A 230,686-nucleotide genomic window follows, 5' to 3' on the forward strand; every position below is an offset into this window, starting at 1 on the left:
CGATGGTCTGTACCCAGGGTTTGGCCAATTTTGCATGCTGCATTAGATCAATCCCGCTCATTGCACCCATCTGAATATCAGTAACGAGCAGGTCTATTTCCTCCATCCGAATGCAGTCCAGCGCTTCAAAACCACTGTTTGCTGTATAAATATGGTCTATGTTTAACCCCGAAGAAGCTAATAAATTGCTCAGCCCTTTACAAATCAAGGGTTCGTCATCCACAACTAATATATTGAACATATCTGTATGCTCCCCTTCCTTAGTCCTGATTCTCTGATTTCGGAAGCTTAACCGTCACCAATGTACCGCCCTCTTTACGAGGGGTATAGCTGATGCCATAATCAGAGCCGAAGTGTAAATGAATACGCTGGTTAATGTTGCGAATCCCGTAACCGCTGGCCGGATTTGGACTGTCGTCATTCAGCACAGCTTCGATGGCCTGATAATCAACAGTCTTATAGCCATTATCTTCAATCGAGATCTCGACGGTATCGTCCACACAAACTGCGCTAATGATGATTTCCCCATCCTCGCCCATATTTTTGACACCATGAATAATAGCATTCTCAATTAACGGCTGCAGGGTAATTTTAGGAATTAGATTTCTTTTCGTATCTGGATGAATCTCCATTACTACACGAAATATATAATCATACCGGTGCTGCTGCAGCTTGATGTAGGCCGTTGCATGCTCCAGCTCTTCTTCAAGGCTAATCAGTTCCCTTCCCCGACTGAGGCTAATCTTCATAAGCTTGGATAATTCCTTGATCATCTCGGCGGATTCAACGTTACCTTCCAGCGAGCTTTTCCAGTAAATACTCTCCAAAGTGTTGTAGAGCAAATGCGGATTGATCTGCTGATAGAGCAGTTGAAGCTGTGATTCCTTCTGTTTTAGCTCCATCTGGTATTTATAAGTAATTAGTCCATTTAGCCTGCGGGCCATGTCATAGGTAGATCCAATCAGCACACTGACCTCATCGTTACTCCCTCTTTTTGGTGTCTCAGGGACACGATTGCCTGGCTCAAACTTCCGGACGAAAAAAGCTAACTTTTGCAAAGGCGTCATTAATGAACGCCAGAAATAAGTAATCATGATTAATCCAAAAACAGCATAGGCCACAGTTATGTATTGAATCACACTTTTCATTTCGTTTTGTTGCTGCAGCAGCGCTTTTACGGCGATTTTGTAGACTAGCTTCTGTCCTAAGGCATGGTTATTATTGACCACATAAATAAAATCCGAGGTAATAACATCCACGGTTCCCTCCAAATCCTCAGCAACGACCGTCTCCGGCAGCGTAATGATCTCACCAGTATTATTCGTAGTAGAAGCGAGTACACGATTATCCAGATCTGTTAAGTAAATATCACCATCAGGCAACGATATGGATTTAAGGGATTCTCCGATTTTTGCGTCCATTTTGGTAATGACTAAAACCCCAATGGTCTCAGCTTTTCTGGAGATGTTATTGACAGCTCTCATATAGGTAAGAGTCTTCAAGTTTTCCGCTTGTGCACTTAGCTTCCCTGTAAATTTTAGAGATCCACGGCCCTTTTTCTGGACAACCTCCTCGAACCAATAGGGCTCTTCCGCTTTAGAAAAGAAATATACCCCCGCCTTCTTAACCTGTGGGAAATTGGGTGCAAAAAAATAATAATCCTCGGGATCGTATATATAAAGGGAATAATAGATGCCGTCCCCACGCTCCGCTCCCTGCGAGTAACTGACCAACAGCTTCTCTATCGTCTCATAACGTTTAACCCGCTCCAGAATGGTATCCGAACCCGTCATATTAATCTGTTGAATCAGAGGATTTTGAATTACAGTGGTAGTAATTTTATTTACGGTATCGATATCTCGGTTAATGATGGTGAAGTTTTGCTTGTTCAGCTCTACATAAGCATTCGTCACATGGCGCTTCAGAATTTGCTCAGCCTTCATATTCCCGTAAATGTTCAAAAACAGAATCGGCGAGATCATAATCAGAAACAGCAGGATAAGCTGTTGTTTGACGTTTAGCTTCAAAATCGGCCTAATCAGCCTAGACAACATCGAGATACACCTCCGGGTTCAATAACTATATCAAAGTGATAAACGCTTACATATGTTTATTTTAAAGTTTTTTATGTTCATTTGTATGTAGTTTTTTATGTTGGGCGGATAAAAAGAGCATGATGATATGTTCGCCACTACGTAGAGCGTTTGGGCTTACGATCGCTGTTATCCTCAGATTTCCTGATTTTATACCGCTGAGTGGTAGAAATCCGAGGATAAAGGCGACCACTGGCGTTTCTCCAGCTCCAAACCTCCACTTCGCAACTCCATCAACGGAACTCTAAAAACCGCAAACAGAAAAAGTGGGAGGCGACGTAAAGGACACTGCGTGGGGCTAGGAGGAATGAACTCTAAATGGAAGAAGTGCGATGTATGTTCTTGAACACTTGAATACTCAAGTACTTCAATACATGAATGTGCTTTGTTGTTGGGCGTCTGGATTACTTGATGTGCGATGGTGGTGCTTATTGTGCGTTGGATTGCTTGATGTGCGACTTACTACTTATTCGGCGTTTTACATTCCCACACACCCTCTTCACGATGAGTTATCGGACTCAGATGCAGCTATTGGGCTGATTTTTGGCTTTTACGGGGAGGTTCGGACTCCAGAGGCGTTATTCGTTCCAAACATGCGCGATACGCGGGCTTTTCGAGCCATTAGCGACTATGGAGTCCGATATCTTCTCAAATGAGCCGAATTATTACTTATAAAGACTATGAGGTCCGATACACTGTCCGAACTTTTGACTAACGTTCTGAATTACTTAATATGCAGCTAATAGCGACTATGGGATCCGATCACCGTCTGAGCTTAAGACTAACTATCTGAATTACTTAATGTGCAGCTCAGCTACTTATTCAGCGTTTACATTCCCACACACCCTCTTCACGTTGAGCGATCGGACTTAGATGCAGCTATTTGAACAAATTCCTGCTTTTACGGGGAGGTTCGGACTCCAGAGACGTTATTCGTTCCAAACATGCGCGATACGAGGGCTTTTCGAGCCAATAGCGGCTATGGAGTCCGATATCTTCTCAAATGAGCGTAATTTTGGCTAATAGCGACTATGAGGTCCGATACACTGTCCGAGCTTTTGACTAACTTTCTGAATTACTTAATGTACGGCTAATAGCGACTATGGGGTCCGATCACCGTCTGAGCTTAAGACTAACCTTCTGAATTACTTAATGTGCAGCTCAGCTACTTATTCGGCGTTTTGCATTCCCACACACACTCTTTTCACGATGAGCGATCGGACTCAGATGCAGCTATTTGAACAAATTCCTGCTTTTACGGGGAGGTTCGGACTCCAGAGGCGTTATTCGTTCCAAACATGCGCGATACGAGGGCTTTTCGAGCCAATAGCGGCTATGGAGTCCGATATCTTCTCAAATGAGCGTAATTTTGGCTAATAGCGACTATGAGGTCCGATACACTGTCCGAGCTTTTGACTAACGTTCTCAATTACTTAATATGCAGCTAATAGCATCTATGGGATCCGATCACCGCCTGAGCTTAAGACTAACTATCTGAATTACTTAATGTGCAGCTCAGCTACTTATTCGGCGTTTTACATTCCCTCACACACTCTTTTCACGATGTGCGATCGGACTCAGATGCAGCTATTGGGCTGATTTTTGGCTTTTACGGGGAGGTTCGGACTCCAGAGGCGTTATTCGTTCCAAACATGCGCGATACGCGGGCTTTTCGAGTCAATAGCGGCTATGGAGTCCGATAGGTTCTCAAATGAGCCGGATTATTACTTAAAGAGACTATGAGGTCCGATACACTGTCCGAGCTTTTGACTAACGTTCTCAATTACTTAATATGCAGCTAATAGCATCTATGGGATCCGATCTCCGTCTGAGCTTTAGACTAACTATCTGAATTACTTAATGTGCAGCTCAGCTACTTATTCGACGTTTTGCATTCCAACACACACTATTTTCATGATAAGCTATCGGACTCAGATGCAGCTATTTGAACAAATTCCTGCTTTTACGGGGAGGTTCGGACTCCAGAGGCGTTATTCGTTCCAAACATGCGCGATACGAGGGCTTTTCGAGCCAATAGCGACTATGGGGTCCGATAGGTTCGCAAATGAGCCGGATTATGGCTAATAGCGACTATGAGGTCCGATAGACAGTCTGAGCCAGCTAAATACAGAGACTTTGCACAAAAAAAGACCGCCCCCAAAGTCATCCGCTACTTTGGAGTCGGTCCCATGTTCATTTAGAGCTTTAGTCTGTCAGCAGCTCATACAACCCTTTAACGACCAGATCAGCTTCCTTCAGCACCTCAGGTTTGCCGATACCTACAACCTTCATCCCAGCAGCTTTACCTGCTTGAACGCCTGCCTCAGCATCTTCAAACACAACACATTCATCCGGCTGCAAGCCTATCTCCTGAGCCGCGATCAGGAACACCTCTGGGTCCGGTTTGGCTAGTGACACTTTGTTGCCGTCAACAACTGCATCAAATAAGTCTGTAATGTTCAGCTTATTCAAAATAAACTCAGCGTTCTTACTGGCTGATCCTAATGCAATCCCAATCCCACGTGATCTCAATCCTGTCAGGTATTCTTTCACTCCAGGCAGCAGCTCCGATTCCTCGAGTCGAGAAATGTATTCTACGTACAGGCGGTTTTTCTTTTCCGCCATTGCCTGCTTCTCTGCTTCCTCAAATTCCAGGCCACCCACTTCCAGCAGGATATCAAGTGATCTCATCCGGCTCACACCTTTAAGCCGTTCGTTATCCTCCTCCGTGAATTTAAAGCCAAGCTCATCTGCAAGACTCGCCCACGCCAAATAATGATATTTGGCTGTATCTACGATCACGCCATCCAGATCAAAGATGGCGCCTTTCATATTTTCCAACATTGATTTGCTTCCTCTCCGTTGTGTATTAATATTTATAATCCCGTTTCGTCAAAGGCCAGTCGAAGGATCTCACCTGCAGAGCAGGACTTGCCTTCTCCGCCTTGCACCGAGAATACCAAGTCTCCACTGTAATCAGCAGCTGTGATCACAGTGACTTCATCCTTACTAATCCGCAGTTGGATGGTATCGCCGCGCAGGGTAACCGGAAGCTGAACGGACTGCCAATGTTTCGGCAGAGATGGATTGATGTGCACAACCCCTCCATCGTAGTCCAACCCAGCGAAGCCAAGAACCGCAGCCATCCAAGCACCACCATTCGCAGCCGGATGAGTCCCTCCGATGTAGAGATCCCCTACATATTGCTTAGATTCGCCGGTGAGATCGACGGTAGCCGTACGCATAAAATACGGATAGCCCCAATCCGGTGAACCAATATCAGCAGCTACCAAAGCGTAGATACAAGGGCTTAAGCTTGATCCGTGTTCCGTACGCGGTTCGTAAAATTCCCAGTTCGCTTGTTTCACTTCCTTGCTAAAGGAGTGCTTGAACAAATTCAGCAACAACACAACGTCTGCTTGTTTAAGTATGGTTGTGGTGGTAGCTAAGCCATTGCCGCCGCCAAAATACTCATTTTTATTAAGTACACGTGATTTCAGTTCTGTTAGTTCTACATCCTCCAAGGTGAGGTACCGGTCGAATTGTTCAATAACAAGACTGGCAGGATCAGGCTGTGGAACATAAAAGCTATCCAGCATCGTTTTGAACTCCTCTAGGAATGGCCCTGAGCTAAACTGAGCGGACAATTGACTGTAATCCTCAGGATACTTCTCTTGCAGCAAAGCTGCCGTACGCAAGGCAATCTCAAGCGTCTCTTTAACCAGTGCATTCGTAAAAGCATTATTGTTCACACGCTCATGATATTCATCCGGACCTGTAACATCCAGAATCTCAAACCGCTGTTTAACCGAATTATAGTAAGCGTAAGAGTAGAAAAAGCGAGCGCATTCCCAGATCACCTCTGCTCCTCCACTAGTAAGCAGACTTTCATCGCCTGTGAATTGAACATATTTCCAGATCCCATGCACAACGTCACCACTGATATGAACCTGCTTATCGCGGAAATAGGTGCGCATCGGCCGGCCTGTAAATACATCATTCACATTAAACAAAGTACAGGCATCGTCTCCCGTATCCTGACTTTCCCAAGCATAAAATGCGCCCAAAAATCCATATTCCGCTGCCTTACGGCGAGCACCATCCAATGTATGAATCCGGTACATCATCAAGTTCCGCGCTACCTTAGGATCACTGTGCAGGAAAAACGGCAACATAAACATTTCCGTATCCCAAAATACAGCTCCCTTATATACCTGACCCGATAATCCCCGGGCTGGAATAGACACCTTCTCCGAAACTGTAGGCGCAATGATTAACAGCTGATAGATACTATATCTCAAGGCAAATTGGGCAGCTTCATCACCTTCGATGATTACATCACTGTGTGACCATCTCTCATCCCATATCAGACGGTGAGCCTTAAATAACGCCTCATAACCCAGCACCTCAGCAGCATGGACAGATTTAACAGCTTCCGTCTCCGGCTGATCCGCATCAAGTCCAGTATAGACTGCTACATACTTAAACCATTCATACGTCTCACCCGCACGGGCATCAAAAGAAATCCGGCGAACAGCAGCCCCATCTTTCAGTAGCTCCTCACCAAAACTGAATACCGCCCTCTCCGCCACAACCACCGGAATCTTCAATTCTCCGCTAACCGATGAAGAGATCAGCACCTCGTCCTTCAATTGCACCGTTTGTCCGTAGAGATGAGGTCCATTGATATCCCACACATCTACGTCAATTCCCGTCTCAATGGCTACTCGACAGTCTTGTGTGCTGCGAATAGAGTATTTACTAACGAGCAAGTGAAGATTATCCTGGCTTACGAAACGATCTGCGGTAAACGTCAACGTCCCTCCGTCAGATACAGCAAATTCAGTGCTCCGATGATGAATGGCATTTCGGATATTTAGCTCCTGAGTATGAGCGACCGGTTCACGGTCAAGCACACTTAAGAGCTGATCATTACAGAAAATTTTGGTCAACAATCCATTAGGGGCATTAACGGGTTCTCTCCATTTGACTCCTGCTCTGTCATATAGACCTGCGAGGGTGACAGCTGCTAGCTCGGTTTTACTGGATTCCTCCAGTGTGCCGCGATATCCCATGTAGCCGTTGCCTAACATATATTTGTTACCGTTCGTCGTCACAAGCTGTTTATCAAAACAACTATCCTTTACGATCCAGTTCATCCTGCCAGCATCCCTTCACCTAGTGGAAGCGTCTTTCCGGAAGCATCCACTGTAATCGACTGTCCGTACACTATAATTTCGGTACTTCCACCATTAACCGCAGTGATTGTTACTGAATTTTTGTCGACCACAATTCTCAGAAGCACTCCTTCATACAACACTTGGAAGCTATATTCATCCCAGCGTTCTGGCAGGGTTGGCTGAAAGGACAGACGCGCTCCATCCGATCGCATTCCGCCAAAGCCGTAAACAATATTCATCCAAGCAGCAGCAATTGAGGTAGTATGCAACCCTTCACGGGTATTGCGGTTATAGTTGTCTAAATCCAGTCGAGTAGCGAATTCAAAAAACGAATATGCTTCCTCGGGTTTGCCAATTTCACTTGCCAAAATGGAGTGGATCGAAGGTGACAGCGAAGACTCATGAATACATCTAGGCTCGTAGTATTCGTAGTTCGCCAGCTTCGCTTCTTTAGAGAATTGTCCGCTGTACAAGAACATAAACATAAGTACATCCGGCTGCTTAATCATGTCATAGCGATACAAACGATCATATGACCAGTTCGAATATAATGGGAATTCTGTTACCGGAATCGAATGAATATCAATATGTGGCATATCGAAGAACCCATCATGCTCTTCATAAACTCCTGTCACTTCGTCAACCGGAATCCGCATATGCTGCGCCTTATTTTCCCAATCGGTGAGTTCCTCGTCATGGAGTCCAGTTTTTTCTACCACAGCTGCAAAAGCAGCAGGAACCTGTTCTTTCATCTCCCGAAGAGTCTCTAAGGTGTATTCAAAAGATTGTTGAGCCATCAGATTAATGTAACAGTTGTTATTGACCATCAATTGGAACTCATCAGGGCCCATTACGCCAAAATAACCATATTCCCCGCTGCGTTGCCCCCATTGACCACGTGTAGCATAGAATCTGCTGATCTGAATCAGCATCTCAGCCCCTTTACTATGCAGGAAGCTTTTATCACCGGTATTTTTGACATAATGCCAAATGCCATAAGAAACAGCAGTCCCTACATGAAGCTGAAGATTAGAGTGCTGCCAGAGATCACAGCTTTCTGTTCCATCTATAGTAGCAATAGGATAGCAAGCTCCCTCACAATCCACCTCTTTAGCGCGCTGCATAGCCTGTGGCAATGTTTTATATCTGAATTCCAATAAGCTCCGGGCAGCCTTTGGATTATTGAACATATAGAACGGTAAGCAATAGGATTCTGTATCCCAAAAAGCCAACCCACGATATACTTCCCCCGTCAGCCCTTTGGCACCAATATTAAAACCGGGATGATCGCCATGATAGGTCTGATAAAGCTGGAAGATACAGAAACGAATACCCTGTTGATTCTCAGGATCGCCCTCAATTCGGATATCACTTGTCTCCCAGATGCCCTTCCAATAAGCTGTCTGATCAGCGATTATTTGAGTATCCGTCAATTGGCTTGCGGTTTCAGCAAGAGACAGACCTTTGCTCCACAGCTCTTCAGCTGTATGGGCAGAATCACTATCCGAATAGTTCATAACCAGTTTGGTAAAATAGGAGACTTCTCCTTTCGTAAGGTCCAGGGTGAAATTTTGACCAACAAACTTATCACTCTCGACAGCAGTAAGCTGCAACGGCTGCGAGGATTGTAAGGTAAAGCTTGAGAACAGCTTGTTCCCAGTATTCACGGTACTCGCCATAATAGCAGAGGACGCTCCACTTACTCCGCTGCGGAGACTGTTCCACATACATTCGCCGCGTTCTTCATGAATAATGTCGAAATCAAGACCTGCACAAATGTCCACGCTCCCCGAGAAATTAAGGGGTTCAAATTCCACCCGCTGCAACCCCAAATGAGACATAGTCATGCTGACCAGACGTGTAAAGACTACTTTTAGCGACTTGCCATCGTTTAGATGCCAGACTAGCTCTCTCCGATACGTACCCTTACGAAGATCCAACCTACGCACATAATCCGTTACGTTACTTTTTGCTAAATCAAGCTGTTCACCATCTACAGATAGACGTGTATACAGCCAGTCCACCGCATTCACCATATATCTCAGCGAGCGAATAATCCCTTTGTAGTGATTGCCAATATCCAATTGTTCATTTAATCCATTAAAATAACTTCCTTGCAGGGTGTCACCTGAATACCCTTCCTCTGCATATCCCCGTACACCCATATATTCATTACCCAATGAAAAAATAGATTCCGAAGTCCGGTTTCGCTCTGGATCAAAGCCCTCTTCAATAATTGCCCACGGATCAACCTTAAGATATTTGTCTGCTACTTTTGCCATATATGATTTCTCCTTCTCCTGATTTTTGCTCCAATTTCAGGATATCGCTGCATAGCAGTAGAGCCAATGTCCGACCGTAATGAAGATGTGTGCATTTATACGGAGTTGAGATAAAACTAATTTCTTGAACATGAATTTCAACTGTGTTATATGTTACAATCTAACGGGGACGCAAAAAAACAGCGATTAACCCAGTATTTGAGAATAATGGATAGCCGCTGTTCATATATCATAAACGTGAGATCACTTACTCTTTTTTAGTTAAAAAGAATATTACATCGAACACTTTAGAAGTGAAATTTATCACAATGTTGAAAATTCGACACTTTTAAACGATTTTTTATAACCAATTCGAGGGATTTTCAAGGTATAATTAATTTAAAATTTACTGAAAAACTGAGGGAATAAAGGGGATGTCGATTATGCTAAAAGAACATTACAATGTTATCGAAGCCCACGGAAATACAAACTGTTTCTCCGAACAGAATTTCAACAGACTTCTAGTTACAATGAAAGAGCGCATAGTTCCAGAGGGTTCACATCTATTCTGGGAAGGCGACTACTCGGATAAATTGTTTTATATCAAACGTGGACGTGTGAAACTAACTAAATCTACTGATGAAGGTAAAGAACTCATTCTTTATATGTATCAAGCTGGTGATATGGTAGGTCAAGCAGATCCTTTCTTCAGCACTAAGCATAGCTTTACAGCCGAAGTGATTGAAGAAAGTGAAGTTGGCGTCATCGAACAAAAGGATCTAGAAATTCTCATCTGCCAACATTGTGACTTTGCTATCGACTTTATGAAATGGATGGGTATTCATCACCGTCTCACCCAAACTAAATTCCGTGATCTAATGATGTACGGCAAACCAGGTGCACTCTGCTCCACGCTCATTCGTCTTGGCAACACCTACGGTGAGAAGAGCAGCGATGGTGAGAATATCCTTATCAACAAAAAAATTACGCATACAGATTTGTCCAACATGATCGGTGCCACTCGTGAAAGTGTTAACCGGATGCTGAGCGACCTGCGTAAAAAAGATGCTGTTGAGTATGAGAACGGTATGATTGTCATCAAGGACCTTGGCATGCTGCAAGAAATTTGCCACTGCGAATTGTGTCCGAACGAAATCTGCCGGATCTAATTCCGTTATAATATACCCTCTATTCACCTCAATGAAACATACATGACCCAATTATTCTGCATAATATAAAATAGAGTGGTCCAAGGCGCCTAATGCAGGTGTCTTTTTTTTATATTCAAAAAAAAAAGAGCTAAACCCAAGATCGGTTCAGCTCTAATATAGTTAATTAAAAATGGATCTTAACGGTTGTTGCGAGCACCACGCACTGGTGAGATCACCCAATAGGCCATACCGACGAATACGCCTCCACCAATGATATTCCCCAAAGTTACAGGGATCATATTATGCAGCCATCCAGCTATCGTAATGGTTTCCGGATGATTTGGAAGCAACACAGCAACACTAAGCAGAGTCATATTAGCCACACTATGCTCATATCCGCTTGCGATAAAGGCAAACAGACACCACCAGATTAAGATTAGCTTAGCAGATTCACTTTTAGCGCGTGAGGACATCCATAGCGCTAAACAGACCAGCCAGTTACATAGGATCCCACGAAAAAACAGCTCAGAGAACGGGAGACTCATTTTTTTAGCAGCGGCTGTAAAAATCAAATGCTCCGGCGGCGCAGCACTGAACAACCCAGTCCCACGAATTAAAAGTGCTAAAATCACTGCACCTACCACATTCCCGATGAATACAAGAATCCAGTTCTTAACGGTATCCCAGATACTGGTTCTGCCTGCCAGTGTACTTACAGTAAAAAACATATTATTCCCGGTAAACAGCTCTGAGCCTGCAAATACTACAAGCGTCAGGGCGATGCCGAAGGATGTGCCCATAATAAGCGGTTGGAAAGGAGATTTGGCAGCCGCTAGCGGTGCTCCTAGGGAGAAAATAAGGATAATCCCAATGCCTACATAAGCACCTGCCAATAGGGCTGCTAGAAAATATCTTGGCATGCTTTCATTCATTTTGTCCCGCTTACTGACTGCCGTCTCTACGATGCTCTCCACACTTTGCGTAAACATAATACTCCACCCCACCGTTTTCTATTAAATCTATTACTACACTCTTCGGTGTCTACACGCTCACTGTAACTTTCTCTCCGTCCAGTGTGACTGGATAAGTCACCACACTACCTTGGTCTGGTGCCTGCACCTCACCCGTGCGCAGATCGATTTTCCAATCGTACAGTGGATCGTACAGATAGTGACCTGACACGATCCCTTCAGCAAGCGGTCCCCCCTTAGGATGAGGACTGCGATTCTCTACTGCATAGATGGCTCCGTCAGAGGCACGGAACACAGCCAGTTCAATATTTCCAGCAATCACTACGCGGCCAATTTGCAGCAGGAAATCCTGTACTGATCCTATTGCATACGTTTGTGTGGTCTTATTCATTGGTCTCTCCCCTTCTGTGTGTGTTATATCCGCTAGACTCTTGTTTCTTCAAAAAGCGCAGTACGAGTGCTGCTGTCATTGAGCATTTTTTTCCAAGGATCCGTAACCTGAGTCAGAGCAAAGTCAATCCGTGCGGCCAGCTCTTTGCGGTTATCTTCATTATTCAAAATGACCATTTGAATCTGCTCAAGTCCCATACGCTCAACCCACTCGGAGGTTCTCTCCAAATAATTGCCGGTCTCACGGTAATATTGCATCACAGCGGAGCACACTTCGATCAACTCTTCATCGGTCTTTATTTTGCAGAAGGAGTCAGCGATCCGTGGCTTGATCCCACCGTTTCCGCCGATAAACACTTCCCAACCGCCATCATTACCGACGATGCCAATATCCTTCGTACAGGATTCCGCACAGTTACGCGGGCAGCCGTTGACAGCTATTTTAAACTTGGCAGGAAAATCAAGACGTTCATACTTACGTTCTATGAGCGCGCCCATTCCCAGCGAATCCTGTGTGCCGAAACGGCAGAACTGTGAACCCACACAAGTCTTAACGGTACGTAGCGACTTGGCATAACCATAACCTGATGGCATATCGAGCTCTTCCCATACTTTCGGCAGATCCTCTTTTTTCACCCCGATTAGATCCAGGCGTTGCCCACCCGTCACCTTCACAACTTTTACATCATATTTAAGGGAGACATCGGCGATTTTCTTCAAATCCTCCGGTGTCGTTACCCCGCCGTACATGCGTGGAATAACGGTATAGGTTCCGTCTTTCTGAATATTGGCTCCCATACGTTCATTAACAAAGCGTGATTCCTTCTCGTCTTGATGTGTATCCGGATTTATCATCCCCAGATAATAGTTAATCGCCGGACGGCATTTAGAGCAGCCTTCCTCTTGTTTCCAACCCAGTACATGCATAACCTCTTTAGTAGTACTAAGACCTTTAGCTGTAATCTCAGCAACAATCTCATCCCGGCTAAGCGTTGTGCAGCTACAAATTCCTTGCTTGGCAGACTGCTCAAAACTATCACCCAGGACAAATTGTAAAATTTGTTCTACAACCGGTTTACAACCTCCGCAAGAGCGCGTCGCTCCTGTACATGCTTTTATTTCGTCCACAGTAGTAAAACCATTTTCTATGACCGCATCCACAATCGCTTTTTTCGTAACCCCGTTACAGCCACAAACGATTTCTTCGTCCGCCATCGCTTCTACGGATGTGCTCTTTTTGGCTCCATTTCCGCAGCAGCCCGTACCCATAACCTCTGTATAAATTTCATCGGTCATTACAGCGCCTTGTTTTACTAACTTTTGCAGGTTAGCCGACTCTGTCACATCCCCGAACAGGACTGCACCAACAATGACATTGTCTTTGAGCAGAATTTTCTTATAGGTTCGCTTCCATTCATCTTTGCTTGAGATTACAGCATGTTCAGGAGAATCCATAAACTCACCTGCAGAAAATACATCCACTCCGGAAATTTTTAATTTGGTGGAGACAACAGAACCTTCATATGGGTTTGTATCGCTTCCGCAGAGATGTTTAGCTAGAACCATCCCCTGCTCGAATAGCGGAGCTACTAATCCGTAACAAACTCCGCGATGTTCGGCACATTCGCCAATGGAATATACATTTTGCATAGAGGTCTGCAGATAATCGTCCACTACAATCCCACGATTAACAGCAATTCCGCTTTCTTTTGCCACAGTTATATTCGGTTTGATGCCTACAGCCATAACTACAAAATCAGCCGCAAGTGAAGTGCCATCACTAAATTGTAATCCACTTACTCTCTGTTCCCCGGTCAATTCTACTGTTTGTTTGCCCATGGCAAATTTCACGCCTTGACGCTCTAGCTCAGCTTGCAACATAGAGGAGGCATTACGATCCAGCTGGCGCTCCATTAGATCTTCCATCAGATGCACTACAGTAACGTCCATGCCAAGGTTCACAAGACCCTTTGCCGCTTCCAAACCAAGTAAGCCCCCGCCGATTACCGCCGCTTTGTTGTATTGTTTAGCCGCAGCCAGCATCGCATCACAATCTGCAATATCCCGGAAACCCACTACGCCTTCCTTATCACAACCAGGTACAGGTAAAATAAATGAATTCGAACCCGTTGCAATAATCACTTTATCGTAAGAAACAGCCATACCGTTATCCGCAATTACTTGCTTAGAATGCTCGTCAATTCGTGTAACTGTTGTTGCTGTATGCAAGGTAATGTTGTTATCTTCATACCAATTCCAGTCGTTTAGGATGATATCATTGATGGTTTTGCTGCCTTCGAGAACATAAGACAACATGATCCGATTATAATTGGGATGAGGTTCGCTTCCAAAGACCGTAATGTCATAAGCTCCACCTAGCTTCAATATCTGCTCTAGCGTACCTATGCCTGCCATACCGTTGCCTATTAATACTAATTTTTCTCTCTTCGCTGCCATGGTTAGGTGCCTCCTCATTCTTATCCGTTCTTGTTGAACTTTGCTTCAACTTCTCTTCTACATAATGGAATTATACATTTCAAAATTTAAGAGAGATTGTGATTACAGTCACATTAAATGTGAATGTTTTCACATAAAAGTAAGGCAACTTTATTAGGTTATAACTTCCAATAAAAAAAGCCAGATCACGGGTTCTGAGCAACCGTTGATCTGGCATTTATGTACTTTTTTTTAACGTATAGCCAATAAAATCTCCAATTCATCCTGCACTCTAAGCTTCATGTCCATTCCATTCTCAAGCAGCTGCTTCCCATTCACCTTCATCTTCCAAACTTCATTGCTAAGAGGAGTATAATCACCAATGGATAACACCTTTTTGTTGTCTTCGGTCAACTGCACCACACTGCTGTTCTTCAACAAACCTCTCACTGTTAAATCTTCAGTAAATCCCATAACATATGAATGATTCAAATTCACTTGCTCACTTCCACCATTCACGGTCAACAACACAATTTGAAGGGGTTCCTCTTGTTCCTTAGACATCGCCGTAATTACTAATTTTGATTCATGCCCGACTGTTCGACCCCAATCCTCAGGTCCAATGGTCTCCCCATCCATTTGCAGCTCCCAATTCATTCCTGGACCGAGTGAAATATTATTTACCGTTAGAATGCTTGTGTTATCCTCAGAAAAGGTGGCCCTCCCACTACCTTTCAGTAGGTCAAAGATCGTTATCCCTTTTCTGTAGCTCTCGCTAAGCTGCTTGTCCAAAGGGTTGGTAAGCAAGTCATTTCCCGCAACGATAAGCGAAAGCGTAGGCCCGTCTGATCCTGCTAAGCCATTATTCCCTTCATTATTAATGTCAGCAAGAGTGGAACACCCACCTATTATGAATACGATGACTAATCCTAGTAACAACCTCCACATATATTTCGTGGGCATAGTGACACCGCCTTGTCCCGCCTAATGACCACACAGCGTCTCAGGCTTGTAGTAAGTTATGCATACTGTCTATTTAAGAATAACGTAAATAAGCTTTGTTCTCAAATATAAAAAAAGTCCCCTAAGGGACTCTTTGAAAACTCATTTTTTTTACTGGAATCTAGGGAACAATATATTATTCTCCAGATGAACATGTTCGAAAGTCATGCTCTCCAGCTCCTCTAGCCGGGCATAAGTCAAACGATAGGTTGTACATGCATGAGCCGGTGGGGTGAAATCATCTGTTATTTTGCGTATTTGTCTCAATAGTTCTCCTGCTGTGTCATGTTCACTCTCAAGGTCAACTAATGCCTCACGAAGTGTGGTCAGCCCTTCTTCACTTGGATTGGCATCATACGCTAATAATTTTGGAAACTCGTCTTCCTCTTCTTTAGCTGTATGCTGAAGCAGATCTTCCTTAAGTGTATTAAACAAGCTATATAACTCTTCTAAATGAGGTGAATCTCCGCCATGAACCCGGTATACCTTAGTTACATTTTGGCCAATCAGGGGCAGCTCTTCCCGCAGGTAATGGTGATGTTTACTCACGATATGCTCGATTAACTCTGCAGAAGGTGCTGTGTTCCATGCGAGTTCTTCTTGAGGTACCGGATATTCCTCGAACAGCTTGTTGAGATCACTAATGATCATCTCTTGATCTAGTCCACGCTCTACAGCTGCTTCAGCAAGAGGTTTGGCGCCTCCACAGCAGAAATCAATCCGTTTGGACTTAAAATAATCCGCAGCTTTTGGGAATTGCAGCACAATATCTTTTACCAGGGCATCTGGAGTAAATCCAGGTTGCACCGATTGCTTATGCTGTAAATCCGAAATTCTATCATTAGGTTGTTTAGTTTCCATAATAGTTCCTCCTCGGGATATGTGATCAGGTTCTGAAAAAATCTTTTCTACCTGTTCACCTTAACCCTGAAAGGAGTTTTGACTTGTGATTGTACTCACGAAAATTGTATCTCTTTGTTGAACGAAAAAGGTCAATTATGGTGATCTCTGACCACAATCAACCTGTTTACATAACGCTTTAGCGTACTTTAGGTTAAAATTACCAAGCATTATTGTATGTACAAACGAAATGACGAAATTTTATACAGGTATTATATGTGTTATTGGCTGAATAATAGATTACTTAGGCACTCGGTAGCCCCACCAAAAGAAGAAGCTTGAGCAATACTTAAAAAGTTTCTTCTGTTACAGCCTTAAAAGGAGCGTGTCCAGTTTCTGCATTTCTTAATAAAGTCGGCTTTCTAAACCTTAAACTGCACCGCAACTTATAAATAGCCGTGTCTTCATTCATTTCAATGAAGATTACATCTATCCATATTGGTACTAATGGTTCTAGTCCACAAAGTATATTTATAGTTTTATCCAGCGTTAATTGCTTATTCCCAATGTTTTCTTCACTTAAAATGTTTAGCCTCATCATATCATCTGCACCGTTTAGCGGCTTGTCTTTTTCTTTCACAGGCTCTATAACAAATTTACAATCGGTAAAAATCAATCCTTTCCTTCTTGATATTTCCTCAATAGTTTTTAATAAATTCCCTTTAAAAATATCTTTATTCATCTGTTTTATCTCTTCCACGTTCATCACCTACTTTATCTGAATACTAGAAATCTTAACAAGTTCATTTGTATTAACGTAACCTGAAGGAGTTGTTTCTATGGTGTATATTTCAAGCCATGCATTTTTAGTTTTCACCCCTATTTGCTCAAGAACTTGTGAGAATAATTTTGCTTGCTCAATTGAAGGAGTATAGTGACCGGATAAGTTAGATATGCTTCGAACCTGTCCCTGATTATTAAGTTTTAGCTTTCCTGCCGCTTGAACAGACTCCCCATTTGCCAAAAAGGAATGCCCTCTCCCAATATGAAGTTTGCCATTCATGTCTACAACAAAATCAACCTCGGAAAGACCACTGTTATTTTTCAAGTATCCATTTTCGATATTGAAAGAAAACTCTTTTCCAGTTTGAATATCATTTGGAAACCTATTATTGATTTGTTGAACAGGTTTAACATTTCCAGTCCCCTCAACCGCCTTCACGTGTATGTCACTTGGTTGAACCTTAACTTCCGGTAGTTCTATCACGGGTGTTTTAACAGTTTGCTTAGGAATTTTCACCGAACCTTTAGGCAGCTTTAAGTTCTTATTCAGCCCCCCACGGCTAACGCTAATTCCTTGGAAATTATAGAGTATATTACTAATAATAATGGAATACGCCTGTAATTTCGATATCTTTTCTCCTGTGAAATAATTATAACCTTCTGTTGCCGCTATCGTCTGTTCCAGTATGATATCCACACCTGGTTCTTCTCGCTCTAGCTGGATATCTCCATTTCTAATAGCTTCCTGATAGGCGATGCTCGCTTGGGCTGCTTTTTGATCTGTCACACCGTTTTTACTGAGGACCCACGTATTCCCCATTAACTTTTTATCATATTCACTAAAATCAAAGGCTGATTTGCCCTTTAGTTGATTCTCTGCTTGTTCGATTTCCAGCCGCTTCCCTGCCAATTGACTCTTGGCCTGCTCCCCAACACCTTCCTTTTGCATCGCCATTCGCAGTAGTAAGAGGTATTCTTCATTTTGGAGTAGGGGCACATTAGACGTCGTGATCGATGGATCATAATCACACGCCTGTACCGCTGGCCTCTTAAAATTAGCGCTTAAATTCTTACCCAACTGGTACTGGACTTCGCCTATACCCAAGGATTCCAGCTTCTTACGTGCGTCATCCGCCAGCTTATGCATTGCATCCATTTGCGTCCGATTTCCAAACGCCTGATATACCTCATAGGCGGTCTGTGCCTTTGCGATTTGATTCCGTGCCTGGTAGATATCCTTCAGCTTGCTTTGTGCGGCAATGGAATCAATCGTTCCCAGTCCCGAATTCTTAACAGTTGTTTGAAGCTTCTTCACCATAGGATCGCTATCCAGCTCATCCTTTCCCATTAGAGCAGCAATCGAGGTGATCAGATTCGTGACCGCCTTCTGAGCTGCTGGTGGGATCGAAAACTGCCCAATTGCGCTGTCTCCTCCTAGCCTTCCGAACATACTTCCTAAAGCGCCAAACTGCTGAAAGAGTTGATTCATCTGGCGTTTATTCTGATCCTGAACACCTTGAACACCCTTTACAGCTGAACGAATAATATCTTCAAGCTTCTCAGCCTCTACCGTCAATTCGTTGATAAGCACTTGGGCTTTTATCTGGTTTGATCCCAGCGGGATACCATCCCAATTATTTATTTGACCTTTCAGTTGCAAGTACAACCGATTGGTGTCCTGGCTAACCTGTCTAATTTTTGTCTGCAGTCGTTCAACTTCGTCTTCTTTGAATACCATTTTGTTAGATGCCATTCATGACCTCCAGTTCTTACACTTAGACCATCCAATGTGCTACACTCTTCGACTCATCATTCCAGATCTTTATGTACTATTTTATCTTTAAATACTTAAGTAAAAGGAGCGCATATCTAACCTATATATCGGCTTAACTTCCCATTATTTTACTTTAAATCCTTTCTTTTAATTTTTTAATTCTAATTACTGCCCTGAAAATAGCAGATAACAAAAACAGGTCAATCATGGAGATAAATCTCCACAATCGACCTGACACTAAAATCTGTATCTTCTATTGAACATAAGCCTGCATATACGTTCGCTTACCCTTTGCGTCCTTCAAATAAGGTCCTAAGCCAGCAAAGCGGGAGTGATCCATATAAACACCAGTCATCCATCTGCCTTCTGTTAGGCCTCCGTTCCATTTGAGGACAAGGTCAGGGGCGGATATCCATTCCTGATATATCTTTATATTCTGATCTTTGTACTCTTTACAAGGCTTAGACTGCTCCAAAAGACGTAGATCATTAAGGTAAGTTGGCACGAAATAAGAGGATATCGTATGCAAATCATCTTCATCAAAAAAGGGCTCATCCCCTAAAAAGGGTTTGAATAATACGGTATTCTCGTACATGGACCAAATTAGGGCTTGTAGCACCATGCTTTGGCGAATGCCATTATGGAACTTATATTGTCGTTGATTACTCGCCACATTCACTTCTTGAAGAGGTTCCGTCGACTCCAGGCAATGCCGTTCACAGCCGATACATTTCCAGCCAGAAGGACTTTGAATCCATTTTTGAAAAATAGTCCCGCTATCATTGTTGCCTTTGTAGAGTGAAGAGATAATACTGTAAGGCACGCCAATCCACGCATCCCATAAGGAATCTGGAAGATGGCTATGCAGCATGAACAACGTCTTGTCATAGATGAGCTGTACTTTGATCGAAGCGTTCTCCAGCTCAGCAACATCCTTTTTTCCATACGTTATTTCCCGGGAAAACAGGGTGGTCTTCATCTCCCTCGCCTCCTAATAGTTTTGCTATGCCTGTACTCCAGCTGAGTAGATTTGAGCAAAAACCAATATTGCAAGCGTTTCCACGCAAGGAACATACAACGTTTTTTCTATTATATTACAGATTTTTTCGATCTGTGCAAGGTTTTTATTTAAAAATTGAAAAGCCCTCCTCCGTTCTTCAGGAAAAAGGGCCACAACACGACTTTGATTTCTACTCTACCCAGCTCTCAGCCCAAGACTGAATCTGCTGCATAACAGGCTCCAGCGCACGGCCTTTGTCTGTTAGTTCATATTCAATACGCACAGGTGTTTCCGGGTATACATGTCTAACCAGAATACCCTCACCTTCCAAATCCTTCATCCGCTCGGACAGCATCTTATCGCTCATTGAAGGAATGAGGCCGGAAATATCTTTAAACCGCTTCGGTCCACTCATCAATGTCTGAATAATAAGTCCATTCCAACGTTTGCCTAAGAAAGAGAAGGCTGTCTCAAATCTGGGACACATCGAAATTTGATGTTCTTCCATTGTTCTCACCTCTCACTAGCGAAACTTACTATTAGTTAGTATATATAATATTAACACATTTCATCCCTGATGAACATCGTTTACTAAAAAAAGTTCATCTGACATTATCATTATATCCTCGTTGTCAATCCCCTGTATGTGCTTTAGATTCCCTTTTAGCGATCGCTTCTGTCACGATTTGCGCCAAGTCATCATTTCCGAATAAGGAGAGTACGCCCAGAACTGTGTCATCAGAAATATCCCCTGCTTCCTCCGCAGAAACCGTTAGGGCAAGCGCTTTTCGCAAGGCTTCATTCCCTTCTTGCTGTGGATAAGCCTGTAAATATAAACTGTGCGGGTCGAGTCCTTGATTCACGCACCACTGGGCGAATACAAGGATCATCATCTCTTCCTCACGCTTATAGCTTTCGATGATTTGTTCCTCCACTAATTTACGGTTGTCTTCCATATTTTACTCCTTTCTTAGAGACCTCATTCAGCAAGCTGAGCTGCCAATCTATGACTAGGCAGAACTGCTGAAGCAGCAATACTGCATAACTCTGGTGTATTTATATTGTTCAGGAAATGATCTACCACTCCACCAAAACCTCTTCTATCCAGCACCGTATCCCAGCTTCCAAAGCTCTGGGTCCGTGGCAAAGCATTTTTTTCATATAGGATGGCTTGGTCCAGATCTGCCACTTCCACCGAACGTCCATTACCGTGCAGCTCCAGCTTCTCCAAATCAACACCCGCCTCACGAACCATACTATACATCCCCACTGAGCCTTGCTCCCAACCCAGCATTCCAGATGCCTGCACAAGTCGCCCCTCTCCATTGGATTGAAGATTACTGCGAAGCAGCTCATACTGATCTCCACATAACCATAACAGCAGATCAAGCATATGAATCAAGTCGTCATGCACAGTCTCACGGCTGCTGCCTAACTGCAGCTTCGTGCGATGTTTAATCGCGTGGCAATGGCTAATGCCTCCGGCTTCCTCGAGCCAACTCTTGGCAGTGACATACATTGGGGCAAAACGCCGATTAAAGCCCACGCCTAGCAGCAGCCCTTTATTTTCTGCCAGCTCTGCCATCCTTCTGGATTCTTCCAGATCATAGGACAGCGGCTTATCTACATACACCGAAATCCCATGTTCGAGACATTTTGTTACTATATCATAATGGGTCGTCGTTGGGCTATGCACAAATACTGCATCCAGATCCCAAGACAACAGCTCGTCCAAATTTGTCGTACCTTTAGGAAAACGGTAGGCTTTAACAGCTTGCTCTACTGTTGTGGATGAGTGACTGAGAACCCCCACTACCTCAACTTGTCCATGCTGAGAGAGCAGTGGCAAATATACTTTGCGGGCGATATTGCCAATCCCGATGATGGCGACTCTTTTGCGTGCAGAAACGATCACTGATCTAACTCCCCTCTTTATAATTCAAGAATTTATCTCTCTCTTTGTTCTCTATAAATGCTATTATACCTGCTTGGCGTTCGCCGACAATGATCTTCACTTCAATATTTACTTTTTATCCCGTATGATGAGATGAATGAGTGGAAGAAAGGGTATATTAGCTATGAGAAAATGGTTCTCGATTATTCTTTATGTTTCGGGCACAATCCTTGCGTTTATCTACAGATATGACATCCTTAGCTGGATGAAAGAGGATCATAATCTTTTCAGCTCTATAGGGATCGCAACTTTACTGGCTCTCTTTCCAGTTGTACCGTACAAAGCGGTCATCGGATTTTTTGGTTATGCATACGGAAGTTTGGCAGGTGCTTTAATTTGCTGGGTAGCTACAACCCTTGCTGCCGCATTCCTTTTCGGCGTAGTGAAGTTCTTATTTCAAGATCAAGCGAGAGCTTATCTGACTTCTATTCCCCTACTCGAAAAATTCACAAAAGGCATAGAACGGCGGCCCTTTGCTTCTATTGTCTTAGCACGTCTCTTGCCGATTATCCCGCAGACAGCAGTTAACATCTATGCCGGAGCAGCCGGACTGCCCTTCTGGAGTTATCTTGCTGCCTCAGCTATTGGAAAAATCCCAGGCATCGCCTTGTATGCCTTCCTTGGGGATCAACTATTCCAGAACCCTGGAAATGCGATTATAGCCATCATTGTTTATGCCATTGTGCTTATTATAGCCGGACTAAGCTTTCGTTACAGTTCACAGGAAGTAAAAAAATACTAGGTAACAGAGAGCTTATTTGGCGTAAGCTGGCAGGCTGTGGTTATTTGCTTTATAATTAGATTGTGATCTATTTAATTGCATTACATGAATGGAGGGATATTAATGAGTGAACATCAGACTAACCATATAAATTCCAAGGCGGAAAAAGCAACCTTTGCAGGTGGATGCTTCTGGTGCATGGTCTCGCCGTTCGAGGAATTGCCAGGCATTATTAGTGTCGTCTCCGGCTATACTGGCGGGCATACAGTGAATCCTACCTATGAAGAGGTATGCTCCGAAACTACAGGACATGTTGAAGCCGTACAAATTACGTTCAATCCAGAAATTTTCCCTTATAGCAAGCTGCTTGAGTTATTCTGGCAGCAAATTGACCCAACCGATGCGGGTGGACAATTCCATGATCGCGGCACCTCTTACGGAACGGCTATCTTCACCCATTCTGAAGAACAGAAGCAACAAGCAGAGGCTTCCAAGGCAGCTTTGCAAGAAAGCGGCCGATTCGCTAGCCCGATTGTTACCCCGATCCTCCCGGCAGCAACCTTCTATCCTGCCGAAGAATATCATCAGGGCTACCATCGTAAGAACCCGGGTCACTACAAACGTTACCGTAAGGGTTCCGGCCGAGAGGATTTTATCGAAACCCACTGGACACATAAAGAAGACAAACTAAGCTTAAAAGAACGTCTGACGCCACTTCAATATGAAGTCACTCAGAATAGCGCTACAGAGTCACCTTTCCGAAATGATTTTTGGGATCACCACGGAGAAGGCATTTATGTAGATATCGTATCTGGTGAAGCATTATTCAGTTCGCAGGATAAATACGATTCCGGTTGTGGCTGGCCCAGCTTTACACGTCCGATTCGCGATTACGCCGTGAAGGAAAAGACGGACCTCAGCCATTTGATGGTTCGCACAGAAGTGCGCAGCAAAGTAGCAGATTCCCATCTAGGTCATGTCTTCGACGATGGTCCAGGGGAAAACGGCCTGCGCTACTGCATTAATTCAGCGGCACTGCGCTTTATACCAAAAGAGGATCTGGAGAAAGAGGGCTATGGCGAGTATCGTGTACTCTTCCAGCCTGCCTAATCTTCGATAAAAGCGAATACTGTACTGTCTTACAGAAAAGAAAAGCCTCCAATTCACGGTATACCATGAATTGGAGGCTTTTTAATTCATAGAAGCTTATTCTTTATTCTCGTCCTCGTTAGCTTTCTTATCCTTTATTGAGGTTGTCACCTTTGGCTCTGCTGGTCCAGGGAGTACCGCCTTTTTCAGTTCCCGATTTTCCTGCCGTATCCGCTGGGTCTGCTGCTCCCGTCGTGCACGGATATTTTTGCGGGCAAACCAAACGATGACTAAAATAATGCCCGCACCGATTAGAATCGGCAATGCACCTGCAAGAATTACAAAAATCCACTGAAACATAACAGATAGTGCGTTCAGGCTTCCTTTTAAAGCATCCGATGCCCGTTCTAGCAATGGACCTTGCTCTGCCTTTTCCTTCACGGCTAAGCTCTCATCCGTCTGGTACACTCTAAGCTCTACCGTTGAAAAGGATACGTTCTGATCTATATATCGCATTCTGCCTTTGATCTGCTCAATCGTTTCTTGAATCGAACCAAGCTCGTTTGCAAAGGCGACCAGATCACTTGATTTCGTTGCTTTTTTCATAAACTCTGTGTATTGAGCTTCCATTAACTGCTTTGCCTTTAGACGCGACTCCAGATCAACATACTCCTCCGAGACATCCTGACCTTGAATACTGCGCTGTAGCGATTCGTGTTTTACTTTTTCCAAATTATTCAGAAAAGGAGAGAACCCGGAGGCAGGCACCTTAAGGATAAACGTCCCTCCTTGCTCATATTGCGACATGTTTTCGTTAAACTCTATAATATATCCTTTAGCCATCGTTACCATGTTGCGGATTTCAGTCTGAGCTTTACCGTAATCTTCTACTTCCATAGTCAGATTGGCATGATAGATTAGCTTCTTGTTCAATCCTTCCACGACATCACTGCCCGTGAATCCCGCGTTCCCTTGATCCGTGTTCTCTGATGTCAAACCTTTTTCAACTGGGGCTTCGTTGCCTCCCGCTGCTGTCTCAGCTTCTGCTGAGGTGCTCTTATCCGCTAATGTAGCTTTCGAAGATTGCTCAGTGGTTGCTGCAGCAGAATTACTCGTATTTCCGCCGTCACCAGCTAATTTGTCTGCCGCCGAATTGTTATCACCCGAGCCACAACCTGCCAATACCACCGCAAGAATTAATAAACATAAGTAATGCAGACCCCATTTGCGCATTCTCATTCCTCCAAAAGTGTAGTGGTTATCCCTAGCATTGTAACGTTACGGAATGTCATGTTCTGTACAGATCTCTTCCGTCTCTCATTTCTATAACGCCCCAAAACTTGGAAGGTTGCACTGGAATATGGAATTCCGGTAAATTTCTTTTGGTTTTTCATGTTGAATACACAAAAAGCCGCATTTCTGCGGCTCTTATTGGACATATTTTTGATGTGGGAAGGTGACCCGAAAGTTAAAGAACTCATTTGCTTACAAACTCATTATTTGGTACAATTACCACGTCTAACCTAGTAAAAAAAGCCAAATACCCTCTATTCATAATGAATGAGGGCGTGACACGGCTTTGTTGAGACAAGCTCCACCTTGCTAAACAGAGCCGTTCATTGAATGATACTATCAATTACTATAAGGGGAGGTGAACCCTCATGGCAAAAGACGTAGTTTGTGAAGTTAACTCCTGCACCCACTGGGCAGAAGAGAACAAATGCAGCGCTGAATCGATCTTCGTAGCTTTCCACAGCTCCCAAGAACCAAAACGCGCAGAAGAAACAGATTGCAAAACTTTCGAAAGTAAATAAGTAAATGCCTGAAGGGACCCTCCACGGTTCCTTCTTTTTCTTTTTCATTCTAACAAGATTGAGAATTATTATCAAGTAGCTGATTATAAAAAAATAAGTGAACTAAAAAGCCAGGGTAAATTACCCTGGCTCTAATTTATTTATGTCTATTTTGATGCAATAACCCCTGACTTTTCCCTCGCAATAGCAGCAGCGCTTACCATGTTACGTAGTGCATCCTCTGTCTCCTGCCAGCCACGTGTTTTCAGACCGCAATCCGGATTAATCCAGAACTGTTCAGGGTCCAGCACCCGCAGCGCACGATCGATATTCGCCGTCATTTCTTCTACAGCCGGAACCCGCGGGCTATGGATGTCATACACTCCAAGACCGATTCCTTTATCATAGGCCTGCTCCTCAAAGCTGATAATCAGCTCCCCATGGCTACGTGAAGTCTCAATGGAGATTACATCAGCATCCATAGCCGATATGGAATCGATCATGTCATTGAATTCGCTATAGCACATATGCGTATGAATTTGTGTCGTAGCCTTCACATGGTTCGTAGCAACGCGGAACGACTTCACTGCCCAGTTCAGGTAATGCTCACGGTCTTCTGCCTTAAGCGGAAGTCCTTCACGTATAGCCGGCTCATCCACTTGAATCATTTCGATGCCTGCATCTTCCAACGCTTTTACTTCATGGCGAAGGGCAAGAGCAATTTGATTGGCTACCTCTTCCCGGCTGAGATCATCACGTACAAATGACCAATTGAGGATAGTTACAGGACCCGTCAACATTCCTTTAACCGGAAGCTTCGTCAACGATTGTGCATAGACACTTTCTTTAACAGTCATAGGCTGTATAAATGCAACATCCGCGTAGATCACCGGTGGCTTAACGCAACGGGAACCGTAGGATTGAACCCAGCCATTACTAGTAAACAAGTATCCGTCCAGCTTTTCTCCGAAAAACTCCACCATATCTGTACGCTCGAACTCACCGTGGACCAGAACATCCAGACCTAGCTTTTCTTGGAAGGTAATTGCATCCGCGATCTGCTCACGAACAAATCCATCATAACGCTCCTGATTCCAGACCCCTTTACGCCATTTCAATCTCGCCTGACGCACTTCTACTGTCTGCGGGAAGCTACCAATTGTAGTGGTTGGCAGAAGTGGAAGCTGCCATTTCTCTTGCTGCACCTTTAAGCGTTCAGCAAAAGGCAAACTGCGTTGGTCCGGCAAAGCTGCAAGTGCAAGCACTTGCTCCGCCACATCCTTACGACCACGCTCAGGTAGTGCGCGGAATGCTGCAATAGCTTCACGACTAGCGGCCAGCGCTGCTTTAGCAGCTTCTCCTTTATCTGCGAGGGCTGCTCCGAGCAAACTAAGCTCTGCAAGCTTCTCATCGGCAAAAGCTAACGCATTCTTAACTGTCGCCTTCAGCTTCAACTCACCTTGAACGGTGACTGGGACATGCAGCAGACTGCAAGAAGGCTGAAGAATAAGACGATCAAGCGGCACATGAACGCTGAGCTTTTCTACCAGTTGCAGCTTAGCGTCTAAATCGGAACGCCAGATGTTCCGTCCATCAATAATTCCGGCACCCAGCCATTTGTCCTTCGGCCAGCCAAGACGTTCGATAGAAGCCAGATTCGCTCCACCATCGTGCACAAAGTCAAGACCCAAGCCTTGAACAGGCAACTCTAGCAGTGCCTCCAACGGTTCAGCAGCTTCGAAATACGTCTGTAAAATAATATTCAAGCCCGGCACGGAGCCGGCAATTTCTGTGTATATCGAGTTAAGCAGTGTTAATTCTTCTTTACTTATGCCTGTAACAATCGCTGGCTCATCGATTTGTACCCAGCTTACCCCTTCTTGCTTCAGTTCCTGTAGCAGTTGAACATAGACTGGAACAAAACGTGCAGCAATCTTGGCGATATCTGCCGCTGCGTAACCTTTGGACAGCTTAAGGAAGGTATACAGACCTAAAAGTACCGGTTTACCTTCAATCCCTGCCTGCGATTTAGCAAAACGATAAGCCGCTAGAGGTTTATTTTCAGTCAGGCGTGGTGTTTGTGTGCCGATCTCTGGAACGATATAGTGATAGTTCGTATTGAACCATTTGGTCATCTCACAGGCAGTAGCCTCAGCATTACCACGGGCCATTGCAAAATAAAGATCAAGCCCGATGTCGCCGCCATCATACGTGTACCGTGGAGGTACAATTCCAAACATAACAGCCGTATCCAACACATGGTCATAAAAAGTAAAATCATTTACCGGAATAAGCTCAATTCCTGCCTCTTGCTGGGTCTTCAAATGCTGCAGCTGAATTGCTGCCATTTCGGAGCGGAATTGCTCCTCATTTATTTTCCCCTGCCAGTAGGCTTCCAGTGTCTTTTTCCACTCGCGGTTCTTTCCGATTCTCGGATATCCAAGATTGCTTACTTTTACTTTATTCGTCATCTCGATACACTCCCTCTTCCATCTCTTATTTCAAACTCCAAAGCTACTTGCTTTCCTATAAAAAAGAGCGCCCTTCCCTAAAAAAGTCAAAGGGAAAGACGCCCATGATATACCCATGGTTAACGTCTAACACCTCCCTATCTTCCGTAGGTGAAGCAGTGCTGTTGAAACAGGCAGGTCTCCTGGCTAGCGGCGTCAACATCTTGAGCAGTCTTCCCAGCAGTAGTAAATTGCCAGTGACCTCTGTTGCTCGAGATTCTTCCGTTACAGTGGCGGGACCGCATCGGCTTCGAACCGAATTTCCCTATTAAGTCTACCGAATTACTATTTTCCGGTCAGCACCTGTCTCCGATATCATTCATCATTTGAGTGTCTTAATCTGATGTCATCATACGTGAAAGCCCCAGCAATCTGCAATAGATTACTGGGGCTTCTGTTATATCGATTCCTTATAACGGACTTAGAAAAATACGAAATATACTACAGCAGCAAGAATTATACGGTATATAGCAAACGGTAAGAGCTTGATACGATTGATCAGTTTTAAGAAGAAACGCATCGATAACAGCGCAAATAGGAAGGCACTAATAAAGCCTGCAATAAAAAACGGCAACGCGTCCATGGTGAAATATTGCCAGTTTTTCATCAGTGACAACAGACTGGCACCTGCCATGATGGGTACTGCCATAATAAACGTAAAATCAGCAGCGGCACGATGGCTCATCCCGAGGAGTACGCCACCAGAAATCGTCGAGCCCGAGCGTGAAAATCCAGGCCATAACGAAAAACACTGTACAAGACCTACACCAAGTGCCTGTTTGTATGTAATCTGATCTACACTCTCAGTTCTGATCTTCTTCGGCCCAAACAGATCGGCAATAATCATTAATATAGCCCCAATCACTAGACCAATTAACACTGTTGATGTAGAGAATAAATGCTCATCAATATAATCATTAAACAGAACACCTAACACACCTGCAGGCACTAACCCTACCAGAACCTGAGTCAGCTTGAGGTGCCCGCCCTGCTCCAACTTCGGTAGCTCCTCTGTTACAGGATCCAACTGCTTACGGCTGAAACGCTTTAAACCCAACAGATCAATGAACCGATTTCTAAAAATCACAACAACCGCTAATATTGAACCCAGTTGAATAACTACTTTGAAGGTATTTGCCGTATATTGTCCAAATAACTCCTGTGATTTCAGCCACATATCATCAACAATAATCATATGACCCGTGGAGGATACTGGAGCAAATTCGGTTAAACCTTCAACAAGCCCCAAAATAATGGCTTTAATAATCGTTAATAGCTCCATGTGTTTCCCTCCTTTTTAATAGTCATTTCTATTATCAGTCCACTACCCGCTTAGCCCTCAGTGTTCATTCTCCGGCTGCGTTTGCGGAAGTACAGAAACCCAAGGATAACTAATCCGCCAGCAATTAGTACATAGACTACATTGGAGTACACATCCATGTACATGGCAATGTCTTCCCAGGATTCGCCCAATGCCGCGCCAATAAGCACAAGCAGCAAATTCCATCCCAATGTGCCAATCGTTGTGAAGATCATAAATACTCCAAATTTCATGCCCGACATTCCCGCCGGAATCGAAATCAGACTGCGGACCAGCGGAACCATCCGACAAAACAATACAGTCCAATAGCCATATTTATCAAACCAGGCGTCAGCCTTGTGGATATCTTTTTTAGTGACGCGAATTAGGCCCCCCCAGCGTTCAACCAGCTTCTCTAACCGGCTCACATCCAATAATCGGCCAATATAATAGAGAATTACTGCACCCAGTAGTGATCCAGCCGTGGCAGCAATGATTACACCAGGGATCGTTAAGCTCGTCGTAGTGGTCATAAATCCTCCAAAGGGCAGGATCACTTCTGAAGGAATTGGTGGAAATATATTTTCAAAGGCCAGCATCAGAAAAATACCGAAGTAACCAAACTGCTCCATAAAATCTGTAATCCATGCTTGCATCTTGTTACCCCCATTTCTCATATCAAGTTCTTCTTCAGGTTGCGTAAATAGCGGCTGCGAATAAAAAAGAAGTATAGTCCTTGAACAGCCAAATATCCGAGTAACACCGCGCCTGTCTCCGTTGCGATAGATAAGTAGAACAACCGTTGAAGCGCAATAAAGGCAAACACACTGTGTAAAATAGCTATTCCGACCGGCACAAAAAACAACAAAGACAGCTGAATCGTAACTATTCGATTGAGTTCTTTATCCGTAAGCCCCATCTTGGACAAAGTGGAATATTGATTGCGATCATGATCAAGATCGGTATATAACCGGAAGTAAAGAAAGCTGCCTGCCGCAATAAAAAAGACAGTACCCACCAGCAAGGAAGCAAAAAGCATTGTGTTATACAATGTTTTCTGAAGCTCAAACAGCGTGCCGCTGATCACAATCGCATACGGAGAATCACTTTCATAGGACTGTTTGCCTTTATGGGCAAGATCAGCTGCGATACCTACCGTCTGCGGAAAATCCTCTACATAAAAACCTGTATAAAGATCCGTCTGCACGGGATCAATAGCACTGTAAAGCTCGTCACTGATCACGACACCACTAAAATCCCCGCCATCTCTACCATCCAGCTCCGGCAATAAATATTCGGCAATGGGGACTTGCTCGGTATAACCTATTTCTTTAATGGCAAGTCCTTGCTGCAAGGAATAGACCGCTTTTACTCTGCCTTCTGTTAAACTGCGATCCCGCTGCGAACCAATCATCACCAGACCTTCGTTGCCCACCAGAGCACGCTCATCTGTTGGGAAACCTGCACGTTGCAGGGCGAGATTATAATCACTGAAAGCAATCAAGGGAAGGCGTAAAGTGCGATCGGGTCCAGTCTGAGCTTCGACCTCAGCATATTTAATCGGGATACTAAGCGCTTCATAAGGGAGTCCGTGCGTCTTGAGCTCTTCCTTAATTTCGTTCAGATGCTGATCAAAGGGTACACCCGTCTGATTTCCTTTGGCTACATAACCCACTGCTGCGGGATAATCCAATTTCAGCTCTCTGGAAAGTGTATGTATCGATGCAAATACCCCTACGGAAGTGAAGGAGACTGCGGATACAATCGTCACCATAAAAAACATCCGGCCATTCTCTTTCCAGCGGTAGGACAAACCGGATAAAGTGATGATATTCGTACGATGCCAATACAAGCGCCGAATGTCCTTAAGCAGCTTAACCAAACAAATACTTAGCTGGGTATAAAAGAGATACGTCCCGATAACCGTAATCGCAACGACCGGAAACATGACTTTCTCTACGGAAGCAGCTTTTGCAGTAGCCGCCATATAATAACCACTGATCAGCAGTACAGCAGAAATAATAGATAATACAAAGGATACTTTGGGTTCTTCTTCTGCCTTACGCTCTCCCTGAAACAGACGCATCAGTGACTCATTGCCGATAAAAACAAAGGTGCAAAGTGATATCAGAAAAAACAATAACACGAAGCTGCAAATCGTAAGCACAAGTGCCTGCCATGGGAGATGAAAGGTTAACAGGGGAATTCCCAAAAAAGTAGATCCGATCATCAAAAATAATTTGCCCAGAAGTAACCCGAGAAGGGTACCTGTCAGGATGGCAGAGGTGCCGATCATCATATTTTCCAGAAAAACCATGGTGTTCAGCTGTCTCTTCGTCATTCCATGCATCAATAAAATTCCGAACTCCATCTTGCGCGACTGCAGGAAGGATCCAACGGATACGAGTACGAACAAAGAACAAAAGACATAAATAATTGCCTCTGCCACCATCATCGTATGAGCCGCCGTACTATAAATTAAGCTCTTTGAAATATCCGGATGGTAAATAAACAAAGCGCACACGAAAAAGATCATCACCGAAAAAGCACTGACGACAAAGTAAGCGGCATATTTGCGTTTATTACGTGTTACATTCCTATAAGCGAATTGCCGAAAGGTCATGGCTGGTTCCCCCAAGCAGAGACAGCATATCAATAATACTTTGGAAGAAAGCGCCTCTATTACTGCCCTTGTACATTTCACTATAGAAACGTCCGTCTTTAATAAAGATGACCCGGTTGCAAAAGCTTGCAGCCACTGCGTCATGTGTGACCATCAGCACCGTAGCTCCTTCTTCCTTATTCACCTCTGTCAACATATTCATGACTTCCCCTGAGGCTTTGGAGTCCAGATTGCCTGTGGGCTCATCCGCCAAAATTAACGATGGACGATGAATCATCGCCCGGGCGATAGCCGCCCGCTGCATTTGTCCGCCTGAGACCTCGTACGTGCGCTTCTTCAGCAAATGTTCGATGCCAAGCAAGGTAGTGACCTCTTTCAGCCTGCTCTCCATCTCTGGGACACGAGCACCTGCAAGCGTCAAAGGTAATACGATGTTTTCCTCTACAGTGAGCGTATCCAGTAGATTAAAATGCTGAAAGACGAAGCCTAGCTCATGACGGCGAAAAAGCGCCTTTTCTTTTCTGCTAAGCAGATTAGGATCTCGGCCGTTGATCAGAATCTGACCGGAGGTCGGTTGGTCGATGGTGGCAATCGTGTTGAGCAGCGATGTTTTCCCGCTCCCGGATGGACCCATTATGCCAACAAACTCCCCCTTTTCTACAGAAAAGCGGATATGATTCAGCGCCTGAGTGGACACTTTACCCTCATATATTTTTGATAAATTATGAACATCTAGAATGGGCAAGTGTTACCTCTCCTTCTTTCGACTGGATTGCCTTCATTATACAAAGTGTACACATAGGCTGCTATTTCTGAAACTTACAATGCCCTTACACATTTGTAAGGTTTGTTATATGCTGCTCCCTAAATACAATCCGCACGGTGGTCCCGCTTCCTTCTTCGGAACGGATACTCACCTCATGTCCAAGTTTGCCGCAGATCTGCTTCACGAGATATAAACCCATCCCCGTAGATTCCTGGAAGGTTCGTCCATTCACCCCGGTAAAATAAGCATCGAACACACGCGGTAGATCTCCTGCTGGTATGCCTACTCCTTCATCCCGGATCTCAAGCACAGTCTGCTTATCTTCCGTGACCATCCCTTGGAAATAAACATGTTTGCCCTCTTCTGTCGTATAACGTACAGCGTTCGTAATCAGCTGCGTAAGGACAAAAGTGAGCCATTTTTCATCCGTGTTTACGGTAATCTGTTCATCTATTTGTATAGCTGGAAATACTCTTTTTCGAATAAAAAGACGCTTCTGCTCAGAGGTCACACCACGTACGATGGTCTCCAAATTCAGCCGTTCCACATAAAAATCGTGCTCGAAAGTATCCAGACGGGCCGTATAAAGCACGGTATCCAGTCCTTTTTTCAGACGATCCAGTTCATCACCAATTGCCGTAAAAGGAGGGCCATCCTTATCCTGAATGATCAGATGAATGACAGACAACGGCGTCTTCATGCCATGTACCCATTGATTAATAAAGTGAATATGCTCTTCTAATTTGTGGCGGTAGCTGTGCAAATCATTTTTGTAGAGGCGGAATTGCGACCCCAGTAAACCTCGCAAGCTTACGGCTAGCGGAGAATCCTGTGTAGGGCCACCTGCCTCATCGAGAGAGGAGGGCGTAGTCTCCAAACGTTCATAGAACGTGCGATTGGTGACGTAACGGTAAGCGAGGTAGCCAATCAGTAGACAAGTGCTGAGCAGCGCGGCATATAAACTTACATTCAGACCGCTGCCCCCATCCAGCCGATACACTAATGTGATCAGGACTAGCTGGGCTAGATAGACCACAATCAGGGGGAACTGTTCCCGTAAAAACAACTTCATTCCTCATCCCCCCAATTCGGAATCAAACGGTAGCCTTGACCGCGTACGGTTTGTAGTCCATCTGTGATAGCGAGAGCGGCAAGTTTTTTGCGTACACGTGTAACATATACATTTAAGGTATTTTCATCCACGAAGGCTTGATCATCCCAGATTTTTTCGAGCAGCCTGTCCCGGGTAACGATGACGCCTGATTTTTGCATTAGCTCATCTAGTATCTTGGCTTCCGTGTGGCTTAAGTCCACTTTAGCTTCGCCTCGGGTAAGGATTAGCCGCTCTACATCCAGCGTCATTCCGGCAACGTTTAGTGTGCGTTCATTATTCCCACCGGCATAGGTGCCGTAGGCGCGCCGCAGCTGACTTTTGATTTTGGCCATCGCGATTTCGTAATCAAAAGGCTTAGTGATATAATCGTCGGCTCCATTTTCCAGCGCCATTACTTGGTCCATTTTGCCATCGCGGGCAGATATAAAAAGAATAGGGCAGGTTGAAATTCCGCGAATCTGGCGGCACCAGTAATAACCATCGTATTTTGGCAAATTTACATCAAGGAGTACCAGATGTGGCGTGAACGCCTCAAACTGAGTGCGGACCCGCTCAAAATCACTCACCGCCTGCGTTTCATATCCGAACTTATGTAAATAATCCTGCAGCAAAGCCACAAGTCCACGGTCATCTTCTATAATAAATATTTTGAACATATCATGCCTCCGGTCCAGCCTTAACAATATAAGGGGGTCTGCCAAATAATATATACACCGTGCATAGGGTTAGTCAAATCGGAAGGAAGAAAAAAGAACCCATGAAGCACCTGTTTACGGCACCTTCTAGGTTCTTGGATAAGTTAGGTTTAAGGATATCAACTAGTCCCATTGTTTCTTCTGAATCCCGGCAAGAACTCTCTCTACAGGTGCCCAGCCGATAAGTTCTGGTTGGCTCCAGCCCGGAGCAGCTTGCAGATGGCAAATTTCCATGTAGTGATCTATCCTAACTATATCCCAGGCATGAATGGCCTCGCCATTCCCAAGGGCCAAAGCTACATGCCCCCAATCCTTAAGCTCACCGTCCACCAAACCTGAGCAAGCATAAAAAACAAACGCGCCAGCTGGCGGAGCCCCCGGATTCTTGTGCGCATCGTACAGCTCTGCGGATTCGCGTGCATCGCTGCCTCCCCACATTTCGATCCCATTGCTTCTTTCATATGCATCCTCAACAAAAGCAAGACAACGCAGCGGATACTCCTGCGACCCCAGCCGCTCCTTAGCCCAACAAATAGCACTCTCAATTTCCTTGCCAAATTCCACGTCCATTAGCAATATACATTCCTCCAAAGTACGAAATAGTGTTGAACACATCATAACTGAACCAGCTACTCATGAGCTGGTATTATATAGTTATCAATTAAACTATCCCAATTGTACCTGAGTGGTCATCTACTTCGGCCAACCATTACTTAAAAAACATAAAAAACCGTAAATGAGCATAGCTCATTACGGCTCTAACAAACTATAAATTGGTTTAAAGATACAGGAGTGGTGGTGATAGTGTAGTAGTGGTGGTGATAGTAGTGGTAGTGGTAGTGGTAGTGGTAGCGATAGCGGTAGTGGAGGACAATGTAAAGTTGATATTGCAGACGCCGAACGGTGATATCCCATCGAACATAAGTAACTTATTACTTGTTGGAGTAGCTCATCTGCGGGATATATACCGTACATCTGACCGTATACGCTCGATTGCCTCCATTCTCCGGGATTTATACCGTTCATTTAGCCGCAACTGCTCCACCAGCCTCATTCTTCGGGATTTATACCGTACATCTGGCCGTAGGTGCTCCACCGGCTTCATTCTGCGGGATCTATACCGTTCATTTGGCCATATACGCTCCATCGGCTCCATTCTGCGGGATTTATACCGTACATCTGACCGTATACGCTCTATCGGCTCCATTCTACGGGATTTATACCGTACATCTGACCGTATACGCTCTATCGGCTCCATTCTACGGGATTTATACCGTACATTTGGCTATATGTGCTCCATCGGCTCTATCTGCGGGATTCATACCGCTCATTTGACTGTAGGTGCTCCATCGGCTCTATTCTACGGGATTTATACCGCTCATTTGACTGTAGGTGCTCCATCGGCTCTATTCTACGGGATTTATACCGTACATTTGGCTATATATGCTCCATCGGCTCTATTCTAAGGGATTTATACCGTACATTTGGCTATATGTGCTCCATCGGCTCTATCTGCGGGATTTATACCGTACATTTGACAGTGTCGAGTAAATCAAAGGCACTTTTGCCCTTCTTTCGCGCGATACTAAACCTTTACAGCAAAACAAGGGCATTTCTGCCCTTGTTTCACCACACCCTATAGCGCCACCGCTGAAACGACGCGTCCTCTTGTAATGTTGTATACCTCGTATGTTCCTCATTTCGCACGCTCTTTGCTTCATATGCTCAGCATTTCCACGCTCACTCCACATTTCGCACGCTCTCTGCTTCATATGCTCAGCATTTCCATGCTCACTCCACATCTCGCACGCTCTTTGCCTCATATGCTCAGCATTTCCACGCTCACTCCACATTTCGCACGCTCTCTGCCTCACCTACTCAGCACTTCGCACGCTCACTCAACATTCCATTGTCCTCTACTTCCACGCTGTGCAATGCGCTCACGCAGACTTATCTACCATCCAGCAGATTGCCGAGTCCGCCAAGTACGCTTCCTTCTTCTTTCCGACCACTGTTGCCGGCAGCGGACAGGATGCGATCGGCCATTCGGCTGAATGGCAGCGACTGTACCCACACCTTGCCGGGTCCGCGCAACGTTGCGAAGAACAGGCCTTCGCCGCCGAACAGCGCGGTTTTGACCCCTTTTACAAACTCAATATTATAATCCACCGAAGACGTCATAGCGACTAGACAGCCAGTGTCCAGCTTAAGCGTCTCTCCCGGTTGAAGTGTGCGTTCCATAACATAACCGCCAGAGTGTACAAATGAAAGTCCGTCACCCTCCAGCTTTTGCATAATAAAACCTTCACCACCAAAAAAGCCGGTACCCAGCTTACGCTGAAATTCAATACCGATTGAAACGCCCTTTGCCGCGCAAAGGAATGAATCCTTTTGACAGATGATTTTTCCACCGTATTGCTGCAGGTCGAGCGGGATGATTTTGCCTGGGTACGGAGCAGCAAAGGTGACACTTTTACGTCCATAAGAACCACTGTGTGTAAAGACAGTCATAAACAAGCTTTCACCTGTCAACAGACGTTTGCCCGCGCCCATCAGCTTCCCCATCAAGCCACTTCCTCGCGAGCCTCCGCTGCCGTCGCCAAATATCGTCTCCATTGTTATTTCCTGATCCATCATCATGAAGCTCCCGGCTTCGGCAATTACACTCTCTCCTGGGTCAAGCTGCACCTCTACACACTGTATTTCCTCACCCATAATGGCATAATCAATCTCATGAGCACTCATCCCGCAGTTCCTCCTTATAATTAAAGTCAACATGTGACTTATGAATGAAAATATATACGTGCGTTGCGATTCACGGTTTCGCAAATCCTAACTATCCATGAAAACCGCATATATTCAGCAAAAAAATCAACCAGAGGTTCTGGCTGACCTTAATCCGGTATCCCTGAAAAATGTTATTTATTCCAGCTTTCTTCAGGTTACTGTACCACATCTCTTGTCAATACTTGATAATATGTTACAATACTTTTTATACTTAAATGTTTATTTAGTAGTCTAATTCTAATGATAAAGGTGAAATGAATGAATCCACAATCGGAATATGCAATTCTGCTATACTATAAATTTGTAAAAGTGCCGGATGCAGAACAATTCGCCCAGGAGCATTTGGCTTACTGCAAAGAGCTTGATGTAAAGGGACGAATTCTCATCTCAGATGAAGGCATTAACGGAACACTATCAGGTACGGTTGCCCAAACCGAGCAATATATGAAGGATTTGCGCGCAAACCCTCTGTTTAGCGATATCGTCTTCAAGATCGATGAGGCTGAGGGTCATGCCTTCAAAAAGATCTTCGTTCGTTATAAAAAAGAACTCGTGACGTTCCGGGTCGAGGATGAACTGGACCCTAACGTGATTACCGGAAAGCATCTGGCGCCTAAAGATTTCTATGAAATGATGCAGCGCGACGATGTGGTGATTCTGGATGGTCGTACCGGTTACGAATTCGATCTTGGTCATTTCCGCGGCTCCATCCGCCCCGAAGTAGACAGCTTCAAAGAATTCCCGGACTGGATTCGCGAGAATATGAGCGACCTTAAGGATAAACCAATCCTGACCTACTGTACAGGCGGGATCCGCTGCGAGAAATTAAGCGGGTTTATGATGAAGGAAGGTTTTGGACAGGTGTACCAGCTGGATGGCGGCATTGTGACTTACGGTAAAGACCCTGAGGTACAGGGTCAACTGTTTGATGGAAAATGTTATGTCTTCGATGAGCGGATTTCCGTACAGATTAATCATACCGACGAGGATATCGTTGTCGGACGTTGCCATCACTGCGGTCAGCCAGCTGACCAATTTATCAATTGTGCTAACGATGCTTGTCATCTTCAGCATATTTGCTGTGAGGACTGTGAAACACAGCACAGTGGTCATTGCTCGGACGAATGCGAAGCTATCACGAATGCTGTGGGCTAAATAAAAGGACAAGCTGGCCGCAAATGTTTCTGCACGATTCAATTACGAGCACTAGTGAGTCTTAAGTTAACTAAAAGGTGGCGTACAGGATTTTCACTGTACGCCACCTTTTGTTATGAGCGAAACGTCCGAGCAACGACCCTAAGGACTACACCCTTTAAATTACGTCATATCCAGAAAAAAAAAGTCAACCAGAAACTCTGGCTGACCTTAAATGTAGTATATCCCCGAATAAGCTGTTTATACCAGCCTTCTTCACATTACCGTACCATCATGCGGTTTACGCAGTGTAGATTGAATCTTTGGCGCCTTCACTAGCTTTGGTTTGCCTAAAGAGGTTGTAAAGGTGATCACATAGCCGGCTACGACTACTGCCATCACTGTATACATCGTTTCTTTAACAGGCATATAAAAGAGTGATAGTGCCAGAACGATTACATCCATCATGATGAATACCGTACCTACTTTGATTCCCTTCCATTCACTAACCAGCAGCGACAAAATATCGTCTCCACCGCTAGCCCCGCCACTCCGCAGGATAATTCCCGCTCCTAAACCTGTCAGTACGCCGGACAAAAGAGCTGCTAATGCCAAATTGTCCTGCAAGTTGATGACCAAACCGGAATAACGTTCCATGAGACCATAGAAGATTGTAAAAGCTCCTACAGAAACAAAGGTGTTGCACACGAACGCTTTCCCTTTGAACATCCATGCTATCAAGAGTACTGGAACGTCTAGAAGCAGAGTTGAAATCGAAGGTGAAATTCCTAATACGTATTTGCCAAGCAGCGATAATCCTACGAATCCGCCCTCTGACAAATGATTCTGAAAATTGATGTGATAATAAGTAAATGCAAGCAAAAATGTTCCAAACAAAATGACTGTCAATCGGAGCAGTACATTCACTCCGTAATTGTGGTTCCTCATACAGGTCTCCCCTTATCGTATATGGCGGCTAGACGTCCCACCAACCTCTACGACGGGTAAAACCGGAGGTATTGCTCCTTCGCATATATATACTCCTTCCCCTCGCAGAGGCGGTTCGTCAAGTAACAACGGTTTACGCACCTTCTACAGGGAAGCTAAGTATAAGACAGATCATAACGTTTCCAAATCGTCCTTTGGGGAATCGTCCTTCGGGGACACATGGTATCCTGATCCTTTCTCTAATTTGATAAGTTCTGTTTACATTATACCACGGAGCCACCCTACTCTAAACAGTTTGCCAGAAAAAAGCAGGAATCACTCTGTACTCCGCAGCAAACGGTTGATTGTTTCACGTCTTACACCGATCAATTGTCCTATTTCTTCCTGGGTCAATAACTCTGTTAGCGCTGCGCCATGAGAGTAGTCATTAAACCAGCGGGTTAGCAATTCCATACGTTCTGCAGGCGTACCTACAGTAAGATGATCCAGCCGTGTCTGCATAAACCGTACCTTCTCCTGAAGCAGTCTGGCGATTTCCATCGCTTGACCAGAATCCTCCCGCAGCTGTTGATACCATTCTGCTGATGGAACTGCCTCCACCTCGCTCTTCATCATCGCAACTGCCGTTCCATGCGCCTCCTTTGGCGAAATGAGTGAATGATGGGGAACCATCTCACCGGGATACAGGATGTTGAATAACACCATGTTCCCATTCTCATGAAGTCTTGTGACCTTGAACAGCCCGCTTTTTACCTTAAATAAAAAATCACAGCTGTCTCCTTGGCGGAACAAGACTTCCCCCTTATGTAATATCATCTCGCTCGCTCCTTTTCCTTCTGATTATATATATTTTCAATTATATAAAATTAAACCTCATTTATGGAGATAAATCTACCTATGGGCGAGGAGGTGGGTGATTAAAATCCATGCAAAAACTGCTGGACACCAGAATGAAAATTCTGGCACCCAGCAGTTCAATTTGTTTATAAAGTTACTTTGCTTCAAGCGGTTTCTTCCATAATCCGAGCATCAACCCGGAGATGACCGAACCGATCAGAACAGCTAAGAGGAACAACAGCGCGTGGCTTGAAAGGGCAGCTACAAAGATCCCGCCATGCGGAGCCGGCACGTTGATATTCCAAAGCTGTGTAAGACCTCCAGCAACGGCCGAACCAAGAATACAAGAGGTTAGGACACGAAGCGGATCGGCTGCGGCGAATGGAATGGCCCCTTCCGTAATGAACGATAAGCCCAGCACATAGTTCGTTAAGCCTGATTTACGTTCTTCTTCTGTGAATTTATTCTTAAAGAAAGTAGAAGCCAGTGCTATTGCAAGTGGAGGCACCATCCCCCCCGCCATTACAGCAGCCATCATGAAGCCGTTGGTATTGCCACTGGTAGTGAATACACCGATGGCAAAAGTATAAGCAGCTTTATTGAAAGGTCCACCCATATCTATGGCCATCATGCCACCGAGAACCAGACCCAAAATAACAGCATTAACAGTTCCAAGATCATTAAGCCAATCAATCAGCCCTACATTGATCCAGCTAAAGACCGGATCGAACAGGTAATACATCAATCCACCGGTAATTAGAAGCCCGAATACCGGATATAACAGGATCGGCTTCAGTCCGTCAAGTGTTTTAGGCAGACCTGCAAATACTTTACGTAGTCCGATAATTACATAACCCGCCAAGAAACCAGCAGCCAGCCCGCCGAGGAACCCAGCGTTGGAATTCAAGGCCATGTAACCCCCAACCATACCTGGCATCAGAGCCGGACGATCACCAATGCTGAGCGCTATAAATCCAGCAAGGACTGGGATTAGGAAATGGAAGGCACCATCTCCGCCACCGATTGTCTGCAGTAACTGGAACAGCGGATGATCTGCGCCACCTACTTGTTCAATCAGGAAGGAGATTGCTAGCAGAATACCGCCACCGACTACAAATGGGAGCATGTGGGAGATCCCATTCATTAAGTCTTTATATATTTTACTGCCGATACTGCCAGATTTCTCTTTAGACCCTTCGTCATTGCCACCGCGACCTTCATTGTGATAGATCGGCGCTTCCCCATTCATAGCTTTACGAATAAGCTCTTCCGACTTACGGATGCCATCACTTACAGGTCTTTGCAGTACAGGCTTACCGTCAAAACGGGCCATTTCCACCTTTTTATCAGCTGCAACAATTACACCGCTTGCACGCCGAATCTCATCAGGAGTAAGTACGTTTTTGGCCCCTTCTGAACCATTCGTCTCTACACGGATATTAACTCCCATTTCCAGAGCTTTTTTCTTAAGGGCATCTTCAGCCATAAAAGTGTGTGCAATGCCTGTAGGACAAGCAGTTACAGCTACGACAAAAGCTTGGGAATCCGGGTTGCCCACGATTACACGTTCAGGCTCTGACTTCGCGGCAGTTTCAGGGGCTTCGTTCTCTTTCTCCTTAGCTTCACCTTCCGCCTGCTTGGCATCAAACAAAGCTGATACCTCGTCAGGAGTCTGAGTATTCATAAGCTGTTCAATGAACTCGCTATCGATCAGTAGTCTGGACAATGAGGCCAGTGTACGAAGATGCATATTGCCTGCTCCTTCTGGAGCGGCAATCATAAAGAAGATACGTGCTGGCTCATCATCAAGGGATTCAAACTCCACTCCCTTTGCGCTCTTAGCAAATACAACCGTCGCTTCATTTACCGCTTTAGTCTTAGCGTGCGGCATTGCAATGCCGCCGCCAATCCCAGTGCTGGACTGCTCTTCGCGCTTCAGAATCATCTCTTTAAAAAGGATCGGATCATTAATTCGGCCACTTGCAGCAAGACTCGCAATCAATTCATCAATTGCAGCTTCCTTAGTTGTAGCTTTTAGATCCATGATCATCGTTTCTTTTATCATTAAATCCGTTATTCTCATCATGCTCAACTCCCTTAAGTACTTTGAATGCTGTCGGCTTACACTTCTGAGATTTGGATCAGCGGTCTCAGCTGTTCAATGAATTCTCTGTCCGCTAAGTCATCAGAGAATGCGGTTGCACTGCCCGAGGCAACGCCTGCACGGAACGCCTCCAACAAGTCTCCTGTCAAAGACAGTGTCCCTACAAAACCAGCGATCATGGAATCTCCTGCACCTACAGAATTTTTCACTTTACCTGATGGTGCGTTGGCGTGGTATACCCCTTGCTCCGTAATGAACAAAGCCCCTTCACCCGCCATGGAAACCAGTACATTTTTCGCTCCTGCATCCAGCAGCTTGCGTCCATAAGTAATGATCTCTTCCCTCGTATCTATGGTTACGCCGAATAGCTCTGCGAGCTCATGATGGTTCGGTTTAACCAGCAATGGCTGATACGCCAGTGCTTTTTGAAGTGCAGCACCAGTAGTGTCAATGACGAATTCCGCTCCGCTCTGTTTGCACACAGCTATAAGCTTGTCATAGAAATCTGCACCCAGTGATGGGGGAACGCTTCCCGACAAAATCACTACATCCTCCGCGTTCAGAGCAGCCAGCTTTTGCAATAGTGCGTCGGCTTCAGGATCATGAATGACGGGTCCAACACCGTTAATCTCCGTTTCTTCTCCATGCTTGAGCTTGATGTTAATCCGCGTATCATCGGAAACAAACACGAAATCGCTTGAAATTGACTCTTCGTGTAACCAATCCTCAATATATCGGCCGGTGAAGCCTCCAAGGAATCCCATAGCCTTATTCTGAACCCCAAGCTGATTAAGCACTCGGGATACGTTAATTCCCTTCCCTCCCGGAAGCTTCAAATCACGTTTCATCCGGTTCAAGTCACCCAGTCTCAAATCTTCCACTTCCACGATATAATCAATGGAAGGATTAAGCGTTACAGTATAGATCATGATTATCCCTCAATTATGTTGGTTTTCTAAGCCATAGATTACCGATCACAAGTACGGCATCTGTAATTTCTCCAAACGATCACACGGTAATTCATAATTGCTTATCCTATATAAAATTTATACCAGCGTGAAATCCACACCCAATTGCGTGATCTCACGGATGAATTTGTCAGACGCTCCTGAATCTATAATGCAATGATCCATTTCCGTCACCTCTGCAACCTTGCTAAAGGATATCTGCCCCAGCTTACTGTGATCTGCCAGTAGAATAACTTGCTTGGCGACTGCGATCATTTTGCGTTTTGTAGCTGCCTCTAACATGTTCGGAGTTGTGATGCCTTCCCGCAAATCCAGTCCATTAGTGGCAAGAAAAGTTTTATCTACTCTCACCATATCTAAGGAACGTTCTGTCATCGGTCCAACAAAAGCCATCGTATCCGGGCGAAGCATACCGCCTGTAATTGAGACTTCGATATTGCGGCAATCCCGCAGCTCATTCAGCGCCATAATCGAGTTCGTAATGACTTTGATATTCGAAAAGTTCTTCAGCTCTCTGGCAATCTGCAGTGTTGTTGTTCCTGCATCAAGCAGTATTGCGTCCCCCTCCTGAATCATCTCCACGGCCTTACGGGCAATCCGTTGCTTCTCATCCAATAAATGGTCTTCCTTATCAGGATAAGCCGCCTCAAAATTGACGCTCTGCAGGGAAACCGCTCCGCCATGAGTACGCTTTAATAGCTTGGCTTCTTCCAGCTCCTTCAGATCACGGCGCACAGTAGACTCAGATACGCCCATTTCCTGACTTAGCTCCTGTACAGAAGCTCTTGAGTTTTTTTCCACAAAAAGCACGATTTTTTGTTTTCTCTCTTCCTCAAACATCATCGTGGCTCGCTCCTTTATGTGACAGCGCGACCTGTGCAATTCCTTGCGCTCATCTATGAATTTTCTTGACCGTTAATTGATTATATATGACCGTTATTGATCGTTTGTGCTCGTTTATGATTTTAACAGCGTTTTCATCCTGTGTAAAGTGCTAAAAAGAGACAGTGCAAAATTACATCCGAATTGCCTATCTCATATGCGGCATTTATAACATATTAATAATACATACCGGGAAAAGCGGGTGATCAGAAATGGCCAATGGAAGAAACAGCGGGAGAAATAAAGGCAACAGCAATGCTAATAAGAATGGGACCACCAATAACAATAATCCAGTGGAATCCGCAGAACTTAGCGCTGAGGATTATGAGATCATCGCAGCTGGACTTGTAGCCTTAGGTGAGATTTTTTCCTTTTTATCTCTTGTTAAAGCAAGACAAGTTACCAAAGAAACCGGAGGCGAAGATGTAGTTCCTGAAATCTTCACTTTATCCACTAGAAAATCTCATAGACGAAAGTCAAGATAATCTGTGAAAAAGCAGAGAAATAGTTATATCCCCTTGTTAAATTGCGAACTTTTTACTTGGCGTAACCTTTGTAACTAGAACCTCTATATGGGTATGCCAAGAACTACCTAAAAGGAATTGCCCGCTTTTGAATCAATACTTGTAAATTAGGGTTATTAAACTACATAGACATAAATTTGAATTTTGGGGGATGTTTTTATTGCCACAACAGAAGTATTTTCGGACAAGCCTTGCTATTATCGCCTTTTTACTGATTTTGTACTTAGGCTCCAAAGTAATGTTTCTCTTCGCCCCACTGGGTGCCATTTTCAAATTATTACTTGTTCCTATGATGTTATCAGGGTTCATGTACTACCTGCTGCGTCCGTTAGTAAGAATCCTTGAGAAAAGAAAATTAAACCGGGCGTTCTCCATCCTGCTCATTTATTTTCTGATTGCCGGCTTGTTCGTTCTCTTCTGGATTCTAGTCTGGCCGACACTGCAAGAACAAATTCAGAACTTTATTGATAACACTCCTTACCTCGTGCAAGGTTTGCAGGATCAGTTCAATGCATTGAGGGAGAATCCGACACTTTCGCGTTTTTTCAAAGGGGACTCTGACGTCGCGGCCCGTTTATCAGAATTTCTTAGCGATACTATTACCTGGGTTACCAATTCCATGTCCAATTTGATTGGCGTTGTTTCCAGCATTGTAGTGTTAATCGCAACTTTGCCCATCATTCTGTACTACATGCTAAAAGATGACTATAAGCTATCGCCTAAGCTTCAAGGCTTAATTCCGAGAAAATATCGTAAGGAAGGGCAAGAGATGTTTGGAGATATCGACAGCGCCTTAAGCAGTTTCATCGTCACACGCGTGGTGCTAAATGTCGTACTCGGTATTATGTTATATATAGGGTTCCTTATCATCGGACTGCCTTACTCCCTGTTGCTCGCCGTAATTTCAGTGCCCCTTAACTTCATTCCATATGTGGGATCATTCTTAGCAGCGATTCCGGTAATTATAGTGGGTTTCATTGAATCACCGACGATGGCCATATGGTCCCTGGTTGTAATCTTCATTGCCCAGCAGATCCAGGATAATGTACTCTCACCGATTATTTACGGAAAATCATTGGATGTTCATCCACTGACTACGGTCATCCTTGTCCTTATAGGTGGAGACTTCTACGGTATTATCGGAGTTCTTATTGCGCTCCCTGTTTATATGATTATAAAAATTGTTTTCCTGCGCGTGTATGAGATTATTATTGCAGACCGGATAGATGAAACTGAGCCTATCAAAAAAGAGGAGCTATAACGGTTGTAATCTACTTCGTGAACGGGCGGAGCTTATCTATAAAATAAAAAAGGGTACGTCTCCAATCACTGATATGCTCCCCATATAGTAGACAGGTAAAATAATAAAAACCTGTCGCTGTATGGGGAGCATTTTTATGGAACAAAAGAAGTTTACAGCACTGGAAAAGTTAACGATTCTCCAAGAAATTGAACGGGGCGACATTGGTTTGAAAACTGCGACCCGGAAGTATGGAATATCCAAAAACTCATTAGTGAAGTGGCGGCAACGTTATCAATTGTATGGATACGAAGGGCTGGAAGTCCGAAGCTACAATCGTACATATTCTGCAGAACTTAAACTCCATGCCGTTAAGGACTATCTCGAGGGAGGATTGTCGCAAAACCAAATCATCTGCAAGTATAAGATTGCAAGTTCAACCCAACTCGCCAACTGGATTAGGAAGTATAATGGTCATAGCAACAGCTTAACAGCTCATTCAGGAGGAACTAAAGCTATGACCAAAGGACGCGTAACCACTTGGCAGGAACGGATAAATATCGTGCTGTACTGCCTTTCGAACAGAGAAGACTATGCGAAGACGGCAAGCCATTTTCACGTGTCTTACCAACAAGTATATAGCTGGGTAAAGAAGTACGAAGCTGGTGGTGAAGAGGCGTTACGAGACGGTAGAGGACGCACTAAAGCGCCTGAAGAACTTACGGAAGCAGATCGCCACAAACTCGCGATGCAAAAGCTGGAATACGAGAATGCACGCCTGCGTGCGGAGAATGCTTTTCTAAAAAAGTTAGAGGAACTCGAAAGGAGGAGGCGTTAAGGACCATTCGCCAGGTGAACATCTACCTGGCCATTCAGGCCGTACAGCAGGAACAGTCTTGCTCCATTCGGCTTTTGTGTGACATCGCAGGGATTTCACGGTCAAGTTATTACAAATGGTTGAATCGCAAACCCAGTTCTCGAGAGGCTGACAACGAGAAACTGACAGAGGCTATGCTCCTCTTGTATGAGAAGGTGGAACGAACCTTTGGGTATCGCCAATTGACCCTGCATTTGCGCAGACAAATGGATAAATCTATTAACGCAAAGCGAGTGTACCGGCTGATGAGATGCCAAGGCATCCAATCAGTCATCCGCAGAAAGAGAAAGAAGTATGTAGGCTCCACGCCTCAGCAGGTTGCAGAGAATGTGCTGAACCGTAATTTTGAGGCTGAAGCTCCAAACCAAAAATGGGTAACGGATGTAACGGAATTCAAATACGGCAACGGCAAGAAGGCGTATTTAAGTGCAATAAAAGATCTGTATGACAAGTCGATTGTTGCTTACGTTCTGGGTCATTCCAATAATAATTCGCTAGTTTTTAACACACTGGAATTAGCTTTGAAGGCAGCACCGGAGAGCCGAACCTTACTCCATAGCGACCGTGGTTTTCAGTATACCTCTCTGCATTTTAAAAAGATGCTGGACGATGCAGAACTGAAGCAAAGCATGTCCCGAGTAGGCTGCTGCATTGACAATTCGCCGATGGAATCCTTCTGGGGAACATTGAAATGTGAGAAGTACTACTTACATACCTACCAGACCTTTGAAGAACTCCAAACAGATATTGATACCTACATTCACTTTTACAATAACGAACGGTTACAGGCAAAACTAAACGGCCTCAGTCCCATTGAATTTAGGACTAAGGCCGCTTAAACTACTTTTATTTTTTGTGCTGTCTACTTGACGGGGTGCAGTTCACCACTCGGAGTCGTACCCTTTTTTATTCTTTACAGGTGCCTGAAATCATCCTCGTAAAGAACGAACTACAAAGATGTGATTGCCCTTCATCAGGTTTTGGCCGTTCTGAAGAGTAACTGAACCTTTCGTATGTGAGGTAATAATCGTATTAAAGGCAATAAGCTGATCTTCTTTCCAGACACTAACCGCCGATTTAAAATACACTGCATTGTCAAATTGCTGCCGATCCCTCATCACATAACCTACGGAATGGAGAACTGGAGGCAGCGCTCTTTCTTTTGGAGCCAGAGCCTTAATAACAACAATATCCCGAAACGGCACAGCAATTTCCTGATGGCCAATCACCGCCACCGATGCGGAAAGGTCCCATTTGCGGAGGATTCCCTTCATAATGGTATAAGGTTTCTCCCCGCAGTACATTATAACGGGTTTACCTACCCAATGCTTCATAGCTACCTCCCCTTCGCATCACTCCATAAATTATAAGTCCGGAATGAACCAATCTATTCCTGCCAACCCCTGCGACTCTAAAAATTGGTTGGCCTTTGAGAACGGACGACTGCCAAAAAATCCACGATGCGATGAAAGTGGGCTTGGATGAGGCGATTGCAGCACCTTATGCCGGCTTTTATCGATGAAGGCGCCTTTTTTCTGCGCATGACTTCCCCATAATATAAACACCATAGGCGTAGATCTTTCATTTAGCTTTTGCATAATAGTGTCTGTGAATGTCTCCCAGCCCAGACCTTTATGCGAACCAGCCTCACCCTCACGTACCGTCAGCACGGTGTTCAGCAACAACACTCCCTGCTCTGCTAAGTGCAGTAAAGAGCCGTGGTTCGGAACAGGCACACCGACGTCCTCTTTCAGCTCTGCATAAATATTGCGCAGTGACGGAGGGATACGTACCCCCGGATTGACAGAGAAGCTTAGTCCGTGCGCTTGTCCGGGACCATGATAAGGATCTTGACCTAAAATAACTACACGGGTCTCCTTATAAGGCGTTAATTTCAATGCTGTGAACAATAATTCTTTTGGCGGATAAACGGTATGTTCCTTATATTCTTGTGTTAGTGCGTCCATTAATTTTAGAAAATAGGGCTTTTGCATTTCATCCTGCAATACCTCATCCCAATCGTTGCCAAACATCCCCAAACTCCTCCTTTAACCGAAACCATAGCGATATAGCTTTTTTATTTCCGACCATAATCCGCTTTGATCTCGCCCCACTCTTTGGTCTGCCACTTGAGCACCTTATTGTCATATGTATTGGTTTGCAACCAACGCTCTGCCCGATCAATAAGCACCCAAATTTCCTCTGTTGAAGAATCGCGCGGCAAGGTTGTTGCCACCTTCTTCTGCTTCACCCACTTCATTGCATTTACTGAATCACTGTAGACCGTTTTATCGCTTCCCTCTTTCTTCAACAACGCCAAGGCATGAACAATCGCTAAAAATTCGCCTAAATTATTAGTGCCCTTTTTGATCGGACCACAGGAGAAAATGATATCTCCCGTTTGTGTATCTACACCCTTATATTCAACAGGCCCCGGATTACCACGAGTCCCCACATCTACTGAAATACTGTTGTAATCAATCTCCTCAGAGGTCTCTACTGTAGCACTGCGTTTAAAAGAACTAGTCCCCTTAGACTTTGCTGCTCCAGCTGCCCCTGTTCCCCAATTCCCCTTCCAGCCCGCTTTATATGCCGCATCAGCTGCTGCTTTAGATTCATAGGATTTATATTTTGCACCGGTATAATGATCTGTCTGTGCCTGGCATTCTGCCCAAGTGCTATAGACTCCCGGTTGTTTACCTTCCCAGACTACATAATATTTCTGTTTGGCCATGGATAATGCTCCTTTTCTACTGCCTGTACTTATTGTAATCCATATTGCTCGTGAATTCATCGGATAAATCACATTTTTCAGGTCATACTATACGCCAGAGATGTCCAGGCCTATATTACCATTTGTAGATTGATTGGTAAATTACTAACTAATCACTCTATAGTAAGCTCGAAGGATATCAGTACAATTACTTAGGGAGGTTATACAGATGAGAAAGATAGCAAGTGTTGCTGCGGTATTTGCTTTTGTGTTAATGGTCGGATGTGGAAATGCAACAAACAATGCCAATAATGCTACTGCAACAAGCACTCCTGAGAACACGAATAATGCGGGAACCACTAATAATACAGGCACCGCTAATAATCAAAATAACACCACAGATGCTGTAACCTCAGCTTCCGTAGTAGATAATGAAGAAGCCTTCAAACGCGCCATCAGTCCAGAAGGAACCTGGATTGCTGCTACACTTAAAGACTTAACCTTCACCGAAGATCTCGTGGTGGATGGAGAATTCATGAATAAAGAGGAACCCGCCAGAAAAATTGCTCTATACACACAAGATGCGGATCACAACATCACCAACTCCTTTAAACTGACTGCTCCAAAATTGACCATCAAGAGTAAAAATGCCCGCATCCAAGGCGGCACTTTTATTGGAGATGTATACGTAGAAGCGGATGGATTTACCCTGGTGAACGCAACCGTTGAAGGCAATGTCTACTTCGCAAACGATCAATATAAATCCACCTTTAATTCATCCGATCAAGGAAAAGTAACTGGTGTTACAGAAGTGAAAAAATAAGCTTCAACCCCAAAAAGGTGATCTCAAGTCGTTAAGACTTGAGACCACCTTTTTTTATATACACCCTTATTCTTGATAAAAACCATCTTTGAAAAAGTTGTACCATCCCTCGACGGTTTCGATTGGGAAACCCTCTAACTTCTTCATAACTTCCCTTGCAAATTCTAAAGAAGCTGTGCCATTAGCTGTAATAATATATTCACTCGAAACTGCCTGTTTTTCTATATAATTTGCTTCTCCTTTATAATTAGGAGCATTTTGTTTTAAATAATCCAATGAATTTCCGGTATGAGGTATGTTGTCTAAATAGCCATGTTCAGCCAAAAAAGTTGTAGCATCACATATAGCGGCTATAGGTACACTCTCCTGCAGACATTTTTCAATCACTGGAGTAATAGCTGAATTATCTTTCCAGCCTGTGCCCCCGATTAAAATCAACATTTCATACTGAGCAGGTAAACTATCTAAAGTATAGTCAGGTACAACAGTAAATCCACCCATAGATTTGACATTGTCGCTAGTTAGAGCAACTGTTCTTACTTTATATTCACTTTCCTGCTTATTTAGTTCGGCACTAATATATCCGCTTTCCCAATCAGCGTAGCCATTGGATAGAAACATCAAAACTTCTTTTTTCATATATTAGCACCCCCTTTAAGTTCTAACGCCACTTCCGCCACTTCTCGCCCATTTACCAGCAGCACAATCCGGTGCTCTCCTGGATAATGACGCCGAGTTGTTAAATCAGCCCAACGATGTGTCCGTTTACCTGACAGAATTGTACCTCCAGGTACGGTCTTATCCGATAACAAAAAAGATTTACGGGAGGTTCGACCTGCCGCTTTCACGAAATAGATTCCGTATTCAATCCGAATCCGTGCTGGAGCTCCCTCACGAACTTGAAGCTTATACTGTAATTCAGAGCTTTCGCCAATGGTCAGGATTGAAGGTTCCAATAGAATGAAGGCACTCGTTATAAGTGGAGCAGCTTCGTCTGTCTGCTCTGCGTATCCGAATAAAGCCATAATCTCTGGCTCAGCTTTACGAATCAAAGAACGGCAGCCGTGACGCACAATCCAGTCTGTATCGGGATGTGTTCCCTTCCAGCGCCGAGCGGTATCGAGCACCACTTCCGGATGATCCTTTGCAATATCATTCAAATGATTAGCGACACTTTTACGTACATACAGGGATGTATCCGCCTTAAGCTGCTCAAGTACAGGTAATACCGGAGCTGGGTCAAGCTTGAACATGGGAAGCGCCTGTCCCCAAGGCAGACGAGGCCGACAGCCCTCACTAGCCAGCCTACGTACATGCTCATCAGGGTGCTCCGCCCATACCAGCATTTGAGCCATCATCCGCTCTGGTTCCCGTAAGAGAAACGGCCTAACTGCAAATTCAGCCGATGATTTCGCTGTGAATCTTTCCAGCGCCTGCATAGACAATTCCCAATGATCGTCTCCCTGACCATATACCTCAACAAAATCCGGAAAAATCAAATAAGGAAATCCCACGCAATCGTCAGCAATGGCGAATAGGATAGCCAGCGCTTCCTCATAAGGAAGCTTTAAGTGGCTGCCCAACGTCTCGGTGATCCGCCGCATTCTTGCCTTCAGCTCAAGCGTTTCCCACGGTTCAGTCATGGCTGAGCTTACAAATGCCTCAGTCTCGAAGACATTATGTACGCCACGAATCTTTTCGCCGAACTCACGCAGAAATTGTTCATTGTACATTGCTTTTAAAGGTTCAGCCATTCGATAATCCCTCATTTTCTTCTTTAGATCAGCAGACTTGATTCTGTCATGAAATCGTAGCACACCCAATTTGACAACAGTATGTCAACTTTGGCAGCTAAGAATTAATAAGTACCTTTACCTCTTCAATCCCTTGTTGGGCTCGACTGTTTAACGCGCGTTTATCTTTAAGGTTATGTTCTTTAAGTTCGTGTCCAGGATCAATGACCAGCGGCTGTGAGATTACATCCTCGAGAATTTGCACAGCAACCTTACAGCCTTGAAATAACAGTTCTTTTGTGATCACTTGGTTATGAGAACGAATGATTTCAAGCATTTTTTCCGCATAAATCAGTCTAACCAAACTATCAGCGCTCATAATATTCCGCGAAGCAAAAGAAGCCACTTTTTCCACAATCCAGCTATCCTGATAATTCCGCGAGATGGATTCCAGTATCGTAATCGCATCCCAGTCCCGTATCGACAACTGCTTGACGTGCTCCGTAGCCCATTCCTGCAGCCATTCCAGCTCCACTTCTCTTGGAATTTCAAAACTCTTGTACTCCTTAAGTACTCCTGCTTTATGCATATTTAAAAAATGACCCAAAAACTGAATGTACAGCTCCTTGGCTCTTTGTGTCGGTTCTGTCATCTGGCAATCATCCTTTCATTATCCAAATCATATCCATTCCCCGGTTTCTTTTCAAATTAAAAATAAAAAAGGACAGGTAGCGAAATCATCGCAATACCTGCCCTTTAATAACTTTGGGTTATGGTAAATAGTTTGCTTCAACCGGAGGGGTTTTCTCCACTATTTTCAGTTCTAGTCCTCCGAATCTCTTCGCCAGCTTGTTATATACCAGCGCTACCAGCATACCCACCAATCCATAAATGAGTATCAAAATAACCGGCATAATCAAATAAGGGATACCCATAACAACAATAAACGTCTCTTTAATGATAAGCCCGACCACCACCATCCCTAAACCTACTATAAACAATAGCAGTGTAGGAATGATCATAAAATAGATAGTTGTTTTAAAAAAACTCTTTTTGTTAATTTCCAGCACTTCATAGTCTTTCATTATGTAATCCCCTTAATTTATTTAGAGTGGTAAAATTACCCTCTTCGTTTCATTAAAGACGATCTTAAATACAATTTCAACCAAATTTCTCATATTTTCGACTTTTACCAAAGAATTCTTCCTAAAACTCAACGATAAATCATGGTAAAATAACTCCTATGGTTTAATATATCATCATGTACAAGATGTCACCGGAGGGAATAACATGCCACAAACATTAGTGAAAAATATTGATTTTTTTATAGCTGCCTTATCCCAAACCTATATTTCTGCGCTACAGCTTGATCCTGATGGAATGTATTCAGAGGTTGCTTCAGGAATTGTTGAACTGTTCTCTGACGAACAAGTACGGCTGAGAAGATATGACGGATCAGTATCCCATTATGCAAGAGACAACACCAAATTTCAGCGATGACAAAAGGACGTGAACTGGAAAAAGGTCATTGTGAATGATCCTCTTCCAGCTCACGTCCTTATTCACTCTACACACAACTAATCTAGCACAATCCATTCGCCTTCAGCATCCGCTGACTTCATTTCTGCTTCCACGATTCTTAAAGACTCCGCTGTACTCTCTGGCGTACAAATAATGCTAGGCTTATCCTGGATAATAACATCCAGAAAATATATAAGCTCTCTATAGTAGCCAACATCCGGTGAAAGTTCCGCTAAATAGCCTGCCCCGTCATTCGGATTGACCTTGACCTCGCTGCCATCAAACACTATATTTCCACGTTCAAAATTAACCCGGTACCCCATGTAAAAACCAAAATCACCTTCCAGCGTCCAATCCACCTGAGCATTAATTACTTTTGCATCCTTATAAAAATAGTGAGTCGATGCGATATCATATCCGCTACCCGGAAGGACATTACGTCCTAAGGATGATACTTTATCCGGTCTGCCGAACAGATAGTTAATCATATCCGTATCGTGAATATGCATATCCATAATGCCTCCACCGCTTAGTGTCTCATCAAGAAACCAATCCTTAGGAGCACCAGATCCCCTGTAAAAATACCCTTCCGTGACCTGACCGAACTGCCCGCTCTCTATCACTTCTTTTAAATATTCATACCCCGGCCAAAAACGGAGACAATGTCCGATCATCAGTTTTTTCCCACAGCGGGCTGCCGTTTCCACCATTTCCAGCGCTTGTACGGAAGTTCTGGCCATCGGTTTCTCACAAAAAACATGATATCCACGCTCCAGCAGCGAACAAGTCATTTCCGCATGCAGATAAGTAGGAACCGCAATGTCGATCATATCCAGTTCCTCACTGGCTATCATTTTCTCCAGATCATCGTATAGATTGTAAGCTGACAAATCATAGACTTCCTGGGCAGTGCTCATATTCCCGGCTGCTTTTCCATCCTTTAATTCCTCAATTCGCAAATCACAGATGGCTTTAAGGGCAATGGGCTGCCCCTCTTTCGTTAAGCGCACATAATTATCAAAATGCATCCGGCCCATAAATCCAAAGCCGATCAAGCCTATTTTCAACATCGTGAAGTCTCCTTTACTAAAAGTATGGTACTTAACGTATCCGTATCCAGGCCCCTTCTTGATCAGCCGATTGGATTTCAGCCTCAATGATTTCTATGGACTGGGCAGCACTTTCGGGCATACATAGGGTCACTGGCTCATCGTTCTGGATGATTTTCAAGAAATATACCAACTCTCTGTAATATCCGGTATGCGAAGAAAGCTTCGCAATGAACCCCGGTTGACGATTAGGATTTACCTTAACTTCCGCGCCATCAAAGACTACATTTCCCCGTTCAAAATTAATCCGATAGCCCATGTAAAAACCAAAGTCGCCTTCCAGTGTCCAGTCCGCTTGGGCATTGACCACTTTTCCATCCTGATAAAAATAATGAGTGGAGACGATATCATAGCCACTTCCCGGTAAAACCTTCCGCCCAAGCGTTGATACTTTATCTGGTTTCCCAAACAAGTGATGGATGATGTCCGTATCGTGTACATGCATATCCAGCATACAGCCGCCACTTAGCTCATCATTGACCAACCACCCTTTAGGAGCACCGGAACCCCGGTAAAAATAAGCCTCTGTCACTTCACCGAACTCACCGCTAGCTATAACCCCCTTCAAATATTCATATCCCGGCCAGAAGCGAAGACAATGACCAATCAGCAATTTTTTTCCGCTGCTTTGCGCCGCCGCTACCATCTTCCAAGCTTCTGCGGAATGTCTCGCCATCGGCTTTTCACAGAACACATGATACCCTCGTTCCAGCAGCGAACAAGCCATTTCAGCATGCAAGTACGTAGGTACTGCAAGGCTAATAGCATCTAGTTCTTCTTTTTCGAGCATATGCTCCAAATTCTCATAAAGGCTGTAAGGGGATAAATCATATACCTCGTGGGCCGTGTTCATATTCCCCGCGGATTTAGTATGCTTAAGGACTTTAATCTGCGGGTCACAAATGGCAACCAGAGAAATCGGATGGCCGTCTTCCTGCAATTGAACATACTGATCAAAGTTCATTCGGCCCATAAATCCAAAACCCACCAGCCCCACTCTGAGCACAGCCTTCACCTCTCTTAAACTTAGTAACTAGTGCGTCCTAAAATAGCATCCATCGCTGCAGAAGTATTAAAAATGATTTGCTCCGAATAATGCGTATATGGCGGTATCATTTCTCCAGTAACATAATTGCTGTAGCCGATCTCTTGCAGTGCTTCCATAACAGCAGGATAATCCACATCCCCAGCAAGTAGATCAACAAATCCATGAAGTCCTCCGGCTGCCCGGCGGTAATCTTTGAAATGCACCTTCTTGATTCTATGGCCTAGAATCCGTATCCACTGCTCTGGATAACCAGAATGAACGATATTCCCTACATCCAGATAGGAACCTACATAATTGGAGCCTACAGCATCTATAAAAGAACGTAATTCGAGCGGAGACAGCAGGAATTTATTCCACACATTTTCAATCCCAATAGAAACACCCGCCATTTTTGCATCCTGAGCTAGATCACTGATCGCCTTCAAGGCTCGATCATAAGCTTTTTCATAATCGACTATTTCACAGCCCTCAATAAAATCCACACCAACCGCACCAGGAATGACAAGAATCGTATCTACGCCAAGTGTTGCTGCCAGCTCCAATTGTTTTTTACATACATCGATAGCCTTCGTCCGGTTCGCCGCGGATTCACTTGTCATGGCATATGACCAATATAGTCCTGTCGCCAGTCCTGCAATTTCTAACCCCATCTCCTGAATGGAATTTTTGATCTTAATAGCTTCTTTCTCAGTGGTTTGCAAGCCAAGTTCACCCGATTCATTCAAAGATAACTCAATTCCGTCGAAACCTGCCGCTTTAGCCAGACGTGCACATTCTTCGATCTCAGTACCTTCGCGAAACGACCAAATGTTTATTCCCTTTTTCATCTGAATCCTCCTCAAATTTGTTATTTTCCGTTTTTTAAGATTTTTCCCTAAGTGCGCTTATATCCTTGATTTATTTATATTATAATAGATTGTGAGTTGAATTTATTTAGGTGAACAAGAGATTTGTTGCACGATTCCGGTCTATTTAAAAATTCATTTTATACTGTATGGGAGGTTTATTCGTGGCTGAAAAAGAACCCCGTTATCCCCTGAGAAAACAGGTCCCCTCCCGGGAGTGGTCACCTGGCATTCACTACGCACAATTCCAAACCCTCTCACCTTGCCTCTTTCCAAGAAGAAGATTGTATGATTTCGAGCTGCTATACGTTCGCCAGGGGAAATTATCAACAAAGATGGATACGGAGGAATATATCCTGAATTCAGGACAACTGATATTTCTTTCTTCCGGGGTATATCATCAAAATGCGATTGTCTCAGATTCGGAAACCAAACTCATTGGGATCCATTTTGATTTTTTTGGGGAATCGATTATTACAAGCGATGAAGACATGCTGGTCAATGAGGAGGAGGTTATGGACGAGAAGTTTGCCTTGGAAGCTGTGACCGCTCCTTTTATGCCATTGTCACAGGAGCCCATTTATACCCCGCCACCCGAATGTATCCATGCGATGGAACAGCTCGTGCATGAATTTACGATGCGGCCTGCCGGTTATGAATGGGTCTGTCGGGGGTTACTGCTCGGCGTTCTAACCTCGCTGCTCCGAACACAAAGCTCCCGGAATACAGCCAAATCTTCCGTTCATACCGGGCGGATCAGAGCTTTAATCGATGAGATAGATTCAAAGCTAGCAGACCGCTGGAGCAATAAATCCATGGCTGGTGCCATGAATATGCATGAAGACCATTTCTCCAAGTTATTTCGTGAGGTGGCTGGCATGCCTCCTGGTGAATATCTCCGTTCCATCCGGCATCGAGAAGCACGCAAGCTGCTGCGCGAAACGGATTGGCCGATTGAACAGGTCGGGGATAAGGTTGGTTATCCTGATATCCATTATTTCAGCAGGGTATTTACTGCGAATGAGGGAATTTCTCCGCGGGCTTATCGCAAAATGTCCCGGATACTCTAGATACGGAAAACTCAAGATATCTCAGTCCAAGTAAGAAAAACTCCCAAAAACATTGAGGGTGATGGATTCTTCCTTATGATTCAAAAAGGCAAAAGCCCCCTTCCCTGAAAAATCGAAGAAGGAGGCGGCGAACGTTCGTGTTTTCTGCGTTAATGCAGTATGCGGGGACGGCTCTAAAACTAATTAGGGAAAAACTCCCTGAAAACAGCCAATATTCGCTCTAAATGAACGAAATCAGGGAATTCCTCCCTAATAATAAGAGGAATAACTATAATTGCTAACGAATCAGCTAAACTTTGGGGAGGTTTTCCCTGATTATTAGTCTGATGACCAAATATCCCGGAATTTCAGGGAGAAATTCCCCAATCACTCTATCGAAGCAGTACAATTCAGGAAAGTTGGAGATAACAGCAGCCGGAAGTCTAATTATTCGCCGTAGTTACGGCTGACTCTTAATGTGTGATCTCAAATTGAAACCACACACTTTCCATCCCACCCAACTCTATTTCTTGGATCACGGCGTTATCCATCAGGATCGTCGTCTTTTGGATCTCGGAAGTGTTATTTACGGCACAATATCGACCCGTCTCAGGATACGCGTGACATTCAACATTCGGATTCACTGAGAACCATGAATACAATTTCTCCTCTTGATGTGCGGCCCAAAAGATCGCTCGGCTGAGTAGTCTGGTATTCTGAATACTATAGGGAAGCCCCGCGATATAAACGCCCCGCCCCTGACCAAATGAGTTCACGGCAAGATTGCAGCTGCCTTGATGCACGTCCAATATTTCTGCTCCGGCCTCCGCTTGATAAATCATGGTCATCCCTTCACCATAATTAATCTCACCTTCCAGATCTTCCGTTATGAAATGACCCTGCACAGGCGTTACCTTGGGCTTATTGATGCTTGCTGTAAATCCAATTTCCTTCTGAACACCTAGAATATCCGCTAGTTGAAAAAGAACCCCTTGATGTTCATAAGCTGATGGATCACCAACCCCAATAAAACCGCCCCCTTGCTCCACCCACTCACGAAGTGTTGCCACAACTTGCGGATCGCTCCATTGATCTCCACCGCTCCAAGAGGTGTGTAAATCACCCGCGTTAATAATCACACCGATACTAGGATCAATCCCACTTAACCTGATGTCATCAAAGCTTATAAACTCAATGTCGAACGGCAAGCCCGCCAATGACTCTAATGCCCCTATGTAGGAGTAACATCTTTGATTCCATAATGAATGAGCCACTTGATGTGTCTGCCAGCTTCGAAGGGAGCCCCAAGTATTCAGAACCGCCACTTTAAAAGGAGCTTTAAAAGGCTGTGTCCCTTCTGCATTGGCATGAATCCCTTTGAACTGCTTCGCAATCTCTGTCACATGATCTATAAAATCCGGGAATTGATGCGCTAGACTTAAATATCCGCCATACCCCATCCTGCCAACTGGTTTACGCATGAGCGCACGCCGGCATTTGATCCAGATCGGCATGGACTCTCCGACAGGGTCTCCCCCTTCAAAAAAGATATCTGGAAAGAAGTAAGGATAGAAACGTGCCTCGGTATCCTTAATAGGTATATCCGCAATCATACGCGTTGTAACGCCATCTCCTGCTGCCCCTACCACTGCATCGAGCCCGATCTCCGGAAAATATTTGCCATAAGGCTCTGTGCCAGCCCAGTGATCCCCGAAGAACATAATCGCTTTCTTCCCGAAATCATGCACCATATCTACACATTGTTTCGCATAACCTGCGATGAATTTCTGATTGAAGTCCATCCAGTCCAGATATCTTTGGGTCGGGTTCTTAAATGGTGTGTTATATCGCCCCTCATCCACAAAATCTTCTGCAGTCAATCGGTACCCATAAGCTTGTTCGAATTGCTCTAACGCAAGTGGACTTACACAACTCAGATAGCCAAACCAATTCACCTGTTTCTCCTTACCTTCCTTGTTAAAAATCAAATCAAAATTATAAAAGAAGGTCGTAAAACGTACGATATCAGTCTTGGGATGTTTCTTCAGCCAATCCTCCAGCACCTTCAAAACATGCCCTTGAGCCTCGGGGTAACGAACATCCAACGGTAAACGATGCTCCTCATCCCAATCATTCGTGATGTGATTGTACATGGAGACCGGCTCCCATTTCTGGTAGGCCAAGAAACTGACCGTATACTTGTGAAATTGTACCGCCTGTTCAAGTGTGACAATTCCCTCTGCGTAACTCCAACATTCAGAAGGTAATACTTCTCCTGTAGTCCGGTTTACAACCTGCCAATATTTTTTTATATCCACATCTGTGTTAGGAATAAATTGCTCGGCAAAATAATCAGCCATAATATCGATGGCCTTCACCTTTGAAGTTACTATTACTGGAGCAGACATCAGATAAATCTGCTGTCTATATTGCGGATGCTGCTTCGCCCACTCGTTGTCCTCACGGACAAGACAAAGCGTTGAATAAATTTGCAGACCCATATCGAGAATGTCCTGCGATAGATTCGTGCCATCACTGTCACGTACGGCATCTACACCCCATCTTTCGACGAGATCGGCTATGACCTCTTCCATCCCTGTTTCACCAGGCAGTGTAAATCTTCCTTTGTCCACGTAACTTCCCTCCATATCTTTGTTGTTCAGCCCTTAATTCCGCCTGCGCTTATTCCTTGGAGCAATTGCTTTTGTCCTATCACATATAAAAGAATCGTTGGAATCAGCACTAGGATCAGCGCGGCAAAAAGTGCACTCCAATCAGTAGCATAACGTTGAACCTCAAAAAGATTGGCTAAACCTACTGGCAATGTTTTTTTGCTATCACTTTGAATTAAGACCAATGCCAGCGGATACTCATTCCAAAAGCCCATCGCTGCCAGCATACAGACCGTCACAATGCCCGGTTTAGCAAGCGGTGCAATAATTCTGACGAGCACTCCCGTGTTGCCACAACCGTCAATCTTAGCGGCCTCTTCATAATCTCTAGGGACGGACTTCAGAAATCCACTTAATACAAAGATGGCAAAGGGAAACTGCAGAACAGCATAGATTAAACTGAGCATTCCGCGATTGTCTAACATCCCGAACGAATTCACCTGCAGAAATAAAGGAACCATAATATAGGAGGCTTGCAGAAAAATACAGGCCATATAAAGGTTAAGGATTAGTTTGGAGCCCCAAAACTTAAATCTCGTTAAGACGTAAGCCATAGGAACCACAAAAATAACTAGAATCGCCGTGGATAACACCACAAGAAAGATAGAGTTCAGGAAATAACTCCCCATCTTGGATTTCTGAAAAGCACGTACATAGTTATCGAAGTGTAGGACTTGTGGAAAGGAGAAGGGGTCGGTCAGAAATTCTGTATTGCTTTTAAATGAGGCTAAGAGATTCCATACAAACGGATATAACAAAACAATGGTGGCTACAATCAGAAACAGCCGCGTAATCCAGTTGGCAATATTCATTTTTAGAAGACTCTGTTGATTGCTCGTCATCCTTCTCCCCTACCCTTCTGCTCGATTTGTAAGTAGTCTGGACAGAAAAGAAAGCACAAAGGCGAACACCAGCGTAAATATAGCTATAGCCATGGCATAACCAAAGTTCGCATTCTGGAAGGCCTGCGTGTACATGTAGTGGAGTAAAACAGTAGTTCCACCTGCCGGACCACCGCCAGTCATTACAGTTACAACTATAAAACTTAAATTGATCGTACCTGCCAGAGACAACACAAACGTAATGCCAATAATATCTTTTAGCAGAGGGATCGTAATACTGGTAAGCTTCCGGAAATATCCCGCACCATCAATAGTCGCCGATTCAAACACATCCGCAGAAATCCCATCAATCGCAGCGATGTACATGACCATATAATAACCAACCGCTTGCCAGATCAGTGTAACGGCTACACACCACAATGCTGTTCGGCTATCTCCAAGCCAGGGTCTGCTCAGTTGATCTAATCCGATGCTCCCCAGAATATTATTCAAAATGCCCATATTGGGATGAAACACAAAGGACCAGATAATTCCGACTACCGTCAAAGAGATGATACTAGGAAAGAAAAATACGGTTCGGTAAAATCCTCTTTCCTTCAGCTTCGTCTGCGTTAATAGAAAAGCGAGCACCAGCCCAAAAATCAACGTAATCACTGGCACGACCAGCATCAGTTTAAATGTATTACTCAGAGCTTTGAGGAACATCTCATCTTGAAACATATATTTATAGTTATCCAAAAAGATAAACTTGTTCTCATCACTCATCCCAGTAGCATCCGTAAAAGACATAAAAAATGCCCGAAAGGTTGGAATAATCATAAATACGAGGGTTAACAGGAGCGTTGGAATCGTGCATACCGCTATGAATAGCTTAGGATTTCTGGTTTTCGCTGTCCTAATCTTTGATTTCCTCTGTCTAGGAGCTACTTCTGCCAGCTGCATTTCAGACATCTTTCTCACTCCCCTTCATACAAAATGCATCCCGTTCATAGATAACCTTATCCATTCCTAACAGGATGCATTTGCATGAGATACTATAGATTATTTACTCGCCGCTTTCTCTTTACGAATCTGTGCAAAAGCTTTTTCCACATTATCCATCCATTGATCTGTGGTCATTTGGCCTGTCATCACTGGTGTGACCGTATTCTTGAACATTTCAGTGACTACACTAACCTTGGAACCCTTCGGTAACGATTGCCAGCCCTGTAGAATAGAAATGGAACCATTATAAGCCTCGAACATGTCATAGACACCTTTAGTCAAAAATGGCTTAGACAGCTCCTTCGCATCGTTAAGCGCATACGCCCCATTCGCTTTTTCCGCAAATAGTTTTACAGACTCATCGGTATACAGGAACTTTAAGAATTCCTTAGCGAGCTCAGGATTTTTGGCCTTAGCAGGGATGGAGAATTGCTCGTAGCTGGAAAGCACATACTTCTGATCGCCTTTATTGAACACAGGTACTGTTGTCATCCCAAATTCAAACCCATTTTCTCTAGGTGAATCCTTCATTTCATTTTCCATCCAGTTCCCGTTTACGATAAACAAAGCTTTACCCATCATCATATCGGTCTGCGACTGTGTATGGTTCAAGGCAACCGTGCCGTCCATCAGATAACCGTCTTTAGAGATTTTATAGAAAATATCCAGTACTTTTTTGATCGTGTCGTTCTTAAATGAACCTTCCTCATAAGCAAAGACTTTATCCAGCGTTTCTTTTCCCCCCGCACTCGCAATGGCCGGGTAGAGAATTTCCTCCAAATAATCCGGATAGATGCCTTGGTAAGTGAATAAAGCCCGCTTCGTTTTGGTTCCATCTGCATTAACCAGATAGTTCTCCTCTTTGTTCAGCTCATCCCCTAAAGCAAAGAACTCCTCCCAAGTCTCAGGAACACTCCAGCCTTTTTCTGTGAACAGTGTTTTATTGTAAATCAAGCCCATCGGTCCAGCATTAAAAGGTGCGAGGTACGTCTTTCCATCTTGATAGGGCTGAAATCTTGTACTGTCCAGCATCCCCGGTAGAATCATATCCTTAAGCGTCTCCTCTTTCTCAAGCGCTTTGCTTTCAAATACATCGCTGATATCTAGCAGTCCTTTTTCTTTAATCAATGAAAGCACGATGCCACTTTGCTCTGTATCTGTAACGGATAGGAAGTCGGGAGGATTACCCGCAACAATCTGCGGCCGGATTACTTCACCAACTTTAGGATTAATCGTCATGTTCACTTTCACACCTGGATAAGCACTTTCGAATTTGCTGACAATTTCATTCCAATAATCCGCACCATATCCCCCTTGGAATACAGCAATGCTAAGTTCCTTGTTATCAAAATCTTTAGCAGGTTCTTCTTTAGTCTTCCCGGCGTTCGTTGTACTTGTAGCTTGCGCGGTGCCCGCAGCTTTCGTTGAATCTGATTCATTAGAGGCAGCAGGTTTATTATTGCTGTTCCCACAGCCGAGCAACCCCACACCTAGCAGCATCACTGCTAATAATGTACTCATAGTCTTTTTCATAAACGCCCTCCTTAAGATATTCTTGTAAACGCTTTTTTAATAATTTAAGTATAGAAGGATTTACGCTATATTTACATTTACAATACAAACCTACCTATGTATTATCTTATCCATCTTCCAATGCGAGCTCGTATAAGCTTATTCATCAGGATCACATAACCTGTAAACTTAGCCGTTAACGGAATGGATAATATTATCCATTCCATAGATTATTCTCACTTTTCGCCGCTGCATATATATTCCATTGTTCTTTTTATGTTAACTTGTAAGTAAAAGATAGTGAATGGGAGGTCATCCACCTGAGTCGACGCAAAGGGAAGCTGCATTTTCCTAATCCTCCGCAAATCATGCGCAAGGTTAAAATTCAAAATCGCTTAACCGTCATTTTCTTAATCGTATCCGTGATCCCAATCATCTTTATAGGTTTCTACTCCTACACCATTTACTCCAAATCTATTAACAATAAATTAAGTAAATCCACATTTCAGGCTTTAACCCTGCTTAATCGAACGATGTTAAGTGAACTTAACAACTATCAATATCTTGCAGGCTCTGTTTCTACCAATAGTATTATTCAGGAGCGTTTATCGGCAGCACCAAATGAACCCGCTCCTAGCAATGCTGCCATTAATCATGCCATGGACAATTTATATAGAACCATCTACCCCGGATATGTCCAGAACGTTCGGGTCATCGACGCCAAGAACCAACCTATTTATGAATTAGGCTACGATGGCATCCCCAATCCTAAGTATGAAGAAATTATGAAACAAGTAGAGCTCAATGCCCCTTATGACAGTCTTAACTACGCAAAAAGCTATCGCGCTTACAATACCATTGTCCTGGGCCGGAAAATTTTTGATCAAGATGACATTGGCGTTCCCTTAGGTCATGTGTTTGTTTTTATTGGTGGGGAGTTATTTTCAAAAGTCATTCTTTCCAGTGTGGATTTAGGTACAGGTTCCAGTCTCCTTATTATGAATAGGGAGGGAAAAGTAATGTCCTCGAATCAAAAGGATACTCCGCTAGGAGAACCCTATTATAAAGATGAACTTTTTAAGCAAATCAAGACACAAGAGGCAAAGAAAAACCATTCCTTCCAAGGCATGGTCAATGGCAAAATGCAGCAAATCTCCTATATTAACAATAATCAATTAGGCTGGTACATGATTTCTACCGTGCCCTTCTCTTATATCAATTCAGAGACAAGTAAAATCACCACTGGACTACTTATTGTTGTCAGCATCATTGTAGTCGTGTGTATTCTAATTATTATCGTATTGTATAAAAGCATCCTGAAACCAATCAAACAAATCATCGTCTTCTGCAATCAAATTTTTTATGGTGATCTATCGAGCCGGATCGAAGATCACAGCAACGATGAAATGGGCGTGTTGGCCAATAGAATTAACAGCATGGTCAGTAGAATGGAACAGCTGATGAAGGATCAAAAGAAAGATCTGAAAAGAAGACGTTCGCTCGAATTGCAAATGCTGCAATCGCAGATTAATCCTCACTTTCTTTTTAATACACTTAACTCCTTACGATGGCTGGCGATGATTAACCAGGTTCCCGTCCTTAGCGACGGCATCTCCTCACTAGCTGAATTGCTGCGTAGTACCATTATCGATCAAGATGAGCAAATCACCATCAAGCAGGAGCTGAACAATCTGGATCATTATTTTGCCATTCAAAAAATACGTTATGCCGACAGGTTCGACATTGAATATGACTTGGATGAGTCTTTATTACAGAGCATGATCCCCAAGCTCATCCTGCAGCCGATCGCAGAGAACGCGATTCTTCATGGAGTTACAGATATAGGAGGAAAAGTTCTAATCCAAATTAAGGTATACGCAAAAAATGAATACACCCTTATTATTGAGATCATCGATAACGGAAAAGGGTTTGACACCACCAAATCTGAAAAAGCTGACAATCTGTCGGGTATCGGAATTTCAAATGTGGCCGATCGCATTAAACTTCAATACGGTGAGAGTTACGGGCTGTTCATCACAAGCTCAATGGGTCATGGAACCTGCTGCCGCCTAATTATCCCTAAACAAACATACGAACTTAAGGGGTGATACTATGTATCCTATGTATAATGTAATGCTAGTGGATGACGAACCTATTGTTAAAGTCGCGCTCAGAACCATGATTCCATGGGAAGAGCTTGGATACATGATCTGTGCTACTGCCTCTGACGGAGTTGAAGCCTTAACACTTGTAGACAAGTTTAATCCCCATATCATCATTACAGATCTCAAAATGCCTAATATGGATGGTCTGCAGCTGATAAAAGAACTGAATAACAGAGGGTTTGCAGGAAAAATTCTGGTGGCGAGCAACCACGGGGAGTATGAGTTAGTTCGTGAAGCCTTAGTGCTTGGGGCTATAGATTATATGCTGAAGATTAGTATGAAAACGGGGGATTTGATCCATTTGCTGGAGAAATCTACGAAGCTAATTCAAGAGCAGCTTCAATCTAGGCAGCAGCAGGAGACCCAAACACAGTTATTACAGCACAATTTAAAAAGCGTGAAAAATGCGCTGCTAAAAGATTATTTCACCGATCCTTATTACGATGTGCAGCAGCTTGATCAGCATGATGCTATAAGTTTCGCTTTCAGCGAAAGCAGCTGTTATTTATTCTACGTGACTTTTGAGCAGAATAACGCCACCCAAAACGAAAGACAAAATCACATCTCCGTATCCTTTATTGAAAACATTATCTTGGATATCTTGGAGACCGTAGATCAGTTAGAAATTATTCAGCTAGAATCTAATGGGCTGCTGCTTCTAATCTCCTGTGATACCTTAGACGATCATCAAATTATCCGCACAGACTTTATCCAGAGGGTCATTCGGTTAATCAAAATGTATATTTCTATCACCCCTACTATTGTTTTTTCTGATCCTGTACGGGGATATGCTGAAGCAAAACGAACTCTAGAGCGATGTAAAGAATCCTTGCAAATCCAATTTTACAACGAAATAACGATTATAGATCCAAAGGATGTCCATTTAAAGGATACGCTGGACTTCGAGGATGTACATGATTTCTCGACGCAATTAATTCAGAACTGGAAGCTTTCAGGGGTTGAAGCCGTTAATCAAGCAACTCAGCAATTTCTCGACACCTGTAAATCCAAGCAAATTAATCCTGCTGAAACCAAAAAGTTCATCGTAAATTGTCTGCATTATCTTCCCTTATGCGATGCTCATCTCATTGTCGAGGATCCGAAGCTTTTGAAGACCTATATAGAAAATATCGCCAGCAGTAAACGTACCACTGACGTTCTATCTATAATGGAGCTTGTGTTCCAACTATTCTCCCATCAAAAGCAACAGATCGTAACTACACACAATAGAGATGTTAAACAAGCGATTGACTATATCAACACACATTATCAGAAGAAGCTCACCTTATCTCTGATTGCCAAGCATGTCAACTTAAGTGAGAACTATCTGTCCAGAATCTTCAAAGAAGAAGTGGGGCAAAGCATCATTCACTACATTAATACTGTGAAAATGGAAAAAGCTGCAGAATTAATACTTAAAGGGAATCCATACATTAAAGAAATTTCCACGCAAATCGGTATACACGATCAATTTTATTTCACCCGGTTATTCAAAAAACACTTTGGTGTTAATCCTAGTGAGTATAAGAATCACGTTCAGGCCACGCTTGGTTCAGAAAATTAAGACCATTCAAACTCTTTTTATTGGAACGCGGTTCCTGATTTTATGATCCTTTCACAACCTGAATGTTATTGATGAACCCTTCTTTAGGTGCAAATATGGAATTAAACAACAACTCTTTGTTTAACCGCTCCAGCTGCAGTAGATGATGACGATAGTGCATTTCAATAAGTAGGAACCATTCCTCCGCGCATAGTCCACCGAATCGCGGGTGAGATACGGTATTTTGTTTGGACGCTTTTTCAAGAGAGGGTTCGATCTCTCTCATTCTTTGAATGACTGTACGTAACCCTTGAATTAATTGTTCTTTGCTCTCCGGCTGCTCCGGCGTATATTGGGCGGAAGGCGGAACCTGAATACGAATGGGCGGAAAGCTTCCTTGCGCAAATATAGCCGCACCATCCTCAGTTTTCCCCACATGAGCTACTAAGGGATCTTGGTCTAGCACAAGGCATTGATTAATATTACGAAGCTGCATATACAGCGCCGAGTTAATGAGATGCTGAAACATCTGTCCGATGGACCAGGCGTTTTCACTCGGCTTTTGCTTCAACTGCTCCAGATTGAATCGCTCCAATTCTTGAATATAGTATGTCGCAGTTTCTTCAAATCGTTGTAAGACTTCTTTTGTTGTAATCATCATATATCAGCTCCTGTAGTCATTGATGGTCCAAGTATACAAAAACGCTACTGACAGCGTTATGTCAGTAGCGTTTTAACATTATTTCTATTTCATTTCTAACCTGATCACGGAAAGATTCGGGCTCCAGCACAACCATACCGCCTCCCCAGCCAAGCACCCATTGCAGCAATTCCCCTGGCTCGCGAACGCGAAAAGTAACAAGTACCCCCTCCGCATGCTCCTCAATAGTTTCCATATAGAAATTATTTGATTCCCTTACCTTATCGGCTATGTCAGCTTGGACTAAGATAAGCACATGAACGTTGCGATCATCAGGAGGTTGGTATACCTCCAGATGAAAATCTGCTGGCAGTATAAATTCATCTTCCAGATTAATAAGCTCCCTCATTCGGGATAACCGGAAATGACGGATGTCTTGACGCAATTCACACCAGGCGATGAGTACCCATGACCCGTGATGAAGCACAAGTCCATAAGGAGCAACCGTACGAATACTTTGACGGTTCCCATCGGCTTCGGCGATTCTTTTGGAATAACGAAATCTTATTTTCCTTCCCTCCAATATCGCTCCACGAATGGCTTCCAAACATGCCTTCTCTTGTATGGGTGCTATATCTTCTGCGGATGCAAATAAACGAAAACTTTTGCGAATCTGTGATGCTTCACTGCGGATAGCTTCCGGCAGGATGGCTTCTATCTTTGCTTTAGAACTTCTAGCCTTATTACCATAGTGTGCATCAAACCGCTGCTCGATAAAATCAGTTCCGATAAGCAATGTCACTGCTTCGTCCAGCGTGAAACTAACGGGTGGCAGGAAATACCCCTCGATTAAGGAGTAACCCTGTCCTGGCGCTCCTATAATGGAAACGCCCGCTTCACTCAGTGCCTGAATATCCCGATAGATCGTTCTTACGCTCGTTTCAAACGTAGCAGCCAAATCCTCCGCCCGCAACATTTTGTTACGCTGCAGTTCAAGCACTATAGCTAACAACCGGTCCATTTTGTTCATACGACTCCCCCTCCCCGAACAATCTCATCAACAGCTCGTCGATACCCACCCGAGTTCCGAAACGATTCACTGATATTGGAGACAGCTTTTTTATAAGATAAATCGCTTAATATATGATCTACTGCTTCTCGTAGTTGAGTTGCAGTTAAACTTTGCATTTGTAACTTAATGCCTGCTCCGACATGGACGACTTGATCCGCAATTATTGGCTGATCCGCACTTTGTGGAATTACAATTAGCGGAACCCCGTAATAAAGCCCTTCATTGATACTGTTCATTCCACCATGTGTAATAAATAACTTTGTGTATTGCAGTATATCCGTTTGTGGAACATAATTTTTCACGAAAAAGTTTTGCGGAATTCCCCCTAAATCAGTGATTTGGACTTTATCTCCAATTGACATCACAATAGTGTGCTCCGTGTTCCCCAATGCTTCAATACAAAGTTTATAGAATTCAATGGCTTGGTTAAAAACTGTGCCGAGTGAAATGTAAATTGGACTTTTCCCCTTAATTGCCATGAGGTCGAAGTTTTCTGGAGCTAATCGTGAAGAGATGGAGGGTCCTACAAAGATATAAGACGGGTCGAAAGCTTCTCCCTCAGGTTGAAACTCCCTAGTTGTATAAACGATAGTAAGTGGGGCAGGATTACAAAACACTTCATAAGGGGATTCGATGTCCACATCATATTTGCCCTTCACCATTTGCGTCAAGCTTTGGAATTTATCCTTTATAGGATTAGTTACTTCTGCAGGAACTGTAGTATAAAATTGTTCTAACATTTCATCGAATGCTGCTTTTGTCTGCGCAAAAGAAGTACAGGAGCTAATGGCCGGAAGCCTAAGAATTTGAGCTAACAAACGTCCACAACCAAACATAGAATCATGGATGATGTAATCAAAATGCTCCCCTTTGATCTGTTCAAGAACGCTTGGAATAACTATATTTGCCGTAAGTAAAAGACCGTTGATTCTTTCGAGTACATAATTTCTTCCACCTGAGATAAAAGCTTGTATAAATTTCTGATCGTCAAATGTTCGTACTGTAGCCCCCGTCATCTCCATACGTTCTCTATAAGCTTCTATACAAAAGTACACTACCTCTTCGCCACGAGAAATAAGCTCTTCCACAACGCCAATCGTGGGATTAATATGTCCCTCTGATCCACCATTAATAAATAACACACGCGCCAATTGTAATCCTCCTTAACTATAAATCATTTTTATATTAGATATTATAAACATTAATTTTACTTATATCGCTCTAAAAGGGTATAGTAATATAGGCTTTAAAACCATTTTAATAATATAGAGTATACCCTTATTAGAGGAGAGATCATATTGGAAAGAGTAGTTGGAACAGTTGTACGTGGACTTCGCGGACCTATCATTAACAATGGGGATAACATTGAAGAAATCGTAGTTCAGACGGTATTGAATGCAGCAACAGTCGAGGGTTTTTCGATCGAAGATCGTGACATTGTGACCGTAACTGAATCCATTGTTGCTCGGGCACAAGGAAACTATGCAACGATTGACAATATTGCTGCTGATATAAAGGGGAAATTCGGCGAAGAAACTGTAGGGGTCATTTTTCCAATCCTTAGCCGTAACCGGTTTGCTAACTGCTTACGCGGTATTGCCAAAGGGGCACAAAAAGTAGTCCTAATGTTAAGCTATCCAGCTGATGAAGTAGGCAACCACCTTGTAGACATCGACGAACTAGATGCTAAAGGTATCAATCCATGGACAGATGTATTAACAGAAGCTCAGTTCCGTGAGTTTTTCGGCTATATTAAGCACCCATTCACAGGGGTTGACTATATTGAATATTATAAAGGTTTAATTGAAGCTGAAGGTGTGGCTTGTGAAGTCATCTTCTCCAACAACCCAAAAACCATTTTAAACTATACAAAAAATGTATTAACTTGCGATATTCACACTCGCTTCAGAACCAAACGCATTCTCACAAACAACGGTGCTGAAAAAGTATTTGGCTTGGATGATATTCTTACACAATCAATCGATGGCAGCGGCTTTAACGAAGCTTATGGTCTGCTAGGATCAAATAAAGCAACAGAAGAAAGTGTTAAGCTATTTCCCAATAACTGCCAGCCTATCGTGGATGGTATCCAAGCAAAAATCAAAGAAATTACAGGTAAAACTGTAGAAGTTATGGTTTATGGCGATGGAGCATTCAAAGATCCAGTCGGAAAAATCTGGGAGCTCGCAGATCCAGTTGTCTCCCCTGCTTACACTGCCGGACTTGATGGAACACCAAATGAAGTAAAATTGAAATACTTGGCCGATAACAACTTCTCTCATCTTCGTGGTGAAGAGTTAAAACAAGCCATTTCTAAATACATCCAGAATAAAAATGATGATCTAGTTGGTGCGATGGAAGCCCAAGGGACTACACCTCGTAGATTAACTGACCTGATTGGATCATTATCTGATTTGACTTCTGGTAGTGGCGATAAAGGAACACCAATGATTTATATCCAAGGTTATTTCGATAACTATACAAAATAAGAGTAGTACAACAAAGGGAGTCTCTAAACGAGGCTCTCTTTGTTACTTTCTGGGTTATAATAAAAGCAAACAGCGGCAGGCGGAGGATACTATGAACATAAGAAGGATTAAATATTTTATCGATCTCGTGGAATGCAGAAATTTTACGGAAACAGCTAAAAAGAACTATGTTTCGCAGACCACCATTAGTCAACAAATCGCCGCGCTTGAAGAGGAATTCAACATTCAATTAATTGACAGAAAGCAGATCCCTATCGAGCCAAGCAAAGCCGGATGGCTTTTCTATGGCGAAGCTCTCATCCTCTGGAAGCAATATAACCATATGAAGCTGAGCATGGAAAACTTTCAAAAGTATAATACGCAATCCCTGAGTATCGAATATGCGGCGATGACGGATATCCAAAGTTTGTTGAAATTGATTCCCTCGTTTCAGGATCATCATCCGAATATTAAGCTGGAACTGAATAAAGTATTGCTAAAAGATATTGCAGAATACTTGCTAAAAGGGATTTACGACGTGGCTATTGCCTTTGATTCCGAGTTTCAGGGAAAAGAGGACATTGTAACCTATCCCTTATATAAGGGACGTTATTGTGCGGCTGTGAGTCATCACCATCCTCTCTTTCATCATGAATCGATCGCCAAAGAGGAGTTATATGAACATCCCCTAGTCATGCTGAATCCAACAGCTATTGGAAACTCTTATCATCTAATGATCCAGCATGCAATTGAAGACGGCTATCAGCCGAATATTCTTCGAACCGCAGACGATGTGGAGACAGAATTGTTTTATATCATCACGGAGAATTTGATTGGCTTTTTCCCGGATAACTATCAGCTCGCTTATCTTCAAGATGAAGTCCGGCTAATTCCTTTAGATGATTCACACCATACCTTTGCAATCGAAGCAGGTTATCTCAAAAATAATACAAACCCGGCCTTGCCCTCCTTCCTGCAACAAATCCAAATTGGATTTAGCAATCGACCATAAGTTTTATGTGTTAGACTATGTTCTTTTTTTCACATACTATAAGGGTATAAATCATATCCACAAGGAGTGACAACGATCATGGGTAAATTATTGTTGACTGGTGTCGATGGAAATCTAGGGAAGCAAGCTGCGGAATACTTGTTGGAGCTGGTAGATAAAGACCAAATCATTTTTTGCGCTTACGATCCGGCATGTTTGAAAGAATATGCGGAACAAGGGATTGAAACACATGTGACCAACTTTAATAACAAGGAAGGCCTTGCCGAAGCTTTTGCTCATGCCGATAAACTCGCTCTAATCTCCATGCCTTTTGTTGGAGAGAAACGTCAAAATGCACAAAAAAATGTGGTTGATGCTGCAAAAGAAGCTGGAGTCAAACAGATCATTTATACTTCTTTGGTCAACGCAGCCGATGAAAGCAATCCAAGCGTAGAAAAAATTGACCATGTGTATACCGAACGTTATATTCAAAGCGTTGGGTTAGACTATATCTTCCTTCGGAATTCCCAATACGCGGAAGCCATGATAACCAATTACTTTACGTATGTGAAGGGTGACGGGGTATTAACAAACAATCAAGGTGACGGTAAAATGGCTTATATCTCGCGGAAGGATTGCGCAAAAGCCGTTGCGTATGCCCTAGCCTCCAATAACTATCAGGAAGCGATTCTAAATATCAACGGGCTTGAATTGATGACAATTACCGACTTCATTAAGATTGGTAACGAAGTAACGGGCAATCATATCACCTACAAAGAAAATACGGATGAAGAAAATTATGCCGTATTCGAAGCAATGGGCGTGCCTAGAACCACCGATGGTGCATTTAAAGAAGGCTCCGAAGCACCCTTTTCTTCAGAAGGTATGGTTACTTTCGGACAAGCTATTCGTGAAGGAAAAATGGATGTTTATACGGACGACTTCAAACAACTTACTGGTCAAGACCCTCTGACCGTGAAATATATGTTTGAACATGCCGATGAATTCCAGGTTGGCGAAAGACACTCTAAAGACAATTAAAAGCTGCCACTCTTACTTCTTAGGCTAAATCACCCCCGTTTATTAAACGGGGGTGATTTCTTTTATATTGAGCGTGGCACAAAAACTCCGTAAAGCTCAATCATATGCTCGCCCTGGAGATAATCAGGGAATTCCTCCCAAATATTCTGAGGATTCTGGTCACCAGACTAATAATCAGGGGATTCCTCCCTGAAATTCGACTGATTTGACGGTAAATCTTGATATTGCTCTGTTTTTAGGAAGTTATTCCTTTATTTCATTCATTTAGAGCAATTATCGGCTTTTATTAGGGAAGTTTTCCCTAATCCTCCATCACAGTATAGATAGAACTGGCCAAGTATATCGGTAAACTCGCTGTAGAACAAAATGCACCTTTAACCGTACGGATGAACATCCGAATGGCTAAAGGTGCATTATCTTTATCTCTGTCTACTTTTTAATTAGAGTTAGTTCCAGATCTCTTCAGCAATTTCTTTAATATAAGCAAGCTTACGCCATTGCTGCTCTTCAGTCAGGTGGTTGCCTTCTTCCGTGGAAGCAAAGCCACATTGCGGGCTAAGGCAAATCCGGTTTAGATCAACATATTGCTTCGCTTCCTCAATACGCTTCAGAATATCCTCCTTGCTTTCAAGCTCACCAAATTTGGATGAGAACAGACCTAACACAACCTGCTGATTGTCTTTCAAGAAGCGCAATGGCTTGAAGTCGCCTGCACGTTCGGTATCAAACTCCAGATAATAACCCGAGTAGTTATTGATATTAAGAAGCGTTTGCGCGATAGGCTCGTAACCTCCACCTACTCCAGCATAAGTCGAAACATAATTGCCCCGGCATACATGGGTCGTTACAACAAGATCTTCCGGCAGACCGGTTACAACTTCCTCATTCAATTTTGCAAGTTCGCTTGCATATTCAGCTACGTTCACGCCAATCTGATTCATAAACGCTATAAACTGTTCGTCGCAAAGCGCTCCCCACGTACAATCGTCGATTTGAATACTGCGGCAGCCCGCTGCATAGAAGGCAAGAATCGATGCTTTGTATGCTTTGGCAATATCCGAGATAAGCTCTTCGCGATTCGGGTATAATTCATTTGTGCTTTCTTTGTTTTCCGCCCGATCTAGCTCGAACAGGAATTGTGCAGCCGCAGGAATCGATTGACGCGCAACAACGTCCTCACCAGCAGCATCTTTTAAAAATTCATAATGCGAAACAAAAGGATGGCTGCTGTAGCTTATTTTCCCGGTCAGTCGGGCTGTTTCTGGTCTGGACTCTGCACCGTTAAATTGGTAACCTTGGTCAATAATTGTCCGATCTACACCGTCAAGTCCCCAGAAGAAGTCGAGGTGCCACCAAGAGCGGCGGAATTCACCATCGGTTACCGCTTGAAGACCCACCTCTTTTTGTTTCTGCACGAGCTTAACGATTTCGTCGTTCTCTACTTCCTTCAACTGCTCGGCAGTAATTTCACCATTCTTGAATTTTAATCTAGCCTCTTTCAACGCTTGGGGGCGCAGGAAGCTGCCCACGATATCATATCGAAATGGAGTAACGGTTCGTTTTTGGGGTTTGGTCTGAATGCTCATATATTAATCTCCTCGTAAACAAATTATTAGAATTAATATAGCATAACCGACTGACTATACCGATCTACCAATGCGCTATGGCAGGTTATAAGTATTAACTATAGCTAGATTCAGCGTGATAATTAGAAGGGCATGCCAAAAAAGAAAGAGGCGCATGAGTAGCGCCTCTTCTTTAACAAATCATATCGACGGATATTACATAGTAATTAAACTCCGCAGTAACCTCGAACCCAACCGACTGATATAGGGATAATGCATTTCTATTTTGAGTGACCACGCTAAGACGAATCTGAGTATTCTTCTGATCTCGCAAGATTTTAACTACCTCTGAAAGAATTTCACGACCGTATCCTCTGCCTTGACACGAAGGAAGCACACAAAAATCATGTATAACCGCAGTATTTGTATCTAAATCATTGACTCTGATCATCCCAACCGGAATCATGTTGTCCACAGCAATGTAAGTAATCCGTGCCGGTTCTCTTGTACGAGTTAAATAATTCCTAGTCCAGGACTCTGAATTACCAAAGGCTTGTGATGAACATTTAACCATGAACTCTAAATCCAGATCTTCTTCCAATCGCACAACTAAACCGGAGTGGCTTGATCCAGCGATTTGTGCCCGATTAAAAACCATGAGGAATTCAGACGGTGCTCTCCTTAAGGCTTTCTATACCCACCCTCAAACTTGACCTGTCGGACGTCTTGCAAAGTTGTTCTAATATCCGGATTTGGTCAATGTAATGCTTTGAAAAGTCTTTCATTATACTAATGTTATATTCTTGCATCTAGTACCCTCATTAAGAAGGAAATACGCAGTTTATGGACGAGTAGGCGTTATCCTTCTAAATTCTGTCCACCTAATGATAGTTACCAATGGAACCGCCTCCTAAAAGTCAATATCTTCACTCTAAACCAGGGTAATCATAAAACAAACCTTATAACTAAAAAAATGACGGCAATTATAGCCACAACGATCAACAGATTGGTTACCTCGCTCCAAAATCCAGGAACGCCTTCAGTATGATATTTTTGCGCATTTACATCATGGTTTGCTTTATGGCCTCCAGGGTCCGTCATATTGGGATTAGGTCCTGAATTAAAAAAGTCAGACATAAAAACAACTCCTTTCCATGATTATAAACCATATTATACCAGTTCATTACCATTTAAACGACAAATTAATGCCATATTCAGTAGATCGTTTGTCGGAGGCTCTTGGGAAGATTTTGGACAACCCTATCGTAAGAATGATCAATCATTAAATAGATATCCGACTCTGGTAAGGAGCCATCCAAAACAATCGTATTCCAGTGTTTTTTGTTCATGTGGTATCCTGGCCGAACGCTCTCATGCTGCTCTCGCAAGTTCCCTGCAATCACCGGATCACATTTTAGATTTATGTAAGCAGAATTCCCCTTATTCTCAAAAATAAGCGCGAACATTTTACCGGCAATCTTAATCACCAATGGATCGAATCCGAAAGGATAGTCCTTTGTTGCTCCGTTCTTTTTTAAACAGTATTCAATAATATTATGGGTCAAAATCAGTCCCTCGCCTTCTCAGCCTAACCAATTTGGGAATAAAAATAAGATAAGTGTTCCTTTGATAAGGCTTTATCGATTAGTTCTTTATCATAGCCATTTTTTTGTAATGCAGCGATAATCGCTTGTGTCCTATCTGATCTTTTTCGTCTTAAATTAGATTCTAACTGTATTTCTAACGGAACCGTAGGAATAGTATACGGTCCGATCTCCACGTTTTTGAAATGGCTCCAAATGAATTGTCCACCTTCCCATATCCCCCCACCATCCATAGAATCAGGAATTCCAGCTGAATTGGAAATATGAACAACCTCCACCTTAAATCCATCGATTATCCAACTCCCTTTTGTCCAAGAAAATCCCGAAGAAAAGGTTTGAGTGAATGTAGGTTCTTCTAAAGAAGATAACCAGTTATCCCCATGAGGAAATTCACATTTATCCAAAAGGGAAAATTCTTTAAGAAGTTCTGCAAATTGGTCAAGCCCTTCCTTATTCCTTGTATAAATATCAACGTCTCCTGGGGTCATTTCACAGCCCTGAAGAACCGAACCGACCGAGCCAACCAAGATCCATTCTAAATTCGAATTCATTTTGGATGAAAAATAAAGTTCACATACCTTTGACAAAGCTTTTTTCCAGCTAAACATAACTTCACCCCAAATTAACTAGTAAGTTCAAGTGCACGAAACCTGAATAACCTCAAATACGTTAAAGTATTATACAAATCCACAGGAGGTTTTTAAAATGAGATACAGTGCTGCAGGCGCACCAATAATCTGTCCTTGCTGTCAAAACGATACTTTTGATCTGGATTATAAACTGCTTAACACAAGCGGCGCATCATTTTTAGGCTTTGACTGGGCGAACAAAAACGCTGCCATCCTTATTTGTAAGCGATGCACCCATATTTCATGGTTTATGAAAGAACCAACATCTGATTAGTGTTTGGTAAAAATAAAGTATTAGACTGGATCCATTAAAAGAAGCAGCGGCGGACCAAGACTTGATAAATAAAGTCTTAGACTGCCGCTGTTGTCGTTCCAATAACGTTCCCCGTGAGCAATCACCTTAAGTGACAAGGTTATCTTACCGTCTGGTAAACGAGACCTATGGCTCCAGAATCAAAGGTCTTGTTTTCGATTAGCTTAAGATTTCTCTTCTCCTTGAGACCTTGGAATAATGGCAATCCCTTACCGATCAGGACGGGAGAAACCGTAATTTTATACTCATCAATTAAATCAAGCTGCATAAGGTGGTGTGCGAATCTAGGACTGCCGAGGATGACCATATCCTTGCCGGGCTGCTGTTTGAGGATATTGATCTCTTTCTCGACAGCTTCTTTCACGAGTCTGGAATTATTCCATTCGACTTTCTCCAGCGTCGTGGAAAAAACGATTTTGGCTGTCTTTTCGATCCACTCGGCATGATTCCGTTCATACTGCGAAGCTGATGGGTCCGAAGGGACAGATGGCCAGTAACTGTGCATCATCTGATAAGTCCCACGTCCCCAAATGACAGTGTCGGCAGTACTCAGAATTTCTTTCGCATGGTTCTCCAGATCAGCATCGTAGGAAACCCAGCCAATGTCCATTTCACCATTCGGCCCTTCTACAAAACCGTCAAGCGATGCGTGAAGAAATAGAACGAGTTTTCTCATTTTCAGTTCTCCTTTGTTCATGAGGGATATCTACATTAGACATTAACTACATTTTAGCAGAATTCAACTTGGGTTGTTTCTTATGGATTGCTAATCTCAAACGCTTTTTTCTTCACTTTGGTATTTTTATCCACATCAACATTTTAGCAAACATACGTTCGTTTGTAAATGTACCTTTTTCTATTAATAAGTAAGGCTCTTCCATTCTCTTGAAAGCCTGCGGGCACTGCTATAGTTGGATAACCTGCTCTAGCACTTAAATCAGCTCCGACATAAGCAGGAAACAGGATTGCATCCAATCCTTACTTTTCTAAAGCATGATCGATCCCCATATTTTGCGAATAATATAAGCCAGAGATAGACTCTACAATATATTCCGAATGATTCAACGGTTTATCTAGCTGTGATCGATAGTCCAGCATATCTTGTCCATATTTCAAAGCCTTTTCCGAATTCCGCTCGTTCCATTCCATCCATTCATTTAGGTTATGGACAGGAAGTTGAGCCGGAAGGTTATATAAGTAATTTTCAACGGAAGCGGCAGAACCCGTACTGGAACCTCCCGGAAAATGATCACCGTATGGATTTTTGGTTTGTCCTCCTATTGAGCTATACCCAGCCCACATGGATGATGACATCCCATTTGCCCATTCCGTCATATTTGTTTTTGCAAGTATAATGGCCCCAGCATCCCTTAGTTTTTGGACAAGAAAAGCATCGTTCGAGCTAACATGGTTTTCCAAAGCTAATGCGCCCGCAGTTATATGCATTTTATCATTCGTTTCAATATTTCCTTTCAATAATACAGGCACACCATGTAGAAGACTTCGTGCTCCGCTTAATTTCCTTTCCTGATCTAATGCCTCGGCACTATAAATCGCATCTGGATTCATTTCCATAATAGAGTTTATCATGGGACCACTCTGGTCAAACGTTAATAGTGTCATGTTCATATATTTTGGTGGGCCGTCCCCACTCGAAGTTATCCAGACCTATTTCCTTAAATCCATATTTCTCATAATAAAGAATATGATCCGTCGCCAAGTAGACTTTTGCATAACCTAGTTGCCCAGCTATTTTTCTGGCATGCTCCAACAAAACGGCTCCCAGTGCTTTACCCCTCTCACTTTCGTCAATAAACAATGGCGCAATCCAAGGTGATAAATCTTTTCGAGTTATAAATTCCTGCTCAATTAATTGATAAAACCCGATGATTACATCATGTTTCAACAGCAAAAATGTAAAAGGAAACTCCTCATCTTTTGAGATTAAACTTTCTTGTATATTGGGGAGCACAACTTGTTGTACTTTTGGCCATCGTTCTTTGACATACTCAATAAGCTCATTTTGGCGAAGAGGACATTCTTGTAAGGATTTAATATCTAGCATCTAACCATCCCTTCTTGTAAAAAGAAATTCCTATACCCATGCCTGCTCTCACAATAGTCATCCACCAGCTCTCAAAATGCAGAGCAGCAAGCCCCGAGTCGGGCTTGCTGTAGGTTGTAAATACTAAAGTAGTTTATAACGCTGGTTCACTTCATTACTTGGAAACCGGTGTATAGATCAGGCAGCGCAGAGTCTTCTCCGGATAGCGCAGCTCTACCGTGTAGGAGCTACCGTCTTTCAGTTTGACCAAGACCGCTACTACTCCGCTTTTGTCATATGCACTGTCTTTAATGATAGAGGAGCTGGTTATCGCACGGGTCTCGCCCTGCTTGTCCACCACAATGGATTTAGCGGCTTGAAGCCAGCTGGAATCCTGGCTAATCTGTTTATTCATAGCGGCTGTAATCGGAGTTCTCTTATAGGACAGGTCCACTATCGTGGTATCAAGTACGGTCCCGCTCTTTGCATCCACGAACGTATTATACATGAAATAAGACTTATCCTGAGCCCGCAGTGTCTCTGCACGGTAAGGTAGAAAATTAACGAACCATTGCCCTTTCGAATCAGGAAAAGGTTTATAATATGAGGTCTGAGCCTGCAACTTTGAGAGATCGACACCGAATAGACGGCTTACGCTCTCTTCTGCTCTGCGTAGGGCTTCATCCTGACTGATGTCCTTCTTATCTGGCTGTGCCACGACAAGATTGAGGCTTACCACATAATTAAAGCGATAATTCCAGTCGATCAATTGCAGCATTTCTTCATCAGTCAGTTCGCGCTTAGGAATTACATAGGTAAATTTGCTTTGATCCAGATAAAATTCGGAACTCCCTGATTTCAAAGGTAGCTTCTGCTTGGGCCGTAAGCCATCGTACTTGTATTGATCATCCAATAACATCCGCCGCTTATTCTCCTGGTCCGAAAATTGCCGCGTAAGCTGCTCATCCTTGCCAGTGAGCCTGGCCTTCTCTGCATACTCATTAATCTGCTTAATTTCTTCAGCAGTGACTGTGCGCTCAAAATACGACTTGATCGTCGAGACCGGTGTTTTGGTTGCAACCTTAAGTACCGGGATCTGGCTGCTCGCCAGTTGAACAGCTGGCTTCTGGTTGAGTTCTTGCGTGTAGGAAACGTTCGCTTGAGACACATTCTGGTTCACTGTAGTATAAGCGACGATTGTGGGCACTGCCAAAGCAGTGAGGGCTAGCAGACCACTGGATATCGCGATCACCCCGAGGGCTGATTTCACATCTTTACTCTTCATTTCTCATAACCTCCATAGTGTAAGTGGGCTTGACTTACATGTACTTTAAGATACGAATGTTATAAAGTACGAAGCCCCTTGTTATGAAGTTGTAAAATCATTTACAGACTCGTTTTAAATATTGGAGCCAAGCAACAGATCAAGGATAGGGAAGCATACACTGCCCATGTTGACATAGTCACAATTACTCATAACAGAAATAGCGATTTTTTTATCAGGAAGCAGGAACAGATTGCTTAAGAATCCAGTATCCCAGCCGGAATGTGAGAGAATACGAGAACCCTTATATTCTCCTAGAAACCAGCCCAATCCTATCTGTGCATTTTCCGAATCATAGCCCGTTTGTGCATGAGGTTTCCACATTTCATTATAGCTACCTGGCTGGAGGACTTCATTGCCGTTCCCGGCTGTTCCACCGTTTAGATGCATCAGCAGATATTGGCACATATCTTCGGCATGGGTATATAAAGTGGAGCTAGGTGCATGAGCCCTGTTATATGGAAAAACACTACTAACGCAGCCACCACATTCATGGGTAGCTCCAAGCACATGAGGTGCAGCAATATAAGCTTCAACCTCCTGTTTAAGAAAAGAACTGGACTGCATTCCTGTCGGTTTCAGAATATTTTTTTCCATATACTGCTCGAAGCTCATATCGCTGACTTTTGCTATCATATCTCCCAAGATCTCATATCCTATATTACTATAGGCAAATTTCTCTCCCGGTTGGCTTAACAGCTTGTGGTGACCTATCCCTTTTACATATCGTTCAAGACTTTGCTCGTCGTATTCAGGGCGGTCCCACGCGTAATCTTCCTCATCAGGCATACCAGAGGTATGATTCATAAGCTGTCTTATTGTTATATTTTGATACCGCTCATCCTCTAACTTAAAATATGACAGATATTTAGTGATGGGAGCATCCAATTCTACCTTACCACGCTCAACTAATTGCATAATGGCGGTTGCTACGAAGGTTTTGGAGACAGAGGCTTGGTGAAACAAAGTGCCACGAACTACAGGATCACCCGTCGATAAATTTGCCGTCCCATATTCACCAGTAAACAGAACTTGGTTGTCCTTTACGATTCCGGCCGCTAATCCCGGAAACTTTTCATTTTCCACAGACTTGATTAGCATTTCATGCAAAATATCCTCTAACTTCTGATTCGTGTACAATTTGACCTCCCCAATGACAATAAAGCACCATTTTCAATAAATTCACCCATACAAATAATAACATCTTATCAACCCTTTATCTGGTAATAAATAATTATAATCAAATAAACAGGTGCTTACTTGAAAAGGCAGCAATTCATTCCCCGAGCTTCCGAGCCAGCCTCCAATTAGAGGACCCACAACGCGTGGTCTTCCTACCTTGCTAATAATATCCACGAATCGTCTTCGCCTGCCCTTCAACAATCATAGATTTTACAGCTGAAACAGACGGTTGCCGCAGCTTGATAACCTCTAAAGACTCAGTAACGATAGCATCCGCGGCTGATTTCCGGGAAAAGTTCTTCATATCCTGCACCTTTTCATCCCTGTACCCCGGATGCTCCAATCTCTGAAGCTGCTCTACTAACTGCTCCCCGTTTCGGGCAATCTCTATTAAATTGTGCTCAGACAACCATTCTGCATTGCCTGCCTCCTGCCCGGGGAGCGGACGATAGACAATTACAGGAAGTGCTAGAGCCATCGCCTCAGTCAAGGTAATCCCCCCTGCTTTGGTCAACAGACAGGAGGATATGCACATTAGCTCCTGCATTTCTTCTGTATAACCCCGTATATGTACCCGAGGATTCCCTTGAAAAAGCTCTTCCGTAGCCATCATGAGCTTATGATTATTCCCGCACAATACCATTACATCGAAGTTTGATAGCTGCAGCACCCTCATTATTAAATGGTTAATATCACTCAACACGCCGTAAGCTCCTGCCGCAAGTAATAGATAATGCCGATTTCCATCTAGTCCATGCTTACGTAAAAGGGCTTCACGTTCCTGAGTCTGTTCAAAAGCTTCACGAATCGGAATCCCGCTAACCACAAGCTTTTCTTCAGCAATACCTAATGACATCAGTTCTGCTTTCATGCTTTCCGTAGCGATAAAATACTTTGTGGTTTGTGGATGAAGCCATCTGCCATGAACCACATAATCCGTCATGACAGTGAAAAGGGGGATCCGTCTCCCCTTTGTTGATGCAAGCTCTGCAGCGGCCAAATAAGGAAAGGTATGAATGATAATATCCGGTCCGATCTCGTCGATGATCCTTTGCACTTTCCGCTTGCCCATAGAATGAATCCATCTGCCCATGAACTGGTCTGGGTTCATCTTGCTCGTCAACTTGTACACTAATCCATAAAATTCTTGAGTATAACCTGTGCTGTTCAGGTAGAATCTGCGGGACAGCTCATTCAGAGTAGGGTAGACTGCAGCGAAAAGATCCAAGGTGACAATCCGGCTGATCCCTCTACGTCTAAAAGAATGATCAATCGCTTCTGCTACTTTGAGATGCCCGTCTCCAAATGCCGAAGTTACAATAAGCACTTTAGGATCTGTGTTCATGAGAAAGCTCCTTTTTCGCTTGGCCTTCTCTAACTCTAACTCTGAATCGTAAACAGATAGTGATGAGATCCTCAACAGAATATTAACTTCAACATTTTCATAGCGCGAAGCAAACGAAGAAATCCGCAGAAAAAAACACAGTGCATCAACCTCCAGTAACGATAGGATTAATGTTCTGTGTTTAGTTAAAGGCCAACTGAACCTTCTGGTGGGTTATGAGGAGCTACTTATGAAAAGACCATAATTGCTTTTGCGAAAATTTGTGAATGGAGTTTTTGTTTTTCATCCATGTATTTCCTTTCACTATTAAAATATAAACAGCTATGGCAAAATAAATTGCGCTCCAAATCCAGTCTGAGAGGGTTATTAAATGATGCTCATATAAGTAGTTGATGTACCAGATCCCCACCGGCAAATGCACAAAAATTGCGGAGACTAATCCTGGATTATACATGCTTTTTGCTCTTATATTAATGACGACTCCATGGAAAATGATTTGGAAAAAGCCCATTAAAACAGGTGCCATCCCCAGCCATACTACTGACGGGAAGAATACAGGGAGCAAGTAGAACACATAGGCGATGACCACATTAATAATCATTGCCGACTGTTTATTTAATGGATAGTTGTCAGGGGATTCACTTTTAAAAAGGGCTATATTGAATATGCCTGGAAAGTACCCTGGCCAGCGGTATTCCTCAAATTGATGAAGAAGGATCGCCACAAAGCTTAACCATAATATGCTGTTTATCCGCGGTATTGTTTCCCAATTCATTAGAAGATACATGCATATAACAATGCCAATGAATAGTCCTATATCCTGCCAATATTTTCTTAAAAAATTCATTTAATCACCTCAATCTGAGTTTATTAATGAAAGTATCTTGCAAAGAGCAGGTCAATCTGTTCCTCTATAGGTGCAATCTTCACGGAAGCTCCTGTTTCTAGAATAGGACTCATAAGTGCCGGTAGAAAAAGCGCTCCAAAAATCTGCATCGTCATGGTCATCAGGTGCTCTGGCTGCTGTTCATCGGTTAACTCTCTTAAAGTATTTTGTATCTTAGGAAACCCTAATAGATTCAAAAATGATCCATATTCATGCTGGGAGGAGAAAACGGTCTTGCCCATCAGGATGATTCTGGAGAGCAATTCGGGATATTGAAGGATCACTTGCAAATAATCCAGTAAAAATTGCCTCAATCTATCTCGTGAGGATATAGAGAAATCGTCAAGTATGGCAAAGGTATGCTGAAAGCTGTTCAATATCAATTTGACGGACTCGCTAAACAAGTTTTCTTTGGACCCAAAGTAATAGTTAACTAGAGCAACATTCGTGCTTGAGGCTTCTGCAATTTTTTTTATAGTGATCCTTTCAAAGCCTTCTTGTTTGGTCAACTCCAGTGTGGCACGCATAATCTTCTCTTTTGTTTCCAACTTTTTGTCTGTCTCCATACGCAACCTCCAAGTATATCTCCTTTGATTTAAATGACATTTAAAATAACGTTTAAATTTAGTATAGCAATCTTTTTCCTTTTTGCAACTTTTATTTATCCGGAATCAAACCAAGTTTAAATGAAAAAGCAGCCGGTTGTTTGAGCGGCTGCTTACATGTTTTTATTAAATTAACGTTTCCTGTTAGCTTAATTGATTACCTTTGAAAAGTAGTCTGTATTTGATATATATCCATAAATGAAAAATGTATTATTTTCTTCTCTATACGGAATTCTTAATTCATGTAAAATCGAAAGAAATTCTTTACTTATGTCAATTAATTCAGGAGGAAGCAGATTCCCCTTGTGCTTCTGATACCTTGGTCTAACCCGTATCCATTCTACAGAAAAAAAAGGTGAAAGTCCTTCTATCCAATCCCCTAAATACCAGACGTCGTTTTCGAAGTTCTCTGGATAAAGTATATCGTCTAAGACATACTTAGCTTGATATGGAGGGGTAAAAGGTAGTTTATTTAGTACATCACTTTGTAAGTTTCCCCACTTAGTGTCATTCATAACTGAACATAGTTGTTTCTGTTTAATAACTTCATGTACCCTTTTTTTAAAATCCTGTTCATAACCCACAATCAAAAATCCTCCTGAATAAACAACATAAATCCCACGCTGACCTGCCTGTGTGTCATTATTGAGTTATCGTTTCCCGGTAAATTAATTCAAAATTAGTCAAGTTTAATAATCTTATCAAAGCAGTATGAATCTTTGTCATAGCCATTATGCACATAGAAAGCATGGGCGTCGATTCGCTTAAATCCGCTACATAAAATAATACTTGAAATTCCCATTTCTTTAGCATAATTCTCAGTGTGTCTTAGTAGTTCTGTACCTATCCCACTATGCTGTAATTCCTTTTTAACGGCAAGCCCTTGAATATGTAGATAACCATTCGAAGACCCTACGGATAACGCCTGAACTATAGTGACAAAACCAACCACTTCATTTTCAAATAATGCAACGAATGTTTTATAATTCCCAGCCTTATTCATGTTTTCCATAGTAACTCGAAAATTTTCAATATTAACATTGCGAACACCAAGTACATCATTCCATAAAAAAACAACTTCAGTGTAATCATTTGCTACAACTTCTCGTATCTTAATTTCCATCGCCCCCTTATAGAAATATTCAAGCAAAGGATTCGACAATTGATGAAGCAATCCTGCCCGTTACTTCAACAAATAAAAAAGGAGCATTGCCATGGCAATGCTCCTCAGCTATCGTTTCCCGTAAGCTTGATAGATTGCCTCTTTTTCAGCCTGCAATCCCTAGAATCCAATCTCTCATTAGTTTGTTGATTTATAATATTCTGATAAAATGCCCTCTAAAACTTGCTTATAATCGTTTTTATTATAAGAAGAGTTATCAACTTTTATCTTGGTAATGTTTAATCTGGTAAAAATCTCTTCTTCTAGTTCCCTTCTTGCTTTAAGAACCTGCAGTGTTCCATCTAACCCTTTATAATTTTGTGTTTTTCCATACCCCTGGTTCGTGTAATATTCAATAAATCCCTCTGACCATTCCTGAGGTCTTTCCTTTACAGCCTTTCTGAAAGAATGATCAAGATCATTCTGCTGTACGTATATCAACAATGGATTCAGCCGCTCTACAATTATTGCCAGTTCAATAACATAACTTATAACGTCTTCCTTCTTCGCACCATGTTTAATCATGCCTATAGTTACAGGGTTTTGTATAAAACAACAATCAAAAACAAAGGTGTCTGCGCCATACAAAACACGATCCGCAAACTTCGTCCATCGTTCTGTTATCAGTTTCCTATTTTGATCTAGCGGCAATTCATAAATATCATGTTTAAAAACTGCGCGATGCAATTCATCTGGAAAACTTGACCAGACTTCGCTTTTTATTTTCCGATATTCTAGGAAGTAATCGTTATCTTGTTGAATCATTAGATTACTCAACAAATCTTTAAACTTTTTATGGGTATTCAATAATTCATCCCATTCAGTTTTCTTAAAGAAAGCGACTCCATCATAATCAGCTGGATGTTCCAAATTCCCTTCTAAAAAAAGCTGAGATGTAATGTTCACTTCCGTAAAAATTTCATGAACGAGCTGAGCAGTTGTTGTTTTGCCAGATCCTGGCATCCCCTCAATTAAGACTAATTTCGATCGCATAATAAAGTTCCTCCACTCGCTAGTAGAAGGATAAACAGGTAGGAATCATTAGAGATGCGTTTTCCCACGAATAAAAGCGAATACCATCAGGTATCCGCAGGATGGGTATATGATACACCTTTCCCTGCACACCTTGTAAGATTAAAGAAAAGCACACCTAATAAAATAGTGTAATCACTATTTCAGGCATTCCTTCAAATTGTTAATCTTTACAGAGTATTCCACATGATAAGGTTTATGCTCCTTTGTTAGCATCTCTATTGTTTAGATTAACAGTAAGCATAGGTAAATACAATCAGGGACTTTCTAAACAATCCTGCCCGTTAGCTTAACGGAACTTCGATATTATTAGCTCTAATTATGCACTTTCTCTGGTTTAGCCCCTCCATGCTGCTCCTTATTCCGAGAGGCTATAATCTGCATTATCTTGCTACATTGCTACATTAATAATATGAATCGGAAGTTCATATGAGAGCAATGCAAGAATTCTTATAAAATCTCACGAATATGCAGTGCTTCGCATATGCAAAAAACGCTCAGGACTGTTTCGCTATCATAGATAGCGAAACAGTCCTGAGCGTAATATCTGTGTTCGTTTAATTCATCATACTGGCAGCAATACGGATGACCTCATCCTTGGTCAACTCAGATTTCTCCTGGCGAACCGACACATTATAGATGATCTGCGCTTCCGGGTCAGACCAGACTAGTCTATACTTATACCCCAGGTCAATCTTTTCGTTGCTGGAAGGTTCGAGATAAATGAGCTGCTTGCCGCCAATATCAATATTCTCCACCTTTGTCGTTTTGGTCCACATCAGGCTTTCTACCGGTGTAGCTTTTTCATCAACACGTGAGGCACTGATTCTCACCTGAATCTTCCCCTTCTTGTACACAAGTGTAGAAGAATCATAGGCAATATTCTCCGCCTTCTCCCGTTTCCAAGTCATCCGGAAGTTGTCTCCTAGGTCTATCTCGCTTTCACCTTTAAACTGCTTGTCATCTTCGACCTTTATAAAAGAAGGCTTGATAAACGCCTCGTCCAAGGTATACCCGTCCGGCATATATCCCGGTTGCTTCACTTCGGGAGCATGGTGCTTCTCAACACTGGTCTTATAAGTGGAATAGTCCTTGACTATGATCGGCGGGCAGTATAACCCAAGATGAGATTCTTCTTTCCCGTCTTCACGTTTGATAACATAGGTGGCATACTCTCCAGGAAGCAGCAACTTCTCAATGGCATTGTAGCCCTTTGCATATTTCATCTTGTAGAGTTCATCCTCTTTGCTCAGCTGCGCTTTGGCCGGCCAGGGAATCAAGGGTTCATTCGGCTTCTCTATCATTCCACCTGATTTCGTTGCCAGAAGTGGCTTATAGGGCAGCACCTTGTACTGAATTTGGGCCCCCTGCCGGAGTTCACCGGAATACTGGGTATAACCGCCGCCCAACAAGACCATTACAAGTAGTGCCGCCACCCAGCCCTGCACCGGAATCCGCAGGATTCTCCTCCGGCTCCGCCCCGTTCCGGCTTCTGTCTTTAGCCTGCGCATAACGTTAGGAGCCCCTTCGTTTGACGGAAGTGTCTGCAGAGGGGTCTGCTCTTCTGCAGCAGGTAAGATCCCGCCAAGCCCGAGCGCTGTCATTACCTGTTCATGAACATCAACGGGGATGAAATTGGCGGACCGGTCTCCGTGCTTCAGAAACCGCTCCTCCGAGGTTAATTCACTCTTGTCCATAGTTGTTTCTCCTTTCTCTCCAACACCTTTTTAAGCTTGCCTTTGGTCCGTTCATATCTTTTGCGTACGGTAGCCGTACTGACACCCAGAATTTCGCCGATTTCCGCAAACGATTTATCTTCATAAATACGCAGAATCAACAAATTCCGGTCTTCCACATTCAGCTTCCCCAGGGCGGTCGAGACTGGCTCGCTGAACAGGCGGTCCTCGACCATTTGTTCGGCACTGTTCACCGCAACCTCCTGCCAGAGCAGCTTGCGCAATTGAAACTGAAATTTCTGCCGCCGCAACTGATTCAGACAATGGTGGTACGCGATCTTGTAGAGCCATGATACGAAATCCGCCTGCGGCTTGTATTGCCCGATATTCTGATAGGCCTTAATCAGGACATCCTGCACCGCATCCTCCGCCTCTTCCCTGCTGTTCAGCATCCGGAAGCAGTAGAGGTATATCCGCTGCTGGTACAGCTTGATTACATCTGAGAACAGGCGGGCATCTCCGGCCTGTATTCTGCTAATCTTCTCTTCCATAGAATCCACGTTGGTCTCCTTTCTTCTATTTCTTCTGTTTCTATAGATATAACACTTGAGTAGCCTCAGGCGTGACATTTATTTCTTCCGGCTGCACAGCAAATGAGACCTACAGATGAATCCCGGTTGGTGATCCGCTTGAACATGTGCATCACCTTCTCAGCCAGGTTCCTGTTTTTCCAGTATTGGACTGCATCGGCATGGACCTTAATCAGAATTACATCCGGGTCATCATAGCCGGTCTTCAGGAGCGCCCCGCAAATAAAGGCAGGACCAACATTGGTGGGGGTTGGCGGCAGTGACTTTCTCTCGCTGGACTTTCCTAGGGATCGGTAACGTAAATGGAGTTACACTTAGCTTAGCTGGCAGCTGACAGCAGCCTGACTCCACGATGTAGAATCCGGTACTTTTACTACAAGCTAGCCGCTCTGGGCACCCTTGAACCCCTCGCGGACAAGAACACCAAAATACTTTTGGCCGACAAACTTCTCGCCATGAACTATCCAATAGTAACGATAGCACGTATCGTGATCCATTTTTCTCGTCCTAAGTATGCCAATCTGGTCGTAATAACGCAGTGTCATCTCCTATCTACAACATAATGTGAGTATACAGTTTCCCGTGCTGAGAAACGTCAATGATGCTTTTATTCATTCGAGAAATTACTCTTAGATGAACAAAAGCAGCCGATCGTGTTGATCGGCTGCCTTCTTGTTTTTATTAAGATATCGTTTCACTCTAGCTTAAAGTTCAGGTAATGAATCGACATGTGATTCGACTTCAAAAATAAATTCTTCGAGGTTATCGCTTCTAATATCTGACAGTAATCAAATAAACACTCAACATCAGCTCTGTCCATTAAATTGGAATGCTGATACTCAGTCCCAGATGGCTCTGGAAAAATTCGGCGATAAAGTTCTCTTTGTCGTTCTCCAATCCATTTCTTATTTAAACCATAGTAGTTTTAGTCCTACTGCTCATTTTTTTAAATAGTAAGCTAGCAAGAAGTAAAGCTATGCATACAGCGGCAAAACCCAGCCAATTCAAATATAGGACAGAGGTACGACTGATGACTAACCCGCCTAATCCAGATCCCAGTGCAAAGCCAAATTGGATGAACGAAGTATTTACACTAAGAGCAATGTCCGGATTTCGAGGCGCCAGAGTAACCAGATATAGTTGCTGGGCTGGGGAAATACTCCACGTTGCTAACATAAAAATCATTAAAACCAAGATTAAAACCAACAGATTGACTCCGGCTAGAGCAAATAAAAGCAGAGTCGCTCCTTGTAACAGAAGCCCGAGACAAATGGTAAATTTCGATCCCTTTGCATCTGCCAGTTGTCCGCCCAGCCTTGATCCGACAAAGCTGCAAATGCCCGCCAGGAACAGAACACCGCTAATTTCGGTCATGGAAAGAGAGGACGTGGCTTGCAAGAAAGGCGTAATATAAGTAAACAGTGTAGAATAGCCGCCGACATAAAATAACGTAATAACCAAGGCCATCAGAATGGTTGGATTTTTTAAAATAGAGAGCTGCATTCTGAGGGTAACCTTTTCCTCTTCTTTGATTGCCGGAACCTTTTTATAGATGATAAGTAATGGAAGAATACTTAATAATCCGATTAAAACAAATAGCACTCTCCATCCAAACATCTCACTAAAAAATGTGCCCACAGGAACACCAAGCACTAGTGAACTGCTAAGCCCCATCAAAATGATACCGATGGCATTGCCCCTTTTTTCTTTTTCAACGAGTCGGGTCGCTATTGCCATGGCTACAACGGTAGCGATTCCTCCGCTAGCCCCTTGGATAATACGTATCCATAGTACTGTTTCATAAGCAAGATCTACAAACATAAGTCCGTTGCTGGCAATAAACACACCTAGGGTGGTCATTAGTAGTTTCTTGCGATCTGCATTGATCGTTAATGCAATCAAAACCGGAGCGACAATGGCTGCAGAGAGGGCAAACACAGTCACCAATAATCCAACTTCAGAAGTAGATACTCCCAAGTCCACAGCAATCATCTCAATAACTCCTGTAATAATATATTCAATGGTTCCAATCAGAAAAACAGCCAGTGCCAGAATATAAATGATCCGTTTATTTTTCAATTTCCCCCACTCCACTTCTTCTGTTATCTATTTATAATGGGAATTTGTATTTCTATGAATTGTGCATCTCGTTCTGGAGATAACGGTAAATATAACTCCCTGCCCGGTTCGTTCTCCTTGATCTGATAGTTGTTTTTCTCAATCCATTTAGCTAAATGAACACAGGCCGCACAATCAAAACTAGTATTTGAATGAAAAGCCATTGTGGCCATCATCGGTTCAGGAGGAAGAGTCCGTAGCTGAAACGGTTCTGGAAATGATCGCAGCTCACAGGTTAAAAAATACCCGACTTCAAACTCAAACTCATCCTTTTTTCCTTCGACTTCTTTCCACAAAACAACCTGAGGGCCTTGAATGAATTGACGATTTTCCGTCGTTATAAACTGATCAAATTGACGAAGCAAATCCGGAATGTCCTCTTCTTTCCCGCATGCTTTCTGATAAAGAAACAATTGAGCACCCTCTGCTTTGACTCTGATTTCTTGACCCGTTTCGAATTGCCCCTCTTTTTCTATAAGCTGCATACGTTCCTCAATCCTGACAAGTTTAGCTTGTTCCGTATCGATGATATGCTGGATTTCGCTTCTTTTCAGCTTAAACATGCCTTGAATATTTTCTAATGAAATATTTTCCTGAAGCAGCTGTTTAATTTGAGGCAATGTAAAACCCAATTCCTTATAGATTAAAATTCGGTTGAGCTCAAGGAGCTGATCTGCGGAATAGTAACGGTAGCACGTATCCTGATCCACTTTTTTCGGCCTTAGTATGCCAATCTGGTCGTAATAACGCAGTGTTTTTAAGGATACCTTGCTTAGCCTAGAAAATGCACTGATTTTGAACAAAATATCATCTCCAATCTATAACATAAGGTGAGTATACAGTTTCCCGTGCAGGGGAAAGTCAAGGATGCTTTTATTTATTTGAGAGATTACTCTTAGATGAACAAAAGCAGCTGATCGTGTTGATCGGCTGCCTTCTTGTTTATATTAAGCTTCTTTCCAAGGTTTAATTGGTGCGTTATAAGCCAATAAACGTTTTCACCTTTGCCCATCCTTCAATTATCGCACGGTGTAGCTAGGTTGGGCTATAGGTAGCTAATTCCGCGCGCGGTGTAGATAGCTTGAGCTATAGGTAGCTAATTCCGCGCACGGTGTAGATAGGTTGAGCTATAGGTAGCTAATTCCGCGCACGGTGTAGATAGCTTGAGCTATAGACGGCTAGTTTAAGCACTTGGTAGCACGTTTAGGAGCAAATTTGGCAGGCGGCGTTCTTTTCACCAACTGTTCGGACTCAGTTGCTCTTATTTCCACAATTCAGCTCGTTTTGCCACACTATCGGACTCAGTTGCAGCTATTCCCTCAAATGTACTTCTTTTCTGCGCAAATCAAGGGCAATAAGAGCTATACAGTCCGAAACCTTCGCAATATGTACCCATATGCTGAAATAGCTGCAATACGGTCCGATACGATCAAGATCGAGCAAAAGGCAGCTAGTTTCGAGACATAGGCGGCTAGTTTGAGCAACAGGTAACAAATTCTGCGCACGGAGTAGCTAGGTTGGGCTATAGGTAGCTAATTCCGCGCACGATGTAGATAGCTTGAGCTATAGACGGCTAGTTTAAGCACTTGTTAGCACGTTTAGGAGCAAATTTGGCAGGCGGCGTTCTTTTCACCAACTGTTCGGACTCAGTTGCTCTTATTTCCATAATTCAGCTCGTTTTGCCACACTATCGGACTCAGTTGCAGCTATTCGCTCAAATGTACTTCTTTTCTGCGCAAATCAAGGGCAATAAGAGCTATACAGTCCGAAACCTTCGCAATATGTACCCATATGCTGAAATAGCTGCAATACGGTCCGATACGATCAAGATCGAGCAAAAGGCAGCTAGTTTCGAGACATAGGCGGCTAGTTTGAGCAACAGGTAACAAATTCTGCGCACGGTGTAGATAGCTTGAGCTATAGTTAGCTAATTCTGCGCACGGTGTAGATAGCTTGAGCTATAGGCGGCTAGTTTAAACACTGGGTAGCACGTTTAGGAGCAAATTTGGCAGGCGGCGTTCTTTTCACCAACTGTTCGGACTCAGTTGCTCTTATTTCCACAATTCAGCTCGTTTTGCCAAACTATCGGACTCAGTTGCAGCTATCCCCTCAAATGTACTTCTTTTCTACGCAAATCAAGGGCAATAAGAGCTATACAGTCCGAAATCTTCGCAATATGAACCCATATGCTGAAATAGCTGCACTACGGTCCGATACGATCAAGATCGCGCAAAGGGCAGCTGATCACGCAGCTGGCTGATCGTAATTCTTGAGCTAACGTTTCCCGTTAGTGGAACAAACTACTCCCAGTAAGGAGTCCCACTAAAAAGAAATTTTTCTTTATTTACATATAACTTAAATTCCCGACTTGCTAATTTACTAATATGACTGGGTAACCACTCATTAGATTCAGGCAACCCAAGCCAAAAATTCATTGTTTCGAGTTGGGCAGCTACAAAGAAGCCTTCTAACTGTTGAACATAGTTATGAGGCAGGTCGAATTGTTTGGCGTATGATTCTAGCAACTGGCTTCTGAACGCTGGGTGGATATAAGAAAGTGCCCAACCTAAATCGAATAAATAATATCCGAACCCGCAAGCTCCAAAATCAATGGCTCTAGCTTCTTGTTTATGAAACACATAATTACTTGGAATTAAGTCTGCGTGAATTATCCCCCAGTTGCCAGGTGTTCTTTCTATATCGTTCATCATTAAAATTGCACGCTCACCGGCCAATTGCAGAATTTCCACATCATTTTTATTGAGCTCACCACCGTCAGCAAGCTGTTTGAGCTTTTCTAATGATTGTGAAATTCTAGTATTATCAAAGGATGGTCTAGTAAATGATTGCGGAACCTTCCAAATAGATGATTGTTTATGAAGCTTTCCGATCAATTCACCTACGCACTCGGCATCATTGACTGTTGGAACAAATTGTTTTTGTTCACCCTCTACCCATTTTACCAATGTACAGTTCATGTCAGCTATCTTAGTAACATATTCACCAATGTTATTTTTTATAGGTGAAGGTAACACCAGATCAGTATCATTTATTAATGATTGCAGCCAAATCATTTCTGAATGAATGACTTTTTCCTCAGACCAAATACTTTCCATCGAATCATTTTTTGATAGATGTATCCGCAAACTATAGCAGTTACTTTCCTTATCTGTCACTTTATAGATGGTGTTTGCATTTTGGCCAATATGAGCTATTGATTGATAAGTAATCGAATAACAAGTTAATGCTTCTATTGCAACATCATGAGTATTTAACATGTACTCCTCACTCCCCCTGAAACAACCGAATAAGGACATCGTACCATGACTTTTTCTAATAGTTCGGGAGAGAACTCTTATATTTATATTTTATCCACCACTTAGTTTATTAAGGTAACTTGCCCGTTAGTTGAATAAAGGCAGCCGATCACATTTACTGACGGGCTGCCTTTATCGTGTTTATGGAACTAGCGTTTCCCGTTAGCTTAACGCCATTGCCTATGCATCACCAATCTCCGATATACGTGTCTACTTTACTTTATTTAATAAGTTTGTCACCATTCTACTCAATGTCCCTTGATCGACGAAAGGAGCAAGGCTTGCCAGCAGATCTGGGCTAAGATGTTCAGCTTCGACTCCACTAATTAACTTCTCGAGATTTTCCCTGTCCAGAAAAGGTGCGAGGCTTATGATCCGGTTCGCATCAATAGTGCCATCTGCAACCCGGTCTACCAAGCGGCTTAACGTTTCTCTGCTAATAAAGGGTGCCAGCCCTTGAACGAAATGCCAGCTCAAGCTACCCTCTTCTGCTTGTTGAACCAACCGATCTACATGTTCTCTTTCAAGAAACGGGGCAATTCCAACAAGATTGTGCACTTCTAAGGAACCGTCAATCGATTTATCTACCAGTCGGCTTAATGTGTCGCTGCTGACGAATGGAGCGAGTCCAGTAATGGCATTCCACACAATTTCGCCCTCTTCTGCCTGACGAACCAGTTCATCCAATGTATCTGTTCCAAGGAACGGAGCCAGCCGCATGATCACGTCTAACTTAAGGACGCTGCTGTCTAATCGTTCTGTAACCTTATGCAGAGCGCTTGCTTTTACAAACGGTGCTACTTCTACAAGCTCTTCCACCTTCATCTCACCGGTATTGACCATCTCTGCAACTTGGTCCGGCCTGTTCTCTGCGATCTCCTCAACGATCGTTCCTAGGTGCTGGTGCTCCCGATTTTCTGAGTTGTCTCCTGCATTTAAAATGTCGTCTACCGTTTTGCCGAATAACCTCGCAAACTGCGGAAGCGTTCCGATATCCGGTAGCGAGTCGCCCCGTTCCCATTTCGATACCGCTTGATGACTTACATTCAGTTGATCGGCAAGTTCCAATTGGGTCAAATCCTGGTCTTTGCGAAGCTTCGAAATATAAGCTCCAATTTTACGCAAGTCGAGCATTGTATACCTCCAATAAAACAAAATGTACAGTGCGCACTGTCGAAAACAGCATAGCATTTCCTCAAACGCAATCCTATCAAGCGGTGGTTGAATTTTCATAGGCGCTTTATTCAACTGTCGGTAGAATTCTCCACTTTTGTCACTTTCATTTATAGGTTTTTTTCTACAGTTCATTTCCATTATCCTGCCTGCTAGTTGAATTACACCACGTACGTTCATAGGTCCATGCAAGCACAACTTCACTAATTGATCAACATGAAGTATCACACGAAACCTTTAATGGAGACGAGAAATGGATGGAGAACTTTTTTTATTTCCTATAGCCATTTGAACGATAATCTGAAGCACGATGATTACAGCCAAACCATAGAATGCTTGAACGAAGCTGCCTGTTGCATCGTGGAGCCAGCCAATCGCTAGCGGCCCAAGCGCTCCGAGAATGTAGCCACCAGATTGGGTCATTGCGGACCAGCTACTAGCTTCTTGAGCATTACTTGTTTCATCAATGGGCAACATCAGTGCAATCGGGAACAGCCCACCCGCTCCAATACCGAGTGGAATCGCCGCGAGCCAGGGGCTAACGGATAGGTTCAGCATCAAGACACCCGTCAACTCTAATATTGCACACCCGACAAGCCAGAATACACGTCTTTGGTAACGATGTACAAGCATCGGAATGAACAAAGTAGAGGGCAGCGATATCAAGGTAAATAAAGTTTGGATTTTGCCGGCAGTCTCTTGGCTATACCCCTGGCTTTGGATTGCTGGCGCAAGCCAAGCGGTCAACGAATAGAAGATCGCTGCCATCAGCCCGAAGAATAATGTCAGCACCCAGGCACGTCTATTGTTCACCGGAAGTGGTGCATTAAGTACACTCGAGATTTTACCGGATTGTCGATCTGTGCGCGCAGACCAGGCTAATCTCAACCAAATCGGCAATGCAATGACTGCCAGTAATGCCCATACAGCCAACGAGCCTCTCCACGAACCACCCAATGTATACTGTAGCGGAACCGATAGTCCCACACTAATGCTGGCCCCCATCACCATCGCTGTAGAGTAAATACCCACCATGGATGCCACTCGGTCAGGGAAGTACTGCTTAATGAAACTGGACAACAGCGGCCCTGCCAATGCAATTCCTACACCGGAAAGAAAAGAAGTGAACATCATCAAAGGAGTTGTACCAACAAACCATCGTAATCCCGTACCTAACCCAATGAGGATTAAAGCCAGAACAATTGCGCCCTCATTTCCCCACCTTCTGCTTAATCGTACGGAGAACGGAGCAAATATGCCCATGCATAATACCGGAAGTGTGGTTAACAAACTGGCGGTAATCCCGCTTATACCCAGATCATTCTGAATGATGCTCATTAGAGGAGAAATGGATGTAATGGGTGGTCGTAAATTCAGTGAAGCCAGGATAAGCGCCAAGACGATATAAAAAAGTTTCATTATGAATCACCTCATGGTAGTAGTATCGCTGCATTCTCCCATGACCCTTTGTTAATAACAGATCTTTGGGCGGTGCACGATTAAGTATAGAATCATTAGAATGATTGAACAATACTATTGTTTCTATTAAAATGATTACTAAAACCAATGATTAGAGGTCATTCATATGGAGATTCGTCAGATGGAAAACTTCATTGCTGTGTGTGAGGAGCTTCATTTTACACGAGCAGCTGAGAAGCTTGGCATATCTCAGCCTACGTTGAGTCAACAAATACGCGCGCTTGAGGATGAACTCGGAGTTCCCTTATTTGACCGAGTCGGCAAAAAGATTGTGATGACTCAAGCAGGAAATCTGTTTTTGGAGCACTGTGTACAGATGATTCGGCATTTACAGAATACCCAGGATGCGTTAGCTGAATTACGCAATGATCAACGAGGTCGGTTGGTAATTGGTGTTCTCCCTTCCGATCTGGACTATCGGCTCACCCCATTGCTCGTGAATTTTCATACGCGATTCCCCAAGGTGCAGCTGAAGCTTATCTCTTCGATCTACGTCTTGAATCAAGTACTAGATAATGAAGTAGACATCGGGATCGAGATCACCTCTGCTCCAGATAATCGGCTTGTACGCATTCCCTTGTGCAGTGAAGAATATGTACTTGTCGTTTCTGAGAATCATGATTGGGCTGAACGAAGCACGATTGGAATCCAGGAACTGCGTAATATCCAAACTGTGATGTTCCCCGAAGGATTTACAGGCAGAGAATTAGTTGATGGCTATTGTCGTAAATATGGATTCAGCTTAGATACGATCATGGAGACCAGTTCGGCAACTTCCATTATTAGCTTGGTGAAAGCCAATGTCGGAGGAACATTGCTGCCTTACCGTTTGATCCAAGCAATGAATGAACCAACATTACGCTGCATCCGAATTACAGACGATCCGCCATATCGTCACTTTGAGATCATTCATCGGTCCGACCGTTTTCTGACAAAATCGGCCAAGTCATTTATTGAGAAAACTATCGAGTATTTCAATTAAAGGTGAGTTGCGAAAGAGATCGCTTCTGCTGCCAGAAGTAGAGTATAGTAGGAATGAAAATATATTAGGAGGCTACAGCCATGTCACAGGAGATTTGGATTAACCTGCCAGTCAAAGATGTTGAGAGGTCAACTGCCTTTTTCAATGAGCTTGGATTCCAAGCGGTGAGTGTTGGGAACGAGAGAGCTAAGCTTGTAATAGGTCAAACAACAATTCTGCTGTTCCCGGATGCGGCGTTTGAGAAATTTACTGGTTCAAAAACCGCAGATACTTCCCATAGCGCTGAAGTAATCTTCTCCATTGGTGCTGAAAGCAGAGAAGAAGTAGATGCTTTTATCCAAAAAGCAGAGTCTGCCGGAGGAAACATCTTTGGCAAGCCAAGTGAAACTGACGGCTGGATGTACGGCGCAGGATTTGCCGACCTGGACGGTCACCGCTGGAATCTGCTGTACATGGATGAGAGCAAAATGCCAAAACGCGAAATTTGAAGCGAAAAGCCAACACCAACAAATCCAAGATATGGTGTAATGATTCGGGCTTATACGTTGATGAAAAGAGCTGGGGAACGGAATGAATAAAGAAAATAGGGACTTCGCTGAACGAGTTCTTAAACATCTTTGTATTGGGGCAAAAATTGATGGTCTTAGATTTGGAGTATCAAGTGGTGCTACTCAAGTTTATTTAACTAAGTATGAAGGCTTCGATGATTTAGCTGGTCAACTGTACCTGAACATTGAATCAAAGTGGACTATATTGGATTCAGTTCCCTCTCAATACCCTAGTAATGAAAGTCAAATTGCAGATGTTTCTGAGGAAGAAAAATACAGTCAGATCATAAAGATGAGACGTGAAAAGATTATAGATATACAATTGGGAGACAGCACTCCACATTTAATTATAAGCTTTGAATCAGGTAGCATACTATTTGTTATTGGTTTTCATGAGAAGTATGAATGTTGGCAGGTGGGAGTAGAATCTGATAACTGGCTAGTTGTTGCATGTCCAATGAATGGAATTGCTACATGGACTTCAAATAAATTTGAATAATAATAAAACACTCCATTGTCAGGAGTGTTTTTTCTTTTATATACAGATATACATTTAATGGTCAAACTGTACTTTGTGTTTGGAAGCATTGAGGTGAAGCGTATTATATATAATCAATGAATTCATTAGTTTTGTTATATCCATAAATTATGATGGAGTCGGTAGTTACTTCACCTGGAACATGTATTTTTTTCAAGATTTGAATTAAATCAGCATTTATCGAGTCATTTTCAGCATGAATTTCTAACCACTCAATAAATTTGTAACCACCATCTGAAAAATGGTAATACCAATCTCCATCCCAAAGGCTGATATAGCCAGTATCAATGTCTTTAATCCTCCATTTGGTTGGAAAGGCATAGTTGAGCATTGCTTGTCTTATTTCTTCCCATTTTGTGTTGTTCATTAAAGGTTTTAGTTCATTTGAATCCATATATTCACCTTTTTCATCCATCAGTACTGAACGTGTTTATTCCACTTCATCATTTTCTCTTGTACAAAACTTCCCGGTAGTTGAATGAAGGCAGCTGATCGCATTGACTGACGGGCTGCCTTATCATGTTTATTGAACTAACGTGTCCCGTTAGCGTAATGCAATCAGTAAAAAACTTACCCATACCTACGGTTCACCACTTTGGTTGAAGCGGTGAATTTTGGAGCCACTCTTATATCAACCGAGCACTCATTTTCGGCACGTGACAATTTTCCCAATTAGCTTTTATGAACGCCCGATGCATGAGCGAGCGTGTTGTACTTGAGATAATCATCATATTACTGATCGTCACTCTGCTGTGAATTGTTGTGTTGAGTTCACACCCTCCACAACTTGGCCGCTAGACAGATAGTAATCTCTTTGCACTGAACCGTCTGTTTTGGTGCTGTTGACCACAAAGACCTGGCCTACTTCTATCGGCATCAGATAGTTATCGTAAGGAAGATAATTGTCCACCAGTGGAAGGTCTTTGATATCTTCATAGGCGTCCTCCAATCGCCAAAATTCTCGATAGGCGTAATCCTTGAACCCGTTCAAATCCTGCTTACCAAAATAAGATGCTGCATATTCCTTGCCCTGTAAGGAGATGTAATCTACTCTGGATGGCTCAATATCTTTAGCAATCCAACTTAGGTTCTCAGAATAAATGTTATCGCCATAATGCTCCTGTAATTGATTGCCCATACAAGGGATGGATTGGGTCTTATAGTCCATTTCATCAAGCCCGGTATGCGCTGAGCCGTAAATGCCCATAACGCTCTCATTGCCCAACTTCTCAAATTCGCGAATAAAGTTTTCCGTCATCGTGTCTTCCCGATATACGCCGTCTTCTTTGCTGTAAAAAACACGGCCTTGCCGGATCGCTTCCATTGTTAAAGTATACTTCTCCGATTCTCCCAGATCGTTTGCCACAAGATAAGATAAATAGCGGCTCCCGGTAGTTTCATATTGATGCCCGATGTCTGTGCCGTGGAAAATCGTCTCCGGACACTCGCTCTTTATTTTTTTGTAGAACTCTTTGACATCAGGGTTGTGACTACGTGTCCGTTCCCAATCATCATAAATCTCCTCTAAAATATCATCATTGTCCGACTGCATCCATAGATTCAAGTATTCGGCGGTAAAATAGGGCAGCTCGACGAATAAGTGCCTCATGCCCTCGTTATGGTAGTATTGAGACCACAATTTATATTCCTTGTCAAATATCTTGGCTACGCCGTGTGCTTCACCGTACAGATAAATGCTGCCCGATGCTTGCGCTACCACAGGTACATCCTTGGTCGGCTGCGCAGACTTGCTTGCTGTCTTGCCTGCGGTGGAATTATCGCAGGCAGTAAGGCTACTGACCACAAGTATAACGATCAGGGCAAGCAGCAAAGGGTATACAAGCATCATTTTCGCTTTTGCTACGAAGATGAGATTACGGTCATTCATAAACTAAGATCAACCTTTCATATACATTTATAAATCCATAATTTGGTATTCCCTAGCTGTTGCAAGATTTCCTGCTATCTCATCTTCAATTCTATATAGATTAAGGGAAAATGTGTCCTTTAGCGCAACGAAGGTAGCCGTTCATATAGACCAGCTACCTTCGTTTTAGATTAAGCTATTGTTTCCCGTTAGTTCAATAGAATCAACAGTTTCAGTCCGATGGTATCCTCTTGTCTATGATTCAAGCCACCACTTTTAATCCCATGATAAAATACTTATAAATCCCACTATAGCCAAACGGCCAAAGCGGATATAATCTTACTCTAAATTACTGGAGGTAGCGCTCCATACTCGGCCCACTGCTCTTTTGTCGGACCGTAAAGATCCGGCACACGAAGGCCTGCCTGACGCATCAGTACTGTCATCTGACCACGATGATGAATCTCATGCTTTACGAGAATTTCCAGCATTAAGCCGTTTGGCCATTGATCACCATACATATCGCTCATGATAAGCAGATTCTCATCTTTCCAACTGGACTGTATAGCATCAAGGAGCGCTTGTGAGGTCCTCTTATAGACTGACGCGATGTCTGCTGCCGAAGCTGGCACCGGCATATCTTCGCCCGGTCCTTCGAAAGACAGTCCCGTCCGAGATGGCATTTCGTGCAACGTCTGTACAAGGTGCCATGCAACACGTCCAAGCGTTCTATGATCGCTTGTTATCTGTTGGCCAAGAGACTCGTCCGTCAGCATCTCCAGTGTCCGCATTGTTGCTTCCGTTTCATTCTGCCAAGTTGCGGCAAAATCTTTAATGTGTTTATACATATCCAACATCTCCTTTTTGTAATGGAATCAAGTTTATTGTACCGAACATTAGTTCGCAAGTAAATATTTACATTTACTTAAACTACCCCCGTTAACCAAACGAAGCTGCCGAAAATCATTGTGCTAATCCCGAAATGTAATTAACTACGTATGGTTAATACTTTTGATCATTTTGTTTACGCTAGCCTGCCTATTAGCTTAATAAAAAGAGCAGGATACCGAAGCACTTGCTTATCAATGTAATGTATTATTCAACTATCGTATCCCGTTAGCTCAACCGTTATTTATGATACGGCTCACCGTAGTATATCTAAGCATAAATTAGAGTTTGACCAAACTTTACATATTCATGTATAAAGCGAAAACCACTCCTTTACTATGGAGTGGTTTCTTAGAACCTCGCTTTTTCGCACTATCATTCTCAATGGAGTCGACTACGCATTTGTATCCAACATTGCTGGAATATTTATTTCTTTTACACAAGAGGCTTTGGAAAGGTTCATTAAGCATTTAACTAAAGAAACAATATCTTGAAGAGGAATCTGTGTACCGCCATACGCAGACAAGACTTTCTCAATTCCATCTTCCAATGGAATTTGGGTTGCAATTTCACCAGGATTTATACAAGTCACACCGATCCCATACTTTTTTACATGCTCCCTTATAGAATTTCCAATACCACGCAAACCGAACTTAGAAGCTACAAATGAAACTTGCGTAAAATCATTATGTTCAAGACCTGCCGTAGAACCAATTAAGAAAATTTTTGCGTTATCTGACTTTTTTAGATTCGGTAAAAGCTTCTGTATGCAGGTAATAGCTGAAGTAACATTTACATTAATGATGTTGACGATTTCAGCTGGGTCATCTTTTTCAAAATCATAGTCATCCCTGAAGCCTTTGCTCTCCCATATCCCTACATTATATATTAATACGTCTATTGTAACGTCATTTACTGTATTCGCAATCAGCTTGCTTGCATCAGATTTCGCTAAATCAGCCTCAATCCAATATTTCTGTACACCATCTTCAAGATTTAAATTGTTAGGATAAGTTCTAGAAACCACCCAAACACGATCACCTTTTTCTGGCAATCCTTTGAAGAATGCCTCACCTAATCCTTTACTTGCTCCGAAGATAATAAAATTCCTCATAAGTTATCCTTTCGATATGATTTATCTCTGCATTTAATCATTAAATTCACAGTGAATGCTGAAAATCATTCAATATAAGAATCACCAAGAACATTGAATTTTTATATGACGCTTCCCTCACCAATGAATTTATACTTACTTATAATACGGTTATGCATGATTATGTTCAACTATCCTGCCCGTTAATTGAATAAAGACAGCCGATCCACTGATCGGCTGCCTTATGTCATCATTTAGCTATCGCTATTCGATAGTTTAACAATCAAGATTTCTGCACGCCGTGACCACTCATCTAATGTCTATGCTCAAGGATGTTGATAAGTTTGCCAAACGGGTCGCGGACATAGAATCGCCGAACACCCCAAGGCTCATCAACAAGCCCATATTCTATCGGAAATCCAGCTTTCTTCATGCTTTCAAATGTAGCATCGACATCATCGACTTCAATTGATAGATCAGGCGTAGGCGTTTCTGAGCCACCCTGTGAGGCAAAACTAATCTGAATGCTCATCTCCTCGTCTAAACCATAAGTTCTAATCCAACCATGATCCATCATTAAATCAAGACCGAGCACATCCTCGTAGAAGCATTTAGCTGCCGTGAGATCCTTCGTGTTTATATTGGCGACGATTCGTTTGACCTTCATTTCAAACCTCCCAGACAGAAGTAGATTATCCTTGAATATAGAATGCATTCAACATATAACAGTTAATTCTAGCCTCGACGTTCCTGACCTTTATTTATCCATATTTAGCTGCGGAGGCTCACCGAGCAGAAAACACCCGAAGAACTGGCATTAAGTCTGGTTACGAAATCTCCGTACTAACCACCTCAACACAAGAAGCACCACGATTCCGCAAATGGTATAACTGATTGGGCGAATAAATTGCTCAACGATACCCCAGTTGTCACCTAAGCGGTATCCCAGATAGATCAAAGCTAAGTTCCACGGGATACAGCCGAGTGCTGTAAATGTTATGAATCTCCAAGCTTTCATTCCAGCAACCCCTGCGGGCAGTGAGATAAAAGTACGAATAAAGGGCAACATACGAGTAAAAAATACGGTACTCTCGCCATAACGCTCGAACCAACGCTCCGATTGCTCCAAATGATGCTCATTCAGGAGAATATATTTTCCGTATTTCTCTAATAACCGGCGTCCACCAGCCTTACCAATATAATAGGCAATGATGGAACCCAGTAGGTTTCCGAATATCCCAGCAACAGCAACTTCCATAAAAGTAAGCGAGCCTTGCGCAATCAGCCAGCCACCGCTGAGCATAATCACCTCACTGGGAATGGGGATACAGGCACTCTCTAGAATCATCCCTAACCAGATGCCCCAAATACCCATAGAATTAACAAGGTGAAGCGCGGATTCAGATATCCACGTAAATAGTTGATGCATGAGTGTTCACTCCGCTTCATAAATTTTACTATTCCTTAAGAAAGTCTCGTTATAATTGAACAAAAAACGGGGGGAAAACAAAATAATGATGAAATTCAATATACACAAATTTTTGTATGGCATATTCGTTATAGCCGCTATCTTGCTGATGTTCCCTAAATTTTCTTACAATGATCCCGATACCTTCTGGCATATAGAGCTAGGACAATATATGATCGGGCACGGACAAGTTCTACATCATGCCATACATACTTTTTACGGAGATAAGCTGCCCTACGTCCCTCATGAATTCGGATTCCAGCTGCTCGTTGCCCCGCTTTATGCAGCTTTTGGATGGCCGGGTGTGTATATTTTGACCGCTGTATGCTTGTTCTTTTTAGTGCTCGGATTGCTTCGGCTGGGTAAGGTTTCACGCAAAGAACTGGGACTTCAAGAAGACCATGTTCTCCTGCTCCCTTTTGTGCTGCTAATTTCTTGCTGGATTTATTATAATTATTTCAAAGGCCGTCCACAGATGATCTCTTCGTTTATGATTGTCTGGTTTTTCGTATATTTACGTGAATATCAAATGAGTTCTCAAAAGAAATATGCCGCTGCGATGATTGCTCTTTCTATTGCCATTGCCAATTTCCATGCAGGAGTATGGCTTGTAATTGCTGTATTTACAGGGATGGCTCTGCTTGAATCCTTGATCCAAAAAACGCTGAATGGGCGTAAAATCATAGTCTTCAGTCTCGTCTGGTTCGTTGGCATTCTAAATCCAGGCGGCGTAAAAAGTCTCTTGTTTATTTTGACAGTTACGAAAAAGAACTTTAACCTGCTGATCAATGAATGGCAGCCGATTCGGTTCAATAGCTTGGAGAACTTGCCCATCTTACTATTGCTTTTGTTCTTTGCCTGCACACTTCCTTTTGCACTCCAGCGTAAACCGTTCCGTTTTTTTCTTATGCTTGGGATTCTATACCTCGGTGTATCAAACTTCAAGCAAAACCTATTTATGTGGCTGTTCATCCCCTATTTTGCGGCTGTATTTTTTGATGCGCTTCCTGAGTTCACCAAAACAGGTATTCTAGTCCGACAAAGTACATTACGAGGGTTACTGGCAGTTGGCCTGCTGCTAAACATTGCTTATCTATTCCTTGTACCACCAGTTATTGACGCCAAAAAATATCCTATAGATGAAATGGACTATATTCTGCAGCATACATCTGAAGGTACACGTCCGAAAGTTCTCGCACACTACGGTTCATCCGGCTATGTCATGTTTCGAGGGGGAGATGTGTTATGTGATGGCAGACAAGATCCCTTCGTGACAAAAGATTCTCTTGGCGTATTGGGTTGGACTGCTTTTGAACGCTCGATGCACGGATTCTCTGAATACCTTCCCGAGATCGTTAATTACGATCAGCCCGATTATGTAATTACGAGCAAAAAGGTCTCCTATAAACTACTCAAGGAATGGACACAAAAATTCGGTCAGCCCGTATTTACAGGGACCTATGGCAGTGTCTTCTCGTTTATCCCAGAGTGATGATCCGGCTCGTTAATTCCTCACTCTGTAGAACGCAAAAAAACGCTGACCTGAGGCAATCTAGCCAATAGTCACCATCCGCAATTAAGTATTCTGATTAATAACATCCGTATGGTAAGGATATACATAATTACGACAAATAAGAAAAATAAGTTAGTAAAATATCAAATCTAGCGTTGATTGTTCCTAAATTGTATAGTATTTTATGGAAGAAAGGTAATTTAAAAGAAGGGAGGAATTAAAAATGGACAAGATGTGTATGGAAATGATGATGAACATGTGTATGGATGATATGATGTCTAAGATGAACTGTATGAAGATGGGCATGGAAAAAATGTCTGAAATGGGCATGATGGATATGAACATGGATATGATGATGAAAAAAATGCAGGACTGCGATGAAATGATGACTATGTGTATGACAATGATGCGCGAAGGAATGCAAATGTCTAAGTAGCCTATAGACCATCGTAAGTTTGGCAGAGCAGACTAACTGCATGCCTTTTTTTATTTTCTATTTATTATTACAATGTGAGCTTAAATTATATCCTGATATATCTACTCTGAATCTTCTTCGATAGATTAATCCGTTCCTGCTTTAACTCCCAGATTTTCTCTTTCCACCGGTACTGCTCTACTGGATCCCCACTTTCCCTCAGCTTATTAAATAAATCCATTAATATTGCATTTATATCGTCGAATTGAATCCACAGCTCTTTCACACTTTGTTCTGTTGTCTCAGCATGAGAAGCCTTGCTCAGCTTATTCAAACGGTCTATGATGTCAGCTTGCCACTGTCCATCGTTAATTGCTTTGGCGTAGTTTAAAAGATCCAGATAATCATCGACAGACATTTTCACCGACTCCTTATTCTGTGTATACCCAGTATTATACTCGGCATTATAGAAATTGCAATAGTCTATCTGTAGAAAAGGCATCTTCTCAGATGCCCCCGCAATGTTATTCCCAATCCGTTACTGGATTTTCCCGCCTTCAACGACAAGCTCATCAGTATATCCTTCACCGTAAATTTCATTTAAGGTTTCTTTGTAGGCTTGATGGATAAATTGTTCTTTACCAAGGGTATCAAGTTCTGTATTAATCCAGTCCAGCAATTCCTTATTCCCCTTTGCCACTGCTGGAGCTATTGTATCCTGACCCCCGAAAGCAGGAATGCTGACCGTAAATCCAGGATTTGATTTAGCCCAAGCAATGAGTTCTGTATTATCGTTAGCGATTGCCGCCCCCCGACCATCTTTAAGCGCTGCAAAAATCTCGGTGTACTGATCGAATTTGAGCAATTCAATATCCGGATATTCTTTGGTAAAATAGGTTTCCGCTGTCGTACCTTTAGCTACAATGAGCTTTTGCTTGTTCCCTTTTAATTGATCAATGGAAGTGATTGGAGCACTGTCTGGGGATACGATCCCAAAGGATAATTTCATGTACGGATTAGCAAAATCCACTTTTTCTTTTCTTTCCTCGGTGACCGTAAAGTTAGCCATAATGATATCAACCTTACCGGATTCAAGATAAGCCACGCGGCTGGCAGCATCAACTAACACAAATTCAACCTTCGAGTCATCCCCTAGCAGATCCTTGGCAAAGCGTTTGGCAATATACACATCAAATCCTTGGTTTTTACCCTCAGCGTCCACATAACCAAAAGGTGGTTTGTCTGCAAATACACCGATCTTAATCTTCCCTTTCTTCTTTAGCTGTTCAATAGAAGTGAATTTAGAAGATGCTGAGTTTCCGTTGTTATCCGAACTATTTCCGCAAGCAGCCAATCCCATCAATAATATACTTACACCTACCAGCATCGTTAGCCATTTCAAACTTTTCTTCATTTCTCTTCCTCTCCTATTTCTATAATTTTTCGTACTGAAATATATCCAGAAAATGCTGGGCACGTTCTGTCGCAGGGTGGGTAAAAAATTGTTGCGGGGCAGCGATCTCACATATCTTGCCTTGATCCATAAACACGATCCGATCCCCAACCGATTTGGCAAACCCCATTTCATGAGTCACGATGATCATCGTCATTCCTTGCTGAGCAAGCCCTAAGATCACATCAAGCACTTCCCGAACCATTTCCGGATCCAAGGATGCTGTCACTTCATCAAATAACATAATCTCCGGATTCATACATAAAGCTCTTACTATAGCTATTCTCTGCTTTTGTCCACCGGAAAGCTGGCGTGGATAGTCCAGTTTACGCTCAAGCAGCCCTACCCGCTCTAAGAGCTGTTCCGCTTGCTGCGTTGCTTCTTTAAGCTCTCTCTTTTGTACTTTCAGAGGGCCTAGAAGAATGTTATCCATAACCGTCATATGCGGGAATAACTCATAATTTTGAAAGACCATTCCGATATGCTGCCTAACTTCACGCCAATCTACAGCAGCCCCCGCGAGGTTCTGCCCACGATATTGTATCGCCCCTTCCTGAACCGGTTCCAAACCGTTAAGACAACGCAGGAACGTACTTTTTCCACAGCCAGAGGGACCGAGAATAACGATTACTTCTCCTTTTTCGACCTGCAATTCAATGCCGTCCAGAACCTTTCGCTCTCCAAAATATTTGTGTAATTGTGTAACCTCCAGCAGGAGTTCTCCGGAATCTGCCATTACAACCGTTCCTTCCTAAGCCTTAATTTTGCCATCTGCTTTCAACTTTTTTCGAAAGTCTGGATAACGGAAAACATACAGAAAAATATAATATAAAGATAAAGCCGTATACCCAGAATGAAGCGGTGGGCGCTTTTATCACGCCGAGTTCAATGATCTGCTGCCCGATCTTTACCACCTCAATCACTCCAATCAGCACCACCAGTGATGTTGTCTTGATCATTCGTGTGGCAAGATTAATCATTCCCGGCAGCATTCTGCGTACAGCCTGCGGGATCAAAATATGCCGATAAAGTTGACTGCTGCTCAGACCTAGCGCCCTGGCAGATTCCACCTGATGTTTTGGCATAGATTGCAAAGCTCCACGAACAAGATCGCCAATTTCCGCAGCTCCCCATAAGCTGAACACCAATATAGAGGTAGCCTCCCCGCTGATATCGATATGAAGTAATGGAGAGAAACTGAAATGTACTACATACAGCCACACTAGAATCGGAATAATTCTAAAGGTCTCCAAATAAAGACGTAATATAAACCTTAATGGCCTCGATCCCAGCGTCCGGAGCAATCCCATAACGATCCCTAATAACGTACCGATTCCAATAGAGAGAAATGAAATTTCAATCGTTACAAGTAAGCCCCCTAATAATCGTTCGAAATTAGAACCTTCAAAAAGCACCTCAATCCCCGAATTCTGCATATCTCACCTTCCTTTCCACCCAAGTCAATAAAAGCGATAAGGGCAGGACTAACACCAAATAGGCGAGTACCAGAAGGAGCAGAGACTCCGCTGTTTTGTAATGCATGCCGATCAAGTCTTTTGCCACATTCATCAAATCCATTAAAGCAATGGCACCTACAATAGAGGTCTCCTTCAGCAGAAAGATCGCATTTGCCCCTAAAGAAGGAATACTTATCGCAAAGGCTTGGGGAAAAATAACATATCTGACCAGCTGCAGCTTAGACAGTCCAATGCTCTGACCTGATTCAATCTGCGATTGGCTAACTGCCTCGAACCCACTTCGAAAAGCCTCCGTCATATAGCTCCCGCCCAAAAATGTCATGCCTACAATCGCACAGGTCATTTCACTAAAGTGAATTCCGATCTTAGGTAAGCCATAGTAAAGAAAAAAGAGCTGCACAAGTAAAGGGGTGTTCCGTGAAAGCTCAATGTAGATCTTAATAACATCACTGACGATTTTGACCTTATAGTACAAGACGATACTGAACAGTAATCCAATAAGGAGTGAGAATACAATAGCTAACAACGCTAGCTTCACTGTCAGCCACATCGCCTCACCATAAAGCGGCAAACTCTCGTAGATAAACTCCCAGTCTAAATTCATATCTGAGTAACCCGATCCCCTTTTCTTAATTTCTAATAATTATCAAAATCTTACATTAAACCTTACGCGTGGTGATATGATTTTATTCATACTATTCCAAGTAAATAACTACGTTTTAAAACTCTTGTATAGTAGTCCACAAAAAAAAACCGCTAAGAGATTAGTCTTAGCAGTTTCTTTGTCCTATAGGATAAACCTTGCCCCACCCTAACATCCCACTACCAATAGCCTCGGATGCCGGTCTGCAAGCGGATCAACGCTTCCAAATAATAATAATCTCCCCAAATCATATGACCATCAGGCACACGTCCACCTCTCACATGATAAGAACCATGCTTTAGAAGTCCCTCTGCTTCCCGATTTCCAGATGTCGCATAATCTTCCACTAGGGATTTCATACTACGGTGTAAAGCAACTTCATAAATGGCCCGGTCCGGATCGTCTACGCCTAGGTGATCGAGCAGTTCCAAAAGACCGGCTGCCGCAATCGCCGAAGCCGAGCTGTCGCGAGGGGTATCCGCTCCCACTGGCACATCGAAATCCCAATAAGCCACACTATCCTCCGGTAGATGGCTGATAAAATAATCCGCTAGGCTCTTAGAAGTCTTAAGAAAATCCTCATTCTGCGTATAGCGATATGCCAGAGCAAAACCGTATATTCCCCAAGCTTGACCACGTGTCCAGGTCGATCCGTCCTCATAACCTTGATGTGTTCCTCCACGAATTGCATTTCCGGTAGCCGGATCAAAATAAAAAGTATGGTAAGAGGAGGCATCCCCACGCACAAGAAATTTCCGGCTCTTAAACGCATGTTCGAGCGCTATTTCATAATAGCGCTTATCTCCTGTTTCCTCAGCTGCCCAGAATAATAGAGGTAAATTCATCAAGCAGTCAATAATGATACGTCCCGCATTCTCCGGGTCACTCTCCAGTCCCCAGGCCTGAAGAATCCCTGCTGGTTCACGCCAGCGCTTGCACAGCGTGTCCGCAGCTTGCAGACCGACAGCTCGCGCCGCTTCGCTGCCCGTTATTTTCCACTCCGCTACTGCGGTCAGTGTATACAAGAAACCAATGTCATGATGGTCCAGGGCGATGTGCTGATCCAGACGATGCTTGAAGTCCCCTAACCAAGAGGCTGCCGCCTCCTTATAGCATGAATCCTTACTATATTCATAAGCAAGCCACATCATCCCAACATAGAAACCCTCTATCCAGTCGTCGTTGTCTCCCCATTCGTACTGTTGCCCCTCAGCGATATGAGGCAGTTTGCCCGGATGGTTAGCCATATTGCTCCCAACTTTGTGAATCGCATCCTCAATAGCCTTATTCCACATCTTTGTTTCTCCCTCCCCTTAAATCAACAGTATGCAAAAGTGTATCGTTACTAGGTTCGTATACAGCAACCCTTCCGTCCGAGTGCCATTGAATAAGCGGCGGTGAAGCAAGACTTGCCTGGTTCTCTGGAGTATTCGTCGCTCCGAAGACAGCAGATATCAATACTTGCTCTCCCGGTTCCAGTCTGGAGCACAAGCTCGGAAGAAGTGTCCGCGGCTTCAGCAGATTGGTATTCGGCTCGGGATATACGCACTCTCCCCGATCAAAGCCGCATAGCCTATGTATGGCACTGATTCCCCAGGGCAGCTGTACCGAAATAGCAGTGTTTGATACCTTAATGATTTCCCGTTCACTGTGCGAGAAGCCAGCTGACTGGCCAATGGCAAATCCACCCTCCGCTACATCCAGCCGCCGGGCAGTATGAATGCTATGAACACGAACATGCCATAGACCTGCCGGAATAATCCATGTCTCCACATGTACATCACTCCAGGGATGCCAGCGGGAATATACATAGCTGTCCCCGATTTCCCAGGTCTCGCAGAATCTGCGTACCCGATAGTGTTCATCACATTCGCATAGTGCGAGTGTAGAATCGTAAGCGCCTTGAACCAACCCGTAACCCGCTTTCGGGACACTAAAGCCAAACAGAGTGGAATATGCAAATTTAGAATATTTGGCTGCACTATGGGCCATATCAAAGTTAGCCATCTGTCCAGAGGTATAGGCAATAACCTGCCTGTTTCCTTCCGGACGACTCACAAGCATTCGCGCCTCTTGGAGAGCCCGTACCTCTTTCAAAATAGGCAACGGCTCTTCCTCCGCCTGCCAAAAAGGATGATCATCTGGCAAGGCAAGAATAAGCATAGCTTTAAAGGCCCAATACGGAGATCCGGGGGCGTTGTAGTTCTCTGTCATGACTAGATTCGGATAAGCATATCCGATGCTAAGCAGTCCGTCTAATCCCATAATAGGTTGTTCAAACCACCAACGAAAATGGCGCATAATGATTCCTTTAAGAACGCCATATGAAAAAGGAACCATATCTGCATACACCAGCGCACTCCAGAATGAAACCTGTGCAAAACGATAGGTCAGGCTACGACCAAAAGGAAGTGCGCTTCCGTCCTCAGCGAACCAATAAATGAAATCCTCGGCAAATCGTGCGGATCTTTCCCGATAAACAGCAGCTCTCTGAGGATCATCATCCGCCATCAGCTTAGCGTATATCAGCGTATAATAATGCATAGCAAAAGCAATATAATAGTCCCTCTGATCGGTCAATCCATCGGAATACCAACCGTCACCAAGATAGTAATTATCGATCTGCGCTAGATAATCATCCATTATGCTCTGATCATAAGGTAATCCGACTTTCTTGAAGCCCACATTCACAAGAACCGTGAACATCAGCCAGTTATTCGGATTGGAACGATCCACATGATTAATCTGATTTAGCCAGTTATATACATTCATTTTCTGCGTGTCGCTCAGCGGCTCCCACATTTTATGTGGTGCAAGAGCAAGCCCCAGTCCCAACACGGCCTGCTCTACCATACGCTGATCTTTGGTAGTAAATTGCCCCCAATATTCTTCATGCTCCGGGTCTGTTCCGTTGATGATCCCTTCCAGAAACATCGGCCAGAGTGCACTTTCCCCTCCACCGCTGGCATGGGGAACAAGGCCCCATAGAGGACGGGCGAAAGCTTCCATAAGCGCTGTAGCTTCATTGTAAATCGATCCTGTAGCGCCCATATTAATTCCTGCACAACCAGAGGTAAATCTGCGCTCCAGTGGAGTATATAGTTCATTTAGGAACATCTGTAATTCATTTTTAGTGCCCTTTATTCCCACAGCAATGTTTCCTCCTGTCCACACTCAATGCCAAGTGGCATATTCACTAGGCCTCATGCCCATTTCCCGTTTAAACAGCTTGATGAAATAACTTTTGTTGGCATATCCTAGATACTCGGAGATCTCTTCCACTGTCTTTTCAGATTGGTTAAGCAGCTCCTTTGCCTTCTGAAGCTTTAGCATATTTACATATTCGATGAAGTTCTGGTTTGTTTCCCGTTTGAATAAGCGGCTGAAATAACTGGCATTTAAGTTAAGGCGGCCTGCCATGTCCTCCAGCGTTATTTTCTCCGTCACATGACTAATCACGAACTGCTGGGCTTTGATGACCTCACTCCGTTTAGACTTGATGGAGAACATACTTATTTTCCGCGCTAATTCCTCCAAGTACTGCACCAGCCATTGTTCCAAATGCTCCAGAGTTTCAATGTCACCAACCACGCTAAAAAGCTTTTCTTCGGTTATAGGCAATGGAGATTGCAGAAGCTGTTTCGTCTTCATCTGCAAGTCCATCAGCAAGCGAAGCACACATTCCTTGACTTCATTCGGATGGAATTTTTGCGAGGCCACCCATTCCCTCCATTCCTTTACATGAACGCGAAGCTCCGTGTTCCTGTTCAAGGCAATATCATCATTGATAACAGCGTACAAGGTTCCATATTCAGCATAAATATCTTCTCCGGAAAAGCAGACTTCTTCAAAACGGTGGATTCCCGCCGCAGGGAGATAAAAGCGCTGTATTTTCTCCCTCAGCATCCGCTGCAATGTTCCGCGAATTTCCTCAGGACTGCGCGCCTCAGCGCCAAATAAGCAAGAGACAGAGAGTTTAAGATATTTTTGAACCGCAGAGGCTGCATTTTGAATGGAGTGATAGATAGCCTGGTGATCTTTGGAAGGCTGGTCGCTGCAAAAGAGAATGACAATCTCCTTATGGCTGTATCTCGAAATAAACAGACTGTGATCAGCCTCAAGCACTTCCTGCATAATATTCTCAACCGCAAAAGAAATCGTATATTCACTCATCCGGCGCACCCTTGAAGCTTCCTCTGGACGATCAATTACAATAACCAGCGGGATATAGTTTTTGGCATGGATCATAATTCCGTTTGATCGGGCCTGCTCGATCCAAGCCCCCTTATCCCAGGATTGATACAAGGTATCTTTTAGAAACTTTTCCTTCAGCGCGGCGCGATTTTGAGACTGCTTTTGCTTATAAACCAGCATCTCTGTATGCTGCTGCCTATTCAGTCCCACTTCCGCCACAAGGGTGCTAATCGCTTGCTGTAACTGCTCAATATCCAGTGATTCTTTTAAAATATATTCTCCTACGTTTAATTTCAGCGCTTGCTGGGCGTATTTGAATTCGTTGTGGCAGGAGAGAATAATCGCACGGATTCCGGGCTGCACAGCTCTGAATAGCTCCAGCATCTCCAGCCCGTTCATCTTGGGCATGCCAATATCGGTAATAATAAGATCTGGTGGACTCTGCTGTGCTTTTTCCCAAGCCTCGAGACCGCTATAATAACATCCGATGAGTTCAATACCGAGCTCACTCCAAGGTACGGCCTGCGACAAATAACGGATAACCGGATAGTCATCATCCACCAATATTGCCGTCAGCATTCTCCACACCCACCTTTCCGTAATCCAGAGGAAACTCCAGACAAATCTCTGTGCCCACATCAGGTTCACTTTGAATATTCAGCTTAAAAGAAGCGCCATAAATCATACTGAGGCGTTGGGCCACATTGCGTAAACCTATGCCGGAGAACCCTTTTCTGTCCTCCTCTGTAATTTTTTCGCTGCTGTATGCGGTTTCACGAAGTCTTGTTAAAGTTTCCGGCGACATCCCGATCCCATTATCCTTAATGGTGATAACCAAGCTTCCCGTAGTTGCAACAATACGAGCTTCAATAAAAATCTCGCCACCAAACTGCTCGAAGCCATGGATGATGGCATTCTCGATCATGGGTTGAATCATAAATCGAGGCACCAGTGCTTCAGCGCTCCCGTCCGCTAAATTCATTTCCAGCCTGACCTGATTGGCATGGCGGAAATTCATTAAAGTGACATAATGCGATATCGTATCTGTCTCCTCACGAAGCGGGATAAACTCATTGTCCCTGTTAAAGGTCATCCGGAGCAAAGACGACAGCGAACCAATCAACTCAGCATTCTCCCGATCGCCTTGCATCAGGATATTTAAGCGAATCGAATTCAGCAGATTAAACATAAAATGTGGATTGATCTGCGCTTGCAGCATCTCTAGTTCGGCTTTTCTTTTTCCCGTCTGTTCATAAGTGATTTGTTCAATCATAGACTCGATCCGATCCAGCATCTGGTCAATGGTGCGGGCGAGCTGTGCTGCCTCATTATTCCCTCGAATGAACGAACGTTCATCCAACTGACCACGACCTATTCGCTTTACAAAAGCGCTTAATTTTACGATTGGCTGAGTCAGCTTTGAGATTAGAACGGTTAAGAGAACGGAAAACAAGGTAAAGAAAAGAATCTGCACCGCCAGGCTGATAAATAAAATCTGCTTATTTTTCGACAAGGCTGCCTTCAGCGGGATAATGCTGACCATCCGCCATTTGTTACTGCTCAGCTCCTGATCAACATATAAAAACTTCTCTCCGTCGATTTCCACAGTGTCAAGCTCGCCATCCATTTTCAACCACGTCATCGTCTCTCCGATTCGGGTCTTGTCAGCATGGGAAACTACAGTTCCCTTGTCATCCAAAAGCATCATCTCTTTATCATTATCGTTATTTAGATAAGGACGGAGCTTACGCTCATTGATATTAATAATTAAATATCCGATGGTACTGCTGGAGGTCGATTGAATCGGCCTCGCAATGGTTACCCAATCAGCTGAGCCTTTATCAGAATAATTGTAGTACGTATCGTGCTCCGCTCTCCAATAAGTCGAAATGGGTTGAATTTGTTTCAGCAACGATGTCCAATTTTTGTTGTAGAAATTTTTCGGGTTAAAGTCACTGTAAGGATAGCTGGTATAAATCAAACCATTTTTTCCGATTAACGTCACCTTCAAATATTCTGTTAAAACAAACATATCATCCAGCATCCGCGACATACGGTTATACTGAATGATCTGCTTTGGTGCACGGAGCGACTCTGAATCGGCAGACATCATCTGCCTGATCTCGCTGTTCTGGAGCACAAAGTTGGACTGTTCCAGTGTCTGTTCAAATATGGCATTCATATTGGCGCTGGCTGCATTTAAAGATTCTCTTGCGCTACCAACCGCTTTCTCCAGAATGAGATCCCGGGTCAAATAATCAGTAACCATGTAAATGCAGACAAGCGGGATCAGCACGCAGATCAGCGATGACCAGACAAGTTTCTTACGGAGGGATTGATGCTTTCTAAACACGGATTACAGGCCCCACATCTGTTTGAATTTGGAGCAGGAGGCAGAAATGCTTTCCTGCCCCCACATTATAAGCCCCCTTTGAAAAGCGTACAATCAGCCTCCGCTTACTTTCCGCTATTGTTCTGAACAACTTCCGTTATTTTTTTATCGATATTGGCAACTGTGACATCCAGATCCTGTTGGCCAAGGAGATACATCTCCGCTTCTGGAATAACGTTGTTCTTAGCTTCATCCGCATATTTAGCCGGAACCTGCGTTGCACCAGGTGTCGAGTTCTCCATAGTATATTTCAGAGAATCTACATCAATCTTAGAGGAATCCTTAGAACCACTCACAATTGTATCCACTAATTTATTCGTATCCGATTTGGCCCAGCCAGAGAAAACGCGTCCACCGATTTCCAGTCCTTCTGAGGTATACCAGCGCACAAAGGTATAGGCAGCCTCCTTATGCTTGGATTTAGCGGCTATTCCCATGTAGGTCGGCTGTACGGGTGAGTAATGTTTGCTCTCACTGTCAAGACGGGGGATCGGCGCAAACGCGGTAACAAAGGTTGCCGGAATGGCATCCGTTCCACCCGATTCCGCAACCATCCAGTCGCCCATCGGAAGCATCGCTGCTAAACCGTTAAAATACTGATTCCGGTAGGCTAGTTTTTGCGAAATAATATCCTCATAAGGAGTGGCACTCTTATCTTCGTACATCATTTTCTTCATCATCTGCAGGTTAGCCTTAAATTGCGGGTCAAGTGCATTGGAGGTTCCATCAGCTTTTAGAAAAGTATTATCCGTAGACTTGCTCATCAGCTGGAGCTGGAAATAATCCGGCCAATTATGCAAATACGCACCAAAACGTTTCGTTGCGCCCTCACCCTTGGTCAATTTCTTGGCATACTCTTCGAAATCCGCCCATGTCCAGTCGGTCGGAACCGGAAGGCCCGCCTCATCTAACATTTCTTTGTTAAGGAGCACGAACCAGCGCTGCATGGAAGACGGTAATGCATAGATTTTGCCATTGACCGTAGTGTCCACCAGATATTCATCTGCGAGTTTATAACCTTCCTTCTGAATATAGTCATCCATCGGTTCCAACAAACCGATATCTGCACGCTGTGAATAGTTGGTATAAGGCAGTTCGACAATATCCAGCGGATCGCTCGCAGCCGCCATCAAATCCAGCTTCTGCATAGAGGCAACCGAATCACCTTTTTCGTTCAGCAAATCTACTTCCACATGAATATCGGGATGCGTCTTCTCAAACTCCGCGATAATCGTGCTCCATTTCGCTTTGGCTTCTGTCTGCCAGGTGCTCAGCTTCAGGGTAACCTTCTCTGCTGCAGGCTTTGAATTTCCACCAGCATCGGGTGCATTAGTCGCTCCTGCATTATTGGTTTTCGCATTTCCGCCGCAAGCGACCAATGATAACGCCATCGATGTGATGATGAATGCAGATAATAATTTCTTTTTCATATAGACCCTCCTATAAATGTGTTGGGCATCACTTGCTTAACAACCAGTGACTATGTAACTGCTTACAAGAACATCCTAACATGCAGGATTGACGAGGAAAGTTCTCATATTCTACCGAAGAGAAACTATTTTGACTTTTATTATCCTTTCACACCTCCGAGGGCAATTCCCTCAATAACCTGCTTCTGTCCGAGTGCAAAAATGATCAGCAACGGCAGAATTGCAGATACCGCACCAGCCATCATGAGTGAATAGACATCCCCGTATTGGTCCCCGAACAACCGGATCCCCAGCTGAATCGTAAACAGCTCCTTGGATTTCAAAAAAATGAGTGGATATTGATAGTCGTTCCAGGTCCAAATAAAGCGCAAAATAGCATAAGTAGCTACAGCGGGACGGATCAGCGGAAAGGCAATCTGTAGAAAAGAGCGAAAATGCCCTGCTCCATCCATCCGCGCCGATTCAAGATACTCGTTGTTTACCCCCATAAAAAATTGCTTGAGCATAAACGCTCCAATAATACTAAAGCTGTTAATCAGGATTAATCCCAAATGTGTGTCAATCAAATTCAGCCAGTTAAACAGTAGAAACTGTGGAACCAACGATGCCTGCGGAGGAACCATATAAAGTGCCAATACAACTATAAACATCGCATCCCTGCCCGGAAAACGCAGCTTGGAGAACCCATAAGCAGCAAGTGCGCATATCAGCACATTAATTATAGTCGTAGCCAGCGTAATATAAATGGAATTTCCATAATAGCGAGCAAAGTCACCCGACCACACCTGTTTATAATTTTCAATGAGGTTCCACTGCTGTGGCAACCATTGAATTGGAAAGTTAAATACATCTTTCTCCAGCTTAAAGGAAGTGGATAACATCCATAGGAACGGTAAAAGAAATGCGATACCTAGCAGTCCCATGGCGATGGTCCAGAAGGTTCTGGATAAAAGCTCTTTTTTCACTGTAATTTCTCCTTTCCGCCTTTAATAGTTGACCCATTTTTTTTGCGCCAACATCTGCAAGGCTGTAATGATCAGGCAAATAAGGAACAGAACGAGTGCCATGCTAGAGGCGTAACCCGTCTTCAGCTGATTGAAGGCTGTATCATATAACTCGTAGACGATAACGGTCGTGGAGTTAGCCGGTCCACCCTGGGTCAATACTTGTATCAGATCAAAGATTTTAAATGAGCCGATAACCCCTGTTACCAGCAGGAAAAAGGTAGTTGGCGAAATGCAGGGAACCGTGATGTTGCGGAATTTGCGCCAGACGTTGGCACCATCAATATCAGCCGCTTCATAAAGATCCTTAGGAATACTCTGTAAACCTGCAATAAAAATAATAATGTTGTAACCGAGCTGAATCCAGACTTGAATCAACATCAGCGACGGCAGAGCATAATGGATATCCGCTAACCATTTGGGTGGGTTGTTCCACCCCAGTGACATCAGGAATTGATTGACGGGTCCCAGTGAAGGGTGAAACATAACCTGCCAAACCATAGCGATGGCAACTACACTGGAAATGTACGGAAGGAAATAAATCACTTTAAACAAATCCTTCAGAAAAACCTGTTTATCAATCAGGATAGCCAGCAGCAGGGCAACGATGATCGTAACTGGTACTGTGATAATAAAGAGCAAATTGTTCAGCAAGCTTTTCATAAAAGCATCATCATGAAACAGCCTGATGAAATTATCTACGCCCGCGAACTTAATCCCCCCTAACCCAGCCACAAAGTTCCAGTCCGTGAAGCTTAACAGCAGTGAGCCCAGCACCGGGATCAACGTCAAGATGATCAGCCCAAGCATAAGCGGAGCAACGAATAGATATCCCGCCATCGCTTCGCGTGTGTCCATGTTAAGATGAAACCTTTTTTTGCGTATCATAGTTCTCCTCCTTTACTTATCCATAATTGTAGAAAAAGTAAGCAGTCTTCATAAGAACTAGAATTGTTCATTTTGGAACGAATTTTACCGATCCTTTAATTATGAATTCTTTTGCACAACGCAAAAAAAGCGCGAGCCAAGCTCCCGCAGTAAACAAAATCCATATTGAGTTTTACATAAAGCAATCGCGTTATACCGGCGTAACCTCTACAGCACCTTTTCCATCAACGCCCGCACTATTCAGCTTTTTCCGAAAAATCATAAACAAAACCACACCCATCACACTCGTTATTACCTCAGTCACAGTCATCGACCAAATCACACCATGCAGGCCAAAAATAGAATGCAATACGATAATCATCGGTATAAATAATACACCTTGGCTTATCGCCATAATAGTAGTGGGTGTGCCTTGCCCTGTTGCTTGAAAAATGCTCATAAATAATCCGGTAAATCCATTAAATAAAGCGGAGATCAGCATAGCTGCCAAAATATAAGTTCCCATGCTTAACACAGAAGGATCGCCTGAGAACCAATGAAGAATCGTTCCTCTAAACACATATACTAGACTTACAAAAACAACTGCAATGCTGCCTATATATGCAAAAGCGTATTTGATGCTGGATTTAAGTCTCTCCGTATTTTTACTAGCAAAGTTAAAAGCAAATAACGGAATCAATCCCAAAAATAAACCCATCGATAAAAATTCTGGAATCTGCACAATTCTTAAAGCCACACCAAATCCGGCGACCACACTCTCCCCATATTGAATGGAATAGTTATTTAACAAAAGCGTGCTGACAATTAAAAAACTGGCTTGCAATAGCTCGGCTGTACCTATTTTATAAACCTCAAGCTGATCTCGTACAGATATCTTGAAATGCTTCAAAAATCCTCTTAAATGCTCACTTTTCGTTTCCAAAAAGTAAATATAATAAATGGCAGAGCCCAAATTTGCTAAAACCATAGCCAAAGCAGCTCCGGCAACATGCCAATTCAGCACGAGAATAAATAAAGGATCAAAAATCAAACTTAAAGCCGTACTGATAAAAATACCATACATCGATTCCTTCGAGGCACCTTCCGAACGGACCAGTTGTTCCAAAGCAAAATTAAGCACAACAGCAAATCCGCCTGCAAAAAGAGTGAGCACATAAGACTTCGTAAAGTCTAAGGTAGCAGCATCTGCACCAAGCATTCGCGTGATTGGATTTATAGCTAACCAAGCGATGAGCGCGATAAGAAGCCCCACTACAATACTCCCGTAAAAAGTATATCCGGCAACCTTTTTCCCTTTTTCCGTCTCTTTTTGCCCCGCCAAGCGAGTTATAAATGTTCCTCCGCCTACCCCCAGCACATTTCCAAAAGCCATTAAAACGGTAAAAATAGGCAGGCCCAGCGTGATTGCGGTCAGCATACTGGTATTGTGTAATAAGCCGATGAAGTAAGCATTGATTACATTATAAATAGTACCCACAGACATCCCAATCATCATGGGAATCGATAAATGAGCGATCGCTTTTTTCATGGGCGCCGACTCTAAATAATATTGATTTGAGAACTCATTTGTCATAAGTGAACCTCCGAACGTTTATAAACTTGAACTAACTTTTTGAAGTAAAGACTTTAGGGTTGCAGTTTCTTCCGGACTAAGCGCCTTAGTAATGCTTGCTTCTACCTCAGAGAAAATCTCATTGAACTCTTCCACTAAAAGAGCACCTTTTTCCAATACAAAAATACTCTTTTGACGTTCATCATTTTCAGGAGTGACACGCTGGATATACCCTTTCTTCTCCAACCCCTGAAGCATACTGGTAATGCTCGCCCCCTTCCTGTTAAAGACCTCCGCTAAATCCTTCTGAATAACCCCTTCTGCTTGATTCTCAAAAATATAGCCGATCATGCGGCCTTGTTGTGAGTTCAGACCTAACTCATTTAACCTGGTGTCAGCTGTACCTTTTATTTTTATCCCAATCTCTCGTATTAAATTAGAAAATGGTGTGTCTACCACGGGTTTGTTCATTGTTATTTCCTCCTCTTGCGGATTAGTTAGAACTCTAAGTAACATCATTATCATAATAGATAGAACTCTAACTGTCAAGGTTCTAACTAAATACAAAAAACTCCTCTCCAGCACTTGTCGAGTAGACAGGTACTGAAGAGGAGTTTATAGAGAGAATTACATCACAAGTTCTTCTAGGTTTCCAAATAAGACTTTTGTTGATTTCAGCTTGGATTCATTGCCGACAACTGTGAAATAATTTTGTTCCGTCACAGCCTTAAGCAAATCGGCATACTGTCTGATGTCTTCCGGTGTGGTCGACAAGATTTCATCCCGTTCCTGCTGCAGCTCGGCCCCAGTCACCTGTTCAAAATAATGCCGGTCCGCCCGCCGTCCCTGAGCGCTTGGGCTCAGCGGCTGGTCCAACATGGACAGGGTGCCGATAATTGCTTTGGTCATCTCGTCGGCATCCGCTTCATATCCTTCGGTGAATCGGTACGCCTGATCATAAACCTCCAGCGTCTCCTGCAAATTGGGATCACGGTAGGAAGTGAACATCAATATCCCATCTCTGCGCAGCATCAGGCTGCCGCCATAAGCTCCGCCCTTCACGCGCACGGCATTCCACAGATAGGTGAGGCTCATGATTTTTTTGAGCACCTGCATTTTGCCGGAATACGTAAATCCTAGCTTGTTGAAGTCGTAGCCTTTAACCACATATTGCACCTGGCTGGAAGACATAAAACCTTCATTATCCGCATGCCCCTGCGCCGTAATCTTAGGTTTATTCACCACTGGCCGATCCTGAATATCCAGCTTCGCTACATTAGCGGCGAATTCTTCATACAAATCAGGGGTACCCGTCACGCTGATGATTAAATTCTGTTTATTGAATAAAACCGTACAGATATCCTTCAGCGTGTCTGCCACCTCAGCTCCCTGCTGATCGATCTTCTCGGCAAGCTCACGGATAAAGCGGTAATAGGCCACGCCACCCTGTTGTTCCTGATACGCTCCCATGTCCGAAAAATAAGACATCAGGCGGCTGGCCGCGATTTCATTACCTTTTTGATTCAGGACGGATTCCATCTGTGAGGCTTCCCGCCGGACGATTTCCTGTAGCTTCGTCAAGTTATCGAGCGCGCTGGTATAGAGCATCTCACGCAGCAGATCCAGCGATTCGCCAATATGCCCCGCCATCACCTTAACCTGCGCAGTGAATTTAGGCTGATAACTGGCCCCAGTATCTTTTGCAGCGCCAAAGATCTCATTTTTGAAATGAATGCCTCCGGTTTTGATCCCAATTTCACTAGTGAGCTCTTCAATGCTGTAAGAAGCTGTCTCCATTTGGCCCAATACCTCTGCCAGCAGCACAAGATAAGGAATTTGCTCAGGAGCCACAACACTCGTATCCCAATAAAACTTGCAGTACGCAATCTTTTGAGTAGATACGTCATGGTGGATCAGCTTTAGACCCTCAAGGTTATATTCATGGGATGGCACCTGAGGTTCAGCACTGCGGTTAATGTCCTGTAGAGATAAACTCGGCAGCTTCTGCAAATCCTCGGCTGCATCTGCACGACCTTGCCGCGCCAGAAGATGCTGTGTACTCTGCACAAGCTGCTCCAGCTGGTCTGGTTGCTGTGATGATTTGTATTCACTTAATTGACGCTGGGTGCTCGCTTCCTTGTCGGCTGCAATCGTCTTGGACGGGTTCAGCACCACCAGACTGCAATGATCACTGTTCAGTAAGTAGACCTCAATCAGCTTCTCAAAATAATGATCCGTTATCTTTTCCCGAATGGTAGTGAATACCTCTTCATAAAGCATATGAGTAGACGGCTGACCGTCATAGAGCCAGGACTTCATCACTTCGATATTGTAAGTAAGTCCCTTTGGGTATCGGCTAAAGTCCGCTTCCCGCAGCTCAAATTCTTTGCTGTTGACCGCCGCCAGCACCAGCTTCTCATCCAGCCCGTTCTTAACCAAGCTGCTTAATGTGGTCTTCACCAGCTCCACGAAGGCATCTTTGGCGGAAGCGTTCGAATGTGTCAGAGTAATGCCAAGCAGCGGCTGAACCATACTGTCGGAATAAAAAGCAAAGGCATCTTTGCCCAGACCGCTTTCCAGCAGGGCTTGCTTAAGCGGAGCTGCATTGCTGTCCATCAGCATGCTTTTCAAAATATCAAAAGCCAGATTCAGTTCCCGATCCGTAGAGGTTCCAATTACATAGTTCAGACTCAAATAAGTTTTGTCGTCGGCCGTTTCTGCTTCCAGAATCGGATAATCCGCTACCAGCTCCGTCATTCCGGTAGGCTGTTGTAGGGGAATGGAGGTATCAAAGCTGTTTTTTTCATAACGGCTAAGGTATTCCTGGTCTATAAATTGCAGCTTCTCTTCAATAGAGACGTCTCCGTACAGATAAAAATAACTGTTGGACGGATGATAATAATTGCTGTGCGCCTCAAGGAATTGCTCATACGTAAGCGCAGGAATCTCCTGCGGATCTCCACCTGAAGAATGACGATAAATCGTGTCTGGATACAACGACTTTTTGATCCTGTCCATCAGTACCGTAAACGGCGAGGAATAGGAACCCTTCATCTCGTTGTAAACCACGCCTTTATAGATCAGCTCAGCTTCTGTTTGCTGAAGCTCGTAATGCCAGCCCTCTTGCTCAAAAATCTCCTTTTGCTTATAAATATTCGGCTGAAAAACACTATCCAGGTAGACCTCCATCAGATTGGAGAAATCCTGCTCATTCCGGCTTGCCACCGGATACATCGTCTTATCCCCAAACGTAAATGCATTCAGGAATGTCTGCATCGAACCCTTTAGCAATTCTACAAAAGGTTCCTTCACCGGATATTTCTCCGAACCACATAATACAGAATGCTCCAAAATATGAAAGACCCCTGTACTATCTTCAGGCGGGGTCCTGAAGCTTACGCTGAATACCTTGTTGTCATCCTGATTCTGCACGAAAAGCAGCCTGGCGCCGCTCTTCAGATGTTCCATCGTGAATACGGCGGAATCGATCTCCCGGATAAATTCCTCATTAACGACCTGAAATCCATAATATATATTGCCTGTGATCAAGCGGCTCATAGATTTGCCTCCTCTGCACTGGATGTGATAACTCTATCTGAAGCTTATCATATCCCTGGACGTTTATTCCATTAATAGAAGGCTTCCGGGATTAATTTCTGCAGTCTGACTAAAATTGCCGCTGCCTGCTCACGCACCAGAATCTGCTTTGGATCGAAGCGGCCCCCGCTGCCGGTCATTACTTCATGTTCATTCACGGCCTGAATCGCCTGGCGGCTCGCCTCTGACAAACTGGAAGTATCGGCAAACTTCACACGGTCCGGGCTGCCGTACGTAGACAACCGGGCAGCTTTGGTTACCATAACCACCGCTTCTTCCCGCGTAATACCGCGGTCCGGCTCGAACTTACCGGTTGGAGAGCTGATAATGCCCAGCTCCTCAGCCTTGGCGATGGTACGGCTGTACCATTTGTCCGCCGGAACATCCTTAAAGCTAGAAGTGGCCTTGGCATCGGGGAACTCATGCAATAGCCGCAGCAGCAGGGTCAGAAATTCAGCCCGGGTCAGCTTCTGCTTAGGAGCCAGCACATTTCCGCTGGCACTCACGCCCTGAATATATCCGCTGCTGAGCGCTGTTGCGATATCCAAACGTGCCCAAGCTGCGACTTTATTGGCATCCGTAAAGCTGGCCAATTCCGGGGAAGAGACATGCAGCGCAAACGTCCGTTTGGAAAGTGCTGGAGCGGCATCTTTACGGTATTTGGTGACTTGCACAGGATAGACACCGGGCTTCATGCCGGCAAATGACACCTTTCCCGTGCTGTCAGCCACTACGCTTTTTCCTTGAAGTGTCACAGTAGCGCCGAAAGCCGGAAGACCGCCCAGCTGACCGTTTGACTTGGTGATATGGAGGGAAAACGGCATATTGGCGCTTGCGTATCCACCCATTTCCTGGCCGTTTTTATCTTTCCATTTCACTTCCATCCGGTCAAGCAGTTCTGTATCGTCCGCGTAGTAAACAAGCAGCTGATCCCCATTGCCTATCATCAGTCTGTACGGGCTATTCTCAGGATACATCCATGCACTGCCCCCGCTGAATACAGCAATCTTCCATTCTCCGCGTCCATTGTATCGCCCGTTCTGAATCCCCTCGATAGCTGTGAAGGCCGGTTTAGCTGCATCCGCATTCAGCTTATACGCCAGACCCTTCGCCTGTAAAAAAGCTGCCGCTGCCTTCACAGCATCTCCGCCAACAATATGCCCCCCGGCAACGGTGCCACCGGGTCCTTCGACCTGAATCGTTGCCCGGTCAAGTCCAGCATGATGCAGTCCGCTATACAGCATGCCAGCCTGCTTGGACAGCAGCTTATAGGAAGTCAGGGCAAGATAGGCTTGCACAGTTGCGGGACTATCGTTCCCTCCGCCTGCTGTCTGTGTAAAGCCGCCACCCGGAAGCTTCCGCGCCAGCAAATGGGCCAGCAGCGAGGCTCCGCCTTCCTTGGTGAAATCTGCTGCATCGACCCCCTGCGAGGATAAAGCAACAATCACCTGCGCTGTCGTCGCAGTTTTACCATCGAACCCTCCGTCTAGCTGCTGCTTGCTCTTAAGCCACTGCAAAGCCTTCTCGATCGGCTGCGCTGTTTGTTCTGAACTCACTTCCGAAGCAAGTGCGGTTAGTACCCAGGCAGTAGCTACCAGATCTCCTTGCTTCTGCCCGGCCAGCGGCCAACTACCATCCGCTAGCTGCATATCAAGCAACTGATAAAACAGCAAATCGGGGTAACGGTTTGTCCGCTCCAATGAATTTGAAATGGAATTCTTCGAGGTAATATAGGCGGTTGCTACCGCTGCTGCCCCTTCCGAATCAATTCCGTCATGATTCATCAGGAATGGATAAAGATCAATACCAGCGATGTTGTTGATGTTGCCCCCCGCAGCACTGTAAGCCAGCGCTGTTCGAGTTAGCTCTGCCACCTTGGTGAACTTGCCCCGCTGTTCCAGAATCTTATCGGCAGTCTGCTCCAGATATCCCTTGGGCAGACTGCGCCCATTCTTGAAGAAACCTACGGCTGCTTCGTCCGGGAATGGCTGTATCGTCAGCAGCACATTCTGTGCCCCTTCCAAGGCACTCTGCATCTCCGCTGTGAATACCGCGGTTGTCTTTTGTGCCGGAGACGGCTCCGCCATTACCCTGCCACTCAGCAATACAAGCAAAATACATAATGCGGTAAGTGTAACCTTCCTTATAGTCCGGTTTATGGGTGTAGCTCTCATATTCATTCTCCTCCAATGTAGTTTGCTAGAACTTTATAAGTTAGACGCAGCGAACTGGGATTTTGTTCCTGAATATGTTGTAATATGTAGCTTCATCCAGCTATGAATTAAAAAAAGACCGCACAGCTACCCGCTTACACGATAGCCGTACGATCTTTTCAAAACTCTTATTCAACCTGAGCAAACCCCAGCTCACGGTATAATGTCCGCTCCAGATAATCGTGAAGATAGAAGCGGGATTTCACAAAATGCTCCGCCATATCGGATGGCTGGTAACGCTCCAAAGCCGCTTTCATGCGAGGCAAAACGTTCTCACGTCCGCGGCGATTTCGCATGTAATTGTTCAGCAGCGAGTGCCTTTCCGCTTCGTCTCCCGGATAGAGCTCCCAGCGGTAGACATATTTGTGGATCGCCCGCGAACGGTCCGTCGCCGCTTCAAAATCATGCATAATGGCAATCAGCTCTGCTTCATCCTTATGATCCTTCACCTTGTCCAACAGCTTCCAGATAACATCATAATAATCTTCCAGCTGATAATTCCCGAGCTGTGCGTGACCTGTTCTAGGACCGATGCCATGGAACTGCTCCATGAATCGATCGATAAATGTTGCTGAGTCCGCTTTGCGGTTCCAGGCCAAATCGGCGTGCAGCAGCATCGGATACCACGTCGTCTCAAAGATCCCATAAGGAACACCAAGGCTGAACGGCCCTGTCCAGTTCGTGGCGACGATGCACCCGAGGTCCAGCTTATCCGCTGTCTCCGCCCATTGGAGCAGATTATCCGTCCGGTTCAATAGTACCGGATAATTCTGATGTTCAGCCCAGTCAAAGCTGCGAACCGCCGGGGCTCCCATAACCTCGATGCCTAGTGACCTGAATTTATCCGCAAGAGAAGAAACCTCAGCTTCAATATTACGTCCGTTGTATATCCAGATCATCGCTGCACTCCGCTTATCCAGCTTTGCCAGTTCCTCCGGCGGGCATTTGTCCAGCATGTCATGCCAGAAAATCACTTTTTTACCACGGCTGGCTGTAAATTCAATCAAAGTGTTCAAAAAAGCGATAAACGCCCGCTCCCGTACCCCTCCGAACAACGTTTTACAGCGTTCGCATTCACATAAGCTGTACACCTCGTCGCAGCCGAGGTGAATATAACGGGAATCCGGATGAGCATCCATCATCTCCTGTAACAGATCGGTAATCAGCTCGAAGGATTCCGGATGCGACGGGCAAATCTCCCCGAGAGATAACTCCGTTTCGCGCAAGTGCCGCCAAGCGTCGTGGCGGAGTACATACTCCAGATGCCCGAAACTCTGCTGCAACGGAATGATCTCAATAAAATATTCATGGGCTGTACGTTTCAGTTCCTCTAGCTGTGTGAGGCTTAACGAATGCTGAGGATGCACGAATTCCGGGTACTTCTGGAACGGGAATTTATCTTCGTATTCAATCAGAACTGCATTCGTTTTATACCGGGCAAAATCCGCCAAATACGATAGCAGCAGCTCTGGCTTGGAAAATGTCTGGCGAAGATCAAAGTTCATCGCCCGCAAGGTAGTGTCAGGCCAGTCCGTGATAGACACAGCAGGAACTTCCCCTACTGACTTACGCAGTTGTAGTAACGTTTGTAGCCCGTAAAACAGACCCGGCGCATCCAGTGCACGGATTACCACCCGGCGCTCCGACACCTCCAGCCTGTACCCTTCCGCCCGGCCGTTAAGCAATTTCAGATCCACTTCATCTGGCTGTGCTCCTTTCGTTTCTGGCTGCGAGAGACTCTGAAGAATAAGTGAATATCCTTTTCCCGAGATAACATGTGTACATTCCAGCTCCGGAAACGACCGGCGGGAATGAACCACCAGTCTCGGATCATGCTGCTCCATGTAGAGGCTCAGGCTTACATCCTTGCTGAACTGAAAAGCTTCGCCCTCTTTCACTTGGATCTGCTTCGGTTGCGGTATCAAGCTCTGCATCGTTCTCCTCCTAATCTTTGCTGTAATTAATTACTGCAAGCCCTGCTATGACCCTTTTTCCAGCATTCCAGCACGGTAAGTGTCCTGTCTTCATAGCAGAAGCTCACGAGATCGGCAGGCGCTCCAGCCCTAAGCCCTGCCGCCTGCTCCAGCCCCAGCAGTGTGGCCGGATGAGCAGAAGCACAATCCCAGGCTTCATACAGCCGGGCTAATCCAGCCTTGGCAAGATAGGCCACCTGATCTGGAAGCATCATGGTGGAACCTGCAAGCAGCTGCTGATTGCCAGCCAGATGCAGCCGCCCTTCTGCTGTTAATACAACCTCTCCACCAATGTGCAGGTGATAAGTTCCCGGCGGCATTCCGCTCAGTGATACAGCATCGCTGACCAAGATGGTGCGGCTGCGCTTCATCCGTAGGATTACTTTCAACAGAGCGGGTGGTAAATGTTGGCCATCTGCAATCATACAGCCGTATAGTTCATCCGCCGCCAGCTGCTCCCACAAATAGTTGGGATGACGGGGCAGCGTCAGATGTGTGCCATTGCCGAGATGCGTAGACATCACCGCTCCTGCGGCAACCGCCTCCCTAATCTGCTCGGGGGAAGCTGCTGTATGCCCTATGGAAACAAGGATGCCTGATTCACTGCACCGGGCGATAAATGCAGCGGCGTTTGCCCATTCCGGGGAGACGGTGAGGATACGGATAAGCCCTTCAGCCGCTTCTTGCCAGCGGCATAACCTATCCCAATCCGGCGGGCCAATATGTTCCCTTGGATGGGCGCCGCGCGGACCCTCTTCTGGTGACAGAAAGGGGCCTTCCAAATGAATTCCTACAATCCCCCCAGCATCTTCCGGATACAGCGAAGCGGCTTCCGCAATGGCGGAGACCGCTTGAGCCAGCGCTTCTTTGCCATTAGTAATCAGAGTTGGACAATAGCTGGTTACCCCGTTTCCTAGCAAAAGTCGGGACAGTTCCAATACCGTGGCAGGCTGTAAAGGCAGCGTGTTGAGATCCAGTCCCCAGCCTCCGTTCACTTGCAGATCCACCAACCCGGGTGCCAGCCAGGGCCAATCGGCCCTGGCTGGACTCTCCGCAAGTTCGGTGACCGAAGTGATTCGCCCCTGCTCGACACTAACCTCAACCGGCAGCCCAGTTTTATAGTGCTTTCCCTTAATTGGCGCGTTCATAGGCCGAAGGCAGCCCGATCCGTGAACATCGTGATCTCCCGATGGGTGCGCAGAATAGTAGCTGGACATGCCGTGCTGATCGAATCATGAAGTGCCGCGTGTAAAGCCTTGCGTTTGGACACTCCCGGTACAATTCCGTACAGGTGACGGCCAGCCAGCAAGGCTGGTACCGTAAGCGTCAGCGCATGGGTTGGTACCTCGTCCAGCGAGGTAAAACAACCGTCATTCACTTGCTGGCGGCGGCAGGCTTCCTCCAGTTCGACCGCTTTGACCAGCTGCGGGTCGGTAAAATTAGCGACTGGCGGATCATTAAACGCGATATGCCCGTTTTCCCCGATCCCGAGGCAAACGATATCAATAGGCGCCTCGCTCAACAAAGCCGAATATCTCTGGCATTCCTGCACCACATCAGCGGCGAGACCATCCAGCAGTTCTACCCGGCCAGGGTTAACCCGACTGTATAGACGATCTGTCAAAAAACGGCCGAACCGCTGGGGAGCCGAAGCCGCAAGGCCGATGTATTCATCCATATGAAAAGCATTGACCCGGGACCAATCCATCCCCTGCTCCCGAACCAGCCCCTCGTACAGTTCATTTTGCGAAGGTGCGGCAGCAAACACAATTCGGACCTGACGCGCAGAATCTTGAAGCAAAGCTCTAATTTTCTGCGCGACCTGCGATGCCGCCGCAGCGCCCATCAGGTTACGATCTTCGTAAACCTGAACGGACATCTGCTCTACTCTGTGTGTCTCTAAAGGCTTAATGATGTCATTCATCCCGCTCATCCTTTCCGGGCAACTATTGTCCTTGGCACCAGACAGATTAATTCCCGTTTAACTGAATGTTCTGAACACGGTCGTAAGCTTCCCTATAAGTAGCCAGCAGCTTATCCACGCCGAGATTGTTCATCTCCTCCACATATTTGTCCCAGTCGGCCAGCTTTCGGGAGCCGGTAACAAACTTGGCAAAGCTTTCATCGCGGTGTTTTTGGATCGCCTGGCCGGTAATCGCAATAATTTCATTCTCTTTCTCCGTAAATGCAGGCCGTGGCTGCATCATGGACGGATCATATTTCGTCGCTTCTTCAAAGGCGTACTTCAAATTGTCTGAGAACAACGACAGATGTGCACCAAAGTCGATCCAGGTGTACGTTCCGCTAGTCTGAAGTCCTGTCTGTTTCCGCATTTCGATCACATCGTTGTACTCTGGTTTGAACTTGATCGTGTCGCCTTCCTTCACATATGTCTCACCCTCCACGCCCCAGCTGCTGAGCGTACGTCCCTCTTCGGAATAGAAAAAGTCCATATAACTCATCACATCATCGATGTTCTTCGAGGTTGAAGCCACGGTTAGGCCACCTTCCATATAATGAAAATACGGGTTCAGTTGCTTGCCGCCGGCAATGCCCGCTGGAGGAGCCATGAACTGCATGTTGAACTCCGGATTTTCCTGCTGCATCGCATTGTTAAAAAAATCGATCCGGCTGATGTAATCAATGGTCACAAACGATTTGCCCGTGGACACCATGTCCTGCCATTGCTTAGTTTGCAGAGATAGAAAGTCGGGCGGAATCAGCCCTTCGTCATAAAATATTTTCCACATACCAACCATTTCCTTGTAACTATCTTCCGTGGGTCCAAAAAGCCACTCTTTTTTATCAAAATCATAATAAGCCCCTTCACCCGTCCCGTAATTCACTGTCATATTGGCATTCATTTCATCGGGAATTTGTCCGTAGCGGATCGAAAGCGGATAGCTGTCCGGATATTTCGCCTTCAAGGTTTTTAGAGCTGTATGCAGCTCCTCATATGTGGCTGGTGCCTGGATTCCTTCTTTGTCAAAAATGTCTTTACGGTATAACCAGATCATGCGGTTCGTCTCGCCAAAGCCCTGATTCGGGAACATATACATTTTGCCATCAGCAGACAGTGCAGCCTTCGCTTCCTGTGGATACTGCTTTACCCAGGCGGTCAGATTCGGCATTTTGTCCATATACTCCATCAAATCCACCAACGCACCCTGTTGCCCGAATTTATTCGATTCTTTGCGGTTAGGCATATACATCAGATCCGGCATTGCCTTCGAGGCAATCGCCAGGTTCAAGCTCTCTTCAAGCTTTCCGGAAGGGGTCTGTACCTCGAGTGTGACACCGGTTTTCTCCTTCAGCCAGCTCCAAATAGGCCAGCTTTTCGAATAAGGGAACGTAGCATTGTTGTCTAAGAGCGCAGTGAAGGTTTTTTCCGTTTTGGACGAATCAGCAGGTGAAGCGGTACTGCTGCCCTGAGTATTACTCTGCGGCGAGGTGTCATTGCCCCCTCCGCTGCAGCCAGTTACTACGGTTGCTGCAATCATCAGTGGCAGCAGTACAGATTTCCATTTATTCATTACGATCTCTCCCTTATTCTGAATTTGTGACGGTTCCACCCGCCTCAGCCTTTAACCGCGCCAATCATGGCCCCCTTAACGAAGTACTTCTGCACAAATGGATACACAATCAGAATCGGAAGCGTCGAGACCATAATCGTCGCGTACTTCAGCGATTCTTCTATCACCATGTTGTCACCTCCAATGCTAGTAACATCCCCTGAGCTAGCACTGCCAGCCAGCACCAGATTGCGCAGCAGTACTTGCAGCGGGAACAAATCCGGTGAGCGCAGGTAGAGCAGCGGGTAAATAAAGTTATTCCACATGCCAACCGCGTAAAAGAGCGCTATGGTGGCGAAGGAAGCTTTGGAAAGCGGAACAATAATACGAATAAATATGCCGATATCATTCAGTCCGTCGATGCGGCCTGACTCCTCCAGCTCTTTAGGAATGCCGGAGAAAAAGGTCCGCATCAGAATCAGATTCCAAGTGCTAACCGCACCCGGCAGCACCATGCCCCATACGGTATCGACCATATCCAGGGAGCGAACCACGAGGAACGTGGGAATCATTCCTCCGCTGAAAAACATCGTCACCACAATCAACAGGGTGAAGCTCTTGCGCAGCGCCATATCACTGCGTGAGAGTGCATAGGCACCCGTGGAGGTGACTACCAGCGAGATAAGGGTGCCAAGCACGGTGTAAATGAGTGTATTTTTGTAAGCCACCCAGATTTGCGAATCTCCGAGTACAAGCTTATACATATTCAGGTTAAATCCCTTAGGCCAAAAAGAAACGGTATTCTTCATGACATGCACATCACTACTGAGAGAGACAGCGAGCATATGCAGGAACGGATAAAGCGTGACCACCACAACCACGAGAAGGATAAAAGTGCTCACGACATTAAACCAGGATAAACGGGGTGATCTCATCACCACACCTCTTTTCTACCATAAACTTGTCTCGCTTACACGACGGCTGATGTAATTTGCTGTATAGATGAAGATCAAGCTAATCACGCCCATAAAAAGATCAATAGAAGCGCCATAGCTGAAGTTCCCCTGCACCATACCCACCCTATAGACATAAGTACTGATAATATCCGCTGTGTCGTAGATCGCCGGGTTCTGCATCAGGAACACCTTCTCGAAGCCAATCTCGAGCACTTTACCGATATTAAGAATCAAGGTGATCACGATGGCGGGTGAAATGCCGGGCAAGGTGACATGCCATATTTTACGCATGCGGCTGGCTCCGTCCATATCAGCAGCTTCATACAGCTGCGGGTCGATAGCGGTCAACGCGGCCAAGTAGATAATAGTCTCCCAGCCGATATGCTGCCAGATCTCCGACAGGACATAAATACCGCGGAACAATCCAGGTTCATTCATGAAATTGATCGGTCCAATCCCTATGGCACCAAGCAGATTATTAATCAGCCCTCCGGTTGGGGATAAAAACATGATCACCATACTGGCTACAATGACATTTGAGATAAAATGTGGAAGATAGCTGACGGTCTGCACAACTCGTTTGAAAGCAGCCTTGCGCACCTCATTAAGCAGAATCGCCAGTAGAATAGGTGCCGGGAAGCCAAAAAACAGCTTATATAAACCAAGCAGAAAAGTGTTTTTCATCAGCGGCCAAAAATCGGGATTCTCTATAAACATCCTGTAATATTTGAGTCCCACCCAATCACTGGCCCAAATCCCTTTAAAAAGATTGTAATCCTTGAAAGTGATAACTAATCCAAACATCGGTGCATAGCGGAAGATCAAATAATACAACAGGCACGGCAGGAACAGCAGCCAGAGCGCCTTGTTTTTATTCCAAGTTCGAAGGATTCCCGCTTTGTGGCGTTGAGGTCGTTGGGGTCGCCGGTGCACTTTCTTTCGCATTTTGTCCTGCACTACGCTAGCTTGAGCCATATGCATGTCTCCTCTTGTTAAAATGATCATAAATCATATAGATGTCAGATTACTTCCCCCTTTTTTCTGGGATTTGTCTCCGAATTATAGCTGCATTTCTTTGGAAAGCGCTATCTACATGTTATATAACATTTCGCCTTAACTGCGGATTTCCATAGAATAGCGTACAAATCAGCAAAATTGCATATTGTTGGTGTTAGCTTTTTGCCGCTATGATAGAATTAATCCAATTCATTTACGGGTGCATCCAAAGGGGGATACATATGAAGGGATCCGTTACAGGCAAATTTGCGCTGAATGCCCTGTTCGTTAAGCTGATGCTAAGCTTCCTCAGTGTCATCTTGATTTTGGCATCATTTAATCTGTTCTCCCATCTGTATTTAAGCGGCAAAATCTATAAGGAGATGATACGGCAAAATGAGCTTGGCCTCGCACAAACGGTCGAAGGCTACGAAAATCATTTCCGGTTGACCCAGAACATGATTCTTGCCCTCACCCAATCCGATTCATGGACTGCCAATCTAGGCATTCTAAGCCACCTCAAAGAGAACCGACGATATGATATCCCGGCAGAAGTGATATCGGATCTCTCAACGCTGTATGCTAATCCTTTTCTGCATATCGAAAATTTCATTCTTTATTTTAAAAAGGAAAATTATGTACTGGAGAGGGAGGGCCTAAGCAGCGCCGCAGATATGTTCGGTAAATACTACTTCAGTGCAGAATACCCTCCGGAGTACTGGAGCCGGCAAACGATGGACAATCAATTTTTAAAAGTCATGCCCGCCGTAACCTTTACCGAGAAAACCATACATTCCACCCGTACGCTCGGAAGGTTAATGCCAGTGCTGGTCAAAGCGATTCCTTATGAGGAAGTGTACGGCATTGTCATGCTGAATCCGCAGCTGATGCAGGCCGCCTACGGAGATGCTGGCAATACCCCGTTCTATATCCTGGATGCGCAGAAGAATCTATTGTTCTCTACATCAGAGGGTAAACTGCAAACAAGCCAGCTTCCGGAAAGTGGCAATGCCCATGAGCGGGTCGGAGACCAATATTACTTCTATGAAAAAGGTAAACAGACTGGATTCACCTATATCCGAGTGACCCAGGTGGCGGCTATTGCTGCGGAAATGCGGGGGATGCAGCTATTGCTGGCTGTATTGCTCTCTGCCGCAGTACTGATCAGTGTTCTCTCATCCCTAATCTTCAGCCACCGGCTTAACCAACCGCTCCAGCGCCTGATTGCCGCCTTGGACCGTAAGGCAGGCAGCCGGCCTGAAAAATTGAGCAGTGTGAAGGAATTCGCCATTATCGGCGACCGCCTGAGCTCCATTTTGGAGAGTAACCGCTTCATCCAGACCGATCTTGATCATAAGAACTCACTGGTGCGCCAATATGCCTATACTCATAAAGTGAAAAATATCCCGCTGAGTAAAAGCCTCGCGGAGCTTGAAGATGTAAGGCAATCCGAACAGCCCTATGCCTCCATTCTGTTCAAGGTCAGCTTCAAAACCTTACCGGACGAATTGGAGAAACACACACTGATGTTATGGAAGCTGGTTCAAAACTTGATCACTGGTGGTGAAAGCGAAAGCGTCGCACTCCAGCCGGAACATGATCAGCTCATGCTGCTCCTGTTCAATCCCGGACCGCAGAGCAGTTTTCTGCAGGCTCTTGATACCCTTAAGGAGCTGCTGGATTCGGAGACATCCTTATATCTGACTATTGCTGTAAGTCCGGTATATTCAGGCGAAACCTCATTTACCGATGCCTACAATAATCTATCGATGTTGTTAAATGAGCGTAGATTGAACGGGGAAACACAAATAATCGTAGAACCTAGAGCCTCATCCGCCAAATCCTTTCATTTAAAGGTGACACACGGAGAGGAGCTGCACAATCTGCTGCAGTCTGCCAATGAGGAGGCTGTATTCGCTTGGTTGGATCGTCAGCTGGAGCAGCTGCAGCACAAGGACGCGGCGACGGCGGATTTTCGGGCATTTGCCTTGGGAGCAGCGGAACAGACGAGCAAAACGGTCACGAGGCTGAATCTGCCCCAAGCGGAGCGTCTCTTACCACCCCCACTAGAGCCATTTAACGCTTTCCACTCAATGGATCAATACAAGGAATGGCTGCGTGATCTGGTTCGTCCTGTGCTCGTGGTCATCAGTAGCCGCTCGGAGTCACGCGACCCCATTATCAGCTTTGTGCTGGATTACTTAGACAAACATTACGGCGAGGACATCAACCTCAACCTAGTAGCAGACAAGTTAAATTTAACTCCAGGTTACCTGTCCAGCATTTTTAAAGAGAAAACAAACATCAACTTCAGTGAATATCTGAACAATCTGCGGATTGAGCGGGCCAAAGAGCTGCTAATGAATCTGGAACTGCGGATTCAGGATATCGCGCTTCAGGTAGGTTATCAGAACGTAAATTCCTTCATCCGTATGTTCAAACGTTGTGCCGGAATAACTCCGGGCGAATACCGCAAGCGCTATTCCCGTGATGATTCACTCCCCTCCTCCGGCCTTGGCTTGTAAAGAGGCTACATTGCAGAGGAGAGGACAAAAAAGACCCCACCATTGGCTGGGGGCCTTTTTGTTGTAAAGATTTGCAATCAGAATCCCGTTTTCGGAATCTCCATTGGCACAATATTATAGGGCGCTGTCATACCCGTCCGCACCTGATACATCTGGTCATGGGCCTTTCTCGCTGCTTGCACGAAAGGTTCATATGGACGGTTGCAGACATCCACTACACCGATTTGATAGTTTTCTCCGTCATAACGTCCGAGCACAGGCTGATCATTCCATTGAAAATAATGAACTCCGATGAGCTGCGGGATGGCTGCCCCCTGCTCCACATAATAACGGTAAGCCTCACCGCGCTCCTTCTGGGTTGCCACCGCACGGATCCCATAAGCCAACATGCCGCCTTCAGCCGCACCAAAATGATATTCCCCAATCATGACTGGTTTGTTCAGTCGTCCGCTGATCTGGGCGATCTGTTCCTTGTCAGGACTGAACTGATAGCAGTTCATAGAGAATACATCAAACCATTCGCAGCCCTCCAGCACCTCATCACTGCCAACCCAGGCATAACGCATTCCCAAATTCAGATGATTCGGATCCGTCTGCTTGCAAAGACGGGCTGGCACTTCTACATACCGTCGAATCATGATCCGGTTAAACTGGTTATAATCCACTTCTCGGGCAGAAGTGAGATTATCCCCGGTTACATTCACATTCGATACATCGTATAAATCCTCGAATTCTTCAAAAACGCTATCCCACGCCATGTTTAATCGTTCCACTGTTTTGTACTTTTCTGCAAGCCAGCGAATGAATTCCTTCTTACTGGCATAACGGACCGGAGATTTCAGCATCTGCCCGGTCAAATTCAACCCATCCACGAATGCCCAATGCGGCTCATTACGCATGAAATAACCGACCATTCTCTGGTCTTCCCTTAATGGAAGAAGCTGCTCCGCAAAGCTCCCGGCATTCCGCTCATACTCCGGGCTAAACACATCGGGGAAATCCCGGAAAATAGTCTGCTCCGTCATAGGAAAGTCCACTAGAGGATAAACATACGGAAGCTGGGATTCGTTGATAAATCTATCATTAGACCAGTTACCGATGGTGTTGAATCCCCATTGTTGTAAGCGAAAATCCGTCATAGCCACCCAGTTAGAGCGCCACTCCGCCCCAAAAGCAGTGATCAGATTAGCAATCTCGAAGCTGAATTCCTCGCCATCCTGTGACCAAGCTTCTTGATAGATTCCTTCCCGCTCCGGCAATGAGGGTATCAAGTGTTCCATGCCAGTTACATGCATAGAACAAGCTGGACCCACACAGTCCATCCCCGTACTGAACAGGGCATAACCCTCTGGATCAACGAACCACCAGCGGCTGCCGTCAAACTCCGTGCGGAAATATCCAGTTGCCGCGAATCTCAGCGCCTTCCAACCTCCGTACCTGCTGAGGTCACCTCCATTGTGATCAGCATGTTCCGCAAGTTTCCGCTCTGTGCGCAGCCGATCCGTCATCGCTTCTGCATCAACCGTTTTCCCTGGCCAATCCCTTCCCTTTAATTGGCCCAGATCATCTATATATGGTTGCTGTTCATACTCAAAGACGGGCTCAGTTAGACTTAGAGCCAAGCCACTAATTTGCACAGCTCTACTTGTTGTTGAAGGGAGAGTAGCGATAGAGAATCGGGTGATATGCTTGCGATCGATGCCTGCATCTCCCCTCAGTACTGTCTGCATCACACCCGGATAACGGGGAAGGAACAGCTTCTCACCATTTAAATGAATCAAGGGTAAACAAATTTTCGTGCGCACACCGGGTAAAATTCCTACATGATAAGTAATGACGCGATGATCCCGATCATAAAAACTGAATAACAGCACCAGAACGTCACGGCTTTCATGGTAAACCTCCGCATTAACGAAACCATAATCGCACCAAGCGGCGGATTCCAGATGCCCTGGCTGAAGCTCAAATCCACCACCTTCTGGTGTAGTGATGAACTGAAACGCCTCAGAGGAAGTCGCAGTAAGTTGTGTATGGGGGTCACTTTTAAACCATTCCATAGGGAAGGAGACAGATAAACTCATCGGTATACCTCTTTTCTCTAAACTGTTTACCTTACTGAAATCAGTTGAAAAAGCTGCGGGTCTGCACCTAGACGGGGATCATGGCAGCGTGTGGATTCAAGAAACACACAACCCCAGCCCCCACGCTGTTCTCCTGCTACGGTAAGAACTCTTCCGTCATTGCTCCCAATAGTCAGTGAACCTGCTTCTGTCTCTGTAAGCAACCATATAAACTGATCTTCGTTGTCACGAATAGGCTCCAGCAGCAAGGAATTCAACGGGCCAATAGATAAGGCCTTTTCACTGTTTCGAATTCTCGCCCTACCCTTCTCCCCGTATTCAACCGTCCATCTCTGCTGCTGATCTTCATACGAAAGCGTCCGGACTTCGACGTTCAGGGTCTCCTCATGTTCAATGGTTTGATTTCCCGCCGCCAGATAAAGCCCCATTCCTAAGCTTTTCAATCTGAACAGACCACTACCAGAGCCGCATTCCACAGCTACGATTCCCTTCCTTAGGTCAATCACCGTTCGCTCTGCCCAGTCAAGCTTCATTTCCCGGTCAGAAGGAAAGCCGAGCGGCAGAAATACATAGGAAGAGGCATAATAATCCGCAGGGTCCCAGCGATCCCCAACATACAGGTAAGAGCACTGGTCATTGTCTGTTCCTACAATAGGAACTATAAAAGCAGGCTGGCTGTCGTATGTAGTGATGTCGCCCAAAGGCAGCAAGGGTGACCAACGACCAAATAATTCCTCGGACCAGGCATAGGTTCCTTGGTTAGGCAACCAGCCCGTACAGGCGGACGAGATGAGGAAGTATACACCCTGACGTTTCATTAATGCAGGTGCTTCACGCGCTTGTCCGGGCCACAAGGTCTTGACCTGTTCTTCTATGCTGAGGTAATCAGGTGACAGACGATACATAATAAGATCAGCATTTTCCCTTGCCGCGGAGATAAAATAAGCCGTTCCATCGTCATCCTGGAACAAGGTGCAGTCCCGAGACATGTTACCTATCGGATTAAAGCTGCCCCGGTAAACATAATCCCCATCTACCGTCCCGCAATCAGCGATCGCGCAGCGCGCATCAGAGTAGTCGCGTCCATTTTCCCAATGCATCCACATAACAAATCTCCCTGTAAGTTTGTTGTAGAGTACTTTTGGGCGCTCAATTACCGCACCCGTTGGGCGCCCCTCCCTGTCCAAGGGTTCAAGCTCTAATGTGGTGCGATGATAAATCGGCTGTACCGGTGAATCGAGTGTGAGCACATCATTGCGCCATTCCCAATTCACTAGATCCACAGATCGGTAGCAGCTCACTCTCCGCCGATCCATCCGGTTCTCACCAAACCAGTAATAATATCCATCCGTATAGAGCATATGTCCACCATGTGCATGTACAGGATTTCCGCTCATATCCAGAAGTGGAGCGCTATTTAGTAGGGTGACTGTACTCGCATTTTCGTCCATGATTAACCTCCAGAGGATCAGATTTTTAGACAAAAAAGCAGGTCCGGCCAAGGATGACCTTAACTGAACCTGCTGTTCTTGCGAACTTATTTCAATCCCATCTGAGACATCACATCCACCTTGCTAGCATTGTTATACCATTCGTTGATTTCTTCGGAAATTTTCGTACCGCCTTTGTCATGCCATTGCTTCACGAAGTCATCGTACGCAGTTAGCGGCTCTTTACTGTAAATAATTTTGGTGAAGGTTTCCTTTTCCATCGTATTCAGTTGCTCCCAGGTTGTCTGCATGGTCTTGGTAGGAGGACCGTTAAATGCATTTGGAAGCAGCGACTCTCTATTCTCATAGGAAATCACATATCCCTCTTTGGCTGTTTCATCATTTGATGCCGATCTGATCAAGACCCCATTCTCTGCTTTTGCACCTTTGGAAAGATCATAAAAAGATTTACCTGGGCCATCCACACTTGGTGTATTTTTGGTAAAAGCCATTTTACCTACACCTTGAGCGGCATCCAAAGGCGTATTGAATTTTTTGGAATCGAATACCACTTCATCGCCAACGATGTCATAATCATATCCCTGAGCATAACCATATTTGAAATCTCCGGTACCAAATGCTGCATCGTAAAGCTTGTCATAATACAAGAAGAAAGCTTCCATATTGTTAAAGTCTTTATTAAACATAAAGACACCATCGTTCTGTTGACCGGATTGGTAGGTTCGATCCCCACTTACACCATTAATTGTTGGGTAAGCTTTGATTTTAGCCCCTTTTACGTTAGTTTCCACATCTTTAACACTGCCGTACAGCCAAGGACGGCCAATAATAATCCCTGCTTTACCTTCAGTGAAATCCGCCAGTGCATCCCATGCACCCTGTGTAGCCAGCTCCTTATTTAAATACCCTTTGGAGTACCAATCGCGAAGTTTAGCTAACGCATCCTTTGTCCCATCAGCGACGGAACCGTAAGTGAGTTTACCATTGTCGTTATACCATTGGCCGGGGAGACTCTTCCCTGTATAAGCACTAAAAATCATTACAGAGTCGCTTACCCAGCCCGTGTTGTAAGAATCTTTTCCCGAGAAATCAAATCCATAAGTATCATTTTTTCCGTTACCGTCCGGATCATCATTCGTAAAAGCAGCGATTACCTGTTCAAATTCATCTATATTTGTTGGCGCTTTTAAATTTAATTTATCTAACCAATCTTGACGGATAAGCATGACCTCACCTTCAGTGAGATTGGGCGAGATCGCCATCCCATAAACCTTGCCGTCCTGGATAACCGGGTTGAACGTTGTTGGATATTGTTTATATATTTCTTTCAGACGCTCAGGCATGTATTTGTTAATGTCCTCCGCAATATCTTTTACAAGTCCAGATTGAATCAGATCATTTTCTAATGAGGTATCATACACTGGCAAAACATCCGGAAGCTTTTCGGAACCAGTGAGCGCTAAACGAAGTTTCGTATTATATTGGGAGGCATCACCGCCCAAAAGAGTAGTTTGGATGTTAATCCCTAGATTCTCGACACCCCAGCGGGTCAACACATTATCATTTAAGCTCTCCCCGTTGATATATTTACCGGCATTCTCATCTTGTTGCTTGGCGATGTTAATAGTAATAGGAGGATCGTATTTGCCGTCTTTGAGAACCGCTTCTGCCGCAGTAGATTCTTTACCGTTTGAGCCGCAGCCCGCTAGCAATCCTGCCATCAATACAGTAGTCGTTATTAAGGCCCCTGTTTTTTTCATCAATAAGCTCCTTTGAATTAAAGTTTTATATGTTGGTCACGTTATTCTTTTACAGCACCCAGAACGATGCCTTTGACAAAATACTTCTGTAGAAAAGGGTATACAAGGATAATGGGCAGTGTGCTAATAAAAATTTGCGCAGCTTTGATACTCTGTTCTGACAACGCGGCTGCTTCTGATTGACTAAGTGCCATACTCTGCGCTGAACCTTGCACCACTACAGTCTGTAAGAATGAAGCTAACGGATAGTCCGTTGTATTCGACATATACAAAATCCCATCAAACCATGCGTTCCAGCTCCCCACCATGATAAACAATCCAACGGTTGCCAGACCGGGAAGGGAAAGCGGAAGATAGATTTTCCGGAAAATGACGAAGAACGAAGCCCCATCGATAAATGCCGCCTCTTCAAGCGCCTTAGGGATTGTTTTAAAGAAATTCATAATCAGAATCAAATTATAAGCTCCGAAGGCACCGGGAAGCACGAGCGACCAGATCGTGTCCTTGAGCCCAAGTTTCGTAACCAATATATAAGAAGGAATCAATCCACCGGAAAACAACATCGTGAATATAAAAATCCACATTAAAGCATTACGCCCACGGAAATCTTTGGACAAGGCATACCCCGCCGTTGTAATAATGAACATGCTGATTAACGTCCCCAGTACCGTCCGGACCACTGAGATTCTCATGGAGCCTGTAAAATTCGTGTTTTTAAAAGTTTTCACATAGGCTTCGATATTAAAGTCCACCGGCCAAAAGGATACCAAATTCCCATTTACCGCTGTCTTACTACTAAATGATTGTGCTAGCAAATGAAGCATAGGCAATAAACACGATAAGGCTACTAGAATCAGGAGGATATGATTGAAAATCGAAAATATCCTATATCCCTTGGATTTATAATACACTCCCATTCCTCCTAACAGTTTTGTAAGCTTAACAACTTCGACTTAAAATATTTTATAGTTAGCTACCTTGTAAGCAATTCGATAGGAAATTACGATTAATATGAAGCTGATGCCGGATTTAAACAATCCAACAGCGGTACCAAAACCGTATTGGCCATTTAATAAGGATGACCGGTAAACATAAGTATCGATGATATCCCCCGTACTATATACGAGTGGATTGTATAAGTTAAAGATTTGGTCAAATCCTGCATCCAGGATATTCCCAAGGCTTAACGTTGCAATTACGATGATCATCGGCATCATACTCGGTAAGGTAACATGTCTTATTTGTTGGCGGCGTGACGCGCCGTCGATCTCAGCTGCCTCATAATAAGAAGGATCGATCCCTGTAATCACCGCTAAGTAGACAATCATGCCAAATCCGAAGTTTTTCCATAAATCACTGATGATGATCGTCGGTCTGAACAGCGTAGGATCGCCCAGAAAGAAAATCGGTTTCAGTCCGAGGAAATTCGTAAGAAAATGATTTATGCCCCCATCCAGACCTAAGATATCAATCATGATTCCGGCAACGGTTACCCAAGAGAGAAAATGCGGTAAATAGACCAAGGTTTGAATACTCTTTTTAATCCCCATGTTTCTAATCTCGCTTAGCAGAATCGCCATAAAGATAGGAACAATAATTCCGACTATAATTTTGATTACAGCAATAATAAGGGTGTTGATAATGGATTGTGTTGCCTCTTTATATTGAAAGATTCTTGCGAAGTTATCCCAACCAATCCAAGTTGAACCTGTAATTCCAAGCCAGGGCTTGTAATCCTGAAAGGCCATCACTAATCCGACCATAGGACCGTAGGCAAAAATTAGAACGAATACCAAAGCTGGGATACATAAAACATACAAAGGCCAATTTTTTTTGATTTCCTTTTTCCAAGGATTCTTTCTGCTTTTTTTAACGTTGGCTTTCTCACTCCATTTGAGCTGGGTATTCATTATCTGTGCTATTGTGCTTACCCCCTTTTACATTCTTGGCTGCTAATTTCTTTCTGGTTTAATGTTAACAAAAGCGCTTTCATTCGAAAATGTCTCAAATTAAATATCATAACCACTCGCTAAACATCTTTATAAACGCTTTCATTTTGCGAGAGCTCTTCTCTTTTTCTTTTGGAATATATGGCTTATGATGAATTCACACGAGTCCTAGCGACAGGAGTAATGCTTATGATTAAAAAAGTAAATATGAAACGATTCATATATTTTTTCGTTTTTTTCCTTTTACTTACCTTAAGTTTGTTTTTCGTAATGAACTCCCTAGGTTCCAAAACCATTCAAGAGAGCTTGGTTAACTCCTCCAAAAATCAGCTAGCCTATACGGAAAGCATTCTGGATGGCATCATCTCTGAGGCAAGTTTGTATGGCATCCAATATACAGCCGACACCTCCGTACGTTTCTATCAAAGCAAAATACAAGAGATGAACAATTACGATGCCCAGATGAAAAAAAACGATATCTATGACCGCATATCAGCACCACTTCTCTCCAGTCAGGCGATTGAATCTATCGGTATCTACTGGAAATCGGATGGCACTTTTATTTTTACGGGTCATGATTCGCTTGCCAAACAGCCCTTTCAGAAGGTCACGCAGCGAGGCTGGCAGATTGTTAATAACAATTTGTATTATTTTTCAATCTATCCTTATATTCATGAACCTAAGAATCCTGCCAATATTCAGTACATCGTGGGCGTTAAGCTGAAAAAGGAGTATTTAACAAGTCTTTTAGAGAAAGCAGTGAGTGGCGGCGAGAGCTCCAATGCCTTTTTACTTGTGAACAAGAGTTTAATGATTAGCAATAAAGCGGTGGATATTCGAATCGAGGAAAAAGCCAAGGAGACGATAACACCCAATGCACATGAAATTTTAAAGTTTGACTATCATATCAACGATGACGATTATTATGTTTTATCGAAGTATATTGAGCCGATTGATACGTATCTTGTTACCTATACGCGAATGAGTGATTTTTTGAATCCGCTTAACCGGAATAAACAGGTGTTTTTTGTCAGCATCTTAATGATCTTGATCATTGGTCTTATCGTGATTTTTATGTTCTATCGAAACTATTATCGTAATGTATATTTGCTCGACAAGAAATTCTACCAAGTGGAACAAGGGAATTACAGCACCAGAATTAGTGAGAACCCGGACAATCAATTTTATAGTCTATTTAAAAGCTTTAACCACATGGTCGCCAAAATACAGGCTTTATTCGCTTCATTAAAAATAGAAACCGAGCTGCGCAGAAACGCCGAAGTGAAACAGCTACAGGCTCAGATCAATCCACATTTTCTTTACAATAATCTGTTTTTTATTATGGCAGTGGCAAAAACTTCACCGGAAGCCGTAATGCAGATGAGCAAGCATTTAGCAGAGTACTATCGTTATTTAACAAAAATGAATTCAGATAATGTTACGTTGGCTTCTGAATTGCAGCTTGCCGATCATTTTTTATCCATCATGTCACTTTCCAAAAAAATAAATTATGAAATCAACCTGCCTCCTGAACTGGGAGAGCATCTGATTATGCCACTGATTATCCAGCCTATGGTCGAGAACGCAATTCAGCATGGGATTGAAGAACAGCAAGGGGCTCATCGCGTTACTATAGATGTAAAAGAACTTGATACTGGAGCATTAATTATTGTTGCCGATGACGGTAAGGGGCTTACTGCTGAGGAAATACACCAGCTAATGGCCAGACTTGAGAATGAATCCCCACCTGAAGGATCAAGAGGAATTGGTCTTTGGAACATTCATCATCGCCTCAAAAATGCGTATGGTGAATTAAGCGGACTGCGGTTCTTCATCAATGACTGGGGTGGTTTATCCGTGCTGGCATTCATAGATTTCTCGCTGGATGAAGGAGGACAATATGCGATTATTGATAGTTGATGACGGACATTACATCGTTGAATATTTAAAACACCTGCTGGATTGGAGCAAATTTGGAATTGAGCATATTGAGACGACAACAAATTCGATTGAAGCCAAGGAGCTATTGAATCAGAATCATATAGATATCCTTATTACAGATATTCGTATGCCCGAGGTATCCGGCATTGATTTACTGCATCATGTTCATGAGAAAAAGCTCAATACCAAGGTAATTTTCCTTTCCGGTTATTCTCAATTTGATTATGCACAACAAGCCATTCGTTTGGGTGCACTCGATTATTTACTCAAGCCGGTTGATAAAGAGGATATGGAAAAAGCCATGAGTCAAGTTATTAAGAGTATCGCTGAGAAACCCCCAAAAACCCCAGTGGCAGAGAAAAACATAGATGGGCTAGGTTACTTGCTTTCTGTTATTAGCGGACCTTCCCCACTACGTTATGATCACAGCACACTCGATACTGCTTTACGGAATGAGCACTTTTGCTTTTTTCACGTCTCAGGGGCTAGAGGGAAAGATGAAATGATGTTAAAAGATCATAATGGTGGACGGGACTTTATTTGGATCACTCCATCAGCCATTACTGGAATTATTCCAGAATCCAATACCGAAACTGTGGCAAGCAGCGTCGATTCCATTTCTTTTTCCGAGCCGTTTGAATTTTCTCAAAAGCATGCTGTTCGGGATATTTTTTATCATTTCTTTTTTAATGAAAATATTGGGGCCAGAGACTTTACTATGCTGAGTGCCTCTAGTGCTCTCCCTAAATTAGAGCTTGGAGAATGGGAACAAACCAGAAAAAACATTTTAAAAAACTTTGCCAAGCTCACTGTCAAAAAACAAAAGCTCCTCTACCTGCTCGAATTCATTAATTTGCTGTATTCCACAACCGATAAAATCCAATCAGCTGAGGTCGCAGACTGGATTTTCAATCAATTATCAGAGCCAGATACGGCTCTTCAATCCATCTTGCAGAGCCTCACCCAATTAGATAGAAGCGCTAAATTTTCCAATCAAAACATTGTTCATACCATTCAAGCCTATATCTCCAATCATATTAGTGATTGCTTGAGCCTGGAGGACTTAGGGAAAATTGTTCACCTACATCCTGTTTACCTGTCCAAATTTTATAAGCAGGAGACGGGCGAAAATTTATCGAGCTACATTTCTTCTAAACGCTTGGAAAAGGCCTCCAAGTTATTAATCGATTCCAACTTACATGTGCTCGATATTTCACATCTAGTCGGCTACAAAAAGCCACAATATTTCATTAAGCTGTTCAAAGATCAGTATGGCATTACGCCTTATCAATATCGAAGACAGCAGATTAAATGAAACAAAAATTGAACAGATCAACAAAAAAGTTTACACTTTGAATGAAGTAACGAACCACGGAAAGGAAACCTGCTAATGTTGCGCTCCTCCTACACCATTCGCTCGGAAGAACAAGCTTCTATGCTTCTGTTTGATTCTATTGGCTGGGAACAAGCCGAAACTCCGGCATATTCATTCAACGGCCAGAATCGGACGGAGAGAAGTTGTGTTATTTTTCAGTACACCTTATCTGGAGAGGGTAGAATTGAAATAGACGGGGTTGTTCACCCATTAACGAAGGGCAAAGCTTTCCTAGTGACTGTCCCCAGTATACACAGATATTATTATCCGGAGGAAGGTACAGAGCCCTGGGAATTCATTTGGCTGAATGTACGAGGACCTCTAGCTATTTCACTCTGGAACCAGCTGATCGCACATGGCGGTCCTATTATAGAACTCCCTCAGGAATCGGTTCCGATGGATTTATTGTGGAGTATGTTCAAGGACATCCAGGTTGATGAAGAAAGAGATTTGCATTTTCTAACGGGGAAAGCCTTTCAGTGGATATTGTCCATGGAGAAATACCTCAAGAAACCAAGTTTGTTAACCACCTATATAAAAAATGACAAACTCCATGCCGCTATACAATTCATGAAAAATGATCTGCACAATAATAACCTTAGCTTAGACGATGTCGCCGCACATGTTGGAATTTCTAAACATCATCTTTGCAGGCTATTTCAAAAAAACATCAATCTCTCGCCTTTTGAGTATTTAAGAAGGAGACGGATCGAGCTGGCAGCATCTATGCTGAAAACAACAGATCAGACGATCTACCAGATCGCTGTGGACACCGGGTTTGACAATGCCAGCTATTTCGGCAAAGTTTTTCGTTCCTACTTTGGAGTTAGCCCCTCCACTTACCGCGAGCAGGACCTAGAGTTCCTGTCCAAACATGTGTTTTTTGAAAATTGATGTTGCTAGGCATATCTATTCGGCTTCGATAGAGCTGAGTGGCAGGCGTGGCAGGCGTGGCAGGCGTGGCGTGCGTGGCGTGCTAATTCGGGGCCGGTGGATGCAAGTAGTAACCATTCAGATCTGGTGGTGCCAACTCACAATTGCAAGGCGTACCAACTCGCGTACGGCAGCCCCCGCCTAGGTAAACATCCTGCTAAACACCCTAATTCGCATACGAAAGCACCGAGTCACCCCCTCTACCGCCGCTTTCGGATCCCAATGACGCTATTTGTCAATTTTCCGCCTTTTGAGCACAGTTTCGGACTCCAGTGCAGCTATTCCTTCGAAAGAGATGCTTATTTTGGACTTTTCGAACTAATAGCGACTATGCGGTCCGATAAAACTCCAAATGTGTGAAAAGACTGCGGTTAGCGGCATTTGAGTCCGATAGCACTGTGTTGGATGGGTGAGCAACTTGCAAGGCGCACTAATCGGCGTCCAGCGGTCCACGGCTAAGGAAGCAACTTGCTAAACACCCTAATTCGCGTACAGCAGCACCGAGTGATAACCATCCCCCGCCGCTTTCGGACACAGATGACGCTATTTGCCAATTTTCCGCCTTTTGAGCACAGTTTCGGACTCCAGTGCAGCTATTCCTCCGAAAGAGGTGCATATTTGGTACTTTTAGAGTCAATAGCGACTATGCGGTCCGATAAAACTCTAAATGTGTGAAAAGACTGCGATTAGCGGCATTTTAGTCCGATAGCACCGTGTTGGACGGGTAAGCAACTTGCATGTCGTACTAATTCGCGTCCAGCAGTCCCCGGCTAGCAAAGCATTTTGCTAAACACCCTAATTCGCGTCCGAAAGCACCGAGTCACAACCATCCCCCACCGCTTTCGGACTCAGATGACGCTATTTGCCAATTTTTCGTCTTTTGAGTACTGTTTCGGATTCCAGTGCAGCTATTCCTTCGAAAGAGGTGCATATTAGGTACTTTTCGAGCCAATAGCGACTATGCGGTCCGATAAAACTCCAAATGTGTGAAAAGACTGCGGTTAGCGGCATTTGAGTCCTATAGCACCGTGTTGGTTGGGTAAGCAACTTGCATGTCGTACTAATTGGCGTCCAGCGGCCCACGGCTAAGGAAGCAACTTGCTAAACACCCTAATTCGCGTACGGCAGCCCCCGCCTAGGTAAACATCCTGCTAAACACCTTAATTCGCATACGAAAGCACCGAGTCACCCCCCTCTACCGCGCTTTCGGACTCAGATGACGCTATTTGCCAATTTTCCGCCTTTTGAGCACAGTTTCGGACTCCAGTGCAGCTATTCCTTCGAAAGAGGTGCATATTTGGTACTTTTAGAGTCAATAGCGACTATGCGGTCCGATAAAACTCCAAATGTGTGAAAAGCGAGCGATTAGCGGCATTTGAGTCCGATAGCACCGTGTTGGCTGGGGAAGCAACTTACATGGTGCACCAATTTGAGCCCGCCGACTTCGAGTTATAAACACTCAATTTCAGTGGCGTCAAGCTACTTACAAGGTGCACTAATTCGCGTACGGCAGCACCTGGCTAGCAAAGCATCTTGCTAAACACCCTTATTCGAGCCCGCTATCCCCGGCTAAGGCTAGGCAACATTCTGCTAAACACCCCATCCAATAACAGCTTCGGGCGCGCAGCTAGTCACAAAAGAACTCAAAAAAGGAGAAAAAAAAGGAAGGTGCTCAGCAGCCAATGGCTTTTGGGGCACCCTCCTTTTTTGATTAAACTTCTCTAAGCACGAAAAGTAGGCTTCTGAAATCGCCCTCAAGCTGTGGAAGCGTGAGTCCGAAGTGCATCAGCTCATCCCCTCTGTATACTCCGCCGTTAAGCTCAAGCTTATACGATTTCGCAGGGTCGAGTCCTTTCAGACGCAATCTGCGCAACGGTGGATTAGGCCCGGCCAAAACTTGGAAGTAGGTGGCGAAGGCTTCTTTTTTATCAGCGGAAACAAACATCCATGCCGTCTCGTTTCCTTCAAAAGGACTAAGCAGTCGATAGAAATCACCGTACTGAATCAGCATTCTCAGTTCCTTGTACTCCGAAACCTGCTTGCGGATATCCTCGCGCTCAGCTTCAGTAAGCTTGGTCAAATCCAGCTCGTAGCCGAAATTACCCGACATCGCGACATGACCACGTGTCTCCAAAGGTGTAATACGATGTACCTGATGGTTAGGAACAGCCGACACATGGGCACCCATTGAACTCGCAGGATACACCATACTTGTTCCGTATTGGATCTTCAATCTTTCCACTGCATCCGTATCATCGCTAGTCCAGGTCTGTGGCATATAATACAGCATTCCCGGGTCAAATCGTCCGCCCCCGCCGGAGCAGCTTTCGAACAAAATATGAGGGAAACGGGAAACGATACGTTCCAGCACATCATAAAGTCCAAGGATATAACGGTGTGCCGTTTCACGTTGACGTTCGGCTGGAAGAAGCGCTGATCCAATCTCCGTCATATTCCGGTTCATATCCCATTTCACATAAGTAATCGGAGCGGATGATAATACCGAGCTAACTGACTCGACGATATAATCACATACATCCTTACGGGATAAATCCAGCACTAGCTGCTGGCGGGCTAATGAACTTTTATGCCCAGGTACATGGAGACACCAGTCTGGATGTTCACGGTAAAGATCACTTTCAGGCGATACCATTTCTGGCTCGAACCATAATCCGAATTCCATGCCCATTGCCGTGATATCTTCGCCTAGCTTTCCAAGACCTTCAGGCAGCTTGCGACGATCCTCTACCCAATCTCCCAGGGAGCTGTCGTCGTTATCACGTTTGCCGAACCAGCCGTCATCCAGCACGAACAGCTCCAGGCCTAGCTCTTTTCCTGCTTTAGCAATTTCTTTGATTTTATCCGCATTAAAATTAAAATAAGTCGCTTCCCAGTTGTTGATCAGAATAGGACGCTTGCTATCGCGGAATTCACCTCTGCATAACCGGGTCCGATACAGACGGTGATAGGTTCTCGATAAACCGCCAAGCCCTTCACTGGATCTTACTAATACTGCTTCAGGTGCCTGAAAGGATTCGCCCGGTTCAAGCAACCACTGAAAATTGAAAGGTTGAATACCGATCCCTACTCTGGAAATTCCGTATTGATCCACTTCTGCTTGGGCGAGGAAACTCCCGCTATACACAAGGCTGAATCCATAAACTTCGCCATGGTCCTCTGTCGCATCTTTTGCAAGCAAGGCCATAAAAGGATTCTGCTGATGGCTACTGGAGCCGCGTTTGCTGTCAATCCGTTGGATGCCAGGAACGAGTGGTCTTTTGTGAATATGGCGTTCTCTAGTCCAAGTACCGGATAATTGCAGCATGTCATAGTCAGAATCATGGAAGTCAACATTCGCGCTTAATACTCTTTTCAAAACCAGATTGTCCTTACCCAGATTCTCAATCCGCACGGAACGTGTTATAACATCCTGATCGTTAAATACGGTATAGCTCAAGGCAGCGATCAATCCTGTTTTATCATCTTGCAGTATAATTTCCAAGGTCTCTGCTTCTTCATCACTTTCAACATAAGTAGCAGGCAGACCTTTGAGTGCAGGTTTTCCTTTATTAATGGTGTAGCTCTTATAACGGAAATCCGTTACGGTCGTGCCATCTACTAGGTGAACCTCCAGTGCCGGTTCGCGGAAATCCCCGTTTCCATAGGAAGGGAATTCGCTTGGCAAGGTGTCGAGGGAGATATTTTTATCCTCCTGCAAATAAGTTGGACTAAAAGAGCAACGTTCCACCAAATTCAACGGGTGTTGAAATTCTCTCCCTGCCAATTTTGGGCCCCAGTAGACATGCGCTGGAATAACACCTTTGATCATTTCAATAATATAGCTGGATTTCTCTGACTGTAAATGAAACACCTTGCGGTTGTCGTCATAATAAATACCCATAATATGTTTGCACTCTCCTTAAGGTAGCTCAATAGAACGTTTATTGTTTGTAGTTAATGCTTCTTCGAAGTCTATTTTAGAGTGAAATGGAAGGGTATACAATCTTAATATCTATACCTATTATAGTAAAATATTGATCTATCTATACACAGGATCTAAACCACTAGAATATATATCATCAAACTGTCATTTGGAGATTGGTAGCCTAGGATATAGTAGGAAAATAACCTTTTGCTTAAATATCAAAGACGGAACGTACAGTAAGCTGGGCACGCAGTTCCTCAGCCGTAGCTGGTTTGTCGAGATCTTTTTTGGCAACTGTAACGATTCTTGAAATGCCAGCTGACAGGTCGAAATAGTTATCACTGAAGATCGCATCTCTTTCCTTGAAATCAAGTCCAACGAAACGGGCATATGCTTTTGACTTCACAGTAATAACGAATTGTTCTGCTTCCTCTGTGACTACGGCTTCAAGCTCAGGATCAACAAAGCTGAAGTGTTTCGGCTTAACGAACAAGACGGTTCCCCCGCTTATCGTCTCCCCCTCTACCTCAAATACATATTCCAGATAGGCTTCACGTTTCTTCTCTTTTGTATCCAAGACATGACCAAAATCAAGCCGATCGAACTCGGCACTGCTTAAAGCCTCAATCTTCACCGACTTCGCACCTTCCATTAGAACCTCTGATGTCGGAGTAAGCAGTCTCCATCTTAATTCACCGCTCACTTTCTCTCGGCTCTCATTAGAGACATGCAGGCAAACTACGGTTCCTTCGTCATGTGCAGAAGCAAGAACTGGAGCAAAAAAACGTCTAGCCGTATAATGCATTGCTTTCCACCGGCCATAATAATCGATGCTAGACCAAGAGGCAACCGGCCAACAATCGTTCAACTGCCAATACAATGCGCCCATGCAGCGCCCTCTATGTCTACGCCAATGCTCTACGCCACAGCGCATGCCTTCGGCTTGGATAAGCTGGGACGCATAGAGAATAGATTCAAAATCCTTCGGATATTTGTAGGTCTCGCCGATATAATAGAGAATTTTCTCATTTCCGGTATTGTTCTTTTGGTGGGACTCCATGACATAGGAGAAAATATTGCGATCCTCCGGCAGCGTAAAGGATTCAATCGTCTTCAAGCTTGGGAAGGATTGCAGGCCAAACTCAGACATATAACGCGGATAGAGCTTCCGGTAATCTGTAAAAGGCTCCTTACCATGCCAAACTCCCCAGTAATGCATGTCTCCATAGTTCTCGTCATTCGGCTTATCAAAGCTTCCTTTAGAGGAAGGAGAGGCACGCCAGTAAAAGGTATTGGGATCAACTTCCTTAGCGATAGCCGGCAGAAGCACTTCATATTGCTTGATATAGTCGGCCTTTAGCTGGAGCGAATAATGATTCTCCCAATCCCAATCGACCCAAGCCATCTCCTGTTCGTTGTTACCGCACCACAAGCCTAACGATGCGTGATGGCGCAGGCGCTTCATATTGTCGATCGTCTCATGTGTGATATTGTTCTCAAAAGATTCTGTCAGTGCATAGATCCCGCAGGCATACAGATGATCCTGCCAGACGATAAGCCCATATTCATCGCATAGATCATAAAAATAATCGTCAGGATAATAACCGCCACCCCATACGCGAATGGTATTAAAGTTAGCAGCCACGCAGCTTTGGAGCAGGCGATCCGTGCGCTCCTTAGTCACGCGAGGCAGAAGATTATCTTCCAGAATATAATCAGCACCTGTAGAAAAGATAAGCACGCCGTTGACTTCAAAAGCGAATGATTGTCCCCACTGGTCTTCTTCCTGCTTCACAGAAATCGTTCTTAATCCAATCCGCAGTTCTCGACGATCCAGCTCCTGTCCCTTCTGTAACAGCACAACCTCGACGTTATACAGGGGTTGTGCACCCAGATTATTCGGCCACCACAGCTCTGGCTCGATAATTTCCAGTGTAATATGATGATCTTCTCCGGCAGTTTCGAACACACGACGTTCAACGGCCACACCTGCTGGAGTGTGAACACTGACTACGATTTCCCGTTCAACCTCCTGCCAGCTCTCTGTTCTTACCCGAACATCCAGAGTAACCTTATCCGGCTCGTGAAATTGTGTAATATAAACATCGTCAACACGGGCACTGTCATACCCCTGAATGGAGAGACTTCTCCAGATTCCAAGATCGGGCAGCTTCGGACCCCAGTCCCAGCCGAACATGGAATGTGCTTTGCGCAGATGGGATATTCCCTCCACTGCATCAGCACAACTGCTAAGCGGCAGCTCCGCTTGCTTCCGCAGAGCAAATTCCACTGGGGAACGAAAAATCGCGTGAATGGTGTTATCGCCTTGCTTCAACACTGACTTAATGTCCACTTCATACGTCCGGTGCATATTATCACTGTTCAGAATGTTAGTTCCATTCACAAAAAGCTCGCATAATGTATCCAGCCCCTCACACAGCAGAAATACGCGCTCATGCTGTAACACTTCAGCTTCCACTTGAAAGCAACGCTGATATTCGTAATCGTCATTGGATAATTCCAGAACCTCATATTCCTGCTCACGATAGAACGGATCCGGCATTTCTCCGGCATTCAATAAATCGTGATAGACAGAACCTGGCACACTAGCCTCCAGCCAGCTCGGCTCATGCAGACGTCTCATTTTCCATTTTCCATTTAGATCTACAAGATGCATTTTCTCCGCCTCCAAAATGTGCTATTTTGCCTTCTTATAGATCAAGTCTATCAATAATATCTTTATATTTCTTGTGTTGTGTTCTCGAGAATCATGTGCTATTTTAACATCACTAATACCCTGGAGGACGAACATGCTCAAATACACCGAGGCAAGCCATATGAATCCTGAACTACTAGCAGACCCTTTCTGGGTGGAGTCCTTAAGTCAGGTATCTCCAGAGCATACGCATGATTTCTATGAATTTTTCATTCTCACAGAAGGCAGATGTCAGCATATTGTTAACGGGACAGCGCAGCTGCTTCAGACGGGCTGCCTTGTCTTTATTCGGCCCAGTGATACCCACAGATATGAAGCAGATGGTGATAGCGATTGCCGTTTCCTGAACATTCCCTGCCGCAAAAGCCTCATTGAAGATGCTTTAACTTATCTGAATGAAGAGGAGTTTTTGCACGGATTGCTCAACACGCCTCTCCCCCGAATCGCCATGTTATCTCAGCTGGAAATGGCTAGTTTCATCCGTTCTATGGAACGCATTCGCATCCTATCAACCCTAGACAAGGTTAAGTCCCGGATTTTTCTAAAAGGCCTGCTCGTCGATACACTCACCCAGCATTTTTTCTCCGCAGAGACAGTCGCTCAACCAGAATTCCCGCTCTGGCTAGAGCATGCCATAACCAAAATGCATTTAAAGGATAATTTGCACCGTGGACTTCATGCCTTGTACGAGCTGTCAGGGAGAAGCGCCGGTCATGTGAACCGCGCCTTCCGGCAATACTTGAACCAGACACCTACGGAATATATCAACCAGCTAAAGCTCAATGTAGCCCGCAACCTACTGCTCACTACCGAGCTGCGTGTGGTCGATATCGCTTTGGAATCCGGCTTCGAGAATGTCAGTCATTTCTATCATCAATTCAAAAAATTCTATCATCAAGCCCCGCTTGATTTCCGCAGGAATGCACATGTTAATCGGCTGGTTTAGCTTTTTTATACAACAAAAAGCTTCCCTCTGCTGAAATGCAGAGAGGAAGCTTTTACATAGATAAATATATTATTTTGAGTTCCACAATTCCATACGTTCGCTATACTTCTGATTGAAGATTTCTTCTACTTTTTCATCCCCAGCTTTTTTCATATCCGCAAGCATCTTGTCGAATGTAGAATTGGCTTCGGCTTCAGAAGGAGCGATGATTACTCTCGTAATGCTTTGGTCCATAATATCTTTTACTTTTTGCGCGGTCAGCGCTTCAGGCGTTCCGCCGTCAGGGCCTAAGTTATCAAATTCTGCTGTATCCCATACGGAATCTCCAAGGCTCTTAATGGCCATTTCGTCAATTTCACTACGTTGGTATTTAACGGCCATATCGTATGGCTGTTCATTGGCATCCAGACCATTTTTAACAAACCACAACCATTTACGAACACCACTCTTCTTCACAGCATCGTCCCAGTTATCCTTGAAGCTTTGCAGGAATGCAGGGTCTGGTTGTCTCTTTCCATCCACCATGGTGTACTGCTCGCCTTCCTTACCCCATAGCAGCAAATGTTGTCCTTCGTCACTCGCTAGGTAGTTGAACAGCTTGATAGTTTCTTCAGGGTGTTTGTTATTTTTCGTAATGGCAATAGCATCCCATCCAAGTGAGCTTCTTGGTCCGAATGTTGTTTGGGAGGTTTCTGTGCCTGGTGCTACAACCTTGTACGGGAAGAACTGATTATCATCTCCACCATCCTTCTTCAGAGTACCATTTGCGTTACCTGGGTCCCAGTATGCGCCTGGTGTGGAGAACACTGCGCCGGTAGCCAGCTTTTGAATCCAGGTTTGTGTTTTGCTGATGGCAAATTCTTTTTCGATTAGACCTTCTCTATACAGACTGTTCACATAGAGCAGCATCTCGCGATACTTTGGATCCTTAACATCATATTGTAATGTTCCATTATTATCGTAGTAGGTTCTCAGACCCCACATCCCTTTAAATGTACCCAGGTTGGCGCCCATATTTTCACCGTTCATCGTCATTGGAACAGTTTCTTTTCCATCAATTGTCTTGTTTTTCTCTTTAAAATTCTTTAAAAGTGCTTCAAACTCATCCGTTGTGAGTGGGGTGGAGCCATCTGCCTTATCTGGAGCCAGGTCAGCAACCAGATTTTTTCTCATCAGCATACCGAAGACAGGATCACTATCCAGGCCATACCAGTTAGCTAGGTAATAGTTTTTTCCATCTTTATAACGTGTTTTGATCAATGTGTCGCCGTACATTTCTTTAATGTCTGGTCCACTTTTCTCAATTAACTCATCGAGCGCTATAAATGCGCCACTTGTAATGTATTTATCGAGAGAAGCATCACCCCGGCTCATTACAACTACATCTGGATAGTCACCGCTGGCTAGCATCAAGCTCAGCTTTTCCGTAGGATTACCCGTTGGCTGCTGTATTGAGATCGAAATGCCCGTTTTTTTGGTGATTTCTTGCGCAATAGCATCAGTGAAAGGCTCACCCTTGGTATTTGAATCAAACCAGGTCAATGTAATCGGCTCTTGTTTTTTATCGTCTCCGGCCGTTTGGTTTGTATTGTTTTTTCCATCATTTGAAGCACAACCCGCTAATACACCAACGGCTAATGCGGCAGTAATACTCACGTTCAACCATTTGTTTTTCTTTATCATAGACACCCTAATTCCTCCCATTAAGTAAGTTACTTCATAAGTCTATCAAGCAACCAAGCAAGTCTGTCCGCTCACCCCCCTTCAGGGCCGCCATTTATTTAATCATATTAACTCTTAACCGCTCCCAAAGTCATACCCTTAACAAAGTACTTTTGCAGGAATGGGTATACCAGTACGATAGGCAATGTTGCCACCATCGTCGCTGCCATCCGGATAGTATCACTTGAAACCGCATTCCGCTTAGCCGAGTTAGCTAGCATTTGCGATTGCGATACCATGCCTCCGGTTTGGAATTGGCTTAATATTTTCACGAGTACGGCTTGTAAGGTCTTTAAGTCAGAACTATAGGTAAACGCATAGGAGTCAAACCACGAATTCCAATGTGAGATTGCCTGAAAAAGTCCTACAGTCGCAAGCACGGGTGTGGTCAAAGGTAGAACAATCCGGAAGAAAATCGTCAGGTCATTCGCCCCGTCTACCTTCGCCGACTCCTCGATCTCACCAGGCAGCCCCTCCATAAAGGTACGGACAATAATCATATAGAAGACATTCATCAGCCCTGGCAAAATAAATACGGAAAACGTGTCAATCATATTCAGCGCTTTAAGCACCATGTAATAAGGAATCAGTCCGCCTCCAAAATACATCGTGAAGACAAAATATAGATTCCATCCTTTACGTCCCATCAAATTCCGGCGGCTTAGCGGATAAGCAAGCATCGTAATGACAAGGACAGATAGCGGCGCTCCAATTACGGTACGTTTGACAGTAACCCATAAGCCATTCAAAATCTCGCTATCTTTTAAGATTTGACTGTAGCTATCAAAGGTGAGGACTCTGGGCCATAAATAGACGCCACCACGTACGGTATCCTCAGCAGCATTTAATGAAAGAACGAGAATATTCCAAAAAGGCAGAAAGGTAACTAGCAACACAAGTATAAGAATGAAATAAACTATAAATTTAAAAATATGATCCCCGTATCTATTCGAAATCATCACAAGCGCTCCTCTCTTTTTCGGGTTTAGAACAACGCTTGGTCGTTCACTTTTCTAGAAATACGATTCACAATTACAACAAGTATGAAGGCAATCACGGATTTAAATACCCCAACGGCCGCCCCGTAGGAGAACATGCTGTTTTGTAGCCCGTATTTATATGCATAAATATCGATAACCTCTGAATACTCAAGCACGGTATTATTTTGCAGCAGGTATTGTTGTTCAAAGCCCGCATTCAAAATGCCTCCGACGGCTAGAATCCCTAAAATAACAATGGTTGGACGCAAGGCTGGCAACGTAATATGCCACATTTGCCGGAAGCGACTGGCTCCATCCACTCTTGCTGCTTCGTATAGCTCTGGATTAATAGCGGAAATTGCAGCAAGATACATAATGGCGCTGAAGCCCATTTCCTTCCACATGTTGGACAAAGCGATAATCCACCAGAATAGCGGTCCATTTTGTAGAAAAGCAACCGGTTCCTGAACAATGCCCAACGTCACCAGTAAATTGTTAAACATCCCATCAGAAGCCAGCAGCGTAATCACGATGTTTGCAGCGATAACCCATGAGATAAAATGCGGCAGATAAGAAACCGTCTGTACAAATCTTTTGAAAAATCCCTGCCTAGCTTCATTCAGTACAAGTGCGAGTATGATCGGCGCTGGAAATCCGAATAACAAGGTCAGCAAGCTTGTAGCGAGCGTATTACGCATTACACGGTAGAAATCTCCGGTAGTAAAGAAATACTCAAACCACTTGAAGCCTACAAACTCTGCATGGAAAAATTGTTGAAAAAACGTTCCTCCGCCCGGCTGATAATTCGTAAACGCCATATACATCCCAAACATAGGACCATAAGAAAATAGCAATGTCGCAATTAAGGCAGGCAGCATCAGCAAAAATAACCATTTCTGCTCTTTTAATCTGTACCACAGATTATTGCCTCTGACTGTTTTGATAGCGCTTGCTTTATGCATCAAATACCCTCCCTTTTTATTTAGTGCAGCATGTCGAGCCACATCTCGATTCAACTTCTCTCCTATTCATCTTAAGTCCGCAACAGGTGGCTTTCTATACTTCAATCCTCCGAATGATAGCGCTTTTTAAAGGAGTTTCGGCAGATTCGAGCATTGGATTTCGATATTTAGTCTGCTATGATGAACATGGCAAACAGCGAATTTACAGTAAAGAAGGGACTTCTTCTATGCGCCATATATATAGGAAATATATTTATATGCCTTTTATTGATTTGAGTTTTCGTTCCAAGCTGTTCAGCGTATTTGTGCTAGTGACCATTGTTCCGATGATGCTTTTCGCCTACCTTTCCTACGAATTAACAAAATCAAAATTAACGGATCAGATTTACAGCAATATGATGAATTCAACAGCTCAGATTAATAAAAATTTGGAAAACAAGCTGGACAGCTATGAACATATTTCAGCTTCCATCTACCTGGATAACAGACTTGCCAGCTACCTCACGAGTGAATACCAGGATGATCCTTCTTATCTGGATGTCTATCAATATATAGGCAACCGCATGGACACGATAATGACTGCCTATCCTGATTTTGATAGCGTTTTCATTTATTCAGACAATGAATCACTTCCCAAAGATGATTATTATATCAAGCCGGTAACAGCTGAGGTTAAAAAGACCGAGCTGTTCAAGCAGCTTCAGCAGTCACACGGGAATATCATTCATCTGTCCTCACCGCAAACCGAAGATAGTCCGGCCATGTTTACCTTAGCAAGATTTTTGAACAATAACCGCAATCAATATCCCTACGGTATTCTAGTCTTCAGAATCTCCGAATCGGTAATCTATTCTTTAATGGAGGAAGAAGCGGGCGGGAAAGATATTTTTATTATTAATGACAAAGGGCTTATTCTCTCAGCAGCAGACAAGCACTTATTAAATACGAGCCTGCCGGAATTGCTTGATCAGAAATTCGATGAATCGCCATCGGGCAGATTTGACACAACTTACAAAGGGGTAAAGGCTTTCGCCGTCTATAACACGCTCAAAAATGGATGGAAAACCGTGTCCATCTTCCCTTATGACAGCATTATTCAGGATGCTAAATCACTCTCAGATCTGATTATCAAAATCTCACTGGGCTTTATTGGCGTGGCCCTCCTGCTGATTTACATTACGGCGTCGCTATTCAGCAAGCGTATCCGTACTTTAATCCGGATGATCCGCCGCCTTGAACGGGGGGATTTCAATCATAGTACAGAAGAACATTTGGGAAATGATGAGATTGGCCAGCTGCATTTTGCCTTCAAGCAAATGACCACCCGGCTCAAAAGTCTCATTACCGAGGTGTATCAGAAGGAGCTGCAGAGCAAGGAAGCCGAGCTTGACCTGCTGCAAGCGCAGATCAACCCTCATTTTCTGTACAACACACTGGGCTCCATCTCGTCGCTTGCCCTAAAACATCAAGATACGCGTATACAAGATTTGGTGCTTCATCTAGCCAAGTTTTATCGAATCTCCCTGAATAAAGGGAAAAGTATATTGACCATCCACGAAGAATTAAAGCTGACCCAGAGCTACAACGCCATTCAGCTAATCCGCTTTAAAGGACAACTGAACATTACCTACAAAGTAGATGAAGCGATTCTGCCTTACTCTACAGTCAAACTTGCCTTACAGCCTTTTGTGGAGAATGCAGTGCTGCATGCCGTGTGGAGTCAAGAAAGTCCGCTGAATATTCATATCAAAGGTGTCATGGAAGCGAACGATATTATTTTGTCAGTAATCGATGATGGCATGGGGATGAGCCGCGAGACCCTCAGCTCTTTGCTTGAGGATAAGCCTGGACGAGGGTACGGAATCACTAACGTTGATCGCCGCATCAAACTGAAATTTGGTGAGCACTACGGCGTTAAAGTGTTTAGCAGACTAGGAATAGGCACCACTGTGCAGATTCGTTTACCGCAAAAAGAGGTGTAGGAGCGGTGACGAGGGGATTCTCCATTGCGGGGATCGTTTGGCTTGCTTCTCCTTGGATATGATGGGATCGATGGGATCGTTTAGATCGAAGGGATCGTTGGGGTCGTTTAGATCGCTCGGTACTATTTGCTCCCTGCTCATACGCATCGGACCGAGGAGACCTTATTTCGATGATTCGGGGCATTTTGCTCGACTATCGGACTCAGATGCAGCTATTGTCTCTTTTGCAAAGTAATTCTGGACAATTTTATAGCAATAAGAGCTATACAGTCCGATACCTTTGTAGAATAGCTCAAATTTCCGAAATAGCTGCGATACGGTCCGATGTGTTCTAACTATGATCTACTTTGTCGGGGTGTGTTCGACTTTTGCGGGGGATTCTACATTGCCGGGGTGTGATCTACTTTTGCACGGGATTCTAATTTGCCGGAGTGTGTTCTACTTTTGCGGGGGATTCTACTTTGTCGGGGTGGGTTCGACTTTTGCGGGGGATTCTACTTTGCTGGAGTGTGTTCTACTTTTACACGGGATTCTACTTTGCTGGAGTGTGTTCTACTTTTACACGGGATTCTACTTTGCTGGGGTGTGCTCGACTTTTGCACGAGATTCTACTTTACTGGAGTAAGTTCCGATAGATAGTAAAGTGTGGTATTAGTAACTGCCAAACAGTAATGTACCTAATAGCAATGTACCTAATAGTAATGTAGTATCTATTAGTAAAGTTCGATAAAGTAGCTAATTTCATTAACTGATCTATCAAAAAGAGCGACTCTCCGGTTAATGGAGAGTCGCTCTTTTGTAGTCATTTCAGCTTACTTCAAAATCAAATTATAGATCACTTGAGCCGCTTCTGCGCGCGAAGCGATTCCTTTTGGTGCAAACCGTTCATGACTTTGACCTTGAATCAGTCCTAGACTGGCCGCTTCATTTACAGAAGCAGCGGCCCAAGCAGACACCTGATTCATGTCGGTGAACGCTGCGGCAGTTGCACCGTTGATTGTTGCGCCGTTAGTTGTTGCACCAATGGTTGTTACGCCGTTGGTTGTTGCACCATTGGCTGTTACGCCGTTGTTCAGCTCGTAAGCCTTCATTAGCATCACCGTGATTTCTTCACGGGTGATTTGTGCGCCCGGCTCAAACTTGGACGCACTTCTGCCACTCACGATTCCCGCCTTGTAAGCGATTGAGATAGGCTCCGCATACCAGGCGGATGGAGCAACATCAGCAAAGCTTTCTTTTCCTGTCGCGGTCAGTCCAAGGGCATGAACAAGCATCGAAGTGAACTCAGCACGTGTAACTGCCCGGCTTGGTTCAAACTTTACTTTGCTTGTGCCCTGCACATATAGCTTGGACGCCAGCTCTTGGATTACTGGGTTAGCCCAGTGATTGGCCGGAACATCGACAAAGATGCGGTTCAACTCCAGCACAGCATATTTGCTGAAGTGGCTGACCTCAGCTTTTAATACACCGTTAGCATAATCAGCTTGAATATATTCCAGCCTGCCATTGTCCGCGATATAATAAACACCGCCTCGTTTAGCATTGAAGCCTTCTGCCACTGGCATGATGAGTGTTATTGGCTTATCAAATGTAGCGAGTGTGTCTGTAGTGCCTGACTTAGTGGTAATAGAAAGACTAAATTCATAGATGTCTCCCTTGAGAACAGCAGCCGCATTAGTAGAACTAGCCACTGTAGCAACCAACTCTTCGGCCTTGCTGCTGAGGTTCACCATCTTCAGGGCAATCTTGCTATCTTCCCGCTGTCCCTCTGGCAGCTTGTTTTGCAACTGGTGAATTAGCTCCGCTGGTACCTGCAAGGAGAGCTTACCCGCATTCAAAACTAGGGTGTGGTTCGCCAACTGTCGGACTACAGCAGAGGATAACTGAACTTGCTGAATATCCCCTTTAATCTCAACCACTACCTGACCAGAAGCACTGTCCACTTTCAGCATATCTGGCATGAGAATCAAGGTTCCAGCAGCATTCTCCAAGCCCGAAGTGCTGCCAGAGGTACCGCCATTGTTTCCTGGATTCCCAGGATTACTCGGTTCTCCCGAATTTCCTGGATTCCCAGGATTACTAGGCTCTCCCGGATTTCCCGGCTCTCCCGGATTACTAGGCTCTCCCGGATTTCCCGGATCGCTCGGTTCTCCTGGATTTCCCGGCTCTCCTGTAGAGGCCTCTTTGACTGTGATTTCTGCCGATGCTTTGAAGCCACCGTCTACCGTTTCCACAGTAATGGTGGCCTTTCCAGCTTCTACAGCGGTTACTGTTCCGTACACTACGGTAGCTACAGAGGTATCGCTCGAAGTCCAAAGTACTGCTTTATCCGTCGCATCATCCGGCGATACTGTAGCCGTCAACTTGCCGGTTTCACCAGCGGTCAACGAAAGCTCTGTCTTATCCAGTGTTATACCGGTTACTGTCTTAGGTGCAGCCGTCAATTTTACCAGTTTCGACTCTGTCGGCTGCAAGGACAATTTCATAGCTCCTGTGGCAGAGGAAACTTCTCCTGTCCAGAGATCTTGCGTAGTATAAATCTCTGCAGCATCCAGTCCAGCGCGGCCAAGATCAACTTGCTTATCTGCCGAAGCAGATGCACTGTAATTGAATACAGCCAGATAATAATCATTGCCATCCTTCATAACAAAAGTATCGGCGGCATTGGCGTTTGTATTTCCTTCAAGTGGTTTGAACACTTTTCCTTTTAAAGCTAAATCGAGAACATCTTTGTTGTTGAACAAAGCGGTCATGTACTCCTGTGCTTTTGGATCGTTAACATTGTCAGAGCCAAGCAGTACTGTTCCAGCGATAACGCCAGAGTTCATACGGCTACGCGCTTCAGTCAAGCTGGTAGCACGGGCCAATGCCAAATGATCAGGATCGGTGTAGGTATAGATCGTGCCATTTTGCCAAAAGCCATAGGTTAATGAATTCAGCATATATTCGGTTTCATTGATCTTGCCGTAGGTGTCGCAGGAAATTCGCCGGCTATGCGCATATTGACTCGGGAAAATTGGCGCAATTGATGCGCTAATGAACATTTTTCCATCCAGACGTTCTTTCACATAACGCATTCCTTCATTATAAGCTTGGATTCCTGTCGTTATAGTTGAATCGAAATGTTGCCCCTCAAGCGAACCATGCGTTAAGAAATCCAATTTGATGAAGGTGAAGCCCAGCGCTTTAAATTTGTCCAAAAAATAGTTCATGCGTAATTGGGCACCAGGATGTGTTACATCCAAAGGAAAAGCCCCGTCCAGAGTCGGCAGCGGTTGACCCGCGGCATCCTTAAGGACAATATCGCCGTAAGTATATTTATTGTCAGTTCCCTCTACAATCTGGTCCATATTGTTGCCCCAGTATACAAACGGTGCCCAATAAATACCCGCATGCTGGCCATTCCCTTTAATAACCGATACGGCGTCAGTCAGCTGCTTATCATTCAGATTATCCCAATAAGAATCCATGTTAATAAATACATTGCCGTTATTATTGAAATTTTGCAGATTCTCTTTATAGTAATTGGAGACATCCACTACATCCTGATATGAAAGCGTACCCTCGTAAGCTCCCCAGCTATTAAAACCAACCGGTACGCCATGTGGCAGCTCGGGGTTTAGCGCAAGTGCAGGTGTAATGATCGCATTAGCTTTGCCATACTCCTCAAGCCCTGTACGGTAATCACTGAAGGCCCCTACCATGATCATAGGTGAGGACAAGTTTGTTCCACTTAAGCTGCCATGAGGCTGGGTATCCCGGGTAACATCACTAGCTGCACCCCCATATACGACCAGCTCATTCAGCCGATTGGAGGAACCTTTCCAGTCGATGCCTGTCTTCCAGGTATCATGAGTTACAGAGCCAAGCACAAGGCCGCTGCGTGTCGAGTTGTTAAACACAGTCGTCATCTCATAGCTGGTATCTGCACGATTCATAGATTGAGATTTATAACGAATCCAAGCATCGTTGTCAAAAGGAACCGTAAGCACACGATTATCCGCACTAGCTCCGATATCCACACCACCTGTACGTTTTACGGTAATAGGTGACATATAGTTGGTCTTGACTGCTGTATCGCTGGCGACATCCAAACGGGTCAGAAAATACTTTTGATCGTCATAAAACTTGTAGACCTGCTTTAACGTCGGTTTTCCTGTGGAAGTGTGGACAAAAGTTAGCTCCACGCCTTTGCCGAAACCATCCTGAATGTCTACCGGAGCACCAACACTTGTATGACTCTCATAGCTTGTAGTCTCAACGAGCGTATCGCCGATTTTGATACTGCTATAGATCCCATGCAGCTTCTGTCCGTCAGCCCAGTTATAGCTTACATATCCGGACTTGGTATTATAGGACACTTCATATTGGCCATTTGATACAAGCAGTCCGTAAGTATATTCGGTAACTGTGATAGCTCCGTAGATCTTAGAAGCGCCCGGTGTTCCTAAATCACCGTCTTCCTCCACTGGGGGATTAGGATCCACACCCATAGCTGGCTCAACTATAATCCGGTCCAGATCTGGCGCATACCCGTTGCCATCTGTAAATTTGATTGTATTCTCGCCTTCGTTCAGTGGCAGTGTAAGTTCATACATTCCAACCGTATCCCAGTCCGGTGTCTTGGGCAGCTCATAATACTGCTCTGCTCCACCATTCGCACTAACGTAGAAGCTGCGTGGGTCACCTGAAATATAGGCGACTGTGATTCGGTAATCACCAGTCATAGGGGCTGTAATCTTGTTGAAGGTTATGGAACTGCCGTTATTCAAGTACCCTACCTTCTGACCACCCGAAGCATTCGGGCTAGCGGAAACTTGGGCCTCGCCTGTCAAATCATTGAGTGGAGATTCTGCTTCATAGCTGAGGGTATAAGGAATAATTTCTATCCGGTCGAAATCTGGAGAATACCAATCATGATCTGAGAAGGTGATAGTATTCAAACCCTCTACCAAAGAGGCCTCCACATCATAGGTTCCCACGGTGCTCCAGCTTGCCGTCTTTGGCAGGTCAATCATTTCATCCAGTCCATCGTTAACCTGCATATAGACAGGACGTTGATCGCCGGAAATATAGGAGATGCGGATTAAATACGTTCCCGCTGCTGGTACTGCAACATTTGTGAACTGTAAGGAACTGTTTTTGTTCAGATCCGTTACGATTTTACCGCCAGAGCCCACACTGCTGCCCGCCACTTTGGCGTTGCCTGTAAGCATATTCTCAGTAGCCTCGGCTTCCAGGATCACCCCATGCAGCTTCTCCTTCCAGTCACCTCCGGGTCCTTCACCTGGATCGCTGTCGTCCAATCCACGGATTACGATCTTATCGATGTCCGGAGAATACCAGTTGTTGTCATCGATCAAGATGGTATTAGCACCCGCGTTCAGCGGAAGCGTCACATCATAAGTGCCTACCGTATCCCAGTCCACAGTCTTGGACGGTTCTTCAAATTGCTTGTCACCGCCATTGGCACTGATATTAAACGGGCGTGAATCGCCAGAAATATAATACACTGTAATTTTATAATTCCCCGGCTCGCTTACGGTCACATTATTGAACAACAAGGAGCTGCCTTGATACATGCCGCCAACTTTTTTCCCTCCGGAAGCCGCTGGGTGGTCAGAAATTGACGCATTACCCGTCAGAATATTCCCATCCGCTTCAGCTTCATAGCTATTTATATCCTCGGCGTAGACCTTGCCGGCAAACTGACCACCGCTGCCTAACACTAAGCTGATCATAAGAAAGAACAAGAACCCTCTTTTCATTACACGTCCAAACATTTAATCCCTCCATTTAACTTTCTGATATAAGAAAAGCCTTCCGGTTGCAATTCATCAGTTGTTCCTCTTTCCAAATAACGTCTTCAGAACTCCTCTCCTTGTTGTAAGTAACGTCATGTAAGGAATGTACGGCCCGTACCGATTACTCTCTCAAGAATGCTGTATCCAACTATTGCCGTCTGGATTTCTTGAAAGCGCTATCGCAATTAGATGTGTAAAAAAGCTTCCTTTAATCGCAATAATGAATCAAGCCCCTCACATGTGCTGAGTTGTAATACATGCTTATTGTAAAAAGCAAAGGGGCATCTTTCCATATCGCAAGTTTACAATTCATAAAGGAAAGCGACTTTTCTTTCTATTCAGTAAGCAGAAGTGCGGAAGGTTAAATATTTTTCCTGTACTCGTTAGGTGTGACCCCAAGGTTCTTCAGAAATAGAGAAATAAAATAAGACGTGCTTTCGTACCCCACTCTCTGGGCAATATCTTGAATCTTCAGTGACCCGTCTGTGAGCAGCTCCTTGGCCTTATCAAGCCGAATACGGGTTAAATAATCGTGGATCGTGATGCCTGTTTTATCCTTAAAAATAGATCTTAAGTAGTTCGGTGACAGATAAACCTGATCAGACAGACTATTAATCGTAATCGGCTGATCGTAATTTTGTTCAATCACGGTGCGAACCTTGTGGACGAGCTTTGTATTTTTATCCATAAGTCGCTCACCTAGCATGCTCACGGCATCACCCGCAGTGCCCAGGATTAAATCCTCGATCTCATGTAAAGTCAGCGCATTATAGATGGAATGATAGAGCTCCGCCCGCTTAAAGCCCTCGGGAACAGACTGATGCAGCTGCTCTAGCAGTTCATCAACAAGATCAATCGCCCAATCACAGATGATTTTTTTCTTGATTCTCAGTGTGGCCAATCCCACGAAATATTGATGCAGCTTTTGTGCGGCCTGCTCGAAGTCCAGCTGATGGATAGCTTCAAACCACTCTTTTCTCTCAAAAGGTGGCATATGTTCACTGTCGAACTGATTCGAAATAGCCGCGGCATGAATAATTAAGCCCGTGCCTTTATAAAAACGTTCATTTAAAATCACACGCGTCTGCTTATACAGATTATGGACCAGCGCTAATTCTGCGGCCTGCGCTCCGACTGCTGCCGTCACCGTAAAATCCAGCGCACTACGAATAGCCACAGCTAAATCCTCCCAAGCATAATAGCCAGGCTGTTGAGTCGCTTCCATGAATACACCTGTCTCGCCATCCTTGTAAGGAACAAAAACAACCTCTATATTTTTCGCCTTAAAAAAGTGATCCAGATAAGAAATCAACCGGCTCATACACTCTTCCAGACTCTGCTGCTCACCCTCCGCCTCTTTGGGATCGATGCTGAACAGTGCCATGGTATAATGATTACTCTCTGGGAGACGTGTCAGCCTATTGAAGTTATTTGCCAGCTCTGCGGCTTGCTCCGCATTTTTTTCAAAAGAAAGCTCCTTAAGAATCTTAGTTTTAGCAGCCTCCATAGAACGTTGTTTCATCTGAACCTCTTCGCAGCGTGCTTTAACCTTTTCGATAACGCTTTCAATTTCAGTCAAATCTAGCGGCTTCAGTAAATATCCAACAGCTCCTACATTAAGGGCCGATTTAACATAGTGGAATTCATCATGTCCGGTGAGGAACATAATTTGCATCTGGTCATAACATTCATGTATTTTTTTAGCCAACTCAATTCCATTCATTATCGGCATCTGAACATCTGTAAGAATAATATCCGGTTGAAAAGCCTCTATTTTCTCCAAAGCTTCTCTACCATTGCTCGCTGTTCCGACTACATAGATGCCCATCTCTTCCCAGCGGATATAATCTCTCATCATCTCAAGACCCATTTCTTCATCATCTACCAAAAAAATACTATACACCTGAGGTTCCCTCCTTCTTGTTGTCTGTATTTGCTCCTATTATATTCTTTTCCCCTTAGTCGATCATCGACCAAATAAATGTAAGTCATTTTCAGGCATGAATCGTTACTTTGTAAGATCTAATCCCAACGTGCTCGTAAAAAGGCTATCGGGTCCTAAGCAGACCAGATAGCCCTTCGATACCTACTCATCATTATTCGGACGCATAATGAAAACGGAGGCTCATCGCCCCCGCCGAATCATTATAACAGCTCCAATTGGCTGTTGAAATAGTAGCTTCCTCCTGTTTCTGCTTGGAAGGTAGTTCTCTGATCTCCCCATCGAAGGGTCACCGTTCCCGGTGCGTAGGTGCGAAGCGTAGCTTCCGTCAACTGCCCCTTCTCCCAAACTACGTCTACCTCTACCTTTCCTTTGGCTCGTAATCCAGACACCGATCCTGTATTCCAGGCTTGCGGAAGCGCTGGCAACAGATGAATTTCATCCGCGTGGCTTTGCAGCAGCATCTCTGCAATGGTAGCCGTCCCGCCAAAGTTGCCATCCACGACAAAGATATTGCACTCTGCCCCACCAATCCCTGATTTGGAGAAACTGAACAGATTATCGAAGCACAGTCCGCTAATTAAATGAGAGATATGCTTATACGCCTTCTCCCCGTCATATAGTCTGGCAAAACTAAGACCGAATAAGGCGGCGGTGAACTCTACATCCTCCAGTTCTTCCTGAGCCATCCGGTTCTCCAGCGTTACCCTTGCTGCCGCGCTTAACTCCGGTGTTCTGTCCGGTGTAATCTGGTTGCTTGGATACAAAGCGAACAAATGAGCCAAGTGTCGATGCTCAGGTTGCGCTTCTTCATAATCTTCAAGCCACTCCTGCAGCTGACCTCTTTTACCAATCTGTAGCGGGGGTAACTTAGCCATAGCTTCCTTTAGCTTCAGCTGAAGCTCCACATCTGTATCGAGCAACACCGCAGACTTCAGGCAGAACTCGAAAAGATCTTGCACGAGCACTTGATCCATGGTCGAGCCCATAGACAGCTGCTGTGCACCCTCGCTGCTATCTGCGGGATAGAAGCTGTTCTCTGGCGAGTTAGAAGGACCCGTCACCAGCCAGCCATATTTCGGATGAATCGTCATATAGTCGAGGAAGAATTCTGCGGCTTCTTTTAGCACAGGATATGCCTGGCGCTCTAGAAATACACGATCCTGACTATATTCATAATGCTCCATCAGATGGGTTGCAATCCATAATCCGCCTGTGACATTGAGCCCCCATGAGGTTTCCCAGCCCGGAGCTGTAAACCCCCAGACGTTAGAGAATACATGCGCTACCCATCCTTTGCTGCCATATAAATCGCGTGCAGTTGATTTTCCCGCCTGAGATAAATCTTCAATATATCGCATCAATGGAAGGTGGCTGTCTGCAAGGTTCACGACTTCTGTCGGATAATAATTCATCTGTGTATTAATATCGAGATGATAGTCGCAGCTCCAGCCCATACGGCAAGCCTCACCGTCATTCCAGATTCCCTGCAAGTGCAGTGGAAGAGGTGAATCTTCTCGTGATCCGGCAATGGTTAGGTAGCGGCCATACTGGAGGAACAATGCGAACAACTGAGGGTCCTCAGCCTGATCCTGTGCCAGTAACCTAATCCGCTGATCGGTAGGCAGACCTTCTTTCCCGGAGCTACCCAATTGAATATCCACCTTTGCATAATCCTGACGGTAATCTTGAATATGATCTTCTTTTAACTGTGCATAACCTTTGGTTAATGCCTGCCTTAGGTTGCTGTAGCTCTCCGTCTCCCAATCCTGATTGCTCCGGCGATAATCGGTACTGACCCCAAAATAAATCCGGGCCTCATTAGCTCCGGAAACTCTTAATCGGCCATCCCCCCTGTAGATCGTACCGCCGGATAGACTTATTTTGAGCTGCCCTTTTGCCCATACCCCGCATTTACCATTACTGTGCACCTTTTCTGTAGCTTGCCCCTTGAATTCAATAGTGTCGCCATCCACAACCTCAGTCGTAAACGATTCTGTCCCACCTTCGATGGCAATCGTAAAGGATACACCTCCAGGCCTATCGCTCCAAATTCTTGAAACTACCAGATCATCGGCATGTGAAGCGAAGACCTCTCGACGGATTGTTGTTTCGCCGCTCTCATAGACCGCCCCAGACACTGCACTTGTCAATTCCAGCTCCCGCCGAAACACACCGCCTGATTTAACATCCGCATCCTGGGCAAAATCAATAACCACCTCGCATAATCCCAGGTTCGTACCGAAATTTTGTTTTTTAGGCTGTAAATACTGTTTGGCTAAACGATCACCGCTGTCATAATCGCCGGCAAAAAAGTGACTTCGCATCTCTTCCAGCGCAGTTCTACCTCCGGCAGGAGCAGGGTCGGGATCCGTTTGCCCAGACCAATAGGTCACCTCGCTCATGCTCCACACCTCACGATGCGGCGCCGCCATTACAACAGCACCTATTCTTCCGTTACCCAACGGCAACCCTTGCGACCAGCTTGTTGCAGGGGTTGAATACCACAATTTAAAATCGCTCATTTGATCGTCTCCTGTCTGTAATAGACCTTCAAAAGTTGTTGTTAATTAATCCGCTTTCTCTGTTATTAACATTGTATATTTATCGCATTTATCGTAACATCATCAGTACTACTAGTCTTTGTTGACTCGTTCATTCATTTGACAATTTATCCGTAATCCCAAACATTTAACTACAGGCCAAAATTAAGAAATGCTGCTAGCAAAGGGGTATAGTATGAACAAACTATCTGAAATCACACCGTATGTTGGAGCAATCATGCCTTATCTGTACGACGGAAGCAGCAATGAGCATCTGCGCGTCGGCAATGCCTACGCCTTTCATCTGTTTACCGATGGCCCCGGTGAGATGGAAATCGACGGAGTTCGTTATCCGATTGAGCGTAGAACACTGGTGTTTCTGCGCCCCGGCCAGCCACATGCCTTTCATATTTCCCCTTCTCATCCACTCTCGTCCTACAATGTCTATTTTGATTTGTGGGACAAGCAGTCGCCTATGTCTACTAATCTTTCTTTTATCCATGCGCCTGAACCCTTTAGGCTTGAGAAAAAGGCCACCGAAGTCCCCTGTGCCGAGCTGAAAGAATTGCCCTGCGTTTTCCCGCTAGCTAAATATCCACAGCTATACGATAGTCTTGTGATGATTGCCAAAATATACAATGAAGCGATATTCTACCGGAATGAAGCGGTTCATAGCTTGTTATACGGTTGGATATTAAGCTGGTATAATGCCCTCCATCAGCATCAGCCAAGCGATTATCGGATTGTGCGCCTGTTGGAGTATTTGAACACTCATCCCGAACGTGGTAAATCTATCGAAGACTGGGCACAGCTCTGCGGACTCAAGCGAACCTATTTTCATGAGCTGTTTCTGCGAGAAACCGGAATGACGCCGCGCGCTTATCATCATAATCTCGTTATGCGGCGGGCGGCAGGTCTGCTTCTGGAGAGCGAGCTAAGTGTTACTGCCATTGCTGAGAAATTAGGCTATCCTTCGATCCATCCCTTTTCCAGACATTTCAGTGCCTGCTACGGCATAAATCCCACACAATACCGCCTTAATCCGCAAAGCCGAAAACAAATATAGGTTGTAAAAAAGAATACGCGCTATCCGCAAGAAGCAGAGGGCGCGTATTCTTTTGTTATTTTGCCGTCAATTTGAAGATTTTAGATTCTGCGGGTTCAAGCGTAACTTCCAGCTTTCCTGAGGTTTCCCCTTCTACACCTTCCCATAGGTCCAGCAGCTGGTAAGCAGCTTGAGCATTCAGCCCTGCCCGTTCTAATGAGAGGGATTTAGGAGCAGATTTCGTGACATCGTAATTGAAGACAGCTATATAAAAGGCATTTTCTTCTGAAGATTCGAGCACAAAAGTATCACAGGATTGCTTGCCGAGGTCCCCTTCTATCGGTCTGAAGGTTTTGCCAAGACGAGCAACATCCATAATTTCCTTATTGCTCAGCCAAGCTTTAGCCCGGGCGGCGGCTTCCTCTTTTCGGAAGTCATCCCCTAGCAGCAGCACCGTTCCCGCGATCACCGAAGCAGTTAGCCGGCTGCGACCTTCATGCCAGCCCGTGGCTTCCTGGTTATGGCTTTTGTACAGTACGGAATGGTCGGGATCATTGTAACGGTACAATGAATCGCTCATCCACCAGCCATGGGTCAAAGAGTTGAGCATATATTCTGTATCCTGCAGCGTGCCAAAAACATCACAAGAGACACGCCGGCTATGTGCAAATGCATAAGGGAACAACGGTGCGATGGACAGATTAATAAAGAACGGTCGACCAATTACCTCTGGAGACAGCTTGTTCTGCAAGTAGGACATACCATAGTGATACGCCGCAATGCCCGTCGTAATCTCCGGATTGTGATGCTGCCCTTCCAGTGCGCCATGTGCCAGGAAATCCAGCTTGATATACTCGAATCCTTCCGAGATGAATTTATTTGTATACCAATCTATTCTTTGCAGGTTCCCCGGATGTGTGGGGTCAATAGCTAGCCCTCCATCAACATCCGGCAGAATCTCTCCTTCGCTGTCCCGAAGCAGGATATCGCCATAGGTGTATTTACCGTTCGTACCTTCCACGACATCTCCAAACTGAGTAGGACTTCCCCAGAAAGCGAAAGGGGTCCAGTAAGTTCCCGGTCTATGACCATTCTTCCGCACTAGCTCAAGTGCATTTTTCATTTCTTCTGCTGTGAAATTATCCCAAAAAGCGTCAAAGTTGATGTACAGCGTATCCTCATTCTGGAATCCTAACGGCTGCACTTCTTTTTTCAAAAACTCACTGGTCGACGTATACAAATCATAATCCAGATCAGCCATTGCAGCAGACCAGCTATTCCAGCCAACAGGAACGCCACCCTCCCAAGCCAGTGGAGCTTCAATCCATGTATTGGCCCGGCCGTAAGCTTCAAGACCTTCTCTGTAATCATCATAAAAACCTACGAATACGAGCGGTGACTCCACTCTTTTGCCTTTTACATAACCGTGCGGCTGAAAGTCACGGGTTAATTCACTCACAGCCCCACCGTAAAGATCCAGCTCCTCGATCTGGCCGCATCGCTCGCTTTTGATACGAATACCCGTTTTCCACACCTTGTGAGTTATGGAACCCATGATAATTCCTCGCCGGCTATCCGGTGCGAACACTGCCGTTACCTCGTAGCTCTCTGTATCCATAGGTGGCTTCACCACTGTATATCTGACCCATTTATCGTTGTCGTAAGGCACACGCAGGATGCTTGGTTCATCCGGTTGACCTGACTCGCCGCCGAGGGATACCGATTTGCTCTGAATGACCGCCATGCGGTTCGCTTTGATATCCTCATCGCTTGCGATCACACTTTGCATCAACACATATGAGGAGGACTCATAAATATAAAAATGCTGCTCCAGCTGAGGCAGCAGGGATGTTTCATGCACAATCACTAGATGAACACCTTTACCAAAACCTTCACGAACAACCTCTTCCTGCAACTTCAGCACGTGGCTCTGATAGTGTTCAGTATTATATTCCCGGCCCTGCCAGCGAAAGGCGCTGCGAATCCCCTTTACATGTGCAGAAGTCCCGCCGACAACGGATGACTCACCCGTTCCGAGATCAATCTCCAGATTCACCAGGCCATTGGTTACACGGATAAGAGACGTTGTGTCTGTATTCACGTTTACGGTTGTATTACTGTCAGTTAGCATAATTTGCCTCCTTGTTGCTGCATTTTGGACCTTGAAGGCCGCAGTCTCAGTAGCTGTATCCCCCAAGTATGACCTCATTATAAAGAGCGGATAAAGCGTTTTCTATACAACAATCTTCCGATCCATACCGCGATCTAACACATCCTACCTAAACTCTGCTGGCCCTGAAGCTTCATGCTGAAAATGCAAAAAACAGCAGCAGGACCAAACGTTCAGGTCCTACTGCTGTTCATACGCTTATAAAACGGATTATTGCTGATCACCAATGATAAGCTTGTAGGATTGTCCCGCGGTTGTAGCGAAACTTACCCTTCCTTCGGCGGAACGTTCACACTGTATATCCTGACTGCCACAGGTTACCTTAAGTGGGGTATCCATGCGGATCACACATTCTGTGCCCAGCAGGGAAGTGATCTGCGCTTCCACTAGCTTGCCGTTGTCCCACTGAATGCTGACTTCAAAGCCACCGCGGGCACGTACACCTGCAACGCTTCCCTCCTGCCATTCATTCGGCAATGCAGGCAGTAGTTCGAGATAGCCGCGGTGAGATTGTAGCAGCATTTCGGCAATCCCGGCGGAGGCTGCAAAGTTGCCATCAATCTGGAACGGCGGATGTGCACCGAGCAGATTGGCATAAACTCCGCCGTGATTATATTGCTCCGACTCCCCGTCCTTCACCAGCCGCAACATGTTGGAGAGCAGACGCAAGGAACGGTTTCCATCCCGGAAGCGGCTCCATAAAGCGACTCTCCAGCCCAGACTCCAGCCTGTGCTTTCATCCCCGCGCCGCTCCAGCGAGGTTCTTGCCGCAGCAAATAGCTCAGGGGTCTCTTCTTCTGACAACTGGCGGCCCGGATAAATTCCAACCAGATGCGAGGTATGTCTGTGGTACATGTCCTCATCCTCAAAATCAGAGAACCATTCCTGCAGTTGCCCGTACTTGCCAACCTGCAGTGGCAATAGACGCTCACGGGTACTTTTCAGCTCTTCACGCAAAGCCTCATCCGTTCCAAGAATCACTGATGCCTCGATACAGTTCGTGAACAACTCCCAGATCAGTGATATATCCATTGTGGCACCCGGGCTGACCGCAGCCACACCCTCCGCTGTCCGGAATTTATGCTCTGGTGAAGTGGACGGGGAGGTCACAAGATTACCCTTGCCGTCGTCAATCAGCCAATCCAATGCGAACAGAGCCGCCTCCTTCATGACAGGATAAGCCGAAGTCCGCAAGTATTCAGTATCTCCGCCAAAAGCAAAATGTTCCCAAAGATGCTGGGTCAGCCAGATGCCGCCCATTGGCCAATAGGCCCAGCTTGGATCTCCATCACCATAATCACCTACCGGTGCAGTGTGTGCCCAAAGATCCGAGTTATGATGAGCTACCCAGCCCCGGGTGCCATAGTTGGTCCGAGCGGTATCCGCCCCTCTCTTCGCCAGATTGCCGACGAAATCCAAAAGTGGCTCATGACATTCTGCCAGATTGCAAATCTCAGCGGGCCAATAGTTCATTTCTGTATTGATATTCAGTGTATAGTTACTGCTCCAAGGCGGACGAGTAGAGGCATTCCATATTCCCTGAAGATTGGCGGCCTGCGTTCCGGGACGCGAGCTTGCGATCAGCAAATAACGTCCGAAATGAAACAGCAGCTCAACTAGACCCGGATCTTGCGCGGAGTAAGTCGTAATCCGCTGCTCGGTTGACATTCCTTCCGGTGCCAGCGGCTTGCCCAGCCGAAGCTTCACCCGATCGAAAAGTGCCCGGTAATCAGTGATATGCGCTTGAAGCAGGCTGGTGTAAGACTTGCCTTGAGCACTTGCCAAGAAGGAAGCTGCAATGGTGGAGGCATCTTTTCCTTCAATTCCCGGGATTAGGTCATACCCGTTAAAACCTGTAGCCGCACTGAAATAAAAGGTTGCCGCTGTCGCACCCAGCAAATGAATCCCATTGCCATCAACCGTTACTTGGCCGTCATCCGCCGTCACGGAGAGTTGTCCTTCGAAAGCCATTCCCTTGCTGCTGCCTAATTCACCGTATTGGATGGGATTGTCGCTCCCGAAATAGCTTGGATCTACATGCTCCGGTGCCGTTCCCGATAGAACAAAGCTGTCACCTTGCGGATAAAGGTTGTGCCGGAGTGGACTTTCCAGCGTGGCATGCACATTCAATGCGCCTGGCACACTTGCGGTCAAACGAAGTACAAGCAACTGATCAGGATGAGAAGCGAACATCTCACGGGTATAAGTAACATTGCCAATCTGATATTCAATGCGATGCAGCGCATTTTCCACATCCAATGTACGCTGATAAGAATGATAGACGTTGCCATGCTCAAAACGAAGCAATAGATCACCAAAAGGTAAATAAGATTGAGTATACGGCCCCATCATTTCTCTGGTCAGCGTGTCCGCCTCAACATAACGGCCTTCTTGAATCAGCTGTCGCACCTTTGGCAGAACGTTCTTAGCACCGGGATTGTTCCCCTCTTTTGGGTATCCTGACCAAAGCGTATCCTCGTTTAGACTAATTTTCTCCTGTTCCACACCACCGAAGATCATACCGCCCAGACGTCCATTCCCAATTGGAAGTCCTTCCGTCCATACATTTGCTGGCTTGTCATATTGAAGTTTCATACGCGCTCTCCTCACCATCTGTCATTTAATAAATTATCAGTAATTTCAACCTCACTGCAGGCATTTAATTCAATCGCATCATCAAGATTCGAAAGACTCGCCTCACCACTGCCTGCCAGAATTCCATTGCACTTAAAGACCAGTCCGCAGGTGCTCTTGGCACTAAGGGCCAACACATCAATACTTTCAAACTTGTTATTCGTGATGACAATTCTCTGGTGAACGGGAGCACGCTTATCTATCTCCACATTCTCCGGCGAAATAAAGATAACCGGATGCTTTTGACTTCCACATTCCAGAAAATGATTGCCGCTGATGATCACATCCTCCACCTTGCCGGATTCATACCAGGACTCAGCATCCACTGCAATCAGAATGGCATTCATATGCATCCGTTCAAAAATGTTACCCTTAATTTCCACTTTGCGCCGGGTTGTCACAAGAATACCGCGGGTGGGTACTCTCGCGAAGTGATTATTAGTGACTTCAACCTCTGGAGTCCAGGTAACATTCTCTATAACATCATGGCTGCCTATATCATCAGGAGCCGGATGAGCCAACGTCAACAAAAGCTCGCGTGGATTTAGCCGCTTCACTTCGACCACTTCATTAGCCGCATAAGTGGTCAATGAACCGGAGCGAACAAATTCAATTTCGTCCCCCGGATAGAAAGCCATAAATCCGTAGGTCTGATGATGCATGAACCGGACCTTTACTACATTCGCCGATGGCTGCTCTACGATCCGCAGATAAGTACCATGGACATTAACGGGATCGTCATGTGAACCGGAAAAATTACTATCGGCAATGATCACCTTTCCCCGGCAGCTAGACATGTGAATAAAGTCCGCAAAGCCTGTGACCGTTCGTCCCGTTTCCGGACGCGGTGAGAGATCCATACGGCGGAAGCTGAGATTCTCGCTGAACTGGCCAACGATGCCAAGTCCATGCAGAAAATGTAGCCCAATATCGCTCAAGGTGATGTTCGAGCTTTCCGTAATGAATACGCCCACCTGATCACGGATGCCGTCACGGCTTTGTAGAACATGCCCCGGAATAACCTCAGGCTGAAAATTAAAATGCAGACGGAGCTTCATCGGCTCCAGTTCCTCGACAGTGTCTGCCTGCTCCAGCCAGTTATCCATCCGCCAAGTCGTATTGCGCTGCGGATCATAAGTCTGCATTGGGCCTTCAGAAAAGCTCCAGCCCTCACCGTTCCAGACCAACTTATCCTCCCTAATCTCATAACGTGAATCGGGATGTACTTGGACATCGAACGAATGGTCACCGCTTTCGGTAATCGTCATCTCCGTCACAGTTGGCCGGGCATAGTCGGTATGTAAATTACGGATCTCCACATTCTTGCAGCCATCCAGCAGGAGCATCGTTTGCTTGCCGTGAAAAATAAATAATGAACCATTCCCTTCCAGCGTTAAATTATATTGTCCCTTCAGCAAAATACCGATGGTCTTAGTGACATCCCTGTTCTCTTCTTCACTGGCAGTATTTGAGATAAAATAAGGTTTGCGGATAGCCTCGTCCGGATAGAAATGATAGCAGCCCTTCGGGCAATCCAGTAGTACTGGACCGGGAATTTCAGCGACAGCCTGTATAGCCCGAACCATGGCTGGCTGCGCGTCTAAACCAGAATCCGGCAGCACTCCATAATCCGTTAGGCGGATTACAGCAGGAGTAGTTAAGGCGTTATTCTCAGCAGAAGTAATCATCGGCACCGCCTTTCTTTTTTTGTAAACGCTTAATATTTGGCAGTATAATCTCTCCGCTTAAAATAATCAATTGTGCAGCAGTTTCAGAATACGCAGACTGGTGCCTTTACTCTGTTCATCCTTCAGCCCCGTAATGCGTACTGAAACATGCAATTCTTGACGTTGTTCCTGGATCGGAAACATGGCGATAATAGGCCGAAAGGCAAGCGGACACCATTCATCGAATAAGTTCACAGCTTTATAAGAACTGCCATTTAGCGAATATTCAAAAATCCCGCTATCCGGTCCGTAGAGCAGCATCAAGCCTGCGCTTTGCCCGGTCACTGTAAAAGAAAAAACAGCCTCCTTGCTATGGGTATACAGATGCTCTGTTCCAAAACGCCAGTTCATCAGCGAATCTCCTGCAGCCAGTTCGCGAAGTTCGTAACCGTTCACAAGATCAGCCGCACGGAAATCAAGCAGGCTGCCGTATTCATAATTTTGCTCCGCCAAAGGTGGAATATCTAAAGAGCTTTCGCTACTCAAATTCGTCTTGTTAGGAACAAGCGCTGTCTCCAGATACTCTCGCAAAAAAGAGGCATACAGCGCATGACCTTCATCATTGGGATGATATCCATCCGGTGCCAGCTTAGTCCACTCCATTTGTTCCGCCTCTAGCTGCGCATAGACTCTAGCTGCAAAATTAACAGAGGGAAGCTGATAATGTTCAGCTACTTCTTCATGGACAGCAATATTAAAGGGATTGCTCCCGGAGAGATTCTTCTCTGCTGCTGTATACAAAAAGCAAATATCAGTGCCCGGTGACAACCGCCTGCATTGGCGGACAATGCCCTCCATCCCTCTAATGGATTCTTCCCGGTCATTGCCGTCATTGACGCTAAATTCAACGAATAACAAATCAATTGTGCCCTGCTGCAGGACATGCTCCTGTAATCGATGAGCACCTAAAGTTGAGTTCGTCCCCCCCACTCCCGCGTTGATGAAGCGGAACTCCTGATCCGCAAACCGCTCCTGAAGATACTTACCAGTGAGTGCTCTCCAGCTATATGTGTCTGCTTCGGAAGCACCTGCCCCCTCCGTAATTGAGCCGCCTAAAAAGGCAACGGTTACAGTCCCTTTTTCCGTAAGCCTGCCGTTAACTTGAGGTAGTCCACGGCGCGGAACTACAAATGAATGATTGCAATGATTCTCGTCTGTCATAACTCAACCTCCATCCACAAAAACCCATATTTTCCCCTGAAATCAAGAAATCAGGTGCGGGGTCTATCATACAGCACCTGATTCTGATTTCAATATTTATTTTTTTGAAGTATCATAAGCCTTTTGTAAAATTTCGAGATAACGGTCAAGCTTCAAGTTCTGCAATCCCTTTACATAAGCGTCCCAGTCCTTGTTCAGATCCTTGTTGCCTGTAATGAATTGCAGCTCATTTTGTTCGATGTAATTTTTCAAATTTGTCTGCAGCAAGCTGGCTTCATCAATCTCACTTGGATCAATCCAGATCGACCAGATGGGGAATAACTCTTTAGGCTCATGACCTTCGTATAGCAGAGTCGCATCATACAGTCTACGTTCATAACCATCAGAAGCAAAGATGTCGGTACCTTGAACGTAAGTATCACGGTATTCTTTAGGCTCATAGAAGTGAGCCATACCACTCCAGCCTGCATTACGTGGTGCTGCGCCTTCTTCACCTGGAATTAGTTTGATCATCGGTTTAACATCTTTACCCAACGCCACATCACCTTCGACCGGATCTGTCCAATCGGTTCCCTTCAGGCCAGCTGCGCCATTCGTTTGGCCTTCTGGTGTGAACATATAATCCACCATCTTGATCAGTGTAATTTGTGCTTCTTCACTTGCTTTGTTTGTGATCACGAATTTTGCACCCGGGACTACGCCGCCTCCATCATGAGTCGCATAGGAAATTCCTTGAGGTCCCGAAATCGGAGGCAGCGGGTTGTAATGTGCTGAACGGGTATTCCCCGGGTCGATGTTTACGAAGATCGCTGGGTGCATACCTGCACCTGCACCTAGAATTTCTGCATCAGCATTTTCACCGATTTTCTTAAAAGCTTCCGCGTTTTGTGTAAAGGCACCCGGATCAATCAACCCTTCGTCAAACAGGGATTTAATATAGGTCAATCCTTCTTTCCACTCCGGAGTAATGGCAGCAGATTGCACCTTTCCATCCTTCATGTTCAGGTAATTACGATCATCATCATAAACAAATGCGTTCATCAAGAAAGGAACGATCCGTACGCCGAACTCCTCGATGGAACCGCTTAGCGGCACTTCATCCGCTTTGCCATTGCCGTTCGGGTCTTGCGTTTTAAAGGCTTTCAGTACATTTTTGAAATCCTCAGTGGTCTTCGGCATCTCCAAGTTAAGCTTTTTCATCCACTCAGAATTCAGCCACATTTTGCTAGGATAGGAACAGTGGAAACATTCTGTATAAGCTACAAGTCCGTAAATGTTGCCATCAGGTGCAGTATTAAGCGTTCTTAGGTCAGAGTTCTTTTCCATGGCTGCTTTAATATTTGGAGCATATTTATCAATCAGATCATTTAGAGGAATGAGTACACCTTGCTTGCCGTATTTCAGTAGATCGGCCTGTGAGAATTGATCAATATAGTGAGTAAGCAGGTAAGCATCCGGATAGTCACCACTCGCCAGTGAGATCTGGCGTTTTTCCTGAGCACCATCCGATGGGTTGATCTGCCAGTTGAATTTGAAATTAAATTTCTCTTCTACATGTTTTGTGAATTTATTGGTCGGAAGGTCGATGCCGGATTCCTGAACTGAGAACACGCTGATCTCAACCGGCTTGCCAGACGAACCCGAACCAGAACCCTGCTGCGTGCTGGATGTGTTATCTGTATTTTTATTTGCACATCCGCTAATTACAACCGTAAATGCCATGACCAGAATTAGTAAAGTTATCAAGCTTTGCTTCTTCAAATATTATCACTCCCTTTTGTAATTTAGCAGGTGATACGATGATACCTTAAGTGTGTACTCCGGGCATACCTCCTTTCCAAAAAAGAGATTTCTAAGATCAACCCTTGACGGAACCAACAAGCATCCCCTGTACAAAATAACGCTGTACGAAAGGATAGATAACAAGTACCGGCAAGGTGGCAATCACAATTAAGGAATACTTCAGCAGCTCGGAAAGCTGTTGTTTCTCAACCAGTTTCCCCACGTCCATGGCCCCACCAGCGCTGTTGTTCTGAATGATGATGCTTCGCAGGACAAGCTGTAAGGGGAACAAATCTGCTGATTTCAGATAAATCAACGCATCGAAATAGGCATTCCATTGACCTACCGCGTACATAAGCACCAACACTGCGAGAATCGGTTTGGATAACGGGAGTACCACGCTCCAGATGAATCTCATATCACTACAGCCGTCGATTTCACTAGCTTCCAAAAGCTCCTCCGGAATCGAGGATTGAAAGAAGGAGCGGGCAATAATGACCTGCCAGACCCAAATGGCGTTCGGAATCAGCAGCGCCCAGCGAGTGTCGATCAGATGCATCTCCTTCACTACCAAATAGGTGGGAATTAGCCCCCCACTGAAGATCATGGTGAAGGTAATGATCATCATCAGTGTATTTCGTCCGAAAAAACCTTTTCGAGACAGCGGGTAAGCGATCATGACCGTTAAAGTTATACTAATCAGCGTTCCCGCTGCGGTGTAGAAAATTGAGTTTCCATAACCAGTGATAATCTCAGGCGTATTCAGCAATACTTTGAAACCTTTGAAGGATATATCTACAGGCCAGAGCCAGACACGACCAGAGGTCACGGCTGCCGGACTACTGATTGAGCTGCTGATGATAAAAATAAGCGGATAAAGTACAGCGATTACCACAAGAGTAAGCACAATATAGATTGTGATCAGGAACGCTTTGTCGCCGACGGATTCTTTAATCTTTTTTTGAACTGCTGCTGCCATAGATGAGCTCCTTTCCTACCAGATGCTGTTCTTAGTGATTCTTTTCGCCAGACCGTTTACTGTAAATAAGAGAACCAAGTTGATGATGGAGTTGAACAGGCCCACCGCAGTTGCAAAGCTGTAATTGGCATTCAACAGGCCGACCCGGTAGACATAGGTGGCAATGATCTCAGAATTAACGAGGTTAAGCGGGTTCTGTAGCAGGTAGACTTTTTCAAAGCCAATCGCCATTACATTCCCTACATTCAGAATCAAAATGATAACGATGGTTGGCACAATCCCTGGCAAATCGACGTGGCGGATTTTTTGAAACCGCGAGGCTCCATCAACTTTGGCAGCTTCATAAAGTGTTGGGTCTATCCCTGCAAGCGCTGCCAAATATACGACTGCACTGTAGCCCGCTGTCTGCCAAATATCAGACCACACATAAATCGAACGGAACATGCCGGGTTCACCTAGGAAGTTAATAGAATCCAGTCCGAAGAAGTTGAGTGCAATGTTGGCAAAACCGAGCCGAGGGGCCAGAAAGAGCATAACGATTGACACCATGACAACCGTCGAGATGAAATAAGGGGCAAACGATACAAGCTGAACGAATTTCTTAAACCTTCCTCCCCGTACCTCATTAATCATGAGCGCAAGAATAATCGGGATTGGAAAACCCGCCAGCAGCTGATAGCCACTAAGCATAATAGTATTCTTGAGCAGTGTCCAAAACTGCGGATTCTCAAAGAAGAGCTGAAAGTTTTTAAATCCGACCCATGGACTTCCCCATATCCCTTTTATGACGTTATAGTCCTTAAAGGCTAGGACAGTGTTCAGCATCGGATAATACTTGAAGATGATAAAAAACAGCAAAGGCGGAATCACAAGCAGATGTAACTGCCAGTGCTTTTTTATGCTTTTGCGAGCATTTTGTAAGAATACGGGGCCTTTGCTTTTCGGCAACGACTTGCGATGTAGTACTAATTCTTTCTCCAGAACAATTCCCCCTAAGCAGATGTCTGTGATTTGTGATAGCGCTTTCTACGGATTGATCATAGATGACTTTTATCTCCAAAAGAAAGGTACACTTGGGTGCTTCAGCGTACAAATCGCCCTATCTGAGGAGCACAAAATAGCAGTAGAACGGCCATTTTTCCGAATTGCAGGGTTGAAATCAGAAAAAGACTGCATCATCCAAAGTGGACAGTGCAGCCTTATGTTATGGCCTATTTTTTTATTCATCCACAGATTGTCTATAGGCACTCGGGGAGACACCCATCAACCTTTTGAATGCGCGTCTGAAGGAATGTGAACTGTTGTAGCCCACCCGCACGGCAATCTCATCCACCGTTAATCCGCTCTCTTTGAGCAGGATGATGGCCTGATCCATTCTGACTTTTATCAAATGGTCGGAGAAATTAACACCCGTGACCTCTTTAAACAGCTGGGAAATGTATTTTTCCGGCCGCTCCACCTGTTCCGCCACCCGGTAAAGGGTTAGTTCCGTATCCGAATAGTTTTTTGCTGTGTAGTCCTTAATCTGCTTGATGATTTGAATATGAATATCTTTCTTTTTATTCGCAATGAGTCCGCACAGCTCTTCCATAATGTCAAAAAATTCGTTCTGGATCGTCTCAAGCGACTCTGATGAGCCAATGTCTATGACCCGCCGTTTGACACTCTCGATATCTGAATATTCGGTAAATGCCTTTTGATCCAATAGCTTGAGAAAAGTCCCCTTCATTTCCCCGACAAGCTGGTGCTTCATTTCGATGGATAATTCTCGCTGCTCCATATTCTGAGCAATAATCGCACGCACAATCCGTTTGGCTTCCTCAAGCTCTCCGGCTCGAATCGTGCTGATTAACCGTTGCTCCGAATCCAGCGGATAATAATAAGTTGTATTCTCAATTTGAGCTTCACTGCTCCAGATAATCCCTTTTTTATTCATATAAACAGCATATTCCAGTGCCTGCTTCGCTTGATCATACGAAAGGCTAACCTCTGTTACCTCTGTGAATAGATCCCCGAAGCCCGCCAGAATGGTAATGCGGTACTCATTAAAGACATTTGTAGCGAGCTCCTCCATCGTCTGGGTGATATTCGCTGCTTCCTGTTCCTTGTCAGCTCCGTCTTCCCTAGAAAAGAACAGCGTTACAACTTTATCAGAGCCCATATCCGTCATCAAGACATCCACGCCAAGATCAGCCAAGGTCTGTTTCAGCAGCAGCCGGGAAGCACTCAGCTCGTTCAGAATTTCAACACTGTCCATACCCGCATAACCGTTAATCTGAACAATTCCTACGTAGCCAGTACTCTGATTCATGCTGATATCCGCCTGTTTGGCGGCAGAGATAATTTCATCCCGCGTTTTGAATTCGCCGGCAATCAGCCGTTTCAGGAAGGCATCTCGGACCAGAGGAAGCTGGCGGTTAAGCTCGGACTCGAGCAGCTTATTTTTGGTAATCATATCGGCTATATTGCCGCTCAAAAAGTCAAATTCATTTCTCTCCGAGGCTTCTTCTTTGCCGAATTGCTCCTTCATGACACTGAGCATACGGTTGATTGGCGCGCTGTTACGGTAAGCTAATATCAGTCCGGCAATCAAACCGATAATTAGAGTGCCTCCCGTAATTTGTATGGAGATTCTCTTGATTTTGTTAGCATTCTCCATCAAAATATCTTGAGGAATCCCGGTCTGATACACCCAGCCATTGGAATCGGAACGGGTAGTAATCACCAGATCATCCTTATAAAACTGACTGACCTTGTTCTTATCAAAAGCTGGATCGTCGAGCATTTTGACCATTTTCTGCTCATCACTTCCTTGCAGAACAATCGTATTCCCTTTAGCATCACTAATATGCACCCAACCCCCATATCGCTCGGTCAGGCCTGAAAGCAGGCTGGAAATATTTTTTTCATCAATAATCACTACTGCGACAGCCGGCGAGGAATCATTAAAGCTATCCAAGGGGAGTGACTGCATATAGGTAATAACCGAGGTTTGCATCCCCCTGCTGACAAAATCACTAAGTGGCTTGATCTCGCTGCGGTGGGTTGTCTCAAGCACTTCTTTTCTCCAATCCTGTAACGAAAGATCCTTATAGTTGAAATTAGAATAGTAATGCTCCGGACGATAGGTCGAACCTGGGGTTAGGATAAGATTATAGTTGGCGAGGTAAATATAATAGTTTTGCAAAAAATCATTAGTCTGGCCGAAGGTCAAAACATTCCGCATCGTTTTCCAAATCCCATACACATTCGTCTCATTTTCACTTTCATTCATAAGAACATTTAGCTCCTGGTTGACCGCCAATTGCCTGGTAAAGCCTTCAACCTCCGCCATACGGCGCTCCAATATCTCCTGACTTTTCTGAAGCTGAGTGACTCCATTCTCAATCGAGATGGACTGTGTCACGGAGATCGAGGTTAGATAGGACATGTACCCGCCAATGCTGGGTATGACCAAAATGACCACATAAGAGATTAGAAATTTACGAAAGATATTGGAATATTTCAGCGTAGTTAGCCTCCCTCAATATGACATTTCGATAGCGCTATCATTACCATAGATTAAAACATTTTGCTTCATAGTCAAGGGTTTGAACTCACTTCACCCTCCTGCACCTCTTCAGAAATGGAAAAAAAACAGCGATCTACGCCGTTATCACTGCCTTTTATCGGCAATTCCGATATTTTATCTATAGTGCGTGGCCCTCCTGTCATTTAGAAAAAAGGGGCCAGTAACGGCCCCCCTTCTTCAATGCTTTGGCTAGACAATCAGTTCTTCTTCTGATCTCTGGCCTCTGATCCAGATGTAAAGACATGATCCGTCGAAGCTTCTTCAATATCGCCGAAGGCCCAATGCGTTGCCGGAACATCTGCCCACTGTGGATTTGTTACATTGGTTAGAGGACCTCTGCCCAAAGCCCTATTTATAACCACAACAGCTTCGGCACGAGTAAGCTTGGCATTAGGACGGAAAGTCCCGTCATTATAACCAGTCAAAATGCCCGTACCTTGGGCTTGCAAAATCGCCGCCTGTGCCCAATGTCCATTGATGTCAGAGAAACCGGAGCCCTTCTGCGTCGAATCCGTTCTAAGCAGGGTCACCAGACTGGCCATTTCTGCACGCGTCAATGGTTGATTAGGTTTAAAGGTGCCATCGCTGTAACCCTTCATTAGTCCCATCTTCGCTGCTTTAGTTATGGCATCAGCACCCCAGTAACCAGAAGGCACATCACTGAACACAACCCCTGCTCCAGTAGCTCCCTTCTCAGCAACATTGGCAAGAATCGTTGCCATCTCAGCACGCGTAATTTCGTGCTCCGGCTGGAAGAACCCACCCGGATAACCTTTGATATATGTGGTATGACGGATCGTATTAGACTCGCCATTTCCTGCAGATCCATCCTCATTTCCAGTTGCCGGAGTTGGCGTCGGAGTCAGGGCAGGTTTAGAAGATGGCTGAGCTGGAATGTATGAGCCACCCGAATCCGTTGATGTTGGTGTTGGTGTTGGTGTCGGTGTTGGTGTTGGTGTTGGTGTTGGACTTGGCGTTGGTGTCGGAGATACAGCAGGACTCGTTGAAACTGTGAATTTCAATTGATCCGTCAGCATGAAATCACCAGATTTCTTCACAGCTTTAAGCGTGTGTATCCCGCCCTCCAATCCCGAAATACTATAAATTTCCTGACGGGTCAGGCGGCTCTGACTATACGCATTCACGGTTTGGACCCGTTGTCCATCCACATAAATATCCATATCACCTTGCTCTGGACCCATAGGTGTGATCAGGCTGATTCCGGTACCCTTGAAGGTATATTCAAAGAAATCACCGTCCACTGATGTGGAGTGAACATCGTTAAGATAATCTCCCTTCACAGTAAACTTAAGGTTCAGCGTCCCCACTGGCTGTGCAGCAAGATAAGATTTATTCAGTGTAACACGGTTACCTGCTACTGAATAATCAGTCCCGAGAACCAGATCATATAATCCGTTAGTAATACCGGCAAAGCTTTCCGCTTGCTGCAGCAATGTCACCTCAATATCTTCCTGAGCGGAAGCAGCTTTATCAAAGCTGGCAGCGATCGGATTAATCATATTCGGAATTTCTACCTTAAGCATATCAAGGAGCATAAATCTGCCTGATTTCTTCACAACCTTGAGCGTGTGCATTCCATCCGGTAAGCCAGAAATGCTGTAAAGGTTCTGAAGTGACATTTGTCCATGATGATAGGCACTGACGGTTTCCTTAAATTGATCGTCAACATATATATCCATATCACCCTGTGACTCATCTACCTCTGTGAACAGCTGAATCCCCGTTCCTCTGAAGGTATATTCAAAAGAATCACCATTCTGCTCCGTATATTGCACATCGTCTTTATAGTCACCCAATCCTCTGCCACTGCTGCGGTTCCAAGTGCCATTGTACTTAACTGTCGAATCATCGTTATTAATCATCACATAACGAATGCCTGTAGAATCACTAATTTGTATCGACAGGGTCTGTGGATCACCAGTGTTAAAAATGAAAATCAAGTCGGTTGTGCCTGCCGGCTGCTGCGCAAGGTATTGCTTATGAATGGTCAATTTATCATTCGTCACCGTAAAATCGTCTTCCGAAAGTGCCTCGCCATTATTTTCAATACCGCTCAGTGTATTACCATTCAAATTCAGAGTGACAGTAACATCCTCTTGTTGTTCTATTGCTTGGTCGAATCGAGCAGATGTCGGAGTAATGGTACTATTCTGTTCTCCTGCTGGAGTTTCTGTAGTCACCTTAAATGCGTCAAGCAGCATAAAATCACCTGAGCTTTTGACCACTTTAAGCGTGTGAGAGCCGTTAGCCAGTCCTGAGACACTGTACAGATTTTGCTGTACCTCTCTTGATCCTGTTTTATAAGCACTAACGGTCTGTGCAGCCTCATTGTCCAGCGTAATAATCACATCTCCCTGAGATTCATGCTTTTCGGTCAGCAGGTCAATGCCAGTGCCCGTAAAGGTGTACTCAAAGGAATCCCCGTTCTTCTCGGAATAATGCACATCGTCTTTATAATCACCCAATCCTCGAGATGAGCTTACCTGCCATGCGCCATTATATTTAATGCCGCTGTCATTATCATTAATGTAAACTACATTAGTGACCGTTGCCTTGTTCGCAGCAGACGAATTCTCAGACGGGTCAGTCCCATAGTTCGTAATATCCGATTGTGAAGCCATCGACGGAGCAGACGAGGAATCCTTGATCGTAATGCTCAAATCCTGCTTTCCTTCTAGCAGCTCTTTGCCGCCATTACGCTTCCAATCCCCGCTGTAGCGCATACCTGTATCATCATCATTGACTGTAGAGGTGCCACCTAATGCTGTAACTTTAAGCATCCGTGACGCATGAGGTTCAAGTATGCCTCCGCTAAATTCCTTCTCAAAGTCTCCCAGCTCAGTGTAACTCCATAAATCGCGAACGGAAGCCGGACCTTCAAGGCCGAGATCACTCCATTTGACTTTCACCTCCGCACTCCGACTGCCCAGATTGAACAGAGCTACGCTGTAAGTGCCATCTCCATTATTGGCATACCAAACCTGCTGCTGGGTATCCATAGATACCGGATGGCCTGGACGTCCTGCCTGATTTACGGCAATCACCTCATCATTGGTAAGCAATTCTAGACCATAGCTGTCCAGCCTAGTCATGTCATTACCTGTATACAGTGGTACGGAAGAGATTGACCAGAATGTCATCGCGGATTTCCGCTCGTCTTTGGTCAGACCATCCATAGATCCGTTACCAACGTTCAGGGAATCAAAATCATTCCAACCCCCAGGACCTGCATCCCTCCACCAAAGTGCTGCTTTGGGGAACAAGCGGGAAATACTCGGCCAGGCTGTCAGCCCACTGCCATCGTAAGCTTCCACATCCCAGTCAATTCGCCAACCGTTGGCATACTTTTTCCAGAAATCCACGTAATTGTGATCGAGCGCCCAGGACAGCTCAAACCAGATGTTATTTCTGTCAAAAGCCTTAGACCATGCCTCAACATCGCCGCGCGCATCACGGCTCAAGTTATCAATCCCCGAGCCAGGAGTCACGCTGTCAAATTTGACGAAATCAATGCCCCACTCGCCAATCATATCGGCAATAGAATCCACATACTTCTGGGCACATGGATTCGTGAAATCAATTTTATAAGTGTAGGAATTCCAATAATCCATAATGGTAAGCGGCTTGGCTGTAATGTCCTGTATGCGGCATTGGCCACCAGTCCCGTAAATCTCAAGATTCCGATTATAGGCATCGATGGATACCCCCGGAATCATATAGATTCCAATTTTCTGTCCATTATTATGAACATAGTCGATGACCTCTTGAAATCCGTTAGGATATAAGGTCTCACTTGGAATCGGTCTGCCGTATTCATCCATGTCGCCATTCCAGCCCGCATCAATATTGATGTATTCATATCCATGGGCTTGCAACTTCTCATGCATAACATCCGATTGTTTCTTAATGCTTTCGGCCGAGGTCCATTTACCTGCACCGTCGTACACCTGCATGCTGTAACTGCTCCAGCCCATATACGGCTTTTGCGCCATACTTTTCTCAGCTGCTAGTGCCACATTGCCCTGCGTTCCTGTGAAACCGAACTGCGCTGCTGCAATTATAAATACCAACAGGCTCATTCCCAGCTTTTTTCCCATTCGCTTCAAATTATCCTTACCCCCTCATGAAATGTGGTTAAAATTTCTTTGATAGCGCTTTCTTTACGGGATGATCATAAAGGAAGAACGAGTTCCACGATAGGTACATTTCCGCATTTTACGTACAAATAACCCAAAAACAAGGGGACAAATGAACAACGGAACAAACATTATTCCTCCAACACTAGAAACTTAAGGAAGATAATGTGAGCTGGATGTATTTTGAAAATTATTAATAAAGACCCTTTTGACCTTATGTAACGTGATGGAAATCACATGATTTAATGTAAAATAAATGAATAATTTAGAAATGAAATACAATTATCTTAATCGATGCATGATATGCTCTAGAAAGGGAGATAGGATTGAAGTTGGATTTGGAAGAGTTGAATGTGGATTCCTTGATTCAGATGCTTAAGGCATCATTTTCATTTGAGAATTGGGATGCCATGATTGAAATTGCAGACAAGCTACATGAACAAATTTCCATCATATATGAAAACAATAGTAACCTCATAAGAGGTCCTAAACTGAAGCGGAGTATCCCCTATTATTTTGGATATAGCTCATGCGCAAAAGGTATAGCACTACAAAAGTCCGGTAAGTTTGACGAGGCAAAACTATGTATTCAGAAGTATGCTGACCTTGGCTGGATAGGAGGTTTAGATGAAGAGGCCATTTATGAAGTCGAATATTACCGCAATATAGCAAAAGCCAATTCATACGTTATCGATCTGCTGGAAGGCAAAATGGGAGTGCTACATAAATACGTTGAGTTTATTAGAAAAAGTGATGATGAAGAATTATTGCCGGGACTCATTACAATCTTAGAATCTTCGATAATGCATGATTATTCCGTTGATTGGATTCTGAAGGAATTCAAAATCAATGTTGATGACATAGGAGAACATGAGACTATTGTGAATATCAAATACCATGAGGATTACATTTATTTGCTGGCGATGTATTACTATAAACAAGAGAATATGTACGATACAATCAACACTATTCTAGAAATCTTGTTATTAAGCATCAAGCTAGACGATGATACAGGCTTCAAAAAATCAGCAGCGCTCTTTGAACTCCTTAGAGACCACGCCGATCAATCACAACTCAAAGTGCATCACAATATCATGAAAACAATAATCGAAAAAGAGTTTACTAGGTCCTTCAGCTCGCGAATCGAGTTCAGCAAAATACACAGTTAAGCATCACGGAGGTCATCGTTGATTGGATTATAAAGTTGGTTATAAAAAAGGAGTGGTTCTCCGGTTGATGGGGGGAATCACTCCTTTAGGGTGTATTGGTCCCGGTCCATACGGTGCATTCTGCGGGATTTATACCGTAGATTTCGCCACATTCGCTCGATCAGCTGCATTCTGCGGGATTTATACCGTTCATTTCACCGTATTCGCCCGATCCGGTACATTCTACGGGATTTATACCGTTCATTTCGCCACATTCGCTCGATCAGCTGCATTCTGCGGGATTTATACCGTTCATTTCACCGTATATGCTCGATCTGGTGACATTCGCTCGATCCGCCATATTCTAGGGCATTTATGCCTCTCTTTTCCCCACATTCGCTCGATTCGCCACATTCTAGGGCATTTTTGCCTCTCTTTTCCCTGCATTCGCTCGATCCGCCACATTCTAAGGCATTTATGCCTCTCTTTTCACCCCATTCGCCCGATCCGCCACATTCTAGGGCATTTTTGCCTCTCTTTTCCCTGCATTCGCTCGATCCGCCACATTCTAAGGTATTTATGCCTCTCTTTTCACCACATTCGCCCGATCCGCCACATGCTAGGGCATTTATGCCTCTCTTTTCGCCACCTTCACTCGATCCGGTACATTCTGCGGGATTTATACCGTAGATTTCTCCGTATTCGCCCGATCAGCTGCATTCTGCGGGATTTATCCCGTTCCTTTCGCCACATTCGCTCGATCAGCTGCATTCTGCGGGATTTATACCGTTCATTTCACCGTATTCGCCCGATCCGGTACTTTCTACGGGATTTATACCGCTAATTTCGCCACATTCGCTCGATCAGCTGCATTCTGCGGGATTTATACCGTTCATTTCGCCACATCCGCTCGATCAGCTGCATTCTGCGGGATTTATACCGTTCATTTCGCCACATCCGCTCGATCAGCTGCATTCTGCGGGATTTATACCGTTCATTTCTCCGCATTTTGCTCGATCCGGTAACATCCACTCCATCCGCCACATTCTAAGGCATTTTTGCCTCTCTTTTCACCACATTCACTCCATCCGCCACATTCTAAGGCATTTTTGCCTCTCTTTTCGCCACTCCCACTCCATCCGCCACATTCTAGGGCATTTTTGCCTCTCTTTTCGCCACTTCCGCTCCATCCGCCACATTCTACGGTATAACTCCCGCTCCCTTTTCGCCGCTTCCACTCCAGCCGAGGTCTATCTGCCCGCCCCAGCATAAAGGTTTTTCACTCCCCCTCAGAACCTCGCTTAATAAAATCACTTAATAAACTTGAACCCATTAAGATTCAATAAATATCCGCTAGAGCCGGTAAATTTTAGATATACATTATGCGTGCCGGTGGCGCCGCTGATTGCACATGTTTTAGTCACCCAGGTCTGCCAGCCGCCTGTTCCCGCTACCGGACAAGTTCCAACCAGAGTTCCAGTTGAGCTGTCCAGTCTAATTTCGATAGTTCCTCCAGATGTACCGCTCGCTACTCTTGCTTCGAAACTTGTGGGTCCGACGCTTCCAAAGTTAACATTATTAAACGCGATATAATCGCCATTCTCTATATAGCCGACATTCTGACCGCCTTCGGAACTCGCTTCATTTTTCACACCAGACATGCTGGTATAACGTTCTGCTTCGATCGTCGAATAGGCATCATAATAATTTGTTTTTAACCACTCCGCAGTGTTCCAAGAAACTTTTGAGACCCCGGCATATTGATTTACTGTGGAGACAACGCCAGATAGAGGAACTGTTTTATAAGCATAAGGCAATTGCTCGTTATACCCATAAGTGAATGTAAAAGGCGTAGATGGCGGGTTTGATTTACTCATATTTTCAATTCCGACTATTGATGATGACCAAGCCCACTGGCCAATGGTTGCTTTGTTATTCCAATTCATTCCGTTAGTAAAGGCATTAACGCCATTATTATCCCAGCTGCTGCCTGTATAGGTTGTTCCGCTACTAGTTGTTACTGTAGAATTTACAATTAAACTATGGTTCATCGCATCCTTAAACAATACGTCAAAAGGTGCATTCATATTAGCGGTATCATCCCCTTGACGCTCCGCACCAATCAGCGGTTCATTAAAAGCATTATAGACATTGGTGTCCCCCGCTATAGAAGCTCCATTTCTGGCGTTCATTCCACGCGATAATTTATCATGACCATATTTGGAGATTGCAGTAACGCTGTCGAGTACATTCTGATGTGTAGAATTATCAAAAGAATTATTAAATAGATGCCCGACTCCTTGACGAATCATTGGCAGACGCGACCCAACATTTGTATAACGATTGTATGCTAAAGTTAAGCGAAGTCTTTGATTTCCATCTTTAATTTCCACACCGTTAGAACCCACATAATTCGTATAATCCTTGTCACCCGATCCTACCAAATGAACTTTGGAGTGATAGGCGGCATAAGCCATAATTTGATTTTTGGTAGCCCCTTCGTTACGCATTTTATAATAAAGGCTGGTGGAGGAGTTCAGTGATCCTGTTGCATATTTTTGCTCCATATATTCAATTGACTTATAAATAGAGCTACTAGTCGCTGGATTTTGAGCTGCCGCTAGACCAAATTCGTTCCAAGAATAAGTTACATTCGTTGAACCATTTTCCATATCAATCATTCCATCCGCGGCTATCGAAAACTTACAGTGGTCTACCCATACATTGTTTGCGCCATTTACCTTGATAAAAGTCCAGCCTACCTCTTTGTGCTCACCTGTATCATCCCATTGCCACATTTCATCAAAATTGAGATTTCTAATGACAATATCATTCACTGAGCTCTGCAATTTTAATTCTGCGTGTTTAATAGTTTTACCTGAAGCTGAAAAAATCGTTAATCCATCAATATTGGCTATGCTTAATTTGGATACACCGGAGGTTATTAAGAGTGGGTTCGTGAATCCGTTTGATGGATCAGGATATTTTGTAACAAAGCTATATTTTGAAATTTCAGTAGAATTTAGTGCTAATTCAGTCCACCCTAAGTTTAGATTATCTGTAACTTCAATAACTTTTACAGCACCACTGCCTGCATCCAAGATTGCTTGTAAAAACTCTCGGCCACTGCTGACCGTTCGATAATATGAGGTACCTGCATAACTGCTTCTATCTTTTACACCTAATGATGCAAAACCAGGAACTGATAAAAAACTGCTGTCATAACCCTGCTCAACCTTAGATGCGTTAGGAATTGTATTTACCGCTGCCGCCTCTGCTTTGCCTGCTAGATTAGAACAAGTTAAAGTCACCAATAAACTTCCCAGCATTAAACTACGTAGCACTTTTTTAATCATTTGATCCGATCCCTCCTACTTATTTTAGTGAAACGACCCTACCTGAATGATCACCCCCTTTAATGAAAGCGCATCCAATAATGATATAAAAAGATCCCCTCCGATTGACTGTGATTAGACTCATCTACCATGAGGTCTGTTTCCACTGCCTACCTGAGGGGAATCCTACAAAACCATTCCTTGTTGCCATACAAGTCTATCTATACTAAATTTGGATCGATCATTCGCAGCGTTCCGTCCGCATTATACTTTAATTCAGTAACCTTCACACAGCGCTTATGGCTCACACCGTCCGACATAGAACTATCATGATAAAATAGGTACCATTTGTCCCGAAAGTTCACGATGGAATGATGCGTTGTCCATCCGATCACCGGGGTCAGAAGTGTGCCTTGAAACGTAAAGGGTCCCAGCGGATTGTCTCCAATGGCGTAGACGATTTTATGTGTGTTCCCTGTAGAATAACTGAGGTAGTATTTCCCCTCGTATTTATGCATCCAAGGACCTTCAAAAAATCTTCTTTCTTCATCGCCTGCCAGAATAGGACGTCCTTCAGTATCAATGATGGAGATTTCCATTAATTTGTCCTGAAAGGACAACATATCCTTGCTTAGCTTTGCCACGCGAGGTCCCAATGCAGGTTCGTGTGGAGCCGGCCCTGTGCCATCAGGCATGTAGGTATCCGTACTCCACTTCTCCAGCTGCCCCCCGCGAAGCCCTCCTAAGATCAGATAAACCTCGTCGTCATCGTCGTTGAATACGGCCGGATCAATGCTGAAGCTTCCCTCCATGTAATCCGCCTCCGGCGTAAAAGGTCCCGCCGGTGAATCCGCTGTCGCCACACCAATCCGAAACACCCCGCTGAGATCCCGCGCCGGAAAATAAAGATAATATTTGCCGTTTCGGAAGCCAGCGTCTGGAGCCCACATTTGCTTGGATACCCACGGGACATCCTTCATATGGAGTATTTCACCATCGTCTACGAATTCTGCTGACCTATCATCCATAGTTAGAACATGGTAATCCTCCATAGCATAATGATCTCCATCTAAGTTGTTGGGAACGCTGATTTCAAGATCGTGAGACACATAAATATATAGTTTATCCTCAAAAACATGAGCCGACGGATCAGCAGTGTAAATATGTTTTACCAGAGGCTCATTTCGCTTCGAAACATTCAGCATAAGCTTCTCCTTTGTTTTGGGGTTATTCGGTTACTTGGTTATTCACTTACTTGGTGATTCGGAACCAATCGATATCAAGATATCCTCCATTGCCGGAACCTACGGCAAATAGACCTGTCTTAGCCCCCACCCAATGTCCTTCTATAGCTTGAAATGACTCTACAGGTACGGAAGTGAAGTCTGTACCCTCCAAGCTGTAGCCGAAATGGCAAGTCGCATCCTCTAATACCTCGACCCGCAAGAAGAGACTATCCGTGTCTATCAAAGGATATGACCACATTTCTGTCTCTCCCGTATCATCTCCTTGCATAAGCGATAGGGCTAGCGTCCCCTTCAGTTCTTGATCCTCTAATCTTCGTACCACCAAGCAAGAATAACGATAACCAAAAATCATCAAACCTCCGGACTCCCCTATTCCCAAGCCCGAAGGGTCAACCTTGCAGGCTGCTGTAAACGAAAGTGCTGGGAATTTCTGCAGCAAGAGCTGCGGACTATGGTATAGCCCTTTGTTGTCTACGGGTTTATGTTCAGCATTTAACCGAAGATAGCTCTCTCTTGCCTCGAGACTATACCAAGACGATTTGGGGTTAGACTGCCACTGCCACTGCAATCCAAGCGTTGAAGACTCGAAATCGTCAGAAGTTGCAGGCACTGACACTGCGTATGCCTTCCCGACCTCAGGCTTTCGGTAACGTATCACTGGCACTCCAGCTCCATCGCTTGCTTGAAGCTCTCCCATCAAAGGCCAGTCATCTACCCAACTGACCGGCTGCAAATGAACGACCCGGCCATAAGGTCCTTTATCCTGGAAATGGATAAACCACGATTCGCCCGAATCCAGCTCCACTAGTCCGCCTTGATGCGGGCCGTTTACTGAGGTCTGCCCTTGTTGCAGAACGATTCGGTCCTCGTAAGGGCCCCAGATGTTTCGGGAACGGAACACTGTCTGCCATCCGGTTGCCACGCCCCCTGCCGGAGCAAGGATATAATAATATCCGTTGCGCTGGTATAACTTTGGTCCTTCCAGAGTCGGATGATTTTCGGTTCCATCATAGATAATCCGGCCTTCGTCCAGCAGCCCTTTACCGTCAGCGGACATTCGGCACAGCCGCAGCTTGTGCTTAATGCCGCTGCGGCTCTTCGCATAGGCATGAATCAAATACGCCTGTCCGTCCTCGTCCCAGAAGGGACAAGCATCAATTAAGCCTTTGCCTGCCTGAACCAGATGCAGTGGCGTCCATTCTCCGGCAGGGTCCACCGCCGAAGTCATCATGATGCCGACATCTGGATCGCCATAGAAGATCCAGAACTTCCCGCCATGGAATCTTAGGCTAGGTGCCCAAATGCCATTGCCATGCTGCGGACGGTCATACCCCTCCAAGTTCATCTCCAGCACAGCATGATTGATGATTGCCCAATTGACTAAGTCCTTCGAATGCAGGATCGGCAATCCGGGAATGTGCCCGAAGCTAGAAGCGGTCATATAAAAGTCATCACCGACGCGAATTACGTCCGGGTCCGAATAGTCCGCATGCAGGATTGGATTGATATAAGTTCCGTCTCCCTGATCTGAAACCCAAGGCTCTGCGTATTCTCCAAGATTCATGTAGTAATCCTCCCCATGTCCTTTTCCTTTTTATCCTTTGACCGAACCGCCTGTCAGACCTTGAATCAGATAACGCTGAATAAACATAAAGAGCACAATAGGCGGTATCAATCCAATAATGCTGCCTGCCGCGAGCGATCCATACTCTACACTGTACTGGCCGATCAAATACTTCAGTCCGATTGGGATCGTAAATTTGGACGCATCTGTCAGGAATGAGAAAGCAACCAAGAACTCATTCCAGCAGCCGATAAAGGCGAACAGCGCAGTCGCTACGATCCCCGGCAGAATCACTGGCGTAATGATCGTGAACAAGACCCGGAATCTTCCTGCTCCGTCGACCATAGCCGCTTCGTCAATTTCCTTCGGAATACCAGATACAAACCCTTGCATCAACAGCGAGTTGAACGCAACCTGTGAAACGATATAGAACAATATGATCGCAAAAGGCGTATTCATAATCCCCATGCTCTTAAAAATCAGGAACAGCGGGATGACGAATAAGATTACCGGAAGCATCTGAGTGCCCAGCATCATAAGCATAAAAGCATTTTTTCCAACAAATTTAAATCTGCTCAAAGCATAGCCGTTAAAAATCGACAGCAATGTAATAAAGATCACCGACACCGTACAGATGAAAAGACTGTTTACAAAAAATCTCGAAAAATTGTTGACACTCCACACCTTTATGAAATTATCAAACGTAATTGGATGCGGAAGGTAACGAATCGTGGAGCTGATAATATCATTCTCATGCTTAAGGGAAGTTGAGATGTCCCAAAGAAAAGGCAGCAGGACAAACAACAACGTAACAGTCATAGGAATATAGAACAAACACAAAGTGGTTAAAAAACGTTTAAGCTTACTCATTTTGGCCACCTCTGCTTAATTTCATATAGACGACCACAAAAATCATTAGAACAGCGAAGGAAAGGACCCCCATAGCCGAACTATAGCCATAATTCCCGTTCAAAATTGCCGTCTGGAACATATAAATCGGGAGAGTGGTTGTCATATTCATTGGACCGCCGTTTGTCATCGTGAAGATCATATCGATAGAGTTGAACTCCCAGATGGCTCTTAGCATCGTAGTGAAAATAATACTTTCCTTAAGATAAGGCAGGGTAATGGAAAATAACTTTCTTGCCTTTCCGCAACCGTCGACTTCGCAGGACTCGTAGACTTCTTTCGGAATAGACTGCAAGGAAGCAAGCAGCGCGACTGCGAAGAACGGAATCCCTCTCCACAACTCGGCCAGTACAACCGAACCGAATACGGTATGGGTGTTCGACAGCCAAGCGATATTCTCGTGAATAATCCCTAACCTCTTCAAAAGATCGTTAATGACTCCGATATGCTGGTTGTACATGAGCGACCACAGCATTGTCGTAAGAACGCCTGATACCGCCCAAGGAATAAGCACGAGCGAACGTATAACGCCTCTAAACCGGAAGGCCTGATTAAGCAGCAGGGCCACACCTAAGCCGAACACGAGCTGAAGAACGACTTCAATAACCACCCACTTGATGGTTATCCATAGCGAGCTTGGGAACAGATCGTCATGGAATAAAATCTGCTTAAAGTTACTCCACCCGGCAAAACCGTCATCCATCGGCCGAGTCAAGTCATAGTTCTGAAAGCTTAGTTGGAAGACTTGTAAAATAGGGTAGAACATAATGACCGCCATGAGAACGACAGTCGGGATGATCAGAACGTAAGGAAATATCCTGTCGCTGCCGATCATCTTGTTTTTTCTCTTGGACGTTCCCGTCACTTGTCCTGTTGCTAATTGTTGTTTCACCTTCATGAAATAATCACCTCAATAAGAATAATAGGCTATGCATGAAGCTAGCTAAATAATATATCTTGCAAAGTTTGTTTGTTTTTTTGAAAATAAAAAATAGCAGCAAAAAAACAACCTCATCCCAATCATTGACTGGAATAAGGCTGTTTGTGAACGCTTTCCAACTATTACGAGCTATGCTGCTGTCTATACTCCATCGGGGTAAACCCTGTATGCCGCTTGAACAAAACACTAAAATACTGGGTATTCACATACCCAATTTTCTCAGCAACCTCATATACCTTTAAATCGGTATGCACAAGCAGTTCAGTAGCTTTATCTATTCGCACTTGGACAATATACTCACAAAAATTAACATCCGTATACTTTTTAAACAAAGTACTGACGTACGATGGTGTAATGTGGACCGTCTCCGCTACTTCTTTTAAGTCCAGATTCTCATTCTGATAATGATTTGCGATATAATCCATAATTGTGCGAAGAATAGCTTGATGCGAATTGCTTGAATATTTGACCTGATCATAGAAAATAATCGATTGATCCATCCGGACATCCTTCATCTGTGTCGCAATCAATGCTTCCTCGTAGGAGACGCCAATATGTTTAAACCCTTCACCAATACTGCCTATACCGATCTTGGCGTGAACTTTGAGATATTGCTCAATCATCACTGTTAAGCGGCGGGCAATAAGCTCGGTATCCTGCTTCAGCTTCTCCGCACCCTCGTTTCGGTAGTTGAACAACAGATTGATCCGGTGGTTATATTGAATCGCATACACCTGAACCCCGTCGCAAATTGCAGATTCTAGCACCTCATTGCAAAGGTTTTTGAGAGTGAACAATAATAGCTCCAGATCGACGGGTTTATTGGGTTTAAGAAACCTTCCGACACCATCCAAGCTCAGAACAGCCATCACGAACACCGAGCCGCAAAACGTTAAATCGAGCAGCTTCGCCTCCCTATCAATCGCTTCCTCATTCCCCGACCCAGAGATCAACTCGCTAAAAAATTGGTTCACGATAAGACCATGGCTTTTTATATCCTTCTCACGTTTTCTCCGCTCTTCCTCCAGTGCGTCAGACGCATTCATGATTGTCCGCAGGATTTTATCGTTATCTTCATACTTTAATATGTAATCAAACGCTTGAAGCTGTAGCGCCTCCTTAGCATAAGAAAAATCATCATACCCCGTTAAGAAGACAATCTTCAAATCTAAGCCATTCTCCTTCACTTGGGCGGCAAGCTTCAGTCCATCCATAAAAGGCATGCGAATATCCGAGAGCAGTAGATCCGGCTTCTCCCTTTGGATAAGTTCCCAAGCTTCCTTCCCGTCCACTGCAACTCCTGCCACCTGAATGTTTCCCTGATCCCAATGAATATTCCTGCGAAGCCCTTCCCTAATCCATTCATCATCGTCTGCAATGACCAGCTTATGCACGATTCGTCACCTCATTTTTCGTATATGGAATCCTTACAGTCACTATGGTATAAACCCCCTCTTCACTATCCAGCCGAATCCCGAACCCGTAGCCGAATTGCAGCGCCAGCCGTCGGTGAACATTACGCAGCCCGAATGTCACTGGAGCCTCTTGAACATTCTGCGCTTGAATAGAAGTATTCATCTCCTGTACCTTCTCTACATCCATCCCTGCACCATCGTCGAAGACTTCAATTATTGCTGCATCCCCGCTTGGCCTTCCTGTTATTCTGATGATCCCTTTTCCCTTCTTGTTTTTGATGCCATGATAGATGGCGTTCTCGACAATAGGCTGCAAGGTCAGTTTCATGATAGGAAGATGCATAATGCTCTCTTCAACTTGAATCTCAAATTCAAAATCTTTCTGGTAACGGATATTTTGAATTTGCAAGTAGCTTTGAACATGCTCAATCTCTTCTCTAAGCGTTATGACCTCCCGCCCTCTGCTAATGCCGATCCGAAAAAAGTGGGCCAGCGCACTAACCATTGTCGATGCCTTTTCCTTCTCACCCAAATCAATCATATGTTTGATAGATCCGAGAGTGTTGTATAGAAAATGTGGTTGAATTTGCGACTGCAATGCTAATAACTCCATTTGCCGCTTCTGTTCCTGTTCATCCTTAACTTGCTCCAGCAATTGGCGAACCGAATCGACTAAATTCTCCAACCCACTGGCTAATACACCAATTTCATTTTGCTCTTTCAGCTGAAAGTTAACATTTAGGTTCCCTTGTCTAAAACTCTTCACTTGTTTGGACAAATAACGGATGGGATTCGTCAGGCTGCTGGCAAAATAGGTTGCCATGATAATAAAAACTACGAGAATAACAGCTACGATTGTAAGCGTTATCGATTTAATCTGGCTTGCCTTGGCTAAGATATCGCTTTCAGGAACGATGGCGGCGAGCTTCCACCCGTTCAGCGATAACGTTGTAAAGTGAATCATCATACGTTGGTCCGACTTGCTGGCCGCCCTTAAATCTCCCTGGTGATTAGCGTTATTACGGATATCGTTCACGATCTCATCGCCGATAGCGTACTCTTTGGATAACGGCTTGGAATACATCACCCCAGCTGGACTGATCAGAGCCAGCGAGCCATTGGGACTAATATTGACATTCTGTAAAATGTCGAGCAGATAGGATTCCTTCATATTAATGAGAGCCATGCCACTGACCTCGGAATCAAGATTTCCGATAATTTTAAATACGCTTACAACATTACGTTTCGTGACAGTAGTAAACACTTGATCCTCATGCGTATTCAACCAGTAATAACTGCTTTCTGCATCCTTTTGGTTGTATTCGGCCAGCCATTCATTAAGATTCACACCGACATGCCGGGGAATAAAGTCCTTCTGTATGTTGAAGGTCCGGCCATTATTAAACGTGACAAAAATTGAATCGATGACTTGCAAATGATTCCGGTAGGCTTCCTCGAACTGTTTATGAAGATCGATGATATCATCGTAGCGATGTTCTCCTTCGTCTTGTCCATTATCTAATAAAATATATTGAAAAGCCGAATTGTTCTCGATTGACACTAGCTGTTCGAAGATCGTATAAAGCTTATCGTTAAGAAAAAAGCCCGTTTGCTCGGTCGTATCGCTTAGCAAATAATAAGCGTTTTGTTCGAGCTGCTTAACGGCAGTGAAATAGGAAAAAAAACCGGTAAGCGCAACGGATGACACAAGAATAGGCAAAAAATAGATAAGCAGCTTAATTTTGATTGGGCTTCTAGAAAGATACGAGATCATGTATTTCCCCCAAATGAAGTCGTTTCGGATTCTCCTCTTATAATAACTCCTAGCTCGAAGAGATGGGTTTGTTTTTTATCAGACCTTGTTTGTTTTTATTCAATTTCTCAAAAAAAGAAGACGAGCCCCTGATTGGGACTCGTCTGTGGCTACTTTATGGATGTAGAATAAGCTGGGCTAACGCCGCAAGATCCACAATATCCAAAAGACCATCTTTATTCAGATCATAAATCTGATATCGGATCCAATCCGTATGTGCGGAGCTTATACCGTAATGAGCGGACAGAATAGCCAAATCACCGATACTTGCTGGATTGGCCGAGCTCAAGAAAGTTGCCAGCGCTGCATCCAGATCAATGATTGCCTGCTCCACAGAAACCTTAGCTGCGTTCGGATTATTCACGACCTGCATAGCTTTACCGATTGCATTATTAAGCTCATTCACTACCGTCTTCGTATATTGCCCCCATTTACTGCCAATAGTGGCGTAATCGGATGTTGCTTGTGCTATAGCAATCTTTAATGCCAGAGCCGATTTGTCCGAGGCGCCGTCTAACCCATCCATAGCCAACTGCAAGTTCGAGGCAGCTGCATTCACCTGATTCTGTGTAGCTTGCGATCCAGCAAGAATCACTTTCGCAGAGGTTAGATAGGTTTGCAAGATTAACCAAGTGGATGGATTGTATTGATCTGCCGTAAGGCTCTTCGCTACATCAACCCTGCTGGCTAGGACCGTTTTGTCTATCATGATCTTCATGCCATAGATCGTATTAGATAGCTTTGATACCGTTTCGCTCCCATCGGCAATCAAAACGGGGTGCAAATGAAGATAGGCCGTCGTATCGCCGGCATAGTTCAGGTTTGATGAATGCCAGAGCATCTTGAGCATGTCTCCGCTTAGAAGGATACCAGCTCCAGTGCTTGCGAGCTTGATTGTGATTTTTCCATTCACCTCATCCTTATCGACGGATTCCACTCCCCATTCATCCGCTAAGCATTCTACCGAATCGTAAAGAATTAGGTCCGGGTCATACTCAAACGTCAACTCTTGACCATAAACAGCAGTGCTGACACTTTCTGTAACGTAATCATTATTTAAGCCATAAACCAAACCAAATTGTTGGCCGGCAAACGTTGTTCCTTCTCCCATAACCGTAGCATAGGGAAGACTTAAGGACGGAGCATTTACAACCGCGCTGACCTCGTTAGAGTTATCGCTCTCACCTCCAACATTAACTGCCGTAATCACATAATAATAATTACCAGCAGTAAGATCGGCATTGTCCAAATAAGTGCTGTCCGTGACATTGGAGGCAATGGTTACATACCCCTCTGAGCTATTTACGCTTCGCTTCACTGCATAATAATCAGCTCCGGCAACCTCATCCCAGCGTAGCAAGATTTCGGCCCTGCCCGTAGTTGCACTTACGTTTGCGGGTGCTTTAGGAATCTGAATGGAACCCGGATTAGAGACCGTAATAACTGAAGGACTTATGCCTGAATCCAAGTGAAACGGTATCCCCGCCTGCGAAAAATCCGTATCCTGCAATAGGATATTACTCGCGAATCCCTTCAAATGGATAAAGGTGCTTGTGCCAGGCGGACAAAGAACGTCATTCAATAAAATATCGGCTGCATTGTTCATGGTATAGAGGGTTCCGTTCGCCGGAACGATCTGAACATGATTGAAATGAATATCAGTCGTATTACTGGACACGAATCCAGTTTGAGTCGACATTTTTACATTGGTCAACTCCACATTACGCAAAGGCACATTGGCCAGTGCATCGATGGACACTGCTTCCGAAGCTCCGTCCACCGTAACGTTACGAATGTGGATATTTTTAACCTCTGGAACCCGGTTATCGACTCCCAGCTGCGCATTATCCACTGCTTCGCTGTGCCCCGTATAGAAATCATTAATGGATAATGCCGTATAACCAATATTCTGCATATGGAGACCATCGATATAGATATTCTCGATAGGACCACCACCACCAACAAAGCTTTTAATATTGATCCCATTATCCGTTCCGATATATTGATTGTTGCGAACCGCAAGGTTATGAATGCCTCCGGATGTGTTACTTCCGATAGACAATCCGCCATGGCCACGAAAAACAATGTTGTCGGCAATTACGACTTCGGACAAAGCGTTTGTCGGACTCGGGTCATAGCTGGCCTTCATCCCGATTCCATCATCTCCGGCATTCACCGTGTTGTGATATAAAACAACATTCTGCGAAGAAGTGACATCAAGACCGTCTCCGTTCTGGTACCAAGCGTCGTTATTGACCGTTGAATTACGGATCACCAGATTCCGAATCTTCGTAAAGCTAGTCGCAAATTGTGGTGAATTCATAAAGGTAGGTCCATCAACTAACACATTGCTGCTATTATAGATGTCGACCATGATAGGACGATATACCCCAACAGCTTGTTGAGACGGATACCAAACACTGCCGTTATCGGTCAACACTCCGCCCAAGGACAACAGATAATTCCACTGCGTGGTTGTGACCTTGCCCTTCTTCACATAACGCCAATATTGCCCATTGCCATCGATAACACCTTTTCCTGTGATCGCGATGTTGCTGAGCCCCGATGCCGCCAGCATCGGTTGATATTTTGCATTCACCAAATTGTAGTCATCATAGTCGGGACTAAATTGAATGAGTGCACCAGCCTCTACATGCAGATCAATATTACTTGCCATTTGGATACTTCCTGTCAGCCATACACCAGCAGGTACGACGACACGCCCTCCACCTGCCAGTGTAGCCGCCTCAATTGCCTTTGCGAATGCCGCCGTATTTTTGGTTATACCATCTCCAACAGCGCCATAATCTTCAATATTAAAATCTACGTTTGGAAATGTTGGAAGCGTAATCGCTGGCATATCGAATGGCAGATCTTTTTGATACGTTTGCAAGTCATCCCCGCCCGTTACAACCCCCACGGAATCCGCGGATTTGACGCTAACCTTCGCAGTCGCCTTTACATCGGTGCCCGTTACAGTTCCCTGCACAGTAAAGTTCCCCACAGATGCATACTTAGCTGGATCGATTGAACTCCACACGACAGCCAATGCTTTCTCCGATCCATCCGTAAATTGAACGGGAACGATGCTTGGCAAAAATGGAGCTACCCCCTCAAGGCTATAAAGCTCCAGTGCCGGTATGTTCGATAGGGTCTGTCCCGGCAGCATGGTGGAATTCACAACTTCTATGGCTAACAGAATTTTAGTACCGGAAGCGAAAGTGAAAGTTAGTGTATTTTTTCCAATCGGCAACTGAGACAAGAAGACATCACGAAGAGTATAAATACTTCCATTGGCAGTGTAATCGGTCCCCTTATTCAGTGCATGGGTTCCGAGCATAATTCCCGTCATTGTGTCTCCCGAGCGTTTAACAGATACAGTCAGATCCGCTTGATTCTCATGATTACGATCAAATTTCACCGGAGCTGAAGACAAAGATACTTCAGTTGAATAGACGCTCTCTCCATTCGCATTCACAGCAGTTACTACATAATAAAACGGAGCTCCTGTGTTCACAACCATATCCGAATATTGAACCTTATCTTTCACTCCCTCCGTCAAGCGGAGCCAGTTCAAGTTGTAGCTCCCCGTTACGGAATAAAGGCGTAAAGTTTGATTCCCAGCGGGAAGATTGACATTCACACTGACCGTTGTCCAGCTCTGCCAATCACCGGTTTGCGGAATATCTACGGTGCTCAGCACGCTGCCATTCCCACTCTTTAATTGAAGCTGTTTACCGCTGTCCGGAGCAGAGACGCGCAGATCCAAGGTGTAGAATCCACCCGCAGGAACCTGTATCGCGTAATCCATCCAATCTCCCGGATCGATATAACTGACATTTAGACCTCCGCCTTCATCACTCGTATTCTGAGTTTTGACACCGTACATCGCTGTCCAATCCTCACCTTGGATCGTTGCCAGCGGGGAAGTGGATGACGGAATCAGATCGGATGCAATCGGCAAGTAAGGACCACCCGCTTCGCTTCCGCGATAGACACGATAAGAACTTGCTCCTTCAACCGTGTTCCACGACAGAGCTACGGGAGAATCGCCTAATGTCGCATCAACACCGCTCGGGAAAGTCACACTCAGTCCGGTTGGAGAAGCAGGTTGCTGTTCATTCTGTTCATGCCCAGGAAGCGTGCCGAACAGCGTAGGATCCCACCCATCCGCTCCTTTCAGCACATTCTGAACGGTGTATTGATTGGCTTCGTCAGATGTCAATTGGCTCGACCAGCGATAACGGCCCTTCGCATTGGCACCTGGTCCCGAAGAGTTGTATTCACCATACCGCGCCGTCGATTCGTTAGAAGGATTTCCCCAATTATCCCAACCTACTGCTTTGATATGCGCATCCATCCAGGTATTAATGTACTTCACGTTGGCGTTAGCTCTCCAAGGTCTACCCAGATCTAGCGAACCGTTAGTAGCAGCCAGCTTAGTGTCGATATCCCATTCCGGTCTCCAAGGATCATGAGTCACCGATTCCTTCAAAGAAGAAGTACCGCGGGTCAATCGCGAGTTCATGAAAACATAGCCAAACTCAGCTTTCTCATCCGTAGAGGCTGCCGTCATATGACCGCCAAAGCCACCAACGAACTTAATCTCCGAATCGTAGAAATAAGCCGCAGCATTCCCAAAGATCCAGTCGACGTCCCCTTCAATTATGCATCGGTTAAAGTACTGTCGCCCGCCGTTTGCGTACAAGGTATCTTGGAACCCTGCCAGATAAACGTTCGTAAAAATTGCTCTGTCGCCCGTTACGTTAAGTGCGACTGCGGGACCTACATTTCCTCTCTCAAACGAAGTATTGCGAATCGTCATATTTTCTGCCGTAAAGTCGCTGGCAGAAACTAACAACGTGTGGCTGTTTCCAGTACCTATTCCGGAATTAGCATAATCGTCATAGGTCAAAATCGTTCCGTCTCTGCTTTCACCAACTAAACTAACTAATGGCTTAGAATTCGGCACGGCTACCTTTTCATGATAGATACCGTCTTGGATATAGATCACCCGCCGGGTCGAATTCCCAGTTGGAATCGAATTCAGAGCATCCGTAACGGTCGTATAATCTCCCGTTCCATCCTTCGCAACTACAATTACTTTAGCTGGAGTGGCGATTTGGATCAGGCTATCTGCTCCCGAGCCCCTCGCATTAACAGCAGATACAACATAATAATAGGTCAGACCGTTTGTTATGCTGTTGTCCAGATAGTTTGTTTGGGTTACGCTAGCGATCGTTGTAAAGGATCCCGCCAACGAAGCCGCCCGTTTAACGAGGTATGAATCAGCCTCAGCAACCTCGGTCCACTGCAAGTTAACCTTGCTAACTCCCGCTTGTGCTGTTACTTCATTCGGCGAAGAAGGTACCCCCTGCTGGAAATGAACCGGAGATACGCGTGCTTGATCGGAATTCATACTTTCCGTCTGAGCACTTAAGGCAGATACAACATAATAATAATTCGTTCCGTTGTGTACGGTGCTATCAGTAAATTCCGGAGCGGTCAGGTTGCTAGCCACGACCGAATACGTTCTCCCCGATATTACACTTCGCTTCACTGAGTACGAGGAGGCTCCCGGCACAGGGTTCCATGTTATATCCACGCGGGCATCACCAGGAACAGCAATCAATCCAGCTGGTTTCGCTAAAGAGGTAACTGGAGAAATCTTAGCGGAGACCGAATTTTCGCTTAAGCCACCCGCATTTTGAGCTTGAACGGTGTATTCATATACCATTCCGTCAGTCAATCCGGCGTCGTTATATTGGGTTGCCGTCAAATCCGACGCGATGACCGAATACTTAGCCCCTCCGTCATCCCTTCTGAGCAAATGGTATTGCTCCGCACCTTCGACAGACTCCCATTTCAGGGTCACTTGGCTGTCCCTTGCTATTCCCGTCAACCCTGTCGGAGCAGCTGGTATGTCGGGTAGCAGAATTGGCGTGATGCCTACTTCCATGGAATTTGGGCTTTCGCCGGAATCGGTTACTGCACTGACGACATAATAATAGGTTTTATCGTTCATCAATTTGCTATCTACATACCGGTTGGAATCCATGTTCTTAATCAGCTCGTAGGGCCCGCCAGTTGTTTCACTACGCTTCACATTATACGAAATCGCTCCGGTAACCGCCGGCCAATTAAGCATCGCTTGTGTATCACCAGCCTTGCCGGTTACTCCTGTCGGGGTCGAGGCTGATAATACATCAGTGAACATCATCCAGTTAATATTGAAGTTGCCGGTATTCGTCGTGATGCGCAGGGTTTGCGGACCCGCACTCAGATTTGCCGACACACTTACGGTCGTCCATTTTTGCCAACCGGTCGTATTTGGCACATAAACCGCTGCCAGAACAGTTCCTCTGCTATCTTGCAATTGAAGCTCCTTATCTGAATACTTCGTAGCAAGACGAAAATCTACGGTGTAGATTCCTGCGGAAGCCACATTTACCTTGTATTCCAGCCAATCTCCGGCTTCAATATTGCCCACATCTAAACCGGCTCCAGTATCCGTGGTTGCCTCGTTCTGAACCCCTTGCATGCTGTCCCAGTTCTCGGCTTCAAGCTTGCCCGGAATCGGCTTGCCATTCTTCGCCCAATACGCCACCGCAATTGAAGGTTTCAGCCCTTCCTCCGAGGTGTGTGCTTGTATACACTGATATTCCAGATCATTATAGATGACCCAATCGTTGATCGTATAAGTGGTATTCGCCTGCCAGCTGGCAGCAGCGGCCGCAGCGGTTCGCGGAGAATAACCATATAAAAGACTCATTATCATCGCCACGATTATGGCTATAGCCGTTACTTTTCGGCTTATGGTGTCTTCTTGCCCCCAGGGTGCGGTCCTGTTCATATCTTCTTCCTCCTTAGAATAGAAGTGCACGAATACTATCAGAGGTTATATATGTTGTACATTAACACAGCTGCTTCCGCTCGTGTCGTCGTAGACTTAGGCTCGATTTGGCGGCCATTCCCGTGAATCAAACCCGCTTTCACTAGACTTGCGACAGATTCAGACGCATAGGCAGAAATCTTCGCAACATCGCTGAACGGTTGAAGCACGGATGTATCTCCACCTGTAACCTGTTGACCTGACGCCTTCAAGGCTCTGGCGGTTAGGACCATCATGTCCTCACGGGTGATTGGCTCAAGCGGTTTGAACAAGTTGTCTCCTGAGCCTTCCGCAATGCCAAGTGCCCGAGCAATGCCAACGGCCTCGTAATAATAAGCTTGGGATGGGACGTCCGCGAAGGTATCTCCAGCTTTTCCGCTCAGTTCTAGCGTCCTAACGAGCAATACCAAAAAGTCGGCTCTAGTAACAGCTTGAGATGGGCGGAATTCTGTATCGGACACACCACTAATAATTCCCTTGGAAGCCATAACCTCGATCGGATTTTTAGCCCAAGCCACAGACTCAAGATCCTTAAAGGATTTATTCGTATAACCAATTGCATACATGCTGAAATGTGTAGTCTTAAAGCTGACGCGACCGGACTTCGCATCATATCTACCACTAGGAACCGAAGTAAGTTTCCCTTGACTGTCTACATACCACACAACGATATGCTCTGGATTAAGCAGCTCTTGTGCAGTAGGAACGTAGGGGATGCTGACTGTGACCGGAGCTTGGCGATTATCCCAGGTTATGATCTTGCCACCCGACGTTAAAGTTACTTGAATGACGGGATGGTTGCCGATTTGGTTTTGCACGGACGGCTGCAAGGATTTAGGATCAACACTTGTGATATGAAGACTTATTTGTTCATTGGAGGTAACCCCAGCTTGCAGCATATTATCAGGGAGAGTGAGGTTAGCCAGTGGTGTTACAATTTCAATTTCCGCCTTTTTGACATCATTGGATATAGCCGAAGTTGGAATCGTCTGAACGTACTCTTTTGCCCCGGGCTTCGACTCGACTTCAATGATTACTTTTTTTACTCCTTTGTCGTTGGCGGTAGTTTGGTTAAGAGCTTTCTGCAGTGATTCTAGATCCACGGTTGATTGTACAGATTGTGCAGCTGCGTCATAACGAATCACCGGTTTGATCGTAGAACCGTTGACATTACTCGGAGTTGTAGGCTGGATCGAACTGCCGTTTCCTTCCGCTCCGTTGTTACTGTTGTTTCCATTATTACCGTTATTGCCGTTGTTTCCGTTGTTTCCGTTGTTGTCATCGATACTAACAATATGCGCGATCGCCGATGCATCAGGGGTATAGTTAACCGCAGACAGTTGCGAATCTACTAACTTCACACGGGATAGAACGATTTTGACATCGCCACTCTCAAGCGCTTTGAAAGTAACTGTGGCCAGTTTTAGATCTCCGTTCTTGCCAGATTTCTTCTCAAGCTCTGTATGCGCTAGCCGCACGCCGTTATTCGTCAATAGGGCGTCAATGTTGAAGCCGCCCTCGCCTGCTGTGTAACTCACGAACTCCAGCTTTGAGCGATCATAGGTCAGATTCAACTCGTACGCGTACAAATCCGTCATTAGGTTCGCTGCAATCTCAACAGTAAAGGTACTGTTGAGGATAGGACTTTCTTTTGATAACACAGTTTGGAAGTTGGGTTCACTACTAGCCTGCGTTACCACAGGTCTCGCTAGAAAAAAGACAAGGAGCATAAGCATCGCGATTCTGAGTTTAGCCATTTCGATTCATCCACCCTTTCAATAGCAAGATAGGAGAGAGCGCCGCTGCCGTTGAGTCAGCGCCCTCCAGATTTAGCAAACTTAATTTGAAGTGATTTTACGGGCCATTCCAGCCAGATCGACGATGTCGATCTGCTGGTCTTTATTCAGATCATACCTACTTACCTCACTCCAACCGTTATCACTTGAAGTGATGCCATATTTGGAGCTCAGAAGAAGAAGATCATCCATGCCGGCCTCGAGATTCATCACTGTAGCGAGCTTTTGAAGTGCAGTAGACAAATCTTGAGCCGCTAGATTCACTTCCTCTTGTGTAGCATCGCTGTCGTTTAAGACAACGGTTGCGTTCGCAATGGCATCCTTAAAGATAGCAATAGCTGACTGCGAATATTGCCCCCAAAGTGTACCCATCGATGCCGACGCCAAAGTGCTGGCGGCTTCGTGAAGGATAGACTGGAGTGCTGTTCTAATGACATCTCCCGAACCTGTATCAGTCACAGTAATGTTAACCTGATAAGCAGTGCCTTCCACAGAAGATTCATTACCTTCGCCATCGCTCATAATAATGCGGGTCGCTTCTAATGAAGCAACCGTCGCTTCCGTTACATCTTTTGCAGTGAAGTGAAGTTGAAGAATTCTCGGCAAATCGCCGCTCATGCCAACCCCTGGGGTTGTGCTTGCCATGAGAATCCGTGTTTGTCCCTCATTATCAAAGGAATCGATGACACGAATTCCATCCAGCAAGGATTCCGCTGCCAAGAACTGAATTTGCTCAGGATCGTAGTTCAGCGTCAAATCCAAGCCATATACATCACTTGTAACACGAGACATGCCATATACGACTTCAAAGGACTGCCCCTTCTCCACAGAGCCCGGTCCGGTTAAAAAACTTCCCGATCGAACAGTAACTTTGGCTTCGGCCTTTAACTCCGTGCCATAGACAGCGCCCGTAACTGTAAATCGCCCTTCTACCGCATATAACTCAGGGTTGATTGCTTCCCAAACGACAGGCACTTGCTTCACTGTTTCATCTGCATAAACAGCGCCTACAACTGTTGGCAAAATAGGAGCCACACCTACTGGTGTCTCAACATGAACTGGCAGAAGCGATTCGATTGGATTGTCGGAAGCGAGCTGGGTAGGATCCCAATCCTCTCTCCCGTTGATCGCACTCGTTGCGCTGAAAATACTGTGCAATGTATACGCTTCGGCTTCCGTGTCCGTTAATTGATGGGTCCAGTTCATTCTAGCCTGCGGATTTGCTCCCGGACCAAAGCTTTGATATTCACCGTAATATGCGGTTGCTTCGTTTTTTGAATTGCCGAAGTTGTTCCAGCCACTTGGAGCAATGTGATCTCCCATATAGCTGTTCAGATATACAGTCTTCGCATATGGACGCCATGGTCTTCCCAAATCAACAGCGGATATAGACGAAAGCAACGCTTCGCCGGTCACTTTGCTGTTCAGGAATACATAGCCATACTCCTGTCCCTCAGGAGTGGAAGCTGCCGTCACATGCCCAGCCAATCTGGAATGAATCTCGCTGTTATCAAAAACAGCAATACCCGGACCAAAGATAAAGTCTACCGAACCCGAGATGAAACAATCCTTGAAGTAGGAACGATAGGATTGAATGATTGCATTATTGGCATAGTTGTTAGGATCCGCGTTATCGGTCAGATTGCGGGTTAACAGTGTATCCTGATAACCGATGATGTTGCAATTTTCGAAAAAAGCTTTATCCGCATATACGTCGACGGCAACGGATTGACCTGCTCCGGAACCCGAGGAATTAATGACCGTTAGATCCTTGGCATAGAAATCATGGCCTTTAATCATGAGCGTATAATCCGTATAAGTGCCCAAACCTAACGAGGTACCATCCGGGGCCGTTTTTTTCGGATTATCATCGTAGGTGAGAATCGTTCCATCCTTGCTCTCACCCATTAAAGAGATGTAAGGCTTGGTATCTGGAATAAGAACCTTCTCATAATACAAGCCGTTTTTCACAAAAATAATGATGCGATTGCGGTTCTGGTCCGGGACTGCATCGACAGCAGCTTGGATACTTTTATAATCTCCGCTTCCATCTGCGGCAACGACGATAACCTTCGCGTCTGGAGCGATATCAGACAGAACATATACATGAGCAGTAACCGGTAGGTCCGACCCTTGTACCGTACCCATAACCTTGAACCCGTCAATATTTGTATCCGCATACAAGTCTGGAGAGATGGGTTCCCAGGACACTGGCAGAGATTTGGTCATTTGATCATTGAAGATCGCCGTTACGTGATCTGGCAAACTCGGTGCGATGCCCTTCGCAGTTGTCGCGATGACAGGCCGATAACCGGTCATGCCAGCCGAAACCACTTCCACTTGAATTTCAGCTCTTGCTGAATATCCCGTTACTGTACCCTGTAAAGTGAATGCTCCTATCTGCTGATATTCAGACGCCGGAACTAAATCCCAGATTACCGGAGCATAACTTACCGCTCCATCCTCTCTCAAAATCGGCATCTGATTCGGCAGATTAGGCTTCGTGCCTAATGCGGTCGTTACCTGTAAGGACTTATAGCCAACAACTGTTTCTTGTCCTGTTATGGTGATTGGCATCAATCCGATAATCGCTGTTCCGTCATTCATCGTCGCTGCGACGATGACTTTACCATTGCTATTAGCGGTCAGTACTCCATTATCGTCGATTGTAGCCACATCTGTAGGGGTCAGATCACTATTATAGACAGCCCATGTAACCTGCGAAGTTTCTCCCGTAGTTTTGGTGGCACTAAAGGTTAAACGCCCTCCTTTATCGGAGATTGAATTCGTCGAACCTGAGTGTGTTAGCTGGATTCCATAACCGCTGGTAGCTTCCTCAGAAGCACTAATGTACAGATTATCCAAGTAAACTTGAGATGCCACTGTCGTATTATTATTAGGCCCTATGGATTTGAAGGTGCTAATATCCGCCATCGCCAGGGTTGAATCATAGAATGGCTGTTTGCTTAACACCTTCGTTCCGTTGTAATAAACATCCACAAGCTTGTTTGGAAAATCTACCACAGTCTTGACTGTAAACCACTTATCAAGCGGGATCGCAGGAATGATGATAGGAGATGTTTTTCCGTTGATGACATAACTTAATGCTCCTGAATTCTCAGTGTTTAACCAGACGGCTACTTTACCATTCGATCCGAGCAGCTGAAATACCCGATTATTCGAGGTAGGTTTGTTCGCATAAGTACCGTTCGGCACACCGTTCGTTAAGTTGGGAGGGGCCGGGAACTTCATATGCACTTCTGCCGATAAGGTTCCCGTCTGCGAACCAAAACCACGGGATGCACTTACATAACCGCTATCCTGGTCATTAAGGAAAATACTGTTCGGATTCAAATCTCCGTCCGCCGCAATAGTGATCAGACCCGGGGCATAGCTCGAAGCACTCCAATATCCGCCCGGCGTATCCCCGGTTTTGTATTCAGTGAAATCCTCGTGAACCGGGAAGGCTTTATCAGTTACGACCACACCATCCTGAACGATATTCGCACTGTTCGTAGCGCTAATTCCTTTGGGCAAGCTGCTATTGGTGAAAAAGATATTCTCCGTGTAGGCTAATTGAGCTTTAGCAAAAGCACAATTAATGAACTGCAAATTCTTCAAAGCGTTATCAGCTGTTGAAGTGGAGGCTGCCCCTGTCAACGAAATAATGTTATCCGTTCCAGAGATATCGTTGTTCCGCAGGTTGGTAAACCGGAAATTACTCATGTCCGGTGGGTAAATATCAGGAACAGGAAGCTTGTCATAGTTGGAATTCAGATCAATTTTGTTGATAAGCGAATCCCTCACTTGAATGTTCCGAATGTAGCCGCCCCGGGATGTGCTTGTTTTGATCTTAAAGCCCGGTGCCACAGTGTTCGACTTGACGTCGAGGGGAATCAGATTGCAGTCTTCCACGTAGATGTCGCTTATTCCGCCAGACATCTCGCTTCCGATAACGACCCCGCCGTGTCCACCACTAAAGGTATCTCCGCGATAATAAATAAATCTGGAGGGTCTGCCGATATCCCGGCCTTCTTGATTGATCCCGGATTTAATTGCACTGCCGTCGTCCCCGGTTTGAAAGGTAGAATTCAAAATGTAAACGCTCTCGGAAGAATTCGGATTAAAGCCGTCTCCATTATGTTGCGTGGTGTTAATATCGAGGTTATAGGCGGTGATGTCTTTGCTGTATACAGGTACTACGGTCCACATCATTCCATTGCGGATTTTCAATCCATCGATATAGACATTGTGTGCGTTATTAAAAGATAGCAGATGTCCACCACCGTAGGTTGTTCCAACTTCAACCTTGTCGTTATCGTATTCCTCACGCAGCTTCAAGCCGCTCTCCTCGTCACCAATTGTTCCGGGTCCAAGGAATGTAATATCAGTTACACTATAATCATCGTACTTGTCATGATCCATAACTCCGGCGTTAAATAAACTTTGATAAGCCTCGGGTTCCTCAATACTGTGTCTGGCCGTTACGAACGGCAAGAAGTCAGCCTTGTGTGAACTAGGCATCACTTGAGCCCCTGCATCTACAAATACAGTCATATTGCTGTGCAGGAACAATCCGCCAGTCACATACTTCCCGGGTGGAAAGTATAAAGTGTCTCCTGGAGTAACCGCGTCAATCGCGGTTTGAATTGCCACGGTATCCAATGTGTTGCCATCTCCGGATGCTCCATAATCCTTAACATTAAACCTGATGCCCGTCTTTTTAGTTGTGATTTGGACCGTATTGCTATCTAAAGATTCGTTGCCAGATGTATCCTGGGCTCGTACCGTGTAGGTATATGTCCTCTCTGGAGTTAATCCTAAAAACTTATAGTAAGTTTTGTCCGTCGAACCAACCCGGGTTCCATCACTGTCATAAATATTGTACTTAGTAATGTTGGAATAAAATAGCGGTTTCTCCCATGCTAACACTACGGTTGTATCCGTATTAGAGGCAGGTGCCATTCGTAAATCCGTCGGGGAGTAAATATTAGCCGATAAGGAATCATTAATGTTCGCAGCGGCATAAGCCGTGTTGGTCTCTCCGGCAAAGGCGATTTCAGGTACGATCGGGATGAGCAATAAAGCGCATAATGCAATAAGGACACTCTTAATTCTTTTCATAACTTACCTCCTGTTCATTTGCAGGTGATGAAAACGCTGTCAATTAGTGGCATTAATCATTAGGGAGTTGTCATTCAAAAGACAGGCGGCCCAAGTATCGTCAAGAGCCCGCCTGCTGAGATTATTTATTGTTCGGGGATATTAACTGTTTTATTTCGAAGAGTCAAAACTTGCTTTTTCTTTTTCAAGCTGCTTTGCCCATTCATCCAATAGTTCTTTGGCACTCATCTTTTTGGCCATTACCTTCTGGATCATAGGCTCCATATTCGTCTGAACCTTGTTATAGCCCGGCAGATAAACGGGATTATCGGTAAACTTCGTGTCCGGTGAGCTCATCAGGTCTGCGCCCGTCTTCACGTAAGGCACGTTTACAATCCAATCAGCATCCAAAGCATCAAGATAAGTCGGAATTTCGCCATAGAGCTCTCCGTACTCACTATCATTGTGCGTTACGAAATACGTCATGAATTCCCATGCTGCTTCCTTATTCTCGGAGTTCTTTGTCATCATCATCACCGATGGTGTAACGCCGGGGTGAACGCGATAGCCTTTGGCACCCATAGGGAATGGAACAGCTGTAAACTTGGTTAAATCGTCATTGAATGCTTTACTGTGAGCGCTTGCGGAACCAAGGTTATGGAAAATCATACCTACCTTGCCGGACTGGAACGAAGCAGCCAATTCCGTCCAACCTTTGTTCAAGTCATCTTCAGGTGTATTGACATTATAACCGCTCAAGTATTTCTCCAGAAACTCTACATTCAGTGGATCGTTGATCGTGGCTTTGCCTTCTGGCGTGAAATAGTTCGTAATTCCCGAGTATGAGTACATAAGATATTCCAGCGAGGTAGCACTTCCGGCTCCACCCCGTATAGAGTATCCGTAACGATCCTTGGACTTGTCAGTCAACTTCTGTGCGTTGTCAAAGAATTGATCCCATGTGTCCGGATTCGGTAGATTTGATTCCTTCAGCCAATCCGAACGAATCCATTCCATCCAAGGCAGAACGCCATAAGGCAATCCATATAACTTCTTGTCAACCGGATCCGCTGCTCTCATTGAGGTAACCGAACCCGTTGTGATCTTGTCCTTTCCTTCCCAGCTATCGAAATAAGAATCGATTGGCTCAAGCACATCGCGTGCAATAAAGTCGGACGTAAAGTTATTGATCAGGTCCGGCCCTTGTCCAGCAGCAATAGCGACATTCAGCTTTTGTATATAACCGTTCAAATCTCCAGGCACGCCCAAGTATTCGATTTTAATATTCGGATGCTCAGCCATGAACTCCTTCGTAACTTTTTGCCAGAATACATCACGGTCCGGCGTAGTAGCCGCAGCCCAGAACGTAAGCGTTGTCTTCTTGCCGGAATCTTTCGTTTCAGTACCACTGTCGCTAGTCGAGCTGCTTGGCTGGGGACTGGCATTCGACGAGTTGTTGTTATTGTTACTGCTTCCGCAACCACTTAACACGCCTCCAGCCAACATGACCGAAGCCATGACAAGTGCCCAGCTTTTTTTTCTTTTGAACATGGTGTTGAACCCCCTCAAAATTCGTCGCTCAGTTGACGAACACCGGTTATTCGTCATGTGTTTAGTTTAACTTTCGTCCTTCTCATTTTACATAAGATTCTTTTCACACTTTGTTTGGATTTTTTAAAATCATACAAAAAAAAGCCCCGATTGATTGCCTCGGGACTTTTTTAGCTTTATTTTCTCCTATATTAATTCAAATCTACTTAACTGCCTAGCTTTCACTTTAAATAGTTCTCTAATGTTCTCCGTACCGCTCCTGGGCCTGCCATCATTTCCTGGAACATAATCTCAATCTTATCACCTAGACCAATCTCGTACAACGGAACCCCAAAAAGTCGCTCATCTTCAAGAATGGGGCGCACACTTGCAGTTTGGTCTCCAAGAGAAACTCCCTGCAGGTAACCTTGCAGTGTTTCTAGTAACGGATCTGAACTCAATGTGAAGACCTCTCCAGCATCATTCACTCCAAGTAAGTAACGACACCACACAGCGATAGCCAGTGGAATCGCCGTTAGCTGCGCTGGATCGAGCTCCTCCCGTCGAATATAGGATTTAATAGTTTCACCAAACCTTATACCTACCTTCTGCGAAGTGTCTGTAGCAATCCGCTGCGGAGTATCGGGGATAAATGGATTGGCAAAACGCTCCGTAAGGACTTCGTCCAGGAACTGCTTTGGACTGAGAATCCCCGGGTCCACTACGACGGGCAGACCTTCTTTGTAACCGATTATCTCCACAAACCTCCGCAAAGTATCGTCCTTCATCTCATCCGCGATCAAGGTGTAGCCAAGCAGACAACCGGAAACAGCAAGCGCCGTATGCAGCGGATTAAGGCAGGTCGTTACTTTCATCGTCTCCACCTTGTTGACTGTCTCCCGGTCCGTAAAAATAATTCCGGCTTCCTCTAGTGGTGGACGTCCGTTCGTAAAGTTATCCTCCACTACAAGATATTCGCTGATCTCAGCATTTACGAAAGGAGCGGTATATGTGTTTTTGGAGGTAATGATCACATCCATATCACCAATTCCCTGTTCCAGAAGCGCTGCCTGTACACTCTCCGAAGGACGTGGTGTGATTTTATCGATCATGGACAATGGAAAGGTTATTACTCGTTCATCTTCCAGATAACGCACGAAGTCTTCTATAACAAGTCCTCTTTGGGCCCATTCCTTAGCGATGGACACAACTCCGTTCTTCAGCTTGTCGCCATTGTGTGAGCAGTTGTCCATGCTGACAAAGGTCATCGGATATTGGCCTTTCAGATATCTTCGATAAGCAAGCGAAGCAACAATGCTCATGACATGAACAGGATGCTCCGGTCCGCTCACAATATCCTTTTCCACAATGCCAAGATATTTATCGTGCGGATCCGTCAACGAGTATCCCTTCTCCGTGATGGTGAAGCTGGCCATTTGCAGGCTGGGATTCTCGAACACCTCGATCAATCGACGGTACTCCGCTTCTCGGTTTTTGTCCGCTGCGATTCCCTCCACAATACTACTGACTACTCTTTTCTGGAAATCACCACGAGCATTCATCAGCACTAAAAGGGTCAGATTGTCGTAGGGCTTGTAGACTTTATCAATCATTTCGAAATCAAAGGTTTCCACCGCAATAATACCTGTATCCGACTTCCTGCCATCCAGCAGCTTCTGATGAGCATTTGCCACGAATCCTCTGAAAATATTACCTGCACCGAAATGAATCCATTCCGGTTTAAGCTGTGTATTGTTTGCTATCTGCTCATAGTCGAACTGCGGAAGCTCCACTCCAGCAGCTTTCCAAGCTGCTTTTTCCCCTTGGATACTGCTTCTGGTCAGATGCAGCATTTATTTTGCCTCCTTGACATTATCCAAGCTATCCCAAACACCAAGCAAATACATGATGCCCATAGCTCTATCATACAAGCCATAACCCGGTCGGCAGTTCTTCTCTTCCCCCCACAGATGCCGCCCGTGATCCGGACGCACATAACCAATGTATCCGTTCTCATGATAGGCTTTGACCACCTCGGCCACATCAACGCTTCCGTCACGCCCACGGTGCGACACCTCAATGAAATCACCGTTCTCAAATACCTTCACATTGCGGATATGGGCAAAATGAATACGATCATGGAACTCGCGGATCATCGCTGGCAGATCGTTATCCGGATTCGTGCCGAGTGACCCTGTGCAGAACGTCAAACCGTTGTACGGGCTGTCCACTAAATCCAGAAAGCGGCGGATCATATCCCGATTGCGGATAATACGCGGCAGTCCAAAGATCGGCCAAGCCGGATCATCGGGATGGATAGCCATCTTGATGTCCACTTCCTCGCATACTGGAATAATGCGTTCCAGGAAATACTGGAGGTTGTCGAACAGTTTATCTTCCGTCACATCCGCATAAGCCGCAAACAGCTCATCCAGCTTTGCCAGCCGCTCCGGCTCCCAGCCCGGCATCGTGAACTTTCCAGCTCCCTTCAGAATCCGGTCCACCATCTCACGCGGATTATCGGTAATGGCAGCCTTTTCATAAAAGAGAGCATTCGAGCCATCAGGCAACTCTTTATACAGCTCTGTGCGGGTCCAATCGAAAACAGGCATAAAATTATAGCAGATCACCTTAACGCCAACCTTGGCGAGTTTACGAATGGTGTCGATATAAATATCGATATATTTATCACGGGTCGGCAAGCCGATTTTGATATCATCATGAACGTTGACGCTTTCTACTACAGCCGTGCTGAAACCCTTGCTGGTGATTTGATCCGCCACTTCTTGGATCCGTTCCATTTCCCACACTTCTCCGGCTACTTTCTCATGCAAAGACCAGACAATCCCCATAACACCCGGAATCTGCCGAATATGATCCAGCGTGATATTGTCATTGCCCTCGCCATACCATCTCCACGTCATGTTCATTGATAAACCCTCCTGTGAATTCGTTTTCAATTATCTTGTATACAAGATTTACTTGATCATAGAATAAGAACAATTCTTTGTCAATCACAATTTGATCAGGAATTTTATCCTGAAATCAAGGAATATCCACCCTATTTTCATCCCAATGATTTTAATGAACGAACTTATCATGTATACTAGTACTGTATCTGTCATTAACAATTGAAAGCAGGAACAGAAATGTCAATTAAAGCTGAAATTCTAAACACACTGAAGCAAGAAATCCTCACGCTGGCGTTAAAGCCAGGCACCATTCTGAGTGAAACAGCCTTGTCTGAGCGGTTTCAGATTTCACGTACGCCGTTGCGTGATGTTCTCAAACAGCTTGCACTGGAATCTTATACCGATATCTATCCGAAAAAAGGTAATATTGTCTCCTTTATTGATCTTGAATCTGTTGAACAAATCACATACTTGCGTTGCACACTGGAAAAGGAGATCCTCAAGGATCTTTCTGCACAGCTTTTACTACCAGGAGTGCACGAGCTTAAAGAAATTCTTAAGAAACAGAAAGAGGTCATCGGGCAGGAGAATACTGTAGATTCTTTCCTTAATTTAGACGACGAGTTTCACCGGGCCTTGTACAGGCTTGCTGGACGTGAGTATCTGTGGACTCTGATCCAGCAGTCGAATGTACATTATCTCAGGTACCGCAGACTGCACATGCTTAAGACCGACAAGCTGGAAGAAATCTGGAACGAACACCAATCCATTCTTGAGCTTATGGTGCAAAAAGAAACCGCCAAAATCGGCCCGCTAATCCACCACCATCTCCGGGAAGATATTCATTCACTGGATTTTCAGGAGAATTTCTCGGAATATTTAAAGAAATAGTCAGCCATAAGACGGCTTACTGCCTTAAAAACAAACAAAGAGACATCGTATGGAATTCTCCGTGATGTCTCTTGTTAAATTTACATAACGTTCTCTAAATCCAATTATCTCTTAATCCGATACAGAATGACTCTCTTTTTGAGCCAGCCAATCAATATGGCATCCATGAAACCCATACCGCCACGATTGATTTCCCCATATTTAGAGTTTCCGTGTTTCCTCGCTTGATGGGTTACCGTAACTTCAATAACTGAAAAGCCGTTCATCTTAGCCACCGTGGGCAAAAAGCGGTGCATTCCATTATATAAATAGAAACTGTCAGCTACCTCCCTTTTGAAGAGCTTCATAGGACAGCCTATATCATAAATTGAACCTCCAATAATCCAATTACGGATTTTTTTCGCGAAACCTGAAGAAACTTTCTTAAACCACGTATCTTTATGATCTGCCCATTTTCCATTTACAAAATCTCTTTTCTTGATGAAAGGCATTAATCTAAAGATGTTCCGTGGATCTGTCTGTAGCGCTGCATCCATAAGGGCGATCAGTTCGCCCTGGGAATTTTTCATCCCCGCCCAAATGGCTGCCGTTTGCCCGTAGTTTTTTTCAAAATGAATGACCTTTACCGCTTGATCCATCTGTGCGATTTCATTTAACAGCACGGCACTACGATCCCTACTTCCATCATTCACCAGTACGATTTCGTAATGCTCAATTCTCCCTCTTAATGCTTCAGTAATACTTAAGTAAAGATCGTATATATTTTCCTCTTCATTAAAAATAGGTACGACCACGGAAAGGTGAGTCATCGAGCAACACCTCACTATCCACTTATTTTAGGAGTTCAGTAGAGAGGTTGGTTTTAGGATCCCTCACTAGTCTTAATTGTTTTTTCTCAACCGCCTTCATCACTTCCTCACCTTCTACATCCAGGTTAGGAAGCAAGCGATCGAGCCACTTCGGCAAATACCACGCTGATTTTCCCAGCAAAGTCATTACACCGGGAACGATGAGCATCCGGACAACAAAAGCATCGAACAAAACCCCAAAGAGAAGTGCAAAGCTCATCACCCTGATGTTCGGATCTTCTGCCAGCATGAATCCCGTGAAAACAGAGATCATGATCAGTCCTGCAGCTGTAACTACCCCGCCGCTGTGATGAATACCGGCCAGAACGGACTTTTTGGCATCCCCACTTTTCTTAAATTCTTCCCGCATTCTACTGACGAGGAAAACTTCGTAGTCCATGGCAAGTCCGAACAAAATGCCGACGACCATGATTGGGAGAAAATTGAGTATGGGAGCTTGCCCATTAAAATGGAACACATTTTGCAAATGTCCATCCTGTATGACGAAGGTAATGAAACCTAATGTAGCCCCCAAAGAAAGAATAAATCCCAGGACCGCTTTGATGGGAACCAGGATGGACCGGAATACCATCACTAGAAGAACAAAAGCCAAGCCAACGATGATGATACAGAATTCAGGCAGCGCCTCGTTCAGCTTCTGAGAGATATCGATATTTACGGCTGTGCTCCCGGTTACTTTCAGTTTCACATGATTTTGACTCTCGATTTCTGCTGCTTGACTGCGAATTTGTTTAACCAGATCTACCGTTTTATTATCTGCAGGACCGGTAGCCGGAATCACATGAATCAAAGAAATCTTTCCGGAAGGACCAGGAACAGCAGGAGCAATCGTACCAATGTTAGGATAGGTTCTAAGTTGTTCCAGCGCCCCAGACAGATTGGCTGCAGCAACTTGTCCACCATCAGTTTCGGCTAGGATAACGAGCGGACTATGATACCCAACACCGTATGCCTCTGTCATCAGATCGTATGCCCGCCGCTCAGTTAATTCCGGCGATTTTTGCGCATCATCCATGGTGCCTGTCTCCATGTTGAAGAAAGGTATTGCAATAGTGCCCAGCAATGCTACCCCAAGGATCACAGCCAACCATGGGCGCCCGGTAACAAAACTCCCCCATAAATTACCTCGAGTCTCGTTCTTTTTGTTGCGGGTTGAACCTTTGGATCTTTTTTTCGATTTGGCTTTGATCAAGCCTCCCATCGCTTCGAGGATAGCAGGAACCATAAAAATAGCGATGAGAACAGCCACGAAAATGCAAAGCGCAGCGGCTAAACCCATTGCGGTAAGAAAAGGAATACCAATCACCGACATTCCCGCAAGACCGATAATAACCGTTATGCCTGCAAAGACAACCGCACTACCTGCCGTGCCGTTCGCAATCGCAATTGCTTCTTTTCTTTCATAACCTTCGGCAAGCTGTTGCCGATATCTTGAGATAATAAACAACGCGTAATCGATCCCCACTGCCAGACCAATCATGCTGGCCAGGGATAGAGCAAAAGAAGGGGTGTCGAAGAAATTCGAGCCGATGATGATCAACATCACGCCGGTACCAAGACCAATGACTGCCGTAAGAATCGGTAAGATCCCCGTCAGAACGGATCCAAAAGCAACGGTGAGAACAAGAAGCGCAATGAGCACCCCTATCCCTTCTGTAACGCCGCCGATCTCCATTTTCACATAACCAGAGCCAGTTAATTCAGCTTGTAAGCCGGCATCACGCAAAATACCTGCCACATCAAGCACACGTTCCTTTGATGTTTCTGTAACATCACTACCTGGAGTATTGTATGAGATGGTGGCATAGCCAATTTTGCCATCTGCACTTACCGAATGATTGTCATAAGGACTTACTACTGCTGTGACCGCCGGATCCTTAGCCACTTCCTCTAACTGTGCACCAATTAATTGCTTAGTTGTTTCTGAGGATAAGGTTTCATCCGTTAGTGATTTCATCACCAACTGAATTTTGCCGCTGTTATCCACCATGGAGGGGAATTCCTGATACATCTGTTCCATCGTTTTTATGGACTCCAGTCCAGGGATAGTAGTTCCCTCATGAAGCTTAGGCCCCATCGAAAGAGCTACGATTGCCGAGATCAGCAGGATGGCAATGCTTCCTAGAATGACTTTAATGCGGTTGCTCGCCGACCAGAACCCAAGCCGGTACAATAATTTGGCCATTTCAGTATCGTCTCCTCTATTCTAATGTTTTTCTCTATGCCTTTATCTTATAGAAGAGAAGTCTTGCTAACATCGTCCAAAGGGGCGGACACGCTCTGCCCTTTCGGGCAGCCCATTAGTCCGCAAAAAAAACATGCGAAAGATTTCTTTCGCATGTTCAAAATTACATATGTAAAATCCCCCGTTCCAAAGCGGCCGCCACTGCCTGCGATCGCGAATCTACCCCTAGCTTGTTGTAAACATTCGTCAGATGAGCTTTTACAGTACGTTCTGAGATTCCCAAATCAAAGGCGATTTCTTTACTTTTGAAGCCCTGCGCTACACTTTGCAGAATTTGAGTTTCTTTATCGGATAACAAGGATACTTCTTTATGAATCGGAGCCGAAGCCTTCTGCTGCTCGCGAGCAGAAATCACCTTCTCCATGATTTCTGCTGAGAGCAAGGTTTCTCCTCTTATCGCCGATTCAATATTCCTGAACAAATTTTCCCGGTTCGTATCCTTTAATAAGTAACCTCTCGCACCCAAGGCCAGTCCATTAATCATTAATTCATCTTCGTTGTAAGTCGTCAAAATAATAACTGGAACGGAGTTGTTCTTCTCCCTCAATACCTTCATGGCTTCCAGTCCGCTCATGACCGGCATATTCAAATCCATCAGGATCACGTCCGGTCGCACTTCATCTATAAGGGTTATAGCTTCCTGCCCATTTACCGCTTCTCCAACAATTTGAAACTGTTCATCCGTCTCCAGGATCAGCTTCAAGCCTTCCCGGACAACAAAATGATCATCTACGATCAGAATTTTCACTTGCGTCATGTAGGGTCTCCCTCACTAAATGATGTCTCAACCTGAATGCTTGTTCCAGCCGAACTGCTGCGCACCTTCAATTCTCCTCCAATCAGCCTTACCCGCTCCTGAATCCCGAGTAAACCGTAGTGTCCGGCATCCTTGCCGATGGCGTCTGTGTTAAATCCCAAACCATTGTCTCTGATTTCTATAAAAAGCCGCTCATTTTGATCGGACAGGGTAATCCACACCTTGTCAGCCCGGGCATGACGGGCGATATTGGTCAGACCTTCTTTTATAATGTGTAAACTATGTTCCATCATTACTCTAGACAACCGTCTGGTAAGCTTAAAATCCATGGTTACAACGATACCTGTAGCTTCACCGAAATGCTGTGTTTCATAATCGACCGCTTCCCTAAAATCAATCTCTGAAGCTGATTTCGCCCGCAAATTGTCAATTGCTCTACGAGCTTCGGCTAAGGTTGTGCGAGCCTGCTTCATAGACTGTCTGACAATTTCTTGAGAACGCTCTGTGTTACCCTTGGTCATATGGGCATCCGCGGCTTCGAGCTGCATAATTAATCCAGCCACTCCCTGCGCCAACGTATCATGCAGATCCCGAGCCATTCGTTGGCGTTCATTAGCCAGTGTCAGCTCCTCTACCTTTTTATGGGCCTCTTTTAGATCATGCAAAAAATTCTGAATTCTGAGACGCTCGCGAACCTGTTGAAAAAACAATAATGTATACGCTAAAACGATCACAAGCATCAGAACAAATAATGGCATAAATACGATCAATTCATCGGTATCGCCCACAGTAAGCGATGAATCAAAAAACAAAATTATACTAATAAGGGCAACGAAGACGATTCTTTTTATCCGAAATGAAAAACCAAGGCTTTGGGCAATCAGGACCGGAAGCAATCCCATCAACACTGCTTGGTACCCCTGCGGCATCAAAATCGCACAAAGATAAATTAAAATTGCTTGTGCCGAAAAATAAAACCAAAATTGCTTATTAGTGATTCGATAGGAGTTCCAGTGCAGCAAAATATGGACCGTGAATAAGCCTGTAAATATCGAACTGGATAATATTTGAGGGTCCTTAAGAAACTGCAGCAACATAGTGCCAATATATACAATGGATACCCAAATCAAAAGCGGCAATCTGGACGCAAACAATTCATCGATGAACAATAGTCCGGCTTTTCTTTCTTTCACTTGGCTGACCCTCCTTCTCCTCTATTATAAAGATTTAACCTACATGTTGGTAATGTACGAAAGTACATGTACGTTTGGGCAATCGAGATCGCCTTGTCTGTAATGCCTTCCCGGATAAAACTTCGTTATAAGAAGAAGCACACACGATCTCTATTCCCTATTAAAAAAACAAAAAAACCTTGATTTCTCAAGGTTTTCGTAAAAAATGAACAAGAACTATAACCCCGCACTAATAGCTTAAATCTGCACCGTTAGAGGTTATGACCTTTTTGTACCAGTAAAAGCTGTCCTTACGCAGACGCAGCAGCGTTCCATTGCCTGCATCATCCTGATCAACATAAATGAAGCCGTACCGCTTGCGCATCTCCGAGGTGGAAGCCGAGATCAGATCAATACAGCCCCAGCTGGTGTAGCCCATCAGCTCCACGCCATCGGCAATGGCTTCCGCCATCTGCTCAATATGCTGTGCCAGATACTCTATCCGGTATGGATCACGGATCGTGCCATCCAGTTCGAGCACATCTGCAGCACCCAGACCATTCTCTACTACGAACAAAGGAAGCTGGTAGCGGTCATGCATCTCCTTGAGCACAAACCGCAGCCCCTTTGGATCGATCTGCCAGCCCCAATCGGAAGTTTTCAGGAAGGGATTCTTCAGCCCTGAGGACAGGTTACCTTCCGTGGTGGCTGTGATATTCTCATCTACACTGACTACTGAGGACATGTAATAACTAAAGGAAAGAAAATCCACAAGATTGTCCCGCAGCAAAGCTTCGTCTCCCGGCAACATGGTTATTGTCACTCCATGCTGCTCCAAATGCCGGCGGATATAAGAAGGATAATAGCCTCTAACCTGAACATCGGAGCAGAACATTGCCATTTGGTTCTCAGCTTGTGCTTTCAGTACATCACCGGGATGACAGGAATATGGGTAAAGCAGCTTGCGGGCCAGCATGCAGCCGATCTGGAACTGCGGATTGATCTCCCGGCCCCGCTTAATCGCAAGCGCACTGGCTACGAACTGGTGATGCAAAGCCTGAAAAGCAACCTGCTTCTCATTTGACTTGCCATCCAGAATAATCCCTGCGCCCAGAAAAGGCGCTTTGAGCGTACAGTTGATTTCGTTGAAAGTCAGCCAATACTTCACCTTATCCCGGTAACGGGTGAACACAGTCTCCGCATAACGGACGAACAGTTCAACCAGTTCTCTGGATTCCCAGCCGTTGTATTTGGTGACTAGGTGCACCGGCATTTCATAATGGGAAATGGTGACCAGCGGCTCGATATTATATTTGCGCAACTCATCAAAAACATCGTCGTAGAAACGCAATCCTGCCTCGTTAGGTACCTGCTCATCGCCATTCGGATAAATACGTGGCCAGGAGATGGACATACGGAATACCTTAAAACCCATCTCAGCGAACAAGGCGATATCTTCTTTGTAGCGGTGGTAGAAATCAATCCCTCTGCGTTTGGGGTAATTCCCCTGATTATCATCCTGTATGGCCTCTTCTAGCTGTGGGCCGGACATGGACAATAGCTGTTCCAGGCTCTGCCGTTCCTTAGGAGGACAATATTTGACTACATCAGCAGTGGACAAACCCTTCCCGCCCTCATTATAGGCGCCTTCGACCTGATTAGCGGCTACCGCACCGCCCCACAGGAAGTTTTCCGGAAATGGATAAGTCATCGGTTGAGCCTCCTTTTATTAATTGGCGGCAGCGGTTGCTGCCGCTTTAGCTTCAGCCTGCTGTTCTTGCTCCAGCGCTTCGGCATCGGCTTTTTTAAAGAATGGATAGTAGATCATGAAGCTTGCACCAATCATAACCAGCTGGAACGCACTTACGCGCCAGCCCCCGTTCATCCAGCCATTAACCAGCACCGGAATGCCCAGCGGCACCTGAATCCCGTGCAGCACAGGAAGGATACCCAGCGTCGTCAGAAGAATCGCCAGACCACTACTCACCAGCGGAGTCAGGATAAACGGAATCATAAACCGAACATTCAGCACCAATGGCATCCCGAAAATCACCGGCTCATTGACACCGATCAGACTTGGGATAATTGCCAGTTTACCAAGTGTCTTATAACGTGTAGATTTGGCGAACAACATCGCAATAATGAGACCTAACGTTGCCCCTGCACCACCGATCAGTACATAAACCGGGAAGAACGGCGAACCAATGATATGCGTACCTTCCACACCTCT

The 230,686-nt window shown here is 44.7% G+C and carries 173 protein-coding genes, 1 pseudogene and 1 riboswitch (2 of these 175 cut by a window edge); of the genes and pseudogenes, 32 read left to right on the forward strand and 142 right to left on the reverse strand.

Translation table 11 applies throughout. The features are described from left to right. The 5 genes from MKY54_RS22305 to MKY54_RS22325 all read right to left on the reverse strand — a co-directional run. Positions 1 to 241 carry the beginning of a response regulator gene (locus MKY54_RS22305; RefSeq protein ID WP_076278412.1) on the reverse strand. Its footprint begins 1,088 nt before the window's first position, so 241 of the gene's 1,329 nt are visible here — the first part of the coding sequence; the start codon lies at positions 239 to 241; its stop codon lies beyond the left edge, outside the window. 19 nt (positions 242 to 260) lie between these two features. Next, entirely contained in the window at positions 261 to 2,054 is a 1,794-nt protein-coding gene (locus MKY54_RS22310; protein ID WP_076184180.1) for a histidine kinase, read from the reverse strand. Positions 2,055 to 4,298: 2,244 nt separating this feature from the next. Further along, complete coding sequence (pgmB, locus tag MKY54_RS22315) at positions 4,299 to 4,937, reverse strand: beta-phosphoglucomutase (RefSeq protein WP_076280499.1); 639 nt, start codon at positions 4,935 to 4,937, stop codon at positions 4,299 to 4,301. Positions 4,938 to 4,969: 32 nt separating this feature from the next. Next, a complete protein-coding gene (locus tag MKY54_RS22320; protein WP_339187966.1) occupies positions 4,970 to 7,252 on the reverse strand; it encodes a glycosyl hydrolase family 65 protein in 2,283 nt (760 codons plus the stop codon). Further along, positions 7,249 to 9,555, reverse strand: a complete 2,307-nt coding sequence (locus tag MKY54_RS22325) for a glycosyl hydrolase family 65 protein (RefSeq protein ID WP_076304680.1) — start codon at positions 9,553 to 9,555, stop codon at positions 7,249 to 7,251. Before MKY54_RS22325 ends, MKY54_RS22320 begins: the two co-directional genes overlap by 4 nt. Positions 9,556 to 9,977: 422 nt before the next feature. On the opposite strand from MKY54_RS22325, the gene MKY54_RS22330 reads away from it, so the two are divergent. Beyond that, positions 9,978 to 10,703, forward strand: coding sequence for a Crp/Fnr family transcriptional regulator (locus MKY54_RS22330; protein WP_036682945.1), 726 nt, complete (start codon positions 9,978 to 9,980; stop codon positions 10,701 to 10,703). A 179-nt stretch (positions 10,704 to 10,882) separates the two neighbouring features. Here the strand turns inward: MKY54_RS22330 and MKY54_RS22335 are convergent, their stop codons facing one another. The 11 genes from MKY54_RS22335 to MKY54_RS22385 form a co-directional block, all read right to left on the reverse strand. Then, positions 10,883 to 11,674 (reverse strand): formate/nitrite transporter family protein, encoded by a 792-nt coding sequence (locus MKY54_RS22335; RefSeq protein ID WP_076281375.1) that lies wholly within the window; start codon positions 11,672 to 11,674, stop codon positions 10,883 to 10,885. 52 nt (positions 11,675 to 11,726) lie between these two features. Continuing rightward, positions 11,727 to 12,047 (reverse strand): nitrite reductase small subunit NirD, encoded by a 321-nt coding sequence (gene nirD / locus MKY54_RS22340; RefSeq protein ID WP_076193069.1) that lies wholly within the window; start codon positions 12,045 to 12,047, stop codon positions 11,727 to 11,729. Positions 12,048 to 12,079: 32 nt separating this feature from the next. Beyond that, a complete protein-coding gene (gene nirB / locus MKY54_RS22345; RefSeq protein WP_339187968.1) occupies positions 12,080 to 14,503 on the reverse strand; it encodes a nitrite reductase large subunit NirB in 2,424 nt (807 codons plus the stop codon). Between the two features lie 231 nt (positions 14,504 to 14,734). Then, positions 14,735 to 15,445, reverse strand: a complete 711-nt coding sequence (locus tag MKY54_RS22350; protein WP_076308946.1) for a hypothetical protein — start codon at positions 15,443 to 15,445, stop codon at positions 14,735 to 14,737. A 150-nt stretch (positions 15,446 to 15,595) separates the two neighbouring features. Then, complete coding sequence (gene ric, locus MKY54_RS22355; RefSeq protein WP_339191252.1) at positions 15,596 to 16,291, reverse strand: iron-sulfur cluster repair di-iron protein; 696 nt, start codon at positions 16,289 to 16,291, stop codon at positions 15,596 to 15,598. A 382-nt stretch (positions 16,292 to 16,673) separates the two neighbouring features. Further along, positions 16,674 to 17,066: a hypothetical protein gene (locus MKY54_RS22360; RefSeq protein ID WP_339187971.1), complete on the reverse strand. Its 393-nt coding sequence runs from the start codon at positions 17,064 to 17,066 to the stop codon at positions 16,674 to 16,676. Positions 17,067 to 17,093: 27 nt separating this feature from the next. After that, positions 17,094 to 18,860 (reverse strand): hypothetical protein, encoded by a 1,767-nt coding sequence (locus MKY54_RS22365; protein WP_339187973.1) that lies wholly within the window; start codon positions 18,858 to 18,860, stop codon positions 17,094 to 17,096. Positions 18,861 to 19,134: 274 nt separating this feature from the next. Continuing rightward, a complete protein-coding gene (locus MKY54_RS22370) occupies positions 19,135 to 19,860 on the reverse strand; it encodes a hypothetical protein (RefSeq protein WP_076302708.1) in 726 nt (241 codons plus the stop codon). 211 nt (positions 19,861 to 20,071) lie between these two features. Then, the gene (locus tag MKY54_RS22375; RefSeq protein ID WP_036682958.1) at positions 20,072 to 20,389 is read right to left on the reverse strand and encodes a helix-turn-helix domain-containing protein; all 318 of its coding nucleotides are present in this window, start codon (positions 20,387 to 20,389) and stop codon (positions 20,072 to 20,074) included. 124 nt (positions 20,390 to 20,513) lie between these two features. Then, positions 20,514 to 20,837: a hypothetical protein gene (locus tag MKY54_RS22380; protein WP_339169060.1), complete on the reverse strand. Its 324-nt coding sequence runs from the start codon at positions 20,835 to 20,837 to the stop codon at positions 20,514 to 20,516. A gap of 23 nt (positions 20,838 to 20,860) precedes the next feature. Further along, positions 20,861 to 21,796 (reverse strand): Gfo/Idh/MocA family oxidoreductase, encoded by a 936-nt coding sequence (locus MKY54_RS22385; protein WP_339187975.1) that lies wholly within the window; start codon positions 21,794 to 21,796, stop codon positions 20,861 to 20,863. Positions 21,797 to 21,959: 163 nt separating this feature from the next. Here MKY54_RS22385 and MKY54_RS22390 point away from each other — a divergent pair, with 163 nt between their 5' ends. Beyond that, positions 21,960 to 22,577 (forward strand): VTT domain-containing protein, encoded by a 618-nt coding sequence (locus tag MKY54_RS22390; protein ID WP_339187977.1) that lies wholly within the window; start codon positions 21,960 to 21,962, stop codon positions 22,575 to 22,577. Between the two features lie 102 nt (positions 22,578 to 22,679). Further along, positions 22,680 to 23,666: a peptide-methionine (S)-S-oxide reductase MsrA gene (msrA, locus tag MKY54_RS22395; protein WP_038572566.1), complete on the forward strand. Its 987-nt coding sequence runs from the start codon at positions 22,680 to 22,682 to the stop codon at positions 23,664 to 23,666. A 96-nt stretch (positions 23,667 to 23,762) separates the two neighbouring features. Here the strand turns inward: msrA and MKY54_RS22400 are convergent, their stop codons facing one another. Next, entirely contained in the window at positions 23,763 to 24,878 is a 1,116-nt protein-coding gene (locus MKY54_RS22400) for a DUF4349 domain-containing protein (protein WP_339187980.1), read from the reverse strand. Between the two features lie 428 nt (positions 24,879 to 25,306). Here MKY54_RS22400 and MKY54_RS22405 point away from each other — a divergent pair, with 428 nt between their 5' ends. Beyond that, positions 25,307 to 25,459, forward strand: a complete 153-nt coding sequence (locus tag MKY54_RS22405) for a DUF1540 domain-containing protein (protein ID WP_076098619.1) — start codon at positions 25,307 to 25,309, stop codon at positions 25,457 to 25,459. Between the two features lie 146 nt (positions 25,460 to 25,605). Here the strand turns inward: MKY54_RS22405 and metE are convergent, their stop codons facing one another. The 8 genes from metE to MKY54_RS22445 form a co-directional block, all read right to left on the reverse strand. Beyond that, positions 25,606 to 27,909 (reverse strand): 5-methyltetrahydropteroyltriglutamate--homocysteine S-methyltransferase, encoded by a 2,304-nt coding sequence (gene metE / locus MKY54_RS22410; protein WP_076193052.1) that lies wholly within the window; start codon positions 27,907 to 27,909, stop codon positions 25,606 to 25,608. A gap of 154 nt (positions 27,910 to 28,063) precedes the next feature. Continuing rightward, positions 28,064 to 28,270, reverse strand: a riboswitch (cobalamin riboswitch). Between the two features lie 99 nt (positions 28,271 to 28,369). After that, complete coding sequence (locus tag MKY54_RS22415; protein ID WP_076193050.1) at positions 28,370 to 29,230, reverse strand: undecaprenyl-diphosphate phosphatase; 861 nt, start codon at positions 29,228 to 29,230, stop codon at positions 28,370 to 28,372. Between the two features lie 50 nt (positions 29,231 to 29,280). Then, entirely contained in the window at positions 29,281 to 29,904 is a 624-nt protein-coding gene (locus MKY54_RS22420) for a DedA family protein (protein ID WP_036682974.1), read from the reverse strand. A gap of 17 nt (positions 29,905 to 29,921) precedes the next feature. Further along, positions 29,922 to 31,871, reverse strand: a complete 1,950-nt coding sequence (locus tag MKY54_RS22425; RefSeq protein ID WP_076193048.1) for an FtsX-like permease family protein — start codon at positions 31,869 to 31,871, stop codon at positions 29,922 to 29,924. After that, complete coding sequence (locus MKY54_RS22430; protein WP_076193046.1) at positions 31,846 to 32,616, reverse strand: ABC transporter ATP-binding protein; 771 nt, start codon at positions 32,614 to 32,616, stop codon at positions 31,846 to 31,848. Before MKY54_RS22430 ends, MKY54_RS22425 begins: the two co-directional genes overlap by 26 nt. An 85-nt stretch (positions 32,617 to 32,701) precedes the next feature. Further along, the gene (locus MKY54_RS22435; protein WP_339187984.1) at positions 32,702 to 33,709 is read right to left on the reverse strand and encodes a sensor histidine kinase; all 1,008 of its coding nucleotides are present in this window, start codon (positions 33,707 to 33,709) and stop codon (positions 32,702 to 32,704) included. Continuing rightward, positions 33,706 to 34,407 (reverse strand): response regulator transcription factor, encoded by a 702-nt coding sequence (locus tag MKY54_RS22440; RefSeq protein WP_038572574.1) that lies wholly within the window; start codon positions 34,405 to 34,407, stop codon positions 33,706 to 33,708. The genes MKY54_RS22435 and MKY54_RS22440 overlap by 4 nt, the downstream gene beginning before the upstream one ends. A gap of 162 nt (positions 34,408 to 34,569) precedes the next feature. Next, positions 34,570 to 35,022, reverse strand: coding sequence for a hypothetical protein (locus MKY54_RS22445; RefSeq protein WP_339187988.1), 453 nt, complete (start codon positions 35,020 to 35,022; stop codon positions 34,570 to 34,572). 251 nt (positions 35,023 to 35,273) lie between these two features. Here MKY54_RS22445 and MKY54_RS22450 point away from each other — a divergent pair, with 251 nt between their 5' ends. Further along, a complete protein-coding gene (locus MKY54_RS22450; protein ID WP_339187991.1) occupies positions 35,274 to 35,912 on the forward strand; it encodes a hypothetical protein in 639 nt (212 codons plus the stop codon). 484 nt (positions 35,913 to 36,396) lie between these two features. Here MKY54_RS22450 and MKY54_RS22455 read toward each other — a convergent pair whose 3' ends face one another. Beyond that, complete coding sequence (locus tag MKY54_RS22455; protein WP_038572584.1) at positions 36,397 to 37,191, reverse strand: TIGR00266 family protein; 795 nt, start codon at positions 37,189 to 37,191, stop codon at positions 36,397 to 36,399. 300 nt (positions 37,192 to 37,491) lie between these two features. On the opposite strand from MKY54_RS22455, the gene MKY54_RS22460 reads away from it, so the two are divergent. After that, positions 37,492 to 38,388 (forward strand): rhodanese-related sulfurtransferase, encoded by an 897-nt coding sequence (locus MKY54_RS22460; RefSeq protein WP_076302702.1) that lies wholly within the window; start codon positions 37,492 to 37,494, stop codon positions 38,386 to 38,388. A gap of 255 nt (positions 38,389 to 38,643) precedes the next feature. Here the strand turns inward: MKY54_RS22460 and MKY54_RS22465 are convergent, their stop codons facing one another. The 5 genes from MKY54_RS22465 to MKY54_RS22485 all read right to left on the reverse strand — a co-directional run bounded on the left by MKY54_RS22465 (position 38,644) and on the right by MKY54_RS22485 (position 44,067). Beyond that, positions 38,644 to 39,315 (reverse strand): YitT family protein, encoded by a 672-nt coding sequence (locus tag MKY54_RS22465; RefSeq protein ID WP_076130250.1) that lies wholly within the window; start codon positions 39,313 to 39,315, stop codon positions 38,644 to 38,646. Positions 39,316 to 39,630: 315 nt separating this feature from the next. Beyond that, complete coding sequence (locus MKY54_RS22470; RefSeq protein WP_076217941.1) at positions 39,631 to 40,131, reverse strand: Crp/Fnr family transcriptional regulator; 501 nt, start codon at positions 40,129 to 40,131, stop codon at positions 39,631 to 39,633. Positions 40,132 to 40,306: 175 nt separating this feature from the next. Further along, the gene (locus tag MKY54_RS22475; RefSeq protein WP_339174574.1) at positions 40,307 to 42,235 is read right to left on the reverse strand and encodes a fructose-specific PTS transporter subunit EIIC; all 1,929 of its coding nucleotides are present in this window, start codon (positions 42,233 to 42,235) and stop codon (positions 40,307 to 40,309) included. 38 nt (positions 42,236 to 42,273) lie between these two features. Continuing rightward, a complete protein-coding gene (pfkB, locus tag MKY54_RS22480; RefSeq protein WP_076279191.1) occupies positions 42,274 to 43,185 on the reverse strand; it encodes a 1-phosphofructokinase in 912 nt (303 codons plus the stop codon). A 117-nt stretch (positions 43,186 to 43,302) separates the two neighbouring features. Further along, positions 43,303 to 44,067: a DeoR/GlpR family DNA-binding transcription regulator gene (locus tag MKY54_RS22485; RefSeq protein ID WP_339169081.1), complete on the reverse strand. Its 765-nt coding sequence runs from the start codon at positions 44,065 to 44,067 to the stop codon at positions 43,303 to 43,305. A gap of 251 nt (positions 44,068 to 44,318) precedes the next feature. On the opposite strand from MKY54_RS22485, the gene MKY54_RS22490 reads away from it, so the two are divergent. The 3 genes from MKY54_RS22490 to MKY54_RS22500 all read left to right on the forward strand — a co-directional run bounded on the left by MKY54_RS22490 (position 44,319) and on the right by MKY54_RS22500 (position 47,586). After that, positions 44,319 to 44,591: a hypothetical protein gene (locus MKY54_RS22490; RefSeq protein ID WP_076130246.1), complete on the forward strand. Its 273-nt coding sequence runs from the start codon at positions 44,319 to 44,321 to the stop codon at positions 44,589 to 44,591. Positions 44,592 to 44,781: 190 nt separating this feature from the next. Then, on the forward strand, positions 44,782 to 45,891 hold the full coding sequence (locus MKY54_RS22495) for an AI-2E family transporter (protein ID WP_076130245.1): 1,110 nt from the start codon (positions 44,782 to 44,784) through the stop codon (positions 45,889 to 45,891). A 136-nt stretch (positions 45,892 to 46,027) separates the two neighbouring features. Next, positions 46,028 to 47,586, forward strand: a protein-coding gene (locus MKY54_RS22500; RefSeq protein ID WP_339187584.1) for an IS3 family transposase whose coding sequence is annotated in 2 segments (ribosomal slippage) — positions 46,028 to 46,661 and positions 46,661 to 47,586 — 1,560 coding nt in all. Because the reading frame shifts where the segments join, the coding sequence is not laid out codon by codon here. Positions 47,587 to 47,676: 90 nt separating this feature from the next. Here the strand turns inward: MKY54_RS22500 and MKY54_RS22505 are convergent. The 3 genes from MKY54_RS22505 to MKY54_RS22515 are packed head-to-tail and all read right to left on the reverse strand — an operon-like array spanning position 47,677 to position 49,481. Further along, positions 47,677 to 48,081, reverse strand: coding sequence for a hypothetical protein (locus MKY54_RS22505; RefSeq protein WP_036683006.1), 405 nt, complete (start codon positions 48,079 to 48,081; stop codon positions 47,677 to 47,679). Positions 48,082 to 48,111: 30 nt separating this feature from the next. After that, on the reverse strand, positions 48,112 to 48,780 hold the full coding sequence (ung, locus tag MKY54_RS22510) for a uracil-DNA glycosylase (RefSeq protein WP_339187992.1): 669 nt from the start codon (positions 48,778 to 48,780) through the stop codon (positions 48,112 to 48,114). A gap of 44 nt (positions 48,781 to 48,824) precedes the next feature. Further along, positions 48,825 to 49,481: a ribonuclease H family protein gene (locus tag MKY54_RS22515; protein ID WP_076184205.1), complete on the reverse strand. Its 657-nt coding sequence runs from the start codon at positions 49,479 to 49,481 to the stop codon at positions 48,825 to 48,827. Between the two features lie 208 nt (positions 49,482 to 49,689). Here MKY54_RS22515 and MKY54_RS22520 point away from each other — a divergent pair, with 208 nt between their 5' ends. Continuing rightward, positions 49,690 to 50,283, forward strand: a complete 594-nt coding sequence (locus MKY54_RS22520) for a hypothetical protein (RefSeq protein ID WP_076130242.1) — start codon at positions 49,690 to 49,692, stop codon at positions 50,281 to 50,283. Positions 50,284 to 50,349: 66 nt separating this feature from the next. Here the strand turns inward: MKY54_RS22520 and MKY54_RS22525 are convergent, their stop codons facing one another. The 4 genes from MKY54_RS22525 to MKY54_RS22540 all read right to left on the reverse strand — a co-directional run bounded on the left by MKY54_RS22525 (position 50,350) and on the right by MKY54_RS22540 (position 53,101). Then, entirely contained in the window at positions 50,350 to 50,922 is a 573-nt protein-coding gene (locus MKY54_RS22525; protein WP_076184206.1) for a type 1 glutamine amidotransferase family protein, read from the reverse strand. After that, positions 50,919 to 52,037: a hypothetical protein gene (locus tag MKY54_RS22530; RefSeq protein ID WP_076310113.1), complete on the reverse strand. Its 1,119-nt coding sequence runs from the start codon at positions 52,035 to 52,037 to the stop codon at positions 50,919 to 50,921. Before MKY54_RS22530 ends, MKY54_RS22525 begins: the two co-directional genes overlap by 4 nt. Positions 52,038 to 52,134: 97 nt before the next feature. Continuing rightward, a complete protein-coding gene (locus MKY54_RS22535) occupies positions 52,135 to 52,668 on the reverse strand; it encodes a hypothetical protein (RefSeq protein WP_076281365.1) in 534 nt (177 codons plus the stop codon). A gap of 118 nt (positions 52,669 to 52,786) precedes the next feature. After that, a complete protein-coding gene (locus MKY54_RS22540) occupies positions 52,787 to 53,101 on the reverse strand; it encodes a hypothetical protein (RefSeq protein ID WP_076130239.1) in 315 nt (104 codons plus the stop codon). 205 nt (positions 53,102 to 53,306) lie between these two features. Between MKY54_RS22540 and MKY54_RS22545 the strand changes: the two genes are divergently transcribed. Next, complete coding sequence (locus MKY54_RS22545; RefSeq protein ID WP_036683023.1) at positions 53,307 to 53,516, forward strand: hypothetical protein; 210 nt, start codon at positions 53,307 to 53,309, stop codon at positions 53,514 to 53,516. 77 nt (positions 53,517 to 53,593) lie between these two features. On the opposite strand, the gene MKY54_RS22550 is transcribed toward MKY54_RS22545, so the two are convergent. Genes MKY54_RS22550 through MKY54_RS22560 form a run of 3 tightly spaced genes read right to left on the reverse strand, consistent with a single transcriptional unit; the run spans position 53,594 to position 56,521 of the window. Next, positions 53,594 to 54,607: a Gfo/Idh/MocA family oxidoreductase gene (locus MKY54_RS22550; RefSeq protein ID WP_339187995.1), complete on the reverse strand. Its 1,014-nt coding sequence runs from the start codon at positions 54,605 to 54,607 to the stop codon at positions 53,594 to 53,596. A 31-nt stretch (positions 54,608 to 54,638) separates the two neighbouring features. Then, positions 54,639 to 55,652, reverse strand: a complete 1,014-nt coding sequence (locus MKY54_RS22555) for a Gfo/Idh/MocA family oxidoreductase (protein ID WP_339187998.1) — start codon at positions 55,650 to 55,652, stop codon at positions 54,639 to 54,641. 20 nt (positions 55,653 to 55,672) lie between these two features. Beyond that, complete coding sequence (locus MKY54_RS22560) at positions 55,673 to 56,521, reverse strand: sugar phosphate isomerase/epimerase family protein (protein WP_076130236.1); 849 nt, start codon at positions 56,519 to 56,521, stop codon at positions 55,673 to 55,675. Between the two features lie 182 nt (positions 56,522 to 56,703). Between MKY54_RS22560 and MKY54_RS22565 the strand changes: the two genes are divergently transcribed. After that, positions 56,704 to 57,609, forward strand: coding sequence for an AraC family transcriptional regulator (locus MKY54_RS22565; protein ID WP_339188001.1), 906 nt, complete (start codon positions 56,704 to 56,706; stop codon positions 57,607 to 57,609). Positions 57,610 to 58,061: 452 nt separating this feature from the next. On the opposite strand, the gene gnpA is transcribed toward MKY54_RS22565, so the two are convergent. From gnpA to MKY54_RS22585, 4 genes are all read right to left on the reverse strand, one after another. After that, entirely contained in the window at positions 58,062 to 60,221 is a 2,160-nt protein-coding gene (gene gnpA, locus MKY54_RS22570; protein ID WP_339188003.1) for a 1,3-beta-galactosyl-N-acetylhexosamine phosphorylase, read from the reverse strand. A 26-nt stretch (positions 60,222 to 60,247) separates the two neighbouring features. Further along, positions 60,248 to 61,102 carry a carbohydrate ABC transporter permease gene (locus tag MKY54_RS22575; RefSeq protein WP_339188005.1) on the reverse strand — a complete coding sequence of 285 codons (855 nt, stop codon included), beginning with the start codon at positions 61,100 to 61,102 and terminating at the stop codon, positions 60,248 to 60,250. Positions 61,103 to 61,111: 9 nt separating this feature from the next. Further along, on the reverse strand, positions 61,112 to 62,053 hold the full coding sequence (locus MKY54_RS22580; RefSeq protein ID WP_244886367.1) for a sugar ABC transporter permease: 942 nt from the start codon (positions 62,051 to 62,053) through the stop codon (positions 61,112 to 61,114). A 90-nt stretch (positions 62,054 to 62,143) separates the two neighbouring features. Next, on the reverse strand, positions 62,144 to 63,619 hold the full coding sequence (locus MKY54_RS22585; RefSeq protein ID WP_339188007.1) for a carbohydrate ABC transporter substrate-binding protein: 1,476 nt from the start codon (positions 63,617 to 63,619) through the stop codon (positions 62,144 to 62,146). Between the two features lie 347 nt (positions 63,620 to 63,966). On the opposite strand from MKY54_RS22585, the gene MKY54_RS22590 reads away from it, so the two are divergent. Together MKY54_RS22590 and MKY54_RS22595 are read left to right on the forward strand one after the other, a co-directional pair. After that, positions 63,967 to 65,706 carry a sensor histidine kinase gene (locus MKY54_RS22590; RefSeq protein ID WP_076130231.1) on the forward strand — a complete coding sequence of 580 codons (1,740 nt, stop codon included), beginning with the start codon at positions 63,967 to 63,969 and terminating at the stop codon, positions 65,704 to 65,706. Between the two features lie 4 nt (positions 65,707 to 65,710). Next, on the forward strand, positions 65,711 to 67,327 hold the full coding sequence (locus MKY54_RS22595) for a response regulator (protein ID WP_076308959.1): 1,617 nt from the start codon (positions 65,711 to 65,713) through the stop codon (positions 67,325 to 67,327). A 40-nt stretch (positions 67,328 to 67,367) separates the two neighbouring features. Here the strand turns inward: MKY54_RS22595 and MKY54_RS22600 are convergent, their stop codons facing one another. The 3 genes from MKY54_RS22600 to MKY54_RS22610 all read right to left on the reverse strand — a co-directional run bounded on the left by MKY54_RS22600 (position 67,368) and on the right by MKY54_RS22610 (position 70,169). Further along, positions 67,368 to 67,961, reverse strand: coding sequence for a DinB family protein (locus tag MKY54_RS22600; RefSeq protein WP_076302727.1), 594 nt, complete (start codon positions 67,959 to 67,961; stop codon positions 67,368 to 67,370). A 67-nt stretch (positions 67,962 to 68,028) separates the two neighbouring features. Next, positions 68,029 to 68,976 carry a YafY family protein gene (locus MKY54_RS22605; protein WP_076130229.1) on the reverse strand — a complete coding sequence of 316 codons (948 nt, stop codon included), beginning with the start codon at positions 68,974 to 68,976 and terminating at the stop codon, positions 68,029 to 68,031. Continuing rightward, a complete protein-coding gene (locus tag MKY54_RS22610; protein WP_339188010.1) occupies positions 68,973 to 70,169 on the reverse strand; it encodes a macrolide family glycosyltransferase in 1,197 nt (398 codons plus the stop codon). Before MKY54_RS22610 ends, MKY54_RS22605 begins: the two co-directional genes overlap by 4 nt. A 147-nt stretch (positions 70,170 to 70,316) precedes the next feature. Here MKY54_RS22610 and MKY54_RS22615 point away from each other — a divergent pair, with 147 nt between their 5' ends. The 3 genes from MKY54_RS22615 to MKY54_RS22625 all read left to right on the forward strand — a co-directional run bounded on the left by MKY54_RS22615 (position 70,317) and on the right by MKY54_RS22625 (position 73,518). Further along, on the forward strand, positions 70,317 to 71,507 hold the full coding sequence (locus MKY54_RS22615; protein WP_076130227.1) for a coenzyme F420-0:L-glutamate ligase: 1,191 nt from the start codon (positions 70,317 to 70,319) through the stop codon (positions 71,505 to 71,507). Positions 71,508 to 71,598: 91 nt separating this feature from the next. Next, complete coding sequence (locus MKY54_RS22620) at positions 71,599 to 72,498, forward strand: LysR family transcriptional regulator (RefSeq protein WP_076130226.1); 900 nt, start codon at positions 71,599 to 71,601, stop codon at positions 72,496 to 72,498. Between the two features lie 78 nt (positions 72,499 to 72,576). Continuing rightward, positions 72,577 to 73,518, forward strand: coding sequence for an NAD(P)H-binding protein (locus MKY54_RS22625; protein ID WP_076217959.1), 942 nt, complete (start codon positions 72,577 to 72,579; stop codon positions 73,516 to 73,518). A gap of 446 nt (positions 73,519 to 73,964) precedes the next feature. Here MKY54_RS22625 and MKY54_RS22630 read toward each other — a convergent pair whose 3' ends face one another. The 5 genes from MKY54_RS22630 to MKY54_RS22650 form a co-directional block, all read right to left on the reverse strand. Then, positions 73,965 to 75,104 carry a 5-methyltetrahydropteroyltriglutamate--homocysteine S-methyltransferase gene (locus tag MKY54_RS22630; RefSeq protein WP_076302690.1) on the reverse strand — a complete coding sequence of 380 codons (1,140 nt, stop codon included), beginning with the start codon at positions 75,102 to 75,104 and terminating at the stop codon, positions 73,965 to 73,967. Between the two features lie 172 nt (positions 75,105 to 75,276). Continuing rightward, positions 75,277 to 75,741 (reverse strand): GNAT family N-acetyltransferase, encoded by a 465-nt coding sequence (locus tag MKY54_RS22635; RefSeq protein ID WP_339188015.1) that lies wholly within the window; start codon positions 75,739 to 75,741, stop codon positions 75,277 to 75,279. A gap of 287 nt (positions 75,742 to 76,028) precedes the next feature. Then, positions 76,029 to 76,220 (reverse strand): hypothetical protein, encoded by a 192-nt coding sequence (locus tag MKY54_RS22640; RefSeq protein WP_076130223.1) that lies wholly within the window; start codon positions 76,218 to 76,220, stop codon positions 76,029 to 76,031. A gap of 77 nt (positions 76,221 to 76,297) precedes the next feature. Continuing rightward, positions 76,298 to 76,648, reverse strand: coding sequence for an MmcQ/YjbR family DNA-binding protein (locus MKY54_RS22645; protein WP_076217962.1), 351 nt, complete (start codon positions 76,646 to 76,648; stop codon positions 76,298 to 76,300). Between the two features lie 23 nt (positions 76,649 to 76,671). Beyond that, complete coding sequence (locus MKY54_RS22650; protein ID WP_076217963.1) at positions 76,672 to 77,295, reverse strand: hypothetical protein; 624 nt, start codon at positions 77,293 to 77,295, stop codon at positions 76,672 to 76,674. A 97-nt stretch (positions 77,296 to 77,392) separates the two neighbouring features. Here MKY54_RS22650 and MKY54_RS22655 point away from each other — a divergent pair, with 97 nt between their 5' ends. After that, a complete protein-coding gene (locus MKY54_RS22655; RefSeq protein ID WP_076130220.1) occupies positions 77,393 to 77,590 on the forward strand; it encodes a hypothetical protein in 198 nt (65 codons plus the stop codon). Between the two features lie 139 nt (positions 77,591 to 77,729). Here the strand turns inward: MKY54_RS22655 and MKY54_RS22660 are convergent, their stop codons facing one another. From MKY54_RS22660 to MKY54_RS22745, 18 genes and pseudogenes are all read right to left on the reverse strand, one after another. Then, positions 77,730 to 78,305: a dihydrofolate reductase family protein gene (locus tag MKY54_RS22660; RefSeq protein WP_076279205.1), complete on the reverse strand. Its 576-nt coding sequence runs from the start codon at positions 78,303 to 78,305 to the stop codon at positions 77,730 to 77,732. A gap of 197 nt (positions 78,306 to 78,502) precedes the next feature. Continuing rightward, positions 78,503 to 79,258, reverse strand: a pseudogene (locus MKY54_RS22665) (amidase family protein); the annotation flags it as partial. Further along, positions 79,233 to 79,694 (reverse strand): GNAT family N-acetyltransferase, encoded by a 462-nt coding sequence (locus MKY54_RS22670; protein ID WP_076281350.1) that lies wholly within the window; start codon positions 79,692 to 79,694, stop codon positions 79,233 to 79,235. The pseudogene MKY54_RS22665 and the gene MKY54_RS22670, both read right to left, overlap by 26 nt. A 154-nt stretch (positions 79,695 to 79,848) precedes the next feature. Further along, positions 79,849 to 80,958: a hypothetical protein gene (locus MKY54_RS22675; protein WP_076281349.1), complete on the reverse strand. Its 1,110-nt coding sequence runs from the start codon at positions 80,956 to 80,958 to the stop codon at positions 79,849 to 79,851. 114 nt (positions 80,959 to 81,072) lie between these two features. Further along, entirely contained in the window at positions 81,073 to 82,137 is a 1,065-nt protein-coding gene (locus MKY54_RS22680; protein WP_312150155.1) for a serine hydrolase domain-containing protein, read from the reverse strand. Positions 82,138 to 82,339: 202 nt separating this feature from the next. After that, positions 82,340 to 83,524: a glycosyltransferase gene (locus MKY54_RS22685; RefSeq protein WP_312150156.1), complete on the reverse strand. Its 1,185-nt coding sequence runs from the start codon at positions 83,522 to 83,524 to the stop codon at positions 82,340 to 82,342. A gap of 223 nt (positions 83,525 to 83,747) precedes the next feature. Then, the gene (locus MKY54_RS22690) at positions 83,748 to 84,371 is read right to left on the reverse strand and encodes an HXXEE domain-containing protein (protein WP_076194975.1); all 624 of its coding nucleotides are present in this window, start codon (positions 84,369 to 84,371) and stop codon (positions 83,748 to 83,750) included. A 23-nt stretch (positions 84,372 to 84,394) separates the two neighbouring features. Continuing rightward, positions 84,395 to 84,976, reverse strand: coding sequence for a TetR/AcrR family transcriptional regulator (locus tag MKY54_RS22695; protein WP_076281345.1), 582 nt, complete (start codon positions 84,974 to 84,976; stop codon positions 84,395 to 84,397). Positions 84,977 to 85,164: 188 nt separating this feature from the next. Further along, positions 85,165 to 85,599: a DUF6678 family protein gene (locus MKY54_RS22700; protein ID WP_339188022.1), complete on the reverse strand. Its 435-nt coding sequence runs from the start codon at positions 85,597 to 85,599 to the stop codon at positions 85,165 to 85,167. Between the two features lie 95 nt (positions 85,600 to 85,694). Next, positions 85,695 to 86,138 carry a GNAT family N-acetyltransferase gene (locus MKY54_RS22705; RefSeq protein ID WP_076281344.1) on the reverse strand — a complete coding sequence of 148 codons (444 nt, stop codon included), beginning with the start codon at positions 86,136 to 86,138 and terminating at the stop codon, positions 85,695 to 85,697. A 177-nt stretch (positions 86,139 to 86,315) separates the two neighbouring features. Next, positions 86,316 to 87,170: a hypothetical protein gene (locus MKY54_RS22710; protein WP_339188024.1), complete on the reverse strand. Its 855-nt coding sequence runs from the start codon at positions 87,168 to 87,170 to the stop codon at positions 86,316 to 86,318. Between the two features lie 596 nt (positions 87,171 to 87,766). Next, positions 87,767 to 88,906, reverse strand: a complete 1,140-nt coding sequence (locus MKY54_RS22715) for a DUF4367 domain-containing protein (protein WP_339188026.1) — start codon at positions 88,904 to 88,906, stop codon at positions 87,767 to 87,769. Continuing rightward, positions 88,888 to 89,436 (reverse strand): RNA polymerase sigma factor, encoded by a 549-nt coding sequence (locus tag MKY54_RS22720; RefSeq protein ID WP_339191255.1) that lies wholly within the window; start codon positions 89,434 to 89,436, stop codon positions 88,888 to 88,890. The genes MKY54_RS22715 and MKY54_RS22720 overlap by 19 nt, the downstream gene beginning before the upstream one ends. 948 nt (positions 89,437 to 90,384) lie before the next feature. Next, positions 90,385 to 91,554, reverse strand: coding sequence for an MFS transporter (locus MKY54_RS22725; RefSeq protein WP_339188029.1), 1,170 nt, complete (start codon positions 91,552 to 91,554; stop codon positions 90,385 to 90,387). Positions 91,555 to 91,577: 23 nt separating this feature from the next. Continuing rightward, positions 91,578 to 92,396, reverse strand: a complete 819-nt coding sequence (locus MKY54_RS22730; RefSeq protein WP_339188030.1) for a helix-turn-helix domain-containing protein — start codon at positions 92,394 to 92,396, stop codon at positions 91,578 to 91,580. 1,497 nt (positions 92,397 to 93,893) lie between these two features. After that, positions 93,894 to 94,871, reverse strand: a complete 978-nt coding sequence (locus tag MKY54_RS22735) for a phosphotransferase (protein ID WP_339188033.1) — start codon at positions 94,869 to 94,871, stop codon at positions 93,894 to 93,896. A 249-nt stretch (positions 94,872 to 95,120) separates the two neighbouring features. Beyond that, positions 95,121 to 96,044, reverse strand: a complete 924-nt coding sequence (locus tag MKY54_RS22740; protein WP_076218443.1) for a helix-turn-helix transcriptional regulator — start codon at positions 96,042 to 96,044, stop codon at positions 95,121 to 95,123. A 276-nt stretch (positions 96,045 to 96,320) separates the two neighbouring features. After that, the gene (locus MKY54_RS22745; RefSeq protein WP_076277410.1) at positions 96,321 to 97,502 is read right to left on the reverse strand and encodes an MFS transporter; all 1,182 of its coding nucleotides are present in this window, start codon (positions 97,500 to 97,502) and stop codon (positions 96,321 to 96,323) included. Between the two features lie 181 nt (positions 97,503 to 97,683). On the opposite strand from MKY54_RS22745, the gene MKY54_RS22750 reads away from it, so the two are divergent. The 3 genes from MKY54_RS22750 (at position 97,684) to MKY54_RS22760 (ending at position 99,591) form a co-directional block, all read left to right on the forward strand. After that, positions 97,684 to 98,544: a LysR family transcriptional regulator gene (locus MKY54_RS22750; RefSeq protein ID WP_339188036.1), complete on the forward strand. Its 861-nt coding sequence runs from the start codon at positions 97,684 to 97,686 to the stop codon at positions 98,542 to 98,544. An 80-nt stretch (positions 98,545 to 98,624) separates the two neighbouring features. Further along, positions 98,625 to 99,032 carry a VOC family protein gene (locus MKY54_RS22755; protein WP_076279218.1) on the forward strand — a complete coding sequence of 136 codons (408 nt, stop codon included), beginning with the start codon at positions 98,625 to 98,627 and terminating at the stop codon, positions 99,030 to 99,032. A gap of 82 nt (positions 99,033 to 99,114) precedes the next feature. After that, on the forward strand, positions 99,115 to 99,591 hold the full coding sequence (locus MKY54_RS22760) for a hypothetical protein (protein ID WP_076194765.1): 477 nt from the start codon (positions 99,115 to 99,117) through the stop codon (positions 99,589 to 99,591). 103 nt (positions 99,592 to 99,694) lie between these two features. On the opposite strand, the gene MKY54_RS22765 is transcribed toward MKY54_RS22760, so the two are convergent. The 6 genes from MKY54_RS22765 to MKY54_RS22790 form a co-directional block, all read right to left on the reverse strand. After that, positions 99,695 to 100,045, reverse strand: coding sequence for a DUF6678 family protein (locus tag MKY54_RS22765; protein ID WP_218640935.1), 351 nt, complete (start codon positions 100,043 to 100,045; stop codon positions 99,695 to 99,697). Between the two features lie 327 nt (positions 100,046 to 100,372). Beyond that, complete coding sequence (locus MKY54_RS22770) at positions 100,373 to 101,518, reverse strand: hypothetical protein (RefSeq protein ID WP_139332058.1); 1,146 nt, start codon at positions 101,516 to 101,518, stop codon at positions 100,373 to 100,375. A 323-nt stretch (positions 101,519 to 101,841) separates the two neighbouring features. After that, positions 101,842 to 102,345, reverse strand: coding sequence for a DinB family protein (locus tag MKY54_RS22775; RefSeq protein ID WP_076218439.1), 504 nt, complete (start codon positions 102,343 to 102,345; stop codon positions 101,842 to 101,844). Between the two features lie 434 nt (positions 102,346 to 102,779). Then, positions 102,780 to 103,499: an SDR family NAD(P)-dependent oxidoreductase gene (locus MKY54_RS22780; protein WP_076130262.1), complete on the reverse strand. Its 720-nt coding sequence runs from the start codon at positions 103,497 to 103,499 to the stop codon at positions 102,780 to 102,782. Between the two features lie 292 nt (positions 103,500 to 103,791). Next, on the reverse strand, positions 103,792 to 104,145 hold the full coding sequence (locus MKY54_RS22785; protein ID WP_076186911.1) for a VOC family protein: 354 nt from the start codon (positions 104,143 to 104,145) through the stop codon (positions 103,792 to 103,794). Between the two features lie 150 nt (positions 104,146 to 104,295). Then, positions 104,296 to 104,907, reverse strand: coding sequence for a DedA family protein (locus MKY54_RS22790; RefSeq protein WP_076130264.1), 612 nt, complete (start codon positions 104,905 to 104,907; stop codon positions 104,296 to 104,298). Between the two features lie 85 nt (positions 104,908 to 104,992). On the opposite strand from MKY54_RS22790, the gene MKY54_RS22795 reads away from it, so the two are divergent. After that, positions 104,993 to 106,438 (forward strand): hypothetical protein, encoded by a 1,446-nt coding sequence (locus tag MKY54_RS22795; protein WP_076218438.1) that lies wholly within the window; start codon positions 104,993 to 104,995, stop codon positions 106,436 to 106,438. 244 nt (positions 106,439 to 106,682) lie between these two features. Next, complete coding sequence (locus MKY54_RS22800; RefSeq protein ID WP_038572647.1) at positions 106,683 to 106,895, forward strand: hypothetical protein; 213 nt, start codon at positions 106,683 to 106,685, stop codon at positions 106,893 to 106,895. Between the two features lie 85 nt (positions 106,896 to 106,980). Here MKY54_RS22800 and MKY54_RS22805 read toward each other — a convergent pair whose 3' ends face one another. The 22 genes from MKY54_RS22805 to MKY54_RS22910 form a co-directional block, all read right to left on the reverse strand. Further along, a complete protein-coding gene (locus MKY54_RS22805) occupies positions 106,981 to 107,292 on the reverse strand; it encodes a hypothetical protein (protein ID WP_076277430.1) in 312 nt (103 codons plus the stop codon). 120 nt (positions 107,293 to 107,412) lie between these two features. Continuing rightward, a complete protein-coding gene (locus MKY54_RS22810; protein WP_076130267.1) occupies positions 107,413 to 108,288 on the reverse strand; it encodes a cysteine ABC transporter substrate-binding protein in 876 nt (291 codons plus the stop codon). A gap of 19 nt (positions 108,289 to 108,307) precedes the next feature. Continuing rightward, on the reverse strand, positions 108,308 to 109,063 hold the full coding sequence (locus MKY54_RS22815) for an amino acid ABC transporter ATP-binding protein (protein ID WP_076134604.1): 756 nt from the start codon (positions 109,061 to 109,063) through the stop codon (positions 108,308 to 108,310). Between the two features lie 22 nt (positions 109,064 to 109,085). Beyond that, entirely contained in the window at positions 109,086 to 109,763 is a 678-nt protein-coding gene (locus tag MKY54_RS22820) for an amino acid ABC transporter permease (RefSeq protein WP_076130269.1), read from the reverse strand. Then, on the reverse strand, positions 109,744 to 110,409 hold the full coding sequence (locus MKY54_RS22825) for an amino acid ABC transporter permease (protein WP_076186917.1): 666 nt from the start codon (positions 110,407 to 110,409) through the stop codon (positions 109,744 to 109,746). Before MKY54_RS22825 ends, MKY54_RS22820 begins: the two co-directional genes overlap by 20 nt. A gap of 218 nt (positions 110,410 to 110,627) precedes the next feature. After that, positions 110,628 to 111,743 (reverse strand): glycoside hydrolase family 88 protein, encoded by a 1,116-nt coding sequence (locus tag MKY54_RS22830; RefSeq protein ID WP_076194769.1) that lies wholly within the window; start codon positions 111,741 to 111,743, stop codon positions 110,628 to 110,630. After that, positions 111,733 to 113,598, reverse strand: a complete 1,866-nt coding sequence (locus tag MKY54_RS22835; protein ID WP_256719055.1) for a DUF2264 domain-containing protein — start codon at positions 113,596 to 113,598, stop codon at positions 111,733 to 111,735. The genes MKY54_RS22830 and MKY54_RS22835 overlap by 11 nt, the downstream gene beginning before the upstream one ends. A gap of 24 nt (positions 113,599 to 113,622) precedes the next feature. Continuing rightward, the gene (locus MKY54_RS22840) at positions 113,623 to 115,221 is read right to left on the reverse strand and encodes a helix-turn-helix domain-containing protein (protein ID WP_076130272.1); all 1,599 of its coding nucleotides are present in this window, start codon (positions 115,219 to 115,221) and stop codon (positions 113,623 to 113,625) included. After that, positions 115,196 to 116,995 (reverse strand): sensor histidine kinase, encoded by a 1,800-nt coding sequence (locus MKY54_RS22845; protein ID WP_339188046.1) that lies wholly within the window; start codon positions 116,993 to 116,995, stop codon positions 115,196 to 115,198. The genes MKY54_RS22840 and MKY54_RS22845 overlap by 26 nt, the downstream gene beginning before the upstream one ends. Positions 116,996 to 117,099: 104 nt before the next feature. Beyond that, positions 117,100 to 118,464 (reverse strand): extracellular solute-binding protein, encoded by a 1,365-nt coding sequence (locus MKY54_RS22850; protein ID WP_076194773.1) that lies wholly within the window; start codon positions 118,462 to 118,464, stop codon positions 117,100 to 117,102. A 140-nt stretch (positions 118,465 to 118,604) separates the two neighbouring features. Next, positions 118,605 to 119,387, reverse strand: coding sequence for a carbohydrate ABC transporter permease (locus MKY54_RS22855; RefSeq protein WP_052097522.1), 783 nt, complete (start codon positions 119,385 to 119,387; stop codon positions 118,605 to 118,607). Between the two features lie 63 nt (positions 119,388 to 119,450). Further along, on the reverse strand, positions 119,451 to 120,356 hold the full coding sequence (locus MKY54_RS22860; RefSeq protein WP_036683142.1) for a sugar ABC transporter permease: 906 nt from the start codon (positions 120,354 to 120,356) through the stop codon (positions 119,451 to 119,453). A gap of 190 nt (positions 120,357 to 120,546) precedes the next feature. After that, complete coding sequence (locus MKY54_RS22865) at positions 120,547 to 121,929, reverse strand: MATE family efflux transporter (RefSeq protein ID WP_076130275.1); 1,383 nt, start codon at positions 121,927 to 121,929, stop codon at positions 120,547 to 120,549. Positions 121,930 to 121,947: 18 nt separating this feature from the next. After that, positions 121,948 to 122,379 carry a MarR family transcriptional regulator gene (locus tag MKY54_RS22870; RefSeq protein WP_036683144.1) on the reverse strand — a complete coding sequence of 144 codons (432 nt, stop codon included), beginning with the start codon at positions 122,377 to 122,379 and terminating at the stop codon, positions 121,948 to 121,950. A gap of 156 nt (positions 122,380 to 122,535) precedes the next feature. Continuing rightward, complete coding sequence (locus MKY54_RS22875; protein ID WP_339188050.1) at positions 122,536 to 125,466, reverse strand: insulinase family protein; 2,931 nt, start codon at positions 125,464 to 125,466, stop codon at positions 122,536 to 122,538. A 71-nt stretch (positions 125,467 to 125,537) separates the two neighbouring features. Then, positions 125,538 to 127,679, reverse strand: coding sequence for an S-layer homology domain-containing protein (locus MKY54_RS22880; RefSeq protein WP_339188052.1), 2,142 nt, complete (start codon positions 127,677 to 127,679; stop codon positions 125,538 to 125,540). A gap of 167 nt (positions 127,680 to 127,846) precedes the next feature. Continuing rightward, positions 127,847 to 129,652 carry a DUF4838 domain-containing protein gene (locus MKY54_RS22885; RefSeq protein ID WP_339188053.1) on the reverse strand — a complete coding sequence of 602 codons (1,806 nt, stop codon included), beginning with the start codon at positions 129,650 to 129,652 and terminating at the stop codon, positions 127,847 to 127,849. Between the two features lie 26 nt (positions 129,653 to 129,678). After that, complete coding sequence (locus MKY54_RS22890; RefSeq protein ID WP_339188056.1) at positions 129,679 to 130,839, reverse strand: amidohydrolase family protein; 1,161 nt, start codon at positions 130,837 to 130,839, stop codon at positions 129,679 to 129,681. Beyond that, entirely contained in the window at positions 130,836 to 131,624 is a 789-nt protein-coding gene (locus MKY54_RS22895; protein WP_339188058.1) for a glucosamine-6-phosphate deaminase, read from the reverse strand. The genes MKY54_RS22890 and MKY54_RS22895 overlap by 4 nt, the downstream gene beginning before the upstream one ends. Positions 131,625 to 131,661: 37 nt before the next feature. Next, the gene (locus MKY54_RS22900) at positions 131,662 to 133,224 is read right to left on the reverse strand and encodes an extracellular solute-binding protein (protein WP_076279230.1); all 1,563 of its coding nucleotides are present in this window, start codon (positions 133,222 to 133,224) and stop codon (positions 131,662 to 131,664) included. A gap of 44 nt (positions 133,225 to 133,268) precedes the next feature. Next, positions 133,269 to 134,138, reverse strand: coding sequence for a carbohydrate ABC transporter permease (locus tag MKY54_RS22905; protein ID WP_076147925.1), 870 nt, complete (start codon positions 134,136 to 134,138; stop codon positions 133,269 to 133,271). A 15-nt stretch (positions 134,139 to 134,153) separates the two neighbouring features. After that, positions 134,154 to 135,104 (reverse strand): ABC transporter permease subunit, encoded by a 951-nt coding sequence (locus MKY54_RS22910; RefSeq protein ID WP_051491278.1) that lies wholly within the window; start codon positions 135,102 to 135,104, stop codon positions 134,154 to 134,156. Between the two features lie 293 nt (positions 135,105 to 135,397). On the opposite strand from MKY54_RS22910, the gene MKY54_RS22915 reads away from it, so the two are divergent. Continuing rightward, positions 135,398 to 137,680, forward strand: a complete 2,283-nt coding sequence (locus MKY54_RS22915; protein ID WP_339188062.1) for an AraC family transcriptional regulator — start codon at positions 135,398 to 135,400, stop codon at positions 137,678 to 137,680. Between the two features lie 77 nt (positions 137,681 to 137,757). Here MKY54_RS22915 and MKY54_RS22920 read toward each other — a convergent pair whose 3' ends face one another. The 5 genes from MKY54_RS22920 to MKY54_RS22940 all read right to left on the reverse strand — a co-directional run bounded on the left by MKY54_RS22920 (position 137,758) and on the right by MKY54_RS22940 (position 144,810). After that, on the reverse strand, positions 137,758 to 139,761 hold the full coding sequence (locus MKY54_RS22920) for a beta-galactosidase (RefSeq protein ID WP_339188063.1): 2,004 nt from the start codon (positions 139,759 to 139,761) through the stop codon (positions 137,758 to 137,760). 26 nt (positions 139,762 to 139,787) lie between these two features. Continuing rightward, complete coding sequence (locus MKY54_RS22925) at positions 139,788 to 141,212, reverse strand: family 43 glycosylhydrolase (protein ID WP_339188065.1); 1,425 nt, start codon at positions 141,210 to 141,212, stop codon at positions 139,788 to 139,790. A gap of 86 nt (positions 141,213 to 141,298) precedes the next feature. After that, positions 141,299 to 142,972 (reverse strand): hypothetical protein, encoded by a 1,674-nt coding sequence (locus tag MKY54_RS22930; RefSeq protein ID WP_076147914.1) that lies wholly within the window; start codon positions 142,970 to 142,972, stop codon positions 141,299 to 141,301. A 41-nt stretch (positions 142,973 to 143,013) separates the two neighbouring features. Then, positions 143,014 to 143,889 (reverse strand): carbohydrate ABC transporter permease, encoded by an 876-nt coding sequence (locus MKY54_RS22935; protein ID WP_036683169.1) that lies wholly within the window; start codon positions 143,887 to 143,889, stop codon positions 143,014 to 143,016. Positions 143,890 to 143,925: 36 nt separating this feature from the next. Further along, positions 143,926 to 144,810, reverse strand: a complete 885-nt coding sequence (locus tag MKY54_RS22940) for an ABC transporter permease subunit (protein ID WP_036683235.1) — start codon at positions 144,808 to 144,810, stop codon at positions 143,926 to 143,928. 300 nt (positions 144,811 to 145,110) lie between these two features. Between MKY54_RS22940 and MKY54_RS22945 the strand changes: the two genes are divergently transcribed. From MKY54_RS22945 to MKY54_RS22955, 3 genes are all read left to right on the forward strand, one after another. Continuing rightward, positions 145,111 to 146,841: a histidine kinase gene (locus MKY54_RS22945; protein ID WP_076130287.1), complete on the forward strand. Its 1,731-nt coding sequence runs from the start codon at positions 145,111 to 145,113 to the stop codon at positions 146,839 to 146,841. Beyond that, complete coding sequence (locus tag MKY54_RS22950; protein ID WP_339188067.1) at positions 146,822 to 148,177, forward strand: response regulator; 1,356 nt, start codon at positions 146,822 to 146,824, stop codon at positions 148,175 to 148,177. Before MKY54_RS22945 ends, MKY54_RS22950 begins: the two co-directional genes overlap by 20 nt. Before the next feature lie 75 nt (positions 148,178 to 148,252). Continuing rightward, positions 148,253 to 149,131, forward strand: a complete 879-nt coding sequence (locus MKY54_RS22955) for an AraC family transcriptional regulator (protein WP_076130289.1) — start codon at positions 148,253 to 148,255, stop codon at positions 149,129 to 149,131. A 1,750-nt stretch (positions 149,132 to 150,881) separates the two neighbouring features. Here MKY54_RS22955 and MKY54_RS22960 read toward each other — a convergent pair. Then, positions 150,882 to 153,071, reverse strand: a complete 2,190-nt coding sequence (locus MKY54_RS22960) for an alpha-galactosidase (RefSeq protein WP_076304597.1) — start codon at positions 153,069 to 153,071, stop codon at positions 150,882 to 150,884. A 235-nt stretch (positions 153,072 to 153,306) separates the two neighbouring features. Further along, on the reverse strand, positions 153,307 to 155,772 hold the full coding sequence (locus MKY54_RS22965; RefSeq protein WP_076308186.1) for a glycoside hydrolase family 2 protein: 2,466 nt from the start codon (positions 155,770 to 155,772) through the stop codon (positions 153,307 to 153,309). 133 nt (positions 155,773 to 155,905) lie between these two features. Between MKY54_RS22965 and MKY54_RS22970 the strand changes: the two genes are divergently transcribed. Next, on the forward strand, positions 155,906 to 156,757 hold the full coding sequence (locus MKY54_RS22970) for a helix-turn-helix domain-containing protein (protein WP_076128941.1): 852 nt from the start codon (positions 155,906 to 155,908) through the stop codon (positions 156,755 to 156,757). 69 nt (positions 156,758 to 156,826) lie between these two features. Here the strand turns inward: MKY54_RS22970 and MKY54_RS22975 are convergent, their stop codons facing one another. From MKY54_RS22975 to MKY54_RS22985, 3 genes are all read right to left on the reverse strand, one after another. Beyond that, on the reverse strand, positions 156,827 to 158,440 hold the full coding sequence (locus MKY54_RS22975) for an extracellular solute-binding protein (RefSeq protein ID WP_038574721.1): 1,614 nt from the start codon (positions 158,438 to 158,440) through the stop codon (positions 156,827 to 156,829). Positions 158,441 to 158,547: 107 nt separating this feature from the next. Beyond that, positions 158,548 to 159,438, reverse strand: a complete 891-nt coding sequence (locus tag MKY54_RS22980) for a carbohydrate ABC transporter permease (protein ID WP_036683186.1) — start codon at positions 159,436 to 159,438, stop codon at positions 158,548 to 158,550. Positions 159,439 to 159,464: 26 nt separating this feature from the next. Further along, complete coding sequence (locus MKY54_RS22985) at positions 159,465 to 160,421, reverse strand: ABC transporter permease subunit (protein WP_051491272.1); 957 nt, start codon at positions 160,419 to 160,421, stop codon at positions 159,465 to 159,467. 257 nt (positions 160,422 to 160,678) lie between these two features. On the opposite strand from MKY54_RS22985, the gene MKY54_RS22990 reads away from it, so the two are divergent. Beyond that, on the forward strand, positions 160,679 to 162,403 hold the full coding sequence (locus tag MKY54_RS22990; protein WP_179088789.1) for a sensor histidine kinase: 1,725 nt from the start codon (positions 160,679 to 160,681) through the stop codon (positions 162,401 to 162,403). Between the two features lie 812 nt (positions 162,404 to 163,215). Here MKY54_RS22990 and MKY54_RS22995 read toward each other — a convergent pair. The 3 genes from MKY54_RS22995 to MKY54_RS23005 all read right to left on the reverse strand — a co-directional run bounded on the left by MKY54_RS22995 (position 163,216) and on the right by MKY54_RS23005 (position 172,674). Next, the gene (locus MKY54_RS22995) at positions 163,216 to 168,186 is read right to left on the reverse strand and encodes an S-layer homology domain-containing protein (RefSeq protein ID WP_339188070.1); all 4,971 of its coding nucleotides are present in this window, start codon (positions 168,184 to 168,186) and stop codon (positions 163,216 to 163,218) included. Positions 168,187 to 168,568: 382 nt separating this feature from the next. After that, complete coding sequence (locus MKY54_RS23000) at positions 168,569 to 170,110, reverse strand: response regulator (protein WP_076128937.1); 1,542 nt, start codon at positions 170,108 to 170,110, stop codon at positions 168,569 to 168,571. A 242-nt stretch (positions 170,111 to 170,352) separates the two neighbouring features. Continuing rightward, the gene (locus MKY54_RS23005) at positions 170,353 to 172,674 is read right to left on the reverse strand and encodes a glycoside hydrolase family 95 protein (protein WP_339188072.1); all 2,322 of its coding nucleotides are present in this window, start codon (positions 172,672 to 172,674) and stop codon (positions 170,353 to 170,355) included. 214 nt (positions 172,675 to 172,888) lie between these two features. Between MKY54_RS23005 and MKY54_RS23010 the strand changes: the two genes are divergently transcribed. Beyond that, positions 172,889 to 173,758 carry an AraC family transcriptional regulator gene (locus MKY54_RS23010; RefSeq protein ID WP_076128933.1) on the forward strand — a complete coding sequence of 290 codons (870 nt, stop codon included), beginning with the start codon at positions 172,889 to 172,891 and terminating at the stop codon, positions 173,756 to 173,758. Positions 173,759 to 173,813: 55 nt separating this feature from the next. Here MKY54_RS23010 and MKY54_RS23015 read toward each other — a convergent pair whose 3' ends face one another. From MKY54_RS23015 to MKY54_RS23055, 9 genes are all read right to left on the reverse strand, one after another. Continuing rightward, positions 173,814 to 175,868, reverse strand: coding sequence for an alpha-galactosidase (locus MKY54_RS23015; protein WP_076308191.1), 2,055 nt, complete (start codon positions 175,866 to 175,868; stop codon positions 173,814 to 173,816). Between the two features lie 249 nt (positions 175,869 to 176,117). Then, positions 176,118 to 178,502 carry a glycoside hydrolase family 95 protein gene (locus tag MKY54_RS23020; protein ID WP_076308192.1) on the reverse strand — a complete coding sequence of 795 codons (2,385 nt, stop codon included), beginning with the start codon at positions 178,500 to 178,502 and terminating at the stop codon, positions 176,118 to 176,120. A gap of 11 nt (positions 178,503 to 178,513) precedes the next feature. After that, entirely contained in the window at positions 178,514 to 180,229 is a 1,716-nt protein-coding gene (locus MKY54_RS23025; RefSeq protein WP_143765002.1) for a right-handed parallel beta-helix repeat-containing protein, read from the reverse strand. 66 nt (positions 180,230 to 180,295) lie between these two features. Then, positions 180,296 to 181,429, reverse strand: coding sequence for an SGNH/GDSL hydrolase family protein (locus MKY54_RS23030; protein WP_339188078.1), 1,134 nt, complete (start codon positions 181,427 to 181,429; stop codon positions 180,296 to 180,298). 96 nt (positions 181,430 to 181,525) lie between these two features. Continuing rightward, positions 181,526 to 183,151: an extracellular solute-binding protein gene (locus MKY54_RS23035; protein ID WP_339191256.1), complete on the reverse strand. Its 1,626-nt coding sequence runs from the start codon at positions 183,149 to 183,151 to the stop codon at positions 181,526 to 181,528. Between the two features lie 136 nt (positions 183,152 to 183,287). Further along, positions 183,288 to 184,190 carry a carbohydrate ABC transporter permease gene (locus tag MKY54_RS23040; RefSeq protein ID WP_036683268.1) on the reverse strand — a complete coding sequence of 301 codons (903 nt, stop codon included), beginning with the start codon at positions 184,188 to 184,190 and terminating at the stop codon, positions 183,288 to 183,290. Positions 184,191 to 184,205: 15 nt separating this feature from the next. Then, positions 184,206 to 185,138, reverse strand: a complete 933-nt coding sequence (locus MKY54_RS23045; RefSeq protein ID WP_248548341.1) for an ABC transporter permease subunit — start codon at positions 185,136 to 185,138, stop codon at positions 184,206 to 184,208. 271 nt (positions 185,139 to 185,409) lie between these two features. Beyond that, on the reverse strand, positions 185,410 to 187,620 hold the full coding sequence (locus MKY54_RS23050) for a helix-turn-helix domain-containing protein (RefSeq protein WP_081388275.1): 2,211 nt from the start codon (positions 187,618 to 187,620) through the stop codon (positions 185,410 to 185,412). Between the two features lie 338 nt (positions 187,621 to 187,958). Next, complete coding sequence (locus MKY54_RS23055) at positions 187,959 to 191,879, reverse strand: X2-like carbohydrate binding domain-containing protein (RefSeq protein WP_339191259.1); 3,921 nt, start codon at positions 191,877 to 191,879, stop codon at positions 187,959 to 187,961. Positions 191,880 to 192,244: 365 nt separating this feature from the next. On the opposite strand from MKY54_RS23055, the gene MKY54_RS23060 reads away from it, so the two are divergent. Next, on the forward strand, positions 192,245 to 193,087 hold the full coding sequence (locus tag MKY54_RS23060) for a hypothetical protein (RefSeq protein ID WP_076308195.1): 843 nt from the start codon (positions 192,245 to 192,247) through the stop codon (positions 193,085 to 193,087). 819 nt (positions 193,088 to 193,906) lie between these two features. Here the strand turns inward: MKY54_RS23060 and MKY54_RS23065 are convergent. From MKY54_RS23065 to uxuA, 15 genes are all read right to left on the reverse strand, one after another. Further along, positions 193,907 to 194,074, reverse strand: a complete 168-nt coding sequence (locus tag MKY54_RS23065; RefSeq protein ID WP_339188081.1) for a hypothetical protein — start codon at positions 194,072 to 194,074, stop codon at positions 193,907 to 193,909. Then, positions 194,061 to 194,336, reverse strand: coding sequence for a hypothetical protein (locus tag MKY54_RS23070; RefSeq protein ID WP_339188082.1), 276 nt, complete (start codon positions 194,334 to 194,336; stop codon positions 194,061 to 194,063). The genes MKY54_RS23065 and MKY54_RS23070 overlap by 14 nt, the downstream gene beginning before the upstream one ends. Positions 194,337 to 194,376: 40 nt before the next feature. After that, positions 194,377 to 196,422: a carbohydrate-binding protein gene (locus tag MKY54_RS23075; RefSeq protein WP_339188084.1), complete on the reverse strand. Its 2,046-nt coding sequence runs from the start codon at positions 196,420 to 196,422 to the stop codon at positions 194,377 to 194,379. 200 nt (positions 196,423 to 196,622) lie between these two features. Then, positions 196,623 to 197,606, reverse strand: a complete 984-nt coding sequence (locus MKY54_RS23080) for a glycoside hydrolase family 43 protein (protein WP_339188086.1) — start codon at positions 197,604 to 197,606, stop codon at positions 196,623 to 196,625. A gap of 46 nt (positions 197,607 to 197,652) precedes the next feature. Next, complete coding sequence (locus tag MKY54_RS23085; protein WP_339188087.1) at positions 197,653 to 199,212, reverse strand: glycoside hydrolase 43 family protein; 1,560 nt, start codon at positions 199,210 to 199,212, stop codon at positions 197,653 to 197,655. Positions 199,213 to 199,242: 30 nt separating this feature from the next. Continuing rightward, a complete protein-coding gene (locus MKY54_RS23090; protein WP_076128910.1) occupies positions 199,243 to 200,082 on the reverse strand; it encodes a carbohydrate ABC transporter permease in 840 nt (279 codons plus the stop codon). Next, positions 200,075 to 201,019: a sugar ABC transporter permease gene (locus MKY54_RS23095; RefSeq protein WP_076128908.1), complete on the reverse strand. Its 945-nt coding sequence runs from the start codon at positions 201,017 to 201,019 to the stop codon at positions 200,075 to 200,077. The genes MKY54_RS23090 and MKY54_RS23095 overlap by 8 nt, the downstream gene beginning before the upstream one ends. A gap of 164 nt (positions 201,020 to 201,183) precedes the next feature. After that, positions 201,184 to 202,455, reverse strand: coding sequence for a response regulator (locus tag MKY54_RS23100; RefSeq protein WP_076219246.1), 1,272 nt, complete (start codon positions 202,453 to 202,455; stop codon positions 201,184 to 201,186). Then, on the reverse strand, positions 202,448 to 204,250 hold the full coding sequence (locus MKY54_RS23105; RefSeq protein WP_339188090.1) for a histidine kinase: 1,803 nt from the start codon (positions 204,248 to 204,250) through the stop codon (positions 202,448 to 202,450). The genes MKY54_RS23100 and MKY54_RS23105 overlap by 8 nt, the downstream gene beginning before the upstream one ends. A 154-nt stretch (positions 204,251 to 204,404) precedes the next feature. Beyond that, positions 204,405 to 211,142: a pectinesterase family protein gene (locus tag MKY54_RS23110; protein ID WP_339188092.1), complete on the reverse strand. Its 6,738-nt coding sequence runs from the start codon at positions 211,140 to 211,142 to the stop codon at positions 204,405 to 204,407. A 38-nt stretch (positions 211,143 to 211,180) separates the two neighbouring features. Next, positions 211,181 to 212,938 (reverse strand): S-layer homology domain-containing protein, encoded by a 1,758-nt coding sequence (locus MKY54_RS23115; protein ID WP_076279248.1) that lies wholly within the window; start codon positions 212,936 to 212,938, stop codon positions 211,181 to 211,183. Positions 212,939 to 213,019: 81 nt separating this feature from the next. Next, on the reverse strand, positions 213,020 to 218,101 hold the full coding sequence (locus MKY54_RS23120) for a pectinesterase family protein (protein WP_339188095.1): 5,082 nt from the start codon (positions 218,099 to 218,101) through the stop codon (positions 213,020 to 213,022). A 150-nt stretch (positions 218,102 to 218,251) separates the two neighbouring features. Continuing rightward, complete coding sequence (locus tag MKY54_RS23125) at positions 218,252 to 219,631, reverse strand: sugar ABC transporter substrate-binding protein (protein WP_076128897.1); 1,380 nt, start codon at positions 219,629 to 219,631, stop codon at positions 218,252 to 218,254. Between the two features lie 221 nt (positions 219,632 to 219,852). Then, positions 219,853 to 221,463: a mannitol dehydrogenase family protein gene (locus MKY54_RS23130; RefSeq protein WP_339188097.1), complete on the reverse strand. Its 1,611-nt coding sequence runs from the start codon at positions 221,461 to 221,463 to the stop codon at positions 219,853 to 219,855. After that, entirely contained in the window at positions 221,464 to 222,540 is a 1,077-nt protein-coding gene (gene uxuA / locus MKY54_RS23135) for a mannonate dehydratase (RefSeq protein ID WP_076128893.1), read from the reverse strand. Positions 222,541 to 222,759: 219 nt separating this feature from the next. Between uxuA and MKY54_RS23140 the strand changes: the two genes are divergently transcribed. Then, positions 222,760 to 223,413 carry a GntR family transcriptional regulator gene (locus MKY54_RS23140; protein ID WP_076304608.1) on the forward strand — a complete coding sequence of 218 codons (654 nt, stop codon included), beginning with the start codon at positions 222,760 to 222,762 and terminating at the stop codon, positions 223,411 to 223,413. A 104-nt stretch (positions 223,414 to 223,517) separates the two neighbouring features. Here the strand turns inward: MKY54_RS23140 and MKY54_RS23145 are convergent, their stop codons facing one another. From MKY54_RS23145 to MKY54_RS23170, 6 genes are all read right to left on the reverse strand, one after another. After that, on the reverse strand, positions 223,518 to 224,222 hold the full coding sequence (locus tag MKY54_RS23145) for a glycosyltransferase family 2 protein (protein WP_076276787.1): 705 nt from the start codon (positions 224,220 to 224,222) through the stop codon (positions 223,518 to 223,520). 22 nt (positions 224,223 to 224,244) lie between these two features. After that, positions 224,245 to 226,467, reverse strand: coding sequence for an MMPL family transporter (locus tag MKY54_RS23150; RefSeq protein WP_339188101.1), 2,223 nt, complete (start codon positions 226,465 to 226,467; stop codon positions 224,245 to 224,247). A 163-nt stretch (positions 226,468 to 226,630) separates the two neighbouring features. After that, positions 226,631 to 227,284, reverse strand: a complete 654-nt coding sequence (locus MKY54_RS23155) for a response regulator transcription factor (RefSeq protein WP_076279254.1) — start codon at positions 227,282 to 227,284, stop codon at positions 226,631 to 226,633. Further along, positions 227,281 to 228,477, reverse strand: a complete 1,197-nt coding sequence (locus MKY54_RS23160; RefSeq protein WP_076218828.1) for a sensor histidine kinase — start codon at positions 228,475 to 228,477, stop codon at positions 227,281 to 227,283. The genes MKY54_RS23155 and MKY54_RS23160 overlap by 4 nt, the downstream gene beginning before the upstream one ends. A 229-nt stretch (positions 228,478 to 228,706) precedes the next feature. Continuing rightward, positions 228,707 to 230,167: a 6-phospho-beta-glucosidase gene (gene ascB, locus MKY54_RS23165; protein ID WP_339188104.1), complete on the reverse strand. Its 1,461-nt coding sequence runs from the start codon at positions 230,165 to 230,167 to the stop codon at positions 228,707 to 228,709. A gap of 18 nt (positions 230,168 to 230,185) precedes the next feature. Continuing rightward, positions 230,186 to 230,686, reverse strand: partial view of a PTS transporter subunit EIIC gene (locus MKY54_RS23170; RefSeq protein WP_076148309.1) — the final stretch only. It continues 798 nt past the right edge of the window; 501 of the gene's 1,299 nt are visible here — the last part of the coding sequence; the start codon falls outside the window, past its right edge — the gene reads right to left on this strand; it ends in the stop codon at positions 230,186 to 230,188.

This window comes from Paenibacillus sp. FSL P2-0121, assembly GCF_037975345.1.
Classification (GTDB): domain Bacteria; phylum Bacillota; class Bacilli; order Paenibacillales; family Paenibacillaceae; genus Paenibacillus_AQ; species Paenibacillus_AQ odorifer.

Excerpts from the sequence above, each read along its gene's own strand:
- MKY54_RS22530 (WP_076310113.1), bottom strand. The coding sequence starts at position 52,037 with ATGGCTGAACCTTTAAAAGCAATGTACAATGAACAATTTCTGCGTGAG.
- MKY54_RS23070 (WP_339188082.1), bottom strand. The coding sequence starts at position 194,336 with ATGCTGGGGCGGGCAGATAGACCTCGGCTGGAGTGGAAGCGGCGAAAA.
- MKY54_RS22675 (WP_076281349.1), bottom strand. The coding sequence starts at position 80,958 with ATGAAGAGTAAAGATGTGAAATCAGCCCTCGGGGTGATCGCGATATCC.
- MKY54_RS23095 (WP_076128908.1), bottom strand. The coding sequence starts at position 201,019 with ATGAAGGTGAAACAACAATTAGCAACAGGACAAGTGACGGGAACGTCC.
- MKY54_RS22475 (WP_339174574.1), bottom strand. The coding sequence starts at position 42,235 with ATGAGAATAACGGATTTAATGATAAAAGAAACGATGATCATGGATCTA.
- MKY54_RS23110 (WP_339188092.1), bottom strand. The coding sequence starts at position 211,142 with ATGAACAGGACCGCACCCTGGGGGCAAGAAGACACCATAAGCCGAAAA.
- metE (WP_076193052.1), bottom strand. The coding sequence starts at position 27,909 with ATGACGAATAAAGTAAAAGTAAGCAATCTTGGATATCCGAGAATCGGA.
- MKY54_RS22575 (WP_339188005.1), bottom strand. The coding sequence starts at position 61,102 with ATGACGAGCAATCAACAGAGTCTTCTAAAAATGAATATTGCCAACTGG.
- MKY54_RS22325 (WP_076304680.1), bottom strand. The coding sequence starts at position 9,555 with ATGGCAAAAGTAGCAGACAAATATCTTAAGGTTGATCCGTGGGCAATT.
- MKY54_RS22425 (WP_076193048.1), bottom strand. The coding sequence starts at position 31,871 with ATGACCTTTCGGCAATTCGCTTATAGGAATGTAACACGTAATAAACGC.
- MKY54_RS22960 (WP_076304597.1), bottom strand. The coding sequence starts at position 153,071 with ATGGGTATTTATTATGACGACAACCGCAAGGTGTTTCATTTACAGTCA.
- MKY54_RS22485 (WP_339169081.1), bottom strand. The coding sequence starts at position 44,067 with ATGATGTTTGAGGAAGAGAGAAAACAAAAAATCGTGCTTTTTGTGGAA.
- MKY54_RS22735 (WP_339188033.1), bottom strand. The coding sequence starts at position 94,871 with ATGTTAAATACTCATGATGTTGCAATAGAAGCATTAACTTGTTATTCG.
- nirB (WP_339187968.1), bottom strand. The coding sequence starts at position 14,503 with ATGGCAGCGAAGAGAGAAAAATTAGTATTAATAGGCAACGGTATGGCA.
- MKY54_RS22955 (WP_076130289.1), top strand. The coding sequence starts at position 148,253 with ATGTTGCGCTCCTCCTACACCATTCGCTCGGAAGAACAAGCTTCTATG.
- MKY54_RS22755 (WP_076279218.1), top strand. The coding sequence starts at position 98,625 with ATGTCACAGGAGATTTGGATTAACCTGCCAGTCAAAGATGTTGAGAGG.
- MKY54_RS22950 (WP_339188067.1), top strand. The coding sequence starts at position 146,822 with ATGCGATTATTGATAGTTGATGACGGACATTACATCGTTGAATATTTA.
- MKY54_RS23115 (WP_076279248.1), bottom strand. The coding sequence starts at position 212,938 with ATGGCTAAACTCAGAATCGCGATGCTTATGCTCCTTGTCTTTTTTCTA.
- MKY54_RS22560 (WP_076130236.1), bottom strand. The coding sequence starts at position 56,521 with ATGAAAAAGGGAATAAACATTTGGTCGTTTCGCGAAGGTACTGAGATC.
- MKY54_RS22905 (WP_076147925.1), bottom strand. The coding sequence starts at position 134,138 with ATGAGATCACCCCGTTTATCCTGGTTTAATGTCGTGAGCACTTTTATC.
- MKY54_RS22930 (WP_076147914.1), bottom strand. The coding sequence starts at position 142,972 with ATGAAAAAAACAGGGGCCTTAATAACGACTACTGTATTGATGGCAGGA.
- MKY54_RS22380 (WP_339169060.1), bottom strand. The coding sequence starts at position 20,837 with ATGGAAGACAACCGTAAATTAGTGGAGGAACAAATCATCGAAAGCTAT.
- MKY54_RS23005 (WP_339188072.1), bottom strand. The coding sequence starts at position 172,674 with ATGAGCGATTTTAAATTGTGGTATTCAACCCCTGCAACAAGCTGGTCG.
- MKY54_RS23105 (WP_339188090.1), bottom strand. The coding sequence starts at position 204,250 with ATGATCTCGTATCTTTCTAGAAGCCCAATCAAAATTAAGCTGCTTATC.
- MKY54_RS22975 (WP_038574721.1), bottom strand. The coding sequence starts at position 158,440 with ATGATAAAGAAAAACAAATGGTTGAACGTGAGTATTACTGCCGCATTA.
- MKY54_RS22460 (WP_076302702.1), top strand. The coding sequence starts at position 37,492 with ATGAATCCACAATCGGAATATGCAATTCTGCTATACTATAAATTTGTA.
- MKY54_RS23050 (WP_081388275.1), bottom strand. The coding sequence starts at position 187,620 with ATGTCCTATCTAACCTCGATCTCCGTGACACAGTCCATCTCGATTGAG.
- MKY54_RS22995 (WP_339188070.1), bottom strand. The coding sequence starts at position 168,186 with ATGTTTGGACGTGTAATGAAAAGAGGGTTCTTGTTCTTTCTTATGATC.
- MKY54_RS22635 (WP_339188015.1), bottom strand. The coding sequence starts at position 75,741 with ATGGTTTTTAATCGGGCACAAATCGCTGGATCAAGCCACTCCGGTTTA.
- MKY54_RS22790 (WP_076130264.1), bottom strand. The coding sequence starts at position 104,907 with ATGCATCAACTATTTACGTGGATATCTGAATCCGCGCTTCACCTTGTT.
- MKY54_RS22935 (WP_036683169.1), bottom strand. The coding sequence starts at position 143,889 with ATGGGAGTGTATTATAAATCCAAGGGATATAGGATATTTTCGATTTTC.
- MKY54_RS22825 (WP_076186917.1), bottom strand. The coding sequence starts at position 110,409 with ATGAATTTAGACTGGGAGTTTATCTACGAGAGTTTGCCGCTTTATGGT.
- MKY54_RS22420 (WP_036682974.1), bottom strand. The coding sequence starts at position 29,904 with ATGCAAGCATGGATTACAGATTTTATGGAGCAGTTTGGTTACTTCGGT.
- MKY54_RS22760 (WP_076194765.1), top strand. The coding sequence starts at position 99,115 with ATGAATAAAGAAAATAGGGACTTCGCTGAACGAGTTCTTAAACATCTT.
- MKY54_RS22590 (WP_076130231.1), top strand. The coding sequence starts at position 63,967 with ATGCGCAAGGTTAAAATTCAAAATCGCTTAACCGTCATTTTCTTAATC.
- MKY54_RS22895 (WP_339188058.1), bottom strand. The coding sequence starts at position 131,624 with ATGAGCGGGATGAATGACATCATTAAGCCTTTAGAGACACACAGAGTA.
- MKY54_RS23140 (WP_076304608.1), top strand. The coding sequence starts at position 222,760 with ATGTCAATTAAAGCTGAAATTCTAAACACACTGAAGCAAGAAATCCTC.
- MKY54_RS22550 (WP_339187995.1), bottom strand. The coding sequence starts at position 54,607 with ATGTTGAAAATAGGCTTGATCGGCTTTGGATTTATGGGCCGGATGCAT.
- MKY54_RS22490 (WP_076130246.1), top strand. The coding sequence starts at position 44,319 with ATGGCCAATGGAAGAAACAGCGGGAGAAATAAAGGCAACAGCAATGCT.
- MKY54_RS22830 (WP_076194769.1), bottom strand. The coding sequence starts at position 111,743 with ATGTGGAATAAGGCTATTGAGGATGCGATTCACAAAGTTGGGAGCAAT.
- MKY54_RS23155 (WP_076279254.1), bottom strand. The coding sequence starts at position 227,284 with ATGACGCAAGTGAAAATTCTGATCGTAGATGATCATTTTGTTGTCCGG.
- MKY54_RS23150 (WP_339188101.1), bottom strand. The coding sequence starts at position 226,467 with ATGGCCAAATTATTGTACCGGCTTGGGTTCTGGTCGGCGAGCAACCGC.
- MKY54_RS22375 (WP_036682958.1), bottom strand. The coding sequence starts at position 20,389 with ATGGAAGAACATCAAATTTCGATGTGTCCCAGATTTGAGACAGCCTTC.
- MKY54_RS23055 (WP_339191259.1), bottom strand. The coding sequence starts at position 191,879 with ATGGGAAAAAAGCTGGGAATGAGCCTGTTGGTATTTATAATTGCAGCA.
- MKY54_RS22320 (WP_339187966.1), bottom strand. The coding sequence starts at position 7,252 with ATGAACTGGATCGTAAAGGATAGTTGTTTTGATAAACAGCTTGTGACG.
- MKY54_RS22980 (WP_036683186.1), bottom strand. The coding sequence starts at position 159,438 with ATGATTTCGAATAGATACGGGGATCATATTTTTAAATTTATAGTTTAT.
- MKY54_RS22810 (WP_076130267.1), bottom strand. The coding sequence starts at position 108,288 with ATGAAGAAAAGTTTGAAATGGCTAACGATGCTGGTAGGTGTAAGTATA.
- MKY54_RS22875 (WP_339188050.1), bottom strand. The coding sequence starts at position 125,466 with ATGAGCCGCTTGATCACAGGCAATATATATTATGGATTTCAGGTCGTT.
- MKY54_RS22915 (WP_339188062.1), top strand. The coding sequence starts at position 135,398 with ATGAAGGGATCCGTTACAGGCAAATTTGCGCTGAATGCCCTGTTCGTT.
- MKY54_RS22470 (WP_076217941.1), bottom strand. The coding sequence starts at position 40,131 with ATGATATTACATAAGGGGGAAGTCTTGTTCCGCCAAGGAGACAGCTGT.
- MKY54_RS22775 (WP_076218439.1), bottom strand. The coding sequence starts at position 102,345 with ATGTATAAACACATTAAAGATTTTGCCGCAACTTGGCAGAATGAAACG.
- nirD (WP_076193069.1), bottom strand. The coding sequence starts at position 12,047 with ATGAATAAGACCACACAAACGTATGCAATAGGATCAGTACAGGATTTC.
- MKY54_RS22350 (WP_076308946.1), bottom strand. The coding sequence starts at position 15,445 with ATGCCCACGAAATATATGTGGAGGTTGTTACTAGGATTAGTCATCGTA.
- MKY54_RS22900 (WP_076279230.1), bottom strand. The coding sequence starts at position 133,224 with ATGAATAAATGGAAATCTGTACTGCTGCCACTGATGATTGCAGCAACC.
- MKY54_RS22945 (WP_076130287.1), top strand. The coding sequence starts at position 145,111 with ATGATTAAAAAAGTAAATATGAAACGATTCATATATTTTTTCGTTTTT.
- MKY54_RS22990 (WP_179088789.1), top strand. The coding sequence starts at position 160,679 with ATGCCTTTTATTGATTTGAGTTTTCGTTCCAAGCTGTTCAGCGTATTT.
- MKY54_RS22885 (WP_339188053.1), bottom strand. The coding sequence starts at position 129,652 with ATGCAGAGCTTGATACCGCAACCGAAGCAGATCCAAGTGAAAGAGGGC.
- MKY54_RS22820 (WP_076130269.1), bottom strand. The coding sequence starts at position 109,763 with ATGCAGAATTCGGGGATTGAGGTGCTTTTTGAAGGTTCTAATTTCGAA.
- MKY54_RS22840 (WP_076130272.1), bottom strand. The coding sequence starts at position 115,221 with ATGCTGACGGCAATATTGGTGGATGATGACTATCCGGTTATCCGTTAT.
- MKY54_RS22685 (WP_312150156.1), bottom strand. The coding sequence starts at position 83,524 with ATGAACACAGATCCTAAAGTGCTTATTGTAACTTCGGCATTTGGAGAC.
- MKY54_RS23130 (WP_339188097.1), bottom strand. The coding sequence starts at position 221,463 with ATGCTGCATCTGACCAGAAGCAGTATCCAAGGGGAAAAAGCAGCTTGG.
- MKY54_RS22800 (WP_038572647.1), top strand. The coding sequence starts at position 106,683 with ATGGACAAGATGTGTATGGAAATGATGATGAACATGTGTATGGATGAT.
- MKY54_RS22360 (WP_339187971.1), bottom strand. The coding sequence starts at position 17,066 with ATGAATAAAGATATTTTTAAAGGGAATTTATTAAAAACTATTGAGGAA.
- MKY54_RS22770 (WP_139332058.1), bottom strand. The coding sequence starts at position 101,518 with ATGAATGACCGTAATCTCATCTTCGTAGCAAAAGCGAAAATGATGCTT.
- MKY54_RS22720 (WP_339191255.1), bottom strand. The coding sequence starts at position 89,436 with ATGGAAGAGAAGATTAGCAGAATACAGGCCGGAGATGCCCGCCTGTTC.
- MKY54_RS22710 (WP_339188024.1), bottom strand. The coding sequence starts at position 87,170 with ATGCGATCGAAATTAGTCTTAATTGAGGGGATGCCAGGATCTGGCAAA.
- MKY54_RS22400 (WP_339187980.1), bottom strand. The coding sequence starts at position 24,878 with ATGCGCAAATGGGGTCTGCATTACTTATGTTTATTAATTCTTGCGGTG.
- uxuA (WP_076128893.1), bottom strand. The coding sequence starts at position 222,540 with ATGAACATGACGTGGAGATGGTATGGCGAGGGCAATGACAATATCACG.
- MKY54_RS23035 (WP_339191256.1), bottom strand. The coding sequence starts at position 183,151 with ATGGCATTTACGGTTGTAATTAGCGGATGTGCAAATAAAAATACAGAT.
- MKY54_RS22805 (WP_076277430.1), bottom strand. The coding sequence starts at position 107,292 with ATGTCTGTCGATGATTATCTGGATCTTTTAAACTACGCCAAAGCAATT.
- MKY54_RS22920 (WP_339188063.1), bottom strand. The coding sequence starts at position 139,761 with ATGAGTTTATCTGTCTCCTTCCCTATGGAATGGTTTAAAAGTGACCCC.
- MKY54_RS22535 (WP_076281365.1), bottom strand. The coding sequence starts at position 52,668 with ATGACAGAACCGACACAAAGAGCCAAGGAGCTGTACATTCAGTTTTTG.
- MKY54_RS22390 (WP_339187977.1), top strand. The coding sequence starts at position 21,960 with ATGAGAAAATGGTTCTCGATTATTCTTTATGTTTCGGGCACAATCCTT.
- MKY54_RS22605 (WP_076130229.1), bottom strand. The coding sequence starts at position 68,976 with ATGAACAAAATGGACCGGTTGTTAGCTATAGTGCTTGAACTGCAGCGT.
- MKY54_RS23075 (WP_339188084.1), bottom strand. The coding sequence starts at position 196,422 with ATGATTAAAAAAGTGCTACGTAGTTTAATGCTGGGAAGTTTATTGGTG.
- MKY54_RS22650 (WP_076217963.1), bottom strand. The coding sequence starts at position 77,295 with ATGTTTAGCTGGAAAAAAGCTTTGTCAAAGGTATGTGAACTTTATTTT.
- MKY54_RS22890 (WP_339188056.1), bottom strand. The coding sequence starts at position 130,839 with ATGAACGCGCCAATTAAGGGAAAGCACTATAAAACTGGGCTGCCGGTT.
- MKY54_RS22865 (WP_076130275.1), bottom strand. The coding sequence starts at position 121,929 with ATGACAAATGAGTTCTCAAATCAATATTATTTAGAGTCGGCGCCCATG.
- MKY54_RS22525 (WP_076184206.1), bottom strand. The coding sequence starts at position 50,922 with ATGAAAAAAGAAGTTTTGATGTTTCTATCCAATGGCTACGCTGATTGG.
- MKY54_RS23015 (WP_076308191.1), bottom strand. The coding sequence starts at position 175,868 with ATGCTAACTGACAGTAATACAACCGTAAACGTGAATACAGACACAACG.
- MKY54_RS22580 (WP_244886367.1), bottom strand. The coding sequence starts at position 62,053 with ATGTCTGAAATGCAGCTGGCAGAAGTAGCTCCTAGACAGAGGAAATCA.
- MKY54_RS22970 (WP_076128941.1), top strand. The coding sequence starts at position 155,906 with ATGCTCAAATACACCGAGGCAAGCCATATGAATCCTGAACTACTAGCA.
- MKY54_RS22880 (WP_339188052.1), bottom strand. The coding sequence starts at position 127,679 with ATGAGAGCTACACCCATAAACCGGACTATAAGGAAGGTTACACTTACC.
- MKY54_RS22815 (WP_076134604.1), bottom strand. The coding sequence starts at position 109,063 with ATGGCAGATTCCGGAGAACTCCTGCTGGAGGTTACACAATTACACAAA.
- MKY54_RS22715 (WP_339188026.1), bottom strand. The coding sequence starts at position 88,906 with ATGGACAAGAGTGAATTAACCTCGGAGGAGCGGTTTCTGAAGCACGGA.
- MKY54_RS22660 (WP_076279205.1), bottom strand. The coding sequence starts at position 78,305 with ATGAGAAAACTCGTTCTATTTCTTCACGCATCGCTTGACGGTTTTGTA.
- ung (WP_339187992.1), bottom strand. The coding sequence starts at position 48,780 with ATGTTTGGCAACGATTGGGATGAGGTATTGCAGGATGAAATGCAAAAG.
- MKY54_RS23030 (WP_339188078.1), bottom strand. The coding sequence starts at position 181,429 with ATGACAGACGAGAATCATTGCAATCATTCATTTGTAGTTCCGCGCCGT.
- MKY54_RS22985 (WP_051491272.1), bottom strand. The coding sequence starts at position 160,421 with ATGCATAAAGCAAGCGCTATCAAAACAGTCAGAGGCAATAATCTGTGG.
- MKY54_RS22690 (WP_076194975.1), bottom strand. The coding sequence starts at position 84,371 with ATGAATTTTTTAAGAAAATATTGGCAGGATATAGGACTATTCATTGGC.
- MKY54_RS22925 (WP_339188065.1), bottom strand. The coding sequence starts at position 141,212 with ATGGACGAAAATGCGAGTACAGTCACCCTACTAAATAGCGCTCCACTT.
- MKY54_RS22705 (WP_076281344.1), bottom strand. The coding sequence starts at position 86,138 with ATGGAAATTAAGATACGAGAAGTTGTAGCAAATGATTACACTGAAGTT.
- MKY54_RS23020 (WP_076308192.1), bottom strand. The coding sequence starts at position 178,502 with ATGAAACTTCAATATGACAAGCCAGCAAATGTATGGACGGAAGGACTT.
- MKY54_RS22695 (WP_076281345.1), bottom strand. The coding sequence starts at position 84,976 with ATGGAGACAGACAAAAAGTTGGAAACAAAAGAGAAGATTATGCGTGCC.
- MKY54_RS22370 (WP_076302708.1), bottom strand. The coding sequence starts at position 19,860 with ATGAAGACCACCCTGTTTTCCCGGGAAATAACGTATGGAAAAAAGGAT.
- MKY54_RS22540 (WP_076130239.1), bottom strand. The coding sequence starts at position 53,101 with ATGAAAGACTATGAAGTGCTGGAAATTAACAAAAAGAGTTTTTTTAAA.
- MKY54_RS22520 (WP_076130242.1), top strand. The coding sequence starts at position 49,690 with ATGAGAAAGATAGCAAGTGTTGCTGCGGTATTTGCTTTTGTGTTAATG.
- MKY54_RS22595 (WP_076308959.1), top strand. The coding sequence starts at position 65,711 with ATGTATCCTATGTATAATGTAATGCTAGTGGATGACGAACCTATTGTT.
- MKY54_RS22405 (WP_076098619.1), top strand. The coding sequence starts at position 25,307 with ATGGCAAAAGACGTAGTTTGTGAAGTTAACTCCTGCACCCACTGGGCA.
- MKY54_RS22870 (WP_036683144.1), bottom strand. The coding sequence starts at position 122,379 with ATGAACAAACCCGTGGTAGACACACCATTTTCTAATTTAATACGAGAG.
- MKY54_RS22365 (WP_339187973.1), bottom strand. The coding sequence starts at position 18,860 with ATGGCATCTAACAAAATGGTATTCAAAGAAGACGAAGTTGAACGACTG.
- MKY54_RS22310 (WP_076184180.1), bottom strand. The coding sequence starts at position 2,054 with ATGTTGTCTAGGCTGATTAGGCCGATTTTGAAGCTAAACGTCAAACAA.
- MKY54_RS23085 (WP_339188087.1), bottom strand. The coding sequence starts at position 199,212 with ATGAATCTTGGAGAATACGCAGAGCCTTGGGTTTCAGATCAGGGAGAC.
- MKY54_RS22620 (WP_076130226.1), top strand. The coding sequence starts at position 71,599 with ATGAACATAAGAAGGATTAAATATTTTATCGATCTCGTGGAATGCAGA.
- pgmB (WP_076280499.1), bottom strand. The coding sequence starts at position 4,937 with ATGTTGGAAAATATGAAAGGCGCCATCTTTGATCTGGATGGCGTGATC.
- MKY54_RS23145 (WP_076276787.1), bottom strand. The coding sequence starts at position 224,222 with ATGACTCACCTTTCCGTGGTCGTACCTATTTTTAATGAAGAGGAAAAT.
- MKY54_RS22740 (WP_076218443.1), bottom strand. The coding sequence starts at position 96,044 with ATGCTCGACTTGCGTAAAATTGGAGCTTATATTTCGAAGCTTCGCAAA.
- ascB (WP_339188104.1), bottom strand. The coding sequence starts at position 230,167 with ATGACTTATCCATTTCCGGAAAACTTCCTGTGGGGCGGTGCGGTAGCC.
- MKY54_RS23025 (WP_143765002.1), bottom strand. The coding sequence starts at position 180,229 with ATGATTACTTCTGCTGAGAATAACGCCTTAACTACTCCTGCTGTAATC.
- MKY54_RS22765 (WP_218640935.1), bottom strand. The coding sequence starts at position 100,045 with ATGGATGAAAAAGGTGAATATATGGATTCAAATGAACTAAAACCTTTA.
- MKY54_RS23125 (WP_076128897.1), bottom strand. The coding sequence starts at position 219,631 with ATGTTCAAAAGAAAAAAAAGCTGGGCACTTGTCATGGCTTCGGTCATG.
- MKY54_RS22415 (WP_076193050.1), bottom strand. The coding sequence starts at position 29,230 with ATGGAGCTATTAACGATTATTAAAGCCATTATTTTGGGGCTTGTTGAA.
- MKY54_RS22515 (WP_076184205.1), bottom strand. The coding sequence starts at position 49,481 with ATGGCCAAACAGAAATATTATGTAGTCTGGGAAGGTAAACAACCGGGA.
- MKY54_RS22465 (WP_076130250.1), bottom strand. The coding sequence starts at position 39,315 with ATGAGGAACCACAATTACGGAGTGAATGTACTGCTCCGATTGACAGTC.
- MKY54_RS23010 (WP_076128933.1), top strand. The coding sequence starts at position 172,889 with ATGAACAAACTATCTGAAATCACACCGTATGTTGGAGCAATCATGCCT.
- MKY54_RS22780 (WP_076130262.1), bottom strand. The coding sequence starts at position 103,499 with ATGAGGAATTTTATTATCTTCGGAGCAAGTAAAGGATTAGGTGAGGCA.
- MKY54_RS22495 (WP_076130245.1), top strand. The coding sequence starts at position 44,782 with ATGTTTTTATTGCCACAACAGAAGTATTTTCGGACAAGCCTTGCTATT.
- MKY54_RS22630 (WP_076302690.1), bottom strand. The coding sequence starts at position 75,104 with ATGAGCATTCAGACCAAACCCCAAAAACGAACCGTTACTCCATTTCGA.
- MKY54_RS23090 (WP_076128910.1), bottom strand. The coding sequence starts at position 200,082 with ATGAGTAAGCTTAAACGTTTTTTAACCACTTTGTGTTTGTTCTATATT.
- MKY54_RS23040 (WP_036683268.1), bottom strand. The coding sequence starts at position 184,190 with ATGGCAGCAGCAGTTCAAAAAAAGATTAAAGAATCCGTCGGCGACAAA.
- MKY54_RS22910 (WP_051491278.1), bottom strand. The coding sequence starts at position 135,104 with ATGCGAAAGAAAGTGCACCGGCGACCCCAACGACCTCAACGCCACAAA.
- MKY54_RS22655 (WP_076130220.1), top strand. The coding sequence starts at position 77,393 with ATGAGATACAGTGCTGCAGGCGCACCAATAATCTGTCCTTGCTGTCAA.
- MKY54_RS22795 (WP_076218438.1), top strand. The coding sequence starts at position 104,993 with ATGATGAAATTCAATATACACAAATTTTTGTATGGCATATTCGTTATA.
- pfkB (WP_076279191.1), bottom strand. The coding sequence starts at position 43,185 with ATGATCTATACTGTAACGCTTAATCCTTCCATTGATTATATCGTGGAA.
- MKY54_RS22855 (WP_052097522.1), bottom strand. The coding sequence starts at position 119,387 with ATGGGACTGCTAGGTATCGCATTTCTTTTACCGTTCCTATGGATGTTA.
- MKY54_RS22965 (WP_076308186.1), bottom strand. The coding sequence starts at position 155,772 with ATGCATCTTGTAGATCTAAATGGAAAATGGAAAATGAGACGTCTGCAT.
- MKY54_RS22860 (WP_036683142.1), bottom strand. The coding sequence starts at position 120,356 with ATGATACGCAAAAAAAGGTTTCATCTTAACATGGACACACGCGAAGCG.
- MKY54_RS22785 (WP_076186911.1), bottom strand. The coding sequence starts at position 104,145 with ATGAAGGTCAAACGAATCGTCGCCAATATAAACACGAAGGATCTCACG.
- MKY54_RS22335 (WP_076281375.1), bottom strand. The coding sequence starts at position 11,674 with ATGTTTACGCAAAGTGTGGAGAGCATCGTAGAGACGGCAGTCAGTAAG.
- MKY54_RS22625 (WP_076217959.1), top strand. The coding sequence starts at position 72,577 with ATGGGTAAATTATTGTTGACTGGTGTCGATGGAAATCTAGGGAAGCAA.
- MKY54_RS23120 (WP_339188095.1), bottom strand. The coding sequence starts at position 218,101 with ATGAAAAGAATTAAGAGTGTCCTTATTGCATTATGCGCTTTATTGCTC.
- MKY54_RS22455 (WP_038572584.1), bottom strand. The coding sequence starts at position 37,191 with ATGAGTGCTCATGAGATTGATTATGCCATTATGGGTGAGGAAATACAG.
- MKY54_RS23065 (WP_339188081.1), bottom strand. The coding sequence starts at position 194,074 with ATGCGGAGAAATGAACGGTATAAATCCCGCAGAATGCAGCTGATCGAG.
- MKY54_RS22585 (WP_339188007.1), bottom strand. The coding sequence starts at position 63,619 with ATGAAAAAGACTATGAGTACATTATTAGCAGTGATGCTGCTAGGTGTG.
- MKY54_RS22670 (WP_076281350.1), bottom strand. The coding sequence starts at position 79,694 with ATGCTAGATATTAAATCCTTACAAGAATGTCCTCTTCGCCAAAATGAG.
- MKY54_RS22750 (WP_339188036.1), top strand. The coding sequence starts at position 97,684 with ATGGAAAACTTCATTGCTGTGTGTGAGGAGCTTCATTTTACACGAGCA.
- MKY54_RS22440 (WP_038572574.1), bottom strand. The coding sequence starts at position 34,407 with ATGTTCAAAATATTTATTATAGAAGATGACCGTGGACTTGTGGCTTTG.
- MKY54_RS22850 (WP_076194773.1), bottom strand. The coding sequence starts at position 118,464 with ATGAAAAAGAAATTATTATCTGCATTCATCATCACATCGATGGCGTTA.
- MKY54_RS22505 (WP_036683006.1), bottom strand. The coding sequence starts at position 48,081 with ATGAAGCATTGGGTAGGTAAACCCGTTATAATGTACTGCGGGGAGAAA.
- MKY54_RS23080 (WP_339188086.1), bottom strand. The coding sequence starts at position 197,606 with ATGCTGAATGTTTCGAAGCGAAATGAGCCTCTGGTAAAACATATTTAC.
- MKY54_RS22330 (WP_036682945.1), top strand. The coding sequence starts at position 9,978 with ATGCTAAAAGAACATTACAATGTTATCGAAGCCCACGGAAATACAAAC.
- MKY54_RS22435 (WP_339187984.1), bottom strand. The coding sequence starts at position 33,709 with ATGAAGTTGTTTTTACGGGAACAGTTCCCCCTGATTGTGGTCTATCTA.
- MKY54_RS22745 (WP_076277410.1), bottom strand. The coding sequence starts at position 97,502 with ATGAAACTTTTTTATATCGTCTTGGCGCTTATCCTGGCTTCACTGAAT.
- msrA (WP_038572566.1), top strand. The coding sequence starts at position 22,680 with ATGAGTGAACATCAGACTAACCATATAAATTCCAAGGCGGAAAAAGCA.
- MKY54_RS22640 (WP_076130223.1), bottom strand. The coding sequence starts at position 76,220 with ATGTCTGACTTTTTTAATTCAGGACCTAATCCCAATATGACGGACCCT.
- MKY54_RS22545 (WP_036683023.1), top strand. The coding sequence starts at position 53,307 with ATGCCACAAACATTAGTGAAAAATATTGATTTTTTTATAGCTGCCTTA.